Annotated in this window: 220 protein-coding genes (2 of these 220 only partly in view); 104 read left to right on the forward strand and 116 right to left on the reverse strand. The window is 61.8% G+C overall.

What is annotated here, in order from left to right; genetic code table 11:
* The 4 genes in view from HGHM_RS03080 to HGHM_RS23460 are tightly spaced (at most 18 nt apart) and all read left to right on the forward strand, a layout consistent with a single transcriptional unit that may run on beyond the window.
* Positions 1-565 carry the 3' portion of an SDR family oxidoreductase gene (locus HGHM_RS03080; RefSeq protein WP_019140036.1) on the forward strand. The gene continues 215 nt to the left of window position 1, outside the view, so the window shows 565 of its 780 coding nt (coding positions 216-780); the start codon falls outside the window, past its left edge; it ends in the stop codon at positions 563-565.
* An 18-nt stretch (positions 566-583) separates the two neighbouring features.
* On the forward strand, positions 584-976 hold the full coding sequence (locus HGHM_RS03085; protein WP_019140037.1) for a methylglyoxal synthase: 393 nt from the start codon (positions 584-586) through the stop codon (positions 974-976).
* 15 nt (positions 977-991) lie between these two features.
* Positions 992-1,966, forward strand: coding sequence for a quinone oxidoreductase family protein (locus HGHM_RS03090; RefSeq protein WP_026075652.1), 975 nt, complete (start codon positions 992-994; stop codon positions 1,964-1,966).
* A 2-nt stretch (positions 1,967-1,968) separates the two neighbouring features.
* Positions 1,969-2,124, forward strand: coding sequence for a hypothetical protein (locus tag HGHM_RS23460; protein WP_173390513.1), 156 nt, complete (start codon positions 1,969-1,971; stop codon positions 2,122-2,124).
* Positions 2,125-2,367: 243 nt separating this feature from the next.
* Here the strand turns inward: HGHM_RS23460 and HGHM_RS03100 are convergent, their stop codons facing one another.
* Positions 2,368-3,138, reverse strand: coding sequence for a DUF4136 domain-containing protein (locus HGHM_RS03100; protein WP_019140040.1), 771 nt, complete (start codon positions 3,136-3,138; stop codon positions 2,368-2,370).
* 71 nt (positions 3,139-3,209) lie between these two features.
* On the opposite strand from HGHM_RS03100, the gene pepN reads away from it, so the two are divergent.
* From pepN to HGHM_RS03115, 4 genes are all read left to right on the forward strand, one after another.
* A complete protein-coding gene (gene pepN / locus HGHM_RS03105; protein ID WP_026075654.1) occupies positions 3,210-5,879 on the forward strand; it encodes an aminopeptidase N in 2,670 nt (889 codons plus the stop codon).
* 19 nt (positions 5,880-5,898) lie between these two features.
* A complete protein-coding gene (locus tag HGHM_RS03110) occupies positions 5,899-6,900 on the forward strand; it encodes a class 1 fructose-bisphosphatase (RefSeq protein ID WP_019140042.1) in 1,002 nt (333 codons plus the stop codon).
* Between the two features lie 62 nt (positions 6,901-6,962).
* Entirely contained in the window at positions 6,963-7,106 is a 144-nt protein-coding gene (locus HGHM_RS23865) for an excalibur calcium-binding domain-containing protein (RefSeq protein ID WP_407635404.1), read from the forward strand.
* Between the two features lie 147 nt (positions 7,107-7,253).
* A complete protein-coding gene (locus HGHM_RS03115) occupies positions 7,254-8,102 on the forward strand; it encodes an NAD-dependent protein deacetylase (RefSeq protein WP_019140043.1) in 849 nt (282 codons plus the stop codon).
* A gap of 33 nt (positions 8,103-8,135) precedes the next feature.
* On the opposite strand, the gene HGHM_RS03120 is transcribed toward HGHM_RS03115, so the two are convergent.
* Entirely contained in the window at positions 8,136-9,341 is a 1,206-nt protein-coding gene (locus HGHM_RS03120; RefSeq protein ID WP_019140044.1) for an MFS transporter, read from the reverse strand.
* A gap of 211 nt (positions 9,342-9,552) precedes the next feature.
* Between HGHM_RS03120 and HGHM_RS03125 the strand changes: the two genes are divergently transcribed.
* Complete coding sequence (locus HGHM_RS03125) at positions 9,553-10,443, forward strand: EamA family transporter (RefSeq protein WP_026075655.1); 891 nt, start codon at positions 9,553-9,555, stop codon at positions 10,441-10,443.
* A gap of 27 nt (positions 10,444-10,470) precedes the next feature.
* Here HGHM_RS03125 and HGHM_RS20465 read toward each other — a convergent pair whose 3' ends face one another.
* The gene (locus tag HGHM_RS20465; RefSeq protein WP_019140046.1) at positions 10,471-11,085 is read right to left on the reverse strand and encodes a TetR/AcrR family transcriptional regulator; all 615 of its coding nucleotides are present in this window, start codon (positions 11,083-11,085) and stop codon (positions 10,471-10,473) included.
* A gap of 588 nt (positions 11,086-11,673) precedes the next feature.
* Between HGHM_RS20465 and HGHM_RS03135 the strand changes: the two genes are divergently transcribed.
* Together HGHM_RS03135 and HGHM_RS03140 are read left to right on the forward strand one after the other, a co-directional pair.
* On the forward strand, positions 11,674-12,606 hold the full coding sequence (locus HGHM_RS03135) for an esterase/lipase family protein (RefSeq protein WP_019140047.1): 933 nt from the start codon (positions 11,674-11,676) through the stop codon (positions 12,604-12,606).
* A gap of 6 nt (positions 12,607-12,612) precedes the next feature.
* Positions 12,613-13,524: a lipase secretion chaperone gene (locus HGHM_RS03140; protein WP_019140048.1), complete on the forward strand. Its 912-nt coding sequence runs from the start codon at positions 12,613-12,615 to the stop codon at positions 13,522-13,524.
* A 138-nt stretch (positions 13,525-13,662) separates the two neighbouring features.
* On the opposite strand, the gene HGHM_RS03145 is transcribed toward HGHM_RS03140, so the two are convergent.
* From HGHM_RS03145 to HGHM_RS03165, 5 genes are all read right to left on the reverse strand, one after another.
* Complete coding sequence (locus tag HGHM_RS03145) at positions 13,663-14,391, reverse strand: hypothetical protein (protein WP_019140049.1); 729 nt, start codon at positions 14,389-14,391, stop codon at positions 13,663-13,665.
* Between the two features lie 399 nt (positions 14,392-14,790).
* Positions 14,791-15,576 carry a DODA-type extradiol aromatic ring-opening family dioxygenase gene (locus HGHM_RS03150; protein ID WP_019140050.1) on the reverse strand — a complete coding sequence of 262 codons (786 nt, stop codon included), beginning with the start codon at positions 15,574-15,576 and terminating at the stop codon, positions 14,791-14,793.
* Between the two features lie 179 nt (positions 15,577-15,755).
* Positions 15,756-16,454, reverse strand: a complete 699-nt coding sequence (locus HGHM_RS03155) for a type 1 glutamine amidotransferase domain-containing protein (RefSeq protein ID WP_019140051.1) — start codon at positions 16,452-16,454, stop codon at positions 15,756-15,758.
* A 147-nt stretch (positions 16,455-16,601) separates the two neighbouring features.
* A complete protein-coding gene (locus HGHM_RS03160; protein WP_026075656.1) occupies positions 16,602-18,059 on the reverse strand; it encodes an aldehyde dehydrogenase family protein in 1,458 nt (485 codons plus the stop codon).
* A gap of 98 nt (positions 18,060-18,157) precedes the next feature.
* Complete coding sequence (locus tag HGHM_RS03165; RefSeq protein ID WP_019140053.1) at positions 18,158-19,267, reverse strand: zinc-binding dehydrogenase; 1,110 nt, start codon at positions 19,265-19,267, stop codon at positions 18,158-18,160.
* 231 nt (positions 19,268-19,498) lie between these two features.
* Here HGHM_RS03165 and HGHM_RS03170 point away from each other — a divergent pair, with 231 nt between their 5' ends.
* The gene (locus HGHM_RS03170; RefSeq protein ID WP_019140054.1) at positions 19,499-19,699 is read left to right on the forward strand and encodes a hypothetical protein; all 201 of its coding nucleotides are present in this window, start codon (positions 19,499-19,501) and stop codon (positions 19,697-19,699) included.
* Between the two features lie 23 nt (positions 19,700-19,722).
* Here the strand turns inward: HGHM_RS03170 and bamE are convergent, their stop codons facing one another.
* Complete coding sequence (gene bamE, locus HGHM_RS03175) at positions 19,723-20,226, reverse strand: outer membrane protein assembly factor BamE domain-containing protein (RefSeq protein WP_019140055.1); 504 nt, start codon at positions 20,224-20,226, stop codon at positions 19,723-19,725.
* A gap of 328 nt (positions 20,227-20,554) precedes the next feature.
* Between bamE and HGHM_RS22120 the strand changes: the two genes are divergently transcribed.
* Together HGHM_RS22120 and HGHM_RS03185 are read left to right on the forward strand one after the other, a co-directional pair.
* Entirely contained in the window at positions 20,555-21,499 is a 945-nt protein-coding gene (locus HGHM_RS22120) for a GGDEF domain-containing protein (protein ID WP_019140056.1), read from the forward strand.
* 145 nt (positions 21,500-21,644) lie between these two features.
* Positions 21,645-22,484, forward strand: a complete 840-nt coding sequence (locus HGHM_RS03185; protein WP_019140057.1) for a class I SAM-dependent methyltransferase — start codon at positions 21,645-21,647, stop codon at positions 22,482-22,484.
* 160 nt (positions 22,485-22,644) lie between these two features.
* On the opposite strand, the gene HGHM_RS20475 is transcribed toward HGHM_RS03185, so the two are convergent.
* On the reverse strand, positions 22,645-22,983 hold the full coding sequence (locus HGHM_RS20475) for a hypothetical protein (protein WP_019140058.1): 339 nt from the start codon (positions 22,981-22,983) through the stop codon (positions 22,645-22,647).
* A gap of 276 nt (positions 22,984-23,259) precedes the next feature.
* Between HGHM_RS20475 and HGHM_RS03195 the strand changes: the two genes are divergently transcribed.
* The 5 genes from HGHM_RS03195 to HGHM_RS03215 all read left to right on the forward strand — a co-directional run bounded on the left by HGHM_RS03195 (position 23,260) and on the right by HGHM_RS03215 (position 29,405).
* The gene (locus HGHM_RS03195; protein ID WP_019140059.1) at positions 23,260-24,513 is read left to right on the forward strand and encodes a M20/M25/M40 family metallo-hydrolase; all 1,254 of its coding nucleotides are present in this window, start codon (positions 23,260-23,262) and stop codon (positions 24,511-24,513) included.
* 516 nt (positions 24,514-25,029) lie between these two features.
* Positions 25,030-25,449 carry a hypothetical protein gene (locus HGHM_RS20480; RefSeq protein ID WP_019140060.1) on the forward strand — a complete coding sequence of 140 codons (420 nt, stop codon included), beginning with the start codon at positions 25,030-25,032 and terminating at the stop codon, positions 25,447-25,449.
* 393 nt (positions 25,450-25,842) lie between these two features.
* Positions 25,843-26,511: a response regulator gene (locus HGHM_RS03205; RefSeq protein WP_019140061.1), complete on the forward strand. Its 669-nt coding sequence runs from the start codon at positions 25,843-25,845 to the stop codon at positions 26,509-26,511.
* Positions 26,511-27,839, forward strand: a complete 1,329-nt coding sequence (locus tag HGHM_RS03210; RefSeq protein WP_019140062.1) for an ATP-binding protein — start codon at positions 26,511-26,513, stop codon at positions 27,837-27,839. Before HGHM_RS03205 ends, HGHM_RS03210 begins: the two co-directional genes overlap by 1 nt.
* Before the next feature lie 69 nt (positions 27,840-27,908).
* Positions 27,909-29,405, forward strand: coding sequence for a DegQ family serine endoprotease (locus HGHM_RS03215; protein WP_019140063.1), 1,497 nt, complete (start codon positions 27,909-27,911; stop codon positions 29,403-29,405).
* Between the two features lie 363 nt (positions 29,406-29,768).
* Here the strand turns inward: HGHM_RS03215 and HGHM_RS03220 are convergent, their stop codons facing one another.
* Together HGHM_RS03220 and HGHM_RS03225 are read right to left on the reverse strand one after the other, a co-directional pair.
* A complete protein-coding gene (locus tag HGHM_RS03220; RefSeq protein ID WP_034348674.1) occupies positions 29,769-30,317 on the reverse strand; it encodes a hypothetical protein in 549 nt (182 codons plus the stop codon).
* Positions 30,318-30,376: 59 nt separating this feature from the next.
* Positions 30,377-30,562 (reverse strand): CsbD family protein, encoded by a 186-nt coding sequence (locus HGHM_RS03225; protein WP_026075658.1) that lies wholly within the window; start codon positions 30,560-30,562, stop codon positions 30,377-30,379.
* Positions 30,563-30,835: 273 nt separating this feature from the next.
* On the opposite strand from HGHM_RS03225, the gene HGHM_RS03235 reads away from it, so the two are divergent.
* A complete protein-coding gene (locus tag HGHM_RS03235; protein WP_026075659.1) occupies positions 30,836-31,480 on the forward strand; it encodes a DUF2076 domain-containing protein in 645 nt (214 codons plus the stop codon).
* Positions 31,481-31,501: 21 nt separating this feature from the next.
* Complete coding sequence (locus tag HGHM_RS03240) at positions 31,502-31,750, forward strand: hypothetical protein (RefSeq protein ID WP_019140068.1); 249 nt, start codon at positions 31,502-31,504, stop codon at positions 31,748-31,750.
* 3 nt (positions 31,751-31,753) lie between these two features.
* Here HGHM_RS03240 and HGHM_RS03245 read toward each other — a convergent pair whose 3' ends face one another.
* The 7 genes from HGHM_RS03245 to HGHM_RS03275 all read right to left on the reverse strand — a co-directional run bounded on the left by HGHM_RS03245 (position 31,754) and on the right by HGHM_RS03275 (position 42,798).
* A complete protein-coding gene (locus HGHM_RS03245) occupies positions 31,754-32,314 on the reverse strand; it encodes a DNA-3-methyladenine glycosylase (RefSeq protein ID WP_019140069.1) in 561 nt (186 codons plus the stop codon).
* Between the two features lie 49 nt (positions 32,315-32,363).
* Entirely contained in the window at positions 32,364-35,489 is a 3,126-nt protein-coding gene (locus HGHM_RS22125) for a bifunctional diguanylate cyclase/phosphodiesterase (protein WP_019140070.1), read from the reverse strand.
* Between the two features lie 301 nt (positions 35,490-35,790).
* Positions 35,791-36,927, reverse strand: coding sequence for an acyl-CoA dehydrogenase family protein (locus HGHM_RS03255; RefSeq protein WP_019140071.1), 1,137 nt, complete (start codon positions 36,925-36,927; stop codon positions 35,791-35,793).
* A 10-nt stretch (positions 36,928-36,937) separates the two neighbouring features.
* Positions 36,938-38,134: an acyl-CoA dehydrogenase family protein gene (locus tag HGHM_RS03260; RefSeq protein WP_019140072.1), complete on the reverse strand. Its 1,197-nt coding sequence runs from the start codon at positions 38,132-38,134 to the stop codon at positions 36,938-36,940.
* A 724-nt stretch (positions 38,135-38,858) separates the two neighbouring features.
* Complete coding sequence (locus tag HGHM_RS03265) at positions 38,859-40,037, reverse strand: acyl-CoA dehydrogenase (protein ID WP_019140073.1); 1,179 nt, start codon at positions 40,035-40,037, stop codon at positions 38,859-38,861.
* A gap of 13 nt (positions 40,038-40,050) precedes the next feature.
* The gene (locus HGHM_RS03270; RefSeq protein ID WP_019140074.1) at positions 40,051-41,253 is read right to left on the reverse strand and encodes a 3-oxoadipyl-CoA thiolase; all 1,203 of its coding nucleotides are present in this window, start codon (positions 41,251-41,253) and stop codon (positions 40,051-40,053) included.
* Positions 41,254-41,256: 3 nt separating this feature from the next.
* Positions 41,257-42,798 carry a 3-hydroxyacyl-CoA dehydrogenase gene (locus HGHM_RS03275; protein ID WP_019140075.1) on the reverse strand — a complete coding sequence of 514 codons (1,542 nt, stop codon included), beginning with the start codon at positions 42,796-42,798 and terminating at the stop codon, positions 41,257-41,259.
* 316 nt (positions 42,799-43,114) lie between these two features.
* Here HGHM_RS03275 and HGHM_RS03280 point away from each other — a divergent pair, with 316 nt between their 5' ends.
* The 11 genes from HGHM_RS03280 (at position 43,115) to merP (ending at position 52,966) form a co-directional block, all read left to right on the forward strand.
* Positions 43,115-44,668 (forward strand): class I adenylate-forming enzyme family protein, encoded by a 1,554-nt coding sequence (locus HGHM_RS03280; RefSeq protein WP_019140076.1) that lies wholly within the window; start codon positions 43,115-43,117, stop codon positions 44,666-44,668.
* A gap of 28 nt (positions 44,669-44,696) precedes the next feature.
* Positions 44,697-45,869, forward strand: a complete 1,173-nt coding sequence (locus tag HGHM_RS03285; RefSeq protein WP_034348370.1) for an ABC transporter substrate-binding protein — start codon at positions 44,697-44,699, stop codon at positions 45,867-45,869.
* A 231-nt stretch (positions 45,870-46,100) separates the two neighbouring features.
* A complete protein-coding gene (locus HGHM_RS03290) occupies positions 46,101-46,973 on the forward strand; it encodes a branched-chain amino acid ABC transporter permease (protein ID WP_019140078.1) in 873 nt (290 codons plus the stop codon).
* 4 nt (positions 46,974-46,977) lie between these two features.
* Entirely contained in the window at positions 46,978-47,919 is a 942-nt protein-coding gene (locus HGHM_RS03295; protein WP_026075660.1) for a branched-chain amino acid ABC transporter permease, read from the forward strand.
* Positions 47,912-48,625: an ABC transporter ATP-binding protein gene (locus HGHM_RS03300; RefSeq protein ID WP_019140080.1), complete on the forward strand. Its 714-nt coding sequence runs from the start codon at positions 47,912-47,914 to the stop codon at positions 48,623-48,625. The genes HGHM_RS03295 and HGHM_RS03300 overlap by 8 nt, the downstream gene beginning before the upstream one ends.
* Positions 48,618-49,325, forward strand: coding sequence for an ABC transporter ATP-binding protein (locus tag HGHM_RS03305; RefSeq protein ID WP_019140081.1), 708 nt, complete (start codon positions 48,618-48,620; stop codon positions 49,323-49,325). Before HGHM_RS03300 ends, HGHM_RS03305 begins: the two co-directional genes overlap by 8 nt.
* Positions 49,326-49,494: 169 nt before the next feature.
* The gene (locus HGHM_RS03310) at positions 49,495-50,304 is read left to right on the forward strand and encodes an IclR family transcriptional regulator (protein ID WP_245549148.1); all 810 of its coding nucleotides are present in this window, start codon (positions 49,495-49,497) and stop codon (positions 50,302-50,304) included.
* 167 nt (positions 50,305-50,471) lie between these two features.
* Positions 50,472-51,029 (forward strand): TlpA family protein disulfide reductase, encoded by a 558-nt coding sequence (locus HGHM_RS20490; RefSeq protein ID WP_019140083.1) that lies wholly within the window; start codon positions 50,472-50,474, stop codon positions 51,027-51,029.
* Positions 51,030-51,132: 103 nt separating this feature from the next.
* On the forward strand, positions 51,133-52,260 hold the full coding sequence (locus tag HGHM_RS03320) for a transglutaminase-like domain-containing protein (RefSeq protein WP_019140084.1): 1,128 nt from the start codon (positions 51,133-51,135) through the stop codon (positions 52,258-52,260).
* Positions 52,261-52,263: 3 nt separating this feature from the next.
* Positions 52,264-52,665, forward strand: coding sequence for a mercuric transporter MerT family protein (locus HGHM_RS03325; protein ID WP_019140085.1), 402 nt, complete (start codon positions 52,264-52,266; stop codon positions 52,663-52,665).
* 7 nt (positions 52,666-52,672) lie between these two features.
* Positions 52,673-52,966, forward strand: a complete 294-nt coding sequence (gene merP, locus HGHM_RS03330) for a mercury resistance system periplasmic binding protein MerP (protein ID WP_019140086.1) — start codon at positions 52,673-52,675, stop codon at positions 52,964-52,966.
* A 92-nt stretch (positions 52,967-53,058) separates the two neighbouring features.
* Here merP and lnt read toward each other — a convergent pair whose 3' ends face one another.
* The 5 genes from lnt to HGHM_RS03360 form a co-directional block, all read right to left on the reverse strand.
* The gene (lnt, locus tag HGHM_RS03335) at positions 53,059-55,515 is read right to left on the reverse strand and encodes an apolipoprotein N-acyltransferase (protein WP_019140087.1); all 2,457 of its coding nucleotides are present in this window, start codon (positions 55,513-55,515) and stop codon (positions 53,059-53,061) included.
* Between the two features lie 16 nt (positions 55,516-55,531).
* Positions 55,532-56,191 carry a hypothetical protein gene (locus tag HGHM_RS03340; RefSeq protein WP_019140088.1) on the reverse strand — a complete coding sequence of 220 codons (660 nt, stop codon included), beginning with the start codon at positions 56,189-56,191 and terminating at the stop codon, positions 55,532-55,534.
* Between the two features lie 19 nt (positions 56,192-56,210).
* On the reverse strand, positions 56,211-57,287 hold the full coding sequence (locus HGHM_RS03345) for a hypothetical protein (RefSeq protein ID WP_026075662.1): 1,077 nt from the start codon (positions 57,285-57,287) through the stop codon (positions 56,211-56,213).
* 614 nt (positions 57,288-57,901) lie between these two features.
* Positions 57,902-61,045: an efflux RND transporter permease subunit gene (locus HGHM_RS03355; protein WP_034348371.1), complete on the reverse strand. Its 3,144-nt coding sequence runs from the start codon at positions 61,043-61,045 to the stop codon at positions 57,902-57,904.
* On the reverse strand, positions 61,042-62,214 hold the full coding sequence (locus HGHM_RS03360) for an efflux RND transporter periplasmic adaptor subunit (RefSeq protein ID WP_019140092.1): 1,173 nt from the start codon (positions 62,212-62,214) through the stop codon (positions 61,042-61,044). Before HGHM_RS03360 ends, HGHM_RS03355 begins: the two co-directional genes overlap by 4 nt.
* A gap of 75 nt (positions 62,215-62,289) precedes the next feature.
* Here HGHM_RS03360 and HGHM_RS20495 point away from each other — a divergent pair, with 75 nt between their 5' ends.
* From HGHM_RS20495 to HGHM_RS03385, 4 genes are all read left to right on the forward strand, one after another.
* Positions 62,290-62,730 (forward strand): MarR family winged helix-turn-helix transcriptional regulator, encoded by a 441-nt coding sequence (locus HGHM_RS20495; RefSeq protein ID WP_019140093.1) that lies wholly within the window; start codon positions 62,290-62,292, stop codon positions 62,728-62,730.
* 538 nt (positions 62,731-63,268) lie between these two features.
* A complete protein-coding gene (locus HGHM_RS03375) occupies positions 63,269-64,444 on the forward strand; it encodes an acetyl-CoA C-acetyltransferase (protein WP_019140095.1) in 1,176 nt (391 codons plus the stop codon).
* A gap of 60 nt (positions 64,445-64,504) precedes the next feature.
* Positions 64,505-65,245: an acetoacetyl-CoA reductase gene (gene phbB / locus HGHM_RS03380; protein ID WP_026075663.1), complete on the forward strand. Its 741-nt coding sequence runs from the start codon at positions 64,505-64,507 to the stop codon at positions 65,243-65,245.
* Between the two features lie 366 nt (positions 65,246-65,611).
* Positions 65,612-66,331, forward strand: coding sequence for a hypothetical protein (locus HGHM_RS03385; RefSeq protein ID WP_019140097.1), 720 nt, complete (start codon positions 65,612-65,614; stop codon positions 66,329-66,331).
* Positions 66,332-66,718: 387 nt separating this feature from the next.
* On the opposite strand, the gene HGHM_RS20500 is transcribed toward HGHM_RS03385, so the two are convergent.
* The 3 genes from HGHM_RS20500 to HGHM_RS03400 form a co-directional block, all read right to left on the reverse strand.
* Positions 66,719-68,176, reverse strand: a complete 1,458-nt coding sequence (locus HGHM_RS20500) for a 3'-5' exonuclease family protein (protein ID WP_019140098.1) — start codon at positions 68,174-68,176, stop codon at positions 66,719-66,721.
* A 112-nt stretch (positions 68,177-68,288) separates the two neighbouring features.
* Positions 68,289-69,044 carry an anti-sigma factor family protein gene (locus tag HGHM_RS22130; RefSeq protein WP_161603763.1) on the reverse strand — a complete coding sequence of 252 codons (756 nt, stop codon included), beginning with the start codon at positions 69,042-69,044 and terminating at the stop codon, positions 68,289-68,291.
* Complete coding sequence (locus HGHM_RS03400; protein WP_019140100.1) at positions 69,041-69,637, reverse strand: sigma-70 family RNA polymerase sigma factor; 597 nt, start codon at positions 69,635-69,637, stop codon at positions 69,041-69,043. Before HGHM_RS03400 ends, HGHM_RS22130 begins: the two co-directional genes overlap by 4 nt.
* A gap of 165 nt (positions 69,638-69,802) precedes the next feature.
* Here HGHM_RS03400 and HGHM_RS03410 point away from each other — a divergent pair, with 165 nt between their 5' ends.
* Positions 69,803-71,266, forward strand: a complete 1,464-nt coding sequence (locus HGHM_RS03410) for a hypothetical protein (protein ID WP_019140102.1) — start codon at positions 69,803-69,805, stop codon at positions 71,264-71,266.
* A 263-nt stretch (positions 71,267-71,529) separates the two neighbouring features.
* Here the strand turns inward: HGHM_RS03410 and HGHM_RS03420 are convergent, their stop codons facing one another.
* The 6 genes from HGHM_RS03420 to HGHM_RS03450 all read right to left on the reverse strand — a co-directional run bounded on the left by HGHM_RS03420 (position 71,530) and on the right by HGHM_RS03450 (position 75,642).
* Positions 71,530-71,811, reverse strand: a complete 282-nt coding sequence (locus tag HGHM_RS03420) for a hypothetical protein (RefSeq protein WP_019140104.1) — start codon at positions 71,809-71,811, stop codon at positions 71,530-71,532.
* A gap of 927 nt (positions 71,812-72,738) precedes the next feature.
* Positions 72,739-73,620: a KPN_02809 family neutral zinc metallopeptidase gene (gene ypfJ, locus HGHM_RS03430; protein ID WP_019140106.1), complete on the reverse strand. Its 882-nt coding sequence runs from the start codon at positions 73,618-73,620 to the stop codon at positions 72,739-72,741.
* A gap of 159 nt (positions 73,621-73,779) precedes the next feature.
* Positions 73,780-74,151, reverse strand: a complete 372-nt coding sequence (locus HGHM_RS03435; RefSeq protein ID WP_019140107.1) for a SirB2 family protein — start codon at positions 74,149-74,151, stop codon at positions 73,780-73,782.
* 186 nt (positions 74,152-74,337) lie between these two features.
* Positions 74,338-74,601 carry a hypothetical protein gene (locus HGHM_RS03440; RefSeq protein ID WP_148415327.1) on the reverse strand — a complete coding sequence of 88 codons (264 nt, stop codon included), beginning with the start codon at positions 74,599-74,601 and terminating at the stop codon, positions 74,338-74,340.
* 388 nt (positions 74,602-74,989) lie between these two features.
* A complete protein-coding gene (locus HGHM_RS03445; RefSeq protein WP_019140109.1) occupies positions 74,990-75,214 on the reverse strand; it encodes a DUF1653 domain-containing protein in 225 nt (74 codons plus the stop codon).
* Between the two features lie 2 nt (positions 75,215-75,216).
* On the reverse strand, positions 75,217-75,642 hold the full coding sequence (locus HGHM_RS03450; RefSeq protein ID WP_019140110.1) for a PaaI family thioesterase: 426 nt from the start codon (positions 75,640-75,642) through the stop codon (positions 75,217-75,219).
* A gap of 165 nt (positions 75,643-75,807) precedes the next feature.
* Here HGHM_RS03450 and HGHM_RS20510 point away from each other — a divergent pair, with 165 nt between their 5' ends.
* From HGHM_RS20510 to HGHM_RS03470, 4 genes are all read left to right on the forward strand, one after another.
* Positions 75,808-76,839, forward strand: coding sequence for an alpha/beta fold hydrolase (locus HGHM_RS20510; RefSeq protein ID WP_245549150.1), 1,032 nt, complete (start codon positions 75,808-75,810; stop codon positions 76,837-76,839).
* Between the two features lie 95 nt (positions 76,840-76,934).
* Positions 76,935-77,384, forward strand: coding sequence for a host attachment protein (locus HGHM_RS03460; RefSeq protein WP_019140112.1), 450 nt, complete (start codon positions 76,935-76,937; stop codon positions 77,382-77,384).
* 80 nt (positions 77,385-77,464) lie between these two features.
* Positions 77,465-78,181 (forward strand): succinate dehydrogenase iron-sulfur subunit, encoded by a 717-nt coding sequence (locus HGHM_RS03465; protein WP_019140113.1) that lies wholly within the window; start codon positions 77,465-77,467, stop codon positions 78,179-78,181.
* Positions 78,182-78,234: 53 nt separating this feature from the next.
* The gene (locus tag HGHM_RS03470; RefSeq protein WP_019140114.1) at positions 78,235-79,251 is read left to right on the forward strand and encodes an SDR family oxidoreductase; all 1,017 of its coding nucleotides are present in this window, start codon (positions 78,235-78,237) and stop codon (positions 79,249-79,251) included.
* Positions 79,252-79,296: 45 nt separating this feature from the next.
* Here HGHM_RS03470 and HGHM_RS03475 read toward each other — a convergent pair whose 3' ends face one another.
* A complete protein-coding gene (locus HGHM_RS03475; RefSeq protein WP_019140115.1) occupies positions 79,297-80,169 on the reverse strand; it encodes a GntR family transcriptional regulator in 873 nt (290 codons plus the stop codon).
* A complete protein-coding gene (gene acnA / locus HGHM_RS03480) occupies positions 80,166-82,811 on the reverse strand; it encodes an aconitate hydratase AcnA (protein ID WP_019140116.1) in 2,646 nt (881 codons plus the stop codon). The genes HGHM_RS03475 and acnA overlap by 4 nt, the downstream gene beginning before the upstream one ends.
* Before the next feature lie 186 nt (positions 82,812-82,997).
* Between acnA and HGHM_RS03485 the strand changes: the two genes are divergently transcribed.
* The 5 genes from HGHM_RS03485 (at position 82,998) to HGHM_RS03505 (ending at position 87,353) form a co-directional block, all read left to right on the forward strand.
* On the forward strand, positions 82,998-83,978 hold the full coding sequence (locus tag HGHM_RS03485; protein ID WP_019140117.1) for a Bug family tripartite tricarboxylate transporter substrate binding protein: 981 nt from the start codon (positions 82,998-83,000) through the stop codon (positions 83,976-83,978).
* Between the two features lie 14 nt (positions 83,979-83,992).
* Positions 83,993-84,475 carry a tripartite tricarboxylate transporter TctB family protein gene (locus HGHM_RS03490; protein WP_026075666.1) on the forward strand — a complete coding sequence of 161 codons (483 nt, stop codon included), beginning with the start codon at positions 83,993-83,995 and terminating at the stop codon, positions 84,473-84,475.
* A gap of 9 nt (positions 84,476-84,484) precedes the next feature.
* The gene (locus tag HGHM_RS03495) at positions 84,485-85,984 is read left to right on the forward strand and encodes a tripartite tricarboxylate transporter permease (protein WP_019140119.1); all 1,500 of its coding nucleotides are present in this window, start codon (positions 84,485-84,487) and stop codon (positions 85,982-85,984) included.
* Positions 85,985-86,052: 68 nt separating this feature from the next.
* Entirely contained in the window at positions 86,053-86,790 is a 738-nt protein-coding gene (locus HGHM_RS03500; RefSeq protein WP_019140120.1) for an ABC transporter substrate-binding protein, read from the forward strand.
* A gap of 353 nt (positions 86,791-87,143) precedes the next feature.
* On the forward strand, positions 87,144-87,353 hold the full coding sequence (locus HGHM_RS03505; protein ID WP_019140121.1) for a cold-shock protein: 210 nt from the start codon (positions 87,144-87,146) through the stop codon (positions 87,351-87,353).
* 300 nt (positions 87,354-87,653) lie between these two features.
* On the opposite strand, the gene infA is transcribed toward HGHM_RS03505, so the two are convergent.
* The 3 genes from infA to HGHM_RS03525 form a co-directional block, all read right to left on the reverse strand.
* On the reverse strand, positions 87,654-87,917 hold the full coding sequence (gene infA, locus HGHM_RS03510) for a translation initiation factor IF-1 (protein WP_019140122.1): 264 nt from the start codon (positions 87,915-87,917) through the stop codon (positions 87,654-87,656).
* A 531-nt stretch (positions 87,918-88,448) separates the two neighbouring features.
* On the reverse strand, positions 88,449-89,939 hold the full coding sequence (locus HGHM_RS03520; RefSeq protein ID WP_019140124.1) for an amidase: 1,491 nt from the start codon (positions 89,937-89,939) through the stop codon (positions 88,449-88,451).
* 260 nt (positions 89,940-90,199) lie between these two features.
* The gene (locus HGHM_RS03525) at positions 90,200-90,814 is read right to left on the reverse strand and encodes a TetR/AcrR family transcriptional regulator (RefSeq protein WP_019140125.1); all 615 of its coding nucleotides are present in this window, start codon (positions 90,812-90,814) and stop codon (positions 90,200-90,202) included.
* A 91-nt stretch (positions 90,815-90,905) separates the two neighbouring features.
* On the opposite strand from HGHM_RS03525, the gene HGHM_RS03530 reads away from it, so the two are divergent.
* Genes HGHM_RS03530 through HGHM_RS03540 form a run of 3 tightly spaced genes read left to right on the forward strand, consistent with a single transcriptional unit; the run spans position 90,906 to position 94,176 of the window.
* Complete coding sequence (locus HGHM_RS03530; RefSeq protein ID WP_019140126.1) at positions 90,906-92,393, forward strand: flavin-containing monooxygenase; 1,488 nt, start codon at positions 90,906-90,908, stop codon at positions 92,391-92,393.
* Positions 92,390-93,199, forward strand: a complete 810-nt coding sequence (locus tag HGHM_RS03535) for an SDR family NAD(P)-dependent oxidoreductase (RefSeq protein WP_019140127.1) — start codon at positions 92,390-92,392, stop codon at positions 93,197-93,199. The genes HGHM_RS03530 and HGHM_RS03535 overlap by 4 nt, the downstream gene beginning before the upstream one ends.
* Positions 93,196-94,176 carry an alpha/beta fold hydrolase gene (locus tag HGHM_RS03540; protein WP_019140128.1) on the forward strand — a complete coding sequence of 327 codons (981 nt, stop codon included), beginning with the start codon at positions 93,196-93,198 and terminating at the stop codon, positions 94,174-94,176. The genes HGHM_RS03535 and HGHM_RS03540 overlap by 4 nt, the downstream gene beginning before the upstream one ends.
* Positions 94,177-94,204: 28 nt before the next feature.
* Here the strand turns inward: HGHM_RS03540 and HGHM_RS20515 are convergent, their stop codons facing one another.
* The 6 genes from HGHM_RS20515 to HGHM_RS03570 all read right to left on the reverse strand — a co-directional run bounded on the left by HGHM_RS20515 (position 94,205) and on the right by HGHM_RS03570 (position 101,766).
* A complete protein-coding gene (locus tag HGHM_RS20515; RefSeq protein ID WP_148415329.1) occupies positions 94,205-95,524 on the reverse strand; it encodes a coiled-coil domain-containing protein in 1,320 nt (439 codons plus the stop codon).
* Positions 95,525-96,466, reverse strand: a complete 942-nt coding sequence (locus HGHM_RS03550) for a DUF6384 family protein (RefSeq protein ID WP_019140131.1) — start codon at positions 96,464-96,466, stop codon at positions 95,525-95,527. It lies immediately after the preceding gene.
* A 5-nt stretch (positions 96,467-96,471) separates the two neighbouring features.
* Positions 96,472-97,614, reverse strand: a complete 1,143-nt coding sequence (locus HGHM_RS03555; protein WP_019140132.1) for a hypothetical protein — start codon at positions 97,612-97,614, stop codon at positions 96,472-96,474.
* Positions 97,615-98,491: 877 nt separating this feature from the next.
* Entirely contained in the window at positions 98,492-98,812 is a 321-nt protein-coding gene (locus tag HGHM_RS23025) for a hypothetical protein (RefSeq protein WP_148415331.1), read from the reverse strand.
* Between the two features lie 418 nt (positions 98,813-99,230).
* Complete coding sequence (locus HGHM_RS20525) at positions 99,231-99,935, reverse strand: general secretion pathway protein GspB (protein ID WP_019140134.1); 705 nt, start codon at positions 99,933-99,935, stop codon at positions 99,231-99,233.
* Positions 99,936-99,939: 4 nt separating this feature from the next.
* Positions 99,940-101,766, reverse strand: a complete 1,827-nt coding sequence (locus HGHM_RS03570) for an ExeA family protein (protein WP_019140135.1) — start codon at positions 101,764-101,766, stop codon at positions 99,940-99,942.
* A 355-nt stretch (positions 101,767-102,121) separates the two neighbouring features.
* On the opposite strand from HGHM_RS03570, the gene HGHM_RS03575 reads away from it, so the two are divergent.
* On the forward strand, positions 102,122-102,793 hold the full coding sequence (locus HGHM_RS03575) for a DUF1345 domain-containing protein (protein ID WP_019140136.1): 672 nt from the start codon (positions 102,122-102,124) through the stop codon (positions 102,791-102,793).
* A gap of 30 nt (positions 102,794-102,823) precedes the next feature.
* Here the strand turns inward: HGHM_RS03575 and HGHM_RS03580 are convergent, their stop codons facing one another.
* The 3 genes from HGHM_RS03580 to HGHM_RS23030 form a co-directional block, all read right to left on the reverse strand.
* Positions 102,824-103,507: an alpha/beta hydrolase gene (locus HGHM_RS03580; protein ID WP_034348376.1), complete on the reverse strand. Its 684-nt coding sequence runs from the start codon at positions 103,505-103,507 to the stop codon at positions 102,824-102,826.
* A gap of 153 nt (positions 103,508-103,660) precedes the next feature.
* The gene (locus HGHM_RS22805) at positions 103,661-105,916 is read right to left on the reverse strand and encodes a CHRD domain-containing protein (RefSeq protein ID WP_081583520.1); all 2,256 of its coding nucleotides are present in this window, start codon (positions 105,914-105,916) and stop codon (positions 103,661-103,663) included.
* A gap of 322 nt (positions 105,917-106,238) precedes the next feature.
* Complete coding sequence (locus HGHM_RS23030) at positions 106,239-106,718, reverse strand: hypothetical protein (protein WP_148415333.1); 480 nt, start codon at positions 106,716-106,718, stop codon at positions 106,239-106,241.
* Positions 106,719-106,842: 124 nt separating this feature from the next.
* Between HGHM_RS23030 and HGHM_RS03600 the strand changes: the two genes are divergently transcribed.
* The 3 genes from HGHM_RS03600 to phaP all read left to right on the forward strand — a co-directional run bounded on the left by HGHM_RS03600 (position 106,843) and on the right by phaP (position 109,184).
* Positions 106,843-107,784, forward strand: coding sequence for an extracellular catalytic domain type 1 short-chain-length polyhydroxyalkanoate depolymerase (locus HGHM_RS03600; protein ID WP_019140141.1), 942 nt, complete (start codon positions 106,843-106,845; stop codon positions 107,782-107,784).
* 281 nt (positions 107,785-108,065) lie between these two features.
* A complete protein-coding gene (locus HGHM_RS20540; protein WP_148415335.1) occupies positions 108,066-108,566 on the forward strand; it encodes a phasin family protein in 501 nt (166 codons plus the stop codon).
* A gap of 126 nt (positions 108,567-108,692) precedes the next feature.
* Complete coding sequence (gene phaP, locus HGHM_RS20545; protein WP_019140144.1) at positions 108,693-109,184, forward strand: phasin family protein; 492 nt, start codon at positions 108,693-108,695, stop codon at positions 109,182-109,184.
* Positions 109,185-109,210: 26 nt separating this feature from the next.
* On the opposite strand, the gene HGHM_RS03620 is transcribed toward phaP, so the two are convergent.
* The 3 genes from HGHM_RS03620 to HGHM_RS03630 form a co-directional block, all read right to left on the reverse strand.
* Positions 109,211-109,861: a LysE family transporter gene (locus HGHM_RS03620; RefSeq protein WP_019140145.1), complete on the reverse strand. Its 651-nt coding sequence runs from the start codon at positions 109,859-109,861 to the stop codon at positions 109,211-109,213.
* Between the two features lie 86 nt (positions 109,862-109,947).
* On the reverse strand, positions 109,948-110,244 hold the full coding sequence (locus HGHM_RS22565) for a YkvA family protein (RefSeq protein ID WP_026075669.1): 297 nt from the start codon (positions 110,242-110,244) through the stop codon (positions 109,948-109,950).
* A 149-nt stretch (positions 110,245-110,393) separates the two neighbouring features.
* The gene (locus HGHM_RS03630) at positions 110,394-110,996 is read right to left on the reverse strand and encodes a BPSL1445 family SYLF domain-containing lipoprotein (protein WP_019140147.1); all 603 of its coding nucleotides are present in this window, start codon (positions 110,994-110,996) and stop codon (positions 110,394-110,396) included.
* Between the two features lie 426 nt (positions 110,997-111,422).
* On the opposite strand from HGHM_RS03630, the gene HGHM_RS03640 reads away from it, so the two are divergent.
* Positions 111,423-112,586: an ATP-grasp domain-containing protein gene (locus HGHM_RS03640; RefSeq protein WP_019140149.1), complete on the forward strand. Its 1,164-nt coding sequence runs from the start codon at positions 111,423-111,425 to the stop codon at positions 112,584-112,586.
* A gap of 54 nt (positions 112,587-112,640) precedes the next feature.
* Here the strand turns inward: HGHM_RS03640 and HGHM_RS20550 are convergent, their stop codons facing one another.
* A complete protein-coding gene (locus tag HGHM_RS20550; RefSeq protein ID WP_075111728.1) occupies positions 112,641-115,319 on the reverse strand; it encodes a bifunctional diguanylate cyclase/phosphodiesterase in 2,679 nt (892 codons plus the stop codon).
* A gap of 46 nt (positions 115,320-115,365) precedes the next feature.
* On the opposite strand from HGHM_RS20550, the gene HGHM_RS23350 reads away from it, so the two are divergent.
* Positions 115,366-115,644 carry a hypothetical protein gene (locus HGHM_RS23350; protein ID WP_161603764.1) on the forward strand — a complete coding sequence of 93 codons (279 nt, stop codon included), beginning with the start codon at positions 115,366-115,368 and terminating at the stop codon, positions 115,642-115,644.
* A gap of 200 nt (positions 115,645-115,844) precedes the next feature.
* Here HGHM_RS23350 and HGHM_RS03655 read toward each other — a convergent pair whose 3' ends face one another.
* Complete coding sequence (locus HGHM_RS03655; protein WP_019140152.1) at positions 115,845-116,213, reverse strand: HPF/RaiA family ribosome-associated protein; 369 nt, start codon at positions 116,211-116,213, stop codon at positions 115,845-115,847.
* Between the two features lie 240 nt (positions 116,214-116,453).
* Between HGHM_RS03655 and HGHM_RS03660 the strand changes: the two genes are divergently transcribed.
* A complete protein-coding gene (locus tag HGHM_RS03660; RefSeq protein WP_019140153.1) occupies positions 116,454-116,645 on the forward strand; it encodes a hypothetical protein in 192 nt (63 codons plus the stop codon).
* Positions 116,646-116,672: 27 nt separating this feature from the next.
* On the opposite strand, the gene HGHM_RS20555 is transcribed toward HGHM_RS03660, so the two are convergent.
* Positions 116,673-117,821, reverse strand: a complete 1,149-nt coding sequence (locus tag HGHM_RS20555) for a glycosyltransferase (protein ID WP_019140154.1) — start codon at positions 117,819-117,821, stop codon at positions 116,673-116,675.
* 197 nt (positions 117,822-118,018) lie between these two features.
* Here HGHM_RS20555 and HGHM_RS03670 point away from each other — a divergent pair, with 197 nt between their 5' ends.
* Entirely contained in the window at positions 118,019-118,300 is a 282-nt protein-coding gene (locus HGHM_RS03670; RefSeq protein ID WP_019140155.1) for a DUF4242 domain-containing protein, read from the forward strand.
* A 20-nt stretch (positions 118,301-118,320) separates the two neighbouring features.
* Here HGHM_RS03670 and HGHM_RS03675 read toward each other — a convergent pair whose 3' ends face one another.
* On the reverse strand, positions 118,321-119,247 hold the full coding sequence (locus HGHM_RS03675) for an alpha/beta fold hydrolase (RefSeq protein WP_019140156.1): 927 nt from the start codon (positions 119,245-119,247) through the stop codon (positions 118,321-118,323).
* A 109-nt stretch (positions 119,248-119,356) separates the two neighbouring features.
* Between HGHM_RS03675 and HGHM_RS22810 the strand changes: the two genes are divergently transcribed.
* Complete coding sequence (locus HGHM_RS22810) at positions 119,357-119,626, forward strand: hypothetical protein (protein ID WP_148415339.1); 270 nt, start codon at positions 119,357-119,359, stop codon at positions 119,624-119,626.
* Between the two features lie 51 nt (positions 119,627-119,677).
* On the opposite strand, the gene HGHM_RS03685 is transcribed toward HGHM_RS22810, so the two are convergent.
* The gene (locus tag HGHM_RS03685) at positions 119,678-120,697 is read right to left on the reverse strand and encodes a formylglycine-generating enzyme family protein (protein ID WP_019140158.1); all 1,020 of its coding nucleotides are present in this window, start codon (positions 120,695-120,697) and stop codon (positions 119,678-119,680) included.
* An 84-nt stretch (positions 120,698-120,781) separates the two neighbouring features.
* Between HGHM_RS03685 and HGHM_RS03690 the strand changes: the two genes are divergently transcribed.
* A complete protein-coding gene (locus HGHM_RS03690; RefSeq protein WP_019140159.1) occupies positions 120,782-121,105 on the forward strand; it encodes a DUF190 domain-containing protein in 324 nt (107 codons plus the stop codon).
* 164 nt (positions 121,106-121,269) lie between these two features.
* Here the strand turns inward: HGHM_RS03690 and HGHM_RS03695 are convergent, their stop codons facing one another.
* Together HGHM_RS03695 and HGHM_RS03700 are read right to left on the reverse strand one after the other, a co-directional pair.
* The gene (locus HGHM_RS03695) at positions 121,270-121,752 is read right to left on the reverse strand and encodes an SRPBCC family protein (protein ID WP_019140160.1); all 483 of its coding nucleotides are present in this window, start codon (positions 121,750-121,752) and stop codon (positions 121,270-121,272) included.
* 164 nt (positions 121,753-121,916) lie between these two features.
* On the reverse strand, positions 121,917-122,564 hold the full coding sequence (locus HGHM_RS03700; RefSeq protein WP_019140161.1) for a 1-acyl-sn-glycerol-3-phosphate acyltransferase: 648 nt from the start codon (positions 122,562-122,564) through the stop codon (positions 121,917-121,919).
* A gap of 385 nt (positions 122,565-122,949) precedes the next feature.
* On the opposite strand from HGHM_RS03700, the gene HGHM_RS03710 reads away from it, so the two are divergent.
* Positions 122,950-123,732, forward strand: coding sequence for a DUF2182 domain-containing protein (locus HGHM_RS03710; RefSeq protein WP_019140163.1), 783 nt, complete (start codon positions 122,950-122,952; stop codon positions 123,730-123,732).
* Between the two features lie 22 nt (positions 123,733-123,754).
* Here the strand turns inward: HGHM_RS03710 and HGHM_RS20560 are convergent, their stop codons facing one another.
* Entirely contained in the window at positions 123,755-124,009 is a 255-nt protein-coding gene (locus tag HGHM_RS20560) for a hypothetical protein (protein ID WP_019140164.1), read from the reverse strand.
* A 100-nt stretch (positions 124,010-124,109) separates the two neighbouring features.
* A complete protein-coding gene (locus HGHM_RS03720; protein ID WP_019140165.1) occupies positions 124,110-124,478 on the reverse strand; it encodes a DUF2784 domain-containing protein in 369 nt (122 codons plus the stop codon).
* 206 nt (positions 124,479-124,684) lie between these two features.
* On the opposite strand from HGHM_RS03720, the gene HGHM_RS03725 reads away from it, so the two are divergent.
* The 8 genes from HGHM_RS03725 (at position 124,685) to HGHM_RS03760 (ending at position 134,423) form a co-directional block, all read left to right on the forward strand.
* Entirely contained in the window at positions 124,685-125,206 is a 522-nt protein-coding gene (locus HGHM_RS03725; protein WP_019140166.1) for a hypothetical protein, read from the forward strand.
* Positions 125,207-125,291: 85 nt separating this feature from the next.
* Positions 125,292-125,831, forward strand: a complete 540-nt coding sequence (locus tag HGHM_RS03730; RefSeq protein WP_019140167.1) for a DUF2231 domain-containing protein — start codon at positions 125,292-125,294, stop codon at positions 125,829-125,831.
* A gap of 186 nt (positions 125,832-126,017) precedes the next feature.
* Complete coding sequence (locus HGHM_RS03735) at positions 126,018-127,898, forward strand: glycosyltransferase family 2 protein (RefSeq protein WP_019140168.1); 1,881 nt, start codon at positions 126,018-126,020, stop codon at positions 127,896-127,898.
* A 146-nt stretch (positions 127,899-128,044) separates the two neighbouring features.
* Positions 128,045-128,857 (forward strand): MBL fold metallo-hydrolase, encoded by an 813-nt coding sequence (locus HGHM_RS20565; protein WP_148415343.1) that lies wholly within the window; start codon positions 128,045-128,047, stop codon positions 128,855-128,857.
* A gap of 17 nt (positions 128,858-128,874) precedes the next feature.
* Positions 128,875-130,569 (forward strand): carbamoyltransferase family protein, encoded by a 1,695-nt coding sequence (locus HGHM_RS03745; protein WP_019140170.1) that lies wholly within the window; start codon positions 128,875-128,877, stop codon positions 130,567-130,569.
* Positions 130,570-130,581: 12 nt separating this feature from the next.
* On the forward strand, positions 130,582-131,928 hold the full coding sequence (locus HGHM_RS03750; RefSeq protein ID WP_019140171.1) for a N,N-dimethylformamidase beta subunit family domain-containing protein: 1,347 nt from the start codon (positions 130,582-130,584) through the stop codon (positions 131,926-131,928).
* A 246-nt stretch (positions 131,929-132,174) separates the two neighbouring features.
* A complete protein-coding gene (clsB, locus tag HGHM_RS03755; protein ID WP_019140172.1) occupies positions 132,175-133,410 on the forward strand; it encodes a cardiolipin synthase ClsB in 1,236 nt (411 codons plus the stop codon).
* Positions 133,411-133,445: 35 nt separating this feature from the next.
* The gene (locus HGHM_RS03760; protein ID WP_019140173.1) at positions 133,446-134,423 is read left to right on the forward strand and encodes a lysylphosphatidylglycerol synthase domain-containing protein; all 978 of its coding nucleotides are present in this window, start codon (positions 133,446-133,448) and stop codon (positions 134,421-134,423) included.
* 121 nt (positions 134,424-134,544) lie between these two features.
* Here HGHM_RS03760 and HGHM_RS23035 read toward each other — a convergent pair whose 3' ends face one another.
* The 3 genes from HGHM_RS23035 to HGHM_RS03775 all read right to left on the reverse strand — a co-directional run bounded on the left by HGHM_RS23035 (position 134,545) and on the right by HGHM_RS03775 (position 136,917).
* Positions 134,545-134,961 carry a hypothetical protein gene (locus tag HGHM_RS23035; RefSeq protein WP_148415347.1) on the reverse strand — a complete coding sequence of 139 codons (417 nt, stop codon included), beginning with the start codon at positions 134,959-134,961 and terminating at the stop codon, positions 134,545-134,547.
* A 147-nt stretch (positions 134,962-135,108) separates the two neighbouring features.
* Positions 135,109-136,038, reverse strand: coding sequence for an MYG1 family protein (locus HGHM_RS03770; protein ID WP_019140175.1), 930 nt, complete (start codon positions 136,036-136,038; stop codon positions 135,109-135,111).
* A 39-nt stretch (positions 136,039-136,077) separates the two neighbouring features.
* Positions 136,078-136,917 carry a nucleotidyltransferase domain-containing protein gene (locus HGHM_RS03775; RefSeq protein WP_019140176.1) on the reverse strand — a complete coding sequence of 280 codons (840 nt, stop codon included), beginning with the start codon at positions 136,915-136,917 and terminating at the stop codon, positions 136,078-136,080.
* Positions 136,918-137,064: 147 nt separating this feature from the next.
* Between HGHM_RS03775 and HGHM_RS03780 the strand changes: the two genes are divergently transcribed.
* Complete coding sequence (locus tag HGHM_RS03780; RefSeq protein ID WP_245549152.1) at positions 137,065-137,817, forward strand: metallophosphoesterase family protein; 753 nt, start codon at positions 137,065-137,067, stop codon at positions 137,815-137,817.
* A 79-nt stretch (positions 137,818-137,896) separates the two neighbouring features.
* Here the strand turns inward: HGHM_RS03780 and HGHM_RS03785 are convergent, their stop codons facing one another.
* A complete protein-coding gene (locus tag HGHM_RS03785) occupies positions 137,897-138,316 on the reverse strand; it encodes a hypothetical protein (RefSeq protein ID WP_019140178.1) in 420 nt (139 codons plus the stop codon).
* 323 nt (positions 138,317-138,639) lie between these two features.
* On the opposite strand from HGHM_RS03785, the gene HGHM_RS03790 reads away from it, so the two are divergent.
* Both HGHM_RS03790 and HGHM_RS03795 read left to right on the forward strand, forming a co-directional pair.
* Complete coding sequence (locus HGHM_RS03790; protein ID WP_019140179.1) at positions 138,640-139,848, forward strand: alpha/beta fold hydrolase; 1,209 nt, start codon at positions 138,640-138,642, stop codon at positions 139,846-139,848.
* A 136-nt stretch (positions 139,849-139,984) separates the two neighbouring features.
* Entirely contained in the window at positions 139,985-141,904 is a 1,920-nt protein-coding gene (locus HGHM_RS03795) for a hybrid sensor histidine kinase/response regulator (protein WP_026075674.1), read from the forward strand.
* Here HGHM_RS03795 and HGHM_RS03800 read toward each other — a convergent pair.
* Positions 141,898-142,224, reverse strand: a complete 327-nt coding sequence (locus HGHM_RS03800; protein WP_019140181.1) for a hypothetical protein — start codon at positions 142,222-142,224, stop codon at positions 141,898-141,900. The two genes, HGHM_RS03795 and HGHM_RS03800, sit on opposite strands and share 7 nt — an antisense overlap.
* A 319-nt stretch (positions 142,225-142,543) precedes the next feature.
* Here HGHM_RS03800 and HGHM_RS20570 point away from each other — a divergent pair, with 319 nt between their 5' ends.
* The 3 genes from HGHM_RS20570 (at position 142,544) to HGHM_RS22150 (ending at position 145,224) form a co-directional block, all read left to right on the forward strand.
* The gene (locus HGHM_RS20570) at positions 142,544-142,795 is read left to right on the forward strand and encodes a hypothetical protein (protein WP_019140182.1); all 252 of its coding nucleotides are present in this window, start codon (positions 142,544-142,546) and stop codon (positions 142,793-142,795) included.
* Between the two features lies 1 nt (position 142,796).
* Positions 142,797-143,384, forward strand: coding sequence for a hypothetical protein (locus tag HGHM_RS22145; RefSeq protein WP_019140183.1), 588 nt, complete (start codon positions 142,797-142,799; stop codon positions 143,382-143,384).
* 409 nt (positions 143,385-143,793) lie between these two features.
* Complete coding sequence (locus HGHM_RS22150) at positions 143,794-145,224, forward strand: DUF4142 domain-containing protein (protein ID WP_019140184.1); 1,431 nt, start codon at positions 143,794-143,796, stop codon at positions 145,222-145,224.
* Between the two features lie 66 nt (positions 145,225-145,290).
* Here HGHM_RS22150 and HGHM_RS03820 read toward each other — a convergent pair whose 3' ends face one another.
* Positions 145,291-145,488 carry a hypothetical protein gene (locus HGHM_RS03820; RefSeq protein ID WP_019140185.1) on the reverse strand — a complete coding sequence of 66 codons (198 nt, stop codon included), beginning with the start codon at positions 145,486-145,488 and terminating at the stop codon, positions 145,291-145,293.
* Between the two features lie 203 nt (positions 145,489-145,691).
* On the opposite strand from HGHM_RS03820, the gene HGHM_RS22155 reads away from it, so the two are divergent.
* Positions 145,692-146,852 (forward strand): SRPBCC family protein, encoded by a 1,161-nt coding sequence (locus HGHM_RS22155; RefSeq protein ID WP_019140186.1) that lies wholly within the window; start codon positions 145,692-145,694, stop codon positions 146,850-146,852.
* A 69-nt stretch (positions 146,853-146,921) separates the two neighbouring features.
* A complete protein-coding gene (locus HGHM_RS20590; RefSeq protein WP_019140187.1) occupies positions 146,922-147,572 on the forward strand; it encodes a CBS domain-containing protein in 651 nt (216 codons plus the stop codon).
* Between the two features lie 196 nt (positions 147,573-147,768).
* Here HGHM_RS20590 and HGHM_RS03835 read toward each other — a convergent pair whose 3' ends face one another.
* The 3 genes from HGHM_RS03835 to HGHM_RS03845 form a co-directional block, all read right to left on the reverse strand.
* Entirely contained in the window at positions 147,769-148,245 is a 477-nt protein-coding gene (locus HGHM_RS03835; protein ID WP_019140188.1) for a YbhB/YbcL family Raf kinase inhibitor-like protein, read from the reverse strand.
* A 74-nt stretch (positions 148,246-148,319) separates the two neighbouring features.
* On the reverse strand, positions 148,320-150,743 hold the full coding sequence (lon, locus tag HGHM_RS03840) for an endopeptidase La (RefSeq protein WP_019140189.1): 2,424 nt from the start codon (positions 150,741-150,743) through the stop codon (positions 148,320-148,322).
* 5 nt (positions 150,744-150,748) lie between these two features.
* Complete coding sequence (locus HGHM_RS03845; protein ID WP_019140190.1) at positions 150,749-151,153, reverse strand: Hsp20/alpha crystallin family protein; 405 nt, start codon at positions 151,151-151,153, stop codon at positions 150,749-150,751.
* Between the two features lie 198 nt (positions 151,154-151,351).
* Here HGHM_RS03845 and HGHM_RS23355 point away from each other — a divergent pair, with 198 nt between their 5' ends.
* Together HGHM_RS23355 and HGHM_RS03855 are read left to right on the forward strand one after the other, a co-directional pair.
* Entirely contained in the window at positions 151,352-151,858 is a 507-nt protein-coding gene (locus HGHM_RS23355) for a hemerythrin domain-containing protein (RefSeq protein WP_019140191.1), read from the forward strand.
* A gap of 198 nt (positions 151,859-152,056) precedes the next feature.
* Positions 152,057-153,016 (forward strand): DUF5996 family protein, encoded by a 960-nt coding sequence (locus HGHM_RS03855; RefSeq protein WP_019140192.1) that lies wholly within the window; start codon positions 152,057-152,059, stop codon positions 153,014-153,016.
* Positions 153,017-153,042: 26 nt separating this feature from the next.
* Here the strand turns inward: HGHM_RS03855 and HGHM_RS03860 are convergent, their stop codons facing one another.
* Both HGHM_RS03860 and HGHM_RS03865 read right to left on the reverse strand, forming a co-directional pair.
* Entirely contained in the window at positions 153,043-153,915 is an 873-nt protein-coding gene (locus HGHM_RS03860; RefSeq protein ID WP_019140193.1) for an ion transporter, read from the reverse strand.
* A gap of 281 nt (positions 153,916-154,196) precedes the next feature.
* Positions 154,197-154,547 carry a hypothetical protein gene (locus HGHM_RS03865; RefSeq protein ID WP_019140194.1) on the reverse strand — a complete coding sequence of 117 codons (351 nt, stop codon included), beginning with the start codon at positions 154,545-154,547 and terminating at the stop codon, positions 154,197-154,199.
* Between the two features lie 98 nt (positions 154,548-154,645).
* Here HGHM_RS03865 and HGHM_RS03870 point away from each other — a divergent pair, with 98 nt between their 5' ends.
* Both HGHM_RS03870 and HGHM_RS03875 read left to right on the forward strand, forming a co-directional pair.
* On the forward strand, positions 154,646-155,008 hold the full coding sequence (locus HGHM_RS03870; protein ID WP_019140195.1) for a YciI family protein: 363 nt from the start codon (positions 154,646-154,648) through the stop codon (positions 155,006-155,008).
* A gap of 88 nt (positions 155,009-155,096) precedes the next feature.
* A complete protein-coding gene (locus tag HGHM_RS03875) occupies positions 155,097-155,519 on the forward strand; it encodes a cupin domain-containing protein (RefSeq protein WP_019140196.1) in 423 nt (140 codons plus the stop codon).
* Positions 155,520-155,582: 63 nt separating this feature from the next.
* Here the strand turns inward: HGHM_RS03875 and HGHM_RS03880 are convergent, their stop codons facing one another.
* Positions 155,583-156,668: an MFS transporter gene (locus HGHM_RS03880; RefSeq protein ID WP_019140197.1), complete on the reverse strand. Its 1,086-nt coding sequence runs from the start codon at positions 156,666-156,668 to the stop codon at positions 155,583-155,585.
* Between the two features lie 397 nt (positions 156,669-157,065).
* The gene (locus HGHM_RS03885) at positions 157,066-157,359 is read right to left on the reverse strand and encodes a hypothetical protein (RefSeq protein ID WP_148415349.1); all 294 of its coding nucleotides are present in this window, start codon (positions 157,357-157,359) and stop codon (positions 157,066-157,068) included.
* A 437-nt stretch (positions 157,360-157,796) separates the two neighbouring features.
* Between HGHM_RS03885 and HGHM_RS20595 the strand changes: the two genes are divergently transcribed.
* Entirely contained in the window at positions 157,797-158,072 is a 276-nt protein-coding gene (locus HGHM_RS20595) for a YtxH domain-containing protein (protein WP_019140199.1), read from the forward strand.
* A 187-nt stretch (positions 158,073-158,259) separates the two neighbouring features.
* On the opposite strand, the gene HGHM_RS03895 is transcribed toward HGHM_RS20595, so the two are convergent.
* Both HGHM_RS03895 and HGHM_RS03905 read right to left on the reverse strand, forming a co-directional pair.
* Positions 158,260-158,859: a hypothetical protein gene (locus tag HGHM_RS03895; RefSeq protein ID WP_019140200.1), complete on the reverse strand. Its 600-nt coding sequence runs from the start codon at positions 158,857-158,859 to the stop codon at positions 158,260-158,262.
* 90 nt (positions 158,860-158,949) lie between these two features.
* A complete protein-coding gene (locus HGHM_RS03905; RefSeq protein WP_019140202.1) occupies positions 158,950-159,153 on the reverse strand; it encodes a hypothetical protein in 204 nt (67 codons plus the stop codon).
* Between the two features lie 303 nt (positions 159,154-159,456).
* On the opposite strand from HGHM_RS03905, the gene HGHM_RS03910 reads away from it, so the two are divergent.
* Complete coding sequence (locus HGHM_RS03910) at positions 159,457-160,176, forward strand: hypothetical protein (RefSeq protein WP_019140203.1); 720 nt, start codon at positions 159,457-159,459, stop codon at positions 160,174-160,176.
* Between the two features lie 383 nt (positions 160,177-160,559).
* Entirely contained in the window at positions 160,560-161,279 is a 720-nt protein-coding gene (locus HGHM_RS22570; RefSeq protein ID WP_148415351.1) for a CBS domain-containing protein, read from the forward strand.
* A gap of 86 nt (positions 161,280-161,365) precedes the next feature.
* Here HGHM_RS22570 and HGHM_RS03920 read toward each other — a convergent pair whose 3' ends face one another.
* A complete protein-coding gene (locus HGHM_RS03920) occupies positions 161,366-161,614 on the reverse strand; it encodes a hypothetical protein (protein WP_019140205.1) in 249 nt (82 codons plus the stop codon).
* 243 nt (positions 161,615-161,857) lie between these two features.
* Here HGHM_RS03920 and HGHM_RS03925 point away from each other — a divergent pair, with 243 nt between their 5' ends.
* Complete coding sequence (locus HGHM_RS03925; protein ID WP_026075675.1) at positions 161,858-162,592, forward strand: SDR family oxidoreductase; 735 nt, start codon at positions 161,858-161,860, stop codon at positions 162,590-162,592.
* A gap of 142 nt (positions 162,593-162,734) precedes the next feature.
* Here HGHM_RS03925 and HGHM_RS03930 read toward each other — a convergent pair whose 3' ends face one another.
* From HGHM_RS03930 to HGHM_RS03950, 5 genes are all read right to left on the reverse strand, one after another.
* A complete protein-coding gene (locus tag HGHM_RS03930; RefSeq protein ID WP_019140207.1) occupies positions 162,735-163,568 on the reverse strand; it encodes a class I SAM-dependent methyltransferase in 834 nt (277 codons plus the stop codon).
* Positions 163,569-163,941: 373 nt separating this feature from the next.
* Positions 163,942-164,481, reverse strand: a complete 540-nt coding sequence (locus tag HGHM_RS03935) for a DsbA family protein (protein WP_019140208.1) — start codon at positions 164,479-164,481, stop codon at positions 163,942-163,944.
* Positions 164,482-164,631: 150 nt separating this feature from the next.
* The gene (locus HGHM_RS03940; RefSeq protein ID WP_019140209.1) at positions 164,632-165,048 is read right to left on the reverse strand and encodes a secondary thiamine-phosphate synthase enzyme YjbQ; all 417 of its coding nucleotides are present in this window, start codon (positions 165,046-165,048) and stop codon (positions 164,632-164,634) included.
* A 78-nt stretch (positions 165,049-165,126) separates the two neighbouring features.
* Positions 165,127-165,978, reverse strand: coding sequence for an archaetidylserine decarboxylase (gene asd, locus HGHM_RS03945; protein WP_148415353.1), 852 nt, complete (start codon positions 165,976-165,978; stop codon positions 165,127-165,129).
* 121 nt (positions 165,979-166,099) lie between these two features.
* Complete coding sequence (locus HGHM_RS03950; RefSeq protein ID WP_019140211.1) at positions 166,100-167,032, reverse strand: hypothetical protein; 933 nt, start codon at positions 167,030-167,032, stop codon at positions 166,100-166,102.
* Between the two features lie 213 nt (positions 167,033-167,245).
* Here HGHM_RS03950 and HGHM_RS03955 point away from each other — a divergent pair, with 213 nt between their 5' ends.
* Positions 167,246-167,803: a hypothetical protein gene (locus HGHM_RS03955; protein ID WP_019140212.1), complete on the forward strand. Its 558-nt coding sequence runs from the start codon at positions 167,246-167,248 to the stop codon at positions 167,801-167,803.
* A 31-nt stretch (positions 167,804-167,834) separates the two neighbouring features.
* Here HGHM_RS03955 and HGHM_RS03960 read toward each other — a convergent pair whose 3' ends face one another.
* From HGHM_RS03960 to HGHM_RS03970, 3 genes are read right to left on the reverse strand one after another with little or no spacing between them, the layout of a single operon-like run.
* On the reverse strand, positions 167,835-168,710 hold the full coding sequence (locus tag HGHM_RS03960) for a DMT family transporter (protein ID WP_019140213.1): 876 nt from the start codon (positions 168,708-168,710) through the stop codon (positions 167,835-167,837).
* Positions 168,703-169,518 carry a DUF2182 domain-containing protein gene (locus HGHM_RS03965; RefSeq protein ID WP_019140214.1) on the reverse strand — a complete coding sequence of 272 codons (816 nt, stop codon included), beginning with the start codon at positions 169,516-169,518 and terminating at the stop codon, positions 168,703-168,705. Before HGHM_RS03965 ends, HGHM_RS03960 begins: the two co-directional genes overlap by 8 nt.
* A complete protein-coding gene (locus tag HGHM_RS03970; protein ID WP_019140215.1) occupies positions 169,515-170,117 on the reverse strand; it encodes a DUF1326 domain-containing protein in 603 nt (200 codons plus the stop codon). Before HGHM_RS03970 ends, HGHM_RS03965 begins: the two co-directional genes overlap by 4 nt.
* 408 nt (positions 170,118-170,525) lie before the next feature.
* On the opposite strand from HGHM_RS03970, the gene mscL reads away from it, so the two are divergent.
* The 3 genes from mscL to HGHM_RS20605 all read left to right on the forward strand — a co-directional run bounded on the left by mscL (position 170,526) and on the right by HGHM_RS20605 (position 172,848).
* Positions 170,526-170,951: a large conductance mechanosensitive channel protein MscL gene (mscL, locus tag HGHM_RS03975; protein WP_019140216.1), complete on the forward strand. Its 426-nt coding sequence runs from the start codon at positions 170,526-170,528 to the stop codon at positions 170,949-170,951.
* A 229-nt stretch (positions 170,952-171,180) separates the two neighbouring features.
* Positions 171,181-172,308: a beta-ketoacyl-ACP synthase III gene (locus HGHM_RS03980; protein ID WP_019140217.1), complete on the forward strand. Its 1,128-nt coding sequence runs from the start codon at positions 171,181-171,183 to the stop codon at positions 172,306-172,308.
* Positions 172,309-172,401: 93 nt separating this feature from the next.
* Positions 172,402-172,848 carry an acyl-CoA thioesterase gene (locus tag HGHM_RS20605; RefSeq protein WP_019140218.1) on the forward strand — a complete coding sequence of 149 codons (447 nt, stop codon included), beginning with the start codon at positions 172,402-172,404 and terminating at the stop codon, positions 172,846-172,848.
* Positions 172,849-173,016: 168 nt separating this feature from the next.
* On the opposite strand, the gene HGHM_RS03990 is transcribed toward HGHM_RS20605, so the two are convergent.
* From HGHM_RS03990 to HGHM_RS04010, 5 genes are all read right to left on the reverse strand, one after another.
* Positions 173,017-173,970 (reverse strand): PLP-dependent cysteine synthase family protein, encoded by a 954-nt coding sequence (locus HGHM_RS03990; RefSeq protein ID WP_019140219.1) that lies wholly within the window; start codon positions 173,968-173,970, stop codon positions 173,017-173,019.
* On the reverse strand, positions 173,967-175,139 hold the full coding sequence (gene moeB / locus HGHM_RS03995; RefSeq protein WP_019140220.1) for a molybdopterin-synthase adenylyltransferase MoeB: 1,173 nt from the start codon (positions 175,137-175,139) through the stop codon (positions 173,967-173,969). The genes HGHM_RS03990 and moeB overlap by 4 nt, the downstream gene beginning before the upstream one ends.
* The gene (locus tag HGHM_RS04000) at positions 175,111-175,422 is read right to left on the reverse strand and encodes a MoaD/ThiS family protein (RefSeq protein WP_034348386.1); all 312 of its coding nucleotides are present in this window, start codon (positions 175,420-175,422) and stop codon (positions 175,111-175,113) included. Before HGHM_RS04000 ends, moeB begins: the two co-directional genes overlap by 29 nt.
* The gene (locus tag HGHM_RS04005) at positions 175,419-175,838 is read right to left on the reverse strand and encodes a M67 family metallopeptidase (protein ID WP_019140222.1); all 420 of its coding nucleotides are present in this window, start codon (positions 175,836-175,838) and stop codon (positions 175,419-175,421) included. The genes HGHM_RS04000 and HGHM_RS04005 overlap by 4 nt, the downstream gene beginning before the upstream one ends.
* A 346-nt stretch (positions 175,839-176,184) precedes the next feature.
* On the reverse strand, positions 176,185-178,062 hold the full coding sequence (locus tag HGHM_RS04010) for a hypothetical protein (protein WP_019140223.1): 1,878 nt from the start codon (positions 178,060-178,062) through the stop codon (positions 176,185-176,187).
* 424 nt (positions 178,063-178,486) lie between these two features.
* Here HGHM_RS04010 and glnA point away from each other — a divergent pair, with 424 nt between their 5' ends.
* Positions 178,487-179,992, forward strand: a complete 1,506-nt coding sequence (glnA, locus tag HGHM_RS04015) for a type I glutamate--ammonia ligase (protein ID WP_026075676.1) — start codon at positions 178,487-178,489, stop codon at positions 179,990-179,992.
* A gap of 116 nt (positions 179,993-180,108) precedes the next feature.
* Here the strand turns inward: glnA and HGHM_RS04025 are convergent, their stop codons facing one another.
* Positions 180,109-180,570: a CBS domain-containing protein gene (locus HGHM_RS04025; RefSeq protein ID WP_019140226.1), complete on the reverse strand. Its 462-nt coding sequence runs from the start codon at positions 180,568-180,570 to the stop codon at positions 180,109-180,111.
* Between the two features lie 279 nt (positions 180,571-180,849).
* Here HGHM_RS04025 and HGHM_RS23040 point away from each other — a divergent pair, with 279 nt between their 5' ends.
* On the forward strand, positions 180,850-181,014 hold the full coding sequence (locus HGHM_RS23040; RefSeq protein ID WP_019140227.1) for a hypothetical protein: 165 nt from the start codon (positions 180,850-180,852) through the stop codon (positions 181,012-181,014).
* A 328-nt stretch (positions 181,015-181,342) separates the two neighbouring features.
* Here HGHM_RS23040 and HGHM_RS04040 read toward each other — a convergent pair whose 3' ends face one another.
* The 5 genes from HGHM_RS04040 to HGHM_RS04065 all read right to left on the reverse strand — a co-directional run bounded on the left by HGHM_RS04040 (position 181,343) and on the right by HGHM_RS04065 (position 185,077).
* Positions 181,343-181,885 carry a hypothetical protein gene (locus HGHM_RS04040; protein ID WP_148415355.1) on the reverse strand — a complete coding sequence of 181 codons (543 nt, stop codon included), beginning with the start codon at positions 181,883-181,885 and terminating at the stop codon, positions 181,343-181,345.
* Positions 181,886-182,127: 242 nt separating this feature from the next.
* A complete protein-coding gene (locus HGHM_RS04045) occupies positions 182,128-182,916 on the reverse strand; it encodes a nuclease-related domain-containing protein (protein WP_019140230.1) in 789 nt (262 codons plus the stop codon).
* Between the two features lie 124 nt (positions 182,917-183,040).
* Complete coding sequence (locus HGHM_RS04055) at positions 183,041-183,511, reverse strand: hypothetical protein (RefSeq protein WP_019140232.1); 471 nt, start codon at positions 183,509-183,511, stop codon at positions 183,041-183,043.
* A 60-nt stretch (positions 183,512-183,571) separates the two neighbouring features.
* The gene (locus tag HGHM_RS04060) at positions 183,572-184,081 is read right to left on the reverse strand and encodes a hypothetical protein (RefSeq protein WP_148415357.1); all 510 of its coding nucleotides are present in this window, start codon (positions 184,079-184,081) and stop codon (positions 183,572-183,574) included.
* 270 nt (positions 184,082-184,351) lie between these two features.
* Entirely contained in the window at positions 184,352-185,077 is a 726-nt protein-coding gene (locus HGHM_RS04065) for an MBL fold metallo-hydrolase (RefSeq protein WP_034348725.1), read from the reverse strand.
* A 374-nt stretch (positions 185,078-185,451) separates the two neighbouring features.
* Between HGHM_RS04065 and HGHM_RS04070 the strand changes: the two genes are divergently transcribed.
* Positions 185,452-186,117 (forward strand): endonuclease III domain-containing protein, encoded by a 666-nt coding sequence (locus tag HGHM_RS04070; RefSeq protein ID WP_019140235.1) that lies wholly within the window; start codon positions 185,452-185,454, stop codon positions 186,115-186,117.
* Between the two features lie 167 nt (positions 186,118-186,284).
* Here the strand turns inward: HGHM_RS04070 and HGHM_RS04075 are convergent, their stop codons facing one another.
* The 5 genes from HGHM_RS04075 to fusA all read right to left on the reverse strand — a co-directional run bounded on the left by HGHM_RS04075 (position 186,285) and on the right by fusA (position 192,029).
* On the reverse strand, positions 186,285-187,076 hold the full coding sequence (locus HGHM_RS04075) for an amino acid ABC transporter ATP-binding protein (protein WP_281004494.1): 792 nt from the start codon (positions 187,074-187,076) through the stop codon (positions 186,285-186,287).
* On the reverse strand, positions 187,057-187,710 hold the full coding sequence (locus tag HGHM_RS04080; protein WP_019140237.1) for an amino acid ABC transporter permease: 654 nt from the start codon (positions 187,708-187,710) through the stop codon (positions 187,057-187,059). Before HGHM_RS04080 ends, HGHM_RS04075 begins: the two co-directional genes overlap by 20 nt.
* A gap of 66 nt (positions 187,711-187,776) precedes the next feature.
* Positions 187,777-188,568, reverse strand: a complete 792-nt coding sequence (locus tag HGHM_RS04085) for an amino acid ABC transporter substrate-binding protein (protein ID WP_026075677.1) — start codon at positions 188,566-188,568, stop codon at positions 187,777-187,779.
* 545 nt (positions 188,569-189,113) lie between these two features.
* On the reverse strand, positions 189,114-189,659 hold the full coding sequence (locus HGHM_RS04090; protein ID WP_026075678.1) for an REP-associated tyrosine transposase: 546 nt from the start codon (positions 189,657-189,659) through the stop codon (positions 189,114-189,116).
* Between the two features lie 252 nt (positions 189,660-189,911).
* Positions 189,912-192,029 (reverse strand): elongation factor G, encoded by a 2,118-nt coding sequence (gene fusA / locus HGHM_RS04095; protein ID WP_019140240.1) that lies wholly within the window; start codon positions 192,027-192,029, stop codon positions 189,912-189,914.
* A gap of 435 nt (positions 192,030-192,464) precedes the next feature.
* On the opposite strand from fusA, the gene HGHM_RS23045 reads away from it, so the two are divergent.
* Positions 192,465-192,641 (forward strand): hypothetical protein, encoded by a 177-nt coding sequence (locus tag HGHM_RS23045; RefSeq protein ID WP_019140241.1) that lies wholly within the window; start codon positions 192,465-192,467, stop codon positions 192,639-192,641.
* A 428-nt stretch (positions 192,642-193,069) separates the two neighbouring features.
* Here the strand turns inward: HGHM_RS23045 and HGHM_RS04105 are convergent, their stop codons facing one another.
* A complete protein-coding gene (locus HGHM_RS04105) occupies positions 193,070-193,849 on the reverse strand; it encodes an MBL fold metallo-hydrolase (protein ID WP_019140242.1) in 780 nt (259 codons plus the stop codon).
* Positions 193,850-194,028: 179 nt separating this feature from the next.
* Between HGHM_RS04105 and HGHM_RS04110 the strand changes: the two genes are divergently transcribed.
* Entirely contained in the window at positions 194,029-194,952 is a 924-nt protein-coding gene (locus HGHM_RS04110; RefSeq protein ID WP_019140243.1) for a helix-turn-helix domain-containing protein, read from the forward strand.
* A gap of 92 nt (positions 194,953-195,044) precedes the next feature.
* On the opposite strand, the gene HGHM_RS04120 is transcribed toward HGHM_RS04110, so the two are convergent.
* The 7 genes from HGHM_RS04120 to HGHM_RS04150 form a co-directional block, all read right to left on the reverse strand.
* Positions 195,045-195,434 carry a hypothetical protein gene (locus tag HGHM_RS04120; protein WP_019140244.1) on the reverse strand — a complete coding sequence of 130 codons (390 nt, stop codon included), beginning with the start codon at positions 195,432-195,434 and terminating at the stop codon, positions 195,045-195,047.
* Between the two features lie 24 nt (positions 195,435-195,458).
* On the reverse strand, positions 195,459-196,337 hold the full coding sequence (locus tag HGHM_RS04125; RefSeq protein ID WP_019140245.1) for a PA4780 family RIO1-like protein kinase: 879 nt from the start codon (positions 196,335-196,337) through the stop codon (positions 195,459-195,461).
* 126 nt (positions 196,338-196,463) lie between these two features.
* The gene (locus tag HGHM_RS20610) at positions 196,464-196,727 is read right to left on the reverse strand and encodes a hypothetical protein (protein WP_051155310.1); all 264 of its coding nucleotides are present in this window, start codon (positions 196,725-196,727) and stop codon (positions 196,464-196,466) included.
* Between the two features lie 108 nt (positions 196,728-196,835).
* On the reverse strand, positions 196,836-197,039 hold the full coding sequence (locus HGHM_RS04135) for a hypothetical protein (protein ID WP_019140247.1): 204 nt from the start codon (positions 197,037-197,039) through the stop codon (positions 196,836-196,838).
* 211 nt (positions 197,040-197,250) lie between these two features.
* The gene (locus HGHM_RS22575) at positions 197,251-197,481 is read right to left on the reverse strand and encodes an oxidoreductase-like domain-containing protein (protein ID WP_075111685.1); all 231 of its coding nucleotides are present in this window, start codon (positions 197,479-197,481) and stop codon (positions 197,251-197,253) included.
* Positions 197,482-197,631: 150 nt separating this feature from the next.
* On the reverse strand, positions 197,632-199,779 hold the full coding sequence (locus HGHM_RS23360) for a hypothetical protein (RefSeq protein WP_161603766.1): 2,148 nt from the start codon (positions 199,777-199,779) through the stop codon (positions 197,632-197,634).
* A gap of 203 nt (positions 199,780-199,982) precedes the next feature.
* Positions 199,983-201,725: a glutamine--tRNA ligase/YqeY domain fusion protein gene (locus HGHM_RS04150; protein WP_019140250.1), complete on the reverse strand. Its 1,743-nt coding sequence runs from the start codon at positions 201,723-201,725 to the stop codon at positions 199,983-199,985.
* A gap of 320 nt (positions 201,726-202,045) precedes the next feature.
* Here HGHM_RS04150 and HGHM_RS04155 point away from each other — a divergent pair, with 320 nt between their 5' ends.
* Both HGHM_RS04155 and HGHM_RS04160 read left to right on the forward strand, forming a co-directional pair.
* Complete coding sequence (locus tag HGHM_RS04155) at positions 202,046-203,122, forward strand: hypothetical protein (RefSeq protein WP_019140251.1); 1,077 nt, start codon at positions 202,046-202,048, stop codon at positions 203,120-203,122.
* 307 nt (positions 203,123-203,429) lie between these two features.
* Complete coding sequence (locus tag HGHM_RS04160; protein ID WP_019140252.1) at positions 203,430-203,618, forward strand: hypothetical protein; 189 nt, start codon at positions 203,430-203,432, stop codon at positions 203,616-203,618.
* A 92-nt stretch (positions 203,619-203,710) separates the two neighbouring features.
* Here HGHM_RS04160 and HGHM_RS04165 read toward each other — a convergent pair whose 3' ends face one another.
* Positions 203,711-205,039 (reverse strand): MFS family transporter, encoded by a 1,329-nt coding sequence (locus HGHM_RS04165; protein ID WP_019140253.1) that lies wholly within the window; start codon positions 205,037-205,039, stop codon positions 203,711-203,713.
* Between the two features lie 235 nt (positions 205,040-205,274).
* Positions 205,275-206,219 (reverse strand): LysR substrate-binding domain-containing protein, encoded by a 945-nt coding sequence (locus HGHM_RS04170; RefSeq protein ID WP_034348388.1) that lies wholly within the window; start codon positions 206,217-206,219, stop codon positions 205,275-205,277.
* 134 nt (positions 206,220-206,353) lie between these two features.
* On the opposite strand from HGHM_RS04170, the gene HGHM_RS04175 reads away from it, so the two are divergent.
* From HGHM_RS04175 to HGHM_RS04190, 4 genes are all read left to right on the forward strand, one after another.
* Positions 206,354-207,334, forward strand: coding sequence for a Bug family tripartite tricarboxylate transporter substrate binding protein (locus HGHM_RS04175; RefSeq protein ID WP_019140255.1), 981 nt, complete (start codon positions 206,354-206,356; stop codon positions 207,332-207,334).
* Positions 207,335-207,338: 4 nt separating this feature from the next.
* On the forward strand, positions 207,339-208,190 hold the full coding sequence (locus tag HGHM_RS04180; RefSeq protein ID WP_019140256.1) for an N-formylglutamate amidohydrolase: 852 nt from the start codon (positions 207,339-207,341) through the stop codon (positions 208,188-208,190).
* A gap of 357 nt (positions 208,191-208,547) precedes the next feature.
* On the forward strand, positions 208,548-208,964 hold the full coding sequence (locus HGHM_RS04185; protein WP_019140257.1) for a hypothetical protein: 417 nt from the start codon (positions 208,548-208,550) through the stop codon (positions 208,962-208,964).
* 13 nt (positions 208,965-208,977) lie between these two features.
* On the forward strand, positions 208,978-209,442 hold the full coding sequence (locus HGHM_RS04190; protein WP_019140258.1) for a DUF2269 family protein: 465 nt from the start codon (positions 208,978-208,980) through the stop codon (positions 209,440-209,442).
* A 53-nt stretch (positions 209,443-209,495) separates the two neighbouring features.
* Here the strand turns inward: HGHM_RS04190 and HGHM_RS04195 are convergent, their stop codons facing one another.
* Positions 209,496-209,696, reverse strand: coding sequence for a hypothetical protein (locus HGHM_RS04195; RefSeq protein WP_019140259.1), 201 nt, complete (start codon positions 209,694-209,696; stop codon positions 209,496-209,498).
* Between the two features lie 105 nt (positions 209,697-209,801).
* On the opposite strand from HGHM_RS04195, the gene HGHM_RS20615 reads away from it, so the two are divergent.
* Positions 209,802-210,347 (forward strand): MOSC domain-containing protein, encoded by a 546-nt coding sequence (locus HGHM_RS20615; RefSeq protein WP_019140260.1) that lies wholly within the window; start codon positions 209,802-209,804, stop codon positions 210,345-210,347.
* On the opposite strand, the gene HGHM_RS04205 is transcribed toward HGHM_RS20615, so the two are convergent.
* The 4 genes from HGHM_RS04205 to HGHM_RS20620 are packed head-to-tail and all read right to left on the reverse strand — an operon-like array spanning position 210,334 to position 212,864.
* On the reverse strand, positions 210,334-211,125 hold the full coding sequence (locus HGHM_RS04205) for a LytR/AlgR family response regulator transcription factor (protein WP_019140261.1): 792 nt from the start codon (positions 211,123-211,125) through the stop codon (positions 210,334-210,336). The genes HGHM_RS20615 and HGHM_RS04205 overlap by 14 nt on opposite strands.
* Positions 211,122-212,192 carry a sensor histidine kinase gene (locus HGHM_RS04210; protein ID WP_019140262.1) on the reverse strand — a complete coding sequence of 357 codons (1,071 nt, stop codon included), beginning with the start codon at positions 212,190-212,192 and terminating at the stop codon, positions 211,122-211,124. Before HGHM_RS04210 ends, HGHM_RS04205 begins: the two co-directional genes overlap by 4 nt.
* Before the next feature lie 5 nt (positions 212,193-212,197).
* Positions 212,198-212,473, reverse strand: coding sequence for a 2TM domain-containing protein (locus HGHM_RS04215; protein WP_019140263.1), 276 nt, complete (start codon positions 212,471-212,473; stop codon positions 212,198-212,200).
* Positions 212,474-212,483: 10 nt separating this feature from the next.
* Positions 212,484-212,864 (reverse strand): DUF2306 domain-containing protein, encoded by a 381-nt coding sequence (locus HGHM_RS20620; RefSeq protein ID WP_019140264.1) that lies wholly within the window; start codon positions 212,862-212,864, stop codon positions 212,484-212,486.
* Between the two features lie 252 nt (positions 212,865-213,116).
* Here HGHM_RS20620 and HGHM_RS04225 point away from each other — a divergent pair, with 252 nt between their 5' ends.
* Together HGHM_RS04225 and HGHM_RS04230 are read left to right on the forward strand one after the other, a co-directional pair.
* Positions 213,117-214,547, forward strand: coding sequence for a TldD/PmbA family protein (locus HGHM_RS04225; RefSeq protein WP_019140265.1), 1,431 nt, complete (start codon positions 213,117-213,119; stop codon positions 214,545-214,547).
* 14 nt (positions 214,548-214,561) lie between these two features.
* Positions 214,562-215,884 carry a TldD/PmbA family protein gene (locus HGHM_RS04230; RefSeq protein ID WP_019140266.1) on the forward strand — a complete coding sequence of 441 codons (1,323 nt, stop codon included), beginning with the start codon at positions 214,562-214,564 and terminating at the stop codon, positions 215,882-215,884.
* Between the two features lie 18 nt (positions 215,885-215,902).
* Here the strand turns inward: HGHM_RS04230 and HGHM_RS04235 are convergent, their stop codons facing one another.
* Positions 215,903-217,141, reverse strand: a complete 1,239-nt coding sequence (locus tag HGHM_RS04235) for a CaiB/BaiF CoA transferase family protein (RefSeq protein ID WP_019140267.1) — start codon at positions 217,139-217,141, stop codon at positions 215,903-215,905.
* Complete coding sequence (locus HGHM_RS22160) at positions 217,123-219,765, reverse strand: sensor domain-containing protein (RefSeq protein WP_161603767.1); 2,643 nt, start codon at positions 219,763-219,765, stop codon at positions 217,123-217,125. The genes HGHM_RS04235 and HGHM_RS22160 overlap by 19 nt, the downstream gene beginning before the upstream one ends.
* A gap of 118 nt (positions 219,766-219,883) precedes the next feature.
* On the opposite strand from HGHM_RS22160, the gene ugpQ reads away from it, so the two are divergent.
* Both ugpQ and alaS read left to right on the forward strand, forming a co-directional pair.
* On the forward strand, positions 219,884-220,663 hold the full coding sequence (gene ugpQ / locus HGHM_RS04245) for a glycerophosphodiester phosphodiesterase (RefSeq protein ID WP_019140269.1): 780 nt from the start codon (positions 219,884-219,886) through the stop codon (positions 220,661-220,663).
* Between the two features lie 41 nt (positions 220,664-220,704).
* Positions 220,705-223,250, forward strand: the 5' portion of a protein-coding gene (alaS, locus tag HGHM_RS04250; RefSeq protein WP_019140270.1) for an alanine--tRNA ligase. It continues 64 nt past the right edge of the window; the window shows 2,546 of its 2,610 coding nt (coding positions 1-2,546); the start codon lies at positions 220,705-220,707; its stop codon lies beyond the right edge, outside the window.

Here is a 223,250-nt window from a genome sequence, read left to right on the forward strand (position 1 = left end):
CGCAAAGGCACTTGCAGCCTGTCCGCAGCCGGATATCCTGGTGACCAATGCCGGCGGCCCGCCGCCTGGCGACTTCCGCAACTGGACCCGGGATGACTGGATCGCCGCCGTGGATGCGAACATGCTGACGCCGATCGAATTGATCAAGGCCACGGTCGACGGCATGATGGCGCGCGGCTTTGGCCGCATCGTCAACATCACCTCGAGCGCGGTGAAGGCGCCGATCGATGTGCTCGGCCTGTCGAACGGTGCCCGCTCCGGGCTGACCGGCTTCGTCGCGGGACTGGCGCGCAAGACCGTGGCCAATGGCGTCACGATCAACAACCTGCTGCCGGGCCAGTTCGACACTGATCGCCTGAAGAAAACCATGGCGGCTTCGGCCGCCGCGGCCGGCAAGAGCACCGAAGACATGTTTGCCGCCCGTCAGCAGCAGATTCCAGCGCGGCGCTTCGGCAATCCCGCCGAATTCGGCGCGGTTTGCGCATTCCTGTGCAGTGTGCATGCCGGCTACATGACCGGGCAGAATGTCCTGCTCGACGGCGGGAATTATCCAGGGACGTTCTGACAAAGCAGCGGAGTCATCGTGAAAAAGCGTATCGCGCTGATCGCGCATGATCACAAGAAGGATGACATGGTCGACCTGGCGTCCGAGTATGCGGACCTGCTGCGACAATGCCTGCTGGTCGCTACCGGCACCACCGGCAAGCGTCTTTCCGAGGAAGTCGGGCTGACGGTGGAGCGCAAGCTGTCCGGACCTTCCGGCGGCGACCTGCAGATCGGCGCCGAACTGGCCGAAGGCAGGATCGACTGCGTGATCTTCTTGCGCGATCCGATGACGCCGCAGCCGCACGAGCCCGACATCAATGCGCTGGTGCGCGCCTGCGACGTGCACAATATTCCGTGCGCGACCAATGTTTCGACTGCGCGCCTGCTGCTGTCGCAACTGGTGCCGCACCATCATCACCATCATTCATGACAAAGGGGAAGACACATGGTTAAAGCGATCAGGATGTTCCGTACCGGCGGTCCGGAAGTCATGGAGTACGTCGACGTGGATGTGGGCGATCCGGGGCCGGGCGAGGCGCGGGTGCGCCATGCCGCCTGCGGCCTGAACTACATCGATGTGTATTTCCGCACCGGTACCTATCCTCAACCATTGCCCGCGGGTCTGGGCATGGAAGGCGCCGGCGTCGTGGAAGCGGTGGGCGAGGGCGTCACCCATGTGAAACCGGGCGACCGCGTCGCCTATGCTGCCCGTCCGCCGGGCGCCTACGCCGAGGCGCGGGTGATGCCGGCTGCCGGCCTGGTGAAGCTGCCCGATGCGATTTCCTTTGAAACGGCCGCGGCGATGATGCTGCAGGGCTTGACCGTGCAATACCTTTTCCGCCGCACCTTCCCGCTGCGCGGCGGCGAAACCATCCTGTTCCATGCGGCCGCCGGCGGCGTCGGTCTGATCGCCTGCCAATGGGCGCGGGCGCTCGGCGTGACGATGATCGGCACCGTCGGCTCCGACGAAAAGGCTGCGCTCGCAAAAGCGCATGGCTGCACCCATACCATCAATTACAACAAGGAAAATTTCGTCGAGCGCGTCAAGGAGCTCACGAACGGCAAGGGTGTGCCGGTCGTGTACGACTCGATCGGCAAGGATACCTTCCTCGGATCGCTCGACTGCCTCGAGCCGCTCGGGATGATGGTCAGCTTCGGCAGCGCATCCGGCCCGGTACCGCCGTTCAGCCTCAATGAATTGGCTTCGCGCGGCTCGCTGTTCATTACCCGACCCAGCATATTCAACTATACGGCCAGGCGTGACGACCTCGACAACATGGCGGCCGAGCTGTTCGGCATGGTCGCCGGCAAGAAGATCAACATCGAGGTCAACCAGCGCTATGCACTGAAGGATGTCGCCCAGGCCCATAGCGACCTGGAAGCGCGCAAGACCACCGGTTCCACCATCCTCATCCCGTGATCATGGCGGAGCATGACGACAATCCGATGCACCATCCCGACGAGCAGCCGGGCGGTGCCGAAGGCACCCCGAAATTCGGCCGGCTGCTGGTTGTGCTGCTGCTGGTGGTGTTGCTGATCGTCGGCCTTACCTACCTCTCCGAGGCGATGTACTCCTGAAGTATTGCGAGGCTGCAGGAACGGATGGCCCGAGCGCCTGCAGATTCGGGCACTGAACGCAAGCGGTGCCATCAGCTCGAGCGCAGCATGACCATCGCACAAACGGCGAGCGGGTACCGCTTGAGCAAGCGGTTGCCGGAACAGCAGGAAAAGACGGATGACCGGTTCGTCAGTTGCCGGATCAACGGGAGCAGGTGCTCGCTGCAGCGCCGGAGCAATTGCGACGCCCCAGCGCTAGCGATTTCATTCTTTCATTTTCAGTTCCACCACCCGCGGCACGCCGCTCTCGCCGGGGAAGTCCGCGAAGGCGCTGCGCACCATGTAGGGCATGACGGCGGCCAGCGATCCATTCGTGCCTTCACTGACCACTGTGGTCTCATACACTTTCCTTCCATCGCCAGTCCGTGCCAGCGAGAATTTCAGGCGGCGGGTGTAGAGCACATAGCTGCTTTCGCGCCGCTCCACGATCGGCGGCCCGTACCAGAAAGGATCGTAAAAGGGGCTGTAGAAAGGACTGTAGAAGGGACGGTAGAACGGACCGTAATAGCCGGGCCATGCAGGCATGCCATACCAGTAGGGATCGACGACCACGGGCTCCGATATGCGCACGTCGCGCGCGCGAATGTCAAAGTTCATCGCCGCCTTCAGGGCAGCTGCGCCGGCATATTCCGCTTCTTCGAATCCGAGGCGATTCAGTTCGGTGCGCACCAGGTTTTCGTAGCTCTTGTATTCCAGGCTGTTCTGCTGCTCCTTGCTGCGCTCGAAAGTATAGGTCTTGTCCTGCAGGTTGAACGGCGTGTCGTGAAAGGGCGTGACCGTGCTGCTGATGGTGGTCGCGCAGCCGCCCAGTGCCAGACTCAGGGCGACGAGCGGCAAGGCAAGCAATGAGCGTGTTTTCCGAACTGCCTCCTCCAGCTTCTGCATGAGCTTGCCAGGCTTGCCGTGTTGCACCCGAGTATGGGGATGCGGCGCGCCCGAGGCAGTGACTACGAACAGCGCAAAGGGTGTTTTCATGGAGATGGGCCGGATCGGCGTTCGGTTGGTAAAATGCCTGCTTGCTTCTTATCCTCTCACAAGTACATCCTATGCGTACTGATACTCCCCAGACGATCTACCGGAAAGATTACACGCCGCCCAGTTTTTGGGTCAATACCGTGGAGATGGGCTTCGACCTCGATCCGCAGGCAACGCATGTGGCGACGCGCATGACGCTGACCCGCAATTCTGCAAGCCGCAGCAAGAGCCTGGTCCTGTACGGGGAAAACCTGGAACTGGTGCAGTTGCGCGCCAACGGCAAGCCGCTCACCAAGCGTGCCTATACTCTTGCCCATGGCACACTTGAAATTCCCAACCTGCCGGACCAGGTCACGCTCGAAATCGAAACCATCACCCATCCCGAACTGAATACCACCCTGATGGGCTTGTATGTTTCCAACGGAAACTTCTTTACCCAGTGCGAGGCGGAAGGTTTCCGCAAGATCACCTTCTTCCCGGATCGCCCCGATGTGATGGCGAAGTACACCGTCATGCTGCGTGCCGACAAGGAAACATATCCGGTGCTGCTGTCCAACGGCAACCTCGTAGAGCAGGGCGAGCTCGGCGACGGCCGACACTATGCCGTCTGGGAAGATCCGTTCAAGAAGCCGTCCTATCTGTTTGCGCTGGTCGCGGGCAAGCTGGTCTGCCAGGAAGAAACGTTTGCTCTGAGATCCGGGCGTGAAGTGCTGCTGCAGGTCTGGGTCGAGGAAGGCAATCTCGACAAGACCCAGCATGCGATGGAATCGCTGAAGAACAGCATCCGCTGGGACGAGGAGCGCTTCGGGCTGGAGCTCGACCTCGACCGCTTCATGATCGTGGCCGTCGGCGACTTCAACATGGGCGCGATGGAAAACAAGGGCCTGAACATTTTCAACACGAAATACGTGCTGGCCAATCCGCGCATCGCCACCGATACCGACTACGCCAACATCGAAGCGGTGGTCGGCCATGAGTATTTCCATAACTGGACCGGCAACCGCGTCACCTGCCGCGACTGGTTCCAGCTGTCGCTGAAGGAAGGCCTGACGGTGTTCCGCGACCAGGAATTTTCCGCCGACATGATCGGCACCGACAGCGGGCGCGCGGTCAAGCGCATCGAGGATGTACGCGTGCTGCGCCAGGCCCAGTTCCCGGAAGATGCCGGCCCGATGGCGCATCCGGTGCGACCCGACTCGTATGTCGAGATCAACAATTTCTACACCGTCACCGTCTATGAAAAAGGCGCGGAAGTGGTGCGCATGTACCAGACCCTGCTCGGACGCGAGGGCTTCCGCAAGGGCATGGACCTGTATTTCCAGAGGCATGACGGCTGCGCGGTCGAATGCGACGACTTCCGCGCGGCGATGGCCGATGCGAACGGCCGCGACCTGAGCCAGTTCGAGCGCTGGTACAGCCAGGCCGGCACGCCGCGCGTGAAAGTCGAAACCCGCTATGACAGCGATACGCAAACCTACGACATCACGCTGACGCAATCCTGTGCGCCCACGCCGGGCCAGCCGAAGAAGCTGCCTTTCCATATTCCGGTTGCCGTCGGCCTGCTCGACAGCCGCGGACGTGACATGCCTTTGCACTTGAAAGGCGATGCAGAAGGCGGCTCCGCTCCTACCACCATGGTGCTGGAACTGACCGCGGAAAAGCAGACCTTCCGTTTCACCGGTGTCACCGAGCAGCCGGTGCCTTCCATCCTGCGCAATTTCTCCGCGCCGGTAGTGCTGGAAGCCGATTACAGCGACGAGGACCTTGCTTTCCTGATGGCGCACGACAGCGATGCCTTCAATCGCTGGGAAGCCGGCCAGCGCCTGGCAACGCGCCGCCTGCTCACGCTGGTGGAAGCCGTGCAGAACGGCGCATCCCTGGAGGAGGCCGATGCCGGCGACGGGATGCTGGCCAATGCCTTCCGCGCCACGCTCAATGATGAATCGCTCGACCCGGCCTTCCGCGAACTGGCACTGACACTGCCTTCCGAAGCCGTGCTTGCCGAACAGATGGACGTGGTCGATCCGCAGGCAATCCACGCGGCAAGACAGTACATGCGCCGCAAGCTGGCCAGCGCCCTGCGCCTTGACTGGCAGGTGGCTTACCAGTCGAACCGCACGCCCGGCACCTACAGCCCGGACGCTGTTTCGGCCGGCAAGCGTGCCCTGAAGAACCTGGCGCTGTCCTATCTTGCGGAACTCGACACGGACGAAGTGCATGTGCTGATGCAGGCGCAGAACGACGGTGCCAACAACATGACCGACCGCGTCGCCGCGCTGTCGGCACTGATCCATACCCAAGCACCGGGCAAGGCCAATGCCCTTGAAAAGTTCTATGCGGATTTCGAGAACGAGGCGCTTGTCGTCGACAAATGGTTCTCGCTGCAGGCCACGGCCCGTACTACCGATGTCGCCGCGGTGCGCGCATTGATGCGGCATCCGGCGTTCACCCTGAAAAATCCGAATCGCGCGCGCAGTCTGATCTTCAGCTTCTGCAACGGCAATCCGGCGCAGTTCCATGCCGAAGACGGCAGCGGTTACGCCTTCTGGGCCGAGCAGGTGATCGCACTGAATGCGATCAACCCGCAGGTCGCGGCGCGGCTCGCGCGCACGCTCGACCGCTGGCGCAAGTACACGCCCGCCCTGCAGGCAAAGATGCGCGCGGCCCTGCAGCAGGTTGCCGGCGCCAAGACGCTGTCGAAGGACGTGCTCGAAGTCGTCACCAAATCCCTTGCCAATTAATCCTCCCTCGGAAATCAACATGAAACGTGTCAGTCTTACCCAATACCTGGTTGAAGAACAGCGGCTCCACAACACTATTCCGGCCGAACTGCGCCTATTGATCGAAGTGGTTGCGCGCGCCTGCAAGACCATCAGCCACGCCGTCAGCAAGGGCGCGCTTGGCGAAGTGCTCGGCAGCGCCGGCAGCGAGAACGTGCAGGGCGAAGTACAGAAGAAGCTGGATGTGCTTTCGAATGAAATGCTGCTCGAAGCCAATGAGTGGGGCGGCCACCTCGCTGCGATGGCGTCGGAGGAAATGGAAACCATCCACCCGATTCCGAACCGTTATCCGAAGGGCGAATACCTGCTGCTGTTCGATCCGCTCGACGGCTCTTCCAATATCGACGTGAACGTTTCGATCGGTACCATCTTCTCGGTACTGAAAGCGCCGGAAGGCATGAAGGAACCGAACGAAGAGGCGTTCCTGCAACCCGGCAGCAAGCAGGTCGCTGCAGGTTATGCAGTGTACGGCCCGCAGACCGTGCTGGTGCTCACCACCGGCAATGGCGTGAACTGCTTCACCCTCGATCGGGAAATGGGTTCGTGGGTCTTGACACAGCGCGACATGAAGGTCCCGGAGGAAACCAAGGAATTCGCGATCAATGCCTCGAACGCGCGCCACTGGTACCCGCCGGTCAAGCGCTACATCGACGAACTGCTTGCTGGGAAGACCGGCCCGCGCGGCAGGGATTTCAATATGCGCTGGATCGCCTCCATGGTGGCCGATGTGCACCGTATCCTCAATCGCGGCGGCATCTTCATGTATCCGGCCGACGCGCGCGAACCGGACAAGCCGGGCAAGCTGCGCTTGATGTACGAAGCCAATCCGATGGCGTTCCTCATCGAACAGGCCGGCGGCGCCGCTACCAATGGCAAGCAGCGCATCATGGACATTCAGCCGCAGAAGCTGCATGAGCGGGTGGCAGTATTCCTGGGCTCGAAGAATGAAGTGGAACGGGCGACGAGCTATCACATGGAGTGATGGCCGGTTCATTCACAAACAAAGGGCCAGCCTTTCGCCGGCCCTTTTTTCATTCCGTGTTCATGTTCAGGCGCGAAGGGAAGCGTTATTGCTCGGAAATGAATTCTTGTGGCGAAGCAAAATTTTATCTGAATAACTGTTCTGGGGCGGGAATGAATAGGGATCGCGATGGCGTGCCGTATGAATTGCAGTTATGCCGTTGGTAATCTCTCATTTTTGTAGTTCTGCTATGGAAGTAATTTCAGAGGTTGCCAATTTTTCATTCAGGGAAATCCCCTTCATCATGCTGCCGGCAGAGCTCGGAAGAGTCGCGTGTGCATTCGATCGCAGATTGAACTAAGCTTGCGCGAATCATGTATTCGCAAATCTTCGAAACCAGGGGCATCGCCGAACTGGCCTCCTTTATCGAACGTCATGCCCGCGTGCTGGTCTTGACCGGTGCCGGCATGAGCACGGCTTCCGGCATTCCGGATTACCGCGACCGGGACGGTGTGCGGCGCGGCAAGGCGCCGATTCAAGGTCCGGAGTTCCGCACTTCCGATGCGGTGCGCAAGCGTTACTGGGCCCGCAGCATGGTCGGCTGGCCGGTTCTTGCGCAGGCAAGGCCCAATCCAGGGCATCGTGCTCTCGCTGCGCTGGAAGCGGAGGGGCGGATCGCAGCTCTCGTGACGCAGAATGTCGATGGCCTTCATCGGCATGCAGGAAGCAACAGTCTCGTCGAACTGCACGGCAATATCCATTTGGTTGCATGCCTGGAATGCGGCGCGCGCATCTCGCGCGAATTCATGCAGGAACTGCTGGAGGAAGCCAATCCGCACATGGCGAATGCGAGTGCGATGCCTGCTCCCGATGGCGATGCGCATCTTGAACCGGAATACCTGGAGGATTTCCATGTTCCGCATTGTCCGCACTGTGCGGGCATGCTCATGCCGGACGTGGTGTTCTTCGGCGACGGCGTGCCGCGTGCGCGGACCGAGCAGGTGAACCGGCAGCTGGAGCGCGCTGATGCGGTGCTGGTGGTAGGCTCTTCGCTGATGGTGTTTTCGGGTTATCGACTGTGCCGGGATGCCGCCGTGTCAGGCAAGCCGGTTGCCGCCGTCAACATGGGAAAGACGCGTGCCGATCATCTCCTGTCGCTGAAAGTCGAAGAGCGGTCGGAATACGCCTTGCCCTTGCTGGCCGCTCTTTTGTCATCCGGCTAGGCACTTGCAGGCACGAGCAGAAATCTTTGTTCCTCAATTCACCAGCTTGTCACGCCGGGCCAAGGCGGGAAACAGCCTGATCCACAGCGCGACGATCAGCAGCGTTCCCAGTCCGCCGATCAGCACCGAAGGCACGGCGCCGAACCAGCCGGCTGTCATGCCGGATTCGAATTCGCCAAGCTGGTTCGACGCGCCGATGAAAATCGAGTTGACCGCGCTTACCCTTCCGCGCATGGCGTCCGGCGTATCGAGCTGCACCAGCGACTGGCGGACCACGACGCTCACCATGTCGAATACCCCCGTCAGGGCAAGCGCAATCAGCGACAGAAGAAAGGAACTGGACAAGCCGAATGCCAGGGTGGCCACACCGTAGAGTGCGACGGAGCCGAACATCACCTTGCCGGCATGGCGCTGAATGGGATTGTTCGCGAGGTAAAGCGACATCAGGAGCGCGCCGACCGATGGCGCCGAGCGCAGCAGGCCAAGTCCCCACGGACCGACATGCAGGATATCTCGGGCGAAGATCGGCAGTAGCGCCACGGCCCCGCCCAGGAGCACCGCAAACAGGTCGAGCGAAATCGCGCCCAGCACTTCCTGGCGCTGCCAGATGAAGGAAATCCCGGCGAACAGGCTTTGCAGCCCGACCTTCTCGCGTGCGCGCGGTGCCTGTTCGAGCCGGATGAAGGACAGGGCGCCGAGTGCGGCCAGGAAAAGCACACCGCAAACCATGTACACCATGTGCGTTCCGGCCACGTACAGGAATCCTCCGAGCGCCGGCCCAGTGACGATGGCAGCCTGGGTACCGGACGAGATGGTCGCAAGTGCGCGCGGCAGCGCCACGGCCGGCACGAGTTGCGGTGCCAGCGCCTGCTGGGTCGGCATCTGGAATGCCTTGGTCACGCCCAAGGCAATCGAGGCAAGCAGGATCGCATCGCGGGTCAGCCAGCCCCCCAGCGTCCCGGCAACCAGGCCGGCGACGACCAGCAGCTGGCCACCAAGGCACCAGGCCAGGATGTAACGCCGGTCGAAACGGTCGGCGGCCTGCCCGGCAATCAGGACCAGGACGAGCGAGGGCAGGAATTGCGCCAGGCCTACCAGGCCGAGGTCGTAGGCGCTATTGGTGATGTCATACATCTGCCAGGCGACTACTACCATCATCATCTGGTTTGCCATGGTGCTGGCAACGCGGCTGGCAAAGAAAGACAGGAAGGAGCGGTGCTGGAATAGAGGATTTGTCATCGGGTCAAGCTGGGACGTGCAGCCGCCGCAGCCATTGCTGAATCCGTATTTCGCGAGGCCGGCGCGGGAGATCGGATTGTATCGGTTTCGCAGGTGGCATGCGGACTGCGCGGGACGGAATATTCGAAGCCATGATATGGTGGCGACCGCATGAGCAATATGCCAATTCTTGCTGCACCTTCGTCATCGTCAGATTGCATAGGATCGAACAATGCGTCCCACAGACCTCTGTCTTGCTTTGCTGGTTGTCCTGGTATGGGGCGTGAACTTCGCCGTGATCAAGACGGGCGTCGCCGAGGTGCCGCCGCTCCTGCTCGGAGCGCTGCGCTTCATGCTCGCCGCCTTTCCCGCCTTGCTGCTGGTGCGCGCGCCACGAGTGCCGTTGCGCCTGTATCTCTTGTACGGCATGACGATCTCGGTAGGGCAGTTCGCCTTCCTGTTCAGCGCGATCCACCTGGGCATGCCGTCCGGGCTGGCGTCGCTCGTGCTGCAGTCGCAAGCCTTCTTCACCATGCTGTTCGCCGCGCTGTGGCTCAATGAAAGCTGGCGTGCCAATCAACTGGCCGGACTGGTGCTCGCCGCAGGCGGCCTGGCCCTGATAGGCTCGACGCACGGGCTGTCCATGCCATTGACCGGATTCCTGCTGACGCTCGCGGCGGCATCCATGTGGGCTGCCGGGAATATCGTCACCCGCCTGGTGAGCCGCCATGGCCCGATCGACCAGCTGGGCTTCGTGGTATGGGCCAGCCTGGTGCCGCCGCTGCCCTTCCTCGGTCTGTCCCTGCTGCTCGAAGGGCCGGCGGCCATGACTGCGGCATTGTCGACTCTGAGCGTGCGCTCGTTCGCCGCAATCGCTTACCTCGCCTGGGCAGCCACGCTGTTTGGCTACGGCTTGTGGACACGGCTGCTGTCCCGCTATCCGGCGAACCAGGTGGCGCCGTTCAGCCTGCTGGTGCCGATCGTTGGACTGAGCACCGGCTGGCTGGTATTTGGCGAAGCACTGCAGCCCATCCATTTCGCGGGCGGCGCCTTGCTCATGCTGGGCCTGGTGGTGAATCTCTTCGGGAATCGCGTCAGGCTCTGGCTAAGGGCGCAGGATTGAGGAAATCCGCCTGCTGCGGAAATTGTCCTATTTCTCGCGCAAGGGAGTCAGCAGGAGTTCCTTCGTGAAGTTCAGTTGCCGTTTGCGGGCCTTGTCGTCATTCAGTTCCCATAGCAGGGACTGCGCCAGCTGAAAGCTGTACAAGGTGAATGCTCGGTTCGCCGCTTCCGTCTTGCCGAAGCCTGCTTCCTGAAATCCGCGCGTGTAGTAAGCAAGGCGCTGCTGATCGACCTCCCGCACTGCTTCGCGCGCCATCTCGTCGCGGCGCGCCCATGCCCGGATGGCGAATTCGATCATCGCCGCGCGCCGCGCGGTGAGGCCGTGAAAGGGAAGGGCCAGGATCTCGGCGAGCGCCTCTTCGGCTCGGAAGGTCTTGCCTTCAAAGGTGCGAAGAACCTGGGCAGTGGTTCGCTCATGCCACCGTCTCAGCAGCTTCGTGAGCAGGTCGTTGCGATCCTTGAAGTGGTAATAGAAGCTGCCGATTGTGATGCCGAGCTCCCGTGCGAGCGATTCGACGCGGACGGCATCGATGCTTTTGCTGACCAGCAGATCGGTTGCGGCATCGATCCAGTCGTCCGGGGTCAGGATGCGCTTTGTTCGGGTGCGACGTTGCGACTCCGGTGTTCTTTTCTCGGACTGCACTCCAGTTTCCTTCCTTGAGATAGCGCAAACTGTTGTCCGCATGCGGGCCGTGTTCAATGTCACCGGTTCGTGGCGCAGTCGCGTGGAAGCCGCTGATTATAGTTCATGACTTCGCAGGCCAAGCTCTACTGAAGGCGATCCGCGCAGCTTGCGTTTGTTCCAGCTCAAGAAGCTTGTCCGGATCTTCCACCTTCAGCCAGGGTCGAATGCTTCGCAGGCTCGCAAAGCATAGGGGTGCCTATTTCGGGATGGATGACCCTGTGCTAGGATGGTCTTGCCCATGTTCGGCCACCATGCTTCGCAAGAAAGCGGTGCCGATCCATCTTCAACGGCAGAAGCCAGCAAGCTGCTCCGATATCGCCGGTTCCGGCCGGAACAGCTCCCAGTCAAAGATCGTTCTAAGTATCACATGCAGCAGTTCGGATGGCAGCCCGGTGCTTCGGGTAGCCATAGTGCGGCCGGAGCTATGACGCAGAGGCAGTAGAGTGCCTGAATGTGGCTGCGTGATGCGGAAGGAGAGGCGGTGCAGGTGTTTTTCAAGGGAGTTCCATAAAAAGCATACCCACCATTCTTTTTCGAGGAGACCCAATGAAACAGCATTTCCTGAAATGGCTTGGCGCCGTTCTGGTCGCCATCTTCACCCTCCCGGTCGCATCGCTCGCTGCTGGCTATACCGAGACCAGGTACCCGATCGTGCTGGTGCATGGCTTGTTCGGCTTCGACAATATCGGGCCGGTCGATTACTGGTATGGCATTCCCGATGCATTGCGTGCCGACGGTGCGAAGGTGTACGTGGCGCAGGTCTCGGCCGCCAACAGCACCGAAGTGCGCGGCGAACAATTGCTGTCTTATGTGAAGCAGGTGCTGGCGGCCACCGGCGCGCAAAAGGTGAACCTGATCGGCCACAGCCATGGCGGCCCCACCGCCCGCTATGTCGCTTCGGTGCGTCCCGACCTTGTCGCATCGGTGACCAGCGTGGGCGGCCCGAACAAGGGCGCGGCACTGGCTGACATCATTCGCGGCGTGGCGCCTGCCGGATCCTTTACCGAAAATGTGCTGGCCTCGGTCGTCAACGGCTTTTCGGCCATGATCGGCCTGCTGTCGGGCGACACCACCAAGCCGCAGGCTTCCGAAGCCGCACTCGATTCGCTCACCACCGCCGGCATGGCCAGGTTCAATCAGGCCCACCCGGAAGGCGTGCCGACTACGGCCTGTGGCGAAGGCGCTTACCAGGTGAATGGCGTGTACTACTTTTCCTGGAGCGGCGCGCAGCCCTACACGAATGTGCTGGATCCGATGGATGCCAACCTGACGATGACTGCGCTTGCCTATGGCTTTGCGAAGAACGACGGACTGGTCGGCAGCTGCTCCAGCCATCTCGGCCGTGTCATCCGCGACGACTACGGCATGAACCACATGGATGAAGTCAACCAGACGATCGGCCTGGTCAACATTTTCGAAACCAACCCCAAAACGGTCTATCGCCAGCATGCCAACAGGCTGCGCGGACTGGGCCTGTAAGCAGCCATGACGAAACGGCATCTGTTTTTCTGGGTGGGAGTGGCGGCGCTGGCCGCCGCCATTTTCATTCCCATGTGGGTCCGGCCTGACACGCCGCCGCCGAAGGAAGCTTCGGAGCCGGAGTATTTTCCGTTTGTGCGTTCCCTCGAGGGAACGCATCCGGACGGCGCTGCCAGGGTCGCTGCCGATGACCGGCTGGTAGTCGACGCGCAACTGGTGCAGCTGTTCGACTATTACCTGGCGGCCGTCGGCGAAAGACCGCTGAACGAGATCCGCCAGCAGATCGAACAGGAACTCGACCGGCGTCTTAAGCCGGCCGCCGCCCTGGCCGCGCGTGACGTGCTGGGCCGCTACATCGAATACAGGACGGCTTTGGCGGCGCTGGAAAGGAATCCGCAGCTTGCTGGAAATGGACTCGACGCGATACGCGCAAGAATGCGGGCGATGCAGGATATGCGTACCCGCTATTTCAGCGCAGCGGAGAGCAAGGGCATGTTCGGCTACAGCGACGCTTACGATCAGGATGCGCTTGCGCGCCTGGAGATCAGCCGTGACAGCTCGCTCACCGAAGCGCAGAAACGGGAAAGGCTTGCGGCACTCGACGCTGCCATGCCGGCCGAATTGCGGAATGCGCGGGAAGCGCCGCTGCAGATCGTCAGGCTGCAGGAGTCCGCAGACAGGATGCGTGCGCAGGGAGCGGGCGACGACGACGTATACCGCATGCGCGCGTCGGCGCTGTCTCCGGAAGCTGCCGCACGGATGGCAGAAGTCGACCGCGAAGAGGCGGCCTGGAAAAGCCGGATCGCTACCTACCTGGCCGAACGCAGCATGCTCAGTGACCCGGCGGCGATTGAGGATTTGAGGAACAGGATGTTCGATCCCAATGAACAGAAGCGGCTGCCTGCATATGAACAGTGAGATGGGGTTGCAGGCCGCCTGTTGAAGCAGTCGGCTTCAGAATGAGGCCGGCACTTCGCTTCCTGTGCGTGATATTCGAACCGCAGTTCGCAGGTCTTTCTGAAACTGTCCGGACAAGCATCACCATCTGTATCAGCCTCATGCTGGCGGGGCAAGAACGAAATCGCCGAGGCAGTACTCGATTCCCCATGTCTTGTTCCTGCACCGCTCTGCCCAGGATTGCACGCCTTGCGCCGCAAGCTTCAGCATGGGACAGTTGATGCGCAGGGCTTGCACGAGAGACTGGAAATCAGGATCGGCATCTGCAGGCGAATCGAGGATGAGCATGTTCGCCGCGCGCAGAAGCGGCGTGTCCACCGATGCAGTGACTATTCCGGTCAAAGCCGTGCGGCAGCCGAACTCCCTTATGGCGGAAAGGTGTGCCAGCAATTCTTCGTCGCGCATCTCCGCATCCCGTACATCGATCAGCAGGAAGGCGTTGGATGCCCACAGCGAACGGTAGCGCCGCAGCACGAGGCCTTCCGGGGTGACCGGAACGATGGCGGTGCGCCGTTGCGCGAACTTCACGATGCCTGTGTCGAGCAGGGCCTGATAGAACAGCGGTTCAGGAATCTTATTGCCGGCAGCAAGCGTTGCCGGAACAAACCGGTAACCGCACAGGCGATTACGGGAATCGATGACTTCCTCGCGCAATATCAGATCGTTGGGATCGACATCCGCCATACCGGGCCGGGAGTCGGGGCTGCCGGCTGGCGTGGAAACGATATAGTCGCTGCCCATCAGGGGCGAGTGCTGATCCGAGAAGAAGCCACCGATGAAGCCGAAATGCTTGAAGTGGCTGAACCATTGCGGAATTTCGAATGCCATAAGACGCCTCTTCGATTCATTGCAGGCGAAATGGGCCGGGACAACAAAGGCCGTGTACGGCGCTGCCTCAAGCTCGACTCGGATTGTTCTGCTGCGGGTACGGCATGAGCAGCCATCAATATTGCATAGGATTCGTGGTCGAATTCATGCGAAGTGAATCATGATTGTTTTCGCTCAAGCTGCGACAGGGATTGCCCTATAGGCAAGCAGCAGTACGCGCCGGAGCGGCAGGCGAAGCGGGCTCCGGAAGTACAGGACGGTTGGTAGCGATTCGCACAGATGCGTGCGTACTCCGGGTATGTGCTGACCCGTCGGACATTACACTGCGGATACCTGAACAGGCAGCGCTCGATGTGCCGTCAGCATCGGGAAAGGACAGGGGCCGGTAGACGGTGTCCTTCAAGAAAACGCATAAACATCCATCGCCAGGATGCCATACTCGAAACTGCTATGCAGGCGTTCCACTTTGGATGTGTTCCCTGCGACGCCCATTGCGACGTAAAGCGGCAGCAGGTGCTCTTCGGTCGGATGGTTGCGCTCGGCGTGAGGTGCCTGGCGGCGGTAATCAAGCAGGGCCTCGCGCTGGTTGTCTCGCAGCATGTTCATCATCCAGGTGCCGAAGTCGCTTACCCAGGCCGGTACCGGCGCGTCGATGTCCTGCCCGCGGAATTCATAGAGATTGTGGGTGAGCGAGCCGGAACCCATGATCAGGACGCCATCCTCGCGCAGCGGTGCCAGTGCTTCTCCCATCTTTGCATGGACTGCCGGCGTGGCGCCGCGCAGGACCGAAACCTGCGTGACCGGTATGTCCGCGTCCGGGTACATCAGGCGCAGCGGCACCCAGGCGCCGTGGTCCAGTCCGCGCTGCATGCTGCGCTTGGTTGCAAAGCCTGCCTGCTCCAGCAGGTCGGCGGCTTGCGCCGCCACTTCCGGTGCGCCTTTGGCCGGATACTGGATCGCGAACAGGGCAGGCGGGAAGCCGCCGAAGTCATGGATGGTCTCGGGTTGCGGCGCGAGGCTTACGGCCGGGCCGCCCAGCGATTCCCAGTGTGCCGAGGCGACGAGAATCGCTTTCGGCCTTGGCAGGGTTTTTCCGAGCTCCAGCAGGAAGCGGCGTGCCGGACTGTCGGTAATGGCCAGCATGGGCGAGCCATGGGAGACGAAAAGGGCGGGTAATTGGGCCATGATGGTTTTCCTGATCAACTGCGATGCAGCAGGGGCTTCTCGTGAAGGTGCGATTCCTTCTCGAGGATAAACGCTCTATTCCAGCCCTGGAGGAACGAGGACGCTGCGATCGCTCAGAACGAAGGATATGCCAATCCGGGCCGGTGCGTTCAAGGTGCTGCTTCCGAATGCAACAGCACTTATCTTGTCAGGCTGGGCTCGGTTTTCAGCATCTTGATCAATTCCTTCGCCGCTTCTTCCGATGAAGCCGGATTCTGCCCCGTGATCAGGTGGCCGTCGACGAGGACATAGGGCTGCCAGTCTGGTCCCTTGGAATACATGCCGCCGTTTTTCTTGAGCTCGTCTTCCACCAGGAAAGGCACGACCTTGGTCAGCTGCACGGCTTCTTCCTCGCTGTTGGCAAAGCCGGTGACGCGCTTGCCTTCGACCAGCGGCCTGCCATCGCTGCGGTGCGCATGACGGAATACCCCGGGCGCATGGCATACCGCGGCAACCGGCTTGTTCTCGGCATACAGGGTTTCGATCGTCAGGATCGATGCGGGGTCTTCGGCCAGATCCCACAAGGGCCCGTGCCCGCCGGGATAGAACACGGCAGCGAACAGGTCGGGATGGATGGCGGCGAGCGGCAGGGTCTCGGCGAGATTTGCCTGTGCTTCTTGGTCCTGCTTGAAGCGCTTGGTTGCAGCGGTTTCTGCACCCGGCTCATCGCTTTTCGGATCCAGCGGCACCTGGCCGCCCTTGGGCGAAGCCAGTGTCACTTTCAAACCGGCATCCTTGAACACATAGTACGGCGCGGCAAATTCCTCCAGCCATAGGCCAGTCTTTTTCCCCGTGTCGCCGAGCTGGTCGTGCGAGGTCATGACCATCAGGATGTCCATGTTCTGTCCCCTGCCAAGAGTGAGTGACAGGATATGGAGTGCGGGGCGGGGCTAAAGTTCGTGCAGACAGGATGGCGCCGGCGAGGCTCCGGCAGGGCAAAGAAAAGCCGGGCATCGCGGCACGATGCCCGGCTGCAGCAGACAGACTCAGTACGGTGCTTTGCCGCTCAGGCCAGCCGAGTTCGGCTGGAATTGCATGGACTTATATTCCAGAAACTCTTCCATGCCGTACGGTCCCATTTCGCGGCCGTGCCCCGAGTGCTTGTAGCCGCCGAAGGGTGCGAACAGGTTGAAGCTGCCGCCATTGATGTCGACTTGGCCGGTGCGCAGCCGCCTTGCCACTTGTTGCGCGCGCTCGTCGCTGCCGGCCCAGACGCCGCCGGCCAGGCCGTAGGGCGTGCCGTTGGCAATCTTCACCGCTTCATCCTCGTCGCGATAAGTAATAATGGACAGCACCGGACCGAAGATTTCTTCCTGGGCAATAGTGCTGTCCGGCTTCACGCGGCCGAACACTGTCGGCTGCACGTAATAGCCCTTGGGCAGATCAGCCGGCGCATCCGGGCCGCCGCACAGGAGTTCTGCACCCTCCGCTATGCCCTTGCGGATATAGCCGCGCACGCGCTCGCGCTGCGCTTCGGAAATCAGCGGGCCGAGCTTGGCCGCGCCGCCGAAGGGATCGCCGATGGTGAAATTTTTCGCGATCTCCACCGCAATTTTGGCTGCTTCCTCATAGCGCGAATCCGGCACCAGCATCCGGGTATGCGCCGAGCAGGTCTGCCCGCTGTTGAGGAAGCAGGCGTTGATCGTGCCCTTGACGGCCGTCGGCAGGTCGGCATCGTCCAGGATCACCGATGCGGATTTGCCGCCGAGTTCCAGCGCCACGCGCTTGACCGTGGCCGAGGCGACTTCCGAGATGCGCTTGCCGGCGCGTGTGGAGCCGGTGAAGGACACCATGTCCACGTCCGGATGGCGCACCAGCGCTTCGCCGACGACCGGGCCGATGCCGCTCACGAGGTTGAACACGCCGGGCGGCACGCCGGCCGCGTCGATGATTTCGGCGAGGATGAAGGCATTCAGCGGCGCGACTTCGGACGGCTTCAGCACGACTGTGCAGCCGGCAGCCATGGCAGCGGCGACCTTGGCGGTGATCTGGTGCAGGGGATAGTTCCAGGGCGTGATGCAGGCGACCACGCCGACCGGCTCGCGTACCACGCGCGAATTGCCGGTCGTTTCTTCCCACTGGAATTCGCCGGCCAGCTTGGCGTAATAGCCGAAATTGGCGATCGGCGAGCCGACCTGGATCTGCGCCGACAGTTTCAGCGGCATGCCGACTTCGCCGGCGATGGTCCGCGCCAGTTCTTCGCTGCGCGCCTTCAGGCCTTCCTGGATCTTGCGCAGATATTCGCCACGCGTCGCGGGCGCCGTCGTGCTCCAGGCATCGAAGGCAGCGCGCGCTGCCGCGACGGCGGCATTTGCGTCGTTTTCATCGCCTTCGGGAATGCGGCCCATGACTTCCTCGGTCGAGGCATTGATCACATCGATCCTGTTGCGGCCGGAAGGGCTGACCCATTTGCCGTTGATGTAGAGGGTGTCGCGGTTGTGCATGTTCTTCGTCTCCATTCGTTGATACGGTGCTGCGCTTGCGGCGGGTTTTGCATGCTAACACCGGAAGCGCTTCTTCTCAGGACAGTCCGGGTTCCTTGCTATCTGAAAATGATCACGCCGCGCGCATTGCGCCCCGCGCTCAGGTCGGCAAATGCCTGCGGCGCTTCATCGATGGTGTAGGTGCGGGTAATCAGTTCGTCGAGCTTGAGGCGATGGTTGCGGTAGAGGCCGATGAGGCGCGGGAAATCCTCGCGCGGCCGGGCCGAGCCGAAATAGCTGCCGGTGAGCGTCTTTTCGCCGAAGGTCAGGCTGGCAGTGCGGATCGAGGTCATGTCCTTCGGGCCTGCGACGCCTACCACCACCGCCGTGCCGCCCTTGCGCAGCACGCCATACGCCTGCGCCGCGATCTCGCCGAGGCCGACGCATTCGAAGGCATAGTCGGCGCCGCCTTCGGTCAGCTTGGTGATCGTCTTGACCACGTTTTCTTCATTCCTGCTGTTGACCACGTGGGTTGCGCCGAACTGGCGGGCCATCTCCAGCTTTGCATCCGAGGTATCGACCGCGACGATCATGCGCGCACCGGCAATCGCGCAGCCCTGAATCGCGTTCAGTCCCACGCCGCCGCAGCCGAACACCACCGTGACGGAACCGGGATCGACCTTGGCGGTGTTGACCGCCGCGCCGACGCCGGTCATGACGCCGCAACCGATCAGGGCCGCCTTGTCGAGCGGCACCTGCTGGTCGATCTTGACCACGTTGTCCACATGCAGCGTCGCGTACTCGGCCATCACGCCGCAGCCCGAAAACACATTCAGGGGATTGCCGGCCAAGTCGCGGGTGCGCACCGTGCCATCGGGCAGGGTGGTCATGGCCTTGCCCGCCTGGTCGCACAATTGCGGCCGGCCGGTCTGACAGTAGCGGCACTTGCCGCACATGCTGACGAAGGAACTGACGACATGGTCGCCCACCTTGTAATCGCTTACGCCTTCGCCTACCGCGACCACTTCGCCCGCGCCTTCATGGCCGAGGATGACCGGCGGCGGGAAGGGGATCGTGCCGTTGGTTGCCGACAGATCGCTGTGGCATACCCCGCACGCCGCCAGCCTGATCATGACTTCACCGCGGCGCGGCGCTTCGACGATGATTTCTTCCACCACGACCGGTTGGTTGATTTCGCGGCAGATGACCGCCTTGGCCCGTTTTTCCATGTGTCTCCTGTTGTCGTTGGATGAGTGAATTGCGCGCTTGCGCAGGAAGGGAAAGGTTCCGATGTCCTGTATTTTCCCGCAGTGCGGGATTGCTTTAAGTCGGCAGCTGTTGAGCTGCGTCAATATCTGGCAGTATCATCATGTTACTTTTGCAACAAAATAGTTCCACGCGGCATTTTCAAGGCTTGTTCGAAACGGGAAGTTCAAACTAAAACTACTTACGGAGACGCTATGTCAGACACGACCAAAGACCGCCGTCGCACTTCTTATTCCGGACTGGTTGAGTCGGCCATCCGGTCGGCTACCAAGCTGGCCTCCTCCCACGATTCCACCACGCGGACTCTGGCCAATCAGGTGGTGTCGGACCTGGTGCTGCTGCGCCGCGAACTGCCGGCGCGCCGCCAATACGATACCAAGACGCGCAAGGCTTGATCGCCGTGCCCGGACGGAGGGCCTCAATCCTTTGGATTGTCATTGCCCATGCGGCGCGGGTCCGGTCCGTTTTCGAGCTTGCGCACCACGCCTGCCTGGTCGAAATAGACCGTCATCATCGAATCCCAGGCATTGTCTTCCTTGTAGGGATAGGACCATGCTTCCAGTCCGGTCGCTGAAAAATGCTGGATCAGGCTGGGCGCGCCTACCGTCTTCAGCACATCTTCCTTGCGCACTTCCCCGGGCTTGATGCTGGCGAATCTCTGGCTCGTCAAGACCTGCTCATAGGATTTCAGCCTGCCGTCGGCGCCGATGCGTGCCATGTAGGTCATCTGCCCGAACGGGCCCTGCATGTATTCCAGCAGTCGTTCCTGGCCATCCTTATAGGTATGAGTGGGTTTGCCGAGGCGGGCGATCACTTCCGATTCGGCCTCGCCCGGCTGTACCGGTGGAGCCAGCAGGCTGGCGCAGGAAGCAAGGCATGCCGCGAGCAGGGAAGCGGATAACAGCTGGAACGCGTGTTTCATGATGTCTGCCGTAAAAGCTGTGGAAAGACTGGAAACCTATCATTATCGTGCGGGACTGGCTGGCCGGGTACTGATTTTTCGGCGATGGCGCGGTTGCGCCCGGCCTGGAAGGCAGGCCGACCGTTCTTGCGTTAGAACGGTCCATCGGCATTTTTTTCAGGCTTGGTATATTTCTTAACAGAAACATATGGTATTTTCCTGAAAACCTGAAACTCCGGACCGCTTTGCATGATCCGGTGGTTTCCCGATCCGGCTGCCACACGTCAGATGCGCAGGCATCACTGCAATACGGCGCAGCCATTTAATGCATCTTCGAGACAGATAGATCATGACCACGACAATCCACGGGCCTGGTGGCAGGGAGCAACTCATCGAGTTGCTCCTGCGGCAGTTCGTGGTCGACGGGGATGAAGGCGTGGCGAACCGGATCGCGGACAAATGCAGGACGCAAGGCTATGCGCCGGGCGCGGAATTGATCAGGCAGGGCGACAGCGGCAGCGATATCTTTCTGATCCTGACCGGGAGCGTGTCCATCGTTGTGCATGGACGTGAGGTAGGGCAGCGCAGTGCCGGTCAGCATGTCGGCGAAATGGCCCTGGTCAATCCGAATGCCCGCCGCACTGCATCCGTAATTGCGAAGGAAGAAGCACTGGTTGCCATCCTCAGCGAGCCGGATTTTTCGGCCATCGCCGAGAAGGCGCCGAAGCTGTGGCGCCGCCTGGCGGGCGAGATGGGAAGCCGGATCGGACAATACAACCAGCACGAAGCCCATCTCGAGTACGCCGCCTTTCACGATCCTCTGACTTCTTTGCCGAATCGCAATCTGTTTGCGGACCGCTTCAAGGAAGCGACCGCAGCTACGCCGCGCGGCGACGGATGCGCGCTGCTTTACCTCGATCTCGACAGGTTCAAGCCGGTGAACGACACCTACGGGCATGCCACCGGCGATCAGCTCCTCAAGCTCGTCGCCCAGCGCATCCGTGGCAATGTGAAGCCGACGGATACCGTGGCGCGTTATGGCGGCGATGAATTCGTCATCCTGCTCGCCGGTGCCGGCGGGCGCGAGAATGCGAGCACAGTCGCCGCGCGGCTGGTGCAGGATCTCAGCCGGCCGTTTACCGTCAACAGCATCAAGCTTTCGATTTCCGCCAGCGTCGGCATTGCCTTTTATCCGGATCATGGCCAGGACCTGGACATCCTGATGCAGCGCGCCGACCTCGCGCTCTATGAAGCGAAAAAGGCAGGGCGCGACACCTACCAGCTGTCGGAATAAGTTACTTTTCCTGGCACAGTCCGCCCCTGCGGAAGTCCGCGTCCCGACGGGCTCTGCCCGATACGATAAAATTCCCCCTCCACTGCGATGCCCGGCACTTGCCGTGCGCCTGAGTTTTGCGCCTTCACGGCATTGCAATCGAGGAATGCCATTCATGAATCTCATCCCTGAAATCAAGCCCGGCCAATCGGTCGAACTGCTCAAAGAACTGCACATCCTGACGCGCGACGGCAAACTGAACCAGGACAGCCGGCGCAAGCTGAAGCAGGTGTACCACCTCTATCAATTCATCGAACCGCTCCTGAAGGAAGTGCAGGCGGACCATCCGGACATCCAGCTGGTGGACCATGGCGCCGGCAAATCCTATCTCGGCTTCATCCTTTACGACCTGTTCTTCAAGCAGCTTGGCGGCGGCTCGCATATCTACGGCATCGAGACGCGCGACGAACTCGTCAAGAGGTCACAGGAGCTGGCAAAGAAACTGGATTTCCCCGGCATGTCCTTCCTCAAGCTGTCGGTTGCGGAATCAATTGAATCCCGGCTGCTGCCGGACAAGGTCGACGTAGTGACGGCCCTGCATGCCTGCGATACCGCCACCGACGATGCGATCCGCTTTGCCTTGAAAAAGCATGCACGCTTCATCGTGCTGGTCCCCTGCTGCCAGGCGGAAGTCGCTTCAGTGCTCAGGAAAAACAAGGGACAGGCCATCGCAAGGGATGCCTTGACCGAGATCTGGCGCCATCCCATCCACACCCGCGAATTCGGCAGCCAGGTCACCAACGTGCTGCGCTGCCTGCAACTGGAGGCGCATGGCTACCAGGTCACGGTGACGGAACTGGTCGGCTGGGAACACTCGATGAAAAATGAATTGATCGTCGCCAGCTACAAGGATCTTCCGCGCCGGCGGCCGCGCGAACGCCTGAACGAAGTCCTGAATGCGCTCGGGCTGGAAGAGCTGGAGCAGCGGTTTTTCGCAACGCCATGAGGCTGCTTGAAATACGCCCGCTGTGAACGCGGGAATGCAGCGCTGATGAGGCGCAGGCAAATCCGGCACTGCATCCGGCAGGCGCGTCACCGCGCAGGAGGCTCGGGGCAATAAAAAAAGGCAGGACGCTTCCTGCCTTTTTCAAACCGCGAACGCCGGATTACTTGCCGGTATTCGCAGCCTTGTCAGCTTGCGCATCTGCCTTGGCATCGGCCTTCTCGGCTTTTGCATCTGCCTTGGCCTTGGCTACCTGCGCATTCGCGTCGGCCTTTTTCTTTGCAGCCTTTGCCTTGGTTTTCTCGGTTTTTGCGTCGGCCTTTGCAGCAGTCTTGTGAGCCTTGGCATTGGCTTTCCTGGTGGTGCTGTTTGCCTTGTCATTGGAAGTGGCGGTTGCCGAAGAGGACTGGCCTGTCGTATTCGTGGTGCTGCCGGTGGAAGTCTGGGCATAGGCGGAAGCTGCGAATACGGTGGCAAGCAAAGCAGCAAACAACTTGTTCATGTCATTACCTTTCCAAGGAGTATGAATCGAGGTTGTGAATCAACAGTCCTTTGAAGGACCGTATCCCGTCAACGAGGGGCTGCAATATCTGGTTGACCCCTCGTCCTCCTGAAGATGTAAGAAAACGTATCCCTCTTGCGTGAGCTCAATCCGGCATGGAAGCGGAAAGCATGTTTTGCAATCAAGCTGGTTCACGGATCATGAGCGAAGGGCAAGAGTTGCGCGCAAATGTCGCTTGCAGGAACTAAAATCGCCTTTCCAAAAAATGGAGACGACATGAATTTCGATTGTGTGCCCAAGGCGTGGCTGCGGGCATTGCTGGCAGCTTTTCTGACATGCGCAATGCAGACGGCAGCGCGCGCCGACACGGATACCGGCATGCTCGAAGCGGCACAACAGGCACAGCCTGAAGTCATCAGGAGCCTGCAGCACATGGTGAGCATCGAATCGGGAAGCAATGATGCCGCCGGCTTGCAAAGCATGGCCGACTATGTGGAAATACGCTTGCGTGCGCTCGGTGCCAAAGTGGACAGGCGCAAGGGAACGACCGGCCCTGCAGAGATCATCACCGGCACATTCAGCGGCAGCGGCACCCGGCGCGTGATGTTGATGGGCCACATGGACACCGTTTATCCCGCGGGCACAATCAAGGATCAGCCATACCGCATCGAAGGCGGACGCATTTATGGGCCGGGCATTGCCGACGACAAGGGCGGTATAGCGCTCGTGCTGCATGCCTTGCAGATCCTGAAGGACGCAGGCTGGGGCGACTATGCGCAACTGACGGTGCTGTTCAATGGCGATGAAGAAATCGGCTCGCCGGGCTCCGGCCAGTTGATCGCCGCGCTCGCCGCGCAGCACGACTATGTCCTGTCCTGCGAACCGACGCCCACCCGACCGGAAGCTCTGCTGCTTGGCGCCAGCGGCACCGGTACGGTATGGATGGATGTGTGGGGCCGCGCCTCGCATGCCGGGGCGGCGCCGCAAATCGGGCGCAACGCGCTGGTCGAACTCGCGCACCAGTTGCTGCAGACCGAGGATATCGCGAGCTCGGTGCCGGGCACGCAATTGAACTGGACCATGGCAAAGGCCGGGCTGGTGCGCAACCAGATCCCCGAGCATGCCACGGCAATCGGCGACTTGCGCCTGGTCGATGCCGACGACTTCGAACGGATCGAGGCTGCCTTGCGCGAGCGCGTGCGCAACAAGCGGGTGCCGGGTACCGAAACGAGCATCAGGGTCGAGCGCGGACGGCCGCCTTTCGCGGCCGGTGCAGCTGCCCGCGCACTGGCTGCAAGGGCACAGGCCATCTATGCCGAGATCGACCGGCCGCTGGCATTGATCGAACAGACGGGCGCCGCAACCGACGCCGGCTTTGCCGGCAGTTCGGGCAAGGCCGCGGTTGTGGAATCCTTCGGCCTCGCCGGCAGCAGCTACCACGCGCGTGACGAGTACATCATGATCGATTCGATCGTGCCGCGCCTGTACCTGATGACGCGCCTGCTGCAGGACATCGGCCGCAGTCGATAGCGCAACCTGGTTTTCCCATTCTCCGGCGCGGCGCTTCCGCGCTTGGTTCAGCTCCTGCCCCGCGCTTCGCGGCGCGCCCGCATGTCATTTTGAAAAGATTCTGCAACTTTTTCCACTTGCGCCGGTCGCATGAGGTTAAGCATCGTGCTGTCCGGTTGCCGCGACATCCGCATCTCCACATCTGCCTTTTCTAGATCGATGCGCCGGCATTTCCAGACAAGTTTTCAAAGCGGAAATAAATGCGGAACTCTCTGCAAGCCTTATAAACAAAGGCTAAAATGCGATTACTGTATATAATCACAGTATAGAAAACTGCTGCAGATCGGGCGCCGTAAGGGTGCTGAAAACTCCGCCGACGGCATCCCGATCCGACAGATGCAATGCCTTGTGTGGCGAGTTTCAGGTTTTGAAAATGAGTACTGCTCAACTGTTTCTGGCGCACGCCGCCGTTCGCTCATCTTGGTCATCCGGGTCGTCACAACGATCCTGCATTCAACCGGCATAAGGAGATCAGCGATGTTTAAGGTAGGCACATGGGTAGGCGCCGGCCGCTGGCCGAACCAGCATGCGCATCCCGACCAATGGCACAAGCCGGTGCGCGGGCAGGTCATCGACTTCTGCGATGTCCGGGCCTGGGCCAATTCGGTTTATTTTCCGGAAGACGTGCCGCATGCCGGCGAAGTAATGGGCCTGGCGCTGCGACTCAAGGCGGAAGGCAAGCTCGACGACCTGACCCCGGTATGCTGGGATTTCATCACCCACCGGCGCATATTGTGGGAAAAGACCTCGAAGCTGCGTCCGTACGAAGACGATGTGCTATTGTGGCGCGCTGCCAAGGCCATGCGGCTGGATGAACTTGAACATCCGCGACGTCGCAAGCCACGCGACATCCGCGAATTCCTGCCGGAACAGCAAAAGCATCTGGCGCTGGTCTGACGCGCAACGCGTAAGCAGCTTGCAGCCAATTCTGAGCGCTCCGGAGCGGCGCATATGGCGCGCCGGGAAAGGTCTTGCGTCCATACGCATACGCGCCGGCAGTGAGTCCAACATATAACTAAATCCAATATCAGATATAACTAATCTAAAGCGGAAATTTATATCAGGCTTGGGTATAGTTCACCTGTCTCCTCCAACTCTCCTAGATTTGGATTTAGCCCGCAACCGAAAGGATCGCGGGCTTTTTTTTTGCCCCGGCGCGGGCGACTGCGCTACCGGCGCACGCAAATTTCCCTGGTCCCATTCCCCCTGCGCGCCGCACAAATCGTCTTATCATTACAGCTTCTTGGAAACGCCCGGTCCTGCCATGCGGCCGGCCGGAAGGAAAGGATTATGCGCATCCTGCTTGTGGAAGACGACAGCATGATTGGTGACAGCGTGCGGACCTCGCTGCGACAGGAGGGCTATGTCGTCGACTGGGTGCGCGATGGCAGGGCCGCGGAATCGGCCCTGGCGACAGAACACTTCGACCTGGTCCTGCTCGATCTCGGCCTGCCCGGCAAGAGCGGGATCGACATCCTGCAGGGCTTGCGCCGCCGGAAAATGAATACGCCGGTGATCGTGATCACCGCCCGGGACGGCGTCGAAGACCGGATCCGCGGTCTGGACGCGGGTGCGGACGATTATGTCATCAAGCCCTTCGACCTGGATGAACTCGCGGCCCGCATCCGTTCGGCCCTGCGCCGCAGTTCGGGCCACGCCGAACCGGAAATCGAAATCCATGGCGTGCGGGTCAACCCGACCACGCGGGAAGTGCTGCGGGAGGGCAGGCCGGTCGCGCTGTCGGCCAAGGAATACGCGATCGTCGAAGCCCTCATGCTGCGGCCCGGCGCCATCCTGTCGCGCCAGCAGCTCGAAGAACGCATGTACGGCTGGGGCGAGGAAATCGAAAGCAATGCAGTGGAAGTCTATATCCACGGCGTGCGCCGCAAGCTCGGCGCCGATTTCATCCAGAACGTGCGCGGCGTCGGCTATTTCATCCCCAAGCCGGAACAGGACTGATGGAATCGATCCGCATCCGCCTGTCGGTCTACCTGGTCGCCGCGGCCATCTTCACCGCCCTCGCGCTCGGCCTCATCACCTACCGGCAGACATTGAGGCAGAACGAGGAACTGTTCGATTACCAGTTGCGCCAGATGGCGCTGTCGCTGCGCGACCAGGGCTTCGTCGCCAATCCGCAGTCGCTGTACGGGCTGGAAGAGGAAGTGCCGGAAGTGGTGGTGCAGATCTGGACCCGCAACGGCGCCATCGTCTACCTGTCCCATCCCGGCAGCCCGCTGCCCGACCGCGCCACGCTCGGCTTTTCCGACATCGAGGCGGGCAACCGGCTGTGGCGCGTCTACGGCACCATTGCGCGCGACCGCATCATCCAGGTGGCACAGCCGGTGCAGCTGCGGCGCGACCTGGCGGCGGCGGCCGCCTTCCGCAGCCTCGCGCCGCTGCTGGCCTTCGCGCCCATCATGGCACTGCTGATCTGGCTGCTGGTGGACAGTTCCCTGTCTGCCGTCGAGCGGGTGGCCCGGGATGTGGCCAAGCGCGATGCGCGCGTACTGGATGCGATTTCGGAAGAGGGCGTGCCGAGCGAAATCGCGCCCCTGGTCGGCTCGCTCAATTCGCTGCTGGTACGTCTGCGGCGTGCCTTCGCCAGCCAGCGCGCCTTCGTCGCCGATGCGGCCCATGAGCTGCGCTCCCCGCTGACGGCACTCAAGCTGCAGCTGCAATTGCTCGGACGTGCGCCCGACGAGAACGCCAGGACGCAGGCGCTCGCGAAGCTGAATGAAGGCGTCGACCGCGCCACCCACCTGATCGAACAGCTGCTGACCGCGGCCCGCACCGACCCGAACGACACGAGTGCCGCGCTCCGGCAGACCGACCTGGCGGAACTGACACGGCAGGCAATCGCCGACGTATTTCCCTTTGCCCAGTCGCGCCATATCGGGATCGAGTTCGATGCGCCGGACCATGCCATGCTGCTGGCCGATCCCGGTTCCTTGCGCGTCCTGGTGCGCAACCTGCTGGACAATGCCATCCGCTACACGCCGGAGCGGGGGGCGGTGCATGCGGCGATCGCGGCGGACGATGTGCAACTGGCACTGGTCATCGAAGACTCCGGTCCCGGCATTCCGGAAGAAGAGCGCGAGCGCGTATTCGACCGCTTCTACCGCCGCGAGCAGGGCTACACCGGCGGCAGCGGACTGGGACTTGCGATCGTCAGAAACATCGCCGAGCAGCATGGCGCCGATGTGAAGCTCGATGCCTCGCCATTGGGCGGCCTCAAGGTCTCCATCCTGTTCGCCCGGGCGATGAATACCACGCCTCCCGCAGCTTAAGCCTGCTTTAAGTTTCCTTCCCTATGCTGTCTGCATGGAGAAATCTCACCCTCATGCATCGAGAAGGAAATGAAGATGAAACTCAAGTCTCTGACACTGGCGCTGATTGCCGCAGGTGCGGTGACGGCGGGGACCGCCAGCGCGGTCAACTGGAATCCATCGCAATGGTTCCAGGACAAATCCCATTCAGCTCCGGCGGATGCCCCGCCGACTGCACAGTCATCTGGCAATTCGGCCGCATCCGGCCCGATTGCACCGGCCACGGCACCGAACTACCGCGCCATCGTCCAGCGTTTCGGGCCGGCGGTTGTCGGCATCGATACCGAAGGCATCGCCAAGGCCGGCATGCAGGGCGCGCCCGATCTGTCCGACGATCCCTTTTTCAAGTTCTTCCGCGGCCTGCCGGGATTTGACAATCCGGTTCCGCGCGGCGGTGTGCCGGTCCATGGCAAAGGTTCCGGCTTCATCATCCGCAAGGATGGCCTGATCCTGACCAATGCTCACGTGGTACGCGATGCGGAAGAAGTGATGGTCAAGCTCAGCGACCGCCGCGAATTCAAGGCGAAGGTGCTGGGCAGCGATCCGGCGACCGATGTCGCGGTCCTGAAGATCGACGCCGACAATCTCCCGGTCGTCACGACCGGCAATCCGGCCCAGCTCGGCGTCGGCGACTATGTGCTGGCAATCGGCTCGCCCTTCGGGTTCGAGCAGAGCGCGACCGCAGGCATCGTCAGCGCCAAGGGACGCGCGCTGCCCGGCGATGGCTATGTGCCTTTCATCCAGACCGATGTGGCGGTCAATCCCGGCAATTCCGGCGGGCCGCTGTTCGACGCAAGCGGTGCGGTGGTCGGCATCAATTCGCAGATCTACAGCCAGACCGGCGGCTACCAGGGCGTGTCATTCGCCATCCCCATCGATGTCGCGCTGCATGTGAAAGACCAGATCGTCACGAACGGCAAGGTAATCCATCCGCGCCTTGGCGTGTCGATCCAGGAACTCAACCAGTCGCTGGCCGATTCATTCAAGCTCAAGCAGCCCAATGGCGCGCTGGTGGCGAGTGTCGCGCCGGGCAGCGCCGCCGCCAAGGCCGGACTGCAGCCGGGTGACGTGATCCTCAAGTACAACGGGCAGCCGATCAATACATCCGGCGACCTGCCGGCCCTGGTCGGCATGGGCAAACCGGGCGACAAGGCACAACTGGAAGTCTGGCGCGGCGGCAAGACGCTGGATGTGACGGCCACCCTGACCGCGGCCAAGGACAAGGCCGACTCTGATGAAGCCGGCAACAGCGCCACGCCGCGCGGCAAGCTCGGCGTGATGGTGCGGCCTCTGTCACCGGAAGAAAGATCCGAGGCGCATCTCGCCTCCGGCGTGGTGGTGGAACAAAGCGCCGGCGCGGCGGCACGTGCCGGCGTCGAACCGGGCGACGTGATCCTTGCGGTCAACGGTACGCCGGTCCGGAGTCCGGACCAGTTGCAGGAATTGATCGGCAAGCAGGACAAGCACCTGGCTCTGCTGATCCAGCGCGGCGAGACCAAGATCTTCGTGCCGGTGTCTCTCGGTTAAGCGGGGTCTGCCTGGCGCACGCAACTGTCGTGCGCCAGTGCGGTGATGGAAAACCTCCTGGTTGCCCTCCTGAGTCTTTCGGCTCGGAGGGCTTTTTTTCATGCCGGGAATTTTCCCGGCCCGCCGCTGCGCAGCAGGACAAGCCCGGGCACAGGCGCTGACCGCCGGACTTCATGGAATTTCTCCCGTCGACGCTGCAGGCCCTGCATGCCGGGAAGCAGCCGAAGCAAGCGCTGCGCGCCGAAAAGACGAAGCCCCCGCCCGGCAAGCCGGTACGGGGGCTTCGTCCATGCTGCAGCCCGGTACTACGCGGTGCACGCTTGGTGGCGTGCAGGCATGTCCTAAGGCTAGTTGCGCGTTGCGCTAGCTTCTCTCGAAATACACATGCTGGCCATTGTATTTGCGCCACTGCTCTTCGAGATGCGTCGCATCTTCGGCCGAACGCGGCTTCACGCCCAGCAGGATGCCGCCTTCCTTCAGGCCGTTCTCGTAGCGCTTGACACGCTCTTCCGGGATGCCCCAGCCGACCAGCGCGCCGATCAGGCCACCCGCTGCGCCGCCCGCGCCGGCACCCGCTGCTGCTGCTGCCAGCGGACCGGCAAGCACCATGCCGAGTCCCGGCAGGGCAATCGTCGTGCCGGCAGCGGTCAATGCCGCGAGAATGGCGCCCAGTGTGCCTCCCACCGCACCGCCTATGCCTGCGCCCTCGGCCGCCTTGCTGCCGAGTTCGGTGGTCGCCGCATCGTCGTCGTCCGGGAAATGCTTCTGGCGCGCTTCATGCGACATGACCAGGTTGACGTCATTGCGGTCATAGCCGCGATCGGACAGTACCCGGTAGGCCTGCTCGGCGCTGGGACGGTCGTAAAACAGGCCGGTCAGCACGCCGGAATTGTCTTTCGATACGGTATCCATGGTCCCGCCCTCCATCTAAAGTCCCCTGCAGCGCTCTCAAACAATGGGAAGGTGTCCGCTCACTTGCGGCGGCTCGGATCCTTGATGGCTTCCTTCACGTTGCCAGCCTGTTTCTGCACCGTGCCTGCCGCCTGCTTGGTGATGCCTTTTGCTTCCTGTGTCTTGCTGCCGGTCATTCTTCCTGCGGTTTGCTGCACCTTGCCGGCTGCATTTTTCACTGAGCCTTTCGCCTGGTCCTTGTTCATGACGGTCTCCTTGAACACGTTAATAAATAGGCACTTGCAATAATTGGAACGGAAAGCGCGGGCTTAGTTCCTGTGCAGGAAGGTTCATGTTCATTCCGCCTGCATTGCATGCCGGCGCCGACACTGAACTATTGCACCTGCCTTTGACCAAATTGATTTTCAGGCCCGGCGACCCGGCGCCATGACGCGACCGGAGCTGGCTTCCTTGCCCACCCGACATGCGCAGGAGAGGGCCGCCGGAACCGGTTCTTTCACGACGAAAGGATGGTCATCATGAATGCGCAGGAATCCCAGCTGCTGCAGGACTTTCTGTCCCAGCTCGTTCAGGTCCGGGGCGTCAACAAGGATCCGCAGGCCGACGCCATGATTGCGCGCGCCATGGCGCAGCAGCCGGACGCTCCCTATCTGCTGGTCCAGCGCGGGATATTGCTGGAACAGGCGCTCGATGCGGCAAAGGCACAGATTGCGCAGCTACAAAGCCAGCAGGAGACCGGGCGCGCTTCCGGCACCAGCTTCCTCGATCCTTCCAGCGCTGCCTGGGGACGCAGCGCCAACAGCAATGTGCAAAACGCGCCGGCGGCTGATGAACCTGTGATGGAGCGAAGCTACCGGCAGCCACCGCCCATGCCCGCGGCCCGTCCCGGCCTGTTCAATGCCGGCGGAGGCAGTTTCCTCGGAACGATGGCGGCAACCGCAGCAGGCGTGGCAGGAGGCGCATTCCTGTTCCATGGAATAGAAAGCCTGCTCGGCCACCACGGCACCGACGCCGCCCGGAATGAATCCCTCGCCAGCCTGCCGGCCCAGGATGTCGGCTCCAACGACTACGCCTTCGACAGCAGCAGGACCGAGGGTAATTTCGATGACCTGAACGACATCGGGCTCGACGACGGCGCGAGTGATGATCCCAACGAAATCTGACCCGAACCCAAAAAGAGGAACATGAATACCAGCAAAAAATCCCTTGCGCCAGCCGGGGGCGATTCGCAATCGGCGGCACGACAGGCTGAAGAGAAGGCGGTAGCACATCGCCCGAGCGGCGGCCTTGAAGACCAGAATCTCACCCGCCCGGCGCCGATCGACCGGCCGCCGCAGGACGTCGCCCGGGATGACGAGCCCGAGGGGCTGGCCGACCGGAACATCACCCGGCCCGCACCGCCGGATCCTCAGGACGGCAAGGGCCGGGGATAGCGGCTATTTGCGGGAAATCCAGGGACTGCCTTCGATGTAGAAGCGCAATTCCACCTCCGCCCAGTGCGCCGCGTAATCCACGCCGATGCGCGGACGGCTGACGATGCCGAAGGCTTCCGACTGGGGCGGCGCGGCAATGTAGAGATCCCTGCTCAGCAGGTCATGCCCGTTCATGCGCTTGTCGATGCCCATGGCGCGGCACAGCAGGCCCGGTCCCCTGGTATTGCCTTCGACGTTCGCCACCGGCTCCAGCGCGCGCAGCAGCACTGCGGCGCCGCTGCCTTCCGCTTCGGTCACCACGTTCATGCAGTGGTGCATGCCGTATATCAGGTAGACATAGGCATAGCCGGCCGGCCCGTACATGACCCTGGTGCGCGGCGTGAGGCCTTTGGAGGAATGCGAGGCGAGGTCGTGCGCGCCGACATAGGCTTCCACTTCGACGATCTTTCCCCTGCGTTCGATGCCATCGACGACATGCACCAAATGCTTGCCGAGCAGATCGCGCGCGACTTCGACCGTGCCACGCTCGTAAAACGAACGCGGCAGCTGTTCATGTTTTTTCATGGAGTGCGGACGGATTGTTGTTGATGTTTGTTCTGCGCGCCATCTTGCCTCAATGCTGCACCAGTTGCGGCGTCATCACCCGGGTCTCGTTCGCTAGAAAAGCCTGGAAGGTGTCGGCCGACACGGCGGAGCTGTAGTAATTGCCCTGGATTTCATTGCACCCGAAGGAGCGCAGGCGCTCCATCTGGGCCCTGGATTCCACGCCTTCGGCGATCACGCGCAGGTTGAGGCTGTGTGCCAGGTTGATGATGGCATAGGTGATGGATTCGCTGTCCACGTCGTGCAGCATGTCGGAGATGAAGGAGCGGTCGATCTTGATCTTGTCGATCGGAATCTGCTTAAGGTAGCTGAGGCTGGAGTAGCCAGTGCCGAAGTCGTCGATGCTGATGCCCACTCCGGCATCGCGCAGCCGCATCGCCAGTTCGGCCACCAGCGGTGCGCGGCGCATGATCGAGCTCTCGGTGATTTCGAGTTCGAGGTAGGCCGGCTCGAGACGGGTTTCCTTCAGGACGCTAGTCACCAGGGTGGCAAACTCCTTTTGCTGGAATTGCAGGGGTGAGACATTCACCGCGACCGGGACCGGGCGCAAGCCCTGCAGCTGCCAGGTCCGGCATTGCCTGCATGCCTCGCGCAGTACCCATTCGCCTATCTTCGAAATCAGTCCGCGCTCTTCCGCGACCGGGATGAATTCCACCGGCGACAGGAAGTCGCGGTCGCCGTGGCGCCAGCGCAGCAGCGCTTCCGCGCCGATCAGATGCCCATCCTGCGCATCGATCTGCGGCTGGTACCAGAGCGACAGCTCGCCATGTTCGATCGCATGTCGCAATTGCCGTTCGATCATCAGCCCGCGCACGATCTGGTGATTGAGTTCCTGCGTGAAGAACTGGTAGTTGTTGCGGCCCTGGCTCTTGGCCTGGTACAGCGCCGAGTCGGCATAGCGTATGAGGTCGTGCGGCTCGAGCCCGTCGTCCGGATGCACGCTGATGCCGATGCTGATCGAGGTATGGACCTGGTGCTCCTGCAGCGCGAAAGGCTTCGCGATGGCGGCAAGGATTTTTTCCGCCACGGCAACCGCCTGTTCGCTGCGGTCGATATCCGGCAGGACGATCAGGAATTCATCGCCGCCGATGCGCGCCACCGTATCTTCCCCGCGCACGCATTGCAGCAGCCGCTCGGCGATCGAGCGCAGCAGCTGGTCGCCGACGTGATGGCCGAGCGAGTCGTTCACATTCTTGAAATTGTCGAGGTCCATATACAGGACCGCGACCTTCTTGTGGCTGCGCATCGCCATCTGTATGGCTTGCTTCAGACGGTCGGTCAGCAGGGCCCGGTTCGGCAGCGACGTCACGTTGTCGTAATAGGCCAGTTCCTGAACCTGCTGTTCCGCTTGCTTGCGCTGCGTGATGTCGGTAGTGACACCGTCGATGCGCAAGGGAAAGCCATGTCCATCCACCACCAGGTTGCTTCTGCAGTGCGTCCAGATCTCCTTGCCGTCCTTGCGGAACATGCGGAATTCATGTTCCTCGGAAGGATGTTCGCGACTGAGCCCGCGCAGCGACCTCTCGATTTCCGGCCAGTCTTCCGGGTGTATGGCGCCAAACAGCAGCTGCGGCTTGCTCATGCATTCGGCGACGGAATACCCGAGCATCCTCTCGACTGAACGGTTGATGTAATTGACGCGGGACAAATCGGTCGAAAACGACCACACCACGTCCAGGATGGATTCCAGGATGGCATTGAGCCTTTCCTGGCTTTTCCTGAGCGCTGCTTCCGCCTGCTTGCGTTCGCTGATGTCGCGGCAGATCAGGTGGATGAAGCGCCTGCCATCGAGCTCGAAGTTGCGCGCGCTGACTTCCACTGGAACCACCGCCCCGTCCGCGTGCTGCTGGGAGACTTCAAACACGGCTGCGCCCTGGCGATCCAGCGAGGACAAAGTTTCCTGCAGGCGGCTTCTGCAGAAGGGCAGGAACAGGGTTTCGAGCGGCTGCCCGACCACCTCATCCCGTTCATGCTGTACGGCCTGCAGAGCCTTGTCGTTGATATTGATGATGTGGCCCCGGGCATCGGCCAGGATGATCATGTCGTTCGCATACCGGGATAGGTAGCTGTACTGGCGCTGCAAGAGCTTCTTGTCGGACTCCGCCTGCACGGCCTGCAAGCGGTAGTCGCTCTCTGCCTTTTTCCACCACAGGAACAGCGTGATTCCAGCCAGCGCGAGAAGGCCCGCGATGGCGGTGGCCACCATCCACGCCAGGCGGTCCAGGTTGGCCCGGATGGAAGCCTGGTCGATCATTGCCACCAGATACCACGGCACGTTGCCGATCCTGCGCACGACAGAAAGCGCTTTCCTGTCCGTGCCGGTTTTGAGTACAAGCGGGGAGGTCGGCGTCTGCAGTGCCGCCAGAAAATCTTCCACGCTGATAGGGAGCACATCCATGAAGCGGAAATTCGCCGAGCGGGTGCTGTCTGAAATGGCAGCCACTTGCCGGTCGCGGATTTCCACCAGCAATGCTGCAGAGGCATCGAGCAAGGACAGCGACTGGATGTTGGGGTCGAGGTGCAGGTCGGCGTTCGCCCTCAGGATAAGGGCGAATGGCGCCTCTCCTTCCCGCTCCGGCGTGGTGTACAGCGGCGCCACGATATCGACCACGCGTTCTTCTTCTGTCGCTCCTGGCAGGGAATAAATATCGGATACCTCTATCGACCCGGTATCCAGTGCCTGCCTCGCTGCCTGCCTGGCTACCGGATTGCCTGGCATGCCGGTAGCCTGTGTTGAAATCCAGGTACCCCCTCGGGCGCTGATGATGGCGGCGTCCCGGTAACCATAGGCCTTGCGGATGATCTGGAGTTGGTCCAGCAGTTCGCGCCTGACCGGATCGTTCCATGGTTCGCCCCGCTTCACCCAGGCATCCATGGTCTCGCCGAGAAACCGGCCGCTGCTGAATATCTCCGCATCGCTCAGCCTCTCGTTCACCCATGCGGAAACGGCGGAAGCCTGAATGTCGGCAATCTGGTTCAGGTTATTGCGTGCCTGCTGTTCTTCGTCTGCCACCAGACGCTGGTAGGTTTCGATTCCGATTGCCAGTGTCGCCAGCGCCAGCAAGACAAACAGGCCGACGGCAAGACGCGAATGCCGCCGGCTCTTGCTGATATTGTCCCTGGAGAACTTGAGCATCTTGGAAGCGCCTCACGCGGCATGGGTATTCAGGATCAACTGCGTTGCGCCAATGGTGTGAAACCGGACGGCGAATCCCCATGGCATCGCAATGGAATATGACCATGGCTTTGATCCGGCGTTCTGGCCGGTTATTACCTTGATGGAATTACGCATCCCGCATACGGGCCGTGTGGCGGCCGGCTGGATGGGCGAGAGGGGCAGATGCGGGGAGGGTAGATGGAAAAGCGGGACCGGCAGAATCGCATCCCTCAGCCCATGGCGGGGCAGGGAGGACTCTGCCGTTATTTTCCGTACAGACTCAGCTGAGCTGAGTTGCGTATTGCTCCAGATGGAAATCGGTGCTGCCGAACTGCAGCTCGATCGCCATCAGGCGCTTGAAGTAATGACTGACGTCGAGCTCGTCGGTCACGCCCATGCCGCCATGCAGTTGCACCGCCTGCTGGCCGACAAAGCGGCAGGCCTGGCCGATGACGACTTTCGCTGCCGACAGGGCGCGCTGACGTGCGGCAGGATCGGCATCGGTGCAGCGTACTGCCGCCAGATAGCTCATCGAACGTGCCTGCTCGATATGCAGCACCATGTCTGCCATGCGATGCTGCAGCGCCTGGAATTTGCCGATCGGCACGCCGAACTGCTTGCGGTTGCGCGCATATTCCACGGTCGCGGCGAGCAGCTTGTCGAGCGCGCCGACCGCTTCCGCGCAGACTGCGGCAATGCCGGTATCGAGGATTTCACCGAGACGGGCTTCGACATCGGCATCGGCATCGAGCAGGGCGCTGGCCGGAACGAAGACCTGGTTCAGCCAGACATCGCCGGCGCGCACGCCGTCCACCGTCTTGTAAGCCACCTGACGCAGGCCCGGCGCATCGGGCGCCACCTCGAACACCGCGAGGCGTCCCGGTTCGCCGGCCTTGCCGATGTGCGCCGTCACCAGCAGCACGTCGGCGGACGGGCCATGCACGACCACGTTCTTGTGTCCGGTCAGAACAAAGCCGTTGCCAACCGGCCAGGCGCGCGTCTCGACCCGCAGGCGGTCGAAGCGGCTGGCGGGTTCGTCATGCGCCAGTACCGCGATCTTTTCACCGCCAGCCAGGGCCGGCAGCAGGCGCGCGCGCTGCTCGCCATTGCCGAGCAGGGCAATGGTTTTCGTCGCCAGCACCGCGCTGGCGAGATAGGGTTCCAGCAGCAAGCCTTCGCCGATCGCGTTCATCGCCAGCATGGTGTCGATCGCGCTGCCGCCGAGGCCGCCGTCTTCTTCCGGCACGTTCAGTGCCAGCAGGCCGATGTCGGCCAGTCCCTGCCAGGCCTTGCGGCTGAAGCCTTCCTGCGACTGCTCCCTGATGTGGCGGCGGGTTTCGAAATCGTAATCCTTGGCCACGAAGCGGCGGGTCGTGTCCAGCAGCATCTGCTGCTCTTCGCTGAAAGTGAAATCCATACTCGTGCTCCTACAGGCCCAGGATCATCTGGGAAATGATGTTCTTTTGAATTTCATTCGAGCCGCCGTAGATCGACAGCTTGCGCATGTTCAGGTAGTTGGCGGCCAGCGGCGTCGCATAGAAGGGACCTACCGCATCGCCCTGGTAGCCGGCTGCCATCGCTTCGCGCCGCAGCGGCAGGGCATACTGGCCGACCGCCTGCACCAGCAGTTCGGTGATCGCCTGCTGGATCTCGGTGCCCTTGATCTTCAGGATCGAGGCTTCCGGTCCCGGCGCGCGGCGTTCCGCTTCGGCCGACAGCACGCGCAGGTTGGTGATTTCTAGCGCGGTCAGGTCGATCTCGACCTGCGCGATGCGGGCCGCAAACAGCGGGTCCCTGATCAGCGGCTTGCCATTCTTCTGTTCCAGCGAGGCAATGCGCTTCAGGCGCGCGAGCTCGCGCTTGGCGATGCCGATGCCGGCGATGTTGGTGCGCTCATGGCCGAGCAGAAATTTCGCATAGGTCCAGCCGGCATTCTCTTCGCCGATCCGGTTCTCGACCGGCACCTTCACGTTCTCGAACCACACTTCATTGACTTCATGCGCGCCGTCCATGGTGATGATCGGACGCACCGTGATGCCGGGCGTCTTCATGTCGATCAGCAGGAAGGAAATGCCGCGTTGCGGCTTGACCTCGGTATCGGTGCGCACCAGGCAGAAGATCCAGTCGGCATACTGGCCCTGCGTGGTCCAGGTTTTCTGGCCGTTGACGATGTAATGGTCGCCTTCGCGCACGGCTCGGGTCTTGAGCGAGGCGAGGTCGGAACCGGCGCCCGGCTCGGAATAGCCCTGGCACCACCATTCATCAGCCGACAGGATCTTCGGCAGGAAGCGCTGCTGCTGCGCCGGCGAACCGTACTGCATGATGACCGGCGCCACCATCTTCAGGCCGAAGGGAATCGCGCGCGGCGCGCCAGCGGCGGCAATTTCCTCGTCAAAAATATATTGCTGTACCGCGGTCCAGCCCGGGCCGCCGAATTCCTTGCGCCAGCCGGGGCCGCCCCAGCCCTTGGCATGCAGGATCTTCTGCCAGCGGATGTAGTCTTCGCTGCTCAGGATCAGGCCGTTCAGGACTTTATGCCGGAGGTCGGCGGGGAGGTTTTGGGCGACGAATTCGCGCACTTCCTGGCGGAAGGCGAGTTCGTCGGGGGTGAAGTTGAGATCCATGTGGTCCTCTTGGTTTGTCTTTATGCTGCAATCATTCTTCAGACGGACTGCTGCTGTGTATTGCTGTCGTTCGGGGGTATTCGGAATTCGAGGTTTTTTCTTCGGTGTTCTTTACGGGAGTCTCTTCATGGAAGCTTGCCGGGTGTGGCCCGGCTGCGACTTACTTTTCTTGCTTCGCCAAGAAAAGTAAGCAAAAGAAGGCCACCCTACTCAGCGCCCTTCGGGTTCCCGCGAGGCCGACGCATGAAGCGGGAAGCGAACGAAACTCGCTTCGCTCAGACAACGTTCGCTTCTTTACCCGCTTCACGCGCCAGCCTCGCGGCGCTTCGCCAAGGGGAGAAACAACCCTGGGCGCGAACGCAATAGTCCTGATTTAGCGACGTTTGTAATCGGGAGATACAGAGCCTTCGCGTTCCGCGAAAGTCCTGCCATGCAAAAAAGTTGGTGCCGTACGCTTTTGATTTTCCGCTTCTGACGCTGCCGAACAAGTGAATGCCAAAGCGGATAAAGAAGCGAAACATGTTTGAGCCCTCGGAGAGGGCGAGTTGGTTTCGCTTCCCGATTTGGCATTCACTTGTTCGGGAACCCGAAGGGGCAGCGGCTGCGCGGTCGCCTTCTTTTGGTTACTTTTCTTGGCGAAGCAAGAAAAGTGACTGGCTGCCGGGCCACCCCCGGCAAGCCTCCACGGAGAACAACCGTGTTCTCAACCACGCAGCCCCAAACCTCAAAACGCCGCAATCCCCGTCTGCTCCCTCCCCAGAATCAACGCATGAATGTCATGCGTCCCTTCATAGGTATTCACCACTTCCAGGTTCACCATATGACGGATCACGCCGAACTCGTCGGAGATGCCGTTACCGCCCAGCATGTCGCGCGCCATGCGTGCGACGTCCAGTGCCTTGCCGCAGGAATTGCGCTTCATCATGGAAGTGATCGAGGTCGCTGCGGTGCCTTCATCCTTCATGCGGCCGAGGCGCAGGCAGCCTTGCAGGCCGAGCGTGATTTCGGTTTGCATGTCGGCCAGCTTTTTCTGGATCAGCTGGTTTGCGGCCAGCGGCTTGCCGAACTGCTTGCGGTCCAGCACGTACTGGCGGGCGATGTGCCAGCAGGATTCGGCGGCGCCGAGCGCGCCCCAGGCGATGCCGTAGCGTGCCGAGTTCAGGCAGGTGAACGGGCCTTTCAGTCCGCGCACTTCCGGGAAGGCGTTTTCTTCCGGGCAGAACACGCCGTCCATTACGATTTCGCCGGTGATCGAGGCGCGCAGGCCGACCTTGCCGTGGATCGCCGGGGCGCTCAAGCCTTTCCAGCCTTTTTCCAGCACGAAGCCGCGGATCGCGCCTTCGTCATCCTTGGCCCAGACTACGAACACGTCGGCGATCGGGGAGTTGGAAATCCACATCTTGCTGCCGGTCAGGCTGTATCCGCCCGGCACCTTCCGGGCGCGGGTGACCATCGAGCCCGGGTCGGAGCCGTGGTTCGGTTCGGTCAGGCCGAAGCAGCCGATCCATTCGCCTTTCGCGAGCTTGGGCAGGTATTTCTGTTTGGTTTCTTCGTTGCCGAATTCATAGATCGGCACCATGACCAGCGAGGACTGCACGCTCATCATGGAGCGGTAGCCGGAGTCGACGCGTTCGACTTCGCGCGCGATCAGGCCGTAGCTGACATAGTTCAGCGCAGGGCCGCCGTACTGTTCGGGAATGGTCGGGCCGAGCAGGCCGACTTCGCCCATTTCGCGGAAAATCGCGGGATCGGTTTTTTCATTGCGGAAGGCTTCCAGCACGCGTGGCTGCAGCTTTTCCTGGCAATAGGCATGGGCAGCATCGCGCACCATGCGTTCTTCGGCTGTCAATTGCTGGTCCAGCAGCAGCGGGTCGTCCCAATGAAATTGCACTTTGCTTGTCATTCTTTCCTCCGGTTCAGATTCGTTCGATAACCACTGCCAGGCCCTGGCCGACGCCAATGCACAGGCTGACCACTGCATAGCGGCCATTGCGGCGGATGAGTTCACGGCTGACGGTCAGGGCCAGGCGGGCGCCTGATGCGCCGAGCGGATGGCCGACCGCAATTGCGCCGCCGTTCGGATTCACGCGGGCATCCTTGAAATCGATTTCCAGAAGCTTCAGGCAGCCGAGTACCTGGCTGGCGAAGGCTTCGTTGATCTCGATGATGTCCATGTCGGCCAGCGTGAGCTTGGCCCGCTCAAGCGCCTTGCGGATCGCCTGCACCGGGCCGACGCCCATGATACGCGGTTCGACGCCGGCGACTGCCGCCGACAGGATGCGCACCATCGGCGCCTTGCCGACCTTCTCGCCGGCGGCGCGGCTGCCGATCAGCAGGGCGGCGGCGCCGTCATTGATGCCGGAGGCATTGCCCGCGGTGACCACGCCACCCTCGAACAGCGGCTTCAGGCGCGCCAGGTTTTCCAGCGTGGTCTCGGGACGCGGATGCTCGTCCTTGTCGACGGTCACCGGCGGCGTCTTGCGTCCCGTCGGCACCGAGATCGGATGAATTTCGCCGGCAATGAAGCCGTCCTTCACCGCGGCGTCGAATTTCTGCTGGGACGCGATCGCGAAGGCATCGGCATCGGCGCGGCTGATGCCGAATTGATGCGCGACGTTGTCGCCGGTTTCCGGCATGGTGTCGGCACCGTACTGCGCGGTGACTTTCGGATTCGGGAAGCGTGCTCCGATGGTGGAATCGAAGACCTTGAATTCACGGCTGAACGCGGCTTCGGACTTGGCCACGACGAAGGGCGCGCGGCTCATGCTTTCCACGCCGCCCGCGATGTACAGCTCGCCTTCGCCGACGGTGATGGCGCGGGCCGCGTCCATCACGGCAGCAAGGCCGCTGGCGCACAGGCGGTTGACGGTCTGGCCCGGCACGGTAACCGGCAGTCCGGCGGCGAGCAGGGCGTTGCGCGCCACGTTGCGCGCATCTTCGCCGGCCTGGTTGGTGCAGCCGAGGATCACGTCCTCGATCTGTTCCGGCTTCCAGGCATTGCGGGCGACCAGGGCGCGCATGACTTCCGCCACCAGGTCATCGGGGCGGACGGCGGCAAGCGCGCCGGCATGGCGGCCGATCGGCGAACGCAGGCCGTCATAGATATAGGCGTCCAGCATGAATCAGATCTCCTTGTGGTGTAGGGACAGGCCCAGCACTGCGCGCCGCTGCAGCCAGGGGCTGGGGCGGTAGCGCGGATCGCCGGTTTGCTGTTCCAGGTTTTTGAGGATGGTGAGCACGGTAATCGGTCCCAGGCGGTCGCCCCAGGCCAGCGGGCCGAGCGGATAGCCGAGGCCGAGCGTGACCGCGCGGTCGATGTCGCCCGGCTCGGCAATGCCTTGCTGCGCGATTTCGCAGGCGATGTTGATGATGTGCGCCACCACCCGTTGCGTGACCAGGCCGGCGCTGTCGCGGATCACGCTGACCGGCGTGCCGGTGGCGCCGAACAGGCCGCAGGCCATCGCGAGATAGCTGGCTTCGGTCGCGGGCGTGGTCATCAGCACCCGGCGCCGGCTCACGTCGAACAGGCTTTCGACGCCGACGGTACGCTTCGCGTCCAGGTCTTCGCGCAGGCAGCAGGTGGTCGCGTCCTCGCCCAGCGGGGTGACGATGCACAGAGCTTCCTCGCTCGGGCGATCGCCCGATTCCAGCGGGACGCCGGCGGCGGCCACCAGTTCGGCGATGCGTTCCGCCAGTTCCGGCCGCGCACGGCTGAGCCAGACGCGGGAAGGCGGCAGGGTCGCCGGCGCCTGTTCGGCAAGCGCCTGCTTCTTGCCCTCGGCGTCGTAGCGGTAAAAGCCGTGCCCGACCTTCTTGCCGAGCGCGCCGGCGGTCAGCATCTGGCGCGTGAGCACCTGCGGACGGAAGCGCGGCTCTTCGTAATACTGGTGGTAGATCGATTCCATCACCGGATGCGACACGTCCAGCCCGGTCAGGTCCAGCAGTTCGCAGGGACCGAGGCGGAAGCCGGCGGTGTCGCGCAGGATGTTGTCGAGCGTCGCCACGCTGGTGACGCCTTCGGCCAGCAGGCGCAGGCCTTCGGTGCCGTAGCCGCGGCCGGCATGGTTGACGATGAAGCCGGGCGTGTCTTTCGCGAGCACCGCGGTATGGCCCCAGTGCTTGCCGAGCGCGAGCAGGAAATCGGTGATTTCCGGCGCGGTCAGCAGGCCGCCGATGATTTCCACGATCTTCATCAGTGGAACCGGATTGAAGAAGTGGAAGCCGGCGACGCGTTCCGGATGCTTGAGTCCGGCGGCGATGGCGGTGACGGAAAGGGAAGAGGTGTTGGTGGCGAGGATGGTGCTGGGATTGACGATGCCTTCCAGCGTGCCGAACAGGGATTGCTTGGCTTCGAGGTTTTCGACGATCGCTTCGACGATCACATGACAGCTGGCAAGATCCTGCAGTCCCGCGCAGGCTTGCAGGCGCTCGCCGGCGGCTTGGGCGGCGGCCTGATCGAGCTTGCCCTTGTCGGCCAGCTTGGCGAAGGTTTTCAGCAATTCTTCGCGTGCCGCTTCGGCGGCGCCAGCCCGGCTGTCCACCAACCGCACCTGCGCGCCGGCCAGTGCCGCGATCTGCGCGATGCCGCGCCCCATGACGCCGCAGCCGATGATGCCCGCCACCAGGCCGGGAGAGTTGGGCTGCGGACGGACCTCAGTATTCATGCGACGTCTCCCGAAAGTTGGGCTGCCAAAGATTCTGCAATGCAGAATATCAAAATTCGGAGCGGAACTCTATTTCTTTCAATTAAACATGTCAAGGAACGGCTTTGCCATTCGGAAAGGGATGGAGGCCGTAGTTTGACGTAGAGCAAGAAGTGAAGGGGCCGGTGGCATTGAAGGATCCGATGTGCTGCAGTGCAGAACAAGATTCCGTTTAATTCGTTGATTTTTTAAATTCCGTATGACAGTATCCTGACCTTGTTTTGAAGAAACTTCCGGCCAGCAAGCATCCGGCCGGGGATACTAATAAGGAGAAGGCATGAGTCAGGATGTGGGTTTGGCGGGACTCCCTCGCCGCATTCACGAAGCCTTTCGCCCTTGGGCAGAACAGCATCCGCAAAGGGTCGCGCTGGCCGATGCGCAACGCAGCCTGCGCTATGGCGAACTGGGAAGCACGGTTGATGCGGTGGCCGAGCGCCTGCGGGCGAGCGGCGTGCGCGCCGGCGACCGGGTCTTGCTGGTCGCGGAAAACTCGGTTGCGCTGGCCGTGTGCATACTTGCCGTCAGCCAGCTCGATGCCTGGTCCGCCACCGTCAATGCGCGCCTGTCCTCGCGCGAAATCGACAATTTCCTGAGCCATTCCGGCGCGCGCCGTGCCCTCTATTTCGGCGCCAACTCGCCGCAGGCCAAGACCCATGGCGAAGAGCGGGGCGCGGAAAAGGTCGACTGGCCGGGCATCGGCGAAGTGCTGCTCGGTCCCCTCAATCAGCAGGCTGAAACCGAACCGGTGGAGGAAGACGGCGCGAAACAGGTCGCGGCCATGGTGTACACCTCCGGCACGACGGGTTCACCCAAGGCAGTGATGCTCACGCATGCCAACCTGCTCTTCGTCGCCCGCAACAGCATGCGCATGCGCCGCATCACGCCGGAAGACGTCATCTACGGCGTGCTGCCGCTGTCGCATGTGTATGGCCTGTCTTCGCTGCTGGGCTCGGCCCTCATCAGCGGCGCGGCACTGCATCTGGTGCCGCGCTTCCAGCCCGACCAATTGGCACGCGCGCTGGCGGAAGACGGCGTGACCGTGCTGCACGGCGCGCCCGCCATGTATGCAAAACTGCTGGAGTGGGCCGAGAGCAATCGCCAGCCTCTGCGCGCGCCGCACCTGCGGGTGGCGCAGTCCGGCGGCGCGCCGCTGACCATGCCGCTCAAGCAGTCCTTCGAAAAAGCACTGGGACTCACCCTCCACAATGGCTACGGCATGACCGAAGCCTCGCCGTCTATTTGTCAGACCCGCATGGATGCACCGCGCACCGACTGCTCGGTCGGCCCGGCGATTCCCGGCATCGAAGTCAGGCTGAACGGCGCCGAGCAGGACCCGGAAGGCGTGGGCGAGCTGTGGGTGCGCGGCCCGAACGTGATGAAGGGTTATTACCGTGCGCCGGAGTTGACCGCAGAAGCGGTCACGCCAGACGGCTGGCTGCGCACCGGCGACCTCGCGCGCAGGGAAGCCGACGGCGCACTGGTGATCGCCGGCCGCAGCAAGGAGCTGATCATCCGCTCCGGCTTCAACGTCTACCCGGTGGAAGTGGAGCAGGTGCTGAACGCCTTCCCCAACGTGCTGCAGTCGGCCGTCGTCGGCCGCGCCGTGGAAGGCAATGAAGAAGTGGTCGCCTTCATCGAGCCGTGGCCGGATGCGGTCATCGACCTCGATGCCTTGCGCGCTCACCTGAAAAACAACCTTTCCCCCTACAAGATTCCTTCCGAGATCGTGGTTCTCGACCGCCTGCCCGCGGCCGCAACCGGCAAGGTCTTGAAAAAGGAACTGCAATTACGTGCCGCGCGCTCCGCGCCGGCCAATTCCCTCAATTCTTGATTCGATTTTTTTCAAAGAAGGAAGAGACATGACAGTTCGAATGAACAAGCTCGCCATACTGGCCGCTGCCATCAGCGCGGCGTTTATTGCCACCGCCGCATCCGCGGAAGAATTCACCGTCGGCGCCCACATGCCGCTGACCGGCAACCTGGCCCGTGCCGGCGCCGGCTTCAACGAAGGCATCCAGGCCGCGGTCGACGTCTTCAACCGCACCAACGGCAAGCACAAGATCAAGATGGCGGTCATCGATGATGAATCCGCTCCCGCCAAGGCCGTGGCCGCAGTGGAAAAGCTGGCGTCCGAACACGCCGTGGCAGTCATCGGCGGCTACGGCTCGAACATCATCGGCCCGGCATCCGACGCATCCAACCGCCTGAACCTGACCTACATTACCGCCGGCGGCGTGAATGACGATCTGACCAAGCGCGGCTACAAGACCTTCTTCCGCATCAACAATACCCGCGGGTACGAGATCGCGGTGGAAACCCTGGTGAAGGAAGCGAACGCGAAATCGGTCTCGATCGTGTACTCCACCAAGGAAGCCACGACCGACCTGGCGAAAGACCTCGAGAAATCGCTCGGTGCCAAGGGCGTCAAGGTGAGCATGCATGCCTTCGACCCGGCCATCACCGATTTCAAGCCCATCATCAACAAGGTCAAGCTGCAGGACAAGCCCGATGTGCTGTTCATGAGCGGCTATGAAAACGACTACGTCGGCATCATCCGCGCCGCCAAGGTGCTCAAGCCCCAGGTCAAGCTGATCGTCGGCACATGGTCGCTGGCAGTGTCCAAGATGGCATCCGACTTCCCGGACCTGATGCCTGGCGTGGTCGGCACTGCGCTGCTGCCGTATCCGGTGGAATACAAGACCGCCGAAGGCAAGCAGTTCGCGGAAACCTACAAGAAGATGTTCAACAAGGATGTCGACTACCTGGCCCAGTTCGGCTACGTGAAGGCAACCCTGCTGTTCGAAGCGATTGCACGCGCTGCGGACAAGGGCACGCTGAAGAAGGGCGGCCTGCCGGAAGAACTGCGCAAGACCAACCGCGAAACCCTGATCGGCAAGGTGACGTTTGACGCCAACGGCGACAACCCGAACTTCCAGCACCGCATGGGCCAGCACCAGAACGGCAAGATCGCCATCGTGTCCCCGGCCAGCGAGGCCACCGCGCCGCTGAAGTATCCGGCAGTGCCCTGGTAAGCAAGTCGATTCCCTCCCATTGCAGGGGGTGAGTGCGGCGTTTCGCAAAGCACTGCTTTCGCGTCGCATGAATCCCAGCTGCAAGGGAGGCCAGGGCAGGGTGAGCGGTCGAGCTTGCACATGCGGTAACTCAACCTCTCCACCCCCATCCCGACCTTCCCTCGCAAGAGGGAAGGAGTGCAGTGCAGCCATCGTTTCGACGCTGGGCTTCATCCGTCCTATTCAGTCACCATGTCAGAACTCATCCTGCAATCTCTTTACTCCGGAACGCTGGTCGGCGGCGTGTATGCGCTGATCGCGCTCGGGCTGACGCTGGCCTTCGGCACCATGCGCGTCATCAATCTCGCGCACGGCGAACTGGTACTGCTGGCCGCCTATATCGCTTACGCGGTGGAAAGCCGCTTCGGCGTCAACCCCATGCTGGCACTGCCGATCGCGCTTGTCGTGACCTGCCTGTGCTCAGCCATCGTGTATTTCCTGGTATCGCGCATCCAGCGCAACCGGGAACTGAATTCGCTCATGCTGACCTTCGCGCTCGGCATGATCCTCACCAATGCAGTCCTGCTGTTCTGGTCCGGCGACATCCGCTCCACCAGCAACGCGACCATGCAGGACGCGGTCCAGATCGGCAACCTGTACAGCATGTTCAGCGAACTGCTGTTCTTCATCGTCAGCCTCGCGGTGGCCGTGGTGCTCGGCTGGTGGCTGTCGCGCAGCTGGTATGGGCGGGCGGTGCGTGCCGTCTCCTCCAACCGCGACGCGGCCAAGCTGATGGGCATCAATCCGTCCAAGGTCGAACTGGCTTCCTTCGTGGTGGCCGGGGTGCTGGCGACGATTGCCGGCATCGCGATCTTTTCCAGCGGCGTGATTTCGCCGCCGCTCGGCCATTCGCTCACGGTCAAGGCCTTCATCATCACGGTGCTCGCCGGCGTCGGTTCCGTTCCGGGCGTGGTGCTCGCGGCCCTCTTGCTCGGCATTACCGAAGCGATGACCGTGACCCTGTTCAGCTCCGCCCTGCAGGAACTGGCCGGCATGCTGCTGTTCCTGGTCGTGTTGTTCATCCTGCCGAACGGCTTGTTCGGCGCGAAAAAGCGTCGGGGTTAAGACCATGAAAAAACTGTCATGGGTGGCAGTCGCCATCCTCTATCTCGCTGTGCCGGTCCTGTTGAAAGGCAACAGCTACATCCTGAGCCTGACCGTCTCGTCGCTGATCGTGGCCGGCATTGCGGTCGCCTGGGCCTTGCTCGGCAACCTCGGCGGCATGGTCAGCTTCGGTCATGCGGCCTTCTTCGGCATCGGCGCCTATGCGTCTGCGCTGCTGACGATGAAAGCCGGCTGGCCGGTGCTGCTGGCGATTCCGGCTGCCGGCATGTGCGCATCGATCGCCTCCCTCGCGATGCTGCCGGCACTGCGGCTGTCCGGCCCGTATTTTGCGCTCGCGATCCTCGCGTATTCGCAAATCTTCCGGATCCTCGCCACCGAATTCACTTCACTGACCGGCGGCTCCGGAGGCATCTCGTCGATCCCCGGCCTGCCTTCGCTGCTGCAGGTCGATGCCCTGGCCGGCCTCGGGCCGTTTTTCCTGGGGCTGACCCTGGTGCTCGCATTCTGCGTGGTCTATGCCTGGGTGCGCAAAAGCGATTACGGCATCGCACTGCGCGCCATGCATGACAGCGAGGATGCGACCCGCGTGGTGGGCGTCAACAGCGTGCTGCTGAAGTCCTGGATGCTCCTGCTGTCGGCCTTCATGACCGGCGCGATCGGCGCCTTCAATGCCCACGTCATCAACTTCCTTGAACCGGATTACGCGTTCAGCGGCACGTGGAGCGTGCTGCCCATCGTCGCCGCCATCTTCGGCGGTTACCGCACCATCACCGGCCCGATGATCGGCGCGGTCGTGATCTACCTGGTCGACCAGCTGGTGTTCAAGGCGATGCTGTCTTCCGGCCACCAGATCATCCTCGGCGTGGTGCTGGCCGCGATGATCCTGTTCGCGCCGGACGGTTTGCTGTCGCTGTTCAAAAAGCGCGCAGGAGGCAAGCATGCTTAAGCTCGAAGGCGTCACCATCCAGTTCGGCGGCCTGACCGCGCTGAAGGATGTCAGTTTCTCGATGGGTTCCGACCAGCTGGTCGGACTGGTCGGCCCGAACGGCGCCGGCAAGACCACGCTCTTCAATTCGATTTCGGGGCTGGTGCGGCCGACCCGCGGCCGCGTCGAGTTCGACGGCATCGAACTGAGCCGCGAACCGCTTTATCGCCGCGCCCGCGTCGGCATCGGCCGCACCTTCCAGGTGCCGCAGCCCATGCACGAACTCACGGTGCGCGAAAACCTGATCGTCGCGCAGCGCTTCGGCAACGGCAAGGTCGACCATGGCCGCATCAAGGAAATCCTGGAATTCATGGACCTGTCGGCACAGGCCGAACGCGACGCGGCCACCGGCCTGGCATTGCAGGAACTGAAGCGCCTGGAAGTCGCCAAGGCGCTGGCGACCGAACCCAAGCTGCTGCTGCTCGACGAAGTGCTGGCCGGCCTGGAAACCAACGGCAAGCGCTACTTCACGGCCAAGCTGGAGGAGCTGCACCGCCAGTTCAAGATCGGCATTCTGATCATCGAGCACGACATCGAAACGGTATCGACGCTGTGCGACAGGGTCGTCGTGCTGAATTTCGGCCAGCTGATCGCCGACGGCACGCCGGATGCGGTGTTCCGCGATCCGGAAGTCATCAAGAGTTATACGGGAGCCGATCATGCTTGAGATTCGTAACCTGCGCGCCGGCTACGGCGCGATCAATGTGCTGTGGGATGTGAACCTGGATTTCGCCGAAGGCCAGCTGACCACGATCGTCGGCCCCAACGGGGCCGGCAAGTCGACCCTGCTGAAAGCCATCATGGGCCTGGTGCCGGCCAGCCAGGGCGAGATCAATTTGCGCGGCGCTTCCCTGTTGGGGCGCCGCACCTGGGACATGGCGGACGTCGGCCTGGCCCTGATCCCGGAAGGCCGCATGATCTTCCGTGACATGACCGTCGAGGAAAACCTGGTGCTCGGCGCCTTCCCCCAAAAGCAGCGCGCGGCAATGGCATCCAACCTGGAACGCATGTACGCGCTGTTTCCGCGCCTGAAGGAGCGGCGCAGGCAGCTCGCCGGGTCCCTCTCCGGCGGCGAGGCGCAGATGGTGGCGATGGCGCGCGGAATGATGGCCGAGCCGAAGATCCTGCTGATCGACGAACCTTCGCTCGGACTGGCGCCGGTCATCGTGCAGGAAATCTTTTCCATCCTGCGCCAGCTGAAACAGCAGGGCGTCACCATCGTGCTGGTGGAGCAGAACACTCACATGGCGCTTTCCGTGGCCGATCGCGTCTACATGATGCGCAGCGGACGCGTGGTGCTCGACAAGCCGGCCAGCGAGATTGATGTTGCCAAGCTGCATGATCTCTACTTCGCTCTGGAAAGCTGAGGTTCCGGCGCACTGAAGCGTTTTTCCTGAAAGAATAAGTCGCCCATGGAGCGAGGCGAGGCCGGGAGGAGACACCGGCCGGAGGACATCGCGTTGTATCGGGGCTACGACTTGCCGCGTGCGTCCCCGCAATTCCCGGATTTTCACTGACAATTACACGAGTTCAACAATGAAAGTGGAAGACATGAGCGAAGAGCGGGATCTGGCGCCTGCGAAATCCAATGCGAAGGAAGACCGGCATTTCGTAACGGCGCTGGCACGCGGCCTCGAAGTGCTGGCGTGCTTCCGCTCCGGCGACAAGCTGCTGGGCAACCAGGAGCTGGCCGATCGCAGCAGGCTGCCGAAATCGACCATCTCGCGCCTGACCTATACCCTGACCAAGCTCGGTTACCTGCAATACGACGAGGATGCGGGCAAGTACCGGCTCGGCACCGCCACCCTCGCGCTGGGCAGCGCCATGCTCTCCCGGCTCGACATCCGCCAGCTCGCCCGGCCCTACATGCAGGAGCTCGCGGATTTTTCGGCCGCCACGGTATCGCTCGGCATGCGCGACCGGCTCTCCATGATCTATGTCGAGAACTGCCGCAGCCAGGCGGCGCTCACGATCCGCCTCGACGTCGGCGCCCGCATCCCGATCGCGCTGACCGCAATGGGGCGCGCCTATCTGGCCGAAGTGTCGGAAAGCGAGCGCAACGACATCCTGGAGCGGGTGCGCGAGCTCGATGAATACACCTGGCCGAGCATCCGGACCGGCGTGATGCACTCGGTGGAGGAGTACCACAGCATCGGCTGCTGCACCTCTTTCGGTGACTGGCAGGCCGACGTGAATGCGATCGCCGTCGCCTTCAAGCCGGCCAACAGCAATTCCGTCCTGAGCATCAACTGCGGCGGGCCATCCTTTACCGTCAAGCCGGAATTCCTGCTGAATGAAGTCAAGCCGCGCCTGCTGGACATGGTGCGGCGGCTGAAGGATCTCTGACCGCTTTCAGCAGCACTTGCCGGTTTCAGCTTCGCCTTCGCTCGTCACTTCGCACTGATCATCCCTGACGCATTGCGCTGCTGCTTGCGGCCCCGCGCAGACAGGGAGCAAGGCCGGATGCATCGCGTCAGTCTGATATCATGTCAGCAATTTCGTCCCAAGCTGGTATGTTGATTGCCATTCTGCCAAAGCCCTTGCGGGCCTTCCGGTTCCTGATTGCCTCGATTCTCCTGATTGCCGGGTTCGCCAGTCCCGCTGCGTCGGCGAAGGAATTTTTTCTGCGGCCCTGGCCGGATGCGCTCCCCACGCCGTCGCTGCAACTGAATGATCTTGAGGGCAGGCAATGGGATCTGCAGGACTTGCGCGGCAAGATTGTGGTGCTGAATTTCTGGGCGACCTGGTGCGAGCCTTGCGTTGAAGAACTGCCCTTGCTGAATGACTGGGCAAGCAGTGAAGCAGCGAGAGGAAGACTCGTTATCCTTGGCGTCAATGTCAAGGAATCGAAACCCACAATTCAGCGTTTCCTGAACACATACCGCTTTCGCTATCCTGTCCTCATTGATAGAACGGGAGAATTTTTCAAGAAATGGACCAACGGCGTGATACCGACCACGGTCCTGATAGACCGGGATGGACGGGCGCGCTGGCGTGTCGTGGGCGAACTGGATCCGGCAGACCCCGGATTCAAGCAGGCTCTCGAGAAAATGCTGGAAGAGCCGCGCTAGGCACCGCCGGACTGATCGACATGGCGATGCTAACCCGCCATCTTGAAGGTCAGGCTTGACCAGATTGAGACCAAAAGAATTTGAACTGAACGCAGGAAGAGAAATGAAAGATACCAAAACACCGAATCTTACCCGGCGTACTCTGCTGAAAGCCGCTTCCGGCACCTTGCTCTATGGCTCGCTTCCGGCAGCGGTATTTGCCCAGCAACAGGAAAGAAGGCGCTTCGAGCCGCATCCCGGGGATTGGCGTACTTTCGAGATCACGACCACGGTCAACCTGCAGAATGCAAGCGGTCCCTCCAAGGTCTGGATTCCGTTGCCGTCGGTAGATACCGACTGGCAGCGTTCCCTGTCGAGCAGCTGGTCCGGCAACGGCAAGTCGATGCAAGTCGGGTCCGACGGCCAGTACGGCGCGAAGTACCTGATCGCCGAATTCGACGGGTCGGCGCCGCCGGTGCTGGAAGTCGTCAGCCGCGTGCAGACCCGGGACCGCGCGGTCGACTGGTCGCAATCGCAGCCCGCCGCTGAAAGCCCGGCCAGCCTGCGCAAATGGACGCAGTCCACAGACCTCATTCCTACCGACGGCATCGTGCGCGTCACGGCGCGCCAGATCGTGGAAGGCGCCCGCTCCGACCTGGAGAAGGTGCAGCGCATCTATGACTGGATCATCGTGTCGACCTACCGCGAGCCGAAAGTGCGTGGCTGCGGCACCGGCGATATCAAGGCCATGCTGGAAACGCAGAATTTCGGCGGCAAGTGCGGCGACATCAACGGCTTGTTCGTCGGCCTGTGCCGCGCCGCCGGCGTGCCCGCGCGCGATGCCTATGGCCTGCGGCTCGCGCCCAGTGCATTCGGCTACAAGGAACTGAGCGGCAATCCGGCATCGCTGAAAAGCGCCCAGCACTGCCGCGCCGAAGTGTATCTGCGCAAGCACGGCTGGGTCGCGATGGACCCGGCTGACGTGGGCAAGGTCATGCGCCTTGAAACCGGCAACTGGATCAAGGACCCGGATCATCCTGTGGTGGCTCCCGTGCGGAAGGCACTGTTCGGCGGCTGGGAAGGCAACTGGATGGCATACAACTTCGCGCATGATGTCAGCCTGCCCGGTTCCTCCAACGGCAAGGTCGGATTCTTCATGTATCCGCAAGCCGAAATCAAGGGCGAAGCGATCGATCCGCTGGACCCGGATGCCTTCAAATATACGATCACAGCCAAGCCAGTCACAGCCTGATCCATGTCCGATACGATGCGCCAACCGTCCTTTTCGCCGGTGCCTGCCGAGGATTCGTCGAGGAAGAGATTGAGCCTCGGGCTGGTGGCCGTCGCCGTCGCGTCATCGGTCATCGCCTCGACGTGCTGCGTGATCCCGCTGGTGCTGGTCCTGCTTGGCATCACCGGCGCGTGGATGGTGAACCTGACTGCCTTGCGGCCATTGACGCCGGTATTTGTCGGCGTCGCACTGCTGGCATTGGCCTGGGCCGGATACCTGGTGTTCCGGCCGGCGGCGCAGTGTTCCTATCCGGACGGCGCGGCCTGCGACAGGACGCGCCGCATCACGAAGCGCATCTACCTCGCCAGCGCGGTATTCATCGGCTTGCTGCTGCTGTTTCCCGTCATTGCTCCCATTTTTTACTGATCCGAACATGACAAGAATTCCACTGCTTGCTCTGGTTGCCGCGCTGCTGTGCGCTCCGCAGTTTGCGCTTGCGAAATCCCAAACCGTCACCCTGAACATACCGACCATGGACTGCTCGACCTGCCCCATCACCATCAGGGCAGCATTGCGCAAGGTTTCCGGCGTGTCCAGCGCGAAGGTCAGCTATGAACGGCGCGAAGCGGTGGTGGTCTTCGATGACAGCAAGACCAACGTGGACGAATTGAAGAAAGCGACGTCGGATGCGGGATACCCATCGCTTATCAAGACCTTGCCTAACTAAAGCCGGGAGGGTTGATCCTCTTGCGCGTCAATCATTTATCGAATTCCCGGTAACGCATACGGGCGATCGGGGCCCGTCCACGTAAGCCCGAATCAACCGCCATACACGAGCAGGAGCAGCCACGACGGCAGGCCGAGGTAGAGCGCCGCGAGTCCGAAGCGCTCAAGCCAGCGTCGCACTTCGATTGTCCATGCCGGGCGCAGGAGCACCGCCAGCAGGGTGCCGGCTTCCGTTACTGCGCGCAGCGCCGCCGCAGTCAGCACGACACCAATCGCCCACGATGCCCACCAGAGTCCGAAGGCGATGAGATAAGCCTTCAGGCCGAACATGGTGTACTCGCCGAAACTGCTGCCGAACGCAATGTGCTGGTGCAGGCGGAAGGCCGGGATGGCGAGCAAACCGGGGAACAGAACGAACTTCACGAATGGATGGTCGAGGCGGCCGCGCCGGACCGACGAACGCGCTTTCGCATAGGCGATTGAACGCGAGGAGGTGCTGAGCGGCATCGGCACTCTGGCTGCCGAAGCCAGTGCCCAGGCCAGGGACATCGGGTTGGCTGTGGCAAGCCCGTACCGCCAGCGCCCGCCCGATGTCAGGTGCAGCGTGACGCCAGGAACAGGGACAGGCACGCACCAGGGCTTGACCGCGACGATGTTCCGCAGCGCGAGTTCCAGACGCCGCGCGCCGCGCGCCAGTACGAGCCTGCCGTTTTCGATCGAAGCCTGCGCGCCAAACGCGTACAGTACGCACCACGAAGCGGCCTCGGGAATGATGAAGAGGCCGGCGAAAGTGCGCATCTGGGCCAGCGTGTGCCCGCGCAAGGTATCGCTGAGCAGCATTGCTGCGCCCATCCAGAGCAGGCTTGCGCGCGCGAAGGCACGCAACGCGCCCGCGACGAAGCGGGCAGCGGGCGGCAGCACCGCGACATTGACGGGGAACGCCAGCGCACAGGCTGGCTCGGACTGTTCTTCCTCTCTGGATGTACGCAAAAAGGAAAATGCTGCCGTCGCTGCCAGCAGCACGAGGAACACGGTCGCCGTCAACCCGACCCAGTCGCCCAGGATCACCATGAGTGTGCGCGGAGGCGTGCTGACCGGCAGGTTGCCGACCACCAGTACGCGTTCATCCTTGCGGGCGCCGGCAAGCACGGTGCCGGTCGCATCGATCACCGCGCTGTAACCGTTCGGCGTGACGCGGAACTGCGGCAGGCGTGTTTCGATGCTTCGGAATGCAGCGGCGGCGTGGTGCAGGTCCACGCCCAGGCGGTCGGTGAACCAGGATTCGTTCGACATGGTCAGGATGACTTGCGCGCCCAGGCGTGCGCCTTGAATGGCGAGGCCGGCATCCATGTCGTCGAGGCATATCATCGGCAGCACGGGGATCTCGCGGCCGTCGGCGAGACGCAGCGGGAACACGCGGGCACCCGAACCGGGCTGCCAGCTGCCGGTCCACGGCAGCCAGCGCCGCAGCACAGGCCCATCGAGCCAGGCAGGCACGTACTCGGTGAGCGGGAAGAGGTGCGTCTTGCGGTAGAAGCCCAGCAATCCCTTGCCGGGTTCCACGAACGCGGCGGCATTGTATTCACCGGCCGCATCGCGATCGTAGGTTCCGAGCACAAATGGCACGCCGGCGGAATTGACGATGCCGAGGATCTCGCGGTCGAACTCGGCCCCGGCTTCGCTCTTCGGATGGCCCAGGGTCGTGGGGTAGGCGGTCTCCGACCACAGCACTGCGTCCGCATGCTGGTGCACGACGGCGTCGTAGGTCATCGCGAAATGCATGTCGAGCACCTCGCGGACGACTGCGTAAGTGCCTTTTTCCTGACGCTGCCGCTCATAGTCCACGATGTTGGACTGGATCATTCCCATGCGCAGCGACTTGCCGGAGCTTGCGGGCAATGCGGAGAGCACGGCCTGGCCGTAGCCCGCCAGCAGCAGCGGCACCAGCGCCGCAAGCGTCAATGGCTTGAGGATGGCGCGAGCGCCACCAGCCCGGCGCGCGAGGGCTGCCGCGACACCCTGGTTCGCCAGCAGCAGCATGAAGGTAAGCCCCGCTGCGCCGCCGACATCGGCAGCCTGGCGCAGGAGTCGGGACGGATAGAGCCCGTAGCCGATCGTGTCGTCGAGGAGTCGGGGCATGAGCCGCTCCGTGGCTACCCAGGCGGCGGCCGCTGCGCATGCGGCCAGAACAGGACCATACCGCCGGACGGCCAGGTGACGCACCAGCGCAAATGCAAGGAACTGCGGCTGGAACAGCGGGGCGGCGAGAAGCAGCACTGCCATCCCGACGCCTGATCCTGTCTGGGTATAGCCGCCGATCGCCGTTCCGAGCCAGGCGAAGACTGCCGCCGTGTATGCAACCGACATTGCCCAGGCGCAGAGCAGCGTGCCCGCGAGTGTCCGGTTCGCGTCCAGGGCGAGCAACCATGGCGCGAGGAACACGAAGCCAAGCATCCAGCCGGCGCCGCCGCGGGCGTAGAGGCCGGACAGGATGGCGCTGGCAAGGATGCCGGCCAGAATGGGTGCGCTGGATCGGGTAAATGAAGCCATGATTCAAGAACCGGGATTACCGAGGCTCCGTCGGCGCAGGAATTTCGATGCGTCGGATCGGCAGCCCGGCCGGGGCGAGTTCCGGCGGCACGACACGATCCTTGGGAATCTCGATCGGCTGGTTATTCGCATCGACAAGCTGGTAGTCCGGCGAGAACATCAGGATCGGCTCTATGCGTTGGCCGTCGTCGGTTGCCTGATAGTGGCGGACATAGCCCGGCGGAAGCTCGAAATCCTCAGGTACCGCAATCCCGACCAGAGGCGGACGGGTGCCAGGCGGCGAGAACGCGCCGAGGCCGGTATGGAGGCCGGCCTGGTGCAGGCGCTCGATGACTTCTCCCATCGTCGGCTTCTCGCCACGGGCAAGGTAAAACGTGAGGTCGCGCGTCGGGTCGGCATCCCCCTCGGGTGCGCGCGGCGATGCCTCTTGCGCCGTCGCCGGCGCAGGCATCGGGGGCGGTGTCCAGGTCGCGAAGCTGTTACCCGACTCGCTTGACGAGGCCGATGATGCACCCGGTGTTGCGGTGTCGTCGGTCTCGGAGGATGACATCAACAGATAGAAACCGGCGACGGCCAGTCCGAACGCAATTGCGAGGTAACCCAGGGAAGGACGCCACCCGCCCCGGGCTGTGACCGGATGGGTCTTTGGCTGGCCGGAGCGGCGTGGCGTTTTCATGGCTTATTGCTCGCTGCCCTTAAGGGGCTACCGGATTGAAGGTGGACAAGCCCCAGCCGAGACGCTCATGGCCATACTGGTTCCAGACGGGGTTCTTGCCGCCCGTGAACGAAGTGTAGCGGGGAGCGCCGGTGCCGGTGCTGCCGGAACTGATGGTGCCGCCCGTGTAGGTCGGGTGAGTATCATCGGACTGGATGTAGTCATAGCTGGTGCTCGCGGACACGAAGTGCGTGTTGGAGTCGCGGATCGTCGAGCGCAGCGTCGTGGTGATGCGGTTCACGTAAGCCGCCTCGCTCTCGCCCGCCACGTAGCGCAATGCATCCGAGTCGATCATGCCGTCACCATTGCTGTCGTAGTCGGCAGCCATGTATTGCGCGAACGCGTCGACGCATGCAAAGCCCTTCTGACGTGCCAGATCGCACATCGCGTAGTTCATCTTGGCAATGTAAGGCAGGAGCGTATCCCGTATATTCATCGTAGTGCCGGTCGAGGCATTTTTGCAGGAGCTTTGCACATTGTCAGCGTTATAGCCCGGGTAGTGCAGGTTGGAGATCACCTTCAGCTTGGTACCGGCATAGGCATTGGCGTTGATGTAGTCCATCGCCTTCGCCACGTAAGTCTTGCAGTTGTTCAATGCCGTATCCAGCCCGCTGACATCACAGGTACCGGTCTGATTCTTGAAGGCCGAGCGTGCCTGCAGGCCATCGTTGCCGCACATTTCGAAGGCGACTACCCGGGTATTACTGCTTTGCATGTAGGACCGCTCGGCCACGATCTTGTTGTTGTAGATGTCCGAAGCCACTGCGCCGGACTTGGTGCGGCGCACTTGCTCGACGTCGGCATTCCACAGCGCCGAAAGATACTCCGCTTCCACCACGGGGCCTGCATACTTCGCCACGCTGAAGAGAGAGCCGTTGTAGCCCGCGTAAATCGAGTCGCCATAGGCCACGACGCGGTACTTGGTCGTGGTGCCGGCCCGATCGATGGTCCAGGAAGTGTTCTGATTGATTGTGGTTGCCCCCGCCTCGGCTCCGAAGGCCAGCAGGGCAAGGGCAGGCATCATCGTGCGCATCGCGGCACGAAATCGAGTGCTCATGTTTTGTCTCCTATTAGTGAAATTATTTTCTTCTTTGCCTAACAGACCGGACCTCACCACGATTCACCGCTGTCGATGAGCTGAACGAACAATTCATCTGGATAAGCTCCACGATGCAATGTAGCTGAACCGTGCATACCCAACAATAGAGAACCCTATGTCAGGGTGGGCCCGATGACATTTATCAATTGACTTTGGAAGCACTTGAGGTGCCGGTGCCACAAACAGCGAAACCATGGAGCGGGGGATTGACGACAAATGTCCTGCATCGCGCGGGATCATGGCGGGCGCAACGGCACTGGTGACGAAGATGGTTCGCTTGCAATCCGCGACGATACCGGTCAGACCGTCGATCGCACGCCCACTCCTTCCGAGGCGCTATCGCTGATGCAGTGCCGATCCAGCCTTGAGCCAAGTCAAGGAGTGCATGCCGAAAATCTGCTCGACGGGCAGACGCGGAAAGATGTATTGATGGAGCGGGCGGGGCAGGCAATCGGCGCCTGCTTGCACGAGGGCGGGTTCTTCATCGAAGCGAGCGCCGCCAGTTCTGTTGCCGACGATGGACTCGGCAGGCGGCCCGAGAATCATCTCTGGCCGCCTGCCTGCTTCCCGGCTTACTTCCTGCCGGCCGCGCGCGCCAGCGGCGGTGTGGCCTCTACGGGTTCGACATGCGGTGCCGGAATGGCGCCGATGTCCGCCGTGATCGGTCCCTTGCCGCTGTACCGGTCGAGGTAGAGATAGATCACCGGCGTGATGTAGAGCGTGATCACCTGCGAGAACAGCAGGCCGCCCACCACGGCCAGGCCGAGCGGCTGGCGCAGTTCCGCGCCGGCACCCAGGCCGAGCGCGATCGGCAGCGCGCCCATCAGCGCGGCGAAAGTGGTCATCAGGATCGGGCGGAAGCGCAGCAGGCAGGCCTTGCGGATCGCTTCCTGCGGCGACATGCCCTGGTTGCGCTGCGCATCCAGGGCGAAGTCGATCATCATGATCGCGTTCTTCTTCACAATGCCGATCAGCATCAGGATGCCGATGGTTGCGATCAGGGTCAGGTCCATGCCGAACAGGCGCAGCACCAGCAGCGCGCCGACCGCAGCCGAGGGCAGGCCGGCGAGGATGGTCAGCGGGTGGATGAAGCTTTCGTACAGCACGCCCAGCAGCACGTAGATGACCAGCAGCGCCACCACCAGCAGCACCGCCTGGCTGGACTGCGAATCCTTGAACACCGCGGCATCGCCGCCATAGGACGTGATCACGCTCGGTGGCAGCTTGATCTCGCTCTGGTACTGCTCGATGCGGGCCGCGGCCTCGCCCAGCGGCACGTCGGGCGCGAGGTTGAAGGAGAGCGTGATCGCCTGCAGCTGGCCCTGGTGGTTGACGGCGGTCGGCCCGATGGTGCGTTCGACCGTCGCGAAGCTGGTCAGGGGCACCAGGTTGCCGTTCTTCGTCCGCACGTAGATCTGGTCGAAGGCGCTTTCATCGCGCTTGAACGCTTCTGCCACTTCGAGGATCACCTGATAGTCATTGCTGCTGGTGTAGATGGTCGATACCTGGCGCTCGCCGAAGGCGCTGTAGAGCACGCTGCGCAGATCCGCCATCTGCACGCCGAGCAGGCCCGCCTTGTCGCGGTCGATCTTCAGCGTCGCCTGCAAGCCCTTCAGCTGCGAGTCACTGGTGACGTCGCGGAACAACGGGTCGTTGCGCAGCTTGTCGAGCAGCTTGACGCTCCATTCGTTGAGCTCCTCCGCGCGTACGCTCTGCAGCACATACTGGTAGCGGCTCTTGCTGACACGGCCGCCGAGCTGCAGGTTCTGCACCGGCCGGAAATACACCGCCATGCCGGGCACGGCGCGCACCTTCTTGCGCAAGTCTTCCAGCACCTGCGGCATCTTGGCACGCTCGCTGCGCGGCTTGAGGTTGATGAACATGCGGCCGCTGTTCTGGGTGCTGTTGCTGGCGCCGACGATGGAGGTAAGGCTTTCGACGTTCGGGTCCTTGCGGATGATCTCGGCGACTTCGGCCTGCTTGGCGCGCATCGCGAGGAAGGAAATGTCCTCGGCCGCTTCCGTCGTCACGCTGATCTGGCCGATGTCTTCCTCGGGGAAGAAGCCCTTGGGAATGGTGATGAACAGGTAGGCGGTCAGGGCGAAGGTGCCGAATGCGACCACCAGAACGGCGCTGCGGTGCCGCAGGGCCCAGTCCAGGGTGCGCTCATAGGCGCCGTGCGTGGCATTGAACAGGCGCTCGAAGCCGCGGCCCAGCGCGTGATCCGGGTGCTCGTGTTCCGGCTTGAGGTAGCGGCTGCACAGCATCGGCACCAGGGTCAGCGACACCACCGCCGACACCAGGATGGAGAGCGCTACCACCACTGCGAATTCATGGAACATCAGGCCGATCACGCCGGGCATGAAGAAAATCGGGATGAACACGGCCACCAGCGACAGCGAGATCGAGACGATGGTGAAGCTCATTTCCTTCGATCCGACCAGCGCCGCCCGGAATGGGGCCATGCCGTTTTCCACATGGCGCACGATGTTTTCCAGCACCACGATGGCATCGTCGACCACCAGGCCGACCGCGAGCGTGATGCCGAGCAGCGAAATGTTGTCGAGGCTGTAGCCGAACGCGTAGAGCAGCGAGACTGCGCCGACCAGCGACACCGGCAGCGACAGCGTCGGGATCACGGTCGCGAGCAGCTTGCGCAGGAACAGGAAGATCACCATCACCACCAGGGCGACCGTGATGGCGAGCGTGATGTTGACATCGTGCAGCGCTTCGCGGATCGATACCGAGCGGTCGTTCATCAGGTGGATCTGGACCGAGGCCGGCAGCTGCGCCTGGAAGCGCGGGATCATCTTGTAGACCGAATCGACCACCGCCACGGTGTTCGCGTCCGGCTGGCGCTGGATCGCGAGGATGATGGCATTTTCGCCATTGAAGCTGCTGACCCGCTTCACCGATTCATAACTGTCCTTGACTTCAGCCACTTCGCGTAGCCGGACCGGCGAATTGTTGCGGCTGGCAATGATCAGGTCGGCGAACTGTGCCGCGCTTTTCAGCTGCTGGTTGGCCTGGATCGTCAGCGTCTGTTTCGGGCCGTCGAGCACGCCGACCGGCGTATTTGCATTCGCGGCGCGGATGCCGGCCACCAGGTCGTCGAAGGAGATGTTGCGGGCGTTGAGGAGCGCCGGATTGACTTCGACCCGTACCGCATAGCGCTTTTGCCCGTAGATCATCACCTGGGCCACACCATTCAGGGTCGACAGGCTGGGCGAGATCAGGTTTTCCGCATAGTCGTTGAGGTCCGACAGGTTGAGCGAGGGCGAGGTCAGGGCCAGCAGCAGCACCGGCGCGTCGGCCGGGTTGACCTTGCGGTAGGACGGCAGGTCCGTCATTTCCTCGGGCAGGGCGCGCTGCGCCCGCAGCAGGGCAGATTGTACGTCGACCGCGGCGGCGTCGATGTCGCGGTCGGTGTCGAATTCCAGCGTGATCGAAGTGTTGCCCAGGGTGTTGACGGAACTGATGACGCTCAGTCCGGCGATCGTCGAGAACTGCTTTTCCAGCGGCAGCGCGACCGACGAAGCCATGGTTTCCGGGCTGGCGCCCGGCAGGTTGGCGGTGACGTTGATGACCGGGGTGTTATAGCTGGGCAGGGCGGCGACCGGGATCTTCGTGTAGGCCAGGATACCCGCGATGATGACCGAAATGCTCAGCAGCACGGTCATCACCGGGCGCCGGATACACAGTTCTGAGAGATTCATGGTGCGCTCTTCTGTCCGTCCTTGACCTGGCCCCCGTTATTCTGGCCGGAGCCGGTGGCCGCTTCCGCCGCCTTGACCCTGGCTCCGGGCCGCAGGTTCTGCTTGCCGTCGACCACGATGTGTTCGCCGGGCTGGATGCCCTTCACTACGGCCCGGGTACCGAAGGCATACACCAGCTCGACCGGTTTGGACTGGGCAGTCTGGTCGGCGGCGATGGTATAGACCGATTTGCTGTCGCTGCCGGTGATGATCGCGGCCTGCGGAACGACGACGACATCCTTCAGTTCGCGCACCGTGGTGCTCACCGTGACATATTGCCCGGGCCACAACAGGTGGTCGCCGTTGGGGAAGACCGCCTTCACCCTGATCGTGCCGTTTTGCGCATCGACGGTATTGTCGATGAAACTCAGGCGCCCTTCGAGCGGTTTTTTCGCATCCTGCACGCTGGCGCTGACCTTGATGCCGCCATTGTTTTGCGCGGCGAGCAAACCATTCAGTTCGCTTTCCGGCAAGGTGAAGCTCACCGCGATCGGATCGAGTTGCGAAATCGTTACCAGTGGGGGGGAACTCGGCTGCACCAGGCTGCCCGGATAGACATTGATCGCGCCGGCGCGCCCGGCCGAAGAGGCGCGGATGGTGTCATAGCCGAGAGCCACGCGCGCCGCATTGGCGGCAGCCATGTCGGCCTGCAGGGTGGCGCGCTGCGCTTCCACCTGCGCCCGCACCGTATCCACGGCGCTTTGCGCGATGAATCCCTTGCCGACGAGGTCCTGGCTGCGCGCGAGCTGGCGCTCCAGGTCGGCCAGGGTGGCCTTGTCTTTCGCAACCTGGGCTTCCGCCTTTTGCAGGTTGACCTTGTCGGCGCGATCATCCAAGGTAAATAAGATATCGCCCGCCTTGACGAACTGGCCTTCCCGGATATGCACTTTGGCAACGATATTCGAGACCTGGGGACGGACGTCCACGCTGTTGAGCGAACTGACATAGCCGTTGGCGGTGAGCTGTACCGGCACATCCATCTTTGCTGCGTCGACGATGCTGACGACGGTGGCAGGTTGCTGGCTGGCGGCACCAGCCCCGGACTTGCCTTTGCCTGATTGGGTGGATGCATACCAGGCTGCCATTCCGATGGCGACGACGACCAGCAAAACAAGAATGCGCTTGCTCATGGAGATTCATGAAGGAAATTGGTTAGCATAAGCAACTATTCTAGGGCATTCTCGCCATCCAGACACCCATAAGCCATGCAGTCGTCCATCACCATACAGGAAAAATTCGGAATCGCGATCGGAGAAGTTGGCCGTGCCTGGCGCGCCAAGCTCAACAAGATGCTGAAACCCCTCGGCATGAGCCAGTCGAAGTGGCGCGCGCTGCTCTATATCTCGCGCGCGCCGCAGGGCATGACCCAGGCCGAGCTGGCCGCCATGCTCGGCATCGAAGCACCCACGGCGACCCGGCTGATCAAGCAGCTGGAAGAGGCGGGATGGGTAAGCCGCCGTCCGCTGCCTTCGGATGCCCGTTGCAAGATGGTTCATCTCACCGCCAGGGCGCAAGAGGTCATCATCCAGATCGATGCAGCCGTGAAGCAACTGCGGGCAGAAACGCTGGGCAGGCTTTCGGCCGAACAGGCCAAGGCAGGGCTGGAAGCCGTCCTGGCACTGCAAGAGCGGCTCGACCAGCTGTAAAGCCGTTCCTTTTTCACCTTTTGCAAAAGCTTACGCCGTTTCTCCCGCCAGTACACCGCTTGATGTACTGCATCATTCTTGACGGTATCGCCCATGCTTCCTGCGCAGCCGGGCCTTGATGCGCTGGCGTGTTTTCCGAATGGACGATCGCTCACAGGTGACATAACCTGAAGATGAGGAGGTCCGACAAAACGCTGCCGGCAGCCTTGCCGGCAAGGCAAACCGGCTCAGTCGTTTTGTCGGACGTTCCGAGGATGGCGGACGGTGCCGGCAATGACCTTGCATCCGGCTTGTCTGTCGTTCTCATATGGTCGGCTGCCCGATCGGCAACTGCTTCGGGAAATTGATCTTTCTCAAGATATGGCAGGGCCTGCAATATAGGATGGGATTCGATCCTGATCTGATGTTTGTCCAATGCCATGCGGGATATTGCTCAAGCTTTTCCATCATTTGCGACGGGATCGCGCGCCATCCGACATTGCCTGCTCTGCCACGCTAAGCCACTTCACCATCCTGCCGTCTTCCATGGAGAATCGAAATGAATGAGGTCGTTATCGTCGCCGCCGGCCGCACTGCCGTAGGTAAATTCGGCGGATCGCTGGCCAAGATTTCCGCTGTCGAACTGGGCGCCCATGTGATCAAGGGCTTGCTGGCCAAGACCGGCATCGATTCGGGCATGGTCAACGAAGTCATCATGGGACAGGTGCTGACCGCCGGCGCCGGGCAGAATCCGGCGCGCCAGGCGCTGATTCGCGCCGGGCTGCCGGACATGGTGCCGGGATTTACCGTCGGCATGGTCTGCGGCAGCGGCCTGAAGGCCACACATCTCGCTGCGCAAAGCATCCGCTGCGGTGATGCCGACATCGTCATTGCGGGTGGCCAGGAAAACATGAGCGCCGCGCCGCATGTCCTGCCCAACTCGCGTGATGGCTTCCGCATGGGCGATGCCAAGCTGGTCGACAGCATGATCGTCGATGGCCTGTGGGACGTCTACAATCAGTACCACATGGGCACCACGGCCGAGAATATCGCGAAGAAATACGACATTTCGCGTCAGGAACAGGACGAGTTCGCCACGGCATCGCAGAACAAGGCGGAAGCCGCGCAAAAGGCCGGCAAGTTCAAGGATGAAATCCTGCCGCTCGAAATTCCGCAGAAGAAGGGCACGGTCGTCTTCGACACCGATGAATTCGTCAAGCATGGCACCACCGTGGAAGCGCTGTCTTCGCTGCGGCCGGCCTTCGCCAAGGATGGCACGGTCACCGCCGGCAATGCCTCCGGCATCAACGATGGTGCCGCCGCCGTCATCATGATGTCGGCGAAGAAAGCCGACGAGCTGCGCCTGACGCCGCTTGCTAGAGTCCGCGCCTATTCCTCGGCCGGCGTCGATCCGAAGATCATGGGCATGGGCCCGGTGCCGGCCACCCAGCTCTGCCTGAAGAAGGCAGGCTGGACGCACCAGGATCTCGACCTGATGGAAATCAATGAAGCCTTTGCCGCACAGGCCCTGGGCGTGAACCGGGAAATGGGCTGGGATACCAGCAAGATCAATGTGAACGGCGGCGCAATCGCGATCGGCCATCCGATCGGCGCATCCGGCTGCCGCATCCTGGTCACGCTGCTGCATGAAATGGTGCGGCGCGATGCCAAGCGCGGCTTGGCCAGCCTGTGCATAGGCGGCGGCATGGGCGTCGCGCTGGCAGTGGAGCGTTGAGGGCGCCCATAGGTTAAACGGAAAGCAAATCAAGACACAGGAAATGAAGGAGACGGGAACATGGCTAGACTCGCACTAGTGACCGGGGGCATGGGCGGCCTCGGCGAAGCAATCTGCATCAAGATGGCTGCACTCGGCTACAACGTGGTGACCACCCACTCGCCCGGCAAGCCGAATGTCGGCGAATGGCTGTCGGAAATGGAGAGGCAGGGGTACAACTTCCTCGCCTATCCCTGCAATGTCGCCGATTACGATTCGGCACAGGCCTGCGTTGCGCAGGTCACCCGGGAAGCCGGGCCGATCGACGTGCTGGTTAACAATGCCGGCATCACACGTGACATGACCTTCAAGAAGATGGACAAGGCCAGCTGGGATGAAGTGATCCGCACCAATCTCGACTCGGTGTTCAACATGACCAAGCCGGTATGCGACGGCATGGTGGAGCGCGGCTGGGGACGGATCATCAACATCGCATCGGTGAATGGGCAGAAGGGCGCGTTCGGCCAGACCAACTACTCGGCGGCAAAGGCGGGCATGCACGGTTTCACCAAGGCGCTGGCATTGGAAGTGGCGAGGAAGGGCGTCACCGTCAATACCATTTCACCCGGCTATATCGGCACCAAGATGGTGATGGCGATTCCGAGGGAAGTACTGGACACCAAGATCATTCCGCAAATTCCGATGGGACGCCTGGGCAAGCCGGAAGAAGTCGCCGGACTGGTGGCGTACCTGGCGTCGGATGAAGCCGCTTTCGTCACCGGGGCAAACATCGCGATCAACGGCGGCCAGCACATGTATTGACCGACGGCACTTGCCGTTGGCGCCAGGAGATGATGTCTGCCGGCCGGCGGACATCATCTTGGTGGCATGCGATGGGATCCGGCATCTCTTTGCTTCCCATGCCGCAATTTTCTCCGGAGTTTTTTTTGCACTCCTCCCAGCCTGCTTCCCCCTGCGGAAATAAGAAGCGATGCGGCACATCCTATGCCCGATAACCATGAATGTTTCGATGGCCAGGCCGTCGAACTATTGCAGTTGTCCTGCATCTATTAACGGTGGCATGGCGGAAATGCAGGAAGGCCGCTGCCGCGTCCGACAGCCGGATCCCGCGATGTGGCCCGGCTGGTATTGAGTCATTTGTTTATCCATCTGGTTTTGGAGAGGTCCATGCGCAGTGAATACAATCCCCGTTTCAATCCCGAGCTGCACGAAATGAATGAGAAATTGCGGAAGGATCTGATGCGCTCGCTTGAATCATATGGCGCAAAGACCATAGGGGATTTGCCCGGCATGTCCGAAGGCGAGCGCTGCAAGTGGTTCTTCTGGAACCTGCACGAGAACCTCGATGAATTCAGGAAACTCGAGCCGACCCTGATTGGCCAGATCACCCGCACCCAGCTATGCATCGAGGACGGGCAGCTGACGTCCAACCAAAGGGTGGAGGTGGCAAAGAGCCTGTCCCTGAGCTGCAAGTGGCACGTGCGCCTGGTGTATTCCGCCTATCAGAACGAGGATGCCTATTCGATCGGGGAAGGTGCGGCCGAATTGCTGATCTCCGACACCGCGCCGACCGAGCTCGCCCTGTGCAAGAATCAGAAAGCCTATTTCGATTCCGACAGTTCGCTGTATCCGAATCAGCTCTTCCTCCATGGGTGGGTCACGGAGGCAGTATGGGAAGCGATCAGGGGCCACCTCTACAATCCCACGCCGAACTGCCACACCGACCTCTACCTGCGGGATAACAGCATGTTCCCGGTCAAGCCGGGCTTCGACTTCGTCGCCGGCCCGCCGGGCTCGATCGGCATCACCAATCTGGAATTCCGCATTTCGTCGCACTCTGCCGACCGGCGCACGACGCGGCGCGCGGAACCGCTGCTGCAGCGCTGAAGAGAATTTCAGCTGGGGTGCCTGGAGTGTCTTTCGATCGCTGCGCTTAAGGCGGTTGCCACGCGCGGCCTTGAATGGAAAGTAGGGTGCGCCGCGCGCACCGGGTTCGCCTGGTACGCGCAGCGCACCCTACTCCCACTGCAGCGCTGAAGCGAATTTCGGCCTGTGGTGCCCGGCGTATCTCCCGTGCACGTGGGCTCCTCGGCCGAAATCTGAAACGCTCGCCGCACTTAAGGGGGGTGCCACAGCCCTGAAAGGAAAGTAGGGTGCGCCATGCGCACCGGGATGGCATGGTGCGCACGGCGCACCCTACTTCCACTACTTTCCCATGGCGTATTGAGATGCGTTCTAGCGAACGGAGCCGGGTGCCGTGGCCACTGCCGGGAATCAGCTGTCCTGCGAGGGCAGGGCATCGTGCCCGGGGATCACATCGAGCGCCTGCAGCCGTACCTGGCCGGTGCTCAGTGCGCGCGTCAGGATCTTGTAGGTGTCGAAGTCGAAGGTCGGATCTGCCGGCATCTTCCTGCGCCATTCCGCCAGCACTTCCGGTACCTCCAGTTCCGAACGGGTAGTGCCCAGATAGTGCCAGTTGTCCACCAGGTGCAGGTCGCATCGACCGTCCGCGCCGTCTTCGGTCACCACACCAGCGCCTGCATAAGGCCATCTGACCAGCTTCAGCGAAACCAGTGCCTGCTCCAGCCGCGTTCCGTGCTGCTCCGCGGATTCCTGGCCGACGCAGGCGCCATGGCATTGCCCGGCCTGGCGCGCCGAGCAGGGCATCTCCGGCGAGGTGCGGCTTTCCAGGCCCAGCAGCGCGAGGCACAAGCCCTGTTTTTCAGCAAGCGCGCGCAAGGCCATTTCCGCTTTCGCCGGTGAGGCGAACAGGCCGTACATCCTTTCGGCCCTGCCGAAGTCGAATTCATCGGCAAGACGCAATACCGGCCGCAGCCAGCCGTCCCCGTTGTCGCACAACTGCCAGGAACAGAGTTCCGGCGGGCGGTTCGGATGCCGGCCATATTGCGGCTGCAAGTCACGTGCGAGCTCTACCTCCAGCAGCGCCGCGCCGGTCTCGCCCGCAGTCTCATGCCAGTCGATGCGGCGGATCTGCTGCGCCAGCTGCCTGTCCTTGTCCGAGCCCTGGTCGGTCATCACATGGGCCAGAACACGTGGCCGCAGATGCGTGGCCTTGCCCACGTACAGCGGCATATCTCCTTCGCCATAGAACAGATAGACACCCGGCCCGTCCGGTACGTCGTCGAGCCGTTCCGGCGCAAGATGGACTGAGATGCTGGGGCGCTGCATCAGGAATTCCAGGGCTTCGGAGAAGGCATGCGGCGCAACCGTGGCTTCCAGCTTGCGCCACAACTGCCACAGCAGGTCGGCATCGGCCAGCGCGCGATGGCGTCCGTCCGCCTCCAGCTCGTGGCGCTCGACCAGCGCATCGAGCCCATGCTTGATTTCCTGCGGAAACAGCCGGCGCGACAGCTTCACCGTGCACAGCACATCGCAGCGGAATTCCTGGCCGATGCGGCGGAAGGCATGGCGCAGGAAACCGTAATCGAAGCGCGCGTTGTGGGCGATGAAGAGCCCGCCTTCCAGTCTCTGGCGCAACTCATCCGCAATCGCGGCAAAGGTCGGCGCATGCTGCACCATCTCGTCGGTGATGCCGGTGAGGTTCTGGATGAAGGGCGGAATGGGCACTTCAGGATTGACCAGCGTGGACCAGCGTGTCACGCCGTCGGCAGTGGCGACCACCATGCCGATTTCGGTGACCAGGTCCTTCAGCGGTTCGGGACCGGTGGTTTCGAGGTCGATGAAGATGTACTTGTCGAAGTGAGTGAGCATGCTATGCCGATTGACCAGCCGAAAGGCATTGCCTCGCGGTGCGCTGCGTGAAGCTGAGTGGCGCAATAAAACTGTAAGTTCCCTTCCTGAACGGGAAGGAATGAAGCAGGGCTCAGGCGCCCAGCAGGGCCTGGGTGAAGCGGTCGAATCCTGCCTGGTCGAGATCGGAGATGACACACAGGTTCATGCTGCCCTTTCGGAAGAATTTCACGCGCAGCCCTTCCTCGGCCATCATTGAAGTCGGGAAGTCGTCCGACTTCGATGATGGCCAGATGAGCACGTTGATGACATGCCGTTCCTGCCGGTACACGACCGCAGCCAGCGGCCGGGTATAGAGATAGTCGAGGCGGCCGCCGACGAGGGCATAGCCTTGCGCCGACAAGTCCCGGACATCGACGCGATAGGGCAGGCGCCGGCCAAACCATGATGCGAGCCGGCCCGCTTGCGTTTCGGCCACATCCACCAGATGGTTTTCCAGCAGCGAGCGCCGGTGCACGGAAATCGCATCGTCCCTGAAATCCTCTTCCACTTCGGCCGCCCTCTGATACGCACCCAGTCCCCAGGTCAGTGCGACTGCAAGCATGGCCGTGGCGGCAAGGCTCCACCAGGCAGGACGCTGCACGCGCCCGGGGTCCGCCTTTTTCCCGGTGACTGGAAGCGCGGATTCAATGCGTTCACGCAATTGCACCGGCGCTTCGAAGCGGGGTGCATGCTTTCTGAGGATGCCGTCCAGAGCCTGCTGTTCAGCATAGACTCTGGCGCAGTCATGGCAGTCGAGGACATGCCGGTCGATATCCTGCCGCCTCGACGCGTCCAGTTCCGCATCGAGATAGCTGTGCACTTTCGCCTGAATTTCGGTGCAGTTCATTTCCATTCCGGATTCATGGGCTTCAGACGCTTTGCCAGATGCAGGCGCGCGCGTGCCAGGCGTGACATGACCGTGCCCAGCGGAATATTGGTAATCGTTGCAATCTCATTATAGGTAAGCTCGTCAAACATTCTCAGCACCAGCACTTCCCGCATATCGACCGGCAATTCCTCGAGCGCCTTCTGAACCATTTCCATGTTCTGCCGCTGCGACAGGATCGATTCCGGATTCCTGTCCGTCGCAAGGCCGGAAACAAGACCGGAAGCCGCCTCGCAATCTTCCGCGCCATGCGCTTCTTCATCGAAGCTTTCGGCGGCGGGCTGATGCTGCCGCAACGACGAGTAATACGTATTGCGCACGATCGTCAGGATCCAGGAGCGCGGGTCGCCACCGCGATAGCCATCGAAGTGCCGGAAGGCGGACAAATACGCTTCCTGCACGATTTCTTCCGCATCCTCATGATTGCGGGTCAGCCAGCGCGCCAGCCGATAAGCCGGTCCCAGCTGGGGCAAGGCCACTTCCCTGAAGGCAGCACTGTTGCGCGCTTCATCCGGCGAAGCTTTCCTTGTCCGAAAGTAAGACGCAATGCCCATTCAATTTATTCCCGGGCCGGAAAAAAAGCACACAGCGCTTCCATGGAATAAAGCCGCGCGCAATGTCGTCTTGCGCTCAAAGACCGTGAGAAAGAAGAGGGAGGACAGGCCGGCCCCGTCCATTCCGGGCCGCGCATTCATCCATCCATGCTGAAAGGGTATGAAATGAAACTGCACACCGAATCCACGCGCATCAAGAAATCTGCCGGATGGGCCGGTTCAGCCTGTCTTTTCGCCATCCTGTGCGCCATGGCCCATGGCGCACATGCCGGCCAGCCCTCAGCTCCCTGCCATCCCAATCCGAATGCCGCAGCCGACCGGACGCAGGTGCTGAACCGCAGCGACGTGAGCCAACTGCCCGCGGCGCTGAAGGATGTGCTTGCCACCCTGGCCGAGCGTCCGCATACCTTCCTGCCCATGCAGATCTTCGCCGAAGCGGACCAGCCCAGCCAGTTCTTCCAATACTATTTGCTCAACAGCAGCGGCTTTGAGCCAAATCCTTTCACCACGCAAATTCCCGGGGTAAATGACAAGGCGATGCTGACGGCAACCGGATCGAATTGCGGCTTGCCCACCATCGGTGCGGTGCGCCTGGCGCTCGAACCCAAGCCCGGCTTGCCGACCGACCCGAGCGATGTGGAAGCCTTCATCGATGTCTTTACCGACATCTCCGGGCTGTTCGTGATCAACAATGAAAGCGGCTGGTATGAAGGCTGGATGATCCACGACCTGCGGGTGCCGAATGTCGCATCGCCGCGCGCGGACGGCTCCGCCCAGTTCGGCACAATCACCGGAGCCGACGCCACGGCCCTGCGCGCCATGGGCAACGGCCACAACACGCCAGGCAATATCTTCACCATGGATGGCCAGCCCGAGCATTTCCCAAGCGCCAGCGATCATTTCCCGGACCGGCAAACCAATGTGGTGCCGATCCAGCTGAGCATGGGGGCATTCAACTGCATGCAGCAGACCGATTGCCACAACTACTGGGAATTCAATTACACCACCAACTGGATCCACCCCCTGTATGAGCTTCCCTTCACCGGCGGGCTGCCCGGCACATTCGAAGCCGGCATGGTCGGAGCGCTGTCCTCACTGGTGCCGGGTTCCGGACCATCGGGCGTCAAGAACGACCCGCTCAAGTATGGGGACAACCCGAATAACGCTGGCGTGCTGGGGGCATCCGGGCCGCGCGACCCGGACAAGTTCGATGCCGATGTCGATTCGCAAAGAGAGTTTCGCCAGCGCTTCATCCCGAGCGGGCTGGCAAACGAGATCATGCTCGACACCTATGTGCGGGTCGCGTCCTTCGAACCCGGGGTGGCATTCCCGCAGCGCCTGTACGACGCCTATGCGAAGGAAGTCAAGCGCGTCGACACCAATGGCGACGGCGTGATTTCGGCTGAAGAGGGCGATGTCGATACGGCGAGCGATGGCTTCGAGAACAATCAGAGATTGTTCCTGCCCGCGACCTCGTACAACCGATTTGCGGTGACGCGCGAGATCAATGACGGCTTGCTGGCGCCGCGCTTTGCTCCCAGCCAGAAAGCCTGGGTGCTGAGTGGAAGCATTGCGAACGTGTCATCCGCCGTGCCTTCGGCACAAGGGCGCGATGCGGACGATCGCTAGAGGATGGAGGCCTGTTCATGAAAGCGAATATTTTCACAGCCCGCCGGCTGCACTGGGGATGGATGTGTGTCCTGGCGTGTCTTGTGTCATGCGGCGGTGGCAGCGGCGACGGCATGGCGCCGCAGCAGGCTGGATCCGGCTCTTTCAGTAACGGCTCTGCCAGCAATACGGCAGGCGGACAAGCCATGCAGCAGCCGGCGCAAAACTCCGGCATGTAAAAATTTGGGGAGCGCGGACAGCGGGCAGGCCTGGCCGGAACCGGATCAGGCGCTGCCCGCAAGCGTCTGGCTCGCCTTATCGAGCCAGACCGAGAGGTTGGCCTGCAAGTCTTCGTGGCTGAAGGAGCAGCTTTCCTCGGTAAACAGGCTGCCTGCTTCCATGCGGCCCAGCAAGTCTTCCATCACCTGGCCGTAGCGCGGCGGCAGGGCGGCCAGCAGGGTGGTCTGGGCGCGCCAGGTGCGGCAGAAGTCGGCGATGGAGAGGCGGTTTTGTTGCAGGTCCTGGAGGGAGGTGCGGAGGGTGGTTAGGGATTGGAGGTGGGGCATGGGGTTATGGTGAGTAGTGTTTTTGTATGATCGTATTTGTGGGCTTGGATGGTATTCCCATGAAGGTGGGAATCTCGCTTCTTTCTTCGGTGTTCGATTCGGAAGTTTCGCTGTGCAGACTTGCCGGGGTGGCCCGGCGGCCACTTACTTTTCTTGCTTCGCCGAGAAAAGTAAGCAAAAGAAGGCGACCGCGCAGCCGCTGCCCCTGCGGGGGTGTCGCAGGGAATTCGGACAGCATTGGTGTCCGCCTGCGGAACGGTTTGCGCTTGCAAGCGCAAACTCCTGCTCCCGAAAAAGCAATCGCCAAATCGGGAAGCGAACGAAACTCGCTTCGCTCAGACAACGTTCGCTTCTTTATCCGATTTGCCGACTGCTTTTTCGGCAGCGTCAGAAGCGGAAAGCAAAAGTGGTCAGCACTACCCGTTCTACGGCTTGCCATTTAACACGGTCTGTTATGTGGCTGCTCCACTGATCAGGAAATGTCCAAATGGCTTGTAGCTAGTTGTTACCTGTTGCGCAAACTCGATAAACCAGGGAAGCGCTCCTTCGTTTCCCAAGACATCTGACCTATTGAGTGGCCGGCAATTCCAGATGTCGTCTTCACTCCAAGGGGTGTCGGCAAAGTCCTCAATCCGGGTCACCAAGCCCGTTCCATTGCTCCACAGGTGAACGCTCACCCAGCAGTCCCGTCCATCATCGAACCACGGTCCTGTAAAGATGCCAAGCCAAAGATGCGGGAAGCCGGCTTCGTGTTGCATTAGGACACAACGGAAAAAGAGCTTGGTGTCACCCTCCACAGTCTCGCCATCGAACCGGGGATAGACTTGAGCGCAGCCGCAAGTGCAGTGAAAAACTCCCTTCTTAAGTATCGGTACGTCCATTGATTTGTCACTTAACGCTAATATTTGTTGTCTTTTAGGACCAGCTTCACAGCTGCCTCGCCTCAAATGTATTGCAGGCACTCATCTTCCCCGACTCTATACCGCGTGTGAACCAGCGCACCCGCTGTGCCGAGGTGCCGTGGGTGAAGGAGTCTGGCACCACGTAGCCTTGGGCCTGGCGCTGCAGGGTGTCGTCGCCGATGGCGGTGGCGGCGTTCAGTGCGCTTTCGATGTCGCCTTCTTCCAGGATGTTGCGCGTGCGGTCGGCGTGGTAGGCCCAGACGCCGGCGAAGCAGTCGGCTTGCAGTTCGAGGCGCACTGACAGGGCATTGGCCTGGGCTTCGCTCATGCGGCGGCGGGCATTGTCGACCTTGTCGGAGATGCCGATCAGTTTCTGCACATGGTGGCCGACTTCATGGGCGATGACGTAGGCTTCGGCGAATTCGCCCGATACCCGGAAGCGCTCTTTCATCAGCTGGTAAAAGCTCAGGTCGATGTAGATTTCCTGGTCGGCCGGGCAATAGAAGGGGCCGGTCGCGGACTGGCCGATGCCGCAGGCGGTGCGGGTGCGGCCGGTGAACAGCACCAGCTTGGGCTTGACGTATTGGCCGCCGCGCTCGCGGAACAATTCCGTCCAGGTATCTTCGGTATCGGCCAGCACGGTGGAGACGAAGCGCGCCATGCGGTCGTCGGCCGGTGGACGGTGCGCGGGAGCCTGCTGCGTCGGCACCGGGGCCGGGCCGCCGCTCAGGAGGCTGAGCAGGGTGGCCGGGTTGATGCCGAGGAAATAGGATGCCACCAGCGCCACCACGACAGTGCCGATGCCCACCGAGCGTCCGCCGAAACCGAAGCCACCGCCGCCACCGCCGTCATAGTCGCCGCGGCGGTCTTCCACATTGTCGCTTTCGCGATTGCCTTCCCATCTCATGGCTTGTCCTCCGGATTGACTCGTCCGCATGCCCAATACGTAGACCGTCGCGCAGTCGCCCGGATTCCCTTGCGCACCGTGATTGGCGCCTTGATTCTTACTATCATCGAAACTTGCTCGGTTGAATATTTTCCTGACAGCTTGTCCAGCTGCAGCCGCTTAGAAAACCTGCCGCGTGATCGCGATCTTGATGATGTAGGCAAACACCGCCAGGGCGGCGATGAAAGCGGCCACCTTGGCCGACTTGGACTTGCTACGCTTGAGCGCCAGCATGCCCAGTCCGATATACACCACCAGCAAGACCAGTTTGGCAGTCAGCCAGTTTTGCACGAAGGGATACTGATGGCTCCAGACCACCATGACCAGTGCGCTGGCGAGCAGGATGGTATCGACGACGTGCGGCACGATCTTCACCCAGCGCTGCTGCAGCATGGCGGAGTCGCTCATCATCCACAGGCCGCGGATGAAGAACAGGATGCCGCTCAAGGCGACGAAGGTGACATGGATATGCTTGACGGCGAGATAGCTCATTGGGCAATCGCTGGATCGGGTTGAAGGGTGGCTCGATGGTGGCCGGATTTTACGCCGGCAATGCTGCTGCGGCCGGCGCGCCATTCTATCAAGCCGGCACGGCCGCATGCATGGCCCACGGAAATGAAAAACGGGCGGAAGCTTATGCGTCCGCCCGTCGCGGGCTCAGAAGGGCAGTACGGCCTCTCAGTTCGATGCCAGGTGTTCGCTGGCGCTCTGGTACTTTGCGCGCCAGGGACGGCCATAGCGTTCTTCCACATAGGCATGTTCCGCATAGGGGCGATCGGACTTGAGGAGGACCGGCACGCCGGAAGTGTCGCCAGTCTCATAGCTCTCAGGCAGGTAGACGCCGGAACTCCAGCTGTTGCCGTTACGCCAGAACCAGACCTGCTTTTCCGGCGCGTAATAGACTTCGAGCGCCGGGTAATACACATATCGGTGTTTGCGCACGGCCTTGGAGCGCTGGGCTTGGTTTTTGTGTCGGGCAGGCGGCTCAGCCTGGACCAAAGTGCAGATGCTCAAGGCAGCGAGCAGTCCTGCAAATACCAAAGCAAGTTTTCTTTTCATTTTTCTTTGTCTGGGCAAGTGGAACGGGATGGACGGATTCCACACAGATCATGCTGGAGTCCTGGCGGCTGGCTTGCGGGCCGCCTGCAGCCGGTTCGCGGTAGCGACAGACTGCCTTCCAGTATGTTCGCCGAAACCGGGCGGGGAAGGGGAAACTGCTTGTAGGAAAGTGTAACGAATGGCAATGCCGCTGGACGCGTCCTCCCTGCATGTGCGGCAGGGAGGCTTACACCCGGTTGCAATTCAGCAGCAATTCAGCAGCAATGCGCGCTCATGCCGCCACGGGCCGGAAGCGCGGCACGCGCGTCCCGTTGACCTCTACTTCTTCGAAGAACATCGCCGCCGGGCGATGCACCAGATGCGGCCAGTCGGTGTCATAAAGCGGCCGGTACACCACGCAGACTTCCCCGGTTTCGCTATGGCGGGACAGGCCGAGCACGAAATAGCGCTTGCCCTTGTAGTGTTCATATATGCCGGGCGCGATGTGCATGTCCATCCTTATGCCTGCTTCGGCCACAGGATCATCTGGGTGCAGCGGAAGGTGGCGATCAGCTTGCCGCTGTCGCGGTGCCGCACCTCGGCATCCCAGACCTGGGTATTGCGCCCGGCGTGCACCGCCTTCGCCTCGCATTCGATCACGCCTTCGCGCGCGGTGCCGATGAAGTTGCTCTTCAGTTCTATGGTGGTGAAGTTTGCCGCACCTTCCGGCAGGTTGGCGATGCAGGCATAGCCGCAGGCGGTATCGGCGAGAGTGACTACCGTACCTGCATGCAAATAGCCGTTGGGTGCGAGGTGCGATTGTTGCACAGCAAGTTCCGCGGCCAGCGATTGCCCGGCGATGCGGGTGACGCGGATGCCGAGCAGGCCCGGAAGGTAGGGCACTCCGCGCTGGTTGAAGGAATCGGGATCGATGTTCGGCATCATGCGTCTCCATGGCGTGGCTGATCCTGCAACTATACCTTGTACATGCCAAGCCTTCCAATGCAGCTTTCGGGAGCAATGTGTCGACAGCAAGATTGAACTTTGATCAATGGGCTTCATTCCAAACGCATCCTGAACAGGACGGGAGCTGATGTGATGAGCGATTCCATGCGCAAGAAAAGTCCGTATTCCAAGGAAGCCCCGCATCCCTGGCGCAACATGATGCTGGCCGGTACCGCCGTGGCTCTGGCCAGCGCGGCACTGGTGGTGCGCAGGCGGACCCAGCAGGCGGAACGCGAGAATCCACCGGCAGGGCAATTCATCGAGGTGGATGGCGTGCGCCTGCATTATGTGGAGCGCGGGCAGGGTCAGCCCCTCGTCCTGTTGCACGGCAATGGAACCATGATTCAGGATTTCGACGTCAGCGGCTTGCTCGATCTGGCATCCGAAAACTATCGCGTGATCGCCTTCGACCGTCCGGGCTATGGCTACAGCGAACGCCCCCGCACTACGCTCTGGACGCCGACTGCGCAGGCCCGGCTGCTGCACCGGGCTCTGGGCAGGCTTGGCGTGGAGAAAGCCATCGTGGTTGGACATTCCTGGGGAGCGCTGGTCGCCGTTGCCATGGCGCTCGAGTTCCCGAAGGATGTGCGCGGACTGGCGCTGCTCTCCGGCTACTACTATCCGAGCATGCGCCTGGACGTGCCGCTGGCCTCGCCGCCGGCCATTCCGGTGATCGGCGACCTGATGCGCTACACCGTGTCACCGCTGCTCGGCAGGCTGATGTGGCCCGCCATCCTGCGTCGCCTCTTCGGTCCGGCGCCGGTGCCGGAACGGTTCTCGGCATATCCGGTATGGATGAGCCTGCGCCCGTCCCAATTGCGGGCCAGTGCAGCCGAGGCAGCCCTGATGATTCCGGCCGCGTTCCGCCTGCGCAGCCGCTATCACGAAATCGCCATGCCCGTCACCATCATGGCGGGTGCCGACGACCGCCAGGTCGATCCGCACCGGCAGTCGGAACGCCTGCATGCCGAACTGCCGCAGAGCGACCTCAACCTCGCGCCGGGCGCGGGCCACATGATTCACCACCTGGTGCCGCATGAAGTGATGGCTGCGATCGATGCCGTCGCCAGCGCGGTGCGCACGGAAGGCAGGAGGATGCCGCAGCTTGCCTATCCCGCGCCAGGCACCCTCCAGTGAACCGGACCGGGCCGGCAATGCTTCGCCGCGGCGGCCGTACGAACAAACATGGCCGTTTCCTTGTCGAACAAGACTGTTTTCAAGGAGGACGTCATATGCAAACGACTTGGATTGTTGCCGCAGACAGCAGCCGCGCGAGGATTTTCGAACTGGAAGGAACGGAACATCATTTGCGCGAAGTCGAGGATGTCGCCAATCCGGTTGCGCGCGGAAACGAGCAGGACATCGAAGACGAACCCATGGGGCGCTTCCATGGCAAGGGCGAACGCGAGCAGGACCATACCGCCGAGCCGAGTGTCGATCCCATGCAGCGCGAAGTGGAAATCTTTTCGAAGGAAGTCAGCCAGTTCCTCGACAAGGCGCGCATGGAGCACCGCTACGACCGGTTGCGCGTGATTGCCTATCCGAAGTTCCTCGGCATGCTGCGCAAGCACCTGAGCAAGGAAGTGGGGGAATTGGTGGAAGATGAAATCCCCCGGGACATTTCCTGGCTGGATGCTTCGGACATCGAGGCTTACCTGAAAGCCAAGGGCAAGCTGCATTGAACCACCATATCGGTACAGCTGTACCGGCATGGCATGGATGATGCATCGATTTCACCTCTTCACCGACACCGATATCGACCATGGCCACCCAACGCACGGTTCACCTGGAAATCTACCGCTACGATCCGGATACTGACGAACGGCCTTACATGCGGAAATATGAAGTGCAGCTCGGGCACCAGGAAAAGATGCTGCTCGACGTGCTCATGCGGATCAAGGCCGAGGTCGACGACACCCTGTCGTTTCGCCGCTCCTGTCGCGAAGGCATCTGCGGCTCGGATGCGATGAACATCAATGGCAAGAACGGCCTCGCCTGCATTACCAACCTGAACGAGGTGAAGCATCCGATCGTGCTCAAGCCTCTGCCCGGCCTGCCGGTGGTGCGCGACCTGATCGTCGACTTCACCAATTTCTTCAAGCAGTACCACTCGATCAAGCCTTACCTGATCAACGACACGCCGCCGCCGGAAAAGGAACGCCTGCAATTTCCGGAAGAGCGAGCCCTGCTCGACGGTCTGTACGAGTGCATCCTGTGCGCCTGTTGTTCCTCGTCCTGCCCGACCTTCTGGTGGAACCCGGACAAGTTCGTCGGACCGGCGGGGCTGCTGCAGGCCTACCGCTTCATTGCCGACAGCAGGGATGAGGCAACCAAGGAAAGGCTGGACAACCTGGACGATGCCTACCGCCTGTTCCGCTGCCGCACCATCATGAACTGCGCCGACGTGTGTCCGAAAGGATTGAACCCGGCGGCGGCCATCAGCGAGATCCGCACCATGCTGCTCCGGCGCACGATATGAGGCCCGTGCCGGCGGCAATGAAGGCGTGAACAGCTAATCTTAGAAGGAAGCCCATGAAAGTACAACTCAAAAAAATAGCGGACCAGGTGATGGTCATCACGGGGGCGACCAGCGGCATTGGCCTGACCACCGCCCGCAAGGCGGCGCGTCGCGGCACGCGGCTGGTGCTGGTGGCGCGCAACGAGGATGCGCTCAGGCAATTGGCAGGAGAACTCACGAGTGAAGGCTGCAAGGCCCTTTACGTCGCGGCCGATGTCGGCAAGGAAGAGGATGTGCGCCGGGTCGCCGAGACGGCGATCCGGGAATTCGGCGGCTTCGATACCTGGGTAAACAATGCCGGCGTGTCGATCTTCGGGCGCATGGAAGACGTTTCACTGGAAGACCAGCGTCGCCTGATCGATACCAATTTCTGGGGTGTGGTGCATGGCTCGCTGCTGGCGGCAAAGCACCTGAAGGAAAAGGGCGGCGCCATCATCAATATCGGCAGCGAAGTTTCCGATCGTGCCGTTCCGCTGCAGGGCATCTATTCCGCTTCCAAGCACGCGGTCAAGGGCTTTACCGACTCCCTGCGGGTGGAATTGGAAGCTGAAAATGCGCCGGTGTCGGTCACGCTGATCAAGCCGGCCTCGATCGACACCATGTTCGTGCCGCATGCGAAGAATTACATGCAAGTGGAGCCGCAGCTGCCGCCGCCCGTTTACGCGCCGGAAGTGGTCGCCGATGCCATCCTGCATGCGGCGGCGCACCCCATGCGCGACATCTATGTAGGCGGCGTCGCAAAGCTGACTGCTTCCGGCGCCTATCATCTGCCGCGCCTCATCGACAGCTACATGAAGCGCTTCGCCTTCAAGCAGCAGCAAAGCGACAAGCCGGCGCAGGACAGGGAGAGGAACAGCCTGTATAGGCCGGTCGGCGATGGCCTGCGGCAGCGCCAGGGCCGCGACGGCCGGGTGCATGAATCGAGCTGGTACACCCAGGCTGCACTCCATCCGACGGCGACCCGGGTGCTGATGTTCGGCGCCGGGCTGGCGCTTGCAGCGCTATGGAATTCGCGGCGCAGTTCTGCGTAGGAAGCGGCCGGATTTGCGGCTGCCATCCGCCATCTCGATGGCAAATCACTTCGTGTCGAGAAGCTTGCGGATCTTCGTAATGTTGTTGACAGTGCTGCGGAGATGCGCGGCCATCGCTTCGGAGGCCTCCTCGTTGCGCTCCTTTTCGAGCAGTTCCAGGATGTGCAGGTGTTGCTTGCAATGCTGCTTGTAGCGACTGCGGTCCAGCATGGAGCGATAGGAGAGAAGGCGCCGGACGCGATTGACCCGCTTGATGGTATCGATGAAGAACGGGTTGCCGGAAGCCTCGACCAGGGTTTCGTGGAAGCGGACCCCCCGGTCATGCAACTGGTCCGCCGTATCGGTTTCGATGCCGCCCTCCAGGAGATGGTATTCCGCCGACTTGCACCGTTCCAGTGCCTGCGGGTTCAGGCGGTAGCCGGGTTCGAGCAGGGCTGCGGGTTCGAGCGCCAGACGCAGGCGATAAGACTGCACCAGACTTTCGGAGCTGGTCAGCATCGATGAAAACATCCAGCCGTAACCGGGTTTCTTCTCCGCCCAGCCTTCCTGCGCAATGCGCGCCAGTACCGACGAGAGCTGCGTCGCTGTCAGGTTGTAGCGCTGCTTGAGCATGGACTCGGTGAATTCGTCGGGCAATTGTCCGCGCAAGCGATCCTCGGCAATCCGGAAATAGACCGCTGTCACCACATCCTCTTCTGCCAGCTTCGCCACCGGCTGCAAGGGCTTCTTCGCAAGGAAATAACCTCGGTTGGGTTCCCGGTAAAGAATACCCTTTTCGCAAAGCGTACCTAGCGCATCGTTGACCGGTTGCCGGGAGACGCGCAGGCGATCCGCCAGCATCTGGGCCGGCAGGTGGGTCCCGACTGCAAGATTTTCCGACTGGATGATTTCAACGATCTGCGCGGCGATCGGCTTCATGGCGATGCGACTTCCCGGCTGGCCTGGATGGTGTTTTCTAGGATGAGGGGCATGACGCCGCCTGATTTGAGCAGGGTGACTTCCAGCTGGGTCTCGACGGCGGCCTTGCCCTCGATTGTATCAATCCTGCCGTCGGTACGATGAATGCGCACAGGGATCGTGCAGCGCGGCGCGAGCAGGGCGGCATCGGCCGATACTTCAATCCGGTCACCCGCTTCAATAGCGGGAAGATTCCGGAACGCGGGAGGAAGCTGCACCGGCATGATGCCCATGCCGATCAGGTTCGACCGGTGGATGCGTTCGAAGCTCAGAGCGAGCACGGAGCGGACATTGAGTAGCCGCACCCCCTTTGCTGCCCAGTCGCGGGAGGAACCCGTGCCGTAACGCTCACCTGCGACGATGACCACTGACCGGCCTTCTTCGCGATAGCGTTTCGCGGCTTCCCAGATCGGCATCACCTCGCCGCTCGGGATGTGCAAGGTGTGCGCGACGGGCAGGCCTTCCTTCAGGAGATTGACCACGTTTTTGTTGTGGAAGGTCGCCCGCAGCATCACAAGCCAGTTGCCGCGCCGCGAAGCGAACACGTTCAGGTCCTTGCGGTCGTCTCCGCGCGCAACCAGATAATCGGCGACAAGGCTCCTGGGCGGAATCGCGCTCGCCGGCGAAATGTGATCGGTCGTGATGTCGTCGCCGAGCACCATCAGCGGGTACGCATTGTAGCTACCTAGGAGGCTGCCTTCCTTTAGCGAGGCGAAGGGCGGCCGCTGCAGGTAGTTCGATCGTTCATCCCAGGGAAAAAGGGCGGATGCCGGCGCGTCCAGCTGATGCCAGACCGGGTTCTTCGACGCTTCGGCGAAGTCGCGACGATAGTCGTCGGAGGCTTGTCCCAGCATCAGGCATGTCTCGATTTCTTCCGGCGTCGGCCACAAGTCGCGCAGGTAGACTTGCTTCCCGTTTTCTGCAGTGCCCAAGGGCTCCGTTGCTAGATTTTTTTCGGCATTGCCCGCAAGCGCAAACGCAATGACCAGCGGCGGAGACATGATGAATCCCAAGTCGAGATCGGGGTGGATGCGCCCGGGGAAGTTCCGGTTGCCGGAGAGTGCCGCGACCGGATGGCCGGAACCTTCGTCAATCATTTTTCGGATCGGCTCGGTCAGCGGGCCGGAATTGCCGATGCAGGTCGCGCAGCCGAAACCGACAATGCCGAAGCCCAGCGTATTCAGATCGTCGAGCAAGCCCGACCGCTTCAGGTAGGAGGCGGCAGCGGGTGATCCCGGTGCCAGGGAAGTCTTGACCCAGTGGGCAGGTTGCAGGCCGAAGGTTCGTGCCTTGCGCGCGATCAGGCCGGCGGTGACCAGGAGCCGCGGATCCGAAGTATTCGTGCAACTGGTGATGGACGCAATCGCAACGGGAAACCGCGGCAGCCCTGAGGGCAGGGGCATGTTGCCCGTGGCCTGCTGCTGCAGGACGGCCGGTACATCGGAAACCGGCAAGCGGTCCTGCGGCCGCTTCGGGCCGGCAACATGCAGGCCGATCTGGTTCAAGTCGATTTCGATGACGCTCGTGTAGCGTGGTGTTGCATGCGGATCGAACCAGAGGCCCGTGCGCCGGCCGTAGGCTTCGATCAGCGCCAGCGCCTCTTCGCTGCGGCCAGTGGCGCGAAGATAAGCGAGGGTCTGGCGATCGATGCCGAAGTAGCCGGTGGTCGCACCATACTCGGGTGCCATGTTGGCGACGACCGCCCGGTCGCCGGCCGTTAGGGTGGCAACGCCCGGGCCGTGGAACTCCACGAAGTCGCCGGTCACGTCGAGTGCGCGCAGACGCTGGGTGACCGTCAGTGCGAGGTCGGTGGCCGTCGATCCGGGACGCAGGGTACCGGTAAGGCGCACGCCGACGACATCCGGGATGCGCAGCATGGTCGGCATGCCGAACATGACGGTTTGCGCTTCCAGCCCGCCCACTCCCCATCCCAGCACACCAATGCCATTGATCATCGGCGTATGGCTGTCGGTTCCGATCAGGGAATCGGGAACCGCCCACAGCTCCCTGCCTTCGCTTCCGTCCCGTTCCTGGGCTGTTACCACTGTGGCCAGCTGTTCCAGGTTGATCGTGTGCATGATGCCGGTGCCCGGCGGATGGATGCGCACGCCGCGCAGCGATCTCGATGCCCAGCGCAGGAAGCGGTAACGCTCTTCATTGCGCCGCATCTCATGCTGCAGGTTGAGGGAAACGGCATCTGGGCGGGCGTAAGCTTCCACGGCCAGCGAGTGGTCGACGGAAACGTCGACGGGAATAGTCGGATTCAACCGTGCTGGGTCGACACCATGCTCCGCAAGCACGTTGCGCATGCCGGCGATGTCTACCAGCGCCGGAGTGCTCGTCGTGTCATGCATGAGGACGCGTACCGGCTGAAAGGGAATTTCCGCTTCGCTGCTGCCTTGGTCCAGCCACTTGAAGATCGCGCCTACTGCTGCGTCTCGCTCCTGTCCCTGCATGTTGCGGATGATGTTTTCCAGAAGGATGCGCATCACCATCGGCAGGCGGTCCAGTTCGCTGCCAAATAGAGCGGGCAAATCGACGATCTTGTAGTTGCGGGCGTTGACGGTGAGGCTGCCGGTCGTAGAAAAATGTGCGGTTTTCATGAACTCATTATTGCATATGATCGTAAAAATATGCAAAGTGTCGTACAATGAAAAAACGACCAGCGCGCCTCCTTGGCGTGGGTGTCGTGTGCTTGAAGTTTCTTTGCACCAGGGAGGGCGCGCGGGAGCCCTTCGAGAACAACAATCCGCACTTTGGCATAGACCTCATTTCTAGGAGACGTTGTTATGTTCAGGAAGAACCGTTTTTTCGGCAGGGCCGCGCAGGCGATTTCCCTCGGCGTAGCGATTGCAGCATCGATGCCGGCCATGGCCCAGAATCCCCTTGAACTGAAGATCATCGCCCCGGCAGCCCCGGGCGGCGGATGGGATGGCGCTTCCCGTTCCCTGCAGCAGGTGATGGTTGCGACAGGCGCCGCAAAGAGCGTGCAAGTGGTCAATGTGCCGGGAGCGGGTGGCACGGTCGGTCTTGCGCAATTCGTGAATGGTGCGTCCGGTGATGGCAACCAGGTGATGGTGATGGGTATTACGATGCTCGGCGCCGTGCTGACCAACAAGTCACCGGTCACGCTGGATACCGTGACACCCATTGCACGCCTGACCGCTGATCCTTTGGTGGTCGTCGTTCCCGCCAACTCCCCGCACAAGACCATCAAAGATCTTGCGGCAGCCTTGAAATCCGATACATCTAAAGTGGTTTGGGCCGGCGGTTCTGCCGGCGGCGCAGACCACATCCTGGCCGGGCTGGTTGCCAAGGCAGCCGGCGGCGATACCGGGAAGCTCAACTATGTACCGTTCTCCGGCGGCGGCGAGGCGCTGGCGGAAATGCTCGGCGGCCGCGTGACGGCCGGAATCTCGGGCTACAACGAATTCGAGAGCATGATCAAGGCCGGCAAGCTGCGGGCGCTGGCGCTGTCCTCCGGCCAGCGGCTCGCCGGCGTCAACGTGCCCACTCTCAAGGAGCAGGGCATGGATGTCGAGTTGGTCAACTGGCGCGGCATTGTCGGCGCCCCGCATATCACGGCCGAGCAGCGCAAGGCCCTCACCACGGCCGTTGAGAAGACAGTCAAGTCTCCCGAGTGGGCGAAGATCCTGAAGACCCGGGGCTGGGACGACGCCTATTTGCCCGCAGACCAGTTCACTGCCTTCATGAAAGCTGACCAGGCGCGGGTGAAGGAAGTACTGACATCGATCGGTCTGGCGAAATGACTGGCGGCGACGCAATGAAGGTGCCCGCATGGCGGGCGCCGCTAGTCGTGGGGTTGGTGCTGCTGATACTTGCAGTCATGACCTTGACCGACTCGTTCAAGGTGTCGGCAGGAGCTGGCCCCGGTGTCGGGCCGGCGGTTGCGATGAAACTGATCGCGGCGCTTCTCGGCCTGCTCGGCGTGGCGCACCTGATGCAAGCCTGGCAGCATCGGGAGAAGCAGACGACACTCGCCGGGGAAGATGTCATGAATCCCGGCGCGCTGGCCTGGGTCCTGGGCGGATTGATCGTCCAGATCGTCGCGCTGTCACTCGGGGCAGGATTCATCCTTGCCGCCACCATCCTGTTCGTATCGACCGCACGGGGTTTTGGCCGACCGATCAAATCGCTCGGACCGGTGTACGGATTCGTGCTGAGCGTCGCGGTTTATGCCTTCTTCACGAAGATACTCTCCTTGACCTTGCCGGCGGGCCCGCTGGAGCGGTTACTGCTCGGCTGAAGGAAATCCATGCAAATCTTTTCGTTGTTGGCAGACGGCATCTGGGTCGCCCTGCAGCCCGGGAACCTGCTGTTTGCGGGGATCGGCGTCTTGCTCGGTACCCTGGTCGGCATCCTGCCCGGTATCAGTCCCTCCCTGACGGTTGCCTTGCTGCTTCCGGTGACCTTCAAGCTCGATCCGACAGGATCGATCATCATGTTCGCCGGCATTTACTTCGGCAGTATGTATGGCAGCTCGACCACCGCCATCCTGATTAACACGCCCGGCGAAGCCGCTTCGATTGCCACTGCGATCGAGGGATACAAGATGGCGCGTAACGGGCGCGGCGGGCCAGCGCTTGCGACAGCGGCAATCGGATCCTTCGTCGCCGGGACCATCGCCACTATCGGCCTTGCAGTACTCGCTCCGACCATCGTCGAGATCGCCGTTCAGTTCGGCCCCTGGGACTACTTCGCCCTGATGGCAGTCGCGTTTGTGACCGTCTCGGCGACATTCGGGAATTCTGCACTGCGCGGGTTGACCAGCCTTGCGTTGGGCTTGTTCCTCGGTCTGGTTGGTATCGACAAGCTGACCGGCCAGGCCCGGCTCACCTTCGGCATACCCGCGCTGATGGATGGCGTGTCCATTACGACGCTAGCTGTTGGCTTGTTTGCAATGGGCGAAGCCTTGTACGTCGCATGTCGCTTCAAGGGGCAGGAAGAGCATATCGAACCGGTTCGCGGTTCGCTGTGGATGACCCTGAACGACTGGAAGGCATCATGGAAAGCCTGGATACGCGGAACCCTGCTCGGCTTTCCGATCGGCGCCTTGCCCGCCGGCGGAGCGGAAGTGCCGACCCTGCTCTCGTATTCACTGGAACGCAAGCTGGCGAAGGACCCCGCCGAGTTCGGCAATGGCGCCATCGCCGGCGTGGCCGGTCCGGAAGCCGCAAACAATGCATCGGCTACCGGCACGCTCGTTCCGCTGCTTGCCCTTGGTCTGCCGACGTCGGCCACCGCTGCGATGATGCTTGCCGGCTTCCAGCAATACGGCCTGGTACCCGGCCCGCTCCTGTTCGCCACCAATCCGGAAATGGTGTGGGGCCTGATCGCCAGCTTCTTCGTCGGCAACCTGATGCTCCTGGTGCTGAATCTTCCGCTGGTCGGGCTGTGGGTCAAGCTGCTTGCCATTCCCCAGGCATGGCTGTACGCCGGCATCCTCGTATTCGCTTCGATGGGCACGCTGGCGGCCAACCCGTCGGTAGTGGAACTCACCATGCTCGTCGTGTTCGGCGTCGTCGGCTTTCTGATGCGCTGCTGGGATTATCCGGTGGCCCCGATGATAGTGGGCCTGATTCTTGGACCCATGGCGGAGAGCCAGTTCCGGCGGGCGCTGCAGGTGAGCCTCGGCGACCATCTGGTGTTTTTCAAGCACCCGTTCTCCGCTACCCTAATCGGCATCGCCGTGCTCGCGCTGATGGCACCTCTGGTGTTCAAGGGCCTGCGACGGTTCCAGGGCGATGATGTCTAATGTTATATGTGAACAGCGGCATCGCTCTTGCCGGCTTTCATCCGAAACGTTCTCACTTGCGAGGAATCATGGCTATCAGTAAATCGGTCCTGACAGCGCTGGCGCCGACCGGCACGCTTCGTGCGTCGATCAATCTCGGCAACCCGATACTTGCCAAAGCTCATCCTGAAACTCGGGAGCCGTACGGAGTTTCCGTCGACCTGGCGAACGAACTGGCGCGGCGTCTTGGGGTGGGGCTGCAAAAAGTGGTGTTCGATGCAGCCGGAAAGGCTGCGGATGCTCTCAAGCAGAACGAAGTTGATGTCGGCTTCGTGGCCATTGACCCGGTGCGCGGCGAAGGCATCGCTTTTACCGCACCATACGTTCTCATCGAGGGATGCTATCTCGTCAGGGAAGACTCGCCGATCATGGAGAACGGCGAGGTCGATCGTCCCGGGATCCGGGTGGCAGTAGGCAAGGGTAGCGCGTACGACCTCTACCTGACGCGCGAACTCAAGCATGCGGAAATCTTCCGGGCGCCTACTTCGCCCACGGTGGTCGACACCTTTGTTGCGCAAGGCCTGGAGGTCGCCGCAGGTGTGCGCCAGCAGCTCGAATTCGATAGCGCGCGATTCGGCGGCCTGCGCCTGTTGCCCGAACGGTTCATGGTGATCCAGCAGGCCATGGCTACGCCGAAGTCCCGGCCCGCAGAAGTGGTGGCCTATCTGGGCGAGTTCGTGGAAGAGATAAAGGCGTCCGGCTTTGTGGCCGGCTCCCTTGCCCGGCACCAGATCGCGGGCGCCTCCGTCGCGCCATTGCATTGTTGATCAGCATCTGGCTTTCAACACTCACCCGTGCCACATAAGAGGAGTTCCATTTCTTATTACCTTATGAGCCGGTCACGACTACACTTAACCGGCTGAGGATAGCCACTGTATCAACCTTCTATTGCTATATTCATTGCCACATTCCAACGAATGAAAATTAGCGAAAATAAGCTTAGGTGATCTTCGCGTTTACCTGTATATTGTGTCCTGCACTTGCATCGAGTCGTAGTCATTGTTGGTCTCTCTCCCGTTTGCTCTGTCACAGAGTCATTCCTGTTTGAATCCCTTCGGTTATCTCTCCTGGTCTCGAGTGCGTTTCGGGCTTAGCCCCTTATTTTTTTCAAGGAAGTAACATGAGTATTCAAACTGGCACAGTCAAATGGTTCAACGATTCCAAGGGCTTCGGCTTCATTACGCCTGACGGCGGTGGCGCGGACCTGTTCGCGCATTTCCAGGACATCCAGGGAACCGGCTTCAAGAGCCTGGCTGAGAACCAGCGCGTTTCGTTCGAGCGCGGCACCGGCCCCAAAGGCGAAAAGGCGACCAATATTCGCCCCGCGTAAGTTATACGGACGGCGCATGTCCGACTTGTCGGATTGCCGGCCTGACCAGTTCATGCCTTGTCGGGAGGCTGCATTGCAGCACCTGGTATCGGCAAGGGAAACGATTTAATTGAAATCGGCAACACCATGCAGATAGCATGGGTGGTTGAAATCATCTGTCCGGAAGCACCACGCAGATAGCATGGGTTCCTGGTCGATCGATTCTTGGAATGAAAAAAAGCCCACTACGGTGGGCTTTTTTCGTTTACGCGGATTTCTTCCGCATCCGTCGACGGGCTCTTGCATCGCCCCTGCATGCCATCAATGGCGGCGGCGCTGAGAACCGGCAGGTGCCGGGCCGCGCTTTTCGAGATGACGGAAGGTGATGCGTCCCTTGCTGAGATCGTAGGGAGACAGTTCCAGGGAGACCTGGTCTCCCGCCAGGATGCGGATATGGTTCTTGCGCATCTTTCCCGAAGTGTAGGCAATCAGCTGGTGGCCGTTGTCGAGGTCAACACGATAGCGGGAGTCCGGGAGCACTTCGGCCACACGGCCGTGCATTTCAATCAGTTCTTCTTTGGCCAAGGTTTATTCCTATAAAAAAAAGTGAGGGTTGCCGGAGCAGCCGGCTATCGGTGGAGCAGTGCACGACCGGGTTGCTGTGGCCGGTGGGGAGAAGACGGCCCGGTAACGGCCGCTACGGTTTCGCTGCTGTCGCCCGACTCGCTTGCGGGGCGGGTCAGAGAGCCTTGATGAGCACCGTTATGGCATGCATGTACATGACATGGCGGCAATGGTTGAGAAGGGCAGGCATGCTTGAGGCTCCAACGCGCATGCCACCGAGGGCTGTGAGAGATGGCTGGCTGGAATGCCAACCCAGACAAGGCAGTCCGTCTTTCAGGCCGTGCATTATACCGCACAAGCCCATGCGCCATTCCGATGAAGGCGAGGTGCGTGGGTCGCGGCCTTGCTGCACAAGGGCTTCACCGATGGAGCGATCGGCGCGGAACGAGGATTGACCGGGATGCTGTCGCAGGCGCTGTTATTTTTTGCGGCAGCGATGTCGAACCGGCGTACGCCATGAAGGCACTTCAAGGCTGCGCCTGAACGAACGGATCAGATTGCCGGCTGCCGGTCGAACCATGGCCGCGCCTGCTCCAGCTCGGCAGCAAGCTGCAGCAGCAGGGCTTCATCGTTCAGCGCTCCAAGGAATTGCACGCCCAGCGGCAGGCCCTGGCGGTTCCAGTACAGGGGAACCGACATGGCCGGCCTGCCGGTGATGTTGGCCAGCTGAGTGAATGGCGTCCATGCCAGATTCTTCAGAATGTTTTCCTGGAACACCGAGGTTTTTCGCAGCACGCCGGACAGGCCGATCATGTTGACGAGGTCGTTGACCGCATGCAGAAGCGGCGGCGTTGCCATCTGCCCGATGCGCAATGCCGGCTCGCTCAGCACCGGGGACAGCCACAGGTCGTACTGCGCATGGAAGTGCGCGAGAGCCTGGACGTAGATCTGCCAGCGGGCCTGCGCCTGCAGCAATTCGGTGGCGGATACGCTGCGGCCCACGTCGGCCATGGCGAGCGTATCCGGCTCGAAATCGCGCCGGGCGGCGTCGGTGTTGCGGCGAATCCCGTCCACGGTCGCCGCGACAAAGCAGAACCAGGGAATCAGGAAGTCCTGTGCGAGCTGCACGCCGTCAATCGCAGGGCTGGCTTCCTCGACATGATGGCCGAGTGTATCCAGCAGCTTGGCGGCATCCTGCACGGCTGCCACCGCATCGGCATGGACGGGAGTGGCGATAGGCGAGATCGTTGAAAAGCCGATCTTCAGGCGGCGCGGAGGCTGTCGGATGGCATCAAGATAGGACCGGTCAGGCGCCGGCATGTAGTAGGGCGCATGCGGCTCAGGGCCCTGCAGCACATCCAGCATGGCAGCGCTGTCGCGCACGCTGCGCGACACCACGCCCTGCACCGCGGAGCCATTCAAGCCCTCGCCGACATACGGGCCCATCGGAATGCGCCCGCGTCCGGCCTTGAGTCCGAACAGGCCGCATGCTGCAGCCGGAATGCGTATCGAGCCGCCGCCGTCGTTGGCTCCTGCCATCGGGACGATTCCCGCCGCTACCGCGGCAGCCGAGCCGCCGGAAGAACCGCCGGGCGTGCGCGACAAATCCCAGGGATTGCGGGCAGGCCCGTGGGCGAGCGGTTCGGTGATGTTCTTGGCGCCGAATTCGGGCGTGTTGGTCATGCCGAATATCAGCAATCCTTGGGCCTCCCAGCGTCTCGTTACATCGGCGGAGGCAAGCGAAGCCGTCTTGCCCAGGGCCCGGCTGCCGTAGGAACTCGGCAAGCCGGCGATGTCCTGGAACAGTGCCTTCACCAGAAAGGGCACGCCCGGGAAGCGGGCTTCCGTCGCAAGCGGTTGCAGCGCTTTCTGCCGTGCCCGTTCATCGAAGCGGCGAACGATGGCGTTGAGCTTCCCTTTGGTTTGATCGGCACGCGCGATCGCCACTTCCAGCAATTCCTGCCGCTGTACTTCGCCGCGCCTGACCAGTTCGGCCAGACCCAGTCCGTCATATCGAACATATTCGTCAAACGAGATCGTCACGGTGGCTCTCCTAAGTGCCGGCAATGGCTATCTTTCCCGTCCTGTTTTGAAGCATAGCTGCTGCGGCCATCCGCATGCAGCATTGTTGCTCGCCATGCAATCGTCATGCCCGCCAGAAGTTTGCGCCTGAAAACAGGGATCTGCGAGCAAGCAGTCTTGCAGGTCCGGCTGGATTGTAAGAATTCTCGACAGCACCCAAAAGGCGTGGATTCGCGGCCCTTGTTCCAGAGTCACTTGCCAAACCGGCTGTTCTCGATCAGTCAGGCCTTGTCCAGCAAGACACTCGTCAATTGCAGGGCAGTGTTCGTCACCGCTGCAATCGAAGGCTCGTAGTTCCGGTTGACCCAGCTCGAGGCGATCTGGATGACTCCCCCGAGCACGCCAAGCTGCAGCAGCTCGTCGGCACCCGTTTCCTTCAATGCCAGCAGCTGGGCATTCTCGCGGGCGATGGTGCGCAGGGCGAGTTCGAAGGCTTCGTCCACGGCCGGGCTGACGCCGCGGATCTCGACCAGGAAGACGCGTGCCGAACGCGGATCGCGCTTGAGGGCCGAGAAGTAGGCATGCAGCATCGCGCGCATGCGTTCCTTCTGGCTGCGCTTGCCGCGCATGGCTTTCACGCTCTCGCCGTGGACGCCGTAGGTGACGGCGTTGAAGCAGGCGACCAGCAGTTCTTCGCTGTTGGCAAAGGATTCGTAGAAATAGCGTTCCGTCAGCCCGGCGGCTTCGCACACAGCCTTGACGGAGGCATTGCGGTAACCCCGTTCGCCATAGACGGCGATGGCCGCGGCGATCAGGCGCCCGCGGCGCTCGGCGCGGCGTTCGGCATGGGAAACCCCCCGATAGGGGCGGGCGGCAGGATTCGGTTCTGGAGGCATGCCTCTATTTTGACATGGTTCCTTGTCAAATAAAAACTGACAATGTAAAGTGTCAAAAAATTAATCCGGATCAAAATTTTTTCCAGCTCCCATGCCTACTTCACCACCCGCTGCGGAAGAGAAGCTGCTCGATGTGCTCATCATCGGCGCCGGCCTGTCCGGCATCGGCGCTGCCTATCATCTGCAGGAACGCTGCCCCGGCAAGCGCTACGCCATCCTCGAAGCGCGCGATGCCATCGGCGGCACCTGGGACCTGTTCCGCTATCCCGGCATCCGTTCGGATTCCGACATGTACACGCTGGGTTACCGGTTCAAGCCCTGGACCAATCCGAAAGCCATCGCTGATGGCCCGTCCATCCGCACTTATATTCGCGAGACGGCGGACAAGGCGGGCATCACGCCGCACATCCGCTTCCGGCAGAAGGCGGTGAGCGCTTCCTGGTCGAGCCGCGATGCCTGCTGGACGGTCGAGACGGAAGACACTGCCACCGGGGTCCGCTCCACCGTGCGCGCCCGCTTCCTGTACGGCTGCAGCGGCTATTACAGCTATGAAGAGGCGCACCGTCCGGAATTTGCCGGGGAGGAGGATTACCGCGGCGCCGTCGTGCTGCCGCAGTTCTGGCCGGAAAACCTGGATTACGCCGGCAAGCGCGTCGTCGTGATCGGCAGCGGTGCCACTGCCGTCACCCTGGTTCCGGCCATGGCCGAGACCGCGGCCCACGTCACCATGCTGCAGCGCTCGCCTTCCTACGTGGTCACGCGTCCCGGCGAAGACAGCATCGCGCAAGGGCTGCGCCGCATCCTGCCCGAAAGCCTCGCGTACAGGCTCACGCGCTGGAAGAACATCCTGGTCAGCATCTTCTTTTACCGGCTGGCGCGCAGCCGGCCGGAACCCGTCAAGCGCCACATCGTGAAGCTGGCAGCAAAGCAGGTCGGCGACGGATGCGATGCCGGCACGCATTTCAATCCGAGCTACAAGCCCTGGGACCAACGCGTGTGCGCAGTGCCGGACGGCGACCTGTTCCGCGCCATCCGCAAGGGCCGCGCCTCGGTCGTCACCGATACCATCGAGCGCTTCACGCCGGATGGCATCCGGCTCAGCTCCGGCCAGGAACTGCCGGCCGACGTCATCGTGCTGGCGACCGGCCTGAAGCTCAAGGTCTTGGGCGGAATGAATGTCGTCGTCGACGGCAAGCCTTTCCGTCCGAACGAAGCCATTGCCTACAAGGGCATGATGCTGAGCGACCTGCCGAATTTCGCCATGGCCTTCGGCTACACGAATGCTTCATGGACGCTGAAGGCGGACCTGACCGCAGGCTATGTATGCCGCCTGCTGCATTACATGGACCGCCATGGCAAGTCGATCGCGGTGCCGCGCCGGGAAGCGGGCGTCCAGCCGGAACCCTTCCTCAGCTTTACGTCTGGCTATGTGCAGCGCGCGCAGCACATCCTGCCCAAGCAGGGCTCGCGTGCGCCCTGGCAGGTGTACCAGAACTATTTCCAGGACTTGTTCACCATCCGCTTCGGCCGCATCGCCGACGGGGTCATGCGCTTCGGCGAAAAGGGAGCTATGCCATGAGATTGAAAGACAGGGTTGCCGTCATCACCGGCGCGGGCAGCGGCATCGGTCGCGCCACTGCCATATCGCTCGCGCGGCGCGGATGCCATCTGGCGCTGGCCGACATCAACCAGGAGGGCCTGCTGGAAACGGCGAAGCAGGTCACGGCGCTTGGCGTCAAGGCGAGCTGCCATCGCCTTGATGTCGCCAGCCGCGACGCGGTGCGGGCGCTGCCCGGTGAAGTGCATACCACTCACGGGCACATCGACCTCTTGATCAACAATGCCGGCGTTGCGCTCGGCGGCACCTTCGAACAGGTCAGCGAAGCGGATTTCGATTGGCTCATGGACATCAACTTCCATGGCGTGGTCCGGATGACGCGCGCCTTCCTGCCGTACCTGCATGCGAGCGACGAGGCGCGCATCGTCAACCTCTCCAGTCTCTACGGCCTGGTTTCGCCGGCCGGGCAGGCGGCGTATTCGGCCAGCAAGTTTGCCGTGCGCGGCTTTTCCAATGCGCTGCGCCATGAACTCGAGGGTTCGAATGTCGGTGTGACCGTCGTGCACCCGGGCGGCGTCGCCACGTCGATTGCCAGGAATGCGCGCGTTCCCGCCGATGTGCCCGAGGACGAGGTGCGGCGCCGGAAAGCGCTCGCCGAGAAGCTGCTGCGCATGCCGCCGGAAAAGGCGGGGGAAGTTATCGTGCGCGGCATTGAGCGCCGCAAGGCGCGGGTCCTGGTGGGCACGGATGCCAAGATCGTCGCGCTGCTGGAGCGCATCGCACCGGTTCATTACTGGAAACTGCTGAAGAAAGGAATCAGGGAATGATGGTGGTTCTTATTGCGGCCTTGTCCGTGCCGCTGTTTTTTTGCCTGCTCGCGTACGGCCTGGCCTTGTTCACCTGGTACACCGCGCGGCAGGTGCAGGTGGCGCTGCCACCTCTGGGGCGATTCATCGAGGTTGCCGGCGTACGGTTCCATGTACGGGAACAGGGCAAGGGGCCGGCCTTGCTGCTGATTCACGGACTGGCCGGGCAGATGCGGCACTACACCTATGGTGTCGTCAAGCAGCTGTCCGAGCAGTATCGCGTCATCACGATAGACCGGCCGGGTTCCGGCTACTCGGTGCGTGATGCCTCGACGCCCGCCGACCTGTCCACGCAAGCCTCGCAGATCGCGGCCCTGATCGACAAGCTGCAACTCGGCCGCACCTTTGTGGTGGGGCATTCGCTGGGCGGTGCGGTTGCGCTGACCCTGGCGCTCGAACATCCGAGCCGTGTTGCCGGCCTGGCCCTGCTGGCGCCGCTCACGCATCTGCCGGAGGATGGCGAGCCGCCAGCGGCCTTCCGGGCCTTGACGATCGAGTCGCCGTGGCGACGCAATCTGTTTGCCTGGACCCTGGCGACGCCGGCCTCCATCGTCGCCAGCCGCGCTGTCCTCGGCCAGGTATTCGGCCCGGATCCTGTCCCGCGCGACTTCGCCACCCGTGGCGGCGGACTCCTGGGTCTACGTCCCAGCCATTTCATCGCCGCCTCGCTGGACCTGCAGGCGCTGCCGGCGCGGCTGCCTGCGATCTCGTCGCGCTATGCCGAGTTGCAGGTTCCGGTCAGCATCCTGTTCGGGCGCCAGGATCGCATTCTGAACTGGAAGGCGAACGGACAGGCATTGGTCGACAAGCTGCCGGGCGCGACGCTCAAGCTGGTGGATGGCGGCCACATGCTGCCGGTGACGGCGCCGGAGATGACGGCGCGCTTCATCATGGAAGCGGAGCGGCAAGTCCGGGAAGGCAAGGTCGACGCGGCCTGAACGCAATTGGTAGAAGAAGCACTGCGGGTCAGAACGAATCCGTCGTGCTAAAGCTATCTCCCCCGAACGAGCCCGACGTGTCGAAGCCGCCGCTCTGGCCCCAGTCCTGGGGAAAGCGGTCATATGGAAAATCGTTCGGGCTATCCTGGCGATACTGGCCGATTTCGTGCGTGGCCTGGTCCAGGGTCAGCCGGCCGGCCATGTAGCCCATGAGCAGGGCACCGAGGTCTATGCCGCTGCGGTACTGGTAATTTCCTCCGGCATACCCGGGATGGCGCATCGTGCGTTCCAGCTCCTTTGCACGCTGGTACTCCGCTTCCGCGCCGGAACGCTGCCGTTCCAGCTCGGCAATGCGGCGCTGCTGCGCCTTCAACGAAGCCTGCATGTCGACGACCTCCCGCGCGAGCGCATCGTCGGCCTTGCCCGGCGTCTGCAGCACGCGCGCCATCAATTCCTCTTCCGAGTGCGCCTGCAGCGCGACCGTCACCAGTGAACGTGCCTGCACATAGCGGGTATCCGTCTTGGCGGCGTAAGGGGCGAGCTGCGCCTGGATGTCCTTGGCGCGCTTCTTCTCTGCCTGTACCGTCTCCTTCAGGCGCGCCAGGTCCGCCTCCAGGGGGTGCATGCCGGCGGCTTCCTCTGCGCCTGCCTTTGCCGCGGCAAGCTGCGAGGCAAGCGCCTCCAGTGCCTGCCGCGTTTCGCCTTCCGACTTGGAGAGTTCATCCCGCATGGCCAGCAGCGTCATTTCATTGCGCCGGTTTTCACGGAAGTTGCACAAGCGGGCGATCCAGTCGTCGAGGAAGCGCACGAGGCCCGAGCCCCGGTAGGCATCCGTACCATAGCCGGCTGTAACGAGATAGGCATAGCGCGGGTCCTGCCGGTATTGCGGCAGCTTGCGTGCGCATTCGTCCTGCAGTTCGTGCAGCCCGGGCGCCGCCACACGCTGGCGCTCCTGCGCCTCTTCATAGCGTGCCAGCTGCTGCCTGAAATCCTCGCGCCCGGCCAGCAGGTCCGCCGCCTTCTTCCTGACCCGGCGCATGTCCGCCTGCAGGGCATCGATTTTTTCCTGCAGCCCGGAAATCACGCTCTCGACCTGTTGCAGCCCCTTGCGCAGCTCGCGTTCCTCCGTATCCCGGAGCTCCAGCACTTCGCGCGCCTCGCGCTCCAGCTCCGGCCTGCGTTCCAGGTGCATCCCAGCAATTTCGTTGAGCTTGAGGGCGATCTGCTGCTTCAGCCGCAATTCCTGGCTGGCGGCTTCGGAGAGCTGATGTTCGATCTCCCGCAACTTCCAGCCGTAGTCGAGGGAATTTCGCTGGATGGAGCCGAGCATGGTTGAGGCGAGCAACACTTACCACTCCAGGATCAGGTCGGGTTGATCGGAATAGGCGCGCGAGTACTGCACCGTCAGCGCCTTGGCGGGCTTTTTCCCGAGTACCTTGTCATTCACATGGCCGTCGTCCATCTTGTCGGCCCGGACGCTGTCATACACGGCCTGGCTTACCCGCACGCCGAACTGGCTTGCCTGCTTTCTCTCACCGGATTCGGCACTGGTGACGGGGATGGGCACAACGCGTCCTGCGGGATCGGTGGCTTCCGCAATCAGATACCAGGCAGTCCCGCCGCTTGCGCCATACCGGCGTACGACCCCGGTCTTCGCGCCGGCGCGGTCGACCACATTGATGGTCAGCGGTGTCGCGGCATAGGTCAGCGTCGACTCCAGCGTATCGAGGGATGCGCGCGCCCTGGCGCTGTCGTGCGCGCGCAGCGCTTCGTCGGCTTGCGCCACCATGGCCTCCACCTGCTGCATGTCGGACTGCGGCAGGCCCATTGCGCGGAAGCTTTCCTCGGTCTTGCGCACCTGGGAAGCGATGCGGTCGAGTTCGGCGTTGGCAGCAGACTGTGCGGCGCGCTCGGCGACTGCCGCATTCTCGCGCGCCTGCTGCGCCATATAGCCGCCGCCGGCAAGCAGCGCCAGCACCGCGACGCCTGCCAGCGCCGGCTTTTTCCATGAGGCGCGGGTGATGTAAATGCGGGACAGGAAAGCGGACAGCTTTCCGGTGTGCGGCGCCTCGTAGCTGAGGCGCTTGTCGAAATAGGTGCGCACGCCCTGTTCCACGAGCTCGTCATCGACCGTGATGTTCTGGGTCCGGTAGTATTCCCGGATGCGCCGCGCAACTTCTTCCCGACGCCGCGGCAGGTCCAGGTGCTCCTGGACCACCATCTGCCTGTGGCGCATCTCGTCGATGAGGGCCATCGCCCCCATCTGTTCCCGCAGCCGCACTTCCGCCATGGCGCTCAGACACCCTTGGCGGTGAGCTCAACGAAGCGCCGCTTGCTGTCCTCGGTTGCCGCCTCGATCTCGCGCGCGGTCTGGGTGGATTCCTTGCGCAGCTCGTCGACCAGCTTGAGGGTGTGCGCCTGGAATTCGACCACGGCATCCGCCAGCGCCTTGACCGAACTCGCCTGCAGCGTCGAGCCATATCCGGCGCGCAGGCCGGCTTCCAGCTGGGCGCCGCCGGTCCGGGCCAGATCTTCCAGGCCCTTGTTCATGCCGGCCTTCATTGCTTCCATGGTATTGGTCGCCTCCGACAATCCCGCCATCGAAGTGAAGGAAGCCGACAGGCCGGTGAACACGACTTCGTTGGTGGCAAAGAAGGTCACGGCGCGCTGGTACAGGCGCTCCTTCACGCTGTGGGTCTGCTGCAGCCGGGCAAACACGAGCTCCGCGGTGTTGTAGGCAGTCTTCAGGTCGTCGGCGATATCCTTCACCACCTGGTAGGACCTGTCCTCGTTCTGCACGGTCCGCAGCGCTTCGTCGCGCAGCAGCTCCAGCCGTGCACGCTCGGCGGCATCCTCACCCGTGTAGGTCTCGACCGCGGCATTCGCATTCTGCAAGGCTCCCTTCTTTTCATCCAGTGCTGTGGTGGCAGTGTTCAGCAATTCCTGGGCCTGCACTTCGGCCGCCTTGAGCGCCATGCGGAAATCACGGTAAGCCTCGAGTATCGTGTTCTCGCGCTGGATCTGGTCGTTCGCCGATTCAGCCACCGAATAGTAAGTGTTGCGGATATCGTTGAAGCGGTCCGGAATGGAGCCGCGCCGCATCTTCATCCAGTTCATGCGCATGCGTTCGCGGAAGTCCAGCTTGCCATCGGCGGTCCATTGCGCCATCTGCTGCGCATCGTCCCGGATGGAGTTGAATCGCTCGGCAATGTCGGCATAGCGGGTGGAAATATCCATGCCGGCGATCTGCTCCCGCACCGCGGCGTTGAATGAGGAGGATTGCTGCAGGGTAGTGGCGATCGACGTCACCTTTGCATTGTCGTAATGCTCGATCTTTTCCAGGATCGGTATGACCGGCGCGCTCTGCTCGGCCTGGATATTGATGCCGATGGTGCGCAGCGCCGACACCGCGCGGTCAAGATAATTTACAGGCAGCATGAAAATTCCTTCCGTTCCGGTTATCCACGTTCCGCCGGGTGACCGGCAGGCATACTGCTATGGACAGGAATCGGAGGAAATCGATCTCGTGAAGGCGTAGCGGATGTGCCGAATTGCCGAAGTAAAACTTCAAGCTCACTTAGGAGTTGCGCGGGCGGTTCGGAAGGGGAAGAACAATCCATGGCCGCATGGTGTTGATTGCCAAGACAGGCACCTGACACTTTGTTGCAAGGAAAGGGGTTTCTACGAGCATTTCCGGCAGCTGTACGCTTGCCGCTCGTAGCGATTGGCGCAATGGTGACGCAGAATCCATGTCGGCACGGCCGTTAATGAGCGCATCACAGATGCCGGATAGTCGACTGCAGGCTGCTCCCTCATGCCATCCCTATCGATCAGTCCCTTGTACTTCGGGGGAGTCCATATACGACAAGTTAGACATCACGACGCGGATTTGCAATCTTTCCAATTCCGATAAACCTTTCCATTTTTTGGTGAGATGAAAGCGAACTCTTTAAGTATCGGAGGCCTGGATGTACCGTTATGCACAATGACGCAACCATGCATTAAGCCAAAGGAGCCGTAGTAATCGCCTTCGAATTTTGACCGTCCGAAAACAATACCAGCGTTGGGCTTTCCAATTCCTGTAATGGTTACTTCAAAATCGTTACCTGCCACGTAAGTACAATAGTCATCTCCGCATTGCTTGTTCTTTTCGATCTCTGCAGTAAGGTCCGACTGCGCAATTGCAAATTTGGCAGAAAGCAAAAGCACAAATAACGTTATAAGTCGCATTCTTGATGTCTAACGCCGAGCTAACCGGTCGCAACCCTGCCGCGAAGCGGCGGTCTTCGGTTGCGAGTCCGGGTTCAGCGACGAGTTAAAGTTCTTCATATCGCTCATGAATAAGAGCTTCCCAAAGTCGTAAAGCTGCTTCAACCGTTGGAGCTTTGAGTTCCTTAGTCTCAAGTTCTTCTGTCATATCGACGTCAGAGTATTTGGTGTAAATACCATACCAGCTCTGAAAAATGTTAAGTGTGTACAAAGGGCCATCTTGGCTACCACACTCAATCCAGCAGTCAGGATGTTCATCATCTCTTGGTGACGTAAATAGTTCAGTCAGTGCGTTGCGGAGAGTGGTCGAATCAACGATTTGGGTTGTAACACCATAGCGTGTGGTCAATGTTGTCCATTCGTGCATGAGAATTCTCTAAACTTTAACTGTAATTTATATGGACAGCGACGTCCGCTATGCACGGAGCACTGTCCGTTATGCATCGTCCGCCACTTGGCGCAAACCGGTAGAGTACTTGGGTTTTTGCCTTTATCCCCGACTTATACGGATAGATAAAAATCCGTGAAAGACGGACAGTCCGGATCAGATGGGACGGAGGGCAGTGTAGAAGGAAAATATGCTTGCAGCAATTAGCCGCGCATATGTGTGGCAACAAATGAACGCTCGGTTCTGACCGGACATTGCTGCTTGCGTCATCCGCATTATTACGGGCTTCGGTACAACGATCAGACCGAGACAGACCGGAAGAGCGCTTGAGACGTCGGGAAGTCGTTGCCCGACTTGCGAATGCAAACCGGGCTCTGCCATACAAGAACCGTTACCGCTAATACCCGCTGCGGTAGCGAAGGCCCTTGTAATTCAGCACCATCCCGTCCGGCATCATCTTCTCCAGCACCAGGCCGGGTGCGACCTGGTCGCCTTCGCGCAGCAGACGGTTGTTGATCACCACTGAGCGGTCGGCAGGATTGCCGGCGTAGAGGTAGCCGCCGACCGACAGCGCCGGAAGTTCGCGCTGTATCTGCTGCGGCAGGTCCTTGCGGGCGGGAAGGTTTTCCGTTGCGGCAGCCGCGACCTGCACTGGCTCCGGCTTGCGGGTGTCGTTGGATGCAGTGTGGGTTCGGCGCGTCTTCTTCGTACGCCTGGGCTTGGCTTCCACCGGCTTTTCCTCTGGCGCCGGCTTTGCCTCGGCCGGAGGTGCAGGCTCGGTGTGCCGGGGAGGCGCGGCGGGTGGCGTCGAGGCCTGCGGTGCCGGCGCAGGCTGCACCTGGGCCGCGACCGGGGCCGTGGCAGGCGTCGCGGGAGTGGCAGCAGGCTTGGGCGAGGGCGCTGCCTGCCAGGGCTTCATCCATGCGAATCCGATCAGCGCCGCAGCGCAGGCGCTTGCGCCGGCCCAGATCCAGGGGCGATCCCAGCGTGCGTGGCTCGACGCACGCGTTGCGCTGAAGCTGGGCGGCACCTGCAGCGGCCGGAGAGTTTCGGCACTGCGTTCGGCTTCCGCTTTTTTCAGGGCATCGAGAATGTAGGACATGGTCTCATTCCCTTGAAGCTGTGTTGAGGAGCGCCGTCGCGCCGCGCAGGCGCGGCTCATCCACGCCGGCAACGCGGTTCAGGCGCATGAAGGTCGCCGGGCCGACGAGACCGTCCACCTGCAGCCCTTGCGTCACCTGGAATTCGCGCACCTGGTTGCGCAATTTCAGGTCGTAGGCCTGCGGTCCTTCCGGCGCGGCGCTGCCGTTGAGCTTTGCCAGTTGCGCCGCAATCCAGTCCACATCCGCGCCCTTGTCCTCCGGCGGGACGAGATCGCGGAAGGCTGCCGGCGCGCGCCAGAAGGTCGCGAACTCGCCGCGGAAATAACGGGCAAGCGCAACCAGGCTCACTTCCTGGCTGGTGTCACCGATGCGCAGCGTGGCATGGGTGTCGCTCAACCCGGTCAGGAGCGCATAGTAGGTGTTCTGCCTGCGGTCGCGCAGGGACAGTACGGCCGGCCGGTCCAGCAGCCTCAGTTCGGCAAAGCCGGCGCTGCTGAGGTAGCAATGCAGGCCCGTGGCGGTCGCATCATGGCAGGGCTGGCCTTCGGGCAGCGATACGTCCCAGTACCGGGCGAGGTTGCGAAATGCCTCGTTGCGGTCGCGCAGGCTGTCGCTGCTGCTGTCGTCCACGTCGGAGAGCTGCACCGTCTTGACGAGCTCCGGCCGGTCCGCTGCAGGCATGGACGCGGCTTGCGGTTCGGCCGCATCTGTTGCAGGCGTGGGCTCGACGGCGCTTGCCGTTGCTGCTGTTGCCACCGGTGCGGACTCGGCCGGTGCAGCAGCCGGGGTGGCTGGTGCGTGCGTGGTCAGCACAGCCAGCAGCCGGTCGGATGCCGCCCGCATGGACGACCATGCATCACCGGCGAATGCGGCAGAAGCGGCCATCCCGGCATCGATGGTCTTCCTCCAGTTGGCGTTTCCCGTCGCAGCCACTGCCGCAACCACGGCCGTGCCGGCCAGGAGGCCGAGCGCCGCATACTGCCAGCGGTGCCTTGCCGGCAGGCGGGATGAATGGGCGCGGTCGAACAGTTCCGCCGCCGCCTGACTGATGATGGCGCGGCTGACTTCGCGCTCGCCGGTCGCGAAGGCGCCCAGCAGCGCGCGGTCGCACAGCAGGTTGATGCGGCGCGGTATGCCCTGCGTCAGCTGATGGATCTGCTTCATCTGCGGCTGCTGGAAGGGCGAGGCGGAAGTCAGGCCGGCGGTGGCCAGCCGGTGCTGGATGTAGCTCGCGGTATCCTGCTCCGACAGGGCTTCGAGGTGGTAGCGCGCGACCACCCGCTGCGCCAGCTGTTCCAGGTCCGGCCGCGCGAGCATGGCGCGCAGTTCCGGCTGGCCGACCAGGATGATCTGCAGGAGCTTGCGCTCGTTGGTTTCCAGGTTGGTCAGGAGGCGCAGCTGTTCCAGCACCTCGGCCGACAGGTTCTGCGCTTCGTCGATCACCAGCACGCTGTTCCTGCCTTCGGCATGCGCGGCCAGCAGGAAGCGGTTGAGGGCATCGATGTATTCCTTGATGCCGCCCGTCTGTTGCTGCGGCAAGCCGATCCCGAATTCCTCGCACACCGATTGCAGCAGTTCGCGCACCGTCAGCCGGGGATTGAAGATGTAGGCTACCTTGCAATCGGCCGGCATCTGCTCCAGCAGGCAACGGGTCAGCGTGGTCTTGCCGGTGCCGATCTCGCCCGTCAGGAGCACGACGCCGCCGCTGCTGCCGACGCCGTACAGCAGGTGCGCGAGCGCTTCCCGGTGGCGCTGGCTCATGAACAGATAGCGCGGGTCGGGGGCGATCGAAAACGGTGCCTGCTTCAGCTGGAAGTAATGGATGTACATGGGCAAATTCATGTCTGACAGGCAAGACTAGCACAGCCGTGCCGGGGCGGGCTGCGCTAAAGCAAATCTTTGTTCAGGTAAATATGTTAGAGGGTGTTGTGGACCAGGCGGGGATGCGTGTCTGTGCCGGAAGGGATGCGGACTCGCGAACGAATTTCAATATACCGGGGGGAAGTAGGGTGCGCCGCGCGCACCATGCCATTCCGGTGCGCATGGCACACCCTGCTTTCTTTTCCTTTGAAAGTTATGGATCCCGCTTCAGGAGCCGGTTGCTTGTGGTACCAATACTGCAAGCGCACCTGCGGCATGGCGCACCCCTCTGACTAGAACCCAATCCGTGACACCTTCCAGGATCATGTTCATCAAACGCGTTTTCTTCCATCCGGTGCGCCGCTTCACGCGCAACCGGCCGCGCCTGATGGCCGCGCTGGGCCTGGGCATTCTGCTCGCGCTGCTGCTGCCGGGCGACTGGCAGCCCATCACGCGCGCGCTCGCAGGATGGAATGTGGCGGTCTGGTCTTATATCGGTCTGATGGGCTGGCTGATGATCCGCGCCGACCACGCCATGGTGCGCAGGATCGCGGAGCAGGAAAACGAAGGCGCGGTTGCCGTGCTGGCGATATTGTCGCTCGCCGCGACCGTCAGCCTGGTGGCGATCGTGTTCGAGCTGTCGAGCTCGAAAGGCTCGCCGCTCGGCTCACGCGTCGGCCACTATCTTTTTACCGGCTCCACGGTCCTCGGTTCCTGGTGCCTGCTCGGGCTGGTCTTCATGTTCCACTATGCGCGCCTTTACTACCAGTCCCCGGAGGGCCAGCGGGCGCTGCGTTTTCCGGACGACGAGCGCAATCCGGATTACTGGGATTTCCTGTATTTCTCCTTCACCATCGCGGTGGCGGTGCAGACGTCGGATGTCAGCGTGATGTCGCGCGAAATGCGCAAGACAGTGATTGCACAATCCGTCCTGAGTTTCCTGTTCAATGCCGCCATCCTCGGCCTGTCCGTGAATATCGCGGCAAGCCTGGTCTGAAAACCGGGCAGCCATTCCTCCCGGCAGAACTTATGCGGAGCGCTCATCCGCCAGCATCCAGCGGACGGCTTCCTGCGCGATCTCCGAAGGAATGACGTGCCCGCCGTCGAACTCGTGATACGCGACCTGGTATCCGGATTGTGCAAGGCGTGGGACGATCTCCCTGCTGCACGGGCCGATCGGCAAGACATTGTCGGCAATGCCGTGGGAGATGAAGATGCGCGGCTTTCCGTGCGCCTCTGCCGGCGCGGCGAAACCGGGTGAAAACGCGATCACATGGGTGAACAGGTCGCCGTTGGCGAGGCCGAGCGAGAGCGCATACGACGCGCCGTCGGAAAAACCGGCGATGGCGACGTGCGCAGGGTCGATGGCGTAGGAAGCGAATGCCTGTTGCAGTGCCTGGTCAATGTTCGCGACATCGACGCCATAGCTGCTGTTGACGATGATGTCCCAGGTATGTGCATTCGAAGCCGGCGCGACCAGGATCAGCCCGTTCTCGTCAGCCAGGTGACGCAGCAGATCCAGTCCATGGTGCGCATGGCCGCCGGCGCCATGCAGCAGCAGTACAAGGGGCGCGCGTCGCTCCGGACGGTAATGTGGCGGCACATACAGGTAACTGTCGCGCTCGCTGCTTGTGCGCAAAGGATGCAGGCCGGCTGGTGCGCTTGCAGTAACCGTTGACGGGCGGGCAAGTAGGCGTGCTCCGTAAGGCATGGTGAATTGCTCGCGGGTTTTCCAGCGTGTTCATGCAAGAACCAGTCCCGCCATAAAAAACGCGGGAAAAGTGGAAACCACTTTTCCCGCTTGCTTTAGCCATGGGTGAAATCGCGATCAGCCATCCATGGCTTTTCCGTTTTGCCTTTCGGCTCAGGGATCGACCGCGCCGGTTCCGGTGCCTGTCGTGCCCGTACCAGTCGTACCGGTGCCAGTCGTACCAGTTCCAGTTGTGCCTGTACCGGTCGTGCCAGTGCCAGTCGTACCAGTTCCAGTCGTGCCAGTTCCAGTCGTGCCAGTTCCAGTGGTGCCTGTACCGGTCGTGCCAGTTCCAGTGGTGCCGGTGCCCGTCGTACCAGTTCCGGTTGTACCTGTACCAGTCGTGCCAGTGCCCGTCGTGCCGGTGCCGGTTGTTGCAGTGGCGGCAGCAGCGTTATTGAAGGGCAGGGCCTGTCCGCGGATTTCGCCGTTGGGGAAGGCTGTGCTATGCACGTTGAAGTACGTAGTACCGGCCTGCAAGGCAGTGTACTGCTCCTGGGTCAGCGTTCCGGTTGCCAACCATATTCCGCTTCCCGCTGTGGATTCGGTCATCGGAATGGTGATCGGACCTGCAACGCCCGGGGCGCCCGTATGCAGATGGGCTGCCGTACCCGTGATGCCCGAAGTCACAATGACTGCCGTAAAGGCACGGGTCGTCGGATTGACGGTGAGCGATGCCGTACCAATGGCCGTGCTGGAGTTGGGCGGAGTCTCTTGCGAACCTCTCAGAGCTGCCACGAAGGACGAGTTGGACAAGGCCGCAGCAGTGACGCCGGTTCCGGTCGTGCTCGTTCCGCTAGTGCCAGTGGTCCCGGTGGTGCCAGTGCCGGTTGTACCGGTTCCCGTTGCGCCCGTACCGCTGGTTCCGCTTGCGCCGCTGGTACCAGTGGTTCCGGTCGTGCCAGTCGTAGTGCCCGTCGTGCCTGTGCCGGTGGCTCCAGTGGTCGTACCCGTACCCGTCGTGCCGGTTGTTCCAGCACCAGTGGTCGTGCCTGTCGTACCAGTGCCGGTTGTGCCGGTGCCAGTAGTAGCGGTTCCGGTAGTGCCGGTGCCAGTAGTACCAGTGCCAGTCGTACCAGTGCCAGTCGTACCAGTGCCGGTTGTTCCAGTGCCAGTGGTCGTGCCAGTCGTACCAGTGCCGGTTGTGCCGGTGCCAGTCGTGGTGGTTCCGGTCGTGCCTGTACCGGTCGTGCCAGTGCCGGTAGTGCCGGTGCCAGTTGTGCCTGTACCGGTGGTGCCCGTACCAGTCGTGCCAGTGCCGGTAGTACCTGTGCTAGATGCGGTGCTTCGTTGCGGCAGGATCTGGCCACGGATGATTTCAGCGTTAGGTGCAGCTGCGGCGTTGACTACGAAGAAGAGGCCGCCGCTCGAAACTGCTGTATTGAAATCATCCAACTGCGTCTGGGTCAGTGTTTCCTTTGCTGTCCAGACGCCGCTTCCCGAGCTGGTCTCGGTCAGATTGAAAACGACTGTGCCCGAACTGGTCGCAGTGCCGGTCTTGATGGTGGCGGTGGCGGGAATGGCGGTGCCGCCAGTGGTGCCAGTGCCAGTCGCACCCGTTCCGCCGGTTCCGCTGGCGCCGCTAGTGCCGGTACCAGTCGTACCGGTGCCGGTCGTGCCAGTACCAGTTGTGCCAGTACCAGTTGTGCCAGTACCAGTTGTGCCAGTACCAGTTGTGCCAGTACCAGTTGTGCCGGTGCCAGTTGTGCCGGTGCCAGTTGTAGCTGTTCCGGTGGTACCCGTACCAGTCGTACCGGTCGTCGCGCCAGTCGTGCCCGTACCGGTTGTGCCGGTGCCAGTCGTGGCTGTTCCGGTAGTGCCAGTACCAGTCGTGCCGGTGGTTGTTCCGGTCGTACCCGTACCAGTCGTGCCGGTTCCGGTCGTGCCGGTGCCAGTCGTGGCTGTTCCGGTGGTGCCAGTCCCAGTTGTGCCTGTACCGGTAGTGCCTGTACCGGTAGTGCCTGTACCAGTCGTGCCGGTGGTCGTTCCGGTCGTACCCGTACCAGTAGTGGCTGTGCCAGTGCCAGAGGTGCTGGTCAGGCCAGTGGTTGTCAGGGTGGCCACGAGAGTCCGTGTTGTGGGATCAACTACGATGGTGCCTGTGCCGCGTGCAGTGCTGGTGGTCGCCGGGATCGCCGAGCTGCCAGTGAGGGTAGCTGCATATGTATTGACCAGCTCGTTCTGGGCTTGGGTAACGGCCGCAGGTACGGTGCCAGTCGTTCCAGTCCCGGTCGCCCCGGTGCCGGAACCGGAACCAGTACTGGCGTTGTTGAAGCTGCGATCACCGTCGCCACCGCAGGACGCGATCACGACGACCGACATGGTCGCCAGTAACCAGCGTAGTATCAAATTGAAACTGAAAGACTTCATGACGTGGCCTCCTAAATAGGGTAAAGAAATTCAAGACTTCTCATGTTTCGGAGGTGCATTGCAATGATGCACAACGCGCGGGTAAGGTCACGCGTTGCTCTTCGTCCTGATGCGCAAGCAATTGCCTCATTCTTCTTCAACGGCAGGCTCGAGCAGCAATACGAAGATTTCAGCTTCTTCAACGAGCATTTGCATCGCCTGTATTGCGAACCTCTGAACGGAAACGCAATGCAGTCTCCGTGCCAGAGGCCGCTAGTGTTGACGGGGGCAAATGCAGAGTAATTTTTTGTAGGCGCGCAGAAAACCTGTTTCACCGCGTTATTCAAAAAAGGCATTTATCGATAACCTGCTGCATCAAATTGGGTACGCGCCTTGCGCTGAAAAAATTCTCTTTCGCTCCTGCATTCATCGCCCTAATACGTTCCAAGATGCAGCACGTAAGAAGTACGACTGGATTACAAAAAATACCAATGGTTTTCACCGTATTTGACAAGATGTATTTTTTTGTTACGGGCGAGCTTGAAAAATGTTGTGCGGCGCTTGTGTTGCGTTTGGAATAAGCACTCTTGCAATGATGGTTTTTCATTAATGCGAACATCGGTGCTGTGCCTTCCCCTGAGGCCGTTTGCAGTTTGTTGTACTGCAACTGGCGACGAAGGTGCTCATCGTGTCCAAAAGTATTTCCAACACTTGGGCGTGCCGCTCGCTGCAAATTCATTAGTCGCAGCCATTGCTCCCGCCCATGTTTCGCATGACAAAGTTTCGCGGGACTAAAGTTGGGGAAAGCGCTCTGCAGTTTCATAGCCTTTGCTTATTCCCGCGGAATATTTCATTGCTATCGCAATGCAGCATGAAACTTGCTTTCCAAATGAGGTAGATGGCCACGCAATGCTTCAGGCCAATGACAAACATGTGGAGGAATATTCATGCCAACAGTAAAAGCCGACAACGAACAGCCCTTCGTTGCCACCCGCACTCCGGCCCGTTTTATTCGGGGCCGCTTCGGCAATGCCGCTGACGGCCGCAGCTACAAGCTGTTTGTTCCGGAGGTGGTGCGCGACGAACTGCTGCCGCTGGTGGTGATGCTGCACGGCTGTCATCAGAAGCCGGATGACTTTGCCAGTGCAACCAGAATGAACGAGCTCGCCGAGCGCGAGCGCTGCCTGGTGGTGTATCCCTCGCAGTCGCGCAGCGCGAACCGTGCCGGCTGCTGGAACTGGTATGCCCCGTCAAACCAGCGGCGCGGCCAGGGAGAGCCGGCCATCATCGCCGGCATCACCCGGAGCATCATTGCGTCCTATCCCGTCGATCCGAAGCGCGTCTATGTGGCAGGCCTGTCAGCCGGCGGCGCGATGGCGGCGATCATGGGCATGACCTATCCCGATCTGTATGCGGCAGTGGGCATTCATTCCGGTCTGCCTTACGGTGCGGCGCATGATCTGCTGTCGGCCTACGATGCGATGCTGTACGGGACGGACCTCAAAACATCCGAATCGCCGCACGAGACCATGCTGCCAACCATCGTTTTCCATGGTGACCGCGACACGACCGTGCATCCTTCGAATGCGGACCGGATACTGGCCCAGGCTGCACAGCCGGTGCATCATCCCGAGGCGCAGGCCCAGGAAGGCTATGTGGAAGTCGTTCTGCCGGAACCGCCCGACTTCGGACGCCATGCTTATACGCGCACCATACGCTGCAATCAGCGGCGCAAGGCCTACGCAGAACAGTGGCTGGTGCATGGCGCCGGCCATGCATGGTCCGGCGGCCATGCCGGCGGCAGCTTCGTCGATCCCAAGGGACCGGATGCGTCGCAGGAAATGCTGCGCTTCTTTGCGACTGCCCGCCAGTATTGCAAGTGCTGCTGAAGACGGCATGAGGGGCGCGGAAGAAGGTCACCCGCCTGTATCATGCATTGCAGCATTTCTGGCAAAGAAAATAATTTTCGATTGCAAGATGAATGAACGGATTACCGGTAAATAAAGGCGATTGTAAAAACTATCGCCAGAAATGTCGCATTGGTGCAACGCAAAAATAAAATCAAATCATCTGGAACTTGACAAAAGATCCAGCCTCTATCCAGTGCGCGCAGAGCCATTGCTCAAAACCGGTAAGTTGTTCCTTCAACGAATCTGCAAAGAGGTGATGCATGTTTTCCCTTTCTCAAACGATTACGCCCGCCATGAAGGCGCACATGGAAGCACAATGCTCGCTGCTCAATGACATGTCGCAACGGATTTTCGAAACAGCGCAAAAGATTAACGAGCTCAATATCCAGGTTGCAAAGACCGTGATGGAAGAGTCGCTTACCAGCATGCAGCAGGTGATGGTGGCCAAGGATCCGTACGAAGCGCTTTCCATTGCAGCAGCACAGGCCCAGCCAACCGCGGAAAAAATCCGGGCCTACCAGCAGCATCTGACGAACATCGCTGCACGCACGCAGGTGGACCTTGCGAAGACCGCGGAATCGCACGTGCCCAATACCAGTCGCACTGCGGCCGCGTTCGCGGATGAGGTCGCCAGGAGGGCGACTGAAGAAACCGAAAAGGCTACCCTGCGTCAGAAGGCCGCAATGGAGAAGCTCACCAATCCGATTGCCCGTCCTTCACCTGACGGCAAGGCGCAGGCAACGCGTTCGGGTGCGACCTGAGTGGCATGAAGCAGGGCATTCAAGCCATGGCTTGCGGCACGGGGCCGCACCATGGCGGGAGGCGCTTGCATCATCGCCACGATGAGGCAATGCGCCGGTTCACGTTTCTTTTCAAGGGGGCGTTACATGGTACCTTTCACCCAGAACTATCCACCCTCCGCGCAAGCCTGCCTGCAGTCCCAGTTTGCCATGCTGGCTGAATGGTCGAAGCCCATGCTCGATGCGGTACAAAAGGTCGGCGAACTGAATATCCAGACTGCGCAGACCCTGATGCAGGAATCCATATCCAGCACACGGCAGATACTCGAATCCCAGTCACCGTTTGAAGCGGCCGCCATTGCCATGAACCAGCTGCATCCCGGTGTCGAGAAACTGCGCGCCTACCAGCAGCACCTGCTGAACATCACTGCCGCCATGCAGCTCGACCTGGCAAGAGTAGCGGAAACCCATATGCCGGAAGCCAGCCGCACTGCGATGGCGATGGCGGACGAGGTTGCGCGCTCCGCTTCCGAAGAAGGCGAGAAAGTCGTGCAACGCCAGAAAGCCGCAATGGATACGGTGATGGGTTCGGTCTTCAAGACGCCGGAACCCGGGAACGGCGGAACGAAGGTGCACTGAACAGGCCTGGTGGCTGCAGCGAGCCTTCAGGTGCTGGCACCGCCGCGCTTGACGAAAAACAGCGCTGCCCCGACCGCCATCAGGATGCTGCCGAAGAAGCGGTTCTGCCGCTTCACTGCGCGCGCATCGCGGAAATAGCGCTGCATCGAGGATGCGGCGAACGCATAGCCGTGCATGACGACGAGGTCGATGCTGCACATGGTCACGGCCAGTATGAGCAACTGCGGCAGCAGGGGCGCATTCTGCGTGATGAACTGCGGCAGGACCGCCACCATGAACAGGATGCCTTTCGGGTTGGTGGCATTCGTGAAGAAGCCGTGCAGGAAGCGCCGCTTCAGTGACGGCACGACGGCAAGCGCAGTCGCATGCGCCGGAGCATCCGTGCGGACCGCCGCTTTGGCGCGCCACTGGCTGATCCCGAGATAGACCAGGTACAGCGCGCCTATGGTCTTGACGATATTGAACGCAACTTCGGACGCCAGCAGGATGGAGCCGATGCCGGCGCCGGCGATGAACAGCACCAGCAGCAATCCCGCCTGCAGGCCGAGTATGGTACCGGTGGCTTTTCTGACACCGTAGGACAGGCCGTGCGACATCGACAGCACGGCACCTGATCCGGGCGAAATGGCAATGACGCAGGCGGCGGCGAAGAAGGCGAGCCAGGTAGCGAAGCTCATTCGTATTCCCTTCGTTGCAAAGCCGCCATTATGCAGCGTGGCGCGCCGCCATGCACGCTGGGCGTGCCTGTGATCCGGTCAGCAGATCAGAGCCGCCACCGGGAAATCAGGCTGAAGCTTGCCGAATGGGCATCCTGCAGCGCACGCTGCGGCATCAGCCTGAGCAGTGCGGGAATGCCGAATGCAAGCAGGGTGACATCGTCTATCCATCCGAGGACGGGGAACCAGTCGGGAACCAGGTCGACCGGGCTGAGGATGTACAGCCCCAGCAGCATGGTGGCCAGCTTCAGGCGACGCGGTGTCGCCGGATGCCGGCATGCATACCAGAGTGTCACTATGTCCCGGCCAGCGGTACGAAACAAACGAGTCAAGCGAAGAAACATGTAGCCTCCAGAACGATTCGCAGGAATGCATCACATCCCGGCAAATGTTCTTAGGCAGCAGCGGGGCGCAAAAGTGCCCCGGACCTGCGGTCGGTGCAGCAGACGGCATCGAGATGGTCATCGATGCCTCGGTCGAAGGCGGAGGAAGCTCAGATGTTGAGGCGTGTAATCTTGGTGCCTTCCAGCGTCAGGTTCGCCATCAGGCCAGCATTGGTCAGCACGAAGGCGACGACGGGTCCTGTTGCCTGTGTGACATCGATATTGCCGTTTGCGCCCACCTTCAGCACCGCAACGGAGGCATCGGCACCAACCGACCAGCCCTTGCTCTCGCGGAACTTGGAGAGCGCATCCTGCGACATGAAGAGAAAGACGATCGCTTTGGACTGGGCGCCGATCTGCAGACCGATGGATGCGGAAATCAGGTTGTAGTAATCCACGGGCTTGCCGCCCACGCGCAGCACGCCTTCACCATATTCACCGCCGACACCAAGGCCGGCTGCGATCACCGACGGAAAGACCAGCACGCCGCTTGCCTTGTCGACAAGTTCGCGCGAGCCGCGTCCGGTAGTGTAGAGGCGCTCCAGCGTGGTTTCAGCCGCCGAATTGATGTCACGACGGCGCCTGTCCGGCGCGGTTTCCCCGCTTTTCTTGTCCGTCACGCTGGTACTCGCAGTCGTGGTGCAGCCTGCGGCCAGCAGGCCGGTAGCCGCGAGCGAGGCGGCGGTCTTGAGCATGAATTCACGTCTTTGCATTATCACCTCCAGATGCTTGCATGAAGAACAGGAACAGCCACGGCCAGGACAATTGCAGGCAAGACTGCTTGATGCCGCTGTCATGCAAGCTTTACACAGCCCGGCGACAAACAGCCTTCATGTGGCTGGGCAATGCATTTGCATCATTTCTCCATCCTAGTATCGGAGAAAGCCAAGGGCACTGTTTGATATAGCTCATCCATGCCGGAAGGAAGGGATGCAAATACAACAGTTGAACATGCAGCAAGCATGCCAGCCCTTTGACGGCTTTTCCAAGGGAAACAAGCTGCCGCTCTCCACCGCTATTGAGAGCGCTCAATCGGCACTGCGTTTTTACTGAGTAAAGTGAGCAGGCCATAAAGCGCGTCAAAGAAATTTTTACAAGAACGATTGCAAGAAAATAATCTCGGGAAGGGGAGGCGGCCCATGGTGAACTACATCGTGGTGGGAAAGGCCCGCTATCTGGCGGTAGCAGTGCTGCAGGCGATTCGCAGCTTTACCGGCGCAAAATCCATCCTCATCGGCGAGAAGGAGACAGCAGTCCTTGCATGGTCTTCACTGTGCCGCCGCCAGGTCACGATTCGCCTGGATGGCAGCGAGGATGAGAAGTTCGTGAGCCTGATCAACCGGCTTGCGGAACAGATGCCGCACCTGGTACTGATCCCCGCCGATTGCGATGGCATCCGCATCATCAATCGCGTGCGCAGCCGGATCTGGCTGAAGATCGCGCCCATCCCCGATCTGCCCACGCTGCAGATGTTCGACGACAAGTGGCATTTCCACCAGTTCTGCATGCGCAATGGCTTGTCGGTACCGGCAACCCGGTACATCGGATCGAAATTCGATCTCGACTTCGACGCCGTCGCCTCCGAGCTCGGTCTGCCGTTCGTGATCAAGCCGATCAACCAGTCCGGCTCCATCGGCGTGCAAGTGGTGAGGGGGAAGGCGCAATTCGAAGAAGCCGTCCGCGAGAATCCGGAATACCGTTGCGGCCCCCTGATCGCCCAGCGCTACATCGAGGGAGACGACATCGACCTGAGCCTGCTTGCCGTGCGCGGCAGGCTGTCGGCGGTGGCAATCCAGCGCGTGTACGGCAGGGAGGTCCGGTTCGTGCCCAACGCCTACCTCGAAGAGGCTGCCGCGGAATTGTGCCGCCTGAGCGGCTACAACGGGGTGATGCATGTGGATGCGCGCATCGAAAAGGGAACGCAAAGAGTGTATCTGCTGGAATCCAACCCGCGCTTCTGGGCTTCGCTGGCGGCGTCGGTATGGTGCGGCCTCAACTTCGTCGAGCAAAGCATCGAGCGTCCGCCATTTACCAACAGCGTGCACCGGCTGACCGCAGGCACCGCCTCAACCCGGCATCCCCTGATGCGCCCCTCATCCTGGCCACGGCTCCTGACAGACCGCGGCGCGCGCGGGCGACTGCTGCGGGCGATGGTGTTCGATCTGCTCGCCTTCACCGACCTGCTGCGGGCGCCGCCACTGCTGCTATGGCAGCATACGGGGGGATGGCTGAGCACGCGGTCCCGGTCCGCAAGGAAGGGCAATGCCTACTTGCGGACCGCGCCCCCGGGGAAGGCCACCTGAACGCGTGCGTGCACTGCGGAAGCACTACGTGTGCGTGTCACGGCAGGGGCCGGCTCAGTTCAGTGAGGCACGGGCAAGATTTCCGGCCGGGGCCTGGCCAGGAAGCAGGAAGCGCGCGAGCATCATCGCCGTCATCTCGCTTGCGGCCGCTGCCTTCGCAATGAAATTGCCCTGGACCTCGTCGCATGACAGCGACTGCAGCGCATCCAGCTGCTCGGGCGTTTCCACGCCTTCGGCAACGACGGACATGTCGAGCGCATCGGCCATCGACATGATGGCGCGGAAGATCTGGCGGCTCTCGTCGTTTTCGCACAGCGCCCGGGTAAATGCCTGGTCCACCTTCAGCACGTCGACATCGAGCCGGTGCAATTGCGCCATCGAGGAGTAGCCTGATCCAAAGTCGTCGATCATCAGCCTGATGCCCAGCGCGCGCAACTGGTCCAATTCCTTCGACACCGCATGGCTGCGGTCGACGACGGCCGCCTCCGTCAGTTCGACTTCGAGCAGGGAGGCGCTAATGTCGAAGCGGGAGAGGCAGCCGGCGACGAATTCGCTCAGATTCCCGTGTCTGAGCTGCTGCGGCGATACATTGACCGAGACCGGCACCTGGGCCAGTCCCTGCGACTTCCATTGCGCGAGCTGGGCACAGACTTTTTCAATCACCAGTTCTCCGATCTGCACGATCAGGCCGACGTCTTCCGCAAGGTCAATGAATTCCCCCGGATACACCAGCCCGCGCTCGGGATGGTTCCAGCGCACCAGGGCTTCCATGCTGGTCAGGCTGCCGGAACGGATATCTACCCGCGGCTGGTAGTGGACAAGGAACTCATCGTTTTGCACCGCCTGGCGCAGGGCACGTTCCTTGTTCAGGCGCAGCAGCAAAGTATCCGACAGATGCGCATGATAGAAGTGATAGCGCCCCTTGCCGGCAGCCTTGGCCGCATACATCGCGATGTCCGCATGCTTGAGCAGCGCTTCGGCGTCCTTGCCATCCTGCGGGAACATGCTGATGCCGATGGAGGCGTTGACTGCGTTTCCTGTGCCGGTCGACAGCGTGAAGGGTTCGCTCACCGTCCGGACGATCGCCTTCGCCACGCGGGATACATCGTCGACGACTTCGACGTGTTCCAGGATCACCAGGAATTCGTCGCCGCCCAGCCGGACGACATGGTCGCTTGCCCGTACCGCATCTTTCAGTCTTTGCGCCGCCTGGACCAGCAGCTCATCTCCGGCATCATGGCCGAGCGTGTCATTGATGTTCTTGAAGTTGTCGAGGTCGATGAAGAGGACGGCCAGATGGCCGTCGCCCCTGGCGGCCCGTGCTACTGCCGAAGGAAGATAACTGGTGATCCAGTGCCGGTTGGGGAGCTTGGTCAGTGCATCGGTATTGGCGAGGCTGGAGAGCGCTTCTTCATGCGCCTTTTCTTCCGATATGTCGCGTATGGTGAGCGCGAGGCCGGCGCCGGAGCGGACGATGCGGCGATACACCCACTTTGCCTGCAGCGCGCTGGGCGCGGCGACGCGCCGCTCGTCTTCATACACGCCCAGCCGTAGCGCCTGTTCGCATAATCCGAACACCTCCGCGCGCCACTCCGGTGGGGAGAGATCCGAGGCGGTGCTGCCGATGAGGCTTTCCCGGGTGGTGCCGATCAGTTCGGCCGCGCGATGATTGCAGTCTTCCAGCCGGAAATCCCGCAATCTTCCATCGCGCCCGTAGATCGGCCGGATCATGTAAAAGCCTTCGTTGGCCGCGTCGGTAGCGGCGCGATAGGTTGCGCGCACCTCTTCTTCCTGCCTGCGGCGGGTGGCCAGTCGTGCAGAGAAGAACATTCCCATTCCTGCAAAGAGCGCCACCAGGATGCTGCCTGCCGCCGCCATCGCACGCCGGCGGACGGCGCTTGCCTCATACCTCGCCAGTACTTCTCCTGCAGGCAATGCGGCCAGGGCGGTCAGGGGATAGTTTTGCAGCCTCCTCCATCCGACGATGCGCGACGCATTGTCCCTGAATTTTTCAGCGGGCTCCGTGGCTACGCCGAACGGTGCAGGAAACCGGGGGGAGGACCGGTAGAAGATCCGGACTTCGCCGGGATGCCTGCCCAGCTTGGTCGCCAGCACCGGTCCGTTTTCCAGGCGGACTGACACGAATCCTCCTTCGCCCGGCAGCCCCTGGTCCTGATAGGTGATGAGATAGTCGGGATCGGCCTCCACCGCCGCCACCCCGTCGAAGGAGCCATCCGGCTTGTTCAGGCGGCGCGAAAACCTGATGATCGGCTTACCCAGGCGCAAGCTGGGTTCCGGCGGGCTGATCAGAAGGCCGGTGCAGCATCCCGCTTTCTGGCTTTGGAAAAAGTTCAGGTGGGCGTGGTTGGGGCGCCTGTCCGAGGCAAGCGAACTCGACACGATGTTCCCGTTTGCGTCGAATACCGAGGCATACAGCAGGGAATTCTCCGGATACAAGCCGAACTTGCGCTTGTCTTCCAGGTCGGTTTTTTGATCGAGGCGTTCCCAATCGTATTTCAGGCTGAGAGTGAACTGGTCGATCAGTTCAACCGTGCGCCGCACCTGTTCCGCATAAGAATTGGCAAGTGATGACACTTGCTCGTTGGCGGCAAGCATGCTCGCCCTCCGGTCATCTTCAAGGCCCGCCAATGTGGCAGCCCAGATACCGGCGATCAGGATCGCTGCCGCAAGAGGCCATGCGGCAATGCGTATGAAGTCCTTACCGTTCCACAATTTTTCTTTCCTGCGGGCGAATGAATAGCAGAATGGCAGCCGGGGAATGCAATTCAGATTGAAACGACCAGAGCCAAATAAGGCAGCTTTTTCCTGCGTGAAGTTCCTGAACAAGTGTTCAACTGTCGGCGACGCGATTTCCGCGCATGCTGATAGCATCGCATTCCCACAGGGATGCATCTTGTACGAAGTCACAAATAGCTTTCAGGAACGGGAATTCACATCGCCGGCCATGAATCTGCTGGATTCTGAAGTGGTTTTCTCGTCAGAGAAATTCAGACGCGCCTGCATTCTGGCGCACGGGCCTGTTGCAGCAGTGAGCTGAAGGATGATGTGGCGCGCATCGCGAGGATAGGAAAATGCCCGTCTCGATGAGGAGTCGCCGGACTTGCGCAAGTGGCGACGGGGGAGAGTGCCGTTTCCGGTTGCGCCAGATCAGAAGTCGGATGATTCCTTGCGGATTTTTTCTTTATCCGCCTCCCCATTGTCGATTGAACGGAGAGGCGGTACTGTCATGTCAGAGGCTTAGTGCGCAATCCAGCCCGGCGTGCTTTCCACACGGGAAATCATGGCGGCGCGCGGAACATGGACCTGGCGCTTGCGCATCACCAGCCGGATCGCGCGGTAGGCGGCACGCTTGACTGCAAGGTCAATGGCTGCATACATGTCTTCCTGCACTTCCTTGATGACCACTTCCGGTTGCCCCGGCATGCTCACGCAGACCTGGCACAGCATGTCACGCCCGCCTCGAGGCCCGTTCAGGTCGCGCAGCCTGACCGCGACGGCGGTGATCCGGTCGCGCACCGGCGTGAAGGCAAAGCGCAGGCGCCGCTCGAGATAATCCCGCAGGGAGGGCGTGAGCGAGAAGTCATTGGCCACCATCTGGACATTCATGAGGATCTCCTTTCATCAAGAACCCGTCATGCCGGTCGGCTGACAGGCGTGAACCCATTGTCGGCCGAAAGCGCGCGCCGAAGAACCGGAACAAAGCTGAATGAATGTTCGGGAAAATGGAAACGCGCTTGCGGTGCAGGCTGGCATCGCGTCGGATACGGGAAGCGAATTTGATGCCGCGCGGGATATTTCATGCGCGACTGGTGTCTACCGAAGCTCCATTTGATCCCGAGGTGAAATATGGCTGACACACATACCCATACCCAGAATCCCCCCAGCAAGAGCAAGACCCCGCAAACCGAAGCCGACGCCAAGTCGGTAGACGGCCAATCCGGCCAGAGCGGCAAGAGCAGCCATGACGCCAAGAGCCACACCAAGGCGGACTCGAACCAGGGCGCCGGCGGCGGCAAGAAGCAGGAACGGCATCACTGAGTGTGAAACCGGCAGGGCGGGCGCAGCTCAGTCCTGCGCCCGTCTCAGCGCGTCCAGTGAATAGCGGGTGCCGCGCCAGTCTATGCTGCCCTTCAGCAGTGTCAAGAGGCTGCCGCGCCACCAGATCGCGAGTTCGATCACGCTGACGAAAGGCGCGAAAACCAGGCAGCGGTAGCCCCAGCCGCTCGCACGCAGCATGTCCACGTAGAGCGCGAGTCCTGCCAGCACGGTTGCAGCATTGCACAGCCAGGCCGCGCCCTCGGTGGCAAACAGGCCTACCCAGGGCGAGACCCGGAACAGCAGCATCAGGATGGTGACTGCAACCAGCTTGCCGACCCGGTAATCGAAGGCGGCAAAGATATTCTTTTGCATGCCGTTCGCCAGCTCCGGCGTATTGCGGTACCACTCGACCGCAACCAGGCCTTGCCCGAAGAGCACATGCTGGTGCCAGCCCTTCGACTTGAGCAGCTTGCCCAGCATGACATCGTCCAGTACCGCCAGCGGGATCGCTGCATGTCCGCCCGCATCCCGGTAGGCTTGCGCGCGCACCAGGTTGAATCCGCCGGCGCCGATGAAATGCGCGGGCGAGGTGCTGACTTTCCACGGCTTGAAGCGTGCCAGGAAATTCACCGAGAAGCTCAGCACCAGCATCCTGAGCAGCAGGGTGTTCGCGACCACGTCGAACAGCAATGTCAGGTGATCGACACGGTGCCGTTCGCAATAGGCGATGGCGCGCGCGAGGGAAGTCACCTCGAACACCACGTCGGCATCGGTGAACAGGAGGTAGTCGCCGCGCGCCTGTTGCGCGCCCTGCCAGAGTGCATGGTTTTTTCCGAGCCAGCCCTGCGGCAGGCTGTTGATGTGCAGCACCCGAAGCTGCGGATGGGCTGCTGCGAGGCGATCGAGGATGGCCGGCGTGGCATCGGTGGAGCGGTCGTCCGCGGCAATGATTTCCAGATCCGGATAATCGAGCTTCAGCAGGGAAAGCAGCGCCGCTTCGATGCCGTCTTCCTCATTCAGTGCCGGCACGATGACAGACACTTTCGGCGCCTGCTCCGCAAGCCTGGCCGGCACGTCCTTCAATTGCCCGATTCTTCTCGCGCCCCATGCAACTTCGAGCAACAGGATGACGGAAGCTGCGAGGATGCCTAAGGAAACCCAGAAGGAAAAAATCATCAAGTGCTCTTTCGGAAATTTTCGCCGGCACACGCTCCGGCTTCAGGCCATTCCTTGACAATGCGCAGTCTTCGTCAAGCCCAAGCTTGAGTTGCAGGTGGCGGCTGTCACACTGAATCTGGATTCCCCCTTGCGCGCCGCAATGATTGCGCCACCGGCCAGCATGGGCCGTTTGTTTCCACGACAAGGAGATTGCCATGCCCAAGTATGTCATTGAACGCGAAATTCCGAATGCCGGAAAACTGTCCGATGCAGAACTGCAAAGCATTTCGGAAAAGTCATGCGACGTGCTGCAGAATATGGGCCCGTCCATACAGTGGCAGCAAAGCTATGTAACGGATGACAAGATCTACTGCGTCTATATCGCGCCGAATGAAGACATGGTGCGCGAGCATGCAAAGCGTGGCGAGTTTCCGGCCGATAAAGTGGCAAAAGTGCGCAGGGTCATCGATCCCACGACGGCCGAGATGCGGTCGTAAGGGACACATCACGCGACGCATCATGCCGCGCCGGCGGGCGCCTGTCCGAGAAAGTCGAGGAGCGCGCGGTTGACTTGGTCCGGCGCTTCATTCTGTACCCAGTGGCTCGCGCCCGGGATTCGATGCACTTGCAGGTGTGGCACGAACCGCTCCAGCCCGTCGAGCAGGTAGCTGCCGAGCGCCGGGTCGCGCTCGCCCCAGATGACCAGGGTCCGTGCCTCGATCGGCGCAGCGAAAGCCCGTGACAGGTCGCCGGACCGCAGGCCGGCGCGGTAATAATTCAGCGCCGCCGTCAGCGCACCGGGACGCGCAAGCCCGTCGATGTAGGCGTCGACATCCTGTGCGCTGAACGTGCCGTGCCGTGCGGGAAGTTTCTCGAATATCCTGCGCACTGCCCGGTAATTCGCTTGCGACAGTGCCCGCTCCGGCAGAAAGGGCAGCTGGAAGAACAGCACATACCAGCTGCGCAGCAGCTGCGAACTGCGCCACAGCTTGTCGCGGTAGATCCGCATGTGCGGCGCATTCAGGATTACCAGCTTGTCGAGCAGGGCGGGGCAGGCGGCGGCAAAGGCCCAGGCGATGATCCCGCCCCAGTCGTGCCCGACCAGGTGCACGCGCGGATGGCCGCTGCCCTCCGCCAGCATCGCCACATCCGCCACCAGATGGCGCAGGCGATACGCCTCGCGTGTTGGCGGCATATCCGACAGGTTGTAGCCGCGCAGGTCCGGCATCCATACGGAGTAGCCGGCTGCGACCAGCGGCGCGATTTGATGCTGCCAGGAGCGCCAGTTCTCGGGAAAGCCATGGAGCAGGATCACCGGCGGCCCGTCCCCGGTGATGGCTACATGCAGCTCGACGCCGTCGCCGCGGATGCGCTCATGCCGCACATCGATGCCGGCAAGCGGCTTGTCAAGAGGGGCCGTGCGTGATGCGTGAGGATGTTGCATGGATGCTCCGCTATGCCGGTGACTGGTTGAGGAAACGGTTTCAAGCGAGTACATTTCAGGCGCGCCATGAAGCATGTGGCCGCAGAATGAAAACTACTCAGTGAAACCGATGAAAAAAGTCTCTGCCTTGCTGCTCCTGACGTGCCTGACACTCAACGCCTGCGTACTCGTTCCCGTCGATCATCCGCCGCCCGTGCGTTCCTGCCCCCCGGGGCAGGCCAGGAAGGGCAATTGTGCGCCGGACTCGGATCGCGGCTTCTGTCCTCCGGGGCAAGCGAAGAAGGGTAACTGCACGCCCGACTCCGACCGTGGCGATCGTAACGATCGCGGCGAGCGCAGCTTCTGTCCGCCGGGGCAGGCCAAGAAAGGCAATTGCTGATACCACACCTGCCCGGGCGGCCGTAAGCGCGGCCGCCCGGCGCATCGTCCCTCACTTCCCATCTGCGCTCGTTTCACGCACCAGGCGAAATCCCACCAGCGTATAGCGCGTGTCCGGCGCATTCCAGTTGCGATAGGACGAACGGGCATAGAACGCCCAGGTGTGCCACGACCCGCCGCGCCGCACCCTGACGCTGCCGTTAGCCGGCCCCTGCGGGTCATCCACCGGCGAGCGTGCGTAATAGCTGTCGTCGTGCCAGTCGGCGCACCATTCCCATACATTGCCGTGCATGTCGTACAGGCCGAATGCATTCGGCGCGAAGCTGCCCACCGGAGCCGTGAATGGGTAGCCATCATGCCCGTCCAGCGCAAATGCCCGCCATTGCGGCCAGTTCTTCTGCGAGTCGGCATCGAAGACATTCGCGACCTGCAGCAGCGATTGCGGATCGTCGCCGCTGGAATAGCGGGTGCGGGTGCCGGCGCGCGCGGCGTATTCCCATTCCGCTTCCGTCGGCAGGCGGTATGTCTTTCCTTCCTTCGCGCTCAGCCACGTTGCCATGGCGACCGCGTCATTCCAGGTGACGTTCACCACCGGATGCTCGTCTCCCTGCGGGAAGCCGGGATTGCGCCATGAATATTTCCGGTCCCGGCCCTCGAAGGCGTCACCGCGCTTCGATGTCTTGGGGTCGTAATCCGGGTTGTAGCCGTAGCCGCCGGTGCCGTCGGCTTCCGATTCCGGCCGGTAGCCGGAGGCTTCGAGGAAGCGCCTGAACTGGCCCACCGTCACTTCATGCTGCCCGAGGTAGAAGGGCCGCGTGATGCGCACCCGGTGCACCGGCGCTTCATCGCCCAGTTCCAGGAAACGCCTGCGCTCGTATTGTGGATAAGCCTTGGCCAGCGCCTCCGGGGATTCATCGTTTCCCATCATGAATTCGCCGGCGGGAATGCGCATGAACTTCATGCCCAGCATGTTCTCGATCTGTTGCGGCGTCGGAGATGGCGGTGCATCCGCCTGCGCGGGAATCACGGCCAACAGGGAAAGCAGGGCGGGAAGGAGGAGGAAGATTTGCATGACAAGGCGATGGCAGCAACAGGACATTGCATTGTATGCCATGGCTATACTGGCCTATGGAAGCGGGCTAAAAAGGAGGGTGCCATGAAAGGTTACCAGCTCGAATTCTTCACCCAGGAGAACAAGCGCCACGGCGGCAGGCATCTCGGCGAATGGCTGCTGGAGCTGGCCCGCTCGCAGGGCATACGCGGCGCCACCCTGTTCATGGGAACGAAGGGATACGGCCATGGGGGGCGCATCCACTCGGCGCATTTTTTCGAGATTGCGGACCAACCGGTCGAAGTCACGATGATCGTCGGCGAGGAAGAAGCCGACCGCCTGTTCGACCTGCTGCGGCAGGAACAGGTAAGGGTGTTCTACGTGAAGTCGCCGGTGGAGTTCGGGACGCTGGGAGAGGAAGGGAGCTAATGCATTGCATTACGCCAATGCACGGTGCCTGGCGAAAGACTGCGATTGATGATGAGTGCTTTCCTCGCCATGGCGAGGATCACGGCAGGGATGGGTTAAACGTGAGGCGCTGTAACCCATCCCCAACCCGGCCTTCCCCTTGAAGGGGAAGGGGCCGATTCCGCTCAGTGCCGGACCTGCGGCTGGTTCTGCTGGCCCTGTGCAACATTGCCGCGCCATGCGCCGGTTTCCTGGCCGCGCGATTCTAGGAAATCCTTGAAGCGTTCCAGGTCGCCTTCTACGCGGTGCGAAAACACGCCGACGGCATCGCCCACATTTTCCATGGGGCCTTCCGGGTCGTAGTCCATCTGCACCATTACGCGGGTGGTGTCATCCGAGATTTTGTGGAAGGTAACGACACCGGCATTCAGTGCGCCGCTCGTGCTGCGCCAGGCAATGCGCTGGTCGGGAATCTGCTCGGTGATCTCGGCATCCCATTCCTTGTCCTTGCCGGCGATTTCAGCATGCCAATGCAGGTGGGTATTGTCGAGCTGGCGGACTTCCTTCACGCCTTCCATAAATTTCGGAAAGTCTTCGAATTGCGTCCATTGGTTGTAGGCGGTGCTGACAGGCACATTCACATCGATGGATTTTTGTACGCTTGACATGGTTCCTCCATTGAAAGATGGCCGCGGCCGCAAGGCCCGCGGATGGTTTGACAAGGGGCAGCAATAGCCCGCATATCAATTAGACATCCTGCTGGAGGAAAATTCCGGCGCCGGCCAGAATGGCCGGCGCAATGCCTGAAAGCCCGAAGCGCCGGGCGAGGCGTTTATTCCTGGTATTCCGGCTGCTTTGCCTCGGCCTGCTTCGTGGCCGTGATGCGGATCGGGGCCGCGCATTCATGCCTGAACCCGCGGCATTCCTGGTAAGCCTGCCTGATGTGGTCCAGGTCGGTGTCGAGGTCGCCGGTCAGCATTGCATAATGGACCAGCCTGACCTGCTTCGTCCGGTAATCGAGGGTGGCCATGCCGAGCGGCACGCCCGCTGTCAGTGCAATGTGATAAAAGCCGCTGCGCCAGCTGTCGCGATACTTGCGCGTCCCTTCGGGCGCAAGCACCAGCCAGTATTGATCGGCAGCCTTGATACGCGCCGCAAGACGGGCGATCGCCCCGGTGGATGCGCTGCGCTCGATCGGCTCGCCGCCGGTGGCCCGGAAAAACCAGCCCAGCAGTGCCCCGGTCAAGCCCTTGAATAGCGAGTCCTTGCCCAGCCAGCGGAAGCGCACGCCGATCGCCCATTTCCCCAGCAGGCCGATGATGAAATCCCAGTTCGAGGTATGGGGGTAGACGATGATGACGCCGCGAGGGCCCGGCAAAGGCTTGAAGTTGACGCGCCATCCGATCAGCGCCAGGGCGCGGACCGAGAATTTTTGCAGGGGAGTGGAAACGGACGAGGTGGTGAGGAAATGATCGGTCATGATTTTACTCAGGAAACCGGATCATTATGCCTCCAACTTGTTGAGTATTGATAGTTGGAAAGAGTTTTTGGTTGCAGGAATGCATGAGGCATCCACAGGCATCACCCGCCGAAGAAATTCAGGCTGCCAGTGCATGCGGACAATGGTGCGGCGGGCCTTGGAATACCTGATTTTGATGTAAGTCAGAAGGCATACTCTTGCCGGGCAGCCGGCCCATTGCCGGACGCCCGGCGCCGGTGGATAGTGGCAAGGAGGGCGGCAAGCACCTCACACGCATCTCTGGCCGCGATCATGCACGACGCGCAACGAGCCTGAGCGCGCTTGCCGCCGCGTTACATTCGTTGAGGGCGTGGAAGTCTAGCTAGCTGTTGCGAAAGCAGGGGTGATGATGTCCGACGGCTCATGGATGGAGCGGGCAATCCGGCGCGAGCGCATGCTCGTCGCGGGCGGCCTGCTGCTGGTCATTGCATCCTGCTGGGCTTACCTCCTGAATGGCGCCGGCACGCTGGAAGAGATGGACGGCATGCTGATGCCGATGAGCAGCGGCCCGTGGACGCCCGGCCATGCAGCGCTGATGTTTGCCATGTGGGCCGTGATGATGGGTGCCATGATGCTGCCGAGCGCCGCACCCATGATCCTGCTGTATGCCGCAATTGCACGCGGCCGCCGGGCCAAGGGCCACAGAGTGGCGAATGCCGGGATATTCGCAGCAGGGTATGTCGCGGTCTGGACAGTCTTCAGCCTCGCCGCGGTCGCTCTCCAGTTCGCACTCGAGCGGCTTGCCCTGCTGTCGTCCATGATGGAGCTCACCAGCATCTTGCTGGCCGCGCTGCTGCTGATCGCCGCCGGCATTTACCAGTGGACGCCGCTGAAGCAGGCTTGCCTGCGCCGCTGCCGCTCCCCGCTGGAATTCGTGCTGACGCAATGGCGCGAAGGCAGGCGCGGTGCCTTCCTGATGGGAGTGCGCCATGGCGCCTATTGCCTCGGCTGCTGCTGGATGCTGATGCTGCTGCTGTTTGTCGGCGGCATCATGAACCTGGCCTGGATCGCCGGCCTGGCGGCCTTTGTCCTGGTGGAGAAGCTTGCACCCGCAGGCCACTGGGCGGGCCGGGTCGCCGGGATGCTGCTGGTCGGCTGGGGACTTGCCATCCTGCCGGGCGCGGCCTAGGCGGCATCCGAGTGCGGGAAAGCTAATCCGCCTTTTCCAGTTCCCGCTTTGCTTCCATCGTTTGCCCGCCGGCCTCATCAGGCTCGCGATGGCCGGAAGCTTTTTCTTCCGGTGCAGCAAACAGCCTGCGCAGCCTCGAGCCGATGCCCGATCCGGAAGCCGCTTCCCGGGCTTTCACTGCATCAGGTTCAGGGCGGGCAGACTCTGTCATTTTTTCCGTAGCGCGGCGTTGTCCGCGCATCTGCCGTTCGGAATCGGTATGAACTCGGTAACACATGATCCACTCCTGCGTGTGCGTGCGCCTGCCTCGGATGCAGGGCACCTATGTTCAAGGTAGTTGATGGGCTGTCGTCCCGCAAGGCGGCCTTCTGCCTGCCTCACGCCCGCCGGCCGCGCCTGTGCCTGATCACCAGCAGGTATACCGCGGCATTGATCGCAGCCAGCGCCAGTCCGAGCAGATAGCGCAGCTCCAGCGTAAGGTTTTCCGGATAGAGAATTTTCGACACGTAGTGTTCCACGAATCCCGCTTCGTAGGCGGCATGACCGGCAAGCAGGCGGAAATGGTTCTCCAGCGGGGTCAACGGGCAGATCCAGTTTGCCCATTGCACCATGATTCCCCAGACCAGGGCCGGCACATGCCACCAGAGCAACCGGGGCCAGCGCAGCAACAGCAATCCGCCGAACAAGGCAAACAGGACAAAGGCGCCATGCAGCAGCAGGACCAGGTCGGCCACCAGGGTGTACATCGTTTGCATTCGATGCCTATCCTTCCTGCGGAAAAGACGGAATCCTTGCCGGGCGCGGCGACGCATACAGCATAGGACGAAAGCCCTTGGCGGCAAATGCCGGGCTTGATCGATGCCGTTTCACGGATGGCCTTCTCTCATGCACGTGGGTGGCACGTTCCTTGCGGGAGGGGCAGGATCGGAATTCACATGTTCATGGAGGAAATATGAAACGACTCTCGTCGACCGTGCTCACTCTCACCCTGCTGGGCGCCGGCAGCCTTGCCGCCGTTCAATCGCCTTCGTTTGCCGCCGGAGATCAGAACAGCGGCGGCGCCGGCAATTCCGCATCCCAGACCAGGGGCAGCGATGCCGGCAGCTCAGGTAGCTCAGGCAATTCAGGTGGCTCAGGCTATTCCGGCAGCTACGGCAATTCGAGCGGCGGCAACGCGCTCGGCACCCCTAAATCGAGCGTGCCCAACTCCACCGGCGGCACGCATACCCCCGGCACATCCGCGTCAGGTGAAAAGGCGGATTGCCCCGCAGCCATGGCGCGGGCCACGGAAAAGGATGGCGGCAGCCCGAGCACCGGAAGCGGTTACCGCCTGTCCGGTCCGCGCAGCTCTTCCGGTGGCGCTGATTGCGCCACGGTCGGCGCTACCGGCGCACCCGACAAGTCGCGCGGATCCTCCAGCTCCGGCGGCTCCGAACCCACCGGGTCGCAGGGCGGGGCCGGCAGCGGCAAGTAGGAAGGAATGCGGGCGGCAGCGGTGAAGCTTTGATGCTCACCTGCCGTCCGCTGAAAGTCATCCACCGAAAGAAAAGGAGAGAAACATGCCCAAAGCCACCCTGGCCGGACATCCCTTGCATCCCATGCTGATCGTTGCGCCGGCGGCCCTGCTTCCATTCGGATTCATCATGGACGCGATGTACCGCGCCACCGGCAAGGAATCCTATGCGAATGCCGCTTATTACAGCCTGACGGGTGCGCTGCTGGGCGGCGTGGCTGCCGGAGCGGCCGGCGCCATGGATTACCTCGGGATCGAGGAGCAGACTGACACCAAGCGCACCGCCAATCTGCATGCCACGCTGAATGGCGGGGCGCTGGCACTCACCGGCATCAACCTGCTGACCCGCAGGAAAAAGCCCAACCATCAGGGCGGATCGCTCGCCATGTCCGCCATCGCCGCGCTCGGCGTGCTGATTTCCGGCTGGTTCGGCGGGCGCATGGTGTACGAGCAGGGCATGCGGGTCAGGAACGTCAGCCCGGTCCGGCATGTACCGGAAGCGAAACTGCCGGGTGACGAGCGCATGGAGCATGCCATGCAGCGCATGGAAAGGATTGCGCCTGCAGCCGGGCCGACGCTGCATTGAGGATATTGAGCTTGCCGAGCGCTGAGCGTGTCGCACATCAAGGATGGCCGGGCATGGGGGCCTGCATGATTCTCCCCAGACAGGCTGTTTCCTCCGGAGGAGAGTCCGTCTTGAACGTAATTCCGGTTTCCCATTCCGCATTGACCGAAGCTGCGGAATGCATCAGCGCAGTGAAGGCCTAAGGCCATGCCGCAGGCAAGCTCACCCTCGATCAGCGTCCTGATGCCGACCTACGAGCAGGCGCACTTCATCCGGCGCGCGCTCGACAGCCTGCTGGCGCAAAGCCTGGCGGACTGGGAAGCCATCATCATCGACGACGGCTCCCGCGACGGCACGGCGCAGGCGGTATTGCCCTATCTCTCGGACCCGCGCATCCGCCATGTCAAGCTCGGCGACAACACCGGCCTCGGCCATGCCCTGAACGAAGGCCTGGCGCGGGCAAGTGCGCCGCTGATCGCTTACCTTCCGAGCGACGACGTCTATTACCGCGACCATCTCGCAAGCCTCAAGGCCAGCCTCGACGGCCAGAGCAATGCGGTGCTCGCGTGCTCGGGCGTGCGCCATCACTACAGCCGCCAGACCACCGGGCAGATACCCGGGTTTCCCCTGCAGCTGGTGCAGTGCATGCACCGGACCACGCATCTGCGCTGGACCGAGCGCGCGGAGCTGGAATCGGACGACCTCGAGCGGCTGTACTGGGCGAAGCTGCAAGAGCTCGGTGCCTTCATCGAGAGCGGCCGCGTCAGCTGCGAATGGGTGGACCATCCCTTGCAGCGGCACAAGCTGATGCAGGAACCGGTCGGCGGCATCAATCCCTTCCGCCGTCATTACCGGGTCAGGGTGCCGCTGCACTTCCATACTACGGTCGGCAACGACATCGATGAAGCCGCGCAATACCGACCGATGCGCGAGCGGCCGGACACGCTGCCTGCACAGGACGGGCTCAAGATCCTGCTGGTCGGCGAACTCGCTTACAACGCCGACCGCGTGCTGGCGCTGGAAGAGCAGGGGCACAAGCTCTACGGCCTGTGGATGAGCGATCCCTACTGGTACAACAGCATCGGCCCCTTGCCCTTCGGCCATGTGGAAGACCTGCCGCAGGACAATTGGCGTGAAGCGGTCAAGCGCATCCAGCCGGACATCATCTATGCGCTGCTCAACTGGCAGGCAGTGCCGTTCGCGCATGAAGTCCTGATGGCCACCACCGGCGTTCCCTTCGTCTGGCATTTCAAGGAAGGGCCTTTCATCTGCCTGGAGAAGGGAAGCTGGCGGCAACTGATCGAGCTCTACCAGTATTGCGATGGCCAGATCTTTACCAGTCCGGAAATGCGCGACTGGTTTGATACCGTGATCCCCGGCCTGTCGCAGTCCAAGCCCACTCATGTGCTGGATGGCGACCTGCCCAAGCGCGACTGGTTCGAGCGGCCGCGCGGCGAACTGCTGTCGGCCTCCGACGGCGGCATTCACACCGTGGTGCCGGGACGGCCGATCGGCCTGCATCCGCACACCGTGGCTGAACTGGCGGCACAGGACATTCACCTGCATTTCTATGGCGACTTCACTCATGGGCAATGGCGGGAGTGGATAGACAAGACACGGAGGCTGGCACCCGACCACCTGCACCTGCATGCAAACGTCGACCAGTCGCGCTGGGTGGAAGAATTTTCCCGCTACGATGCCGGCTGGCTGCATTTCTTTGCCAGCGAGAACGGCGGCGAAATCCGCCGCGCCAACTGGGACGACCTCAACTACCCCGCGCGCATGGCCACGCTTGCCGCAGCCGGTCTGCCGATGATCCAGCAGGAAAATGCAGGTGCGATCGTCGCCACCCAGGCCCTGGCGCGCCAACTCGGCATCAGCATTTTTTTTGAAAGCATCGAAGAGCTCGGCGCGAGGCTGCGCGACCGCGGGCAAGTGCAGGCCGTGCGCGAGCAGGTCTGGCGTCAGCGGCAATTGTTCACCTTCGACCATCATGTGCCGGAGCTGGTCGCCTTCTTTCGCAGCGTCATTGATTCCAGCAAGGATAAATCGGTGCAGCCAGTGGTGAAGCCGCGGCGCCGGAGCTGACCGGGTTTTCCTCCAGCATTGCCATTTTCGGCCGCCCCCGAACTAATCACCGCAAGCCAGTCTCCAAATTTGCCTGACGATCCTGCGCCGCCTGCCGCCGCTTGCCGCTGTTTAATGCCGGAGCCGGTGCGATTGCGGAGCGAGGCATGCGCAAATTCCCTGTCGGCCAGATCCAGCTTGCGGTCCTCGACGACGGCTGCTTTCCCTTTCCGGCAGCGCTCTTTTTTCACAACGTGCCGGAAGCCGTCTGGCGCACGCAGCTCGAAACGGATGCGCAAGGCAAGATTCCCGTTGGTCACAATTACGGCCTGGTCGATACGGGGCGGGAGGTGATCGTCATCGACACCGGTTACGGCGAGGACACGCACGACGGCCGGACCGGTCACCTGCTGGAAGAACTGGAGCGTGCCGGCTACCGGCGCGAACAGGTCGGCATCGTCATCCTCACGCATGCCCACGGCGACCACATCAAGCGCAACACCCTGCTGCAGAGTGGAAAACGCATCCCGACCTTCCCGCATGCCCGCTATCACCTCGCGCGTGCCGACCACGACTGGTTCGGCGGGCCGGGCCATGTTCAGGAGTTCGATGAACAGATCGTTCCGCTGGAAGAGCTTGGACTGCTCGTCCTGTTCGACGGGCAGACACAACTCGCGCCCGGCATTTTGCTGCTGCCCACGCCGGGCCACACGCCCGGCCATGCCAGCGTGCTGATCGAGTCGCAGGGACAGAGCGTGCTGTTTCTCGGCGATGTATGCCACCACCCGCTGCACTTTGCGCACCCGGAATGGGTGAGCGCCTTCGATACCCATCCCGCGCTTACACCGCAGACCCGCGCCCGGCTTTTCAGCTTGGCATTGGAACGTGATGCGCTGCTGGTCTGTCCGCACGCGCTGGCGCCCGGGCTGGGACGCCTGCAGCGAGACGGCGGCAGCTATCGCTGGCAAACCTTGCATTAACAATAAAGGAGACAACAATGAGCGATGCACCGATTGTGCTGGGCGTGAACCGCACCCAGGATGCGAGCCTGTGCCTGATGCAGGGCTCGCGCGTGCTGTTCGCGATCCAGAAGGAACGCCTGACGCGGCGGAAGCACCACTGGGGCCGGGTCGACGATTTCCGCAAGATCTATCTGCCGCGCCTGGCGGCGCTGCGCCAGCCGCTCGATGCGCTGGTCGAATGCTATTCATCGGATGACGAGATCGGCAATCTCGCTGCCTATGAAGAGGAACTGGCCGAGTGCCTGACTCTCGCGCCCGGCTGCAAGCGCGCGCGCATCTCGCATCACCTGTCCCATGTTTACAGCGTGTTCCATCCGTCGCCCTTTGATGAAGCGGCCGTGATGATCATCGACGGGCAGGGCAGTCCGGCTTCCGAATTCACCGAGCAATGGGAGGGCGCTTCCGGCGTGCCAGGCGACTGGCGCGAAGTGTCGTCCTTCTATCGTGCCAGCCGCGAGCGCATCGCATGCATGGGCAAACAGCTGTGGAACCGCGACGAGCAGCGCCTGGTCGGCCTCGGCATGTTCTACTTCCTGCTGACCCAGGCGGTGTTTCCGGGGGAAGGCAATGAAGGCAAGGTCATGGGCCTGGCACCGCACGGCGACCCGCATGCGCTTGGCTTGCCGCCGCTCGAAGTCAACGGTGCCGAGGTCACGATTCCGGCGCGCTGGCGCGAGATCCTGCGCGAGCGCAACCGTTTCCGCTATAGCAGTGGCGATGCCGGTGGCGACCAGTCGCGCTTTGCCGATATCGCCAATCTCGCGGCCGCCGGCCAGCATGCCTTCGAGGAAGCGGTGCTCGAAGTCGCGCGCTGGCTGCACCGCCAGACCGGCGCGGACGATTTATGCTTCGCCGGCGGCACCGGGCTCAATTGTTCCACCAATGACCGCCTGCTGCGCGAGACGCCGTTCCGCCGCGTGTTCATCCCGCCGGCGCCGAGCGATGCCGGCACTTCGCTCGGCTGCGCAGTGTACGGCCTGACCGAGTTGCTGGGCGACCCCTGCGACTATCGCTGGGATAACGATTATCTCGGACCGGAACCGGATTCCGCCGACATAGAGGCGGTACTGCGCGATGCCGACGACCTGATCGTCGAGTGCATCGGTCAGCCGGAACATCTGCGAGCGCGCATGGTGGATCTGCTGTGTGCCACCAGGGTGGTCGGCCTGTACCATGGGCGCAGCGAATTCGGACCGCGCGCACTCGGGCATCGCAGCATCCTCGGCGACCCGCGGCATGCCCATGTGCGCGACTGGATCAACGCCAGGGTCAAGGAGCGCGAATGGTTCCGCCCGCTGGCGCCGGTAGTGCTGCTCGAACGCGCGGAGGAATTCTTCGACATCCGCCGCCCCTCGCCCTTCATGCAGTTTGCCGCACCGGTGCGGCCGCAGGCGGCGCATCTCATTCCGGCAGTGACCCATGTCGATTGCACTGCGCGCCTGCAGACGGTCGGCGAACAGGACGATCCCTTCCTGCGCGCGCTGCTGCAAGCCTTCGAAGCGCGCACCGGCGTGCCCGTGCTGCTGAACACCTCCTTCAACCGCAAGGAAGAGCCGATTGTGGAAACCCCGTCCGAGGCGCTCGCATCCTTCCGCCGCACGCCGATGCACGCGCTCGCGATGCCGCCTTACCTGGTGCGCAAGCGGGTGGAGCCGGAGCCGGTTTCCTGACGCGGCGCAGCCATGATCCAGGGCTATCCCGCACGCGCCAGCGTTGCGCCCGGCGAGCGCCTCGTGCTGCACGTCTCCACCGATGCGCCGCGCTTTCGCGTGGCTTTCCATCGCTGGGGCGAGGGCTTCATCCGCATGCAGGAAAGCGGCTGGCTGAGCGGCAAATATGCAGCGCCGCGCGGTGCGGCGGAAGACTGGCAGTGGCCGGCCTATGCATTCACGATTCCGCAGGACTGGCCTTCCGCCGTGTATGTCGCGCACCTGATCGAGCCGGAGGCTGCAGTGCTGGGCGCGGCGATGGAGAGCGCTGCCATCCTGTTCGTGGTGCGTGGCGCAGGGCAAAGCCGCCTGCTCTACAAGATCCCGCTCGCCACCTACCACGCCTACAACTGCAGCGGCGGCGGCTGCTTCTATGTGAATCCGCCGCGCTCCCTGACGCCGCCCGGTGCCAGGGTATCGCTGCAACGCCCGGGCGGCGGCATCGGCGGCCAGACCTGGGGCGCGCTGGACTACTACGACCTGAACTCGCCGCGCCAGACCTTCGCCCACTGGGATGCGCGCTTCATCCGCTGGCTGCTGCGCGAAGGTTTCGCGCCCGAGTTCTGCACCGACTCCGATCTTCATGAAGACAGCGCACTCTGCGATCGCCATCGCCTGCTGCTCAGCGTCGGGCATGACGAATACTGGAGCGAAGCCATGCGCGACCGGGTGGAAGCATTCGTCGCAGGCGGCGGCAATGCCGCCTTCTTCGGTGCGAATCTCTGCTGGTGGCGCATCCATGTGGTCGACGAGGGCAGGGCCATGGTCTGCCATCAGGGCGGCCCGCAGGGTGCGCATGACCACTGGTGGCCGCCCACCGGGGCAAACCGGCCGGAGGACAGTCTGACCGGCGTCAGCTACCGCCATGGCGGCGGCTGGTGGGATGGGCCGCGCAGCACCGCCGGCTTCATCGTGCAGGATGCGGAGCACTGGGCATTCGCAGGTACCGGCCTGCGTCGCGGCGAAGCCTTCGGACAGGACAGTGCGCCGCCGCTGGTGGGTTATGAATGCGATGGCGCGCCGCTGGCAAGCTTCGACAGTGAAAGCGGCATCGCGGTCCTGGCGCCCGACGCACAGGACACAGGCACGCCGCCCGGATTCCGTATCCTGGCTGCCGGCCTGCTCGATGGAGGCTGGCAGGAGCGCCCGCCGCGCGAAAGGCATGCAGCCGACGCAGGTATTCATTCTGCAACCATGGGCATGTATTCGCATGGAGGTACGGTGTTCACGGCGGGCACCACCGACTGGGCACAGGTGCTGGGGCAGGACAGGCGGGTCGATATCATCACGCGCAACGTGATCGAGCGCTTGCTGTGCTGAGGATTGCTCTTTCCATGCTCGCAAGAACCAATGCATGCATTTCGGATCTAGCCTGATGATGCTGCGACTTGCCGAAGTCGGGCTCTTATTGATCGAATGCAACGCGGAAAATGGCCACTGCGGGATACTTGGGTGAACAGCCTGTCATCCAGCCAACTCATGATTGATTTTTCTTCCGCGCCTATGCATTCGGAGCCTTGGTCGCGGCTTATGGCCGGCAGCACGGCTCACGAGGACAAGTGAATCATGGCGCGCCAATGGACTGACGGAAACAAGTTCACGCTCCTCGAAAATGGCGAGGCATTCTACCCGCGGGTGTTCGAGGTCATTGCCGCTGCCCGGCATGAAGTGCTGCTCGAAACCTTCATCCTCTACGAGGACAAGGTGGGCCTGCAATTGCAGGCTGCGCTGGTGGCAGCGGCGCAGCGCGGCGCGCAAGTCGATATCACCATCGACGGCTTCGGCTCGCCCGACCTGTCGGAGGAATTCATTGCCACGCTCACTACTGCCGGGGTGCGGGTGCATATCTTCGACCCCGCGACCAAGCTGTTCGGCCAGCGCCTGAACTGGTTCCGACGGCTGCACCGCAAGCTGGTGGCTGTGGATGGCGTGATCGCTTTCATTGGCGGCATCAATTATTCGGCCGATCACCTGGCGGATTTCGGCCCGGAAGCCAAGCAGGATTATGCGGTGGAAGCCGAAGGGCCGATCGTTGCCTGCATCCGGGATTTCATGCGCACCGCAATCGAGAAAGGCAAGCCGGGCTGGCGCTGGCCGCACTGGCGCCGCACCAGGCCCGTCCCTGCGGCATTGCCCCGGGCGGGCGATGCGCGCGCGCTGTTCGTCTGGCGCGACAACCGGCGCCACACCAACGACATCGAGCGCCACTACCGGCTGGCGATCCGTCTCGCGCGCAGGCGGGTGATGATTGCCAATGCCTACTTCTTCCCGGGCTACCGCTTCCTCAAGGAGTTGCGCAAGGCGGCGCGGCGCGGCGTGGAAGTGTCCCTGATCCTGCAGGGCAACCCAGACCTGCCCATCGTCCAGACGGCTGCCGCGATGCTGTACCACCATCTGCTGCGCGCCAACATACATATCTATGAATACCTCGAGCGTCCGCTGCATGGCAAGGTTGCCGTGGTCGACGAAGACTGGGCAACGGTGGGTTCGAGCAACCTCGACCCGCTCAGCCTTTCGCTCAACCTGGAAGCGAATGTGTTCATCCTCGACCGCGGGTTCAACCAGCAGCTCGCGGACAATCTCGAAGGCCTTATCAAGCACAGTTGCAGGAAGGTCGAAGCCGCCGACCTGCGCGAATCGAGCTTGTGGCGACTGGTGCGCAGCTTCTTCCTGTTCCACTTCCTGCGCCGCTTCCCGACCTGGGCCGGCTGGCTGCCTGCCCATGGGCCGCGCCTGACCTCGGTGCCGCCGCCTGCGCTTCCCGAGGGCGCGGATCGCGTGAACCGGACGGCCGGTTCATGAGCGAGACGCCGGATTCCAGAGGTGCGCTGCCTGCGATGAGGGGCAAGCCTGCCCTCAGGCGTGGCATTGCCGCGCGGCCGTGGTGGCCATGGGCCAGGCGGCTGGCCAGCCTGGCGTTCTTCGTGCTGGTCGCCAGTCTGCTGATCACCCAGGCGCGCTCGGTGCAGTGGGAGGAAGTGTTCGCCGCCATGCGCGGGTATCCGCTGCCGGGCCTGCTTGCAGCGAGTGCGCTGGCAGCCGCAAGCTACGCCCTGTACAGCTGCTTCGACCTGATTGGCCGCCATGTCACCGGCCATCCGCTGCGCTGGCAACAGGTGGTCAGGGTCAACTTCATCAGCTATGCCTTCAACCTCAACCTCGGATCGCTGATCGGCGGCGTGGCTTTCCGCTACCGGCTCTATTCGCGGCTGGGCCTGGATGCCGAAACGGTGACCCGGGTGGTCGCGATGAGCATGCTGACCAACTGGCTGGGCTATCTGCTGCTGGCGGGGCTTGTCTTCGTCTGGCGGCCGATTCCCTTGCCCGCTGGCTGGAAGCTCGATGCCATGGGCCTGCAGGTACTGGGCGCGGTACTGCTCGCCGCTGCGATCGCCTATGTATTGCTGTGCGCGCTGTCGCGGCGGCGCAGCTGGAGCATCCGGAGGCATGAATTGAGCCTGCCTTCACTGCGGCTGGCCTTGCTGCAGCTGGCGATGTCCTCGACCAACTGGCTGCTGATAGCAGGCGTGATCTTCATGCTGCTGGAGCAGGAGATTGCCTTTCCTGTGGTGCTCGGGGTCATGCTGGTAGCCGCGATTGCCGGCGTCATCACCCATGTCCCGGCCGGCCTCGGCGTGCTCGAAGCGGTGTTCCTCGCGCTGCTGTCCCGGCAACTGCCGGAAAATCAGTTGCTGGCGGCGCTGCTCACATATCGCGCCATCTATTACCTCGCGCCGCTGGCGCTGGCGACGCTGCTGTACCTGCTGGTGGAAGCACGTGCAAGACGTGCATCCCCTGGCTCCCCAGGGGACTAGAACGAATTTCAATACGTCATAGGGAGGCATGGTGCGTCGCACGCCATGCCATCGCGGTGCCACCCTACGTTCTTTCCCTTTCGGCTTTGTGCACGCTGCACCAGCCCATCCTGCAAAAACCTCAATCCTTCCTGTCAAGGCTTTGCGCCGCTTGATTGCATCCCTTGCACTTTTGCGCGCAGATCGCCGCATCTTTCATTGCTTTGAGCGAATTTGGCGTTCCCGGTGGGAACCTTTTCCATGCGGAATTCTCAGAATGGACTATGCCACTTATTGTTGCGAAGCAATTTGGAAAGATGAAATTTTTGAAGCACACCTCGACTACGAACAGAACCCTGACATCCTTGCTGGCATCCGCTTGCGCCGCTGTCATTCTGAGCGCATGCGGCGGCTCTCCGCTGGAAGGGGATGCAACACAAACTTCAGGCGCAAGCACCGGCACGACCTCTGCTTCCGGCACGGCCACTGGCACACAGGCAACAGTTGTTGCGCCTCCGGCCTCTTCCGGCGCGTCCTCGGGCGACTTCAATCCTGACATCTGGGACAAGCACGAGTGGTATGAATGCGACTGCGGAAGGAATGCATCCGCCCCGGAGAGCACGCCGTGGAAGGCGGCTCGCTGAATGGTCCGTCACCCTCTCTAGAGTCCACTCCGCGGCCGGCAGCCACGGCGTCAGCAAAGCCGTCACTCTTCCAGCGCCAGCCGCGCCATTTCCCTGATTCCCTCGTACGACCGTGCCGCGGCGATGAAGCGCTTGTTGTGGCAGAACACCGCATCCGGCACGCCGGTCACGGCCGCCAGATCCGCTTCCCGCAATCCCGCCCACGCCGCCGGCAAATCCTTGCGTGCCTCGAAGGTCTCCGGGTTTGCCGGGACCGCGTGGAGCGTGTAGCGCTGCTCGGCGGCGTTGCGGCCAATGACGAACAATACCTTCGGCATCTGGTTGCGCACCAGCGTTGCCCAAGGCAGGGCGCCGTTTTCCAGGAACAGCACCCGTCCGTCTTCCAGCAGCGTCGACTGCTTCACCTGTTGCACCGCGAGCAATCCGCCGACCCGGTACCTGACGGCATTGACGATGATGTCCGCCATGAAGGCCATCGCGCGCCGGAACTGCTGCAGCCGTAGGTCTTCGGCCGCGGCGCCTGCCGCCTGCTCATCGATCCAGGTCGGGTTGAAGCCGGAGATCACCGCCGACAAGCCATAGCCGCCGGGCGCGTTGCGCGCCGCGCCGTTGTCCGCCATGTCCAGGTATTGCACCAGGTCGCCATCGATCGCATAGGCGATCTCGCGCGCCTGTTCCTCGGTGATCTCGTAGCCGGCATGCATCTCTGCGATGCGCTTCACGCAGCGCGCCCCATGTTCCTTCCACACCAGCCCGGCGCTGGCATAGGTCACGCCCGACAGGCGCGCGCCGTCGAAGCCTTTCTGATGATGGTCGAAGCGTCCCGCCTGCGGATCCCAGATGCCGCCCACGTCGACGGCGAAATCCGAAGCGGCGATGATCTCGGGGTCGCGGCTGCGCACCAGTTCGCAGCCGGGAAAGACGATGTCGAGGACCGCGACTGCCCACACGTCGTCGGCATGGAATTTTCCTGAATGGGTGGCGATGATCATGGCGCTGGCAAATGTTGAATGGAAGGCGGACCCGCCATTCTACTGGCTTGCGCCGTCGCCTTTGCGCTCGTCCGGAATCGCCGCGGTCCAGTGCGCCGTGTCCTGCTCCGTCATGTTCCCGATCGGGATCAGGCGGCCGTCTTCCAGCCCCTGCCGCTCGATGTCGTTGAGGTACTGCTCGCGCGACAGCAGGGTGCCTAGGCAAAGGCTGTCCCGGGGCGGCGGCGCATGGGTTTCCTGCTTCAGTCGTTCGATCAGTTCATCCATCAGCCATGCCGGCACCCGGTCGCGATCGGAGGGATAGATGAAGCCGAACAGCGTCAGGTGGCTCAGCAGCACCCGCCAGTGCTCGCCGAAGCGTGCCAGGAGCCGTCGCCAGTCGAGCCGGTCGCCGAGCGCCTGGATCAGGTGCATGACATCGGCGCCATCAAAGCGTTCGCGCTCCATGACGAAGGCCTTGGACCAGATCATTTCCTCTGCCGGACTGATTTTCGTTTGCACGCCCAGCACTTCCGTAGCAGGGGCGTATTCGAACCAGGCATCGTCCACTTCGGCGATGCCGTTTCCCGAACTGAAGATCAGGTCGATGTAGGTATCGTGCGCATGGATCTTGCCGAGCCAGTGCGGAAAGGTCAGCTCGGTTTCGTAACCGGCGCGCCGCATCGCTTCACTGATGCCTTCGAAGTCGCTGCGGCGGATGAAGATGTCGAGATCCTTGGTATTGCGGTTGATCCCGGTATACCGGTTGAAGGCATAGGCGCCGCCCACGAGATAGGGCAGGCCGGCGTCGTTCAGGATGTGCAGGATCTTCTGGTAGAAGGCAATGGTGTCGGCGTCGAGCGCGCCGTCGGCTGGCGACGTCAGGATGGTATCTGGCATGTCTGGCTTCCGAAGGAAATGACATGAAGAACAGCAAAACTTATGCCACGGATTGATGGTCTGTATGGGAGCAGGAACGCGTCTTGCTCGCATGCAGCACAAGAATGCATAGATTCCACAGTTTCGAAATCCAGAAAGGAGCACATCGTGTCGCCCCAAGAAAACGTCCGCTTCGCAGCCGTTGGTGATATTCATTGCACGAAGGAATCGGGAGGAAGCCTGCGCGGCTTGTTTGCGCAAGCGGCCCAGATGGCGGATGCACTCCTGTTGTGTGGCGACCTGACCGATTACGGCTTGCCCGAGGAAACGGAAGTGCTGGTGGAAGAATTGTCGGCCGCCCGGGTGCCGGTGGTGGCAGTGCTTGGCAACCATGATTATGAATCGGGGCGGGAGGAAGATGTGTGCCGCATTTTGCATGAAGCCGGCGTGCGGGTGCTCGATGGCGAGGCTTGCGAAATCCATGGCGTGGGCATTGCCGGCGTGAAGGGATTTGCCGGCGGTTTCGGCCGGCGCACGCTCGGTGCCTGGGGCGAGAAGACGATCAAGCAGTTCGTCAATGAAGCGATACAGGAAGCGCTCAAGCTGGAATCGGCATTGGCCAAGCTGCGCACCAGCGAACGCATTGCGCTCATGCATTATTCGCCGATCGAGGCGACGGTGCAGGGCGAGCCGGTGGAAATATTTTCCTTCCTCGGCACCAGCCGGCTTGAAGATCCCTTGCTGCGCTATCCGGTGAGTGCGGTACTGCACGGTCATGCGCACCGCGGCTCTCCGGAAGGAAGGACGGCGAACAACATCCCGGTGTACAACGTCGCCAAGCCGCTGCTGCAGCGGACTTATCCCGAACGCCCGCCATTTCGGATCATCGAGGTGCCGAAGTCCGTGCCCGAAACTGGCTGAGGAGGGCTGAGGCGGGCCATGAAACAAAAACGGCTGCGGGGTTGCCGCAGCCGTCGCAGGAAGAAAACGGGTCAGCCGTTCAAGCCTTCATCTGCTGAGGATTCTTGCACTCGTTGGCAAGCGGGCGGCCTTTCTTCGCATCGAGCAGCATGCTCTTGGCAGGGATGCCGATCCATACCAGGCCGCTCTTCTTGTCTTCGAAGCGGTTGGCGCCGGTGGTCGTGTCCACGCGCGTCAGTTCATGCAGCTTCTTGTTCCAGCGCAATCCGATGCGCTTGTTGTCGTTCGGATGCTCGTAGACGGTGATCTGGTTGCCGAGGTCGCATTTGTAATCGACGCGGGAAAGGCCTTTGACATCGATCTGGTCCGCCTGCTCGGCCTTCTTTGCCACTTTCTTCACCGGCTTGTGATGCGATGCGGCAGTTTCCGCCGATGCCTGGGGAAGCGCGAACGCCAGGCCGGTGCCGAGAAGTGCCAGGATGGATAAGCACTTTTTCATTAGATCTCTCCCTTGATTGTTGCGCCCTCGATGAAATATTCCATGCGATTCGCGCTGTGTTTCATAAGAAGCAGCCATGCGTGCTGAGGACAGGGCTGCTGATGTGCAACTTGGTAAAGTGCGAGCCCATATTAACGAACAACAACAAAAAATTGCTGTAACAAAAAACGCTTTGTTGTAACAACCCAACTGCTTCGGCACCCATGCGTGCACACACATGCAGAAATGGCAAGGCCGGCTTCGTTCATGCGCGTCCGCAGGAACGCGCTTCGGATCGAGAACCCTGCCGCGCCTGTCGAATCCAATCAGCCCCGCCGCAAGTCATGCGCGATCGGCAAGCCATCCTTCGCCGCGCTTGCGTGGTCGAAGGCTTCGAAGACAACGAGAGGATGAACATGCTGCAACCGGACAGCGTCCACCCCGCAAGAATGCTGTTCGCACGCATGGACAAGGTCCGGCAGCGCCAGGGCGCGCTGCTCGATGCTGCAGGCTTCGGGCCCGAGGAAACGCCATGGCGCAGCGTGCATGCCGAAGCCGGGGTGCGCCTGCGCCAATATGGCGAGGCTTCCGCTGAAGGACCCGTGCTTTTCATCGTCCCGGCCCCGATCAAGCGGCCCTACATCTGGGACCTCGCGCCGGAAGTCAGTGTCGTGCGCCGTTGTCTCGCACAAGGCATGCGCGTCTATCTGGTGGAATGGACGCCATGCGCCAAAGCGGATGTCGGCCTGGCCGACTACGGCGACCGCCTGCTCAAGCTGTGCTTCGATGCGATCGCGGCCGATAGCGGAGAAGGGGAAGTCATCCTCGCCGGCCATTCGCTGGGCGGCGTGCTGGCTACGCTGTTTGCATGCCTGTATCCGCAGAGGGTGCGTGCCTTGCTGCTGCTGGAAACGCCATTGCATTTCGGCCCCGAGGCGGGGGATTTTGCGCCGCTGGTGGCAGCCACGGCCGATGCATCGCTGGTGGCACACGCATTCGGCACGGTGCCCGGCTCCTTTCTCAGCTTTGTCAGCACGGCAGCCGCGCCGCATGCATTCCAGTGGCAGCGCTGCATCGACTGGTGGCTGTCCGCGGCCCATCCCGATGCGCTTGCCACCCACATGCGGGTCGAACGCTGGGCCTGCGATGAATTTCCCTTGCCCGGCAGGCTCTTCGCCGAAATCCTTGAATGGCTGTACCGGGATGACCGACTGATGAAAGGCAATCTGCTCCTGGGAAGCCGGCCGATCGGACCGCGCGATCTGCGGGCACCACTGCTCAATGTGATCGACCCGCGCAGCACCATCATTCCGCCGCAATCGATACTGCCCTTCCATGATGCCGCCGCCAGCACGGCAAAGAAAGTGCTGCGCTATGAAGGCGACATCGGGGTCGGCATCCAGCATGTCGGCGCACTGGTCGGGAGCAGGGCGCATGCCAGGCTCTGGCCGGCGATCTTCGACTGGCTCATGACTGCAGGAGCGATGCGCAGAGGCAAGGACCGCACTGCTGGCCGCGCCATACCTAGCCGTTTTCAGGGGCAGCATAGTTGACAGGGAAGCCTGCGCAGCGCGCAGGAGCCAGGCCGCATGCTTCGATCCGTAACTTTCCGTTTGTCATATAGGTGTACAATCCTTTGTCCCCCCTAAAGCTTTATTGCCTGTTCCAAAGATTTCCTTTAGGTATTGCATGGACAAACTATCCCACACCCATGTTTCGAGAATGAGCGACAGCGAACAGCTGCGTCTGCTCCTCGCCAGCATTACCGATTACGCGATTTTCATGCTGACGCCGGAAGGCAATATCAGCACCTGGAATACGGGCGCGCAACGTATCAAGGGTTATACGACGGATGAAATCATCGGCCAGCATTTCTCGCGTTTCTACACCGAAGAGGACAGGGCCGCCGGCGTTCCGGCGAGAACGCTGGGGACTGCGCTCGAGCAGGGGAAGTTCGAAGGGGAAGGCTGGCGCGTGCGCAAGGATGGCAGCCGGTTCTGGGCGCACGTGGTGATCGATCCGGTTCGTGACGATGAAGGCCGACTGATCGGCTTTGCCAAGATCACGCGTGATTTCACCGAGCGCAAGCAGACGCAGGAAGCGCTGATGGAAAGTGAGGAGCGGTTCCAGCTGCTGGTCCAGGGTGTGACCGATTATGCGATCTTCATGCTCACGCCGACCGGCGAAGTCCGGAACTGGAATGCCGGCGCCCAACGGATCAAGGGTTATACCCAAGATGAAATCGTCGGCTCCCATTTCTCGCGCTTTTATACCGAGGAAGATCGCGCCGCGGGATTGCCGAAGAAAGTCCTCGATATCGCCGTACGGGAAGGGCGTTTCGAACAGGAAGGCTGGCGCGTGCGCAAGGATGGCACGCGGTTCTGGGCGCATGTGGTGATCGACCCGATCTATAGCAACAAGGGCGAGCTGATCGGCTTTGCCAAGGTCACGCGCGACATCACCGAGCGCAAGGAAGCTGCAGAAGCCCTCGAAAGCGCCAGGGAGGCGCTGGTCCAGTCGCAAAAGCTGGAGGCGCTCGGCAAGCTGACCGGCGGCATCGCACACGACTTCAACAACCTGCTCGCGGTGATCGTGAGCGGAATGGAACTGCTGTCCCGGGAAGTGCACAGCCCGGCCTGCATGAAGATCATCGACAGCATGCAGCGCGCCGCGACGCGCGGTGCCAACCTGACCCAGCAATTGCTGACCTTTGCGCGCCGCCAGCCGGTACGCCAGGAAAAGCACAACCTGAACCAGGTGATCAGCGCCTTCGAGGCAGTGCTGCGGCGCGCCTGCAATGACCTGACGACCTTCGACCTGCGCGCCGCCTCGGATCTCGCTCCCGTCATGGTCGACGCCACCCAGTTCGAAGCCGCGCTGCTGAACCTTGTCACCAATTCGCGCGACGCGATGCCGGAAGGCGGCACCCTGTCCATCATCACGGAAAACGTCTATCTCGACGAGCACCAGGTCCCCAATGTTTCCGCCGGGCGGTATGTCAGGGTAACGGTCCGGGATACCGGTACCGGGATGCCTGCCGACGTTGCCGGCCGGGCGATCGAACCTTTTTTCACCACCAAGGAACCGGGCAAGGGCACCGGCATGGGCCTGAGCCAGGTGTACGGCTTCGTGCACCAGTCCGGCGGCGAGATGGTGATCGAGAGCGCGGTCGGGGAAGGCACGTCGGTAACCCTGTACCTGCCGGCCATCGCCGGAGGGGATGAGGATGCCGTCCCCCCTCAGGCGTCGCCCAGCAGCGGCGACAAGGCACTGATCGTCGATGACCAGGCCGATGTGCTCGACATGGCGATCGAGCTGTTCCGCAACATGGGATATGAAGTCCTGTCGGCCAACAATGGCATGGATGCCATCGAGATACTGAAGCGCACGCCAGACATCGATGTGCTGTTCACCGATGTCGTGATGCCCGGCATGGATGGCATCGTGCTCGGGCAGGAAGCGCGCAAGCTCGTGCCCGGCATCCGGGTCATCCTGGCCTCGGGCTATCCCGCCCCGGCGGTGGGCAGCGCAAAATCCGGGCTGCGCGAATTTTCCTTCGTCAAGAAGCCTTACCGCATGTCGGAAATCATGAAAACGCTGCGTCAGTGAAGGCGGTGTTTCAGATTTGAAATCGCATCGTGCGCCTGGCGCACGGCATTTTCCACCTGATCGTCGACTTTCACCGAGGCGCATGCGTGTACCACCCGGTCGCCGAGCTTGTCCAGCCGATCCAGGCATTGCCGGATCCGGTTGTCGTTCGCTTCCTGTTCGAAGACCCGCACCGCCTCATTCGCTTCCCGGTCCAGTTCTCCCACGCGATCACGCACATTGTCCGGCACCTCGGCGGTGATCTGGCAGAGCTGCGCAGCCTCATCGATGCGTCGTTTGACACTGGGGAAATATTCCTTCACTTGGCTTGCTTGCATCATGATCCCCTTCTATAGTGGACATGATTGAGTTCTGTTCCCCGGCACGGAGTTCCCTCCCGCTTTGGTTCGGCGGGACGCCGACAAGAGGCAAAGCTCGACCTTGACATAGATCACAAATTCTTAAGCGGAAAGCCGATCTTGTTCGAACCGATGCTGTCACTAGAGAACATAAGAGCGCGGCGTGAAGCGACACACCGGATACGGCATGCGATTGGCCCAGACGCATGGCACTTGCCGCCCGGGATGTGCTTTGGCATGCGACAACAACCATAGGAGTAGCGATCAGGGAGTTCTGCAATCGCCAGTTGGCAAGGAGTAGATGATGGACAAAGCACCCGAATCACTAGTCGGCGAAATGAGCATCATGGATAGGTCGGGCCACAAGCAGTTGACGTGGAACATGGACAAGCTGGAGGAGATAGCGGCGGCGAAGGAAACCTTCGACACCCTGGTCAAGCAGGGATATTCCGCCTTCGGTTCAAAGACCAAGACGGAAGCCAAGCACACGGTCAAGGAATTCGATCCGACCATGGAAGAAGTGGTCATGGTGCCAAGGACGGTCGGGGGCTGACGTGCCCGCCCTGAACGGAGCCTGGCGCGCGATCTGCCGCTTCCTCGCCGGCGGACGCGCGCCGGCTTCTTCCGACTCCGACACTGGCGGCAATGCCACGCCCGGGCGTAATGGTGCCGGGGCGGGCACGCCAGCCGGAAGCAGCCGCCTGCACCGGCTCTACGAGCTGGCCCGGGAACAGATGCTCGAAGCCCAGCGCAACAACCGGCTGACCATGTATGAGGAGATGCGCACCAACCGCCAGGCGCGGCGGCGGGCGCTCGGCCTCCTCGTCAGGTTGATGAGCCAGGAGCAGCGCGAGGAATTCCGCAGGTCCGGCCAGTTCCATGTCATTGGCGGCAGCAGCGGCACCCATTACCGGATCCGGGTCGCCATGTTCGCCAACATCGATGTCCTGCATCCGGATGGCAGGGTCAAGCATCGCTTGTGCGCCCATCCCGCAGGCGATGTGCCGGTGTATGACGTGATGGCGGCACAGATGCTGCACCTGCAGGACCCGACGACCGAGCATCGCTTCCTGCAGCAGGCAAACATCCATCCGGCCCTCTCCGAAGACCGCGTGCGCTCCAGGTCCCTCTGGACCGCGTGAGACGCGCAGGCGGCATCGGCGCATCTGCGCCCGCATTGTCCTGAAGACCTGCGGGCGTGCCATGTCTTGTGCAACGCATCGGCCACATTGCCCGAGGCACTCTCCCCACGCCATACCGGGCCGCGGACGGCTGCTTGCGCCGCGAAAAGCGGCATTGTGCCAAAGGCAATACAAGAGCCCCATTCCTCCGGATTTTGAGGAATGTCAAAAGTCCGTCCCTCCACCCCCGGAACGCGGCTCCGGAACCGTGCCTCTCAGCCATCCGGCAAATCAACGGGTTCGTTCCGGAACATGCGCTTTTCTCGCGGCTGCAGAGGACATCTCAAGGTCTGCTTGCCGTGCAATGCCGGGTGCGCGCGCTTGCATGGCCTGAGCGGACCTTGATCGGAGTCCCAAGATGAAAAAAGTAATGACGATCTCTTTCATGGCCGTTCTGGCCGGTTGTGGCGGCCAGGGCGATGGAGGCGGTGCGGACAGTTTCCAGGGCAACGCGACGGTTGCCCAGACCGGGAACGCTTCATCCACTCCATCCTCATCCTCTTCTTCCACTGCGGCGCAAAGCAGCAGTTTTCTCGCCAGCGCATTCCAGGACGGGGCCGGCGAGATCGCCCTCTCCAGGCTTGCCCTGCAAAAAGCTTCGGACGCAGACGTGAAGGCATTCGCGCAGAGGATGATCGATGACCATACCCAGGCCAACAATGAAATCAGACAGCTGGCCCAGGCCAAGGGCATCACGCTGCCGACGACCACTTCAGCCGAGGACCAGGCCGCGCTCGACCGCCTGTCCGGCCTGTCCGGCACGATCTTCGACCGGACCTACATGGACCACAACGTCACGGTGCACGACAAGGATGTGACCCTGTTCAGGCAGCAGGCGCTTTCTGCGACAGACGCCGATGTGCGTACGCTGGCCGGCAATATCCTGCCCGCGCTGCAAGTACACCTGCTGGCGGCGAAAGCGATCAACGGCAAGGTCGCGCCCTCCGCTTTCCTCACGAATGCCTTCCAGGATGGCAGGGCGGAGACCCTTCTGGGGAACCTGGCGCTGCAGAAGAGCAGCAATGCAGCTGTGCGTGCGTTCGCGCAGAGGATGATCGAAGAGCATACGGCGGCGAACAGCCAGATCGCGCAGCTCGCCCAGGCCAAGGACGTCAGCCTGCCAAGCGCCACCGGCGCGGAACACCAGTCCGTCCTTGACGACTTGTCAGGCATGTCCGGCGCGGATTTCGACACGGCGTACATGAATCACAACGTGATCGTGCACGGCGTGGACGTGTTCCAGGCGATCACGCAGGCAAACAGCGGAACGGACCCGGAGATCAAGGCTTTTGCCGCCACCGTCCTGCCGGTGCTCGAGAGGCACCTGGAGACAGCGGTCACGATCAATGCAGTCCTGGAGCCGAGCCTGCTGTTTGCGGCTTTCCAGGACGGCAAGGGAGAAATCCTGTTGTCCAAGCTGGCGCTGCAAAAAGCCACGGATGCCGAGGTACGCCAGTTCGCGCAGAGGATGATCGACGACCACACGGCGGCGAACAATCAGATCATGCAGCTCGCGCAACAAAAAGGCATCGCACTGCCGAACGAGCCTTCGGCCGAGAATGCGCTTGCCTATGTGCGCCTGTCGCAGTTGTCCGGCGCGGCGTTCGACCGGGCCTACATGAGCCGCAATATCGATGTCCACGCCCAGGATGTCGGGCTTCTCAGGACGGCGTCCGTGAGCGAGCAGGATGCGCAGATCCGGGCATTCGCGACCGCGCAGCTGCCGGTCATACAGGCTCACTTGACCACGGCCCAGCAGATCGGCAATCGCCTGAACGCCGCTGCACAGCAATCGCAGTAAGCATGGCAGGCGGGGAGGGCTGCGGCCCTCTCCCTGCTGCGCACGTCCCTGTGCCGCGGTGCCGCTTCAGTGTCTTGCGGAGATGTCGTCTTCGAGGAACAGCACATAGCGGCCTTCGGCATCCGGCCCGCCAAACGACTTTGCCACGTATTGCCGCTGGTCCAGCTGAAAGGCTCCGCCGATCGGCGGGAGGTCATTCAGCTTGCGGATGCCGAGCATCGTTTGTGTCCCGTCGGGTTGCCGGTAAATGACTTCTACGTCCATGTTCTTTCTCCATGTAAGCATGGGTCTGGGTAGAGTGCGAATTGTGCAAACAGTTCAGCACCTGTCCCGGCGCTGCCTGCCGCGGCCCTTGCAGGCGCGATGCAATCTTCCCGCAACTTGTGGGTCAACTTGTGTTCTGAAGTGTCATGCAAATCGCTCTCGCGTCCGCCCTGCGCGGTTCATGGAACACAAGGAGGTTCACCATGGCAATGATTCAGCAATCCATACAGATCAGGGTGCCGGTGCAGGTTGCCTACGACCGGCTTGCCCGTTTCGAAGACTATCCGCAGTTCATGGAAGAAGTCGAGTCGGTGCAGCAGATCGATGACAGACACCTGCACTGGAAGACGATCATGGCCAACCGCGGCGTCGAATGGGACGCGGAAATCACCGAGCAGGAACCCGGCCGCTGCATCGCCTGGCACAACACCAGCGGCCCGACCAATACCGGCAAGGTGGAGATGCAGCCGGTGGATGGAGACACCTCGCTCGTCACCTTCACCCTGCGTGCCGAGCCGCAACAGGTGCCGGGCTCGATGGCCGGCAATACCGAGCGAGACATGCAGCTGCGCCTGAAGATGGACCTGGCGCGCATGAAGGATTTCATCGAAGGGCAGGGCGCGCAAGCCAGATCCACATCGACCGGCAGCGAAGCCGGCCAGGAAACCGGACCGGTCGCCGACCTGGGCGTTTCCCGCGGAACCGGACAGTCGGGCGACAAGTCGGCCGGCATCGGTGTCGACCAGGTGGCAAGCCTCGGTACCGAGGGAACGAGCCGGGGCGCGAACCGGCCACAGGAGGCCGCGCCATCCGCACAAGGAGGGCAGGCGGCTTCCGAACATGCACCGGCAGCGAGCGATACCGCCGGGACGGAAATCTGGTCTTACGATGAAGGTGCCGGCATGCCGATGCCGGAAGTGCGCCGCACCGTTGCCGCGCTGCGGAATGATTCGGCAGGGTCGGTGTCGCCTCGGCAGAATCCGCCGCAGTCTGTCGAGACGGAATCGCGCAATCCGCAAGCGGGCAAGTCGACCCAGTCCGACAATTCGCTTTCCAGGGCATCCTCCCGCGGCGGTGCCGGCGATGGCCGCTACTCCGTTGCAGAGGAAGTGAACCTCGACCAGCAATCCGATGCCATGCGCCACGTGGGCCAGATGCCGCAGGACACCGGCGGCGAACTCCAGGGAGAAATACCGACCTCGGATTCGGTGGGAAAGGCGATGCAGCAGGGGATGAGCCAGGATGCGGAGCAACAGCAGGTGAAGCAGCAGACGCAACAGCAGGGAGCCCAGCAGGAGATGCCGGACACCAAGAGCGACGAGGAATTGCAGAAGTCGATCAAGCGCTCGGTGCCCCCTCTGTAAGCCTTGCAAGAGGCCCGATTGGCGGGCAGGCGGCGCGAAGGCGCATGCCTGGATTGGAAGGAGTAAGCCATGCAGATGGTTTCGCAAGTGATGACGCGCGACGTCAGGTTCGTGTCGCCGCAGGAAAGCCTGCAGCGCGCGGCGCAGATGATGGATGAGATGAATGTGGGGGCGCTGCCGGTGTGCGATGGCGACCGCCTGGTGGGCATGGTCACCGACCGCGACATCACCATACGCGGCACGGCGGCCGGCAAGGCGCCGCAGGATTGCCATGTGGATGAAGTGATGAGCAGCGACGTGCGCTGGTGTTTCGAAGACCAGTCGCTGGATGATGTGATGCAGCGGATGGCGGACACGCAGATCCGGCGTGTGCCGGTGGTGTCGCATGACGATGCCCACCGGCTGATCGGCATCGTGTCGCTCGGCGACGTGGTGACAAAGGCGTCGGGTCGACCCGAGGACGTGGACCGCACCATGGAAAAAATCTCCACGCCTTCCGAGCCTGACCGCTCGCCGGCCGGCACCGGCGGTGGCAGTCCTGCTGCCGGTGCGGCGGCAGCGGGCGGCACAGGACTGGGCTCGGCGGCAGACGCAGGCGATACCCGCGCTCCGGAGATCGGAACCCCGGCCGGCACCGATGCTGCCGGCGCGAGCGGGGCCTCCGGCGGAACAGCAAGCACGACAGGCACATCCGGCCCGCGTACGGGACCGAGGCCGTAGTGAGGAAGTAGGGTGCGCCGTGCGCACCGGAAGTACAGGGTGCACTGCGCGCCCTGCCGCTCATGGCAGATTAGAATTCACCCCAGGGCAGCTTGCACGCGCAGGAAAGCAGGATGCGTCACACGTAGCGGGATGGCATGGTGCGCGCGGCGTACCCTACTTCGCCTTCAAAGGAGTAAGGGCTTCCACCTGCCGGTCATTTGCTCTTCTGATACAGCCCCACAAGTTCGGCCTGTCCGATGACATGGCCCTGGATTGCTTTTTCCAGCGCGGCCCTGTCCGGCTTGCCGAGGTCGGGCAGCACGGTATCCAGCGCATACAGCCGGTGGAAGTAGCGATGGCGACCGATCGGCGGACAAGGTCCGCCATAGCCCGTCCGCTTCCAGTCATTCACGCCTTCATGGGTGCCGGGCGGCAGGTCCTTCGCATGCATGCCCTGCGGCAGGCCGCTTGCGTTCGGCGGAATGTTGTACAGCATCCAGTGGGTCCAGATGCGCTGCGGCTTGGCGGGATCGGGCGCATCGGGATCGGTGACGATCAGCGCCAGGCTCTTCGTGCCATCCGGCAGGCCGGACCAGGACAGGGGCGGCGAGAGGTCCACGCCCTCGCAGGTATGGATGGCGGGAATGCCGCCGTTGGCCTGGAATGCGGATGAAGTAAGGGTCATCGCCATTGCATCGCTCCTTGTTGCAAGCCCGCACAGCATGGCTGCCGTCGCGAGCATGGTTCTGGTACAGGCGCCGCATGTCATGCCGGCTGCTCCGCGGCGGCCGCTTCGCCGATCGCCTCGCGCACCGCGTCATCCACCGTGGTCAGCCACACGAACTGCAGCTGGCGCCGCGCATCTTCCGGGATCTCTTCGAGGTCCCGCTGGTTGCGGGCGGGCAGCATCACGGTGGTGATCCCGGCGCGCAATGCGGCCAGCACTTTTTCCTTGATGCCGCCTACCGGCAGCACCAGTCCGCGCAGGCTGATCTCGCCGGTCATGGCGCGGTCGTGGCGGACCGGGCGGTTCATCATCAGCGAGGCCAGCGCGATGAACATCGCCACGCCGGCGCTCGGTCCATCCTTCGGAATTGCGCCGGCCGGCACATGCACGTGGATGTCGCTCTTCTCGAAGATCTCGGGCGCGATGTCGAGCGAGGCGGAGCGTGCCTTGACTAGGGTGAGCGCGGCCTGCGCGCTTTCCCGCATCACGTCGCCCAGCTGGCCGGTCAGGATCAGGCGGCCCGCGCCCGGCGTGCGGCTGGCTTCGATGAACAGGATGTCGCCGCCCACCGGCGTCCACGCCAGTCCCGTTGCCACGCCGGGCAGGCTGGTACGCATCGCCAGCTCGCTTTCGAAGCGCTTCGGGCCGAGGATGGCCGGCAGGTCGGCGGCATCGATGCGCAGCTGCTGCGCCTGGCCGGATGCGATGCGCGCCGCGGCAGAGCGGAATACGCCGCCGATCTCGCGTTCGAGATTGCGCACGCCGGCTTCGCGAGTGTAGTCCTGGATGATGGCATGCACCGCGGCGTCACTGATCTCGCACTGCCCCGGCTTGAGGCCGTTGGCTTCGCGCTGGCGCTTCAGCAGGTAGCGGCGCGCGATCTGCGCCTTTTCCTGTTCGGTATACCCGGGCAGGGAAATCACTTCCATGCGGTCGCGCAAGGGGCCGGGTATGGTATCGAGCATGTTGGCGGTGCAGATGAACATCACCTTCGACAGGTCGAAGGGCACCGCGAGATAGTTGTCGCGGAAGGTGGAATTCTGTTCCGGGTCGAGCACTTCCAGCAGCGCGGCGGAAGGGTCGCCGTGCACGCCGGCACCGAGCTTGTCGATTTCATCGAGCATCATCACGCAGTTGCGCGAGCCGGCCTTGCGTATGCCCTGGATGATGTTGCCGGGCAGTGCGCCGATATAGGTGCGGCGATGGCCGCGGATTTCGGCTTCATCGTGCACGCCGCCCATGGACACCCGCACGAACTTGCGCCCGGTGGCGCGCGCGATGCTCTGCCCGAGCGAAGTCTTGCCCACGCCGGGCGGGCCAACGAAGCACAGGATGGGGCTCCTGCCATCGGGATTGAGCTTGCGCACCGCGAGATATTCGATGATGCGGCGCTTGACCTTTTCAAGGCCGTAATGGTCTTCATCCAGGATGCGGGAGGCTTCCGCCAGGTCTATCCTGTCCTCGGTCATCGTCGACCACGGCAGTTCGGACAGCCATTCGAGGTAGGTGCGCAGCATCGAATATTCACCCGCCGCTTCCGGCATCTTCTGCAGGCGGCCCAGTTCCTTTTTCGCATGCGCTTCGATCTCGGGCGGCATGTTCGCCTTGGCGATGGCTTCGGCAAGGTCCGCCACCTCGGCATTGTTTTCCTCGGTTTCGCCCAGCTCCTTCTGGATCGTCTTCAACTGTTCGCGCAGCAGGAATTCCCGCTGCCGCTCGTCCATGCGCTCCTTGGTTTCCTGGTTGATCTTCTGCGACAGGCGCAGGACCTCGATCCGGTGCACGAGGAAGTTCAGCACCTTCTCGAGCCGCTTGCGCAGGTCCAGGGTTTCCAGCACGTCCTGCTTTTCTTCGGCAGTGAGGTCCATCAGGCCGGCGACGAAATCCGCATAGGCGGATGCGGAAGTGATGTTCTGCGCCGCGCCCTGCAACTCCCGCGGCACCTGCGGCAGCAGTTCCAGGATTTCATTCGAACGCTGTTTCAGCTGCAGCAGCAGCGCCTGGACTTCGGGCGCCTTGTCATCCGCTTCCGGCAGGGGCTGCACGCGCGCCACATAGAAGGGATACCTGCCCAGGAATTCGATGATGCGAAAACGCTGATGACCCTGGCAGACGATGTAGTGTTCATTGTCTTGCGCAGTCACATAGCGCACGATGCTGGCCATGGTGCCGATCTCGTGCAGTTGTTCCGGACGTGGCGCCTCCGCCGACACATCCTGCTGCAGGAGCACGCCGACCTGGCGGCTGCTGCGCGCCGCTTCCTGCGCGCCTGCAATCGTGGCTTCGCGGCCGACATTGATCGGCACCACCAGCCCGGGAAACAGCACCAGGTTGCGAACCGGCACGATGATCAGCGCATCGGGCGGCAGGGCAATGCGGCTGCTGCGCGGTTGCGTGGCTTCGATCACGGCGGCATTGTCTGCGGAAGGTGGCGGATTGTCGCGTCGGTCCTGTTCGTCCATGTCACTCATCCAAGCTTGTTGAGGGTCAGGATCAGGCAACCGTCCTTCAGCAGGCGTTGCCCGACCTGGAACTGGCCGGGCGGCAATTCAACCCGCCGTTCGAACTGCCCATACGGAATCTCGAGGCGCCGGATCATCGCGGTTTCGCGCGGTAGCGGCATGGCGCGCTGGCCGCGGATCACTACCGCCGGGCCTTCGATGGTGACGGCGAGCTGCTCGGCAGCCACGCCGGGCAGGGCAGTAATGATGACGAGTTCCAGTTCCGTCTCGAACACATCCACCGGTGGTTCCCAGGTCGGCGTGCGGCCTTGATGTTCAAGCTGGAAAAACTGGCGGTGCAAGCGGTCGGCGCGCTCCAGCATGTCCAGCGCTTCATCCCATATCGATATCGTCGGGTCGCGCCATTTCATGGATTGCCTTTCACATGCGAAAGTGATTGGGGGGCAATGCGTCTGTCGATAGACCGGATTCCTCAGGTGGTGTTCCAACCGGGCGGGCATCCTGTTTCCTGTACTCAGTGCCTTGCAATACTGAGTGCAGCTTATAAACTTCAAGATCGGAAAGCCGGATTCCAGACCGGCTCTTGCATTGGCGAGAAGGAGACACAGGTGGATACGGATTTCGATGCGCGCCGCAGAGGCGAATTTCCGGTGGATGCACCGATCGAGGCGCTGAAGACGGATCACGCGCTGGTACGCCAGCTGTTCGATCGCTATTTCCAGGCGAAGGACATGAATGAAAAGAAAGACATCGGCCGCCGCCTGCTGGTCGTGCTGGAGGAACATACTGCCCTTGAGGAAGGTGCGTTCTATCCCCGCGTGCGCACTGTCGATCCTTCCCTCGTCGACCAGTGCGAGCAGGAACATGAAAAGGCACAGCAGCTGATGGACAGGTTCAAGATCACGGATGAGAGCGACCCGCGGATCGATCAGCTGTATCGCCAGCTCGCCGATGCCATCCTCGCGCATGTCGACAACGAGGAGCAGCATCTGTTTCCGAAAATCGAGAACGCGCAGCTTGATCTTGGCGCCATCGGACGCGAGATGCAGACCTTCGAAATCAGCATGATCGCCGACCGCCTGCAAAAACCGATCGCGCCGGGTTTAAGAGTGTGACGTTCGCCGCGCCGCAGGCTTGCCGGGAAATCCTGCCGTGACGTTTGCCTCGCAGGACGCCGTTGAAGTGGCAGCGGGTGGCGGGAGCGCGCCCTGGCAGCAGACTGATTCTTGATAAGACTTTGCGGACGACCCGGCAGTCCCTTTCGGCGAGCCCGGCGATGCGTCTTCGCATGAACAATCAAAATGGAGCGAATCATGATGCAACCCAGTTCCCCCGGCAATGCGTCGCGTCCCGAGCACTGGCCCGCTCTTGATTTCAAGTCATGGAAGGATACCTATGCGACGCTGCACATGTGGACGCAAATCGTCGGCAAGATCCGGCTCGCCTGCAGCCCGTGGACCAATCACTCCTGGCATGTTCCCCTGTATGTAACCGTGCGCGGCTTGACCACCTCTCCCATTTCCCATGGCGCGCGCGCATTCCAGATCGATTTCGATTTCATCGAACACCAATTGGTAATCCAGACGGATGACGGCAGGTGCGAAACCTTGCCGCTTAAGCCGCAGCCGGTCGCCGACTTTTACCGGGAAGTGTGCGGCAGGATGGCGCGGCTCGGGCTCGACGTGACAATCAACACCACACCGAACGAAGTTGCCGATGCCATCCCGTTCGAGGAAGACCGCGTCCATGCGTCCTATGATGCGGAGGCGGCGCACCGCTGCTGGCGTGCCATGCTGCAGGCGGACCGCGTGTTCAAGGAATTCCGCGCCCGCTTCATCGGCAAGTGCAGCCCGGTGCATTTTTTCTGGGGAAGCTTCGATCTCGCCGTGACGCGCTTTTCCGGGCGCCCGGCGCCGGAACATCCGGGAGGCGTGCCGCATCTTCCGGACTGGGTGGCGCGCGAAGCCTATTCGCACGAGGTCAGCAGTTGCGGGTTCTGGCCGGGCAGCGCGGCATTGCCGTCTCCGGTGTTCTACTCCTATGCCTATCCCGAGCCGGAAGGATTCAACGCAGCGCCGCTGCTCCCGGGCAGGGCAGTCTATGACAGCACGCTTCGGGAATTCATCCTGCCGTACGAGGTGGTGCGGCGGGCGGAGTCGCCGGATGCGACATTGCTCGATTTCCTGCAAGGCAGTTTCGATGCGGCGGCCCGGCTCGCACACTGGGACAGTTCAGTCTTGAGGGGGCCTGAACTGTCTCCCCATGCATCGTAACGCCGGTTCCCGGCCGGCAAATCCCGCTAGCGCTGTTCCTTGGACAGGGCGGCGCCGCAATCCTTGCAGAACTTGGCGTCGGCTTCGTGGCCCTCGCTGCGGCATGCGGCACAGACGCGCATCGAGGGTTGCCGCCCCATGCGCCGGTACGCCATCTCGGCCGTCACGATCCCGGTTGGAACGGCGAGCGTGCCCCAGCCCAGCATCATCATCAGCGAAGCGATCATCTTGCCGGTGTTGGTCTGCGGCGTGATGTCGCCATAGCCGACCGTGGTCAGCGTCACGATTGCCCAGTACACCGACTTCGGTATGCTGGTGAAGCCATGTTCCGGCCCTTCGACCACGTACATCACCGTGCCCAGGATCAGCACCACCATCATGACGAACAGGATGAAGACGAAGATCTTGCGCTGGCTCGCGCGCAGCGCGGCCATCAGGGCCTGGTATTCCGCGACATACAGGGTCAGCTTCAGGATCCGGAAAATGCGTAGCAGGCGCAGGATGCGCACGTCCAGCAGGGCATGCACCTCCGGTACCACAAGGGCGAGATAAGTCGGCAGGATCGCCAGCAGGTCGATGATGCCGAACACGCTGGTCATGTAGCGCAGCGGGTGTTTCACGCAGTAAATCCGGGCAAGGTATTCGATCGTGAACAGGATGGTGAATCCCCATTCGAGCACGTCGATTGCGGTGCCGTAGCGGTCGCCGATGGCATGCACGCTGTCCATCATTACGACCAGGATGCTGAACAGGATGACCGCGATCAGGGTGAGATCGAAGCGCTTTCCGGCTTTCGTGTCGGATTCGAAAATGATGCTGTACACGCGCCGCCGCAGGCCGCCTTCCGGCTTGCCGAATTCTTCGGTCGAGGGCACAGCAATCGGTTGGGTCTGGTCCATCTTCGTGGCAGGAGACTGGATGCTGCCATGCCGCAGGACTGCTGCTCGGAACTTGGCATGGCGGGAATGATGACAGCAAGATAACGTAATCGGATCAATGCGTCCAGCAGGGTCCCGGCTTCGACGGCATCGAGCTTCGCCTGCGGGCAACATCGGCCGTGAGGCTGGGCGGCTTGCGCCATCAGGTGATGGAAAGGCCCAGGGCTTTCGCCGATGCGAACTTCAATCGTGGCCCGTCAGGGCGAATCTCGCGAACGGCCTGAAAGCGCCGATGCCTGGTCCTACTTCACGGCCTGCTGCACCTTCGCACCGGCTTTCCCGAGCGCCTCGCCGGTTTTTTTCGCACCCTTCCTGACGCCCTTGTCAAAGTGATGCGCGCCTTTCTGTATGCCGTTGCCGGCATGATGCGCGCCCTTCTCAAGTCCCGGGCGGGCCTTGCTGGCGCCCTTGTTGATGCCTTCGCCCGCCTTCGTGATCCCTTTCTCGATGCCCATGCCGGCCTTCTGGGCCACTTCGCCGACTTTTTGCGCGGCATTCTCGATGGCATTGGCATGGGCTGCGGGAAGGAGGACGGCGAGGCTCAGGATGCCGGCCGCGCATGCCAGGGTCAGACGCAGGGATGGCTGGATCATTCTTGGGCTCGTTGTTGAAATGCGGAAAACCGAGTGTAGTCCAATCCGTCGCCAAATGATGTCAAAATCACAGCTTGTTGCAAAAACGGGGAGAAATCATGCCTTACATGCTGCTGATCCTTGAGCCGCCCGAGCAGAGGCTTACCCGCTCCGAGGCGGAAGGCAATGCCGCCTACGAGAGCATGCTGCGCTTTGGCGACGACCTGCAGGCCAGGGGCTTGCTGCTGGCCGCCGAGTCTCTCGGCTCGCATGCCGGTGCGGCGCGGGTCCGCGTGCGCAGCGGCCAGACACATGTGCTCGACGGCCCGTTCGCGGAAGCGAAGGAAATGGTGGGCGGTTTCTTCCTGCTCAATTGCGAGACGCGGGAAGAAGCGATCGACATTGCTGCGCGCTGCCCGGCAGCGGAATGGTGCACGGTGGAAGTGCGCAACCTGGCACCCTGTTACGAAGACCGGGCCTGAGCCGCCTCAAGGCGCAGTCGCCTCACGTGGCATGCCGGCAGCGCCGGGCCGATAATGGAATCCGGCGCACTTCGATCGAGAGCATGCCATGGCACAAGCACAAGCCTCCCAGGACGTCGTCGCGATACGGCCCGAACAGGCGGTCGTGACGCGGCAGCGCCTGCCTTATTTCATTGGCATTTCCGGAAACACCGCCGGCAGCAGGGGGCTGTCCATGCATATCGTCGTGATTCCCCCCGGAGCGGCGGCCGAGCCCCATTTGCATGAAGGCTACGAGACCGGCATCTATGTGCTCGAAGGCCGGGTCGAAACGCGTTACGGGGAAGGCCTGGCCGAGTCGGTGGTCAGCGAGGCCGGCGACTTCCTGTTCATCCCGCCTTCGATGCCGCACAAGGCGATCAACCTGAGCAGCACCGAGGCCGCCCGCGCCATCGTGGCGCGCAATGATCCGGATGAACAGGAACGGGTCATTCCTTATTCCGTCCGGCAGGACAAGGATCGGCCCGCATGAAGAAAACGGGCCGCCCGGTCAAGAGACGGGGCGGCCCGGTGAAAGGTGGAGGGATCGCGCTTCTTACTTGAGCATGTTCGCCCTGGCGGACACGAAGGCGATCGCGACGCTCAGCAGGCCGATGAAGCCGATGGCGACCTGGATACCGAGGTGGTCGGCCATGGTGCCGATCACGGGCGGGCCCATCAGGCCGCCGATGTTGCATACCGTGGCCACGCTTGCGGTAGCCATGGGACCTTCCCGGCCGGCCGCGCTGTAGATGAACGGAAACAGCAGCGACAAGCCCATGCCGGCAAAGGCAAAGCCTGCGAGGGCCAGAGGCGCACTCGGCGCGAACACTGCGAGGAACAGGCCGCTCGCGGCAATCACGGCGCCGGACGATACCAGGCGGCGCGCACCATGCTTTTCCTTCAACCGGTCGCCCATCAGGCGCGACACCAGCATCATGACCGTGAAGGCAGACAGGGCCAGCGGCGCCACGCCCGCCGACACATTGAAGTGGTCTTTCAGATAAACACCGCTCCAGTCCGCGATGCTGTTTTCCGACATCGCACCGCAAAAGCCCAGTATGCCCAGCACGGCCAGCGGGCCGCTCGGCAGGGCGAAGGCCTTTTTCTCGATCACTTCGCCGCCTTCATCGGCTTCCAGCATCTGGCAGCTGAGCCACATCAGGAGTGCGACAGGCAGGGCCACCGCGATGAAGTGCATCGATGGCTTGATGCCCATGCCGGCCACGAAGCTGCCCAGCAGTGCGCCGCCCAGCGAACCGACGCAGCCCAGGGCATGCAGCCTCGACATCTTCGACATCCCGGCAGCCTTTTCAAATCGTGCCGCCACTGCATTCAGGCCGACGCCGAAGCAGCCGCCGCTCACGCCCAGCATCAATACCGCGAGCATCAGCAGGGGCACGCTGGGCGCCAGGCCGATGGCCGGCAGCACGGCGCTCAGTCCGAGCCCGGCGTAAAGAGTTGTCCTTCTGCCGCCGAAATTCGCCATCAGGCGCGAAGCCAGCGGATAAGAAATCACTGCACCCAGGCCGCCGCACAGCAGCACGAAGGACAGCATCGAATGGGAAATCTGCAAGCCGTCGCGCAAGGCCGGAATGCGGCTTGCCCAGCTGCCCATGAGCAGGCCGGACAGGGCAAACACTGTGGGCAAGGCAATGTGCTGAACATTGGGAAATGTCAGCCGAACGGGAAGAGCGGAAGCTTGAACGGGAAGGGTGGAGGCAGTTTGCATTGGTGTCGAAGGGCAACGTTTCTATCACGTAACGGGCTCTTCGATACTGCACCTCAGAAATAGTTTCCCCTCAGCAGGGGTAATTCCAAATTATTTTTCAGCGGGCAAAAATTGTTTGCGCGCAAGCATGCAAACCGTTCAAGGCCGGCGGTCGAAAGAGGGGATTCGCGTGCAGGAAGGCATTGCCGCTCATGCACCTGCAGAGGACTGGCGATGGAAGGATGTCACGCAGGGAAGGGGATGCTGGACTGGAGAAAGCGGGACTGCTGCGGGCGCAGTCCGCTGCTGTTTCAAACAGCGGGGAAGGCTACTCGCGGGTCATCAGGTCGAGCTTGTCGATCTCGGCTGCCGCCCATTCGATGAACGCGCGCAACTTCTCTTTCAGGTCGTCGAAGGCGGCATCATCGTCGAGCGGCTTCATGCAGCTCATGGCGAGGTTCAAGGCGGTCGCTGCCTGCAGGAGATTGCCCAGGATTTCATGCCTGTTTTTCATGAGGTAAAGCCGGAATCCATCGGTCATCGGTACCTGCAGGTCGGTCGAGTTGCGCCACATCTCCAGCATGGCCTGCATCTTTTCAATGTCCAGTTCGACTTTCATCATGGGCTCCATCTGATTGATTGCACAACTGCCGGGTGCAAGCGGGCCGGTCCGGCGTTTGCATGATCCCGGGCTTCCCCGCGCCCTATGGGTTCATGCCGGCTTCGTGGGGCCAGGCTGACGAACATGGGCGTACATGCATGAAGTGCGGCCGCAAAGGAATACCCGTTCAGACATTCGCGGTCAAGCATCGTGCCGGAAGTCATATGCAATTGAGCCGCACGGGCTTCTCGGGGTACCGCATGAATGCGCGGGACGCCGGGCGTTCCCGACTGGAATGAAGAGTGTTTCCTCGAAGAAGTTTCCTGGTGGCGCAGAAGGCATGCCCGCTTTGCCCATCCGATAATTTCCTGTCGCCGTTTATAAACTCTGGAGCAAGAAAGCGGTCACATTCAAGCCGTATGTTTGTGAAACCGGTTCTAACTGACAAGGAGAAAAGAATGATGAATGAGGACACAACAAGCACGTCGCCCTTCACCTGGCTTCTCGGCGGTATTGCACTGGGCGCCCTTGCCATGTTCCTGCTCGACCCCGAGCAGGGAAACCGCCGTCGTGCGCTGGCGCGCGACAAGCTCTACAGCGCGGGCACCAAGGCGCGCAAATCCATGGATGCAGCCTCGCGCGATCTGGCCAACCGGGCACAAGGCATGCGCTCCGAAGCCAGCCGCATGGTGTCGGACATCAGCGATTCTGTCGGCAGCAAGACCCTGCAATAAGCCGGCTGGCGACCCGCCTCCCGGGGCGGGTCGCTTGCCTGTGCCTGGCCGTCGGGCGGCAAGGCAGGGGAGGTCGTCAGCGTATTCAGCAGGAACGGGCTTGAGGACAGCAGGCAGGAGTTGATTCGTCCTTGTGCCGGCAAGGGCGGACGGGAGCTCATGGACCTGTCCGCCCTGCCAGCACGGTTTAACGGCGGCGCGGGTTGTTGGTCAGCAGCCGGTCCACATCATCGCTCAGCATGGCGATATCTCGCTGCAGGATGTTGTGCTCCCCCTTGCTGAGCTGGCCATCCGACCGGAATGCCGCTTCCTGCCGCTGGAGCTGGCGCTCCTTCGCAAAGAGATTGTCTGCTTCCCGCGGCGTGATCAGGCCGGATGCGATGCCATTTTCTATCCGGGCATGGATCTTCCGCTGTTGCCCCTCGAAGCCGGGACCGTGGGTTTCGTAGGATACGGCCACCTGCCGGTTCGCCAGTTTGCGATCCACTTCCGCATTCAGCTTCGCCAGGTCCTGGCGCAATTGCTGGCGCTCGTTGCGCGTGGCAACGCCATCACGCTTCATCCTGGCTTCGCGCAACTCGATTTCGCGCTCGCGCTGCCGCAGCTCCTGCGCCTCGCGCGCGGTGAGATCGCCCGAAGCGACGCCCGCCTGTATCCGGGCATGGACCTGCCGCTGGACTTGGTCGATGCCGGGCGTGTCGTCCGGCTGGGCCATTGCCGGCGCGATCATGGCGCAGCTGAGCACGCTGGAGGCAATGAGGGAGAGTGCGAAGGTTCTGGCTTTCATGTTCTGCTTCCTTTTGATCGGCGTCGTCCCGCAGCCGTGCTGCCGGGAAGACGCGCTCGATGGGTTCCTGCTCGCCTTGCGAGCACGGGTTTAGTAGCGGTAAGGATTGCGCGGCCGCCGGTCATACCGGTTCGGCACGCCGTCGCCGTCACTGTCCCGCATGGCGCGATAGCGCGGACCGTCGCTGGCGTGAACGGTGGCCGAGACAGATACCCCGGGATCCGCGACCGGTACCGCGACACATCCGGTCAGGAAGCTGCAGGCTGCAGCGAGAGGGACGATGAGTGATTTCATTGAATGCTCCCATGTGAGGAGGCCGCGTCATTCGCGGCCGGGTGACAGTGCATCAGGCAAACTGTCATGGCTCGTATTAAATACGAGCGCCCAGGGAGCGCCTAGGCAAAATCGGTAAGACGGGTTACGAGATGTATGTATCGCAATGTACGCCTGATACATGGCGCGCAAAGACATCCGCAGCCTGGCTACATTTCGCAACAGCTTCAACAGGCTTCCGTCCGAATTTATGCAGCCGGACCAATGCCAGAAGATATACTTTCGCGGGCAATATCTGCCTACCCACCCGTTGAAAGGAACCCAATGCATTTCCGTCATCTCGCCGCCCTGAGCCTGCTCGCCGTCATGCTGCCGGTGCGGGCCGCCGACAATATCGACAGCCTTGGCAGCCTCAGCCAGTCCGACTTCCGGCTGCTGTCGGAAGACCTGGGCGCAGCGCTCAGCTACAAGCCGCTTACGCCAGCGGAGCCGACCGGCGTGCTTGGCTTCGACCTGGGCGTGGAGGTGACGGCAACCCGGCTGGCGCATTCCGAGGTATTCGACCGCGCCGTGTCCGGCGGCGCGCCTGACACGCTGCTCGTGCCCAAGCTGCATCTGCACAAGGGCTTGCCATTCGGGATCGACATCGGCGCTTCCTATGCCGCCGTACCGAACAGTAATATCAAGCTGCTGGGTGCCGAAGTTCGCTATGCACTGCTGCAAGGCGGGATCGCCACGCCGGCAGTCGGACTGCGCGCAAGCTACAGCACAATGAGGGGCGTCAGTCAGCTCGACCTGGATACCACCGGGGTCGACCTGTCGATTTCCAAGGGCTTTGCCTTCTTCACGCCGTATGCCGGTGTCGGCCTCGTGCGGGTCAGCAGCACGCCGAACGATGTACCCAACCTGCGCAAGACCAGCTTCACCGACAACAAGTATTTCGTCGGCGCGAACTTCAACTTCCTGCTGATGAATATTGCAGTCGAAGCCGACCGCACCGGCGACACCACCTCCTACGGTGCCAAGCTGGGCTGGCGCTTTTAATAAGCGGCGCTTTCCCGATGCCGTTCAGGCCGCCGCCCGGCGGCCCGGGCTAAACCCTGCCGCACTGGTTGCTGCTGATTACCGAGAGCGGCAGCAGTCTGCGGCAGGGTATGTCTGTCGACCGGTCCCCATCCTTTCGCGTTGCTGAAACAGAATTTCCTTGTGAGAGCCAGATCCGGCAGCGTCTCAGTTGCACGAGGACTGCGGGCAGGCATCAAAAAATAATCCCGCCGTCCCGCCGGTCGGCATGAAAACATTTCCATCGTTTGCAGTCTTAGCTGCTTCAACCGGATGTGCGCGGCCCGCCATCGAGGGTCTCCATGCAGTTTTGGCGAAATCATGGCGCCGTGCATGTTTGTCCTTTGCAAGGAAAGGAGATGGCCATGCAGATGGTTTCGCAAGTGATGACGCGCGACGTCAGGTTCGTGTCGCCGCAGGAAAGCCTGCAGCGCGCGGCGCAGATGATGGATGAGATGAATGTGGGGGCGCTGCCGGTGTGCGATGGCGACCGCCTGGTGGGCATGGTCACCGACCGCGACATCACCATACGCGGCGTGGCGGCGGGACGAACGCCCGGCGATGCCCATGTGGATGAAGTGATGAGTACCGACGTGCGCTGCGTGTTCGAGGACCAGCCCTTCGAGGATGTGATGATCCAGATGGCGGACAGCCAGATCCGCCGCGTGCCCGTCGTCTCCCATGACGAGCAGCGCAAGCTGGTCGGCATCGTGTCGCTCGGCGATGTGGTGACCAAGGGGCCTGCCGGCCAGCGACAGGAGGCGGAGGAAATGGTGGAAATGGTCTCGTCCCCGTCCGAACCGGGTCACCCGATGGGCAATGTGACGAAGGCCGCGGGCCGCACCGCTGAAGTCGGGGCAGACGCCGGAAGGCGCGGTTCGCAATCGGAGCAGCCGGCAGGCACCGATGTGCCGCGTGCAGGACAGAGTGGCATCGGCGCTGCCGGGGCATCAGGCGATCCCGGCACCAATGCGACCGGCGGTGCGCACGGCGATGCCGCCACGGGCGATCCGCGCCGCAATTATGGCGTCGGGGGACAGGACATCACGGGCGGGGGATTGCCGCCAACCGGACGGCGGGGATGATGCGGGACACAGCGGCGTAATTTAGTGGCGCAGGCGGCGCACCCTGCCGGTCAAACGCAGGGTGCGTCCTGCCGGTCCCAGCTTCTTCATTTCTTGCGCGAATTCTCCGGGCCGGCCTCGGGGTCTTTTTCGCCGGGAGGCACGCCCAGGCCGGGGCCGCCGACATTGTCGATCACGTTTCCCGGCGCGCCGCGCGTCACGGACGTGCCGTTTTCATCCACCTTGGCGCCGCCATTCAGCACATCGGGGCCCTTCGGATACTTCGTCTGCGGGGTGGGCGGATTGTGTTCTCCCGCCCGGTTCTCATGCCGCTCTTTCGAGCCGTCGTTTTGCATCGTGATCTCCTTCGTTCAGGCAATTGAAACGTGACTGATGCCGCCTGCTGTCCGTAAACAGTGCGGCCGATAGTCGGATGACCCGGCAAATCTGCGATCGTTCACCTTCGGGCAAATAAGAAAGCTGCTCCACGGATCCGCGAAGCAGTGCAGGCCTCGGGCATAATGGCAGGCGGAGCGATTCGCATCCATCCTTCGATCCCGTCAACCGAAAACCACGACTACCCGGACAAGAGGTCTGTAATGAAAGCAATTCTTACCGGACATACCCGCGGCCTCGGCGCCGCCATCGCGCAGGAACTGCTCGCACGGAACATCGCCGTGCTCGGCGTGGCGCGCAAGAGGAATGCCGAACTCGAAAAGAATTTCCCGGCGCTGCTGCAGCAGGCGGAAGTCGATCTTGCCGATTCTTCGGCGCTTGCGCACTGGCTTGCCGGTGGCGCGCTGCAAGGCTTCATGGCCGGCAGCAAGGAAATCCTGCTCGTCAACAATGCCGGAATCGTGCAGCCGGTCGGGCCGATCGACACGCAGGATCCAGTCACCATTGCGCAGGCAGTGAGCCTGAACGTGGCAGCCCCGCTGATGCTGGCGGGTGCTGTGGCCGCGGCCAATCGGGGCACGGGCGGGCTGCGCATCCTGCATGTGTCCAGCGGTGCGGCACGCAATGCCTATCCCGGCTGGAGCGTCTACTGCGCAACGAAGGCGGCGCTCGACCACCATGCCCGCGCCGTGGTGCTGGACAAGACGCCGAACGTGCGCATATGCAGCCTCGCCCCGGGCGTGATCGATACCGACATGCAGGCGCAAATACGCGCCACGCCGGTCGAGCATTTCCCCCTGCGCGAACGATTCGAAGGCCTCAAGCGTGAAGGCCAGCTGACCAGCCCGGAAGACTGCGCCAGGCGGCTGGTCGATTACCTGCTCGACGCGAAGTTCGGGCAGATGCCGGTTGCCGACATTCGCGAGATCGACCGGTAAGGCGGTGCTGCATACGGGCCAGGACGCAGTTTGACAAGCGTAGCGAGCGGTCCGGATGTTGGCCGAGGAGCGCACGCGTACGCAGGTACGCCGGACACCGCAGGCCGAAAGCCGGATCGCGCAACAGCTTTGCTCACCAAGCCTAGGCGCGTATCGCTACTACTTCAAGATACTCGGCATCGACCTCGGTGGTGGCGCCGTCGCGCGCGCGGTTGTTGCGCGTCCAGAGCTGCACCAGATCGTCGCGCAGCGCGGCCTGCCCGGCGGGATCGAGTGCAGACAGCGCGCGCAGCGTCGGTCCATAGTATTGGAAGAAGAAGTCGGCTACCTCGGCCGGCGGGAAGGGGTAGCGCATCGGGTACATGCGCTTTTCGGTGGTGATGCTCGCCGTGCCTTCCCGCAGCCGTTCGCGCACGGTCGCTTCGTCACCCCATTTCACGGGAGAGGCCATCAGCGGCGGGGGCGGCACGTGCTTGCCGACGATCTTGAACATCTGCCCGACGTGGCCTTCCGGCGTCCAGTTCGCCATCGCGATGCGACCACCCGGCCGGCATACGCGCACCATCTCGGCTGCCACTTCCTCGGGGCGGGGCGCGAACATCGCGCCGATCAGGCTCACCACCAGGTCGAACGAATCATCCTGATAGGGCAGCATCTCCGCATCGCCTTCGTCGAACTGGGCACGCACGCCCTCGGCCCGGGCGCGCTCCCGCGCCCGTTCGATCAGGTTGGCGGCAATGTCGATGCCGGTCACCTGCACGCCGGCACGGGCGGCGGGAATTGCGATCTGACCCGCACCGCAGCCTATATCCAGCATGCGCGTGCCCGGTTCCACGGCCAGGCGCTGCAGGAACTCCAGCGCGCCGGGTTCCAGGTATTGGGAAAAGTGTGCGTAATCACCCGACATCCATGTCGCCTTGAGGCGATCCTTGAGCGCTTTCATGTCTGGGGTCATCTCGGTGGTCATCTCGGCCATGATTTCAGCTCCTCGGCGGTAACAACGTGAGGCTGCCCGCGTTTAATGGTCCGGGCGCAACCGGATGAAGCCGGAAGGGCGGGGCGGTCAGCAGGCAGACGTGTGGAGTGTTCGCCTGCTGCCATGAGGTGTCAACGCCATGGCAGAATACTTGTCGCCGGCTGTTTGATGATGCTCAAGGAGTCTCGGGTTCGGCAATCCAGCCTGCAACTTGAGATGCCGCCACCGTGCATGGCATCAAGGATGATGACAGGCATTGCGCTTCGACGAAGTGGTCGATTTCTGCTCGATGTGAAGTTCGGGCTGACGCTGGCGCCTGATATTCGAGACGCCGGCAGGGCAGGAGAACCGGCAATTAACGGCTCGGTCCTGCTCAGTGCGTGCCCGCGCTTCGCCTCAGCGTTTCAATTGCTGCCGCCAGCGATGCCAGGTCGGAGTCGCCCTGGTAACGGTGTCCATTGATGAAGAAGGTGGGTGTACCCTCGACGCCGCTGCGCAGCCCACCTTCGATGTCAGCCTCGATCTTCGGATCGCAGGCGCCGCCGACAAGGGCTTGTTGCAAATCCATGCGGGACAGGCCGAGCTGCCTGAAGATTTCCGCATACAGGGGCAGGCCGAGCAGCGCCTGGTTTTCATAAAGCGCATCATGCACATCCCAGAAAGGTCCCTGTGAGCCTGCGAACTCGGCCGTTTCGGCAGCGGCTGCGGCTTCGGGATGAAGCTCCGTCAGGGGAAAGTTCCGGTACACGAATCGCAGATCCTCGCCGAAGCAATCCTGCAATTGCCGGACGATGACATGAGCCTTCGCACAGTAGGGGCACTGGTAGTCGCCGTACTCGACAAGCGTGATCCTTGCGGAAGGATTGCCCTGAGCGTGATCGTCTGGCGTAACAGGAACATTGAGGTCGGGCATGATATTGGCAGTACGGATAGGAGGCTATCGCGCTTGGAGTAGCGCCTCCGGGATAGGTTCTATCCCGATCCGGCCCATTCTTTCGCCGGAACGAGCTGTCCTCGTCAGTATGCGGCGCGCAGGGCGGATATGCCTTTCCTGACCAACACTTCAGGCACCAAGCACCGTGACTACCACCTTGCGCTGCTGCGCACCGGTGCGATGCTCCCAGAGAAAGATGCCCTGCCATGTGCCGAGCAGCAGACGGCCTGCGCCGACGGGAATGGTGAGTCCGGGGCCGGTCAGCACGCTGCGCGCATGCGCGGCCATGTCGTCCGGTCCTTCGAGATCGTGGCGGTAGGCGGGATCGCCGTCGGGAGCAAGGCGTGCGAGGAGGGTGTCAAGGTCGCGCCGCACATCGGGATCGGCATTTTCCGTGATCGTCAGCGAGCAGCTGGTGTGCTGCACGAAGACATGCGCAATCCCGGTCTGCACGCCGGATGCGGTCACGATGCGCGCGACCGCTTCAGTGATGTTGCGGGTGCCGCGCCCGGGTGTCGCAAATTCGAGGATGGATTGATGGTGCATCGCTTCTCCATCAAGAGAATAGGTAGGGTGCGCATGACGCACCCTGCGTCTCATCGCAGTTTCATCGCAGCCCGGCAATCACGTCGGCTTGTGTCCCATCGCTTCGCCCAAACGGATCGCGCGCTCGGCCAGCCACTCCGGATTGAATTCGATCACGCCGCGCGGAAACAGCATCACGACGGTGGAGCCGAGCAGGAAGCGGCCCATTTCCTCGCCTTTCTTCAGCACGATGTCCTGGTCCTTGTAAGTCCACTCGCGCACGGTGCGCAAGCGCGGCGGATTGACCACGCCATGCCATACCGTTGCCATGCTGCCGACGATGGTGGCGCCGACCAGCACCAGCGCGAAGGGGCCGAACGGCGAGTCGAACACGCACACGACGCGTTCGTTGCGTGCGAACAGGCCCGGCACGCCGCGTGCAGTGGTCGGGTTCACCGAAAACAGCGAGCCCGGCACATAGATCATGCGCGTCAGCCTGCCGTCGCAGGGCATGTGGATGCGGTGGTAGTCGCGCGGGCTGAGGTAGAGCGTGGCGAAGCTGCCGTGCTCGAACATTGCCGCCAGCTTCGTGTCGCCGCCAACCAGCGCGGTAGTGGAATAGCGGTGGCCCTTGGCCTGGATGATCTGGTCATGCTCGATGGCGCCGAACTGGCTGATCGCACCATCGACCGGGCAGATGAAATCGGCATTGGCCAGCGGGCGGGCGCCTTCGCGCAAGGCCCGGGTGAAGAAATCGTTGAAGCTCTTGTAGCTGGACAGGTCCGGATTGAGCGCTTCCTGCATGTTGACGCCATAGCGCTTCACGAACCAGCGGATCAGCTGCGGCGTGAAGCGTCCATCCTCCGCACCCGCCACCCGCCCGGCAAACACGGTCAGGGCTTGTTTCGGAAGCACGTATTGATGGAGCACGGACAAACGCTTTTTCGGCACGATCGATCTCACGGAAAAGAATAGGGCCAGATTATAGCCGTAGTGGATTGGCGAGGTGGGGCGGCCAGGGCCGGCTCCGCCCTCGCGGATCGCCCGGCAACGGCATGGGATGGCGGGTGTTTCAGCGCATCGGCAAGTACGCGCTGAGAGCCTCGACCAATGCCAGCGGATAGGGAATGCCCGGATTCAGGTGATGGCAGGCATTGTCGACATACCTCGGCTGTATCTCGGGGTTTTCGCTGCGCAACAGATCGGGCAATGAATTCATCGCGCCGAACCAGTCCAGCTCGCCGATGATCTGAACCGTTCGTTTGAATTTGCGTGGCACGCCCACCACGGCGCTGACGGTGACGACATGCAGTTCGTCGTAATAGGGATCGGGACGTCCGTCCATCTGTTCCACGAATTGCTCCAGTACAAAATCGATCAGCAGGGCACCCTTGCTGTGGCCGACCAGCAGCTCCAGGTTCTTCGGCCGCGCCCTCAGGATATCCAGCAGGGTGCCGGAATCAAGCTCGCGCGGAAGCAGCTTGTTGCGCGGGTCGATGCCGAACCGGAGCGCGCTGCTTGCGTCGTCCAGGGCTTCCGAAGGGAACCATCCCGGACTCTTTTCCACCAGTATTTCCAGGTAATGACGAAGCCGGTCCAGGTATCCGTAAAAGAACCAGCCTCCCATGGCTTCGGTCATCAGATCGACGGCTCCGTATCCGGACACGATGCCTGCCACGTCGAATCCATAGGTATCCGCAACGTTGCGGGCAAGGGCTGCCGTGCCCACGATCGAGCTGCCGACACCGGCAATGGCCACGCCGCGGATATTGTCGCGCTCCCGCTTCAGCATCTCGGTCGCGTTCCTGTAGTGACGGATTCCTTCATCGTGCTTGCTTGGAGCGACCACGATCACCGCGCCTTCATGGTCCGATGCCGTGGACAGTTCCGACAGTTCATCCCGCGACAATGCCTCGATGTCGTAAAAGTACGCATCCAGAAGGATATTGCGCGCCCTCGCCAGAGGCTTGGCTGGTGCGCCGAGCAGATCGTTTTTGGAAATCATTACCCGCACCTTTCCGATGGATTCGTTTGCCTGCCTTCAGTGTAGGCGGCGTCCGCCATGGACTGTTTCCGGCATTGGGCATCGCTGAGCGATATCAATGCCGGTCAGCGCCGGCACGCGAGGCTGGCACGCCTCCTGCAACGGAACTGTTACCGGTTCGGACGGTACATATCAGCATCGTCCATCACCGTATCTCCAGGAGGAAATCCAGCCATGCGCACCATCCTCGTTTCCCTTCTGACGACTCTTCTGCTGTCGGCCTGCGCTGTCTGGAGTGAAGCCGGCAAGCGGGAATCGGTTCTGTTTGCCGAAGACGACAACGAACTGACGAAGCCGCAAGCCGTGCTGGCGCCCTACGAGGACTTCCCCTTGTCGATCCAGTTTTCCTGCCCGATGAAACGGGCGACCGCGATGAGCTGGTATTTCTTTCCCCTGCCGCCCGTGATTCCGGTCGGGTTTCTCAATGAACATGTTTCCTACCTTCGCATCAAGGTGCCGGAAGATGCGCAGCACACCATCGGGAAAATCCAGGTGCAGACCGGGGAGGGGCAGCAGGTTTCGCTTCCCGAGCAGCCGGAATCCAGGCGCGTCACCGACAATGGAAAAACCGTGGAAACGACTTACGAACTGAAAAAGGATTGCGAAACGCTGGATGGCGGATCGCTGCAGGTGGCGAGCTTTTCTTACAAGGACAGGGAATATCCGCCATCGGAAGCCCAGCTGAAGCTGGATTCCAAGCCCAAGCTGAGCATTCGGTATGCACCGTTCTGAACGAGCCGGGACGCTGCCCGCATGCCCGATGCTATGAGGCCGGTCTCCGCGCCTTGTGGGTCAGCACCAGGGCGATGCCCCCGAGGATTGCCACCGAGGCGGTCGCCAGGCGCGGCGTAATGGTTTCCGACAGGAGCGCCACACCGCCAAACGCAGCAATCAGCGGGACCGACAGCTGCACGGTGGCCGCGCGCATGGCAGAAAGCTTGCGCAGCGCCGCGTACCAGACCACGTACCCGAGGCCGGACGTGATTGCCCCGGAAGCGATGGCCAGGGCAATGCCGGGCGCATCGGCCCTGGCCTGAGTGATGAACAGCAGGCTCAGCAGGAGGGAGAGCGGCGTTGCCAGCGCGAAGTTGCCCGCTGTCGCGGATAGCGGATCGGCCACGCTGCGGCCGCGCAGGGAGTACACGCCCCAGGCCACGCCGGCAATCGCCATCAGAACGGTCCCCGTGAGCGATGGTGCAGCGATGCCGGGCGACACCAGATAGACCAGGCCGGCGACAGCCAGGGTGAAGCCGAGCCAGGCGACGGGACTGAATGCTTCCCCGGCGCGCAAGCCGGCGCTGAACATCGTCAATTGCACCGCGCCAAACAGGATCAATGCGCCCGTGCCTGCCGACAGGCTGAGATAGGCGAAGGAGAAGAAGCCGACATAGGCAAACAGCATGGCTGCGGAAAGCCAGTCGGCGCGGCGCGGCGCGGGCTGCTTCGCCCTGAAGCGCAGGATGAGCGCAAGCGCGGTTGCCCCGGACACCAGCCTGATGCTGGCAAAGCTTGCCGGATCGATGCTTTCCTGCTGCAGCGCGAGCCTGCACAACAGCGAATTGGCCGCGAAGGCCAGCATGGCCAGTGCGGTGAGGGCGATCGTGTTCAGTGCCGGGCGGTCGCCTCGCTCTTCACGCATGGCCGACCACCATGACGAGCGCCCAGGACAGTAGCATGACGCCAAGCGGCGCGCTCAGGCGCCGGCCCCAGGGGACATTCTTTTCGATGGACATGACGGCGGCAAGCAGGAGCATCCAGCCGAGGCTGCCGGTGCCGACCGCAAACATCAGCAGCATCAGTGCCCAGCAGCAGCCGACGCAGAACAGGCCGTGATGCGCGCCAAGCGTGAATGCATGCCAGCCTTGCGTATGTCCGCGCCAGTGCTGGATGACGAAGCTTAAAGGAGTGCGGCATTTTTCCAGGCACTGGTACTTGAGCCGGCTGAACTGGAATGCGCCGGCCAGGGCAATGACCGCGGCGCCGATCAGCCAGCCATGCCAGGCGAGCGCGGGCATGCTGGCGACCAGGGCCAGCACTGCAGTGTGCAGTCCATGCGCCAGCAGCCCGAACGCACCCCATGCCGCCATGTAGCCCAGGCCGAGCAGCATCAGCAGGCGACCGTGGTCCGGGCGGCCTCCCGTCAGCCGGTCAAAGGCATCGAACAGGGGCAGGGTGGTGGGCAGCATCATGGCGGCCGTCATGAGTATCCAGGCGGCGGCGTAGAGCAGCACGGGTACGATCACGTCGCCGGCGGGAAGAGTACGGCACAAAAACGCCGCCGGTCCCGACGCCGTCCAGTCTCCGTGATCGAGATAGCGGCCGTAGGGGCTGCGCGCCCATGCCCATAACGCCACCCATGCGAGCGCAACCAGCGCGGCCAGGACCGGCAGGAAGACGCGGCGGTGGCGCGAGGTGCCAGGCAGTGACAGGCCTGACGTCAAGCTCATGCGTCGAAGACGAAGGTGCTCTGCAGCGCGTTATGGTTCTTGATGTCGAGGTCGATCCCGATGGCCTCGTTCCTGGACCGATAGGTCGGCGCCTTGCCGACGAACACCGGCGCGCCCGGCACGGTCGAGAACACCGTATCGGAGAGCGTGGTCTGGCCGCCCGTCGTGCCGAGATAGGGCTCGAGCTCGGCATAGTAGTTGGTGCCGATTGCGAGTTCGCCTTTGCCCTCGTTCACGGTGAAACGTATCGGCGCCCGCTCCACCGACACGACCTTGCCGATCAGCTTGGCCAGGTCGGCAACCGGTCCGCCGGCCTCGCCGGTATAGACCTTCAGCATCGCCTGCTCCTGCTCCTTGGAAGCGTGCTCGTCGATAAAGATTGCGGCGGTCCAGTTGCCCTCCAAAATGTTGCCAGGCACATGGGCCACGGCCGCGATGGTGTTGCCGCTCACGTCGACGCCGTCGACCGTGCCCTTGTCGATGCGCCACGCGACAATGGTGTCGCAGGTGCCATGGTCAGGGTCTTCGCCGATCCAGCAGGGGCACAAGACTTTGCAGTTGCAAACTTCGAGCAGGCGGCCTTCTAAGTGATAGCTCATAGGAACCTCCGATGAAGCTATATGGACATGCCGCCACGACTCCGGCGGCAAGGACATTGCGGATTCTGCGGTCGTCCCAAGGACAAAGCGGTTCTGCCTCGAGATCGCGGATGGAGGCTTTTCACATCCACGGTTTCACTATGGTTCGCCGCCTCTTGAGCCGCAATGGGGCGCACCTGCCGCAAGAGATCAAGCTTTGAGCCAAGTCAAAATGACAATGATTACGGAAGAAGTCCGATACTTTCACGACATTTCCTTAGTCAGCCGGTTATCCCGCATTGCCAGTCATCGGTATCCACGCCGGCGCGCTGGCATGCACTGCAGCCTGTCGCTGCTTGCATGTATGACATAATTTTTGAATCTGCATCGACGAGGCCGTGCCGGCCTCCAAATCTTCAGGGAGAAATAATGAGCATCATCAGCGAATTCAGGGAGTTTGCCGTCAAGGGCAATGTGATGGACCTTGCGGTAGGTGTCATCATAGGCGGCGCCTTCAGCAAGATCGTCGATTCCCTGGTCGGCGACATCATCATGCCGGTGGTGAGCAAGCTGTTCGGCGGCCTCGATTTCAGCAACTATTTCATTCCGCTTTCGGGCCAGTACGCCTCGACGCTGGCCGACGCCCGAAAGGGAGGCGCGGTGCTCGCCTACGGCAACTTCCTCACGGTCACGCTCAACTTCATCCTCCTTGCCTTCGTCATCTTCCTGATGGTCAAGCAGATGAACCGATTCAGGACGGAAAAGCCAGCCCCGGGTCCGGCCCCCGTGCCCGAAGACATCGTCCTGTTGCGCGAAATCCGCGACAGCCTAAGAGTAAATAGCTTCCAAAAATAGGCTCCAAGCCGGCTCGTTGTGTGCAGGAACATTGTTTCGTAGATGGGGCATTCCGCCTGTCCAGCCGCAGGCACGGGGGAAATCCACGCCATTCGGCCGAAAATGGCCTTTTTCCCCGCCCGCCCGTTGAATTTTCGGCCGCGCCGGAAACCGCCCGGACCATGACGCCAGGGTATTCTTGGTTCATAATGCTGCTGCATTTCAATTTCCGGATAGCAAAATAAACAACATGTATCGCGCCATTATCAGCGGCACTGGCCTTTTCACGCCGGAGCACATCATCACCAACGCAGAGCTCGTCGAATCCTTCAATAAATACGTCGCGCTGTACAACGCGCGCAATGCGGAGCGCATCGCCGCCGGCGAAATCACCGCGTTGCAGGAATCGAGCGTGGAATTCATCGAGAAGGCATCCGGCATCAAGCAGCGCTACGTGCTTGAAAAGACCGGCGTGCTCGACCCGGAGCGCATGTACCCGCGCTTCACCGAGCGCCCCGATGATGAACTGTCGCTGGAGGCGGAAATCGCCGTGGCTGCCGCGCGCGAAGCACTGGCTGCCGCCGGCAAAACCGCGGCCGACATCGATGGCGTGATCTGCGCGGCAGCGAACATGCAGCGCGCCTATCCGGCGATGGCAATCGAAATCCAGCAGGAACTCGGCATCAACGGCTTCGCCTTCGACATGAACGTCGCCTGCTCGTCGGCCACCTTCGGCATCCAGCAGGCGGCCGATGCGGTGCGCTGCGGCTCGGCACGCGCGGTGCTGGTAGTGAATCCGGAAATCACCTCCGCCCACCTCGAGTGGCGCGACCGCGACTGCCACTTCATCTTCGGTGATGTCGCCACCGCGGTCGTGGTCGAGCGCGCCGAACTGGCCTCGCCCTCGGCGGCGCAGAAATGGGAAGTGCTGGGCACCAAGCTCGCGACCCAGTTCTCCAACAACATCCGCAACAACTTCGGCTTCATGAACAGCGCCGAAGACAGCGACCCGAACGCGCGCGACAAGAAATTCCGCCAGGAGGGCCGCAAGGTATTCAAGGAAGTGGTGCCGATCGCCGCCGCGCACATCGAGGGACATCTGGATACCCTCGGCATCAAGCCGACCGATGTGCGCCGCTACTGGCTGCACCAGGCCAACCTCGGCATGAACCAGCTGGTTGGCAAGAAACTGCTCGGCCGCGAGGCAACCGCCGACGATGCGCCGATCATCCTCGACGAATTCGCCAATACCGCTTCCGCCGGTTCGGTGATCGCCTTCCATCGCCACAACGCCGACCTGGCCGCCGGTGACCTCGGCGTAATCTGCTCCTTCGGCGCCGGCTATTCCGTCGGCAGCGTGGTGGTGCGCAAGCTGTAACGGCATCGCGTACGACAGGACAGGCCGCCCTCATGCGGCCTCATCGCGGCCTGCTCCTGTAGCCTGATTCCCTTCCCATAGGAGCCTCTCCGCATGTGGGACTATCCCCATCCTCATACACTTTCCGTCAGCCCGCAGCCGGGCGACATCGACGGCCTCAACCACACCAACAACGCCGTCTACGTGAAATGGTGCGAGCAGGTCGCCTGGTCGCATTCCGAACATCTCGGCCTGACTCTCGACGACTATCGCCGCCTCGACCGCGCGATGGCGATCCGTCGCAGCGAATACGACTATCTGCTCGCCACCTACCTCGGCGAGCCGCTCACCATCGGAACCTGGCTGGTCGCCAGGGGAGGGAATGCAGGCAGCGCCAGCATGGAGCGCCGCTTCCAGATCGTCCGTTCCTCGGATGGCGCGACCGTCTTGCGCGGGCGCTGGGAACTGGTCTGCATCCAGCTGAGCAATGGCCGCGTGCGCAGGATGCCGGAGGAATTCGTTGACGCTTATGTGTCCGCTGTGGTGTCTGACGGAAGCTGATTCGAAAAGCAGCCAGTAGGGTGCGCCCCGCGCATCGTCAAACCATCGCAGCAGATCCGCCAGACTCCCGTCATCCGAGTGCGTTCCGTTACGGCCTATCGCGACGCTGCTGCATGAAATGGTGCGCGCAGCGCACCCTGCGCACGCTGCATCAGCGGTCGACCGCGGTCAGCCTTGAACGTCGCCCGGCTTCCACATCCCCGTTGAAACATACCGCTCGCCGGTATCGCTCAATACGGTCACGATGCTGCGGTACCTCCCGCTTGCCGCCAGCCTGATGGCCCCATGCACGAAAGCGCCCGAGGAAGGCCCGACGAACAGGCCGTGCAAGGCCAGGCGCCGCGACATGGCGAGGGCTTCGTCAAGCGTGACGCCGATGCGCTCGTCGATCAGCGACTGATCGAGCAGGGCGGGGACGATGTCGCCGGGATGGCCGAGCGGCTTCAGGCCTTCGATGCCGGGAAAAGTTTCCGGAATCACGGCCGCCACATGCAGTTTGGTGCCACGCTCGCGCAGGCGCCGCGCAACGCCGGTGAGCGTGCCGCCGGTCCCCACGCCGGCAACCAGCGCGTCGGGTGCGGCTCCCGTGTATGACGCCAGCTGCTCCAGCATCTCGCTCGCCGTTTCTTCATAGTGAACCTGCCAGTTGTCGGCATTGCCGTACTGGTCGCAGTACCAGTAGCGGTCCGGCTGCTCGGCCGCGAGGCGCTGTGTGTGGCGAATCGCGAAGTCGTAGCCTTCCACCGGATCGGTGAGTATGAGTTCGGCACCATGCGAACGGATGCGCTGCAGGCGTTCGGCGCTCGCATTGCCCGGCACCACCAGTGTCACCGGCACACCCAGCGCCGCACCCAGCATGGCGTAGGAAATGCCGGCATTGCCGGACGAGGAATCGAGCAACCGGCGTCCGCCCGCGAATCGTCCCGCCGCAATGGCGCGGGTGAGCATGCGTGCTACCGGCCGGTCCTTGATCGAGCCGCCCGGATTCACGCTTTCCAGTTTCGCAAACAGCCTGGTCCCGGACGCGACCTCACGCACCAGCGGGATCTCGACCAGTGGCGTGTGACCGATGGCGGCAAGCAGCGCCGGTGCGCCGGAGGAAATGGCGGCTTCGTTCTTCATGCCGCCGTCCGCGCGCAGAATTGTTCATAGTCCACGTATGCAATTTCCTGTGCCGCGTCGCCGCAATAAGGGCAGGCGGGATCGCGCAGCAGCGCCAGTTCGGCAAAGCGTGTCTTGAGCGCATCGTAGGTCAGCAGTCGGCCCACCAGCGGATCGCCGATATCGAGCAGGAGCTTGATGGTTTCGATCGCTTCCAGCAGGCCGATCACGCCCGGCAGCACTCCCAGCACGCCGGCATCGGCGCAGGAGGGCGCCATCTCGGGCGGCGGCGGCTCCGGATACAGGCAGCGATAGCACGGGCCGCGGCGCTTCGGATAGCGCGGCCAGAACACCGTCGCCTGGCCCTCGAAGCGATAGACCGAGCCGTGCACGTTCGGCTTGCCGAGCTTGACGCAGGCATCGTTGACCAGATAACGCGTGGGGAAATTGTCGGAGCCGTCGACCACCACGTCGAAACCGGAAAAGATTTCTTCCACGTTGCCGCTGTGCAGGCGCGTTTCGAAACCCTGCACCTTGATGGAAGGATTGAGCGCTTCCAGTGCCTGCCGTGCCGAAGCCACCTTGCTCATGCCGATGCGCGCATCCGCATGCAGGATCTGGCGCTGCAGGTTGCTGCGGTCCACCACGTCATGGTCGACGATGCCGAGCGTGCCGATGCCGGCAGCGGCAAGATAGAAAGCAGCGGGAGAGCCGAGCCCGCCGGCGCCGATCAGCAGCACCTTGCTGTTGATCAGCTTCATTTGCCCGGCTTCGCCCACTTCCGGCATCATCAGGTGGCGCGCATAGCGTTCGCGCGCATGCGGGTCGAGCCGTTGCGGCGTTTCGAAGGGCAAGCCTTCGTTCTTCCAGCGCGAGAAGCCGCCGGCCATCGAATACAGCTGGCGATAGCCGAGCTTCTGCAATTCCTCGGCGGCAAACAGCGAGCGCACGCCGCTATTACACATCGTCACAACCGGTTGGTCGTGGTCCGGCACGCTGTCCTCGACGCGCAATTCCAGGAAGCCGCGTCCGAGCCTATGCGCGCCGACCGGGCTGCCCTGGGCAATCTCATCCGCTTCGCGCACGTCGACCAGCGCCGCGCCCCTGGCTTGCAGGGCCATTGCTTCTGCCGGCGTCACCTCGGGAATGGCCGCCTTCAGTTCAGCCAGGCGGCGGTCCTTGCCTTTCATGATCGATTCCTCCTGCGACGGCGGGAATGATCGAAACGATATCCCCGTCGGCCAACGGGGTTTGCATGCCGTCCACCGCGCGGATGTTCTGGCTGCCCAGATAGATATTGACGAACTGGCGCAGCTCGCCGCTCTCATTCAGTATGCGCGGCAGCAGGCCTTCGTGCTGCGTGCCGAGCGCATGCAGGGCATCCGCGATGCTGGACGCGTCGACACGAACTTCGTCCGCGCCTTGCGTGTAGGAACGCAATGGGGTTGGGATGCGTATCGTCACCGTGCTCACGATTGAATCACCTCCTCGTCGAACACTTGTGCCTTATTCAGGCGCCATGAACGCAGGTCGCGCACGCCGCCGTCCGTCACCTCGAGGATGACGTAGGACCATTCCGGCCACGCGGCAAGCCGGTCGGTTTCGGAAGGGCGGGCCGGATGATCGGGATGCGTATGCCACACGCCCAGTACTTCCAGTCCCTGCGCACGCGCGGCATTGTCGGCGTCCAGAAGGTGTTGCGGGTCCAGTTCGTAACGGTCGCGGGCGCGTTCCAGGTTAAGGTTGCGAGCCTGCGTCACGCGCCGGACCACATGGTCCGCTGCTGCACGTTCGCCAATCAGGAGGCCGCAGCTTTCATGGGGGTAAGCCGACTCTGCCCACGATGCAAGCGTGGTCCGGCAATCGCCTGGAAGATACAGCGTCGGCATGCGTCAATCCGCCATTTCCTTCAAATGAGATTCGCTTTTTGCGGAATTGTTCTTCCTTCGCGCTGATTCTGCAGGGATCAGCGTTATAGTCGAAAGCCCACGTCAGATTCGTGTGGCGAGGAAAGTTTCTTCTGCAATACGGAGGCGAGGTGGAAAAGGTTAGAGAGGAAAGTGAATGTGACCCGGTGAGCAAGAGTGTGTCGAGTCCACCGGAGCGCAATGCCTGATGCCATGCAGAGTGGCGCAAGAGTGAGACGTATCAGGTGGCTGGCGCCGGGCTGAGGGAGCGTGCAGGCGCAGCGAAGAGCATGTGGCGGCAGAGGCCGGTCACGTAGCAATTCTTGAATTAACCACCGACACTGAAAGTTCTGCCTTCGTATCCACCCTGAAAGACATTGATGCCTTTCCCTGTCCACCGTATCGTTTCCCGGTTGAGTGCATTGTATTCAGGGCTATCGAGTTTATAAGCGTAGCTGCTCCCGGTCCTGATAACACGGGCTGTACCGGCTCCGACAACATCGGATGGATAATATCCGGAGACCATGACTGCCGAGAGCTTTGCGCCAGGCTCGGAAATCAGTGACCAGCGCACAGGCTCATAAGAGCTGAGCACCAGAACCAGGGGTTTCGCCGAGCGGCGGATGCGGACTTCGACATGCCCCATTCGGCGTCCCGCGGCCATGGATTGAGCACCGCTTGATCCTTGGTAAACCCCAACGGCTTCCACTTGCGCTTCGCGAGCAAGGTCGGCGATCGGACCGGATGCAGGTCCATACGAAAGGGGCGCAGACGGGGCAGCGGCTGGCATGCCTCGAAAGCTCCCGTTGTACGCATCGGCAGCCCGTGCCTCTTCTTGCGCCTTGAGCTTGGCCAGCTGGCGCTCCAGGTTGAAAGCAGCCAGTAATTCGTCCAGAGGCTTGGCGTCGCCCGCTTGTACCATGTCTCCGAACCACATCCCGTTGTATTCCCTGCGCATATAGCCGGTCCGCCCTGCCAGTGGCGCGAGGATGCCCGCATTGCCTTCCCTGGTTTCAACGGGAGACAGTGTGGATTTCTCTATGTCGAATACCCACGGTTTGGTACCAGTCCCACCCGCCTGGTAAGAGTCGACCAGGAGCGTAGTTTCGCCGAGCTTGCCATATTGATTCACTAAAAATTCGGCAGTAGGCCACAAAGCTTCGTTGCCGGATTCCAGGTCGACTGCCATGAAGTCTCGCGAGGAAATGAAGACAATCGCTTTGCCCTCTCGCATCAGGATGGGCGGCGAAGAAGTCACGCCTTGCCCCTGCTTGATGCTGAATTCCTTGATGGCTGTGCCTTTGATTCCTTCCGGTGCACGCTCATGTTCGACGAGCGAAAACGCCCTTTGCGATCCAAGCAGGACGCGCGATGGCGAACTGCTTACGGACAGCCCCCAGGTCTGGCGACGAAGTTCAATCGGGTGAGGTTCGATTTTCCCCTTCTGGAAATCGACATATACGAGCGAGCCATTCTTCTGCTCATTCGCCAGAGCGGCCGAAATCTCTGGCAGCCATGCGAGAAATTGAGTAATTTCCTTGGCATTCCAGAGTGTTGCGCCGGTTTCCGTATCGATGAAGGCGACTCGGCTGTTACTGATCTGGATTGCCGCCACGCGCCCGTTCGGTGACAGAAGCACATGATGCGAGGCTTCCGGCAGCGAAGGCAGGCTGGCGATCTTCTTGCCGCCGGGGATTTCGATTGAAGCAAACTCGCCGCTCGTACCGCGCAGCACGGCAACACCAGCATTCGCAGCAGCAGCGCCCGAGTAGATATTCGCAATGCTTCGTACCAGAGCAGGAGAGCCGAGCGGCTGCTTCGGACGCAGGGGAGGTTGCGCAATAAGGAGGGCAACCTGCCGGATGCCCAGGAATTGCAGCAATTGGCCGTCCTGTGCGCTCAGGCATTCACGACTAAGAAGGCCTTTGACCTTCGCAACAGTATCGAAACGTCCTATCGATATTCCCTGGCTGCAGGTTAATGCACGCAACTGGAGTCGCGAGGCATACTGCTCTTCAAAGGATTTCAACGCGGCTTCGTTGTCTTGGAGACGCGCCCGCAGGCTTTCCTCTGCAATCCTAACCTCTGCATTTGGCGGGAATGCCTTGTTCACTTTTTCGTGCGGCGGCAGGAAGATCTCCTGTAATTGCGTGCAGCCCGAAACTGAAACGCATAACACCAGGACGACGAATGCGGCACGAAACATGGACTCTCCCAAAGTTTGCGGTGTGGATGAATAAGCCTTGCGGTGGTCCAAGTCGGCGGGATCAAAGGATTTAAAGAAATTGTTTTACGGGCTGGCGTCTTGCCCCTTTCGGGCCCTATGGAGAAATGCCGGTACCTAGATTTAACTGGCGGTAATCTTAACGAATTTTCCATAATGAAAACAGTTATTCGGGCACCGGGACCAGAAGGGCGTCTCGCCCGGAAGACAGGTCGTGCACCAAACCTGCATATTCACAGGCGAATCAGGATCGGGCCTGCGGGGTTGGTTTTCTGATAAGCCGGGCTATGTTGAAAGAAGGAGCGCAGTGCGGTCCGGCTTACTGGCCGGAATTCCTCATGCTGCCGCTTCGTGCCCGCCCGGCGCGCCGTGGCGGCAATTCAACAGGTTACGCGAGGAGACAACCATGCCCACGCACAGCACCAGTACCACTCGTCCATCCATGGTGTCCGTCCAGCCCGGCTCCTTTCAGGTGAACCGGCCGAGGAGTCCGGACGACGTGATAGAGATGATCACGGAAAACAATATCGAAATCGTCGATCTGCGCTTCACCGACCTGCCCGGGCTCTGGCAGCACTTCTCGCTCACCTTGCCCGAGATAAATCCCGGCCTGTTCAGCGAGGGCGCCGGCTTCGACGGCTCTTCGATCCGGGGCTTCCAGGAGATCCATGAATCGGACATGCTGCTCAAGCCCGATCCCACCACTGCCTTCATCGACACCGAGTACGACGTGCCGACGCTGGCGATGATCTGCGACGTGTTCGATCCGGTGCAGCAACGGCCTTACTCGCGCGATCCGCGCTACGTCGCGCGCAAGGCCGAGTCCTACGTGACCCAGAGCGGCATCGCCGACATCTGCTACTTCGGGCCGGAACTGGAGTTCTTCATCTTCGACTCGATCCGCTACGCACAGGACCAGCATTGCGGCTACTACTTCGTCGAATCCGCCGAAGGGGAGTGGACCTCGGGACGCGACGAAGGCGCCTACGGTGGCGGCAACCTCGGCTACAAGCCGCGCTACAAGGAAGGCTATTTCCCGGTGCCGCCGCACGACACGCTGCAGGACATCCGTTCCGAGATCGTGCTCGAACTGATGGAAGCCGGCATCCAGGTCGAGATCCATCACCATGAAGTCTCCACCGCCGGCCAGAACGAGATCGACATGCGCTTCGCCCCGCTGCTGCGCATGGCAGACAACGTAATGATCTACAAGTACATCTGCAAGAACGTCGCGCGTCGCTTCGAGAAGGTGGCGACCTTCATGCCCAAGCCGATCTTCGCCGACAATGCAAGCGGCATGCACTGCCACCAGAGCCTCTGGCAGGAAGGCAAGAACCTGTTCTTCGATCCCTCCGGCTATGCACTGACGTCCCAGATGTGCCGCTGGTACATCGGCGGCCTGCTGCAGCATGCGCCGGCGCTGATGGCCTTCTGCGCGCCCACCACCAATTCCTACAAGCGCCTGGTGCCCGGCTACGAAGCGCCGGTGAATCTCGCCATGTCCCAGCGCAACCGCTCCGCCGCGGCACGCATCCCGATGTATTCCGAGGCCGCCAATGCCAAGCGCGTGGAATTCCGCTGCCCCGATCCTTCAGCGAATCCCTACCTCGCCTTCGCGGCAATGCTGATGGCCGGCATGGACGGGGTCGAGAAAAAGATCGACCCGGGCGAGCCGCTGGACAAGAACATCTACGACCTGCCGCCGGAAGAGGCGCGGAAGGTGAAGCAGGTGCCGGGTTCGCTGGAAGAATCACTGCAGGCACTGGAAGAGGACCATGCCTTCCTGCTCAAGGGCGATGTATTCACCCGTGACGTCATCGACACCTGGATCGAGTACAAGCGCAAGCACGAGATCGACCCGGTGCGCCTGCGCCCGCATCCCTGGGAATTCCATCTGTACTTCGATATCTGAAGGCGCCGCATGAAGGGCATGAAGCGCGCAGAGGAAAGAAGGCGGCGGGCCAGGAGAATGGCCGCCGCCTTTGAATCCACCGGCCCGCTCAGCGGCAAGGGGGAAGACCAAAAATCCTAATGCCGGGTGGTCGGCTGCCTTCCGGTGCTGGGCCGGTCCGGCGCAATCGGCGCGGAGATATCCTCCAGTGCGCTGTCGGTTGACGCCGTCTGGCGCGTGGCGAGGTCGCCCAGCGAAACCACGCCCGTCAATTCCATGTTGCGGTTGATCACCGGGATCCGCCGGATCTGCTGTTCACCCATCTGCTGCAATACCTCGCCCACGGTCTGGTCCTCGTAGCACCACAGCACCTGGTCGCTCATCACATCCGAAACGCGGCAATCGGCTGGCGCCTTGCCATCCGCTACGGCGCGGATGGTGATGTCGCGGTCGGTAATCATGCCTACCAGCTTCTTGCCATTGCATACGGGAATTGCGCCAATGTTCTGGTCGCGCATCCGCTGCGCTGCCTGCTGCAGATTATCGTCCGGGGAAATGACGGTTACGTCATGGCTCATGACTTCGGAAATCGCTTGCATGTTCGCCTCCTCGATTCAATCCGGTCACCTGTCGGACTCGTTTGGAGACCGCCATGGCTATAGAGTTTCCCGCAGCGCGTCGATGTGGGACGCGCGACGTTTCATATTCGACGGATCGCTTTGAGGGGTGTGTCCGGAATGGCATGCCAGCAGCGGCAGTGAAGCGGAAACCGAACATATCCTGTGTTTGCGAGGCGATGCGAAAACAAGCATGAACCTTGCGCGGCACGGCAGGACTAATGGGTTTGATGCAGTTGATTCTTTTTGAAAGGAAATTCCATGGCCGCGAACACAAAGAACAAGTATCCCGCAGACAAAGCAGGAACGAGGTACGCCGAATTCAAGAACACCAAGCGCGTGCCGCCCGGCAAGACACGTGCGGAACGAATGGGAAAGCAGCCCAGCGGCAGCGCAGCCGCCCAGCCGCCGGCCAAGCAATCCTAGCGCCGGCGCACCGGCCGAAGAATGTCCGGCCGCGTAAAGCATCGACGGAGCCGGAAGCTGAACGGCGCATGCAGCACAAGCTGGGCCAGCTGCATGAGAGCCGATCGCTGCAGCCGGCCCTTTTCCACTTCATACATCTCCCGGTGTCCGCTGCTGTCGGTTCGGGCCTTCGTTCCCGCAATTCATGGGTCCCATACGCGGAGAGGCGATGCCAGACTTTCGTCCTGCAGAGCCGGTTTTTCCGGCATTGGGACGACTAAATGACGACACGGCGCTTTCATCCGGGCCGGGGATGAAAGCGTCGCCTTCCTTCAAGCGGCCCCGCTGTTCAGTGCAGCGTGGTGGAAGCTGTCATCGCCCGATTCCGGCCCCGGGGCGTTCTCTTGGTGGCGCCGCCTTTTCCCTTCGCGGCCTTCGGAGCGGGCGCCTTGCCGGACTTGGCTGCCGCCTTGTTCGCCATTTTCACGCTCGCCTTGCTCTTTGCCTGGGCGCCGCTTTTCGCGGCACCGCTCTTCTTGCCCATCTCGTTCCTCTTGAGCTTCACGGCGTCTGCCTTCATGCTGTCGCTGCCGTTGACCTGCGCAGTCCGGCGTTCAAACCGTGCCAGCGTTTCCTCGAAAAGCCTCTCCTTCGAGATCACCTCTTTCAGGTTGGCCGCCGGCGCAGCACCACGCCGCGAGCCGGACGCAGCCTTGCCCTGCTGCCGTTCCACCTGCATGTGATACCTGTCACGCGCCTTGCGTGCCCGCTCCATGCGCTGCAGGAGTCCCTTGCCGCTCAGGTTGCCCACCAGCGGCGGAAAACTCTCGTTGATCAGATTGAACTCGGTTTCGGAAACCAGCTTTCTTGCTGTCGTTCGAGGAATGGCCATCTCCATCTCCTTTCATAAAAATATGAATGAGATAAGCGGCAAGCATGAAAGTTTCCCTTTTTGAATGCAGTGCATACACTGCTGGGACATGCGCGTGCGCTGTTTTTACACATGCCGCGCTCATGAACGTAGAATTGCGGCGCCATCGCAAAACGCCTGGCATGCCCTTCACACTGATGGCGGCAAAGGTCGATTGGAAACTCGGGATCGGGAGCCGAACGAATAGGGGGCTGCGAATTCGCTTACTGGAGTGGAGTCAAGCCGCTTGTATACCGGCAAGAAGGAAACTTCGCGCATCCCATGAATTGCTTGCCTGCGTTGACTCCGGACTTCACCGTGCGGGAGACCAGCTTGCCGCCGCATTTCGGGCATGCATCCGGATCAGCATTGGCGGCCACGATGCTCTGTACATGCCTGACGTGCTCACGGTGCGTTCTAAGCGATGCCGGCCGCCTGCCGGTTCGGATGCGTTCGATGACGTCCGTCACTTGCCGGTTGTCGAGAACGGTCTGGTTCTTCGACTTGATGTAGCGGATATAGCCGCCGGCTTGCGTGACGTTCTCAGGCATGGGTGTCTTGAACGTGCTGTCACCCACAAAAACAATCACGGAGTGGATGGCCGCGCTGTCCAGTTCAAGAAGCGCTTCAAGCGCTTTGACATGCTTGAAGTTCTGGTGCAGCGGATTCTGGAATTTCGTGCTGTGCCTGTAGATCTTCTGCGTCCAGGTCTTTTGCCGGGCATCGCCGAAGATCCAGCCCTTCATGTTCTTGGTCTCGATCACGAAAACGCCGAAGCGTGACACGATGACGTGATCGATCTGGGTCGTGCCATCCTCGACCGGCAAAGTGACGTTTTTGATCAGGTGGTACTCGTTGCGATCCAGCAGAAATTTTGCCGACAGGTTGACGACCGCTTCTCCAAGCATGCCCTTGAACCACGCCGATTTTGCGATGGCCGCAAGGAGCAGGAGCGGAATCAGGTACCAGAGATTGGCGAACAGTTGGGCGAGCAGGGAAGGCAGATTCACCATGAAATTTGCGATATCGAAAGCATATCGCCCGGCATGATCGAGCCGGGCATATGAGTGGCGCTGGCTTTTACAATCACCTGCATGTCGGGCCTTGCCTGCTCGCCTTGGAGCGAAGTGAGTCGCCCTAGCTGCGAAGACTGTCGCTCGTACCGTATTTCTTGCACGCCTTGATAGGTACCGGTTCCAGCATTTTCCAGTTGGAAGTTCCTTGCCGTGCCTCGCGCATGACGACGTTATAGATGCCTTTGTCGTAGCTCGCCTGTACGTCGTAGACAAAACCCGGCCTGGCGATGAACAAGGTGCCGTAACGTATTGTGCTGCTGCTTGAGGAGAGAAACCGCTTCCGGGCGAAGATAAATTCCAGGTAGCGTAATTCGCCCGTCGTCACGCCCACCTGGGCAACGCCCGGCTCCAGTTCAATGCGCCCGATATGCTCAGGCGTGCACTCGGATGTGACGCGGTGAATATCCAGGTCGGCCCAGATATTGGTCATCTTCGATCCCGAATCCACCTGGGTCCGGACCGTAAGATTCCTGGGTGCGGTGTCGGGATAAGTGGGGATGCCAGAGCAGCCTGCCAGTGAAACGATCAGCATGCTCAAGCCTAATCCACAGCCGGTCAATCGTGATTTCATCATTGGCTCTTATGCGGCTAGTTAGAAAATTTGACTCGGGTCCGGGCAGCCCATGTTGTCACCAGAGGCCCAGCCTTTCATTGCCGTGTCGATCAGGTCGACGCCGCGCCAGTACATGTCGACTTTCGTCCGGTCTTTGGCTACCGGATAAACGTCCGCAACGAAGTAATACCAGCCATCCTTGGGAATAGGGCCGACCGGGTTGTCCCATCTTTTCTGGAACGTGACTTCCGCTTTCCCGCCGGATGTTACGACGGCTGCCTTCGAGGTGTCGCCTACCTTGGTAGTGGAGCTGCCAAAGCCAATGGTCGGGCGCCTGGTGGAATAGATGTCGTAGGTGAGACACTCGGGCACTTTCTTGCTGAGTGTTTTGGTGACTTCGGCGAAGGAGCGCTTCACTTCGAAGCTTTCCTTCGAATAGGAGCTGCTGCCTTTCGCGATTTCCTTATATTCCGCAGGTGTCATCGGAACGGTGCCGCATGCCGACAGCAGGACTGCCGTGCCTGTCACTGCGATCATCTTTACTATCATCTTCAGTCTCCCAAGTGATTCGGACAGGCAGCGAGTCTACCGACGTCATTTATTTGTGTCTATTTTGCAAGGTCGGAATGTCTCATTACTGTGACAAGCCATTCATGAAACGAGTGGGCAGGGTGAAATCCAAGTCGCGGACGCAAAAAACCCTGAGAGCCTTCTCGCCTCTCAGGGTTTTTCATGCAGCATGAAGCCTGCCGCTATCGCAACCGCCTATTGATTCAGCCCGATCTGCGCATCGTTGAAGCGCTGATTGGGAATGGATCCCTACTGCGCAAGCCGCCGGCCCAACGCGCGCAGCAATGCCGCGCCGTCACCTTTCCAGGCGCTGCCGTGCATGCATGCCAGGGTGGCGGGCGCTTCACTGGCCAGCTTCTCGATCAGGGCGCCGGCATGTCTGGTATGCGAGAAGTAGTCCATCGGCTGGCGGAAAGCCTCGCTCGGTTCCAGGATGTCGTCTTCCGTCACTGCCAGCTTTCCCGCGCCGCCCTGGGTAAACAGGTCGCCGCAGAGCAGCGTGCCCGTGCTGGTCTCCATGAGATAGCCGGTTTCCCAGCCATGCGGCAGATGCGGCGCATCGAGCCACTTGACTTGGTGGTTGCCGAGGGCGAGCGTTTCGCCGTCCGCCATTGCCTGCGGCGGGCGGTCGGCAATGTCTTCGATGGAGACGAGCGCCGCGATCTGTCCGCACAGGGGAACGGCCTTCGGCGCCGCGGCCAGCCATGCGTTGAGGGAGCCGCATTCATCGGCTTCATAATGGGAGAAGCTGATGAAGCGCAGCCGGCAGGCGGGCATCACGCTTTCTACCGCCTCGCGCACCCAGGGGAACAATTTTCTCGGGCCGGTGTGGAACAGGAGAGGCTGTTCGTCGGCAACGAGATACTGGTTGAAGGAAAAGCCGCCGGGAACGGTGCCGACGGGCGTGTTGATGCGATAGATCCCGTCCGAGATTTCTTCGATGTTGGTGCCCAAAGCGTTGTTGGTGATACCCATCATTGCCTCCCGTCATGAACAGGGGAAAGCCGGAATTCATCGCGCCATCTTTCCGCAGAATCGGGCCGCGCGCGCATTTCCGGCCGATACTGTTTCAGCTTCTGCTACTTCGCGGCTTGCGGTTTGATATTGCTTAAGGATGCATCGCCAATGCCCGCGGGGCTTTGATGCAGGGCGTACTGTCGAAGATGATGTCCGTTAGTATCAATCGCAATGCCGGATCGTTGATCCGGCTATCCCTGGAGTGACTTCGACACGCCCAAAAGAAAAGGGCGTAGGGTGCGCCGTGCGCACCATCCAATTCCGGTGCGCGCGACGCACCCTACTTCTCCGTGGCAATTTGAGATCCGCTCCAGGAGAATGGAGGCAACCCCATGGACAAAAGGCCGTTCGATATCGACCTGGCATTCGAGCGCATTGAACCGGCCATCCGCCCATGGCCGAAGGCGGCGCTGTTTCAGCTGGCCGAGGAAGGTTTCGCCTCTGCGTTCGAGCAGCTGGTGGCCTGCATCATTTCCATCCGCACCTATGACGAAGTCACGCTGCCGGTGTCACGCGCGCTGTTCGCACGCGCCCGCACGCCAGCCGCGATGAACGAATTGCACTACGAGGAACTGGATGGCTTGATCAGTGCGAGCACCTTCCATGAGCGCAAGGCCAGCCAGATCCTGGCCATTGCGCGCCGCGTGGCGGAGGAATTCCAGGGCAATCTTCCCTGTGATCGCGAGGTGCTGCTCTCGTTTGCCGGCGTCGGCCCCAAGTGCGCCAATCTCGTGCTGGGCATCGCCTGCGGCGAGCCTTTCATCAGCGTGGATGTGCACGTGCATCGCGTGACCCAGCGCTGGGGCTATGTGCACGCTTCCACACCCGAGAAAACCCTGGTGGCGCTTGAAGCGCAACTGCCGCGCCGCTACTGGATCGAGATCAACCGCTTGCTGGTCCCCTTCGGCAAGCACATCTGCACCGGCAATCTTCCTCATTGCTCGACCTGTCCGGTACTGGACATGTGCCGGCAGGTTGGGGTGGAGGCACATCGCTAGGGGTTATTCTCGTCCGCGGCAGGGAAGTAGGGTGCGCCGCGCGCACCATGCAATCCCGGTGCGCATGGCGCACCCTACCTTCTTTCGCTTTCGGGCTTGTGGAAACGCTTTACGCGAGACTCACTCTCGTATTGGGAAGCCGGTACGCGGCATGCCCTTTAACGGACTCATAACGCGAGGTCGAGAAAGGCACGCGTTCTGGGGTGCTGCGGATTGGAGAACATCGCCGCCGCGCTGCCGGCCTCCACGATTTCACCCTTGTCCATGAAGATCACGCGGGTCGAGACGTCGCGCGCAAAGTTCATTTCATGGGTGACGACCAGCATGGTCATCTGCTCTTCGGCCAGCTGGCGCATGGCGCGCAGGACTTCGCCGGTCAGCTCGGGGTCGAGCGCCGAGGTAGGTTCGTCGAACAGCATCAGGTCGGGCTCCATCGCGAGGGCGCGGGCGATGGCGACACGCTGCTTCTGTCCGCCCGAGAGTTGCGAAGGATAACTGTCGCTCTTGTTCAGCAGGTCGACCTTGCGCAGCAGGGCTTCCGCCTTGGGTACGATTTCATCGCGGCGAATGCCTTTCACCGTCATCGGCGCCTCGATGATGTTTTGGAGGACGGTGAGGTGGGGGAAGAGATTGAAGTGCTGGAACACCATGCCCATCCTGCTGCAGATGCGGCGCACTTCGGCGATCGGTGCATAGCGGCAGCTGCCGTCGACGCCGGTCGTGGCCAGCGTCTCGCCTTCAATGGCGAGATGGCCGCTGTCGATCTTTTCCAGGTGATTGAGGCAGCGCAGGAAAGTGCTCTTGCCCGAGCCGGAAGGGCCGATCAGGGCGACCACGTCGCCTTTCCTGACATCCAGCGAGATGCCTTTCAATACTTCCAGGTCGCCGAAGCGCTTGCGTATGTCGCGCGCCTCGATCATCAGCATCGCTTCCACGGCATCATCCTTCATAGACGGCATAACGTTTTTCCAGGCGATGGAAGCCCCAGGTCAGCACCAGGGTCATGAGCAGGTAAAACGCGGCGGCGACGACGAAGGGCATGGTGGTGAAGTCGCGCTGCACGATGCCGCGCGCCGCGCGCAGGAGGTCGTTCATGGCCAGCACGTAGATCAGGGAAGTGTCCTTGACCAGTGTAATCGTTTCATTGCTGACCGGCGGCAGGATGCGCTTGACGACCTGCGGCAGGATGATGCGGCGCATGGTCTGCACATAGTTCATGCCGAGCACCTGCGAGGCCTCGTACTGCCCGCGGTCGACCGACTGGATGCCGGAACGGAAGATCTCGGCGAAATACGCCGCGTAATTGAGCGTGAACGCGACGATGGCGGCGGGAAAATCCGGCAGGCGCACGCCGACGACGGGCACCAGCGGCAGCGCGAAATAGATGAACAGCATCTGCAGCATCAGCGGCGTGCCGCGCATCAGCCAGATGTAGCCGCTGACGAGGCCGCTGGCGAAACGGAAATGGGAAACGCGTATCAGCGCCAGTACGAGGCCCAGCGGCACCGAGAGCACCAGCGTGATGAAGAAGACCTTCAGGGTGACCACGCTGCCGTCCAGCAGCGGGCCGATGATTTCAAAGACGTAGTTCATATGGCCGATGACCCGGTGCAGGCCGGGTCATGCAGGAAGCAAGGCTCAACCGTAGTACAGGCAGCCTTATTTGACGATGTTCTTGCCGAACCACTGGGTGGAAATCTTTTCGGCGGTGCCGTCCTTCTTCATGTCGGCGAGCGCCTGTTCCAGCTTGCCCAGCAGAGCCGCGTCGTCCTTGCGCACGCCGACGCCGTACTCTTCGGTGCCGAAGTGGTCGTCCAGCACGACATATTCGCCCGGCCGCTTGGCAGTGTAGTAGCGGCCGACCACTTCATCGACCACCAGCGCATCGAGGCGGCCGTTGCTCACGTCCATCAGGGCCGCGACATTGTCGCCGAACTTGCGCAGTTCCTTCAGATTCTTCGCAACCGGATCCTTCTCGACGGCCTCGACGGCGCTGCTGCCTTCCTGCACGCCGACGACCTTGCCGGCCAGGTCAGCCTTGCTCTTGACCGGCGACTTGGACGTCACGATGATGATCTGGCGGTTTTCCAGGTAGGGCGAGGTAAAGGCGATCTGTTCCTTGCGCTTCTCGGTGATGGTCAGGCCGTTCCACAGGGCGTCGACGCGCTTGCTGCTCAGCTCGGCTTCCTTCGCATTCCAGTCGATGGGCTTGAATTCGACAGTCGCGCCAAGGCGCTTGCCGGCCTCGCGCGCCAGGTCGATGTCGAAGCCGACCAGCTCGTTCGACTTGCTGTCACGAAAACCCATCGGCGGAAAGTTGTCATCCAGACCAATCACTATCTTGTCGGAGGCGGCCGGCGCCGAAGCAGCCGGTGCAGAAGCCTTGTCGCAAGCCGACAGGAATACGCCCGCAACGAGGGCGGCAGAAACCATCAAAAGCGCTTTTTTCATGGGAAGTTATCTGGAATCAAGTTGGCAAACGGTGGATTATTCCACAAAATCAGGCACTTTCATCGAGATTGGGATGCTTGCGCGGGGTGGCGAAGGCTGTGAGCTTGTTAATTCTGCATGCTGTTCTGGATCGGAAGACGCTTGAGCCGGAGCCCGGCCGGTCCGGTGCCGGACATATGCCGTCAGACCGGTGTGAAGGCGCATGCCTGGAATATTTGGCTCGTCGATAACCCGGTAATTTTCGCCAGATGGCAGACAAGGTAGGGTGCGCCCTGCGCACCGATTCGGCAAAAAACCTTGGGTTGGCATGACAGGGTTTGAGAGGGCGGTGCGCACGGCGCACCCTACGCTATTTCCGGTGACACAATTTGATACGAATCGGTGCGCGGGTTGTAGGGTGCGCCATGCGCACCGTTTCGGCAAAAAGACCGCGCCTCGGCATAACGGGAATCGAGGGGGATGGTGCGCATGGCGCACCCTACGTCTAGCTACGCCTAGCACCGAATCAATGTGTAGGGTGCGCCATGCGCACCATTCTCACGCCATCATTCCCCAACCCCCATATCCGCCACCTCTGACGCCGCCAGTCCCCAATCCGGTCGATACACGCCATCCCGCACAAAGCGATGAAAGGTCGAATGCGGCCAGTCCGCCGCGCGAGCCACCAGGCCGTGCTTCACCGGATTCCAGTGGATGTAATCGACGTGGCGCGCGAAATCGGTTTCATCGCGAATCTGATGTTCCCAGAACCGCCGCTGCCACAGGCCGGATTCCTTGCGCTTGAGACGCGATGCGGAAATTTCGTCCATGCCGAATGCATCGGCGCATCGTTGGGATACCAATCGCTTGATCCGCGACCATCGCATCGAAAAGTCCGCATCGCCACACGGTAGCGTCCAGATGCAATGCAGATGGTCCGGCAACAGGACCCATGCATCGACCTCGAATGGAGCGAGCAGGCGCGTTTGCCGAATCGCTTCCCGCAATGCCTCGCGCACCGGCGCCTCGGTGAGCACAGGTCGGCGGTGCAGCGTATTAACGGTGAAGAAATACGTGCCGCCCGTTGTATCGGCTCGACGATAATTCGGCATGGCTACAAGGCAGTAGGGTGCGCCGCGCGCACCGGTTCGGGAAAAGGGATGCGCGCCAGTATAAAGGAGGCGGGGTGAATAGTGCGCGCCTGTATAAGAGAGACGGGTAAATGGTGCGCACGGCGCACCCTACGTCCGCTTATAGGCGCAAGTGCCACGAGAAAACGTAGGGGGCGCCGCGCCCACCGTTCCGGAGCGGGAAACCCAGTGGTAGGGTGCGCCGTGCGCACCGCTGCAGAGCAACAGACCCCTTCAATGGGACGAAAGATCGCCCCGCATGACAATCCCCAGCCTGGCCGCAGCAAGATCGTCCGGCACGTCGCCGTAGCGCTCAAATTGCATGGTATAGCTGGCATGCCCGTGCGTCAGCGAGCGCAGCGTGGTGGCGTAGCCGAACATTTCGGACAGCGGGACTTCCGCCCGGATCGTCCTGCCGCCCGGCGCATCGTCGGCTGCCTGGATCTCGCCGCGCCGCGCCGACAGGTCGCCGATCACATCCCCCATGCCGTCTTCCGGCGTCGTCACTTCCACCCGCATGACCGGCTCCAGCAGCATCGGCCCGGCCTTGCGGCAGCCATCCCGGAACGCGATGGACGCGGCGATGCGATATGCATTCTCGTCCGAGTCGACTTCATGATAGGAACCCGAGAGCAGCGTCGCTTTCACGTCCAGTACCGGATACCCGCCCAGCACGCCTGCCGGCAGGCTGTCGCGGATGCCCTGTTCGACTGCAGGAATGAAGTTGTGCGGTATCGTGCCACCCTTGATGGTATAGACGAATTCGAAACCCTTGCCGCGCGGCCGCGGTTCGATCTTCAGCACTACGTGGCCGTAGTGCCCGCGTCCGCCGGATTGCCGGATGAACTTGCCTTCGCTCGATTCGCAAGTGCGACGAATGGTCTCGCGATAGGCGACCTGCGGCTTGCCGACGCTGGCATCGATGTTGAATTCCCGGCGCATCCGCTCGACCAGGATTTCGAGGTGCAGTTCGCCCATGCCGGAAATGATGGTCTGTCCTGAATCCGGGTCGATCCTGACCTGGAACGACGGATCTTCGCGGGCCAGCCGGGCCAGTGCCGTGCCCATTGCATCCTGGTCGGACTGATGCTTCGGTTCAATCGCCTGCGAGATTACCGGCTCCGGATACACCAGGCGCTCATAGCGGATGACGGCGGACGGATCGCACAGCGTGTCGCCGGTGGTGATGTCCTTCAATCCGACCACCGCCGCAATATCGCCCGCGTAGGCTGCGTCGACTTCGGTGCGGTGATTGGCATGCATCTGCAGCAGGCGGCCGATGCGTTCCTTCCTGCCCTTGCCGGCGTTGGTGTAAGTGCCGCCGGCCGTCATCACGCCCGAGTAAATGCGGAAATAGACCAGGTCGCCCGCGAAGGGATCGGCCATCAGCTTGAAGGCAAGCGCAGAAAACTTTTCCTCGTCGCTGGCGCGGCGCTCCGCCGGCTTGCCATGCTCGTCGTAGCCGGCGGCAGGCGGGATGTCGACAGGCGAGGGCAGGTAATCGATCACCGCATCGAGCAAGGCCTGCACGCCGCGGTTCTTCACCGCGCTGCCGCACAGCATGGGCACGATCGTGCCGGCAAGGGTACGCTCGCGCAGGGCGCTCTTGATCTCCGCCTCGCTGAACGCTTCATCGTTCAGGTATTTCTGCAGCAGTGCCTCGTTCGACTCAGCCGCCGCCTCGATCATGCGTGCGCGCCACTGCAACGCGGTTTCCATCAATGCCGCGGGGATTTCCCTGACCTCGAACTTTACGCCCTGCGATGCATCGTCCCAAATGATTGCCTTCATCCGGATCAGGTCGACCACGCCGTGGAAGTCCTCCTCCGCGCCCAGGGGAATCTGCACCGGCACCGCATTGCTCTTGAGCTGTTCGCCGATCTGCCGCTGCACCATGAAAAAATCGGCGCCTACCCGATCCATCTTGTTGACGAAAGCAATGCGCGGCACCCGGTACTTGTCGGCCTGGCGCCAGACCGTTTCCGACTGCGGCTGCACGCCGCGCACCGCATCGAAGATCACGCAGGCGCCGTCCAGCACCCGCATCGAGCGCTCGACTTCGATCGTGAAATCGACATGCCCCGGCGTATCGATGATGTTGATCCGATGCAGCGGATGGTCGCCGGCCATGCCGCTCCAGAAGCAATTGGTCGCGGCGGACGTGATCGTGATGCCGCGCTCCTTTTCCTGCTCCATCCAGTCCATCGTCGCCGACCCTTCATCCACTTCGCCGAGCTTGTGGCTGACGCCGGTGTAGAACAGGATGCGTTCCGTGGTCGTGGTCTTGCCGGCGTCGATATGGGCGCTGATGCCAATGTTGCGGTAACGCTCGATAGGGGTTTTGCGAGGCATGGCTCTCCTCCCTGCGAATGCTTGCAGGCAATGCACGCATGGCGCGTGTGCCAGATCATTATAGGAAAGGAGCGCGGCAGCGAACTCCTGCGCCGTCAGACGTTCACGGAAGGTAGGGTGCGCCATGCGCACCAGTTATCGGGAAGGGCTGAATCAGCTACCTGAACCGAAAGAGGAATGGTGCGCATGGCGCACCCTACACTGTCGGGTCGCAGCTAACGCGCACGGTGAGATGTTGGATCTGGCCCAACCCACGAACGCCAAATTCTGCCGACATGCCAGGCGATGTTCGGCTTTTTGTCCTTCATAAGGCGCCTACATGCCGGTTTATGCACTGAACCGGGACTGGCATGCGCATTGCTCAATACCTTCCCGAACATGGCGACATGTTCGATGTGAACCACCAACCATTCATTTACTTTCAGGAGAAGCACGATGACTACGCTCGTAATCAAGGATCTGATCAAGCACGAGGAACTGGACCACGAGGCGATGATTGCCATTCGTGGCGGGATCATAGGCGGCTGCGGCTATTTTTACGGAGGCATGACGGTACAGGAAGCCGTTGAAACGTTTGTCTGCCGCGCCGGGCAAGCGAGCCACAGCCGCTAATGGCAAAGCAGTCGTAGGGTGCGCCGCGCACACCGCTGCCGAGAAAGGCTGCAGCGACGCAGGGGTTTGAAAGAGAAATGGTGCGCATGGCGCACCCTACGCCCCCTTATGAATGTTCACGCCGTAGCGTGGGGATGGTGGAGAAGGCCGCCAAACGTTCATGGAACGTAGGGTGCGCCGCGCGCACCGGTATCGAAAAAGGCTGAATCAACACTGCGAACCGAAAGAGGAATGGTGGGCATGGCGCACCCTACGCCCCCTCATGAATGTTCATGCCGTAGCGTGCGGATGGTGGAAAAGGCCGCCAAACGTTCACGGAACGTAGGGTGCGCCGTGCGCACCGGTACCGGTATAGGCTTAATCAACACAGCGAACCGAAAGAGGAATGGTGCGCACGGCGCACCCTACGCCCACCGACTCCCCTTGCTTCAAACCGCGAATTCCAGCGTTTCCCCGTCCGCAGGAATCCGCAGGCGGTCGTCCACGCCCGCATGGGCCGCAGCACTCCTGAGTTCCGTCCGTTGCACCGGGCAATGACTCAGCGCTTCCAGGTGATTCGCCACGGTGATGCCTTGCGCGGCCCGGGCAAACGCGAGGACTTCCGTCGTGCCCATGATGATTTCATGTCCGACCTCAAACCGCGCGCCGCCGGCCGGGACCACGGAAATGTCGGGCTGATGACGCGCGAGGAATGCAAGCACCTCTGGCGTCAGTATGGTATCGCCGGACAGGTACAGGCTCGGCTCCCCCGGCATCTCGATAAAGTAGCCGACGCCGTGTTCCATCAGCAGGCCGACCATGCCCCTGCCATGCCTGCATGTCACCGTCCTGATCCGTCCGCCAAGGAAAGGCTGCGGTTCATGATGCTGCTCCGGCAGCGGCAGCACGTTCAGGCCGCGCTGGCGAAGATGGCCGGCATCGTGCGGCGTGCAGATGACCGGGATTTGCCTGCCGCGCAGCCAGTGCTTGCCCGCGCGGTCGAGATGGTCGAAATGGCCTTTCTGGCAATGCGTGATCAGGCAATGGGTCACCGTGTCCAGTGCCGCATCGGCCTCCGGCGGCAGATCGACGATGGGATTGCGCTCGCGCTGACTTAAAAACTTCAAGGGCGGCAGTGCGCCTTTGGGCGCCAGCATCGGATCCACGAGGATCCGGTAAGCGCCGATCTCGATGATGGCCGTGGCATTGCGGAGCTGGGTGATTTTCATGGTCTATCCTTTCTGATGGGATGACGCATTGTGCTCTGGGCAGTGGCCAGCTTAGAATGGCTAAAATTGACATAAAACAACCATTTCCTGCCATGCCTGCATCGCGTCCCTTGCCACGCTCCTCTTCAAGCCCTTCGCCAGGTCCTTTCCGTATCGGTTTGCTCCTGTACCCGGAATGCATGCCGGCCGGGCTGTTGGGCTTCACCGATCTTCTCCATGCGGCGAACCGGCGGACCGGGGCAAGGCTGTTCGAACCCGTGTTTGTGGCGGCGCAGGCGGGCACGGTCGAATGCGCTCACGGCCACGTGATCAAGGCCGCGTCATCGGTCCGGGATGCGCGTCTCGACGCGGTACTGATCCCCGGCTTCTGGGCCGAATCGCCGCGGCAGATCGCCGGCACGCTCGCGGCAAATGCCGGGCTGATCGCGGCACTGGCGGGGCTGCAGAAAAACATGGCGATGTGGAGCTACTGCACCGGCGTCTGCCTGGCTGCCGCATCAGGGAGGCTGAACGGGCAGAATGCGACGATTACCTGGTGGCTGGCGGACATGGTGCGGGAACAGTACCCCAAGGCGCTCTGGCAAGTCGAGCGCACCAGCGTCTTCAACACGCTGACCGCGACCGCGTCCGGGGTCAACGGCTATCTGCCGATCGCCCAGGCATTCATCGAAACGCGCATCAGCAAGGAAGCCTACCGGGACCTGACGAAGCTCATGGTCCTGCCGCGTCCCGAGCGCACCCATCACGCCTTTCAGACGATGAACCTGATCGAACAGCCGAACCGCCTGCTGCGCGAGCTGCACATGATCGCGGAGCGGCTGCCGGCCTTCGAAGCGACGGTGGGCAGACTGGCTGCGGAGCTGCACATGACGGAGCGCACCCTGGCCCGGAAGGTCGCCGCCGCCACGGGATTGCCGGTCGCAAGCTATGTGCGCCGCATCAAGCTCAACCAGGTCAGCGAGCGCCTGATCCATACCACTGCACCGGCGGCCACAATCAGCGCCGAACTCGGCTTCAGCAGCGATTCCGGCATGCGGCGCATGTTCAAGGAGTTGACGGCGCTGACGCCAATGCAATACCGGCAGGCATTCGGAAGGTCGTGAATGTGAAGGTCGTGAATGTCGCCATATCTGCGGCGCATCATGTCTGCAGTGCCGGCACGCGCCGGCACGGGACGTGAGAGGCTGATGATTGCCTAGGCCTGCCTGCTGTCCCGGGCATCCATGTCGGCCAGCGACTCCCGCCCGCGCTCGGTGAGGTCATATCCGTCGCCTGCTGCCCTCGGCGCGATCAGTCCCTTTCTGGTCAGGAAGGTGGCGACATCCGCATCGAGGGATGCCGGTGCGGCAGCCACCGCCGCCGCGTTTGCTACTGCGCGCAGCCCATCGACGCAGCGTTTCACGAACAGTGTCTGCTGTCCTTTTTCAGTCAGCGAATATGTGCCATCGCGGGCGCTCGTCACATACTTCAGCCCGATCAGCTTCTTGGCATTGCGTGCGACGCAGGCGCTGGGCTTGACCCCTTTTTTCAACTGCCGGATCTGGGCCAGCGCTTCAAACTCATCCTTCGTCAAACTGTCGTCCATGTCTTTTCCTGAAATCGATAATCGTTAGCGGTGCGCCCACGGCGCGGGGGAGGACTCTCGCATCTCCTGCAAGCGCCGCAGCCGCTCTTCCTCTTCTTTGCGGGCAAGGGTGATTTCACGCATGACGGCGCCCACGTCCGCCGGCCGGTCGTCGGCTGCCACTTGTCCAGTCAGCACGGTATCCGGACGCAGCAAACCTGCGCCGTAGAGCGCCCAGATTTCCTTCCCGTACTGCGTATGCGCGAGCTGCGGTGCAAACCGGCTGAAAAATGTCGCCAGGTTCGCCACGTCGCGCTCCAGCATCGCGCCGGCCTGCATATTGCCGGCCGCATTGATCGCCTGCGGCAGATCGATGATGACAGGCCCGTCGGCATCGACCAGGATGTTGTATTCGGAAAGATCGCCATGGATGACGCCGGCGCACAGCATCAGCACCACCTCGCGCAGCAGTGCCGCATGATAGGCCAGCGCCAGCTCCTGCGTCAGCTCCACATCGCTGAGCCGCGGCGCGACCTGGCCGCCGGCATCCGTCACCAGGTCCATCAGCAGCACGCCTTCGAGGCAGATGTGCGGCCTCGGCACGCGCACCCCGGCAGCGGCAAGGCGATACAAGGCATCCACCTCCGCGTTCTGCCATACCTCTTCCTGCATCCTGCGGCCGTAGCGCGTGCCTTTTTCCATCGCCCGCGCCTGCCGGCTGTTCCTGACCTTGCGGCCCTCCTGGTACGAGGCGGCTTGGCGGAAGCTGCGCTGGCTGGCCTCCTTGTAGACCTTTGCGCAACGAATCTCCTCGCCACAACGCACCACGTACACCGTCGCTTCCTTGCCGCTCATGAGCTGGCGGATGACCGCGTCAACCAGGCCCTCATCAACGAGCGGCTGGATTCTTTTCGGTATTTTCATGGGATGGCGATGCTCGCAAAGGTGGGCAGGGAAGAGGGAACGGCTGTCGCCGAAACCGCGCAGGTGCCGCAGTGTATCAGGATGCCGCCTGCTTGCAGGCGGAGCGCGACGGATGGGCACTGCCGATTATTTCCTGCGCTTGCCCGGTGGTTTGGGCTTCGGCGGCGACGGCGTGCGCGCCTGAGGACGGGACTGACTGATCTGTGCGAACAGTGTTTTCGCGTCCTGCACCGCACGTTCCTGCGTGCGCATCGCCGGGATGTCGTCATGCAGCGTGAAGAAATCCGCTGCCTGCGCACGCATCACATGCTTGATCGCAGCGTCGTCGCTCATGTCGAACATCTCTGTCAGCAGCGTGGTGACTTCGTCCAGGTAAGCTTCGTAGGTCATCGGCATGGCGGGGCGGCGTGATTGGCGTGAGTATGGTGGGTGAACTTGCATTCGCGGGGAAAGACCCGATCCGGAACCTGACCGAGCCTGCTCCCATATATGGAAGATTTAATCATTCAATGCCGCCTTCGCGGCTTCTTCGGGCGTCAGGCCTTCATAGAACAGGTCCGTGAACCATTCAACCTGCTCCTCGATATGTTCCTGGGCTTCGGCCACGGTCGCCCCGCCGGCGACCAGAAAACCTTCCACCTCGATACACCACTTGATCAATGCCTCTGTTTCCGGATCCAGTTTTTCTTTCTTTGCCATCATCTTTACCTTTGTGTTCTTGCGCTGAAGTCATCCATCGACAGGATAACCGCATGTGGCGGACATGAGAAGGTTCCGCGTAGCCGGAAGAGCGCTGCAGGCCATGTCATTTAGCTGATGCATGATTGCAAGAATTGAATGCCGGAAGCATCGTGGAAAGGGAATTGCCTGAAAAGGGCGAAGAAGGACAGGAGCGCGCCCTGCGCTTGCTGTATCAGCTCTGCTCAGCCAAGGCTGCCCGGGCCTGCTCGCACCAGTATCCGACTGCGGCGAGGTATCCATCCCACACGCAGCCATTGCATCCGCGACCGCAGCAAGAGGTCGGCTCTTCCGGCGGATCGCGCAGCAGGATTCCGTGTTGGACCAGTTGCGCGCTCAGCTCGGTGATCCATTGTTTGGCTTGATAGGTGCTTTCAGGTGACAGGCGTTGTGGATCGTCATTCATTGCTTAACAAACGTGGGGTAAAGCAGTAAAAGTAGGGTGCGTCACGCGCACCAATTTGGAAAAGGATATGGGCCAAGTATAACGACGGTCGAGGAGGAAAATGGTGCGCGTGGCGCACCCTACCTGGCTTAAGTAAAAAATCTAAGGTGGTTAAGCGTTGAGATCTTTAACATCTTTATAAAGTTTCTTTAGATGTTCAGGCGCCATGTCTAATATTGGCTCATACATAAATGAATTTAAGTGTATGTTTTCTGGCGTCATTAGATTTACCTGCTCGAGCAAAGCTATTGGTCCGAGATCAAGTGGATATTTGGCTTTGAACCGTGTGAGCAATTTCGCTGTTTGGTTTTCTGCTATTCCATCTACAAAGTTTTGATCTCCTATCTTTTTAATCATAAATTCTTCTGCAAGAAGACGTATGGCAATAGATAGAATTATTTTGCTCTCAAGCTCGGCAGTGGCATCTGGCTCAATCAAAATCTCTTCCGCAAGTTCAAAAAGTAGATCAATAACGTAGCGATCTGAATTGACCAATGAAAGATTAGCTTTGTCTTTGAGGATAGAGCGATATATTGTTTCGAGGTCTTTAATCGTAATACTTTTAGTGCTTACCTTGAGATGAAGTAAGCATGTCAATTTTAGAAATTCATCTTCGTATCCGCAGTATTCCGCAAGATTTCGAACGAAAGGGATTGCTGATACTACAAAGCGATGATTTGCAAAATTTTTCTTCCAATGTTCAAACGGATTTTTTTGGTATATCTCTTGTACCAACTTAAGATCCCTACCGTTCTTTACAGCGAATAGGCGATTTTGTCTGGGAATGCCCAGTCGGCTGGAAATGGTTCTATGGAAGTCGAAGTTATGAGTCAAAAATATGGAATAGAACTCGCCTGCTTCGGAGATTTCTTTTAAATACTCAACTATTGCGTATTTGTTCTTGTAGTCAAATGAGTCCGCTATATCGTCGACTACAAGAATTGTTTTAAGTCCTTGACGCTTTCTTGCCGTTAGGTCGAACAGGATATTTAAGATATATAGGGCTCTTTTTTCGCCTTGGCTTAATACTTTAAGCAAAGAATTACGGTCCACTTTGCTTGATACTTCATGGTCATAGAAGGTGAAGACAATTTGCGGGATAGATCCCTTCAAAATCACATCGTCTTGGTTTGAAATAGAAATCTTAAAGGGGACTGTAAACCTTTTATTAAATATTTCTACCACGTCCTCCCAAGCGGTTCTTTCACTTTTAGCTGCATTGATAGCAGCCTGAATGATTCCTTTACTGACTCTATATTCATTTATGAGTTCGGAATAGAGATCACGTTGATTTGCTAAATATGAAATCCAAATCTCTTTTTGTAGTTTTTTGTAGTCGGATAGATCTGCAACTATCTCTTTGTGCTCGAATAAATAGTCCCTAAATCTACGTAGTTCCACGTTCGATAACTTTTTATCGATGGCATCAAATTTTTTCTCGAGTTCAGCGTTACATAAAATTCGCTTTTTCTCTTCTTCGATTTTTTCATTGAAAAGTTCAGCGGAAATAATTTCTTCCTTATTTTTTCCGTTGAAGAGATTAACCGTGTGATTTGCGGAAAAAAATCCGTTATCGACCAGATTTTTTTGGACTGTCTTCGCGTGGAAGTGATTAAAACTCTTCTTCAAAAGAGATGAACTGGCTAATAGTTCATTGTAGGTTTCAATGTACTCTTTGAGCTCAGTTTGAATTTTTCCCGACTCCAGAAATCCTATCGTTTTATCGTTAAAGAGCTCGGCGTATGAAATGAGTGAAAGTCTAGTATTTTCAGGTACGCCTACTTTCTCTTCAAGTTCCTCGAAAATCTCAAATATCGAGTCCTTCTGAAAGCACTTCCGCAGTTCGATTTCTGGGGTAACAGCTCTTCCGGTAAGTCCCGAAAGCTGTTTAAGCTTCGTTATTAATGAGTCTTTTTTCTTCTCGATCTTCAGGACTGCTTCGTCGTAAGTTTTTTTAACAGCTTGATTAACAACGAGTAATGAAACCTTGTCAGAGCTAAAGTCTTGGTTATATGGCTCAATAACAAAAATATCGTCGCCCTTAATTTCAATGCCGTTTTCGTCTTGAATTAACCGCGTTGATAACCGCTCAGGAAAAATTACATCTCCAGTGGGGAGGCCCTTACTAGCATCAGAAAACGTTTTGGAAAAGGACGTTTTCATAAAGCCATTTGGCGCATAGACCGAATACACTTTCTTATCTTTGAAGTGGAAGTCGTGTGTCAACTGACGAATGCCATAACAGCTTTCGAATCTCACAGACAATGTCTTCACGCCGTCCCCCTTCTTCGATATGGATACTGGCTATGGCCAATAAGTTATGAAGGCCAAAACCATGTAAAAAATATTTTTTTGGCAATTATTCCTTAGTTAAATGATCTGGTCTATCCCAAGAAGAACATTCAATAAAAAAGCCCGCTTATGCGGGCTTTTTTATTTCGTCCTGTTTCCGATTATTGGCGTTACTTTGTCCAAGAATCTTTCAAGGTGGTCACCCGATTAAACACCGGTTTCCCCGGCTTCGAATCCACCCGGTCCGCCACGAAGTACCCATGCCGCTCGAACTGGAACTTGTCGTCGGGTAGGGCGGCCTTCATGCCGTGTTCCAGGTAGGCGGTGATGATTTCCTTCGAGTTCGGGTTCAGAGCAGTCTTGAAGTCCTTGCCGCCGGCGTCGGGCGTCGGGTCGGTGAACAGGCGGTCGTAGAGGCGCACTTCGGCTTCCAGCGCGTGGGTGGCGCTGACCCAGTGGATGTTGCCCTTGACCTTGTAGTTGTTCGAGCCTTCGGTGCCGCTCTTGGAATCGGCGAAGTAGTTGCAGCGCACTGCGATGACCTTGCCGTTGGCGTCCTTGTCGCAGCCGGTGCATTCGACCACGTAGCCGTAGCGCAGGCGCACCTTGTTGCCGGGGAAGAGGCGGAAGTAGCCCTTGGTCGGCGTCTCCATGAAGTCTTCTTCCTCGATCCACAATTCCTTGGTGATCGGGAAGGTCCGGTGGCCGCGTTCCGGATGGTGCGGGTGGACCGGGGCGGTGCATTCGTCGACGAGGTTTTCCGGGAAGTTGTCGATGATGAGCTTGAGCGGGCGCAGCACGGCGACGGCGCGCGGGGCCTTGGCGTCGAGGTCGTCGCGCAGCGCGCCTTCGAGCGTGCTCATGTCGATCCAGCTGTCGGCCTTGGCCACGCCAACGCGGTCGCAGAAGAGCTGGATGGATTCCGGCGTGTAGCCGCGGCGGCGGATGCCGACAATGGTGGGCATGCGCGGGTCGTCCCAGCCGTCGACGATCTTTTCCTCGACCAGTTGCAGCAGCTTGCGCTTGCTGGTGATCGCGTAGGTCAGGTTCAGGCGCGCGAATTCGGTTTGCTTCGGCAGCGGGTGCTTGAAGAAGCCGCCTTCGGCGAGGCGCTCCAGCAGCCAGTCGTAGAGCGGGCGGTGATCCTGGAACTCCAGCGTGCAGAAGGAGTGGGTGACGTATTCGATCGCGTCCTCGATCGGGTGCGCATAGTCATACATCGGGTAGACGCACCACTTGTCGCCGGTGCGGTGGTGGTGCGCGTGGCGGATGCGGTAGATCGCCGGGTCGCGCATGTTCATGTTGGGCGAGGCCATGTCGATCTTGGCGCGCAGGATGTGTTCGCCATCCTTGAATTCGCCGAGGCGCATGCGGCGGAACAGGTCGAGCGATTCGGCGGCGGGGCGGTCGCGGAAGGGCGAGTTCTTGCCCGGCTCGGAAAAGTTGCCGCGGTTCTTCGCCATGTCTTCTGCGGACTGGCTGTCGACATAGGCGTGGCCGGCGCTGATCAGGTATTCGGCCATCATGTACATCTGGTCGAAGTAGTCGCTGGCGAAGTAGAGGTGGTCGCCGCCTTCATCCTTCCAGTCGAAGCCGAGCCATTCGACGGCGTCGATGATGGCGTCGACGTATTCCTGTTCTTCCTTGGTCGGGTTGGTGTCGTCGAAGCGCATGGTGCAGCGGCCGTTGTATTCGCGCGCCAGGCCGAAGTTCAGGCAGATCGACTTGGCATGGCCTATGTGCAGGTAGCCGTTCGGCTCCGGCGGGAAGCGGGTGATGACCTGCGGCAGGAGATGGCCGTTGGGATCGGTGCGCTTGGCGTACTTGCCAGTGGCGAGATCTTCTTCGATGATGCTGCGCAGGAAATTCGATGCCGGCGCATTGTCGGCGCCGTTCTTGATGTCGTTGCTCATGAAATGGTTTCTGGAAAAATGCGTGGAATTGAAGAGTTGCAGGCATTTTACCGTAGTGAAGCAGGGATTTTGCGGGGGCTGCGCCTTGCATCGGCCGGAGCGGCAGGGCGGTTTCCCGGGAATCCGTATCGGAATGTGAAGCCGGGCGTATTACGGCGGGCTGCCGGCATTATTCCGCTTCGGCCGGGCGGGAATCGGATTTACATTGCGGCTCGTTTCATCGATGCGCCGGCCCTTCGGCGGGAGTGGGGCGGCGAGGAAACGGAATCCCGGATAACAACACGAAACTGAGCACCAAGAAACTGAGGAGGAAGTCGATCATGGTCAAACGCAAGGATCTGGAAGCGGCAGTGCAGGCGGGGGTGCTCAACCCGGCCGAGCTGGAACCGCTGTACGTGTTCCTGAACGCGCGCTTCGCGCAGTCGCCGCAGGGCGGGGCGGCCCGCTTTTCCGGTACGCACGTGCTGTATTACCTCGGCGGCATGCTGGCGATCGGCGCGGCATCGCTGTTCGCCACGCTGGCGGTCGAGGCGCTCGGGATGGGCGCGCTGTTCGTGCTGTCGCTGCTGTATGCACTGGCGGCGCTGGGCATCGCGGGCGCCCTGGAAAAGCGCGGCTTCGGTATCCCGGCGGGCATCTTCGCCACGCTGGCGATCGCGCTGGTGCCGCTGGCGGTGTTCGCCCTGCAGCATGTGCTCGGCTTCTGGACCGACGGCCCCGGCGCCCGGCATTACCGCGACTTCCACCGCTACATCGACTGGCGCTGGCTGGTGATGGAACTGGCGACGCTGGCGGCAGGCGTGGCGCTGCTGCGGCGCTTCCGCTATCCCTTCCTGACGATGCCGGTCGCGGTGACGCTGTGGTACATGGGCATGGACGTCATCCCGGCCCTGCTGCAGGCGCAGGACGGCGGCGACTGGTTCGGCAGCGCGGCCTGGGAAATGCGCAAGCTGATTTCGCTCGCCTTCGGTGCGGTAATGCTGCTGCTGGCCTTCTTCATCGACCTGCGCACGCGCCATGACAAGGATTACGCCTACTGGATGTATCTGTTCGGCCTGCTGACTTTCTGCGGCGCGCTGTCGGTCATGGGTTCCGGCCAGCTTGCCGGCAAGCTGGCGTATTTCGCGATCCATGCGGGACTGGTGTTTATCGGCGCGGCGCTGGGACGGCGCATGTTCGCGGTGTTCGGCGGGATCGGCATTGCGGCGGTGCTGTGCGACCTGTCGTGGCACATGTTCAAGAACAGCTTCGCCTTCGTGCTGGTGCTGACGCTGATGGGCTTTGCGCTGATCGCCATCGGCTTGTGGTGGAGCAAACATGAAGCCGAGCTGTCGGCGAAGCTGCGCACGCTGCTGCCGGCGGATTTGCGGGAATTGCTGGAGGCGAGGGCGGCATGAGCTGACCCGGCTTGCGGCCAGTAGTGAGGGGAAAAGCGCCTGCGGGCGCTTTTTCTTTTGGGCGAGGCGGAGGCATCCGCGCTGTTGCTGCCGTCCTGACAGCGGGCATTGGTGTGTTGGCCGGGTGCCAACCATGCGCTTTCGCTTGCACGCCCGCCGGCAATCCTTGCAGCCGGCAAGTGCTTGATTTTGAAGGATGTGGAGAAGAGGAAAGGTGCAGGCACGGGCTTTGCGATCCTGACAAGCGCAAGAATCTCTTGCAGGGGCATCAGCCCTGTCCAACCTTCACCAACTCAGGAGAACGCATATGCAGACCATCATCATTCAGGACCTGCACCGGACTGTCATCAATCAGCATGAACTGACAGGCAGGCAAACAGTGCACATCACCGAAGTTCGGGGATCGGATCCCGGATTCGACGTGCTTCATCAACTGGCGGATGTCTTTGCCAAGCCCTTCGACCTGAACATCGTGTTCAGGAACGGGAAGTGGTGATTGCTGCATGCGGCCCACTCCGGCATGAGTACGCCGGGCGGTCGGATGCGGTGCCGGGGTCCGGCGGGACTCCGGCCTTCATTGGACCATGCTTAACGCGGGTCGACGAGATAGCCTTTCTTGGCAGGCTCCGGCATCGTGACAGCCACCAGCAGCGAGATCACGCTCATCGCCGTCACGTACCAGTAGAACCAGCTTTCATGGCCGAGCGACTTCAGTCCGAGCGCCGCGTATTCCGCGGTACCGCCGAAAATCGCATTGGCCAGGGCATAGGACAGGCCGACGCCGAGGGCGCGCACTTCCGGGGGAAACATTTCCGCCTTGATCAGGCCGCTGATCGAGGTGTAGAAGCTGACTGCGATCAAGGCCAGGATCACCAGGCCGAAGGCGGAATAGGGGCTCGTCGTGTCCCGCAGCGCGGACAGCACCGGCACCGTGCACAGTACCGTGGCCACGCCGTACACGATCAGCGAGGTGCGCCGGCCGATGCGGTCGGACACGGCGCCGATCACCGGCTGCAGCACCATGAAGACGAACAGGGCGGCGGTCATGATCAGGCTGGACGTCTTGGCATCCATGCCGACCGTGTTGACCAGGTACTTCTGCATGTAGGTGGTGAAGGTGTAGAAGCTCAGCGAACCGGCGGCGGTAAAGCCGATGACGCGCAGGAAGGCCGCCTTGTGCGGCAGCAGACCGGCCAGCGTGCCGGCATCCTTGCGGCTGCGCGATTCGGCGGTCGAGGTTTCGGCGAGCGAGCGGCGCAGGTAGAAGGCGACGACGGCCGCGAGCGCGCCCATGAAGAAGGGAATGCGCCAGCCCCATGCCCGGAGCTCGGCATCGCTCAGGAACTGCTGCAGGATGACGATCACGAGGACCGCGAGCAGCTGGCCGCCGATCAGCGTCACGTACTGGAACGAGGCGAAGAAGCCGCGCCGGCCTGCCAGCGCCACTTCGCTCATGTAGGTCGCGCTGGTGCCGTATTCACCTCCGACCGACAGACCCTGGAACAGGCGGGCAATCAGCAGCAGCGCGGGGGCGGCCGTGCCGATGCTCGCATAGGTGGGCATGCAGGCGATCAGCAGCGAGCCGCCGCACATCATGATCACGGAAATCATCATCGAGGTGCGCCGGCCGTAGCGGTCGCCGATGCGGCCGAACATCCAGCCGCCGATGGGCCGCATCAGGAAGCCGGCGGCAAACACGCCGGCGGTGTTCAGCAGCTGCACCGTCTGATTGCCCTTCGGGAAAAATGCGGACGCGAAATAGATCGCGCAGAAGGAATAGACGTAGAAGTCGAACCATTCGACGAGATTGCCCGAAGAGGCGCCGACGATCGCAAAGACCCGCTTGCGGGTATCTTCGGAAGTCAGTTCGGGTGGTTGGGGTACGCTGGAGGTTGTTGCAGGCGAGGAATCATTCATTGCGCTAATCCTGTGAAGAGGGAGCGATCCAAAAAAGCCGGATCAATCCGTGCAATGAAATATACGCCTTACACGCGCTTCTTTCAGGCGACACGCATGGTGGAAGAGCCGACGGCTGGAGATCTTTCCCTCGCGGCAAGACGGACATCCATGCAATGGCAGGCATGCATGTGCATTCCTCGCATGAGGAGAAGCGGCGCGACTGCCGTGGATAAAGTGCTGGTGCCGGTCGGGTTCAGGCAGGCTGCTGCGAGTCGCCGGACGCCGGTTCAAGGCGCTCGCTTTGGGCCGTTTCCAGCAGCCACTCGCGGAATGCGGAGAGCGCGGGATGATCGCGCCTTTGTACCGGCGCGCACAGGTGATATCCGCGTGGCAGGGCGATCGGCAGATCGAAGGGCACGGCCAGCCGGCCTGCATCGAGCTCGTCGCGCACCAGGCAGCGCTGCAGCACCGCCACGCCCATGTCGGCGATGACTGCCTGGATCAGGATCGATACCTGGTCGAAGCCGGACGCGAGCGCGGGCCGGGGCTGCGGCACGCCTGCCGCTTCCAGCCAGAGCTGCCAGTTCGACGGCGCCGAGGTGTGGTACAGCAGGGGCTCGCTCAGCAGGTCGGCCGGCGTGTTCCAGAGTCCGGCGTCGCGGCGTGCGCGCAGGCGCTGCGGATGCGCGACCGGCACCACCTCGTTGCCGATGATGTAATCGCAGGCCCAGCCGGCGGGCCATTCGCCGGCCACACCGGTCAGGATCGCGGCATCCGGTGCCGGGCCGGTGAAATCCTCGTCGCGCCGGTAGGGCGCAAAACTGATTTCGATATCGGGATGGCGGCGACGGAAATCCGGCAAGCGCGGCACCAGCCAGACGCTGGCGAGCGTCGGCACCGCCGACAGGGTGAGGCAATTGCGGCTGGAGCGAGCCAGCAACGTGCCGCTCGCATCTTCGATGGCTGCCAGCGGACCGCGGATCTGGTCGAGGAAGGCCTGTCCGGCGGGCGTGAGCGTCAGCCGGTGCGCGGAACGCTTGAGCAGGACTTGTCCGAAGTGCATCTCCAGCCGGCTGATCGCGCGGCTGATGGCCGCCTGCGTCACGCACAGTTCCTCGGCGGCGCGCGTGAAGCTGCCGCAGCGCGCCGCCGTGGCGAATGCATGCAGTTCTGACATCGAAGGGGAACGGATTCGCATTGTTTGCCTTGCTTGTGCATTACCTTTGGTAATGCGATTGTACAATTTCGTTGCTTACGAGTAGGGCAAAAAACGAAGACACTAAGCCTTCCCCCTATTGATTCATTGATACCCACCGAGGAAGGAACCCATCCATGTCCAAACCCAGCGCACTTCGCCGGATCGTCCTGACGGGTCTGGCCTGCAGCCTCCTGCCGCTGTCCGCCTTCGCGCAAGACGCTTATCCGACCAAGCCGATCACCCTGATCGTGCCTTTCGTACCGGGCGGCTCGACCGACCTGACCGCACGCCTGGTTGCCAAGTTCGCAGGCCAGGAACTCGGCCAGACCATCATCGTGGAAAACCGCGCCGGTGCCGGCGGCTCGATCGGCATGGCCCAGGTGGCGCGTGCCAAGCCGGACGGCTACACCATCGGCATGGCGACCGTCAGCACGCACGGCTCCAACCCGGCCGTCTATCCGAAGCTGGCGTATGACGCGGTCAAGGATTTCACGCCAATCACTAACGTGGCAGCGGTGCCGAGCGTGTTCTCGGTGCATCCGAGCGTACCGGCCAAAACCATGAAGGAATTCATCGCCCTGGCACGCGCGAATCCCGGCAAGTACACCTTCGCCTCGCCCGGCCATGGTTCGCTCGGCCACGTGAACATCGAAAACCTGACGATGCAGCTCAATATCCAGCTGCTGCACGTGCCGTACAAGGGCGCCGGCCAGGCACTGACCGATGCGACTTCCGGCCAGGTGAATGCGATCACCGACAACCTGTCGTCGAGCCTGCCCTTCATCAAGTCCGGCAAGTTGCGTCCGCTCGCCGTGCTGAGCGCGACCCGTTCGCCTGACCTGCCGGATGTGCCCACCTACGCCGAACTCGGCACCGACATGAAGGAAGCCGGCTGGTTCGGCATCGTCGGCCCGGCAGGCATGCCTGCGGACGTCGTGAAGCGCCTGAACCAGGCAATCCACAAGGGCATGCAGGCGCCGGAATTCAAGCAGAGGCTGGCGGAGATGGGCGGCACCCCGGTGCCCAACACCCCGGAGCAGTTCCAGGCTCAGATCAAGCAAGCCGTGGCCCGTTACTCGGAAGTCGCGAAGAAAGCCAAGATCCAGCTGGACTGATCCGATGAGTGCATCTTTCGAGCCGTTCGTGCTGCATGTGCCGGCAGGGGAAGCGATTCCCCTGGTGTGCGACTCGCCGCACAGCGGCACCCAATATCCCGCCGACTTCGGCGCGGCGATCCCGCCGGCGCGGCTGCGCGGCGGCGAGGATACGCACGTGGATGCGCTCTGGGGCGCCGCGCCGCAAGTGGGCGCAACCCTGCTCGCGGCGAATTTCCCGCGCGTTTACATCGATCCCAACCGCATGCTGGATGACCTCGACCCGGAGCTTCTGGCTTCGCCCTGGCCGCTGCCGCTGGCGCCGGGACCGAAAACCAGGCTCGGCTACGGCCTCATCTGGCGCAACATCGACAAGGCCACGCCGATCTACGAGCGCAAGCTGTCGGTCGAGGAAGTGCAGGGCCGCATCGACCACTGCTACAAGCCGTATCACGCGGCGCTGGCGCAGGCGATCGACGCTGCCTACCAGCGTTCCGGCGCAGTCTGGCATCTGAACCTGCATTCGATGCCGAACAATGCCTACGAACGCCTGGGCATCGTCAGCCCGCATCCGCTGGCCGACTTCGTGCTCGGCGACCGCGATGGCACGACCTGCGAGCCGGCCTTCGTCGCGCTGGTGGCGTCGGAACTGCGTGCCCTCGGCTACACCGTGGCCGTCAACGATCCCTACAAGGGCGTGCAGCTGATCGCCCAGATCGGCAACCCGGCATTGCGCCGTCACAGCCTGCAGATCGAGATCCGCCGGCCGCTCTACATGGACGAAAAGACCCGTGAGCGGAATGAAGGCTTCCCGCAACTGCAGCGCGACCTGACCGTCGTGCTGGAAAAGATTGCCGCGTATATCCGCGCGCAGTAAACCGCATTCCCTCTCCTGACCGGGAGGGAATGCCGGGCAGTCCCGCCCGGCGTCATCTCCCCCACGCCTCCACCTGCCTCTCACGGGCACTCTTATACAAGATCATCCGCCCGCGAATCAGACGGCATTCGCCTCTTTCCGCTTGATCTAACTCTACGTAGCGCGAATAAAAAATCGATTTAATACGTTCTGTAACAAATCGCGACAAGAATGTGCGAGGGATATTCTGAAAAGCCCGTCATCCATGTGTTCGCGCCGGACATGCACCGATACCGGTGATCTGGCGCAAACACGATGGCAGGGTTTTGAGAGGTCCTTCAACGCATCGGCAAGCCAGGGAGTTTGAAGGAGTGACGCATGAAAATCAAACGCGAAGACCTGGTGGACGCGGCCGGTGCCGGCTTGTTGCAATACAGGCAGATCGATCCCTTGCTCATCTTCCTGCTGCAACGGGATGTGGCGGCGCGGCGCAGGGCCCTGCATGAACAGGTGCCTGCGGAGCCGGCGGAAAAGGGGCAGGTCCTGCTGTCCTTACTCGGCGGGATGCTCGGCATTGCGGCGGCGGCTCTGTTCGCGCTGCTGGTCACGGTGCCGGCGGTCAGGATGTTCGGCCTCGGCAGCCTGCTGACCCTGACGCTGCTGTACGCCTTCTGCGCATTCCGCCTGACTGCCTGGTTCAGGGAACGCGGCACCGGCCTGTCCATCCGCATCCTGTCCGGTTCCGGAATCGCCCTGATGCCACTTGCGATATTCGCCCTGGAACAGGCGCGCTAGGCGCCCTGCGCCCATGTCCTATCCGCTGCTCAAGACCATCCACATCTTCGGCGTGCTGCTGTTCCTCGGCAACATCATCGTCAGCGGCTTCTGGAAGGCATGGGCCGATCGCTCGCGCGACATCGACGTGATCCGGTATGCGTCGCGCATGATCATTCGCACCGACATGATCTTCACCATCGTCGGCATCGTGGTGCTGCTGGGAGCCGGCCATGCAATGGCGCCGGCTTACGGCAGCGTGCTGGAAGTCCCCTGGATCGCGTGGAGTTACCTGCTGCTGGCCGGCAGCGCCTTGATCTGGCTGGTGGTACTGGTACCGGTGCAGCTTGGCCAGTCACGCCTGCTCAGGCGTCCCGCGCCGGACAATATCGTGCCTGCGCGTTACTGGTTGCTGGCCCGGCTGTGGACCCTGGCCGGGATAATTGCGACGCTCTTGCCATTGCCCGCGGTGTACCTGATGGTGGCGAAACCCGGCTGAAGTCGGACCTGACGAGACCGCGTCTGGTTGCTGCTTGAACCTGCGCAATCCGTTCAACTCACCAGGTGCGGCTCTCCCTCCAGGATGAGCATGTACAGGCCGTTTTCATCCGGGCCGAAATAGGCCTTTGCGGTGTAATAGACGTTGTTGTCCACCATAAACGGTTCCGCAATGGGCGGCATGTGATCCAGTTCCTTGATCCCGAATTCGGTTTTGGCGCCGGCTGCGTCTTCATGAATCACTTGTACTTGCATGATGTCTTTCCTGTCATGGTGAGCTGAGATAGATTCCGCTTTCCGGAAACAGTTTCCGGCCGCACCGACAGGATTGCGCCGGAAGAATTTTTACTCGCGATTTCCATGACCGACCTGCGCAGCCTCTCACGCCAGTTTCCCCATCCCGGCCGCCTCGAAGCCATCCTGCTTCGACCGCAGCGCCGCGCCACGATCGTCGTGGTCGAGTCCGTGCAAGCGCTTGCCGGTTTCGGCCTGGAAGGCGACCGCAGCGCCACCGGCCGTGGCGGCGGAGCACGGCAGGTCACCCTGGTCCAGGCGGAACATTTGCCGGTGGTGGCAGCGCTGCTGCGGCGGCCGGATGTCGATCCTGCCCTGTTGAGGCGCAACCTGGTGGTCTCGGGCTTGAACCTGCTGGCGGCGCGCACCCTGTTCAGGGACCAGGCGCTGCTGCTGCGCATCGGCACCGAAGTGGTGCTGGAAATCACCGGACCCTGCGAACCCTGTTCCCGCATGGAAGAAGTGCTGGGCAGGGGCGGTTACAACGCGATGCGCGGTCATGGCGGATTGACCGCGCGGATATGCGCGGGCGGCATGATCCGCAAGGGCGATGCGGTGACCTGCGAAGTGCAGGGGCCGCCGGTGACCGGGCAGGCGCTTACATCTGCCTGAAGAGGTGGGCGTAGATGCGGCTCACCGCCAGGCTTTCGCTGCGGCCGTGCAGCCTGAGGAAGAGCTTGCCGGCATCGTCGCGTACGGCCGTATGCACCCGCTTGATGTTGACTGCCGTGCCCCGGTGGATCTGCCAGAACTCGGCGGGGTCGAGCTGCGGCAGCAATTCCTTCAGACTTATGCGGATCAGCGATTCGCTGTCGGCAGTGACTACGTTCACATACTTGTCGGCCGCCTCGAAGTACAGCACCTCGGAGACCGGGATCATGCGGACCTGGTTGCCGACGGCGGCACGGATGACGGCCAGGCGTTCCGACGCTGCGGACGGCGCCGGCAGCAGGGTACGCAAGTGACTGACGATGCGCTCCAGCTCCGCGGCGCGTTGCTGGTTCTGCCCGAGCCGGCCTTTCAGGCGCTCGATGGTTTTCAGCAGGCGTGCATCGCTGACCGGCTTCAGGATGTAATCGACGGCGGCCTGGTCAAAAGCCTCCACGGCGAAGTCATCGTAGGCGGTGACGAATACGACCAGGGGAAAGGGCGTACTTTCCGGCCAGTCCTCCGCCAGCTCCGCCGCGGCTTCCAGCCCGGTCTTGCCCGGCATTTTGATGTCGAGAAAGAGGATGTCGGGACGCTGTGCCAGGGCTTCCTGCACGGCGGCGATGCCGTGCTCCGCCACGCCGCCGAGCTGCAGCTCCGGCCACAGGCGCTGCAGCGTCTGCACCAGGGTCAGGGCCAGGAGCGGTTCGTCTTCTGCAATCAATGCGCGGTATGTCGTCATAAGGGAATGCTCAATCGGGCAATGGCGCCGCACGGCGCATTCGGCTCCAGCGAAAAGGAGGCCCGCTCGCCGTACAGCGCGTGCAGGCGCTCGCGTACATTCGTCGTGCCCAGCCCCATTCCGGCGGAATCCGGGCGGGCATCCTCCAGCCCGAGCCCGGTATCGATGACGGCAAGCTGCAGGCTTCCTGCTTCCCGAGCCGCCCGGATGACGATGCGGCCGCCTTCGATCTTCGGCTCGATGCCATGTTTGATCGCGTTTTCCACCAACGGTTGCAGGAGCATCGGCGGCAGCCTTCTGTCGTGCAATTCTTGCGGCAGCTCCAGGGCATAGGACAGGCGCGGCCCCATGCGGATCGCCATCAGTTCCAGGTAGGCGCGAATCAGGGCGAATTCCTGCGCGAGCGTGGTCGTTTCCGAGCGCGAGGAAGTCAGGCTGGCGCGCAGGTAGTCGATCAGCTGGTCGAGCATGTGCTGCGCGCGCGCTGCGTCGACTGCGATCAGGCCCTTCAGGTTGGCCAGGGTATTGAACAGCATGTGCGGCTCGATCTGCGCCTGCAGCAGATGCAGCTGCGCTTGCAGGGCCTGTTTCTCGATCGCGGCGGCACGCGCCTTTTCGGCTTCGGCCGTGGCTTTCAGTTCGGACAGCTTGCTGCGGCTCCAGAACATCCAGGTGCCGAACAGGCAGGCCAGTATGGTCAGGATGAGCAGTCCCTCGGTATGATAGGCGCCGCGCCCCAGCTCCGGCAGCGGCACGCCGAGCATGCGCGCCGCGAGAGAGCTGCCGAGGAAGTAGGCGGCTGGCGCGCTGACGGCCAGCAGGGCGAAGAAGGGGATCTTGGGTGGCGGACCGTCGCCCCAGAGCAGCAGCCGACCGCCATCGATGAACGTCTGGGCCAGCAAGCCGATGCACATCGAGAATACGAGGTTGGTCCAGAAACCGGTGCCGATCCGCATCAGGTAAGTGACGAGGACTGCGCAGAACACGTTGAAAATGGATGCCGCAACCAGGTCGACCGGAAAGCGCCGGGCAAAGGCATCCAGGTTCTGCGTGATGCGAGCCATCATTCCGTTCAATGCTTTCCTTCGAGGCGGGCGATTTCGCGGTTGATCATGCGCTCTTTCCATGTGCTGCCGTGCCCATTCAGAAACACGGCCAGCCCATGGAAGGACAGGCCGATTCCCCATCCGAACAGCGGCCACAGGGACCAGAGGAAGCGTGGGTTGTGCAACAGGTTGAATAGTATCAGCGCCGCATTCACCAGCACAAACACCGACAGGTGGATGGAAAAGCCGATCTTGCGGCCGACATGGCGCCGGGCAGTGCGGTAGTTGTCATGGTCTTTCATCTCGGTCTCCTCAAATAACGCCGATTGCCTGCCAGACCAGGATGCCGAAGCGCCGGTGCGGCAGGAGGGTGAATGCCCCGGCTAGGACCAGGCCGATATAGCCGCCCGTCATCCAGTTCCGGTGCGCCTTGATGTTGCGCCTGAAAACGGAGTACATGGCCATGCCGAGCACGAACAGGATCCAGACCGACAGCAGGTGGATCCAGGAAAAATGCCCGGTGGTCCTGATGCCGAAGGACAGCAGGGCCGTGGCCAGCATCAGCGCCACCCAGGTACGTCCCAGCAGGCGATGGCTCGCGGTTCCCTTTTTTGATGCAAGCATGGTGCCGCCGATGGACAGCGCGCCGAATGCCGTCGCAACGTGGGCGAGAATGACCGGAGTAAATTCCATGATGTGCTCCTCAAGGTGGTTCGATGGAGGCATTCTCGGTACGGGGCTGCGCAGGCGGTAGCGCCATGCGACGAAACGACGGAAGCGGGGAGTGAAGCGACGGATTCCGGGAGCGGACGGGAACCGGTTTTTTGCCTGAACGGCATTGCCTGCCGTACAAGTCGCTTTCGCGGCAATCAATCCGGGCCGCGGCTTTGCTAGACTTGTGCACGTTTCGTTTTTGCCGTTTGCATTTTCTTGAGGTTGTTTCCCTTGGATTTCCTTCGTTCCCTGTTCCGCAAGCTCGTCCCGGCCGTCGATTTCTGTTCCCTGCGCCTGGTCGAGGAAACGAGCGAACACATCACCGTGCGGCAAGATGTCCTGCAGCCGCTGTCCACCGGCGTCGACCGCGGGGCGATGATTGTCGTCATGCACAACGGCGGCTATGGTTATGCTGCCACCGGCAACCTGAGCGAAGCCGGCCTGAAGGAGGCTATTGCGCGCGCGCGCGCCTGGGCGGAAGCCAGCGCGGGGCGCTCAGTGGTGGATTATTCGCGGATTGCTTTGCCGTGGCCGGACGGCAGCTATGCCAGCCCGGCAGCAGTTGCACCGGGCGCAGCGCGCAAGGAATTGATCGATTTGCTGATGCGCGAGTCGCAGGCATGCCGCATCGATCCGCGCATCGTCGACTGGCAGGCTTCGGTGTGGACGGCGCACAGCGAGCAGCTTTACCTGACCGCCGACGGCGCCGACGTATTTCAGCAATTCAGCTACGTGATCCCGAGCCTGGCCGTCACGGCCAACCAGGGCGCGGACACCCAGACCCGCAGCCTCGGCGGGCAATACAACGGCTATTGCCGCCAGGGCGGGCTGGAAGTTATCGAACATGCGGGATTGCGTGGCGCCGGCGCGCGCGTGGCGCAGGAAGCGCTGCAATTGCTGGCCGCACCGAATTGCCCAACCGGCAGCATGGACCTGCTGCTGATGCCGGAGCAGATGATGCTGCAGATCCATGAATCGATCGGCCATCCGCTGGAACTGGACCGCATCCTCGGCGACGAGCGCAATTTCGCCGGAACCAGCTTCGTCACGCTCGACATGTTCGGTTCCTACCAGTACGGCTCGCCGCTGCTGAACGTGACGCACGATCCGAACCGGCCGGAGCAGTTTGCCAGCTACCGCTGGGATGACGACGGCAGCACGGCGGAACGCACTTACCTGATCCGCAACGGCATCCTGGAACGGCCGCTGGGCGGCGCGATTTCCCAGGCGCGCGCCGGCATCGAAGGCGTGGCAAATTCCCGCGCCTGCAGCTGGAACCGGCCGCCGATCGACCGCATGGCCAATCTCAACATCGAACCCGGCAGCTCCACGCTGGAGGAGATGATCAAGTCGGTCAGGCGCGGCGTGATGATGGATACCAATGTCTCCTGGTCGATCGACGACTCGCGCAACAAGTTCCAGTTCGGCTGCGAAGTCGGCTACCTGATCGAGGATGGGGAAGTGAAGGGCATGGTGAAGAATCCGAATTACCGCGGCATTTCCGCGACTTTCTGGCGCTCGCTCAAGGCAGTCGGCGATCATTCCACCTTCCGCGTGATGGGCACGCCTTTCTGCGGCAAGGGCGAGCCCTCGCAGGTGATCCGCGTCGGCCATGCCTCGCCGGCCTGCCTGTTCGGGGATGTCGAAGTGTTTGGAGCCTGAGGATGCGGGAAACAATGCAGCATTATTTTTACGACCTCGCCGACTTCATCCAGTCCCGCATCAAGGGAAGGGAACAAAGCACCTGCTGGCTGGCGGCGGAAGCGTCCGACTTCGTACGCTTCAACCGCAGCGCCATCCGTCAGCCGGGGCATGTGCAGCAGATCTCGCTGTCGCTGCAGCTGATCGACGGCCTGCGCCACGCGGGCAGCAGGCTCACACTGGCCGGTGACCTCGAATCCGACCGCGCGCTGATCGAACGCAACCTGGAAGCATTGCGCGCGCAACTGCCGGACCTGCCGGAAGACCCGCACCTGCTGCTGTCGACCGAGCCGCATTCGACCGAGCACATCGCGCCATCGCAGCTGCCGGCGACGACTTCCATGGTGGATGAGATTCTCGATGCGGCGCGCGATCACGACATGGTGGGCATCCTCGCGGCCGGGCCGGTCTATCGCGGCTTCGCCAATTCCCTCGGCCAGCGCAACTGGCATGAGACCGCCAGCTTCAATTTCGACTGGAGCCTGTACCACAGCCGTGACAAGGCGGTGAAGACGACCTACGCCGGCTTTGCCTGGGACAGCGCCCAATTCCACGCGAAATTCGGCAATGCAGTGGACCAGCTTGCCATCCTCGGGCGCGAAGCGATGACCATCCGTCCCGGCCCTTGCAGGGCTTATCTTGCGCCTGCAGCGCTGAATGAAATCGTCGGCATGCTGAACTGGGACGGCCTTTCCGAAAAGGCCTTGCGTACGCGCCAGAGCTCGCTGCGCCGCATGCGCGACGAAGGCCTGTGCCTGCATCCGTCGGTGACACTCATCGAAAACACCGCCGAAGGCCTGGCGCCGGCCTTCCAGGGCGAAGGCTACATCAAGCCGGAACGCTTGACGCTGATCGGGCAGGGGCGTCTGACTGGCAGCATGGTCGCGCCGCGTACCGCCAGGGAATACGGTATCGCCAGCAATGGCGCCGACAACGGGGAAGGGATGGCGTCGGCAGAACTCGCCGGCGGCGATGTGCCGCTTGCCCGGGTGTTGAAGGAGCTGGATACCGGGGTCTTCATCGGCAACCTGTGGTACCTGAATTTTTCCGATCGCGCCAATTGCCGTCTTACCGGCATGACGCGCTTCGCCACCTTCTGGGTCGAGAACGGGGAAATCCGGGCACCGCTGAACGTAATGCGCTTTGACGATTCGGTGTTCCGGATGCTGGGCGACAACCTGGTCGGACTGACGCAGGAACGCGAACTGCTGATCGATACCGACACCTATGGCGCCCGCAGCACTGCCAGCGCACGCCTGCCGGGTGCGCTGGTGAAGGATTTCATGTTCGTACTGTAGAAGCGGTCCGGGTCCGGCTCAGACCACGCCCTTGGCGCGCAGGGCGGCGATCTCTTCCGCGCTGTGTCCGAGCAAATCGCCCAGCACGTCGTCGGTGTGCTGTCCCAGCAGGGGCGGCGGCATGTCGTAGCGCGGCGGCGTGGCCGACATCTTCATCGGGCTGCCGACCAGCTTGACCGTGCCGCCGGTCGGATGCGGCAAGTCCACGCGCAGGTTGCGCGCGAGCACCTGCGGATTCTCGAACACTTCATCGAGGTTGTTGATCGGCCCGCAGGGCACGCCGGCGGCTTCGAGCGCATCGATCCATTCCTGCTTGGTCTTGGTCTTGACCATGTCCGCCAGCAGCGGCACCAGCTGGTCGCGGTAGCGCACCCGCGCCGGATTGGTGGCGAAGCGCTCGTCCTGCGCCAGCTCGGGCCGTCCGCCCGCTTCGACGAACTTGCGGTACTGGCCGTCGTTGCCGACGGCGACGATGATGTGCCCGTCGGACGTGGCGAAGGTCTGATACGGCACGATGTTGGGATGCGCATTGCCCCAGCGCCTGGGCGGATTGCCGCTTGCCAGGTAATTGGTGTTCATGTTGGCCAGCATCGCCACCTGCACGTCGAGCAGCGCCATGTCGATGTACTGGCCTTCGCCGGTGCGGTCGCGGTGGGCCAGCGCGGCCATCACCGCAATCGTGGAATACATGCCGGTCATCAGGTCGGAAATCGCCACGCCGGCCTTTTGCGGGCCGCCGCCCGGCAAGTCGTCGCGCTCGCCGGTGATCGACATGAAGCCGCCCATGCCCTGCACGATGAAGTCGTAGCCGGCGCGCTGCGCGTAGGGGCCGGTCTGGCCGAATCCGGTGATCGAGCAATACACGATGTCCGGTTTTTCCCGCTTCAGGGATTCATAGTCGAGGCCGTATTTCTTCAGCTGGCCGACCTTGTAATTTTCCAGCACCACGTCGGACTGGCGCGCCAGTTCGCGCACGATGTCCTGGCCTTCCTTGCTGGAGATGTCGAGGGTGATGGAGCGCTTGCCGCGGTTGGCGGCGAGGTAGTAGGCCGCTTCGCTGGTGTCGCGGCCTTCGGCGTCGCGCAGGTAGGGCGGGCCCCAGTGCCGGGTGTCGTCGCCCGCGCCGGGGCGTTCCACCTTGATGACGTCGGCGCCGAGGTCGGCGAGGTTCTGGGCGCACCAGGGTCCGGCGAGGACGCGGGTGAGGTCGAGTACGCGGATGTGTCCAAGTGCTTTTTTCAGTGGCGAGTCAGCCATTTTTCGAATTGCGGAGGCGAGAGTGGTTGAGTGAAGTAGTAACCCTGGGCGATGTCGCAGCCGCGGTCGCGCAGATAATCCAGCTGCTGGCGGGTTTCCACTCCTTCCGCGACGACATCCAGCCCGAGCGGCTGCGCCATTGAAATGATGGCATCGATGATTGCGCAATCATCATCATGGGCAGGCAGGCCGCTGACGAAACTGGTGTCGATTTTAACCTTATGTACCGGAAAGCGCCTCAAGTGCGTCAGGCTGGAGGAGCCGGTGCCGAAGTCATCGATGCTCAGGCCGATCTCCTTTTCGGTGAGACGGTCGAGCAAGGCCGCCGTCATCGCCTCGCCATGCATGACGGTGCTTTCGCTGACTTCCCATTCGAGGCGCAGTCCGGGTATGCCGCAATCCGCGAGCCTGTCTTCGAGCATCGGCATCAGCTGGCGGTCCATCAGCTGGGCTGTCGACAAGTTGAGCGCGATGTTGAATTCGTCCAGGCCTCGTGCACGCCATGCCTGGAACTGGGCGCAGATATCGTCGACTGCCCACCGATTGAGTGCCGGCAGCAGTCCCGCCCGTTCCGCCACCGGCAGGAAATGGGCGGGCAGCAGCAGGCCGTATTGCGGATGCTGCCAGCGCAGGAAGGCTTCGACGCAGCAGACCTTCCCGGTGCGCAAGTCAATCTGCGGCTGGTAGTGATGCTGAAGCGCGCCGGATTCGAGGGCCTTGCGCAAATCGTTTTCCAGTGCCGGCCGGGAGCTTGCATCCTTTTCCAGCACCGGCGTGGAAAGGCGGTAGCGGTCGCGCCCCGAGGATTTCGCCCGATACATCGCGAGATCCGCCTTTTTCATCAGTACGTCGATCTCGGTTCCATCGAACGGGTAAAGGGCAATGCCCACGCTGGCAGTGATATCGATCATCCGGCCGTCGAGGAGGAAGGGGCTGCGCATTGCTTCCACGATCTGCTGCGCCAGGTCCTCGACCAGGCGGGCGTCGCTCAGGTCGCGCGCCACGAGCATGAACTTGTCGCGCCCCATGCGGGCCAGGACATCGTCGTTGCGCACCAGGTTCTTCAGGCGCAAAGCCGCCGCTTTCAGCAACTGGTCGGCCGCCGTCTCCCCCAATGATTCGAGGAGCGACCTGAAGCCATCCAGATCGACGAAGAAAACCGCGAGCGCCGCCGAGCGCGAGGCGAGCTGCGGGAAGATCTCTTCCGCATGTTCGTACAGCACATGCCTCTCCGGCAGGCCTTCCAGCTTGCCGCGCTGGACCATGCGCCGCAACTGGGCTTCGGTCTTGCTGCGCCGCGCCTCCTGCGAGGCCAGTGCAATCATTTCTGCGGCGCTGGCGGCGAAACCGGCTTCATCCTTGCGCCATTCCCGTGCCTGCCCGAGCTGCGCGAACAGCAGCACGCCATCCTGCCGCACCGGCATCAGCAGCAACGCCTTGATCTCGGCAGCGTGGAAATATTCGCAATACAGCGCCGTGCGTGCATCCTGGTCGACATCATCGACGACCAGCGGCCGGCCTTGCACCGCTGCCTCATGCAGCAGGGGATGGCAGTTCAGGCCAGGTCCCGGCACCGAATCCTGGTGGCTGAAATTCTGTTTTACATCGTCATACATCAGGACGCAGCGGACTGAATCCGGATCGTCGCCGGCCGTCCAGTAGGCGCAGCGGTGCGCGCCGAGGGTTTTTGCAGACGTTTTCAGGATGGTTTTCAGTGCCATGCTGAAATCGGTCGGTGGACGCTGCGCCAGCCGGAACAGCTGGCTGACATAGTGCAACTGGCGCCTGTATTCCTGGCTGCGCTTCTGCAGTTCCAGCTGTTGCCAGGTGACGTCGCGGCCGCACACCAGCAGGCCGGATACCGTGCCCTTCGCCGACAGATTGCGGACATGCGCCGCGAGGTGGCGCCAGGAGCGATCGCGATGCCTGGCACGGAAAACCGTGGGTTCCGGCGGCGCGGGCAGATCCAGCCGGAGGGCGCGCTTGAATGTGGCGCGAAGGCGGTGCCGGTCGTCCTTGTGTACCAGGTCCAGTGCCCGCACGCCGATCAGCTCTTCTTCGCTGTAGCCGAGAATATCCTTGAAGGAAGGGTTGGCAAACCGGAACCTGGAATCGGGATCGCAGATGCAGACCAGGTCCGGAAAATTCTCCACGATGGCTTGCAGGCGCCGGATCACCAGCGGCGGGATGGGTTTAGGCGATGGCACATGCATGTCCTGGCGCCGGGGCGCGGGCTGCAGCACCCATATCGTGCATTTCACGTCCGGCAGATTGTCCAGCCGGTGCACCATGAGGTTGAAGTGCGCCAGGTTGCCTTGCCGGTCCACCAGGGCAACATGCACGATGCGTCCATCCTCGCCGGTCAAGCTTTGCAGAGGGTTGTTCGACAGCGCTGCGCTGGTGTTGGCCGCAGGGAAAAGCGATGCCACGTGCCGGCCGACCAGCTCGCGCTGGTCGAATCCCAGCCGTTCCGCAAGTTCGTCATTGACGCGCGCGATCAAGCCGTTTTGCAGGAAGATCATTCCGGCATCGGAGCCGCCCAGCATCTCGGTCAGGGCTTGCCATTCCTCGGGGAAAAGAGATGCCGGGGTATCGGATGAGGTTCTTGATTGGGTACTTGTCATTTCCGGGCAGGAAAAACAGATCGGGCGGATCATGCCGCCCTCGGACGATATGCACGGGAAAGAAAGATCCGCATTAGACTAGCTGCTCCCGCGCGCATTCCATTGAAAATATCGATATATGTGGCCCTATCCGAAAGTTGTTGCCCATCGCGGCGGCGGTAGCCTCGCTCCTGAAAATACCCTGGCAGCAATGCGCTGCGGCCTGCAGCACGGCTTTCATGCAGTGGAATTCGACGTGATGCTGGCCCGGGATGAAGTGCCGGTGCTGGTGCACGACCCGCGCCTGGGGCGCACCGTGCGCGGCATTGGCGAAGTGAAAGATTTCACCGCGCAGCAGTTGGCGGCAATGGACGCGGGTTCCTGGTTCGGCACCGGGTTTGCCGGCGAACCGGTGCCGACACTGGAGCAGGTGGTGGGGTTCTGCAAGGAAAACCGGATCTGGATGAACGTGGAAATCAAGCCTTCGCCCGGGCAGGAGCAGCGCACGGGAGAGGTGGTTGCCCTATGCCTGCAACGCCTGTTTTCCGAGGACTTGGCTGTCGGCGCGCAGGAGAAACATCCCTCGCGCCTGCCGCTGCTGTCCTCCTTTTCCTGGGAAGCCTTGCAGCAGGCACAATTGCATGCACCGGACCTGCCGCGCGCCTACCTGGTCGAGGTGATCCTGGCAGACTGGCGGGAGCGGCTGGAGATGCTGGAAGCGGTCGCCCTGCACGTCAACCATCGGCACTTGCTGCCCGAAAAGGCGGGAGCGGTGAAGGAAGCTGGCTTCGGATTGTTTTGCTATACCGTCAATGATCCGCGCCGCGCCCGGGAAATCCTGGCATGGGGCGTGGACGCATTCTGCACCGACCGGATCGACTTGATCGGGCCGGATTTTGCCCAAGCTAATCACGTATAATCAACGGTTTGCAATGCCTTGCCACCTTTTCCCGAAAGAACATGAACTCGTCTGAAATCCGCAGCAAATTCCTGAAGTATTTCGAATCCAAGGGGCACACGATCGTGCGCTCTTCCAGCCTCGTGCCCGGCAACGATCCGACGCTGCTGTTCACCAATTCCGGCATGGTGCAGTTCAAGGATGTATTCCTCGGCCAGGACAAGCGCAGCTACAGCCGTGCCACCACCGCGCAGCGCTGCGTGCGCGCCGGCGGCAAGCACAACGACCTGGAAAACGTCGGCTATACCGCGCGCCACCATACCTTCTTCGAAATGCTGGGCAATTTCTCGTTCGGCGACTATTTCAAGCGCGACGCGATCCACTTCGCCTGGGAGTTGCTGACCGAGGTCTACAAGCTGCCCAAGGAAAAGCTGTGGGTCACGGTGTACCAGGAGGATGATGAGGCTTACGACATCTGGGCGAAGCAGGTCGGCGTGCCGGTCGAGCGCATCGTGCGCATCGGCGACAACAAGGGCGCGCGTTATGCATCGGACAATTTCTGGCAGATGGCCGACACCGGCCCCTGCGGTCCTTGCTCGGAAATCTTCTTTGACCATGGCCCCGACGTCTGGGGCGGTCCTCCCGGGTCGCCGGAAGCCGACGGCGACCGCTACATCGAGATCTGGAACCTGGTGTTCATGCAGTTCAACCGCGACGAGCAGGGCGTGATGCATCCGCTGCCGCGCCCCTGCGTCGATACCGGCATGGGCCTGGAACGTATTGCCGCCGTACTGCAGCATGTGCATTCCAACTACGAAATCGACCTGTTCCAGAACCTGATCAAGGCCGCAGGGCGCGAGACCGGCTGCAAGGATCTTGCGAACAATTCGCTCAAGGTAATCGCCGACCACATCCGCGCCTGCTCATTCCTGATCGTCGATGGCGTCATCCCGGGCAATGAAGGCCGCGGCTATGTGCTGCGCCGTATCGTCCGCCGCGCACTGCGCCATGGCTACAAGCTTGGCCAGACCCAGCCGTTTTTCTACAAGCTGGTCAATGACCTGGTGCAGGAGATGGGTGCCGCCTATCCGGAGCTGAAGGAAGCGCAATCGCGCGTCGAGCAGGTGCTCAAGCAGGAAGAGGAACGCTTCGGCGAGACGCTGGAAAACGGCATGAAGATCCTGGAAGCGGCGCTGGCGAAGAACTCCAAGAAGCTTGATGGCGAGACCGCCTTCACGCTGTACGACACCTACGGCTTCCCGCTCGACCTGACGGCCGACATCTGCCGCGAGCGCAATGTCGAAATCGACGAAGCGGGCTTCGATGCGGCGATGGAGCGCCAGAAGCAGCAGGCGCGCGCCGCCGGCAAGTTCAAGATGAATGCGGCGCTGGAGTATTCCGGCGACAAGACATCCTTCGTCGGCTACGACACGCTGGTGCAGGAAGGGAAGGTCGTCGCGCTGTATGTGGGTGGCAGTGCGGTGCAAAAAGTGGAGGCCGGACAGGAGGCAATCGTGGTGCTCGACAGCACCCCGTTCTATGCCGAGTCGGGCGGCCAGGTAGGCGACTCCGGCTTGCTGGAATCGGCGTCGGCCACCTTCGAAGTCGCCGACACCCAGAAGATCCAGCCGGAAGTGTTCGGCCATCACGGCACGCTCGCCAAGGGCGTGCTGGCGGTCGGCGACAAGGTGGCGGCCAAGGTGAATGCCGCCGTGCGCGCGCAGACCATGCGCAACCATTCCGCGACCCACCTGATGCACATGGCACTGCGCATGGTGCTCGGTAACCATGTGGCGCAGAAGGGTTCGCTGGTCGATGCCGAAAAGACCCGCTTCGACTTCAGCCACAACGGCCCGTTGACGGCCGATGAAATCCGCCGCGTCGAGGAAATCGTCAACCGTGAAATCCTGGCCAACGAAGCCACCGAGGCACAGCACATGGCATACGACGATGCGATCAAGTACGGCGCGATGGCGCTGTTCGGCGAGAAGTACGGCGACCAGGTGCGGGTGCTCGGCATCGGTTCGTCCAAGGAACTGTGCGGCGGCACCCACGTCAACCGCACCGGTGACATCGGCCTGTTCAAGATCGTGTCCGAAGGCGGCGTGGCGGCCGGCATCCGCCGCGTGGAAGCGGTGACGGGCGAGGCAGCGCTTGCATTCGTGCAGAATCTCGCGGCCCGCGTCAATGAAGCCGCTGCGGCCCTGAAGGCGCAGCCGGAAGAACTGACCCAGCGCATCAGCCAGGTGCAGGACCAGGTGAAGTCGCTGGAAAAGGAACTGGCGGCGCTGAAGGCGAAGCTGGCGTCGAGCCAGGGCGATGAACTGGTGGGACAGGCGATCGACATCAAGGGCGTGAAGGTGCTTGCCGCCAAGCTCGATGGCGCCGACGTGCCGACCCTGCGCGCAACCATGGACAAGCTCAAGGACAAGCTCAAGACGGCTGCCATCGTGCTGGCTGCAGTCAACGACGGCAAGGTCAGCCTGATCGCCGGCGTGACGCAGGATGCAACGTCCAAGGTGAAAGCCGGGGAACTCGTCAATTTCGTCGCCCAGCAGGTCGGCGGCAAGGGCGGCGGGCGCCCGGACATGGCGCAGGCCGGCGGCAC

Origin of the sequence: Noviherbaspirillum massiliense JC206 (genome assembly GCF_000312045.1) — a bacterium.
GTDB lineage: Bacteria > Pseudomonadota > Gammaproteobacteria > Burkholderiales > Burkholderiaceae_D > Noviherbaspirillum > Noviherbaspirillum massiliense.

Bases quoted from the DNA above. Each gene is read 5' to 3' on its own strand.
- HGHM_RS03090 (WP_026075652.1), top strand. From the start codon at position 992: ATGGTTAAAGCGATCAGGATGTTCCGTACCGGCGGTCCGGAAGTCATG.
- HGHM_RS23460 (WP_173390513.1), top strand. From the start codon at position 1,969: ATGGCGGAGCATGACGACAATCCGATGCACCATCCCGACGAGCAGCCG.
- HGHM_RS03100 (WP_019140040.1), bottom strand. From the start codon at position 3,138: ATGAAAACACCCTTTGCGCTGTTCGTAGTCACTGCCTCGGGCGCGCCG.
- pepN (WP_026075654.1), top strand. From the start codon at position 3,210: ATGCGTACTGATACTCCCCAGACGATCTACCGGAAAGATTACACGCCG.
- HGHM_RS03110 (WP_019140042.1), top strand. From the start codon at position 5,899: ATGAAACGTGTCAGTCTTACCCAATACCTGGTTGAAGAACAGCGGCTC.
- HGHM_RS23865 (WP_407635404.1), top strand. From the start codon at position 6,963: ATGTTCAGGCGCGAAGGGAAGCGTTATTGCTCGGAAATGAATTCTTGT.
- HGHM_RS03115 (WP_019140043.1), top strand. From the start codon at position 7,254: ATGTATTCGCAAATCTTCGAAACCAGGGGCATCGCCGAACTGGCCTCC.
- HGHM_RS03120 (WP_019140044.1), bottom strand. From the start codon at position 9,341: ATGACAAATCCTCTATTCCAGCACCGCTCCTTCCTGTCTTTCTTTGCC.
- HGHM_RS03125 (WP_026075655.1), top strand. From the start codon at position 9,553: ATGCGTCCCACAGACCTCTGTCTTGCTTTGCTGGTTGTCCTGGTATGG.
- HGHM_RS03135 (WP_019140047.1), top strand. From the start codon at position 11,674: ATGAAACAGCATTTCCTGAAATGGCTTGGCGCCGTTCTGGTCGCCATC.
- HGHM_RS03140 (WP_019140048.1), top strand. From the start codon at position 12,613: ATGACGAAACGGCATCTGTTTTTCTGGGTGGGAGTGGCGGCGCTGGCC.
- HGHM_RS03145 (WP_019140049.1), bottom strand. From the start codon at position 14,391: ATGGCATTCGAAATTCCGCAATGGTTCAGCCACTTCAAGCATTTCGGC.
- HGHM_RS03150 (WP_019140050.1), bottom strand. From the start codon at position 15,576: ATGGCCCAATTACCCGCCCTTTTCGTCTCCCATGGCTCGCCCATGCTG.
- HGHM_RS03155 (WP_019140051.1), bottom strand. From the start codon at position 16,454: ATGGACATCCTGATGGTCATGACCTCGCACGACCAGCTCGGCGACACG.
- HGHM_RS03160 (WP_026075656.1), bottom strand. From the start codon at position 18,059: ATGCACAACCGCGACACCCTCTACATCAACGGCAAATGGGTCAGCCCT.
- HGHM_RS03165 (WP_019140053.1), bottom strand. From the start codon at position 19,267: ATGGAAAAACGGGCCAAGGCGGTCATCTGCCGCGAAATCAACCAACCG.
- HGHM_RS03170 (WP_019140054.1), top strand. From the start codon at position 19,499: ATGTCAGACACGACCAAAGACCGCCGTCGCACTTCTTATTCCGGACTG.
- bamE (WP_019140055.1), bottom strand. From the start codon at position 20,226: ATGAAACACGCGTTCCAGCTGTTATCCGCTTCCCTGCTCGCGGCATGC.
- HGHM_RS22120 (WP_019140056.1), top strand. From the start codon at position 20,555: ATGACCACGACAATCCACGGGCCTGGTGGCAGGGAGCAACTCATCGAG.
- HGHM_RS03185 (WP_019140057.1), top strand. From the start codon at position 21,645: ATGCCATTCATGAATCTCATCCCTGAAATCAAGCCCGGCCAATCGGTC.
- HGHM_RS20475 (WP_019140058.1), bottom strand. From the start codon at position 22,983: ATGAACAAGTTGTTTGCTGCTTTGCTTGCCACCGTATTCGCAGCTTCC.
- HGHM_RS03195 (WP_019140059.1), top strand. From the start codon at position 23,260: ATGAATTTCGATTGTGTGCCCAAGGCGTGGCTGCGGGCATTGCTGGCA.
- HGHM_RS20480 (WP_019140060.1), top strand. From the start codon at position 25,030: ATGTTTAAGGTAGGCACATGGGTAGGCGCCGGCCGCTGGCCGAACCAG.
- HGHM_RS03205 (WP_019140061.1), top strand. From the start codon at position 25,843: ATGCGCATCCTGCTTGTGGAAGACGACAGCATGATTGGTGACAGCGTG.
- HGHM_RS03210 (WP_019140062.1), top strand. From the start codon at position 26,511: ATGGAATCGATCCGCATCCGCCTGTCGGTCTACCTGGTCGCCGCGGCC.
- HGHM_RS03215 (WP_019140063.1), top strand. From the start codon at position 27,909: ATGAAGATGAAACTCAAGTCTCTGACACTGGCGCTGATTGCCGCAGGT.
- HGHM_RS03220 (WP_034348674.1), bottom strand. From the start codon at position 30,317: ATGGATACCGTATCGAAAGACAATTCCGGCGTGCTGACCGGCCTGTTT.
- HGHM_RS03225 (WP_026075658.1), bottom strand. From the start codon at position 30,562: ATGAACAAGGACCAGGCGAAAGGCTCAGTGAAAAATGCAGCCGGCAAG.
- HGHM_RS03235 (WP_026075659.1), top strand. From the start codon at position 30,836: ATGAATGCGCAGGAATCCCAGCTGCTGCAGGACTTTCTGTCCCAGCTC.
- HGHM_RS03240 (WP_019140068.1), top strand. From the start codon at position 31,502: ATGAATACCAGCAAAAAATCCCTTGCGCCAGCCGGGGGCGATTCGCAA.
- HGHM_RS03245 (WP_019140069.1), bottom strand. From the start codon at position 32,314: ATGAAAAAACATGAACAGCTGCCGCGTTCGTTTTACGAGCGTGGCACG.
- HGHM_RS22125 (WP_019140070.1), bottom strand. From the start codon at position 35,489: ATGCTCAAGTTCTCCAGGGACAATATCAGCAAGAGCCGGCGGCATTCG.
- HGHM_RS03255 (WP_019140071.1), bottom strand. From the start codon at position 36,927: ATGGATTTCACTTTCAGCGAAGAGCAGCAGATGCTGCTGGACACGACC.
- HGHM_RS03260 (WP_019140072.1), bottom strand. From the start codon at position 38,134: ATGGATCTCAACTTCACCCCCGACGAACTCGCCTTCCGCCAGGAAGTG.
- HGHM_RS03265 (WP_019140073.1), bottom strand. From the start codon at position 40,037: ATGACAAGCAAAGTGCAATTTCATTGGGACGACCCGCTGCTGCTGGAC.
- HGHM_RS03270 (WP_019140074.1), bottom strand. From the start codon at position 41,253: ATGCTGGACGCCTATATCTATGACGGCCTGCGTTCGCCGATCGGCCGC.
- HGHM_RS03275 (WP_019140075.1), bottom strand. From the start codon at position 42,798: ATGAATACTGAGGTCCGTCCGCAGCCCAACTCTCCCGGCCTGGTGGCG.
- HGHM_RS03280 (WP_019140076.1), top strand. From the start codon at position 43,115: ATGAGTCAGGATGTGGGTTTGGCGGGACTCCCTCGCCGCATTCACGAA.
- HGHM_RS03285 (WP_034348370.1), top strand. From the start codon at position 44,697: ATGACAGTTCGAATGAACAAGCTCGCCATACTGGCCGCTGCCATCAGC.
- HGHM_RS03290 (WP_019140078.1), top strand. From the start codon at position 46,101: ATGTCAGAACTCATCCTGCAATCTCTTTACTCCGGAACGCTGGTCGGC.
- HGHM_RS03295 (WP_026075660.1), top strand. From the start codon at position 46,978: ATGAAAAAACTGTCATGGGTGGCAGTCGCCATCCTCTATCTCGCTGTG.
- HGHM_RS03300 (WP_019140080.1), top strand. From the start codon at position 47,912: ATGCTTAAGCTCGAAGGCGTCACCATCCAGTTCGGCGGCCTGACCGCG.
- HGHM_RS03305 (WP_019140081.1), top strand. From the start codon at position 48,618: ATGCTTGAGATTCGTAACCTGCGCGCCGGCTACGGCGCGATCAATGTG.
- HGHM_RS03310 (WP_245549148.1), top strand. From the start codon at position 49,495: ATGAAAGTGGAAGACATGAGCGAAGAGCGGGATCTGGCGCCTGCGAAA.
- HGHM_RS20490 (WP_019140083.1), top strand. From the start codon at position 50,472: ATGTTGATTGCCATTCTGCCAAAGCCCTTGCGGGCCTTCCGGTTCCTG.
- HGHM_RS03320 (WP_019140084.1), top strand. From the start codon at position 51,133: ATGAAAGATACCAAAACACCGAATCTTACCCGGCGTACTCTGCTGAAA.
- HGHM_RS03325 (WP_019140085.1), top strand. From the start codon at position 52,264: ATGTCCGATACGATGCGCCAACCGTCCTTTTCGCCGGTGCCTGCCGAG.
- merP (WP_019140086.1), top strand. From the start codon at position 52,673: ATGACAAGAATTCCACTGCTTGCTCTGGTTGCCGCGCTGCTGTGCGCT.
- lnt (WP_019140087.1), bottom strand. From the start codon at position 55,515: ATGGCTTCATTTACCCGATCCAGCGCACCCATTCTGGCCGGCATCCTT.
- HGHM_RS03340 (WP_019140088.1), bottom strand. From the start codon at position 56,191: ATGAAAACGCCACGCCGCTCCGGCCAGCCAAAGACCCATCCGGTCACA.
- HGHM_RS03345 (WP_026075662.1), bottom strand. From the start codon at position 57,287: ATGAGCACTCGATTTCGTGCCGCGATGCGCACGATGATGCCTGCCCTT.
- HGHM_RS03355 (WP_034348371.1), bottom strand. From the start codon at position 61,045: ATGAATCTCTCAGAACTGTGTATCCGGCGCCCGGTGATGACCGTGCTG.
- HGHM_RS03360 (WP_019140092.1), bottom strand. From the start codon at position 62,214: ATGAGCAAGCGCATTCTTGTTTTGCTGGTCGTCGTCGCCATCGGAATG.
- HGHM_RS20495 (WP_019140093.1), top strand. From the start codon at position 62,290: ATGCAGTCGTCCATCACCATACAGGAAAAATTCGGAATCGCGATCGGA.
- HGHM_RS03375 (WP_019140095.1), top strand. From the start codon at position 63,269: ATGAATGAGGTCGTTATCGTCGCCGCCGGCCGCACTGCCGTAGGTAAA.
- phbB (WP_026075663.1), top strand. From the start codon at position 64,505: ATGGCTAGACTCGCACTAGTGACCGGGGGCATGGGCGGCCTCGGCGAA.
- HGHM_RS03385 (WP_019140097.1), top strand. From the start codon at position 65,612: ATGCGCAGTGAATACAATCCCCGTTTCAATCCCGAGCTGCACGAAATG.
- HGHM_RS20500 (WP_019140098.1), bottom strand. From the start codon at position 68,176: ATGCTCACTCACTTCGACAAGTACATCTTCATCGACCTCGAAACCACC.
- HGHM_RS22130 (WP_161603763.1), bottom strand. From the start codon at position 69,044: ATGAACTGCACCGAAATTCAGGCGAAAGTGCACAGCTATCTCGATGCG.
- HGHM_RS03400 (WP_019140100.1), bottom strand. From the start codon at position 69,637: ATGGGCATTGCGTCTTACTTTCGGACAAGGAAAGCTTCGCCGGATGAA.
- HGHM_RS03410 (WP_019140102.1), top strand. From the start codon at position 69,803: ATGAAACTGCACACCGAATCCACGCGCATCAAGAAATCTGCCGGATGG.
- HGHM_RS03420 (WP_019140104.1), bottom strand. From the start codon at position 71,811: ATGCCCCACCTCCAATCCCTAACCACCCTCCGCACCTCCCTCCAGGAC.
- ypfJ (WP_019140106.1), bottom strand. From the start codon at position 73,620: ATGAGATGGGAAGGCAATCGCGAAAGCGACAATGTGGAAGACCGCCGC.
- HGHM_RS03435 (WP_019140107.1), bottom strand. From the start codon at position 74,151: ATGAGCTATCTCGCCGTCAAGCATATCCATGTCACCTTCGTCGCCTTG.
- HGHM_RS03445 (WP_019140109.1), bottom strand. From the start codon at position 75,214: ATGGACATGCACATCGCGCCCGGCATATATGAACACTACAAGGGCAAG.
- HGHM_RS03450 (WP_019140110.1), bottom strand. From the start codon at position 75,642: ATGATGCCGAACATCGATCCCGATTCCTTCAACCAGCGCGGAGTGCCC.
- HGHM_RS20510 (WP_245549150.1), top strand. From the start codon at position 75,808: ATGCGCAAGAAAAGTCCGTATTCCAAGGAAGCCCCGCATCCCTGGCGC.
- HGHM_RS03460 (WP_019140112.1), top strand. From the start codon at position 76,935: ATGCAAACGACTTGGATTGTTGCCGCAGACAGCAGCCGCGCGAGGATT.
- HGHM_RS03465 (WP_019140113.1), top strand. From the start codon at position 77,465: ATGGCCACCCAACGCACGGTTCACCTGGAAATCTACCGCTACGATCCG.
- HGHM_RS03470 (WP_019140114.1), top strand. From the start codon at position 78,235: ATGAAAGTACAACTCAAAAAAATAGCGGACCAGGTGATGGTCATCACG.
- HGHM_RS03475 (WP_019140115.1), bottom strand. From the start codon at position 80,169: ATGAAGCCGATCGCCGCGCAGATCGTTGAAATCATCCAGTCGGAAAAT.
- acnA (WP_019140116.1), bottom strand. From the start codon at position 82,811: ATGAAAACCGCACATTTTTCTACGACCGGCAGCCTCACCGTCAACGCC.
- HGHM_RS03485 (WP_019140117.1), top strand. From the start codon at position 82,998: ATGTTCAGGAAGAACCGTTTTTTCGGCAGGGCCGCGCAGGCGATTTCC.
- HGHM_RS03490 (WP_026075666.1), top strand. From the start codon at position 83,993: ATGAAGGTGCCCGCATGGCGGGCGCCGCTAGTCGTGGGGTTGGTGCTG.
- HGHM_RS03495 (WP_019140119.1), top strand. From the start codon at position 84,485: ATGCAAATCTTTTCGTTGTTGGCAGACGGCATCTGGGTCGCCCTGCAG.
- HGHM_RS03500 (WP_019140120.1), top strand. From the start codon at position 86,053: ATGGCTATCAGTAAATCGGTCCTGACAGCGCTGGCGCCGACCGGCACG.
- HGHM_RS03505 (WP_019140121.1), top strand. From the start codon at position 87,144: ATGAGTATTCAAACTGGCACAGTCAAATGGTTCAACGATTCCAAGGGC.
- HGHM_RS03525 (WP_019140125.1), bottom strand. From the start codon at position 90,814: ATGCCTCCAGAACCGAATCCTGCCGCCCGCCCCTATCGGGGGGTTTCC.
- HGHM_RS03530 (WP_019140126.1), top strand. From the start codon at position 90,906: ATGCCTACTTCACCACCCGCTGCGGAAGAGAAGCTGCTCGATGTGCTC.
- HGHM_RS03535 (WP_019140127.1), top strand. From the start codon at position 92,390: ATGAGATTGAAAGACAGGGTTGCCGTCATCACCGGCGCGGGCAGCGGC.
- HGHM_RS03540 (WP_019140128.1), top strand. From the start codon at position 93,196: ATGATGGTGGTTCTTATTGCGGCCTTGTCCGTGCCGCTGTTTTTTTGC.
- HGHM_RS03550 (WP_019140131.1), bottom strand. From the start codon at position 96,466: ATGGCGGAAGTGCGGCTGCGGGAACAGATGGGGGCGATGGCCCTCATC.
- HGHM_RS03555 (WP_019140132.1), bottom strand. From the start codon at position 97,614: ATGCTGCCTGTAAATTATCTTGACCGCGCGGTGTCGGCGCTGCGCACC.
- HGHM_RS23025 (WP_148415331.1), bottom strand. From the start codon at position 98,812: ATGCACGAATGGACAACATTGACCACACGCTATGGTGTTACAACCCAA.
- HGHM_RS20525 (WP_019140134.1), bottom strand. From the start codon at position 99,935: ATGTCCTACATTCTCGATGCCCTGAAAAAAGCGGAAGCCGAACGCAGT.
- HGHM_RS03570 (WP_019140135.1), bottom strand. From the start codon at position 101,766: ATGTACATCCATTACTTCCAGCTGAAGCAGGCACCGTTTTCGATCGCC.
- HGHM_RS03575 (WP_019140136.1), top strand. From the start codon at position 102,122: ATGTTCATCAAACGCGTTTTCTTCCATCCGGTGCGCCGCTTCACGCGC.
- HGHM_RS03580 (WP_034348376.1), bottom strand. From the start codon at position 103,507: ATGCCTTACGGAGCACGCCTACTTGCCCGCCCGTCAACGGTTACTGCA.
- HGHM_RS22805 (WP_081583520.1), bottom strand. From the start codon at position 105,916: ATGAAGTCTTTCAGTTTCAATTTGATACTACGCTGGTTACTGGCGACC.
- HGHM_RS23030 (WP_148415333.1), bottom strand. From the start codon at position 106,718: ATGAAACTGCAGAGCGCTTTCCCCAACTTTAGTCCCGCGAAACTTTGT.
- HGHM_RS03600 (WP_019140141.1), top strand. From the start codon at position 106,843: ATGCCAACAGTAAAAGCCGACAACGAACAGCCCTTCGTTGCCACCCGC.
- HGHM_RS20540 (WP_148415335.1), top strand. From the start codon at position 108,066: ATGTTTTCCCTTTCTCAAACGATTACGCCCGCCATGAAGGCGCACATG.
- phaP (WP_019140144.1), top strand. From the start codon at position 108,693: ATGGTACCTTTCACCCAGAACTATCCACCCTCCGCGCAAGCCTGCCTG.
- HGHM_RS03620 (WP_019140145.1), bottom strand. From the start codon at position 109,861: ATGAGCTTCGCTACCTGGCTCGCCTTCTTCGCCGCCGCCTGCGTCATT.
- HGHM_RS22565 (WP_026075669.1), bottom strand. From the start codon at position 110,244: ATGTTTCTTCGCTTGACTCGTTTGTTTCGTACCGCTGGCCGGGACATA.
- HGHM_RS03630 (WP_019140147.1), bottom strand. From the start codon at position 110,996: ATGCAAAGACGTGAATTCATGCTCAAGACCGCCGCCTCGCTCGCGGCT.
- HGHM_RS03640 (WP_019140149.1), top strand. From the start codon at position 111,423: ATGGTGAACTACATCGTGGTGGGAAAGGCCCGCTATCTGGCGGTAGCA.
- HGHM_RS23350 (WP_161603764.1), top strand. From the start codon at position 115,366: ATGCAATTCAGATTGAAACGACCAGAGCCAAATAAGGCAGCTTTTTCC.
- HGHM_RS03655 (WP_019140152.1), bottom strand. From the start codon at position 116,213: ATGAATGTCCAGATGGTGGCCAATGACTTCTCGCTCACGCCCTCCCTG.
- HGHM_RS03660 (WP_019140153.1), top strand. From the start codon at position 116,454: ATGGCTGACACACATACCCATACCCAGAATCCCCCCAGCAAGAGCAAG.
- HGHM_RS20555 (WP_019140154.1), bottom strand. From the start codon at position 117,821: ATGATTTTTTCCTTCTGGGTTTCCTTAGGCATCCTCGCAGCTTCCGTC.
- HGHM_RS03670 (WP_019140155.1), top strand. From the start codon at position 118,019: ATGCCCAAGTATGTCATTGAACGCGAAATTCCGAATGCCGGAAAACTG.
- HGHM_RS03675 (WP_019140156.1), bottom strand. From the start codon at position 119,247: ATGCAACATCCTCACGCATCACGCACGGCCCCTCTTGACAAGCCGCTT.
- HGHM_RS22810 (WP_148415339.1), top strand. From the start codon at position 119,357: ATGAAAAAAGTCTCTGCCTTGCTGCTCCTGACGTGCCTGACACTCAAC.
- HGHM_RS03685 (WP_019140158.1), bottom strand. From the start codon at position 120,697: ATGCAAATCTTCCTCCTCCTTCCCGCCCTGCTTTCCCTGTTGGCCGTG.
- HGHM_RS03690 (WP_019140159.1), top strand. From the start codon at position 120,782: ATGAAAGGTTACCAGCTCGAATTCTTCACCCAGGAGAACAAGCGCCAC.
- HGHM_RS03695 (WP_019140160.1), bottom strand. From the start codon at position 121,752: ATGTCAAGCGTACAAAAATCCATCGATGTGAATGTGCCTGTCAGCACC.
- HGHM_RS03700 (WP_019140161.1), bottom strand. From the start codon at position 122,564: ATGACCGATCATTTCCTCACCACCTCGTCCGTTTCCACTCCCCTGCAA.
- HGHM_RS03710 (WP_019140163.1), top strand. From the start codon at position 122,950: ATGATGTCCGACGGCTCATGGATGGAGCGGGCAATCCGGCGCGAGCGC.
- HGHM_RS20560 (WP_019140164.1), bottom strand. From the start codon at position 124,009: ATGTGTTACCGAGTTCATACCGATTCCGAACGGCAGATGCGCGGACAA.
- HGHM_RS03720 (WP_019140165.1), bottom strand. From the start codon at position 124,478: ATGTACACCCTGGTGGCCGACCTGGTCCTGCTGCTGCATGGCGCCTTT.
- HGHM_RS03725 (WP_019140166.1), top strand. From the start codon at position 124,685: ATGAAACGACTCTCGTCGACCGTGCTCACTCTCACCCTGCTGGGCGCC.
- HGHM_RS03730 (WP_019140167.1), top strand. From the start codon at position 125,292: ATGCCCAAAGCCACCCTGGCCGGACATCCCTTGCATCCCATGCTGATC.
- HGHM_RS03735 (WP_019140168.1), top strand. From the start codon at position 126,018: ATGCCGCAGGCAAGCTCACCCTCGATCAGCGTCCTGATGCCGACCTAC.
- HGHM_RS20565 (WP_148415343.1), top strand. From the start codon at position 128,045: ATGCGCAAATTCCCTGTCGGCCAGATCCAGCTTGCGGTCCTCGACGAC.
- HGHM_RS03745 (WP_019140170.1), top strand. From the start codon at position 128,875: ATGAGCGATGCACCGATTGTGCTGGGCGTGAACCGCACCCAGGATGCG.
- HGHM_RS03750 (WP_019140171.1), top strand. From the start codon at position 130,582: ATGATCCAGGGCTATCCCGCACGCGCCAGCGTTGCGCCCGGCGAGCGC.
- clsB (WP_019140172.1), top strand. From the start codon at position 132,175: ATGGCGCGCCAATGGACTGACGGAAACAAGTTCACGCTCCTCGAAAAT.
- HGHM_RS03760 (WP_019140173.1), top strand. From the start codon at position 133,446: ATGAGGGGCAAGCCTGCCCTCAGGCGTGGCATTGCCGCGCGGCCGTGG.
- HGHM_RS23035 (WP_148415347.1), bottom strand. From the start codon at position 134,961: ATGTCAGGATTGAAGTCGCCCGAGGACGCGCCGGAAGAGGCCGGAGGC.
- HGHM_RS03770 (WP_019140175.1), bottom strand. From the start codon at position 136,038: ATGATCATCGCCACCCATTCAGGAAAATTCCATGCCGACGACGTGTGG.
- HGHM_RS03775 (WP_019140176.1), bottom strand. From the start codon at position 136,917: ATGCCAGATACCATCCTGACGTCGCCAGCCGACGGCGCGCTCGACGCC.
- HGHM_RS03785 (WP_019140178.1), bottom strand. From the start codon at position 138,316: ATGAAAAAGTGCTTATCCATCCTGGCACTTCTCGGCACCGGCCTGGCG.
- HGHM_RS03790 (WP_019140179.1), top strand. From the start codon at position 138,640: ATGCGCGATCGGCAAGCCATCCTTCGCCGCGCTTGCGTGGTCGAAGGC.
- HGHM_RS03795 (WP_026075674.1), top strand. From the start codon at position 139,985: ATGGACAAACTATCCCACACCCATGTTTCGAGAATGAGCGACAGCGAA.
- HGHM_RS03800 (WP_019140181.1), bottom strand. From the start codon at position 142,224: ATGATGCAAGCAAGCCAAGTGAAGGAATATTTCCCCAGTGTCAAACGA.
- HGHM_RS20570 (WP_019140182.1), top strand. From the start codon at position 142,544: ATGATGGACAAAGCACCCGAATCACTAGTCGGCGAAATGAGCATCATG.
- HGHM_RS22150 (WP_019140184.1), top strand. From the start codon at position 143,794: ATGACGATCTCTTTCATGGCCGTTCTGGCCGGTTGTGGCGGCCAGGGC.
- HGHM_RS03820 (WP_019140185.1), bottom strand. From the start codon at position 145,488: ATGGACGTAGAAGTCATTTACCGGCAACCCGACGGGACACAAACGATG.
- HGHM_RS22155 (WP_019140186.1), top strand. From the start codon at position 145,692: ATGGCAATGATTCAGCAATCCATACAGATCAGGGTGCCGGTGCAGGTT.
- HGHM_RS20590 (WP_019140187.1), top strand. From the start codon at position 146,922: ATGCAGATGGTTTCGCAAGTGATGACGCGCGACGTCAGGTTCGTGTCG.
- HGHM_RS03835 (WP_019140188.1), bottom strand. From the start codon at position 148,245: ATGGCGATGACCCTTACTTCATCCGCATTCCAGGCCAACGGCGGCATT.
- lon (WP_019140189.1), bottom strand. From the start codon at position 150,743: ATGGACGAACAGGACCGACGCGACAATCCGCCACCTTCCGCAGACAAT.
- HGHM_RS03845 (WP_019140190.1), bottom strand. From the start codon at position 151,153: ATGAAATGGCGCGACCCGACGATATCGATATGGGATGAAGCGCTGGAC.
- HGHM_RS03855 (WP_019140192.1), top strand. From the start codon at position 152,057: ATGATGCAACCCAGTTCCCCCGGCAATGCGTCGCGTCCCGAGCACTGG.
- HGHM_RS03860 (WP_019140193.1), bottom strand. From the start codon at position 153,915: ATGGACCAGACCCAACCGATTGCTGTGCCCTCGACCGAAGAATTCGGC.
- HGHM_RS03865 (WP_019140194.1), bottom strand. From the start codon at position 154,547: ATGATCCAGCCATCCCTGCGTCTGACCCTGGCATGCGCGGCCGGCATC.
- HGHM_RS03870 (WP_019140195.1), top strand. From the start codon at position 154,646: ATGCCTTACATGCTGCTGATCCTTGAGCCGCCCGAGCAGAGGCTTACC.
- HGHM_RS03875 (WP_019140196.1), top strand. From the start codon at position 155,097: ATGGCACAAGCACAAGCCTCCCAGGACGTCGTCGCGATACGGCCCGAA.
- HGHM_RS03885 (WP_148415349.1), bottom strand. From the start codon at position 157,359: ATGATGAAAGTCGAACTGGACATTGAAAAGATGCAGGCCATGCTGGAG.
- HGHM_RS20595 (WP_019140199.1), top strand. From the start codon at position 157,797: ATGATGAATGAGGACACAACAAGCACGTCGCCCTTCACCTGGCTTCTC.
- HGHM_RS03895 (WP_019140200.1), bottom strand. From the start codon at position 158,859: ATGAAAGCCAGAACCTTCGCACTCTCCCTCATTGCCTCCAGCGTGCTC.
- HGHM_RS03905 (WP_019140202.1), bottom strand. From the start codon at position 159,153: ATGAAATCACTCATCGTCCCTCTCGCTGCAGCCTGCAGCTTCCTGACC.
- HGHM_RS03910 (WP_019140203.1), top strand. From the start codon at position 159,457: ATGCATTTCCGTCATCTCGCCGCCCTGAGCCTGCTCGCCGTCATGCTG.
- HGHM_RS22570 (WP_148415351.1), top strand. From the start codon at position 160,560: ATGCAGATGGTTTCGCAAGTGATGACGCGCGACGTCAGGTTCGTGTCG.
- HGHM_RS03920 (WP_019140205.1), bottom strand. From the start codon at position 161,614: ATGCAAAACGACGGCTCGAAAGAGCGGCATGAGAACCGGGCGGGAGAA.
- HGHM_RS03925 (WP_026075675.1), top strand. From the start codon at position 161,858: ATGAAAGCAATTCTTACCGGACATACCCGCGGCCTCGGCGCCGCCATC.
- HGHM_RS03930 (WP_019140207.1), bottom strand. From the start codon at position 163,568: ATGGCCGAGATGACCACCGAGATGACCCCAGACATGAAAGCGCTCAAG.
- HGHM_RS03935 (WP_019140208.1), bottom strand. From the start codon at position 164,481: ATGCCCGACCTCAATGTTCCTGTTACGCCAGACGATCACGCTCAGGGC.
- HGHM_RS03940 (WP_019140209.1), bottom strand. From the start codon at position 165,048: ATGCACCATCAATCCATCCTCGAATTTGCGACACCCGGGCGCGGCACC.
- HGHM_RS03950 (WP_019140211.1), bottom strand. From the start codon at position 167,032: ATGATTTCCAAAAACGATCTGCTCGGCGCACCAGCCAAGCCTCTGGCG.
- HGHM_RS03955 (WP_019140212.1), top strand. From the start codon at position 167,246: ATGCGCACCATCCTCGTTTCCCTTCTGACGACTCTTCTGCTGTCGGCC.
- HGHM_RS03960 (WP_019140213.1), bottom strand. From the start codon at position 168,710: ATGCGTGAAGAGCGAGGCGACCGCCCGGCACTGAACACGATCGCCCTC.
- HGHM_RS03965 (WP_019140214.1), bottom strand. From the start codon at position 169,518: ATGAGCTTGACGTCAGGCCTGTCACTGCCTGGCACCTCGCGCCACCGC.
- HGHM_RS03970 (WP_019140215.1), bottom strand. From the start codon at position 170,117: ATGAGCTATCACTTAGAAGGCCGCCTGCTCGAAGTTTGCAACTGCAAA.
- mscL (WP_019140216.1), top strand. From the start codon at position 170,526: ATGAGCATCATCAGCGAATTCAGGGAGTTTGCCGTCAAGGGCAATGTG.
- HGHM_RS03980 (WP_019140217.1), top strand. From the start codon at position 171,181: ATGTATCGCGCCATTATCAGCGGCACTGGCCTTTTCACGCCGGAGCAC.
- HGHM_RS20605 (WP_019140218.1), top strand. From the start codon at position 172,402: ATGTGGGACTATCCCCATCCTCATACACTTTCCGTCAGCCCGCAGCCG.
- HGHM_RS03990 (WP_019140219.1), bottom strand. From the start codon at position 173,970: ATGAAGAACGAAGCCGCCATTTCCTCCGGCGCACCGGCGCTGCTTGCC.
- moeB (WP_019140220.1), bottom strand. From the start codon at position 175,139: ATGAAAGGCAAGGACCGCCGCCTGGCTGAACTGAAGGCGGCCATTCCC.
- HGHM_RS04005 (WP_019140222.1), bottom strand. From the start codon at position 175,838: ATGCCGACGCTGTATCTTCCAGGCGATTGCCGGACCACGCTTGCATCG.
- HGHM_RS04010 (WP_019140223.1), bottom strand. From the start codon at position 178,062: ATGTTTCGTGCCGCATTCGTCGTCCTGGTGTTATGCGTTTCAGTTTCG.
- glnA (WP_026075676.1), top strand. From the start codon at position 178,487: ATGCCCACGCACAGCACCAGTACCACTCGTCCATCCATGGTGTCCGTC.
- HGHM_RS04025 (WP_019140226.1), bottom strand. From the start codon at position 180,570: ATGCAAGCGATTTCCGAAGTCATGAGCCATGACGTAACCGTCATTTCC.
- HGHM_RS23040 (WP_019140227.1), top strand. From the start codon at position 180,850: ATGGCCGCGAACACAAAGAACAAGTATCCCGCAGACAAAGCAGGAACG.
- HGHM_RS04040 (WP_148415355.1), bottom strand. From the start codon at position 181,885: ATGGCCATTCCTCGAACGACAGCAAGAAAGCTGGTTTCCGAAACCGAG.
- HGHM_RS04045 (WP_019140230.1), bottom strand. From the start codon at position 182,916: ATGGTGAATCTGCCTTCCCTGCTCGCCCAACTGTTCGCCAATCTCTGG.
- HGHM_RS04055 (WP_019140232.1), bottom strand. From the start codon at position 183,511: ATGCTGATCGTTTCACTGGCAGGCTGCTCTGGCATCCCCACTTATCCC.
- HGHM_RS04060 (WP_148415357.1), bottom strand. From the start codon at position 184,081: ATGATAGTAAAGATGATCGCAGTGACAGGCACGGCAGTCCTGCTGTCG.
- HGHM_RS04065 (WP_034348725.1), bottom strand. From the start codon at position 185,077: ATGGGTATCACCAACAACGCTTTGGGCACCAACATCGAAGAAATCTCG.
- HGHM_RS04070 (WP_019140235.1), top strand. From the start codon at position 185,452: ATGGACAAAAGGCCGTTCGATATCGACCTGGCATTCGAGCGCATTGAA.
- HGHM_RS04075 (WP_281004494.1), bottom strand. From the start codon at position 187,076: ATGCCGTCTATGAAGGATGATGCCGTGGAAGCGATGCTGATGATCGAG.
- HGHM_RS04080 (WP_019140237.1), bottom strand. From the start codon at position 187,710: ATGAACTACGTCTTTGAAATCATCGGCCCGCTGCTGGACGGCAGCGTG.
- HGHM_RS04085 (WP_026075677.1), bottom strand. From the start codon at position 188,568: ATGAAAAAAGCGCTTTTGATGGTTTCTGCCGCCCTCGTTGCGGGCGTA.
- HGHM_RS04090 (WP_026075678.1), bottom strand. From the start codon at position 189,659: ATGCCGAATTATCGTCGAGCCGATACAACGGGCGGCACGTATTTCTTC.
- fusA (WP_019140240.1), bottom strand. From the start codon at position 192,029: ATGCCTCGCAAAACCCCTATCGAGCGTTACCGCAACATTGGCATCAGC.
- HGHM_RS23045 (WP_019140241.1), top strand. From the start codon at position 192,465: ATGACTACGCTCGTAATCAAGGATCTGATCAAGCACGAGGAACTGGAC.
- HGHM_RS04105 (WP_019140242.1), bottom strand. From the start codon at position 193,849: ATGAAAATCACCCAGCTCCGCAATGCCACGGCCATCATCGAGATCGGC.
- HGHM_RS04110 (WP_019140243.1), top strand. From the start codon at position 194,029: ATGCCGGCCGGGCTGTTGGGCTTCACCGATCTTCTCCATGCGGCGAAC.
- HGHM_RS04120 (WP_019140244.1), bottom strand. From the start codon at position 195,434: ATGGACGACAGTTTGACGAAGGATGAGTTTGAAGCGCTGGCCCAGATC.
- HGHM_RS04125 (WP_019140245.1), bottom strand. From the start codon at position 196,337: ATGAAAATACCGAAAAGAATCCAGCCGCTCGTTGATGAGGGCCTGGTT.
- HGHM_RS20610 (WP_051155310.1), bottom strand. From the start codon at position 196,727: ATGACCTACGAAGCTTACCTGGACGAAGTCACCACGCTGCTGACAGAG.
- HGHM_RS04135 (WP_019140247.1), bottom strand. From the start codon at position 197,039: ATGATGGCAAAGAAAGAAAAACTGGATCCGGAAACAGAGGCATTGATC.
- HGHM_RS22575 (WP_075111685.1), bottom strand. From the start codon at position 197,481: ATGAATGACGATCCACAACGCCTGTCACCTGAAAGCACCTATCAAGCC.
- HGHM_RS04150 (WP_019140250.1), bottom strand. From the start codon at position 201,725: ATGAGCAACGACATCAAGAACGGCGCCGACAATGCGCCGGCATCGAAT.
- HGHM_RS04155 (WP_019140251.1), top strand. From the start codon at position 202,046: ATGGTCAAACGCAAGGATCTGGAAGCGGCAGTGCAGGCGGGGGTGCTC.
- HGHM_RS04160 (WP_019140252.1), top strand. From the start codon at position 203,430: ATGCAGACCATCATCATTCAGGACCTGCACCGGACTGTCATCAATCAG.
- HGHM_RS04165 (WP_019140253.1), bottom strand. From the start codon at position 205,039: ATGAATGATTCCTCGCCTGCAACAACCTCCAGCGTACCCCAACCACCC.
- HGHM_RS04170 (WP_034348388.1), bottom strand. From the start codon at position 206,219: ATGCGAATCCGTTCCCCTTCGATGTCAGAACTGCATGCATTCGCCACG.
- HGHM_RS04175 (WP_019140255.1), top strand. From the start codon at position 206,354: ATGTCCAAACCCAGCGCACTTCGCCGGATCGTCCTGACGGGTCTGGCC.
- HGHM_RS04180 (WP_019140256.1), top strand. From the start codon at position 207,339: ATGAGTGCATCTTTCGAGCCGTTCGTGCTGCATGTGCCGGCAGGGGAA.
- HGHM_RS04185 (WP_019140257.1), top strand. From the start codon at position 208,548: ATGAAAATCAAACGCGAAGACCTGGTGGACGCGGCCGGTGCCGGCTTG.
- HGHM_RS04190 (WP_019140258.1), top strand. From the start codon at position 208,978: ATGTCCTATCCGCTGCTCAAGACCATCCACATCTTCGGCGTGCTGCTG.
- HGHM_RS04195 (WP_019140259.1), bottom strand. From the start codon at position 209,696: ATGCAAGTACAAGTGATTCATGAAGACGCAGCCGGCGCCAAAACCGAA.
- HGHM_RS20615 (WP_019140260.1), top strand. From the start codon at position 209,802: ATGACCGACCTGCGCAGCCTCTCACGCCAGTTTCCCCATCCCGGCCGC.
- HGHM_RS04205 (WP_019140261.1), bottom strand. From the start codon at position 211,125: ATGACGACATACCGCGCATTGATTGCAGAAGACGAACCGCTCCTGGCC.
- HGHM_RS04210 (WP_019140262.1), bottom strand. From the start codon at position 212,192: ATGATGGCTCGCATCACGCAGAACCTGGATGCCTTTGCCCGGCGCTTT.
- HGHM_RS04215 (WP_019140263.1), bottom strand. From the start codon at position 212,473: ATGAAAGACCATGACAACTACCGCACTGCCCGGCGCCATGTCGGCCGC.
- HGHM_RS20620 (WP_019140264.1), bottom strand. From the start codon at position 212,864: ATGGAATTTACTCCGGTCATTCTCGCCCACGTTGCGACGGCATTCGGC.
- HGHM_RS04230 (WP_019140266.1), top strand. From the start codon at position 214,562: ATGCAGCATTATTTTTACGACCTCGCCGACTTCATCCAGTCCCGCATC.
- HGHM_RS04235 (WP_019140267.1), bottom strand. From the start codon at position 217,141: ATGGCTGACTCGCCACTGAAAAAAGCACTTGGACACATCCGCGTACTC.
- HGHM_RS22160 (WP_161603767.1), bottom strand. From the start codon at position 219,765: ATGACAAGTACCCAATCAAGAACCTCATCCGATACCCCGGCATCTCTT.
- ugpQ (WP_019140269.1), top strand. From the start codon at position 219,884: ATGTGGCCCTATCCGAAAGTTGTTGCCCATCGCGGCGGCGGTAGCCTC.